Raw genomic sequence first — 230,686 nt, 5'->3', positions numbered from 1 at the left:
GTGCACTGTTTTACCTTAGCCAGTTCGTTTTCGCCAGTTCGATCACTTCATCGCCGCGGCCGCTAATAATGGCGCGCAGCATGTACAGGCTAAAGCCTTTCGCTTGTTCCAGTTTGATCTGCGGCGGGATCGCCAGCTCTTCTTTTGCCACGACCACGTCAACCAGTACCGGGCCGTCAATGGAAAACGCGCGCTGTAGCGCTCCGTCCACGTCTGCGGCTTTTTCCACGCGAATACCGGTAATGCCGCAGGCTTCGGCGATACGCGCGAAATTGGTGTCGTGCAGTTCGGTACCGTCGGTAAGGTAACCGCCAGCTTTCATTTCCATCGCCACAAAGCCCAGCACGCTGTTATTAAAGACGACGATTTTTATCGGCAGCTTCATCTGTACCACCGAGAGAAAATCGCCCATCAGCATACTGAAGCCGCCATCACCGCACATCGCGATAACCTGACGACCCGGCGCGGTGGCCTGAGCGCCGAGCGCCTGCGGCATGGCGTTGGCCATTGACCCGTGGTTAAACGAGCCCAGCAGGCGGCGCTTGCCGTTCATTTTTAGATAGCGGGCCGCCCAGACGGTCGGCGTGCCGACATCGCAGGTAAAAATAGCGTCGTCAGCGGCGAAATGGCTAATTTGTTGCGCCAGATATTGTGGATGGATGGCTTTATCGCTGAGTTTGGCTAAGTCATCAAGTCCCTTACGGGCGTCCCGATAGTGCTCCAGAGCTTTATCGAGGAATTTACGATTGCTTTTTTCTTCCACCAGCGGCAGCAGGGCGCGAAGCGTGGCTTTAATATCGCCCACCAGCGCCATGTCGACTTTGCTGTGCGCGCCAATACTGCCCGGGTTGATGTCAATCTGAATGATTTTGGCATCGCTTGGATAAAAGGCGCGGTAGGGGAACTGGGTGCCGAGCAGGATCAGCGTATCGGCGTTCATCATGGTGTGGAAGCCAGAAGAGAAGCCAATCAGGCCGGTCATTCCCACATCATAAGGGTTATCGTACTCAACGTGCTCTTTGCCGCGCAGGGCATGAACGATTGGCGCTTTTAGTTTTGCCGCCAACGCGACCAACTCCTCATGCGCGCCCGCGCAGCCGCTGCCGCACATCAATGCGATATTGCTGGAGTAGCGCAGCAGTTGCGCCAGTTTTTTCAGCTCTTCCTCTGCCGGCGTGACGACGGGGTGCGGGGCATGGTACCAATGGGTGACGGCGTTTTCAGGCGCGGGTTTCAGCGCCACGTCACCCGGCAGTACGACCACGGAGACGCCGCGATTTAACACCGCTTTGCGCATAGCGATGGCGAGTACCTGCGGGATCTGCTCCGGGCTGGAAACCAACTCGCAATAGTGGCTGCATTCACGGAACAACTCCTGCGGGTGGGTCTCCTGGAAATAACCGCTGCCGATTTCACTGGACGGAATATGGGCGGCGATCGCCAGAACAGGGACGTGGTTACGGTGGCAATCAAACAGGCCATTGATCAGGTGCAGGTTGCCCGGTCCGCATGAACCGGCGCACACTGCCAGCTCGCCGGTAAGCTGCGCTTGTGCGCCGGCGGCGAAAGCGGCGACCTCTTCGTGGCGGGTTGGCATCCATTCAATGGTTCCCATACGATTAAGACTATCGCTCAGGCCGTTCAGGGAATCGCCAGTGACGCCCCAGATTTGTTTTATGCCAGCCTGTTCCAGCGTTTTGGCGATAAAAGCAGCAACGGTTTGTTTCATGGTTCTCCATCTCCTTAAATGTGATAACGGTTACAAGTTTAGTTGAAGATGACGATGACGTTTTTCTTTGGCGAAGAGAGGGGCGAAAGGATGAAGCGAGCGGCAAATCGCCCGGTAGCGCTGACGCTTACCGGGCCTATGATGGAACGTTTACTGATTATGCGAGAACAAGATCGCCCTGCGGATGGCAGGAGCAGGCCAGTACGTAACCTTCGGCAATCTCCGCCTCGCTCAGCGTCATGGTGCTACTCACCGTATAGTCGCCGGAAACGACTTTGGTTTTACAGCAGCCGCAAACACCTGCCCGACAGGCAGCGGCAACCGGTACTTTATTACTCTCCAGCGCCTCCAGCAGCGTCGTACCGATCGGAGCATAGAATTCCTGCGCTGGCTGTAGTTTGGTGAATTTCAGGCCGCTGGTTGCCGTTTCCGCCACCGGCGTGAAGAACTTCTCTTTAAAGAAGCGCGTTACGCCAAGCGCTTTCACGCCCTGTTCGACGAAATCCATATAGGGCGCCGGGCCGCAGGTCATGATGGTGCGCGATGCCAAATCCGGTACGCGCTGTAACAATTCCGTGGTCAGACGGCCCGCGACAAAACCTTCCGTGGCATGATTTTCCGCCACTAGCGTGACCGGATACTGTCGCCACTCGTCGGCAAAAATCACATCATCCGGCGAACGGACGTTAAAGATGACCTGCACATCGGCCTGCGGGCGGTATTTCGCCAGCCAGCGACGCATCGACATGATTGGCGTTACGCCACAACCGGCGGCGAGCAGCAGAAACTTATCTTCTGTTTTATCGTCACAGGTAAAATCGCCCATTGCATCAGACAGCCAGATGTAATCGCCGCGCTTGATGTCATGGGTCAACCACTGTGAACCCGTGCCATCTTCAATCCGACGAACGGTCAGCGTGATATATTCACTGACGCCCGGCGTAGACGAAAGGGTGTAGGCGCGCAGCGTTTCCGCTGAATTACGCACGCTCACCAGCGCATACTGCCCGGCGCGGTAAGGGTAGTAATCATGGCATAATAGCGCAATTGTCCATACATCCGGCGTCTCCTGACGGATGTGATGCACCTGCATTCGCCAGGGACATTGTGAGGTTGGCATCGTCATCATTGACCTCCTTACGCGCTCAGCAATTGCTTCATGTCTTCTTCAACGGTGGTCACGGAACGCAGACCGAACTTCTCGTTGAGGATAGCCAGCAGATCCGGCGTGAAGAAGCCCGGCGCGGTCGGCCCGGTGACAATATTTTTCACGCCTAATGACAGCAGCGTCAGCAGAATCACGATCGCTTTCTGCTCAAACCAGGAGAGCACCAGCGACAGCGGCAGATCGTTGACGCCGCAGCCCAGTTTTTCCGCCAGCGTCACCGCCAGGATAATCGCGGAGTAAGCATCATTACACTGACCGGCATCGACCAGACGCGGCAGCCCTTCGATGTCGCCGAACTCCAGTTTGTTGAAACGATATTTACCGCACGCCAGGGTCAGGATCAGGCAGTCATCCGGTACGCTGGTGGCGAAATCGGTAAAGTAGTTACGCTCGCCGCGCGCGCCGTCACAGCCGCCGACCAGGAAGATGTGGCGTAGTTTTTCACGGCTGACCAGATCGATGAGCGTATCGGCAGCGCCGAGCAGGGTCTGACGGCCAAAACCGACGGTGATGAGATGCGGAATTTCGCTATACGGGAAGCCCGCCATTTGCTGCGCCTGGGCAATGACCGGCCCGAAGTCATCGCCTTCAAGATGGCTAACGCCCGGCCAGCCGACGATGCTACGGGTCCAGATACGGTCGTCATAGCTGCCCACGGTCGGGTCGATAATGCAGTTAGAAGTCATCACGATTGGGCCAGGGAAGCGGGCGAACTCGACCTGCTGATTCTGCCAGCCGCTGCCGTAGTTACCGACCAGATGCTTGAATTTACGCAGTTCCGGATAGCCATGTGCGGGCAGCATTTCACCGTGAGTGTAGACGTTAACGCCGGTGCCTTCGGTCTGCTCCAGCAGGTTGTAGAGATCTTTCAGATCGTGACCGGAGATCAGAATGCACTTGCCTTCAGTCGCTTTGACGTTGACCTGAGTCGGCGTTGGGTGACCGTATTTGGTGGTTTCACCGGCATCCAGAATGCTCATCACTTTGAAGTTCATCTGGCCGATTTCCATTGCGCACTCCAGCAGCGCGTTCATGTCAGCAGGCCAGGTGCCCAGCCAGGCCATGATTTTGTGGTACTGCGCGTAAATGTCGTTGTCGTATTGACCGAGAACGTGCGCGTGCTCCATATACGCCGCCGCGCCTTTCAGACCGTACAGGCACAGCAGACGCAGGCCGAGGATGTTCTCGCCAATGGCGGCTTTGTCTTTATTCGGGGTAAATTCCGCCGCCTGACGTTGCAGTTCGCCCAGATCGTCGCTGACCAGTTGCAGATCGGCCATCGGATTGTCGCAATGCGCATTAGCATCCACGCTCAGGCACTGCGCTTTCAACGCTTCACGCAAGGCAATCGCTTCACGGGCGTAGCCGACGATACGCGGAGAGTCGAAGTTAACGTTGGTCAGCGTGGAGAAAAACGCGCGCGGCGCAAAGTTATCAACGTCGTGATTAATGATGCCATATTCACGGGCCTTCACCGCCCAGGCAGACAAACCTTGCAAAGCCGCAATCAGCAGATCCTGCAGATCGGACGTTTCAGCTGTTTTACCGCACATTCCCTGCGCGTAGGAGCAGCCGTTTCCGGCTGGTGTACGGATGGTTTGTTCACATTGCACACAAAACATGGTCACACCTTTTAAAGTTATATTTAATATACATGTTTAAGGTTATGCCTGTGAACAAAGGGATAAAAGGGATTTCTGCCATAATGTGCAAGGAGATTGATTTAGCGCAATTTTGGCGGCAGATGCCTACCGCCAAAGAGGTATCAGGCCGAGAAGAACGCCATTAAGAGGGGGACCAGCAGGCTGAGGATAAAGCCATGTACGATAGCCGCCGGAACAATCTCTACGCCGCCGGAGCGCTGTAATACCGGCAACGTAAAGTCCATTGAGGTCGCTCCGCACAGGCCCAACGCCGTTGAACGGCTGCGGCGAACCAGACCGGGAATAAGCATAATGGCTAAGAGCTCGCGGGCCAGATCGTTAAAGAATGCCGCGCTGCCGATAACCGGTCCAAACGACTCCGTCAGCAAAATACCGGAAAGAGAGTACCAGCCGAAACCTGACGCCATCGCCAGGGCGGTTTTTAGCGGTAAGTCCAGGATAAACGCATTAATCACGCCGCCCAGTAATGAGCTTGCCACGACAACGACCGCGACCATCATTCCCCGACGGTTAAGCACAATTTGCTTTAAGGTCATGCCGCTATTTCGTAGCTGAATCCCTACCAGGAACAATAAAAAGATCAGCGTATATTCACTGGCTTCGGTGGCGTGCTGTAAAACAGAGAGTCCGCTCAGGCCGATAACAAACCCCAATACCACTACGCCGCACAGTTGTAGCGACTCCAGCGCCATGGCAATACGCGAAGGCAGTTTTTCCTGCTGATGATGGTGACGCCACGGGAGGATACGTTCCAGCCACAATAAGGCGGCGATATTACACAATAAAATAATCGTAATACTGACGGCGGAATAATGAAAAATCGCCACCAGATTACTGGCGAGGTTATCCAAAAACGCCAGGCTTATTCCCATAAAAAAGAGAATAAGATACACGATCCAGCTCAGTAGCCGGTTAATGAGTTGTAATGCGGCTTTATGTCGCAGTGGAATGAGATAGCCCACAATCAGTGGAACCAGAATGATTAAAAGTCCTGAAAACATGAACAGCCGGGCCCTTTTTTATTGTTTGAATAGCGTACATGACACTACCGAATTCCAGACTATCAGTAAAGCGACACCGTCAGCCGTACATTTATCAGACATTTGCCCCAGGCAAAGGGGGGGAATATCACGCCAGGCGGACGCATTTGCCGTTATACTGCGGTGAATTTTATGGAGTGATGACGTTTTTCTGGAGGAAGCATGATTCTCGAACGCGTTGAAATAGTAGGATTTCGCGGTATCAACCGACTGTCGTTGATGCTGGAGCAAAACAACGTGCTGATTGGGGAAAACGCCTGGGGAAAATCCAGCCTGCTGGATGCGCTGACTCTGTTATTGTCGCCGGAACTCGATCTCTACCATTTTGTCCGTGAGGATTTCTGGTTTCCGCCTGGCGACATAAAAGGACGCGAGCATCACCTGCATATTATTCTGACTTTTCGCGAAACGCAGCCAGGGCGGCATCGGGTACGTCGTTATCGAGCGCTGGAAGCATGCTGGTCGCCTTGCGAGGATGATTTTCACCGTATTTTTTATCGGCTAGAGGGCGAATGCGGCGCCGATGGCAGCGTGATGACGCTGCGCAGTTTTCTCAATAGCGATGGGCAGCCATTGCCGGTGGAAAATATTAACGATCAGGTGCGCCACCTGGTTCGTCTGATGCCAGTGCTACGTTTGCGCGATGCGCGCTTTATGCGACGTATTCGCAACGGTACGGTGCCCAATGTGCCGGATGTTGAAGTCACGGCCCGACAGCTGGATTTTCTGGCGCGTGAGCTGGCGACCCGGCCGCAAAATTTAACCGACGGGCAGATTCGTCAGGGACTGTCCGCGATGGTGCAACTGCTTGAACACTATTTCTCAGAGCAGGGCGCAGGACAGGCGCGTCACCGACTCATGCGCCGGCGTTCGCAAAATGAGCAGCGTAGCTGGCGCTATCTGGATATTATTAATCGGATGATCGACAAACCGGGCAGCCGGTCGCATCGGGTGATCCTGCTGGGGCTTTTCTCCACGCTGTTACAGGCGAAAGGGACGCTGCGGTTACATAAAGACGCACGACCATTACTGCTGGTGGAAGATCCGGAAACCCGTTTACATCCCATTATGCTTTCAGTCGCCTGGCAATTGCTCAATCTGTTACCGCTACAGCGGATAGCGACAACCAACTCAGGCGAATTGCTCTCGCTAACGCCGGTGGAGCATGTCGTACGGCTGGTGCGCGAATCTTCCCGCGTCGCCGCCTGGCGTCTGGGCCCGGGCGGGTTAAGCGCGGAAGATGGACGGCGCATCGCCTTTCATATCCGCTTTAATCGCGCGTCGTCGCTGTTTGCGCGTTGCTGGCTACTGGTGGAAGGCGAGACGGAAACCTGGGTTATTAATGAGCTGGCGCGTCAGTGTGGACATCATTTTGATGCAGAGGGCATTAAAGTCATTGAGTTTGCTCAGTCTGGCCTGAAACCGCTGGTGAAGTTCGCCCGCCGTATGGGAATCGAGTGGCATGTCCTGGTGGATGGCGACGAAGCGGGGAAAAAATATGCCGCGACGGTCCGCAGTCTGCTTAATAACGATCGGGAAGAAGAACGCGAACATCTCACGGCGCTGCCTGCGCTGGATATGGAACATTTTATGTATCGTCAGGGTTTTGCCGATGTTTTTCACCGGGTTGCGCAGCTTCCGCCTAATGTGCCGATGAATACCCGGAAAATTATTACTAAAGCTATCCACCGCTCGTCAAAGCCGGATTTGGCGATTGAAGTCGCGATGGAAGCCGGGCGGCGGGGAATTGACGCCGTGCCGCCGCTGTTCAGAAAGATGTTCTCGCGCGTGGTTTGGCTGGCGCGGGGCCGGGCGGATTAACGTTTGAATGTGGCCGGAACCTGTTCGACGACGCTATCGAGTAACGCATAGCGGCGGCGATACTCGGCCCGTTTCTTACTGGCGATCTCCGATTCGCTTTTTCGGGCGAACGCCAGCGGTAGCGCATAGTAATTTCCTTTAATTCTTTCACCGCCTAACGATTCCCAAAACGCGTCATAGTCGGCATGCATTTGCGTCTTTTTATCCATGTATCGCCAGCTACGGTAAACGTGCGCATCGTTACTCACAGCTATAATCTTTTCTGCCTGAAAGACTTGCGCAAACTGACAGAGAGCCTCCATCACGATGCGTTTGGGAAAAAGACCATGGCAGGCTTTGGTCGCCTGCTGGATAATTTCGTGAGGGACGTCGTTTGCCGCGCCCTGTAATCCGCCGATAAATAGTGTGCGTTGTTGGTTAAAGCGACACAGGGTAAATGTGATCTCTGCCAGAATACGTAACTGTGCGTCGCGAACAACAATAGTGCTTTCACCTTCTTTATCCAGTGAGACCAGACTGACTAAATCAAGTTGAAACAACTCGCCGGTTTTAGTTTCAAATTTAGCAAGATTCAGGCCATACTGACTTAAATAGCTAACTTGTTGTTCCCGCGATAAAAGTTGGCGCATCTGTTGATAATGAAAACACAGCGCATCTAAGGCGAAATCGCGTTTAATATTTACAGCCATATAAGGACGATGTAGCCGAATAGGCAAACGCGGCTGACGAGCAAGTAACGTATTTAACTCCGGCCATTGGGTGAGATTAGTCAGTAATTGGCTGGTCGCACGCGGCATGACTAATGAGCGGATTAAAAACTTGCGACGAAAGCTGGCTTTACGCCAGAATTTTCCTGGCTGTAATTGCCCGCGCGTCAGACGAATAAATAATTGTAAAGGAGAGATGTAATCTGAAGTGTACCAGGTATTATCTGTAAGCTGTGTCATGATCGTAATCCGCGACATAAGATTGTCGAGATTGAACCACAGGAAACATTAACCAATCGTCAATACAGCCGACGCTATCTTTATTGTGTCAGGTTTGTTTAGATACGGTTTACTTTCTGGTTGAAATTTTGCCGTCAGGGTTTCTATGCGTGCTAAGGGAAAGAAATTTAAAAAGCGTTATCTGGTCATTATTTTAATTCTTTTAGTGGGGGGGATGGCTGGCTGGCGAATGCTAAATGCGCCGCTGCCAACTTATCAGACATTAATCGTGCGGCCAGGCGATCTTGAACAGAGTGTACTGGCGACTGGAAAACTGGACGCGTTGCGTAAAGTGGATGTCGGCGCGCAGGTGAGCGGCCAGTTGAAAACGCTGCTGGTCTCCATTGGCGATAACGTTAAAAAAGATCAGCTACTCGGCGTGATTGACCCAGATCAGGCGGAGAACCAGATAAAAGAGGTCGAGGCCACCCTGATGGAGCTGAACGCGGAGCGTCAGCAGGCAGCCGCTGAGTTAAAGCTGGCGCGGGTTACGCTGGCGCGCCAGCAGCAGTTAGCTAAGACTCAGGCGGTATCGCAACAGGATCTGGATACCGCGGCGACGGAGATGGCGGTTAAACAGGCGCGTATTGGCACCATAGATGCCCAGATCAAACGTAATCGGGCCTCGTTGGACACCGCGAAAACCAACTTGGAATATACCCGTATTGTCGCCCCCATGGCGGGGGAAGTGACGCAAATCACTACCCTGCAAGGACAAACGGTGATTGCAGCTCAGCAGGCGCCCAATATTCTGACGCTGGCGGATATGAGCACCATGCTGGTAAAAGCGCAGGTCTCGGAAGCGGACGTGATCCATCTTCGGGCGGGGCAGAAAGCATGGTTCACCATTGCAGGCGATCCGCAAACGCGCTATGAAGGCGTTTTAAAAGATATTCTGCCGACGCCGGAAAAAATCAACGACGCTATTTTTTATTACGCCCGGTTTGAAGTGCCGAATCCCAAAAGAATCTTGCGTCTTGATATGACCGCACAGGTTTATATTCAACTCATGGATGTCAAAAATGTGCTGATTATTCCTCTCGCCGCGCTTGGCGAACCGGTGGGCGGCAATCGTTATAAAGTGGCGCTGTTGCGTAACGGCGAAAAACGTGAGCGCGAAGTGATCATTGGCGAGCGTAACGATACAGACGTGGAAGTGGTTAAAGGTCTGGAAGCGGGCGATGAGGTGATCATCGGTGAGAGCAGGCCAGGAGCGACGCCATGACGGCATTGCTTGAACTGCGCAATGTGAGTCGCAGCTACCCCTCCGGAGAAGAGCAGGTGGCGGTGTTGAAAGATATCTCCCTGCAAATCCACGCCGGGGAGATGGTGGCGATCGTCGGCGTTTCCGGTTCTGGAAAATCAACGCTGATGAATATCCTCGGGTGCCTGGATAAACCGACCAGCGGCACTTATCGGGTGGCGGGGCGGGACGTCTCGACGCTGGACCCGGACGCGCTGGCGCAGCTGCGGCGTGAGCATTTTGGCTTTATCTTTCAGCGCTACCATCTGTTGTCGCATTTAACGGCAGCGCAAAATGTTGAAATCCCCGCCGTCTACGCCGGCATTGAACGCAAAAAACGCCAGGCGCGCGCCAGAGAGTTGCTTTTGCGGCTGGGATTAAGCGATCGCGTCGATTACCCACCTTCACAGCTTTCTGGCGGACAGCAGCAGCGTGTCAGTATTGCCCGCGCGCTGATGAACGGCGGACAGGTGATTCTGGCGGATGAGCCGACCGGCGCGCTGGATAGTCATTCCGGCGAAGAGGTGATGGCGATTTTGCGCCAACTGCGCGATCGCGGACATACGGTGATCATTGTGACGCACGATCCGCTGATTGCCGCCCAGGCGGAGCGGATTATTGAAATTCACGATGGCAAGATTGTCCATAATCCGCCCGCGCAGGAAAAGAAACGCGAACAGGGCGTTGACGCTGCCGTAGTTAATACGGCTCCCGGCTGGCGGCAATTTGCCAGCAGCTTTCGCGAAGCGCTGTCAATGGCGTGGTTAGCGATGGCCGCTAACAAAATGCGTACTTTACTGACCATGCTGGGAATTATTATCGGTATTGCGTCGGTGGTGTCGATTGTGGTGGTCGGCGACGCCGCAAAACAGATGGTACTGGCGGATATCCGCGCGATGGGCACTAACACGATTGATATTCATCCAGGCAAAGATTTTGGCGACGACAACCCGCAGTATCGACAGGCGCTGAAATATGACGATCTGGTGGCTATTCAGAAACAGCCGTGGGTTAACTCTGCGACGCCCAGCGTTTCAAAGAGCCTACGTCTTCGCTATGGCAATATTGATATTGCCGTAAATGCTAATGGCGTCAGTGGCGATTATTTTAACGTTTACGGCATGTCCTTTAGGGAGGGGAACACCTTCAATGCTGTACAACAACAGGATCGCGCGCAGGTGGTGGTGCTGGATGCCAACACGCGACGCCAGCTATTTCCAAATAAAGCGAATGTCGTAGGGGAAGTGGTGCTGGTGGGTAATATGCCGGTTATTGTTATTGGCGTGGCGGAAGAGAAACCGTCCATGTACGGCAATAGCAATCTGTTGCAAGTTTGGTTGCCCTATAGCACGATGTCAGATCGCATAATGGGTCAGTCATGGCTTAACTCGATCACCGTTCGTGTGAAAGATGGCGTTGATAGCGATCAGGCTGAACAGCAGCTTACCCGCCTGCTCACCTTACGCCACGGTAAAAAAGACTTCTTCACCTGGAATATGGACAGCGTCCTGAAAACGGCTGAAAAAACCACCTATACTCTTCAGTTATTTCTGACGCTGGTGGCCGTCATTTCGCTGGTTGTCGGCGGCATCGGCGTTATGAATATTATGCTGGTTTCCGTCACCGAGCGAACGCGTGAAATCGGCATCCGTATGGCGGTAGGCGCGCGCGCCAGCGATGTGCTACAGCAGTTTCTTATTGAAGCGGTGCTGGTTTGCCTGGTTGGTGGAGCGCTGGGGATTAGCTTGTCGATGTTCATCGCATTTATGCTACAGCTTTTCCTGCCCGGCTGGGAGATCGGTTTTTCACTGACTGCGCTGGCGAGCGCGTTTTTATGTTCGACGTTTACCGGGATACTGTTTGGCTGGCTACCGGCGAGAAACGCGGCGCGACTGGACCCGGTGGAGGCGCTGGCAAGGGAGTAATCTTGCTGACGTCATTTGTCGGCCTGATAAGATGCAACGGTGTTGCTATCAGGAACTGGCGTTAAATAAAAATGCCAGCCGATCGGGCTGGCATTTTGCCTCCTGGATGTACACAATGAGACAGAGGAGCTATGCAACGGCCTCTGCTTCGATGGGCACGATGACGCTGGCGTGATTGCCTTTTGGCCCCTGGTGTACATCAAACCGGACAGACTGTCCGGCTTTAAGCGTTCTGTAACCATCCATTTGAATGGTGGAATAATGGGCGAAAATATCCTCGCCGCCGCCTTCAGGGCAGATGAAACCAAACCCTTTGGCATTGTTGAACCACTTTACAGTACCCGTTTCCATGCTTCGACATCCTTCGTAAATCTTATATAAGTAAGATGGAATGAACCGGTGACGGAGTGGGGGCTGTTCAAAACCTCACCAACTCTCGACATTACAATTTAGAGAAATCAGGCGAGGCGTCAAGCATCAGGCTGGGGGGATCGGGTAAAAATGAATCAAAAATTTGAAGCAGTTAACGCTATTGCCGGGAATGTGACAGATGTCGCGGATGGTACTGATAGATGTTAGTTATCTATCAATTGAGGTAGATTGATTGTGTGCATAGACTCTGGTCAGCGGCAGATTTTTCTGCCGACAACCGTAACCGATAATGACGACTGACAATGGGTAAGACGAACGATTGGCTGGATTTTGATCAGTTGGTGGAAGATAGCGTGCGCGACGCGCTAAAACCGCCATCTATGTATAAAGTGATATTAGTCAATGATGACTACACTCCGATGGAGTTTGTTATTGACGTGTTACAAAAATTCTTTTCTTATGATGTAGAACGTGCAACGCAATTGATGCTTGCAGTTCACTATCAAGGCAAAGCCATCTGCGGCGTGTTCACCGCCGAGGTGGCGGAAACCAAAGTGGCGATGGTGAACAAGTATGCAAGGGAGAACGAGCATCCGTTGCTGTGTACGCTGGAAAAAGCCTGAATGCAGGTATAAAAATTGGGGGAGGTGCCTATGCTCAATCAAGAACTGGAACTCAGTTTAAACATGGCTTTCGCCAGAGCGCGCGAGCACCGTCATGAGTTTATGACCGTCGAGCATCTGTTGCTGGCGCTGCTCAGCAACCCATCGGCTCGCGAAGCGCTGGAAGCATGCTCCGTGGATCTGGTGGCGCTCCGTCAGGAACTCGAAGCCTTCATTGAACAAACCACACCCGTACTGCCTGCCAGTGAAGAAGAGCGTGATACGCAGCCGACGTTAAGTTTCCAGCGTGTCCTGCAGCGTGCCGTCTTCCATGTTCAGTCTTCCGGGCGTAGTGAAGTGACTGGCGCGAATGTGCTGGTGGCTATCTTTAGCGAACAGGAATCACAGGCGGCTTATCTGCTGCGCAAGCATGAAGTGAGCCGTCTGGATATCGTGAACTTTATTTCTCACGGGACGCGAAAAGACGAACCGAGCCAATCTTCCGATCTCGGCAATCAGCCAACTGGCGACGAACAAGCTGGCGGGGAGGAACGTATGGAAAACTTCACGACGAATCTTAACCAACTTGCTCGCGTGGGCGGCATCGATCCGCTGATTGGTCGTGAAAAAGAACTTGAACGCGCGATCCAGGTCTTGTGTCGTCGCCGTAAAAATAACCCGTTGCTGGTAGGGGAATCCGGCGTCGGCAAAACGGCGATTGCCGAAGGGCTGGCCTGGCGTATCGTGCAGGGCGATGTGCCGGAAGTGATGGCCGATTGCACCATTTACTCTCTGGATATCGGTTCGCTGCTGGCGGGCACCAAATACCGCGGCGATTTTGAAAAACGGTTTAAGGCGTTGCTGAAACAGCTTGAGCAGGATACCAACAGCATCCTGTTTATCGATGAAATCCATACCATTATCGGCGCTGGCGCGGCGTCGGGCGGACAGGTGGATGCGGCAAATCTGATTAAACCGCTGCTTTCCAGCGGCAAGATCCGGGTGATCGGCTCAACGACCTATCAGGAATTCAGCAATATTTTTGAGAAAGACCGTGCATTAGCGCGCCGTTTCCAGAAAATTGATATTACCGAGCCTTCGGTGGAAGAGACGGTGCAAATTATCAACGGCTTGAAACCTAAGTACGAAGCGCACCACGACGTGCGTTATACCGCGAAAGCGGTGCGTGCGGCGGTCGAGTTGGCGGTAAAATATATCAATGACCGCCATCTGCCGGATAAAGCCATTGACGTGATTGACGAAGCGGGCGCTCGGGCGCGTCTGATGCCGGTGAGCAAACGTAAGAAAACGGTCAACGTGGCGGATATTGAGTCCGTAGTGGCGCGAATTGCGCGAATTCCTGAAAAGAGCGTCTCGCAGAGCGATCGCGATACGCTGAAGAACCTGGGCGATCGTCTGAAAATGCTGGTCTTCGGCCAGGATAACGCGATTGAGGCGCTGACCGAAGCTATTAAGATGAGTCGTGCCGGTCTGGGCCATGAGCATAAACCTGTCGGCTCATTCTTGTTCGCCGGGCCAACTGGCGTAGGGAAAACTGAAGTTACGGTACAGCTTTCAAAAGCGCTGGGTATTGAGCTGTTGCGCTTCGATATGTCCGAATATATGGAGCGTCATACGGTGAGCCGTTTGATCGGCGCGCCTCCGGGATACGTCGGTTTCGACCAGGGCGGGCTGCTGACGGATGCGGTGATTAAGCATCCTCATGCGGTGCTGTTGCTGGATGAGATCGAAAAAGCGCACCCGGATGTCTTTAACCTGCTGCTGCAGGTGATGGATAACGGTACGCTGACCGATAACAATGGCCGTAAGGCGGATTTCCGCAACGTGGTGCTGGTGATGACCACCAACGCCGGCGTGCGAGAAACCGAACGTAAATCTATTGGTCTTATTCATCAGGACAACAGTACCGATGCGATGGGCGAGATCAAGAAAGTGTTTACGCCGGAGTTCCGTAACCGTCTCGACAACATTATTTGGTTCGATCATCTGTCTGGCGAGGTGATTCATCAGGTTGTCGATAAGTTTATCGTCGAGTTGCAGGCTCAGTTGGATCAGAAAGGCGTCTCTCTGGAAGTCAGTCAGGAAGCGCGCGACTGGCTGGCGGAAAAGGGCTATGACCGGGCGATGGGCGCACGACCGATGGCGCGTGTGATTCAGGATAACCTGAAAAAACCGCTGGCCAATGAGTTGCTGTTTGGATCGCTGGTTGATGGCGGACAGGTCACCGTCGCGCTGGATAAAGAGAAAAATGCGTTGACGTATGGCTTCCAGAGTGCGCAAAAGCACAAGCCGGAAGCCGCGCATTAATCTTCGTTTCACTGCCGTACAAACCGGGCCTTAGCGCCCGGTTTTTTTACGCCGGCTAATAGTTAGCCTGATGGCGTTGTGCTCGCGGTAGGCGGACAAGGCGCTTGTAAATTGCGTCATCATCCGGTAATCGACGGGGGGTAATGCGAAAAAAAAGCCCGCCGACAGAAGACGTTCCACGAATGTGCGGAAGCCGTGCTGGAAATTTTAGGCCCATTGAGTATGCCGCTTGTCTCATGGATGCTCTTGTTCTGCCGGGTAAGCGGTCTGCTACAGCTATACCTTCCACAGGATAATACTGTACCAGAACCTGACGTTCCCGCTCATGCTGTAAGTATCCCGCATAATCGTGCCATTCACATTTAGAGATCCTCCGGCATAATCAATCTGCCAACAAAGGAGATCGCTATGCGTAAAGCCCGTTTTACTGAGCATCAGATCATTGCCGTAATTAAATCGGTTGAAGCCGGACGAACCGTTAAAGATGTCTGCCGGGAGGCCGGTATATCTGAAGCCACCTGGTACAACTGGAAGTCCAGATACGGCGGCATGGAGGCTTCTGATATTAAAAAGATCAAGGATCTTGAGGACGAGAATCGGCGTCTCAAACAGATGTTTGCCGACCTGAGCCTTGAGAACCGGGCCCTGAAAGACGTTATCGAAAAAAGCTTTAAAACCAGCCTTTAAGCGTGAGCTGGTCACTCATCTGATAACGACATTTGGACTCAGTATCCGTCAGGACTGCCGGAGTCTGAACCTGAGCTACCGTCCGGATACCACGCGTGACGAACCCGTTATTGTCGCGTTGCAGGCAGTGGCAGAGCGATACCCACGGTACGGTTTTCCAAAACTTTTCCAGGTTCTGCGGCGGCAGGGATACCCGTGGAATCACAAAAGGATCCATCGTATTTATTGTCTGCTGAAGCTGAATGTTCGCCGTAAAGGCAAACAACGGTTGCCGGTGCGTAATTCCTCGCCACTGGCCACACCGGAAGCGCTGAACCAGAGCTGGTCTGTCGATTTTATGCATGATGCTCTGGTCTGTGGCCGTCGTTTTCGCACGTTCAATGTCGTTGATGACTTTAACCGTGAGGCATTGTCGATTGAAATCGATCTGAATCTGCCAGCTTTGCGCGTGGTCCGTGTACTCGACAGGATCGCGGCAAATCGCGGCTATCCGGTCATGCTACGCATGGATAATGGTCCGGAATTTATCTCACTTGCACTGGCTGAATGAGCAGAGCAACATGCAGTAAAACTGGAATTTATTCAGCCGGGTAAGCCGACGCAGAACGCTTTTATTGAGCGCTTTAACCGAACATACCGTACAGAAATACTCGATTTTTATCTGTTCAGAACGCTGAATGAAGTGCGGGAAATCACGGAAAGATGGGTGTCAGAATATAACTGTGAACGCCCTCATGAATCACTGAACAATATGACGCCGGAGGAATATCGGCAACACAATCATTTGGTCGGGATCTCAAAAAATGCCTGGAACTAAAACGGGTCTATTTACACTATTGTTGGCGGCATGCTTTTAACTGCTAATGTAACTATTACTATTTGGTTCCTGGTATTTGCTGTTCCAGGGGTTATTGCTGCATTATCGATGGTGCTGACAAATTTTCATAAAAGTCTTGTTGATAAAAGATCTAGTAGTGTTAGCGAAAATTGTTTTTAATTGTAATCATTAGCTTTCAACTTAGGCATATAAATAAAAAAGACTGCGGAAAGGCAGTCTTTTTTATTTATATCGTGGGGGGATAGGGTTTTACTGATTGGCTCAACTAAGTGGTTCGAGATTCAATACTGATTTATGTAGAATCTGACGTAGCCATTGAATACCAAGATCACCGTCATGATGCCGATGCCACTGCAACTTCATATCGAAAGGCTCTGAAATAATAGGACATGGGAAGATCTCTACCGGAAGGTATTTAGAGTAATAGCGAGCAAAACGTTCATGAACAGTGGCAATTAAATTTGTACCGATCAGTTGCGTCATCAGCATACTGAAAGAGGGAACAATAATATCTATTCTACGTTGATATCCTGACTGGCTGATAAAAACCTCATCAAGAGCCCACCCGATCATTTTACTAAATCTTGCAACAATATGACCACTGGACAGATAATTATCCAAATTTATGCCTGATTGGCATAGCGGATTACCAGACCAGACTACGCAAACATATTGGTCGTCAAAAAGGTATTCGGCAGGATGTTGAGACGATACTAAGTTAGTTGGAGTTACAATTAGGTCAATAACGCCTATATTTAAATATTCACTGATCGGTCCATCAATAATAGAAGATATATCCAACCGAACATGCGGAGCTTGCTTTTGAATAAGAGTTATTGCATTATTCATAACTACAGTGGCGGATGCATCTGAAATATTAAGCCGAAAAGTTCTCGTTGATGTTTCAGGATCAAATTTTTGATTTTTATCGACAATTGCTTCACATTTACTGATAATATCATGGACCTCCTCTACAAGCATTTCAGCAAAAGGAGTTAGCTCCATACGCTGTCCAACCTGGACAAGTAGTTGATCATCAAAGAATTCTCTTAGCCTTGATAAGGCACCTGATGTTGCTGACTGGCTCAAATGAACACGTTCACCAGTACGTGTGACATTACGTTCAGCTAAAAGCACATCAAGGATAATCAAAAGATTGAGATCTAAACCGCGAAGATGCATAACTTCAGGCCACATAGTAATTTTTAGTTAAAAATAGCATTTTGTAGTCGTCTAGTCGAGGTTCTTTGTGTTTTTCTACTTCAAAATGTGAGGTTACCATCTATTGTAGTTAGAACCTTCAGACGAATAAGATTTCTTATGGTTGTTGCGTAAGTGACTTTATAGCCATAAAATCCAGACCATGTGGTATTAGATTTATAGGTATGAGGGCGTTATAGTGGAAAATAATTCTATCAAAAAACGAAAAAGTGTTTCCTTAGTTCGAGAGTTATTACTCAATGAAGGCCCACACTCTCAGGCTTCTATATCGCGTAAAACTGGTTTGTCGCCAGCTATGGTTAACTATGTTGTAAAAAAACTTCGCGAACTCGGCAATGTCGATATTCATTGGGTTAATGGTCGTGAAGGTATTGTTTCACTAATATCTAAGACAGGACGGTATATTTCTATATTAGTAGCGGTTGATAAAATTAGCTGCTCATTGTTTTTATTCGAATCAGAACAGCGATTTGATTATGAGTGCTTTGTGGACCAAAATTCACCTGAAGAAAATAATCCTCATGCTGTAGTTCAAATCATAAATGATCTTTTAAAAAATCATGAGCTAAGTATTGGTGATATTTCCGGGGTCGCGATTAGTATCGTTGCACCATTGGATATCAACGGTGAAACTATTATTTCATGGTCTGCAGGCCGGTTACCTGGATGGTGCGATATTAAGATAAAATCTTTTTTTGAGCGTGAATTGCAATTACCCATTATCATTGGCAATGATGCTAATCATTCAGCATTAGCAGAATGGTCATGGGGGAGTGGAAAGGGCGTTGAAAACTTTATCTATATATCCTGCTCCCGCCAGATAGGTGGAGGTATCATTATAAATAATCATATTTACAAAGGGGGGAATGGAATGGCCGCTGAGTTCGGTCATCTGATTATCGATAATTCTGGAGCGGTTTGTTTTTGCGGATGTCGAGGATGCCTCACTACTTTCATTTCAGAACGCGCTATTATAATGACTCTCTCAAAATCAGAGATCTATAAGAACTCTCTGACCGAAATAATTCTTGCTGCTGCGGAAGGTGATGTAGCATGTCAACGAGTGTTATTTGATGCTGGCAGGCATCTCGGCAAGGCTTTGGCAAATATTGTTAAAATATTGGCACCAGATGTGATTTCCATTGGTGGTGATTTATCCAAGGCGGGAGCTATTTTCTTTGACAGTGTTATCTCGACGATAGAAGAGCATAACCTCGGAACAACTTCACCCACAGTGGACTTAAAATCAGCTCACTTTGCTGATTTGCCAGAAATTCTAGGTGGGATTGCTGCTCTACTGGCCCAAAAAAATCAGGGGATAAACAATCTTCCTGATTGGATGAAATCGTAAGATGCATTACCAACTCTATTTAGTTCGAAATATAGTTCCAAATCCAGGAGAGAGGCATTGCCCATAGCAGTGCTGGAAGCATGTTTGCTACAGGGAACATTTTAATACCACATATCCTTAGACCAGTGGCCATCATCACCATTCCGCCAACGGCATAAAAATCAGCTCGCATGGACGTTGTCGTTAACGGAAGAAGTAATACGGCACTATAGGCAAGAATTAGTTGAATAACTAACTGAGGTATAAAAAGGATTATAATAGAAAAGCCAAGCCGTGTAGCAAAAAGAATGGCGCAAAAAAAATCCATGAACGCTTTGGTAATAAGCACGGAACTATTTCCATTCATTCCTTCGTTCATTGCGCCAACAATACCAGTACCACTGGCTCCGAATAAGATAATTAAGGCTACAAAGATGTTTAAAAATTCCTCATTAGTAATGTCGCCACGTGGTTTTGGTAAGATGGACTCTATACAGTTTTTTGCCTTTGTTGCAATATTGTTTATCTTTTTTTCAAGTGATACTAATTCACCAGTAAGGGCTCCAAGGATACCGGCTAGAACAATTACAGGCATATTAATAGTATCCATTATTAATATTACTGACATTGCCATTGAGCAAATGCCAAACATTAGTGGCATACCTTCGTGAAGGCGTCGGGGGATCCAGGGCGATAATAGGCTTCCGCCTATTGCGCCAACGATAATTGCTATGCTATTTATATATGGACCTATAATCATAATCTTTATCTCCGGCCCCCCAGTATTTACAGGGTTAGTTAAGTGAATATCCTAGCAATTGTCGCATGTGAGCTCCTGCACCTAATAATCCAGGTTGAGGATGTGTTATTAAAAAAACAGGAATGTCTTTAAGATAATTATTGAATCGTCCTTTATCTTCGAAGGCACTTCTGAATCCGGATGAACGGAAAAAATCAAGGAAACGCGGGACGATTCCCCCAGCAATATAAACTCCACCAAATGTTCCCATTGTCAGTGCAAGGTTCCCGCCAAAGCGACCTAATAATATACAGAATAGCGATAGTGCACGACGACAGTCGGTACATTCATTGTTTAATGCTCGATCCGTTATATCTTTTGGCTTTAGTTTTTCCGGAATTCTTCCATCTACTTTGACAATGCCTCTATACAGATTAACAAGGCCAGGTCCGGATAGAACTCTCTCATAAGAAATACGGCCATGTTCTGATCTTAGGGCTGAAAGGATAAGGTCTTCTTCTGCGCTGTTGGGTGCAAAATCTACATGACCACCTTCGCCGGGCAGACTGATAACCTGCTGTGTAGTTTGTATTAGATGGCAAACTCCTAACCCTGTGCCAGCCCCATATACAACAATAGGCTTATCTTTTTCAACGTGTCCCCCACCGAATTTCAATAGGTCTGTGTCGTGCAACATAGGAATCGACATCGAAACGGCTTTGAAATCATTTATGACTTCAAGATTATTCAAACCAAGATTAAGTTTCATTGAATTGATTGAAAATGCCCAGCTATGATTGGTCATATCGACCCAGTCATTGGTTATAGGACATGCGATAGCAATACAAGCTTCATGTACTGTAACCCGCTGACCTTCTAGATAATGTGTTATGACATCTTCAAGAGTGGCGTAATCATTTGCGGAATAGGTATGGATATGTGAGATAGCTCCATCAGCCATATCGCACAGGGCAAGTCTAGCGTTTGTACCGCCGACGTCACCAACAAGGATAAATTTCGACATCAGATACACCTTTATAAAAGAAAATAGAACTGATTTTGCTAGTTTAATGCTGATTCATTGCAATCAATAACATGCAGCACTTGAACTTGTACGTTTAGAGTTGCCCTTGCATATATTGGTTTGCAGCGTAATGGCAGGCGCGAGCGGTAATCGCCATCATGGTTAATGTTGGACCAACAGTGCCGCTAGTAACAAAGCATGCTCCGTCAGTTACGAAGACATTACTTGCATCCCAACACTGATTGTAATTATTCAGAACTGAGTTATTCGGGGTTTCTCCCATTCTTGCTCCACCACTTTCATGGATTGCAGCTCCAAGGCCAACACTTTTCTTAAAAGAAAGTCGGAAGATCATTTTCATTAAAAATGATTCATCAGGCATTACGTTGCGGGCATCTTCAAGTCCAAGAGCAGTACCTGCGAAATCAATTTTGTAATTACATGCTGAGACCATTTCTTTAATTGTATTGAGTTGTTCTTTCATTACAATAAGATCATTATTTCCGAATGAACAATCAATTCGTGGAGCAGGGATACCCCATGCATCTTTTTTACGAGCATCCAAGGTTATCCGATTTTCTGCTCGAGGTAGCATTTCGCCAAAGCCCATAAGCCCAAATTGTGCGGGACTATCAGGTGGCACATAACCACGGCCGATAACACCTTGGTACGCAAAACCCCGAAGATAGTTCTTACCTGTTTGGACACCAACGTTCTGAAAGCGCGGAATAACAATGCCGCCTGCGGGTCTACAGAATGGGTCTTGTGGAAGTGATGAGTCATATTCCCAACCCATACTGTCAGGTACTGAACCAGCTATAAGACTCGGTGCTTGTTCTAAAAAATAACGACCTAATAATCCCGTTGAATTACCAATACCTTCAGGGTGACGTGTAGAACGTGAATTGAGTAATAAGCGAACAGATTCAATTGCAGAAGCACATAGCATAACCATGCCGCCACGGACGCTATGCTCCTGCTTTGTCAATCTGTCAATAAAAGTTACACCAACTGCTTTACCGCTGACAGGGTCTACATCAATTTGTTTTGCTACAGCATCAGTTCGCAACTCAAGACGACCCGTATCTATCGCAGCCTGTACACCGACAGGAATTCGCTTAAGATTTGGGGCAGAGAAACGCCAACTGATGACTTTGCGCTCAGGCCATAGAGATTCAATCTTATTTTTAAAGGTCTTTTCTGGTTTTGTCAAAATTGGAGCTTGAATGAACTTACCATCAGGAAGATTCGGTATATTTTCTCTTGTGCCATATACACCAAGGAATTCTTCTATGTGATCGTACCATGGTGCCAGTTCCTCATAACTAATCGGCCAATCTTGCCCATAGCCGTCATAACTGGCTGCTTTGAAGTCATAATTAGACATCCGTTGCAATACACGGCCATACGTATGGAGTCTTCCACCGAGTTGGCGCCCGCGTATCCATAAGAAGTATTGGCCCTTTGGTGTTGTATACGGATTTTTCCAATCATTTACAAACAGGTGGCGGTACTCATTGCTCATGTAGGTTGCTCGAGCCTGTAGTGGTTGACCGGTCAATGCAATTTTAAAGCGGGCAAGTGCATCTATTTTTTTTATCTTCTCGTTATTGCCCGGGGTGATGGGAAAATCTTTTTCACCCAAAAATGGTCCTGCTTCAAGCAAAACTACATTCATTCCCTTTTCTGTTAATTCTTTTGCCGCGATACTGCCCGCTACTCCTGAGCCGATAACAATCGCATCATAAAAAATTTTTTTCATCTTTGCCTCAGCCTAAAATTACCGGGTAACGTTTATTTCTTCTATCAAATAGGGAAGGGAGGTAGAGAGCCTACCTCCGATTCTGGTGTCAGAATATTCCTAAGATCTTTCTTATTTCAGATATATTGCTTTCAGTTTCTGCAAAATCATCAAAGGATCGGTTAGATACACTGATAATATGATCTTCAATAAAACGGCTACCCTCACGAGCACCATCTTCACTATTTTTTAGACAACATTCCCATTCAAGTACAGCCCATCCACGGAAGTCATATTGGGTGAGTTTGCTAAAGATTGATTTGAAATCAATCTGACCATCACCAGGTGAACGGAAACGTCCGGCCCGCTGTATCCAAGGTTGATAACCGCCGTATACACCACTGCGACCATTTATATTAAATTCAGCATCCTTAACGTGAAATGCTTTGATCCGCTCGTGATAAATATCTATATAAGCAAGATAATCTATCTGTTGCAGATGCAGATGACTCGGGTCGAAAAGGATGTTGCAACGCGGATGGTAATTGACTTCATCAAGGAAACGTTCAAATGTTGCACCATCGTGTAGATCTTCACTTGGATGAATCTCATAGCAAACATCAACACCATATTCATCGAATGTATTTAGTATTGGTAGCCAACGTTTCGCCAGTTCTTTAAAGCTTTCATCAAAAAGCTCGGAATTATGAGGTGGCCAAGGATATAAGTATGGCCATGCTAGAGAGCCAGAAAAGGTAGCATGTGCATCAAGTCCAAGACGTGCTGATGCTTGTGCTGCTTTTTTCAAAATGCCAATAGCCCATTCCTTCCTGGCTATTGGATCGTTCGCAACACTTTGAGGCGCAAAACCACTAAAAGGATGATTGTAAGCTGGATGAACCGCCACCAACTGTCCTTCCAGATGCGTCGATAACTCACTGATCTGTAGATTGTGTTCAGCAAGCATGCCTTTGACATCATCGCAATATTGCTGGCTTCCAGCTGCCTGCTCAATATCGAAGATGTGCTTATGATTACAAGGTATTTGTAATGCTTTAAAACCCAGGCTGGATGCCCAAGTTGCCAGTCCTTCAAGAGTGTTGAATGGGGCTGTATTATCTATAAATTGCGAAAGAAAAATACCGGGACCTTTGAGAGTATTCATATGACCTCCTCATTAACCGGACGGCAATATTTTTATGGCTGATTGTGGAAACGAAGTGGCACCGAATTATAGGAGCCACTTATATAAAATGTCGCTATTACAGTTGTATTGTTTGTCCGGTTTCAGCCGATTTGTAGATGGCTTCAAGGACCTGAGTAACGATGAAGGCTTGCTGGGCAGTAACCACTGGTTCTTTATCATTTTCAATTGCATCGATCCAAGCTGCCAATTCAGCATCGGCCACGCGGAAAGGATCATGTCCGAGATCAGCAGGGCCAGGACCGCCAAGAACAAACGGCTCGATATCTACTAGCTCTCCGAAGCGGGCGGTGTTGAATGCGACACTACCAGTACCATTTACTGCAGATGTTGGCGCTGCAGCCCCATCACCAACCAGTTCAGCACCAGACTTAGTACCACATAATGTCACTTGACCTTCACGTGGTTTCAAAATATTCAGTGCCCAAGATGCTTCAAGGAAAATAGTGGCTCCATTTTCCATCTTAATGAAACCGAATGCAGAGTCTTCTACATCAATTGTTTCAGTGTTCCATGGTCCAAATAGGTTGCCTTCATAGTTGTCTTTCATTTTATGAAAGACTGACCCAGATACCTGTTTTGGTTTGTAGTTATCCATTGTCCAAAGTGCGATATCCAGAGCATGTGTCCCAATATCGATCAGTGGGCCACCGCCTTGTTTTTCTTTATCCAAGAAAACACCCCAAGTTGGAACGCCTTTACGGCGCACCGCGTGTGCTTTGGCAAAATAAACTTCACCTAATTCACCTTCGTCACTAGCGTGTTTCAGGATTTGAACGTCTTTACGGAAACGGTTTTGGTATCCAATTGTGAGTTTTTTACCCGTGCGTTTTGCCGCATCCAGCATTTTCTGCGCATCTGCTGTAGTTGCCGCCATTGGTTTTTCGCAGAGGACATGCTTACCTGCCTCAAGAGCATCTACTGTCAGAGGGCTATGGGAATTGTTAGGAGTAAGAATGTAGACAACATCAATTGATTTGTCCTTCAACAGGTCACGGTAGTCTTTATATGTTTCAGCACCGGGAACGCCATACTTCTCAGCAGCTTCGATCGCCCGTTCAATCTCTATGTCGCAAAAAGCAACTAAGTCAACACGATCCTTTGCTTTGGCGAAGGCAGGAAAATGTTTAACAACAGCAATGCGTCCGCAACCAATAATCCCAATTCGTAGTTTTTTTACCATTTCATATATCTCCGGATTGAATTCTAATAAATCTGATATTTACGTAAAATGAAATTATTGATAATCATTTTAATAAAATACGTCCATACCAAAAACTATTACTGTTATGCCGGAAAAAGAAAAAAATAGGAAATGGCTTTTGCGGATATAGGGTATCGGCGTGATGGATACCTAGGGCGAGTTTAATCGTAGTTAATAATATAGAGATCTTGATCACATTTTTCTAAGTGAGTTTTATCGGGATGCATAATTTTTAAAGTAACCACATGATTTACAATAATTAATTTCTAGACTGCGATTATGGGTCATCTTTTATACGTAAGTTTAAAAAACGAACAATGATTCAATTATTCACAATAAGGTGTTAATGAATGAATGGTGGTTTTCATTTAACAGCATGATAAATATAGATAATATTTGTTTTAAGACTTTTGGGAGTGAAATGTGGGGAATTATTATTATTCAAAAAATGAAGCATAGATCACAAAAGGAAAAGTTCTTCATTGTGATATTTTGCTATTTAGAATTTATTAAGCACCAATAACCTCGTTCAGTACCAGCCCCTACGAAAGGCGGAGTTAAACATGCCCAGTTACTTAGGTGAAGATAATTTGAAGGTAGAGAGTGCATCGGATAACAATCAAATAATGTCTGATGGGAAATTTAGTTCAAGCTCTACCTTTATGTTTGCCAGACTTAGTGTTCTGATGTTGTTGCAATTTATTGTTTTTGGATCCTGGTTTGCAACATTAGGATTGGTTTTATTTACTTATAAACTAGGAAGTATAATTGGCCTTGCATACACTTTATGTGCAGTAGCCGCAATAATTTCACCTTTGGTCTTTGGCGCTGTAAGTGATCGTTTTATTTCATCTGAGAAAATTCTTGGATTCTTACATGTTATTGGTGGTGCAATACAATTTATGTTGCCGGGGCTAGTAGCTTCTGGAAATGGTAGTATAGCACTTATTGTTATTTTCCTTTACATGGTATTCTTTCAGCCAACTCAAGGTTTAGTTAATTCACTATCTTTTCAACATCTAGGAAATCGGGGTAACTTATATCCTTATCTACGCTTATTTGCAACTGGTGGTTGGGCAATCGGCGGTTTCATCGTAGGAATACTTGGGTATTCGTCTACAATTGGGATTTTCTATGTGGCAGGTATTTCTGGTATATTACTGGGCGGGTATTCATTCACTCTTCCCAAGACTAATCCAAAAGTAAAAAACATTAAATTTAACTTATTAGACGCTTTAGGATTTAGGTCATTAGTGTTGTTCAAGCATAAAAATTTTGCAATTCTGATGATTTGCGCTCTATTAACCTCTATATCGCTAGGTGTTTACAATACGTATGCTTCTCCTTTTTTAGGCTCCCTTGGTATCAATGGTGTTGCATCAGTAATGGCCCTAGGACAATTGTCTGAAGTTGCATTCATTGTTTTTGTACCATTTGTCATCAAAAAAGTTGGAATGAAATGGGCGCTTCTAATTGGTATGGCAATGTGGGGTATTCGCTTTATTCTTTTTATTTTAGCCGCCAAAGGGCATCATTGGATGGCATTTGTTGGTATAGGTTTACATGGAATTTGTAATGATTTTTTCTTAATTGTGAGTGCAATGTATATAGACCGTTTAGCACCTCATGAAATGAAAGTACAGGCACAGAGTTGGTTAATAATTGCAATCTCAGGATTTGGCGCTGCATTTGGCTCTCTTATCTCAGGATATGTTTACTCTATTACTATAAATGCGGCCATTGTTCAGTCTTGGATTATATTATGGTCAATTCCAATATCTATTGCCGTTGTAACAAGTATTGTCTGGTTTATTGGTTTTGAAGAAAATAAATAACGTGGAATTGTGATTTATTAGTTAATAAAGCTTATTAAATAGTTGGAGGTTTTATGTTTGATAATTATCTTATTCGTCCAGGTAGCCTGAGAAATGAAAAGGTGAATGGTGAGGTGGTAGGGTTTACTTTAGCGGTGAGACATGCCAATTACAGAGGGTGTTTTGTTTCTTTACATAATGGCTATTATCTCTCTATAGATGGGGTTGAATATCCTAATTCAGTGCAGTCATTCGAGATCAATGGAAAAGCACCTCGCAGCTATGAAGAATTATCACATGCTGTTTATGAACACTGGGATTATGGCGATGATGGTATTTTACATGTGTCACATCCCGGAGGGTTAAAACCAGGAAAACATACAATTTTATTCCAACAATCTGTCCTTGCTGCTTATGGATATTTGCCTACAGATGAAGAGTGGGTTAAGAATCCACCAGTTCCAGGCAATGGTGCAGGATCGGATAAAACACCGCACATTGTAAAATTTGAAATGATTGTTGAATAAGGTGAATAAAATGAAACGTGGTGTATCGCTCTATAGCTATCAGCAGTCTCAGTTCTTCAAAGAATCTACTCTGGAGTCGCAACTTAATGAAGTTGCCAATAATTTGTATGGCGCTGATGGTATTGAACTAATCGATGAGATGTCAATTAAGTATCCTGTTCCAGACAAAGCATTCATGCAGCGCTGGTATAGGCTTATTGATATTCATGGCCTTAATCCTGTTGCTATGGATGTTAGTATGGATGTACTACAGTTCCGATCTCATGTCATGAGCCATGAAGAATGTGCTGAACGTTTGAGAAGTGATATCAAGCTGGCGAAGACATTGGGATTTAGCATAGTTCGAGTACTATCTATTGTTCCTCTGGATGTTATGGTCAAAGCCCTGCCATTGGCTGAAGCTCTTGATATTCGCATCGGTAAAGAGATTCACCAGCCGATGTCTTTAGAAGGACAGCAGGTTAGTGAGATAATCGAGTTCAATGAGAAAAATAATACTCGGCATTTAGGTATTGTTCCTGACTTTGGCATTTTTGGTACGCGCCCCTCTGAAGCTCAGTTAGGATGGTTTGAAAGACGAGGTGCTAATCCCGAGGCTTCTAAAGCAGCGGTTAAACTAGCTGCAATGGTTAAAGCAGATCCTAAAACATTCAATGTAGCGAACCAAACAGCTGGAAATGTTCGAGCAGCATTCGGACAGTTCATTACTACTGGTGAATGTAATGATGAATTAAAAATATGTTTCAATGCGGTGAAAGCATTGGCTGAGGGATTTATCAAACAACCAAAACCTCTAGACTATACGGTAGTTGCTGAAGGGCTGACATTGTCTAATACTTCAGCTGAGACACTCCGCGAAATCTGCCCTCATATCACTCATATTCATGCGAAGTTTAACAACATGTCAGAAATACCCGACAAACCAGGACAATATCAGGATATTGCGATTGACTATGTGTCTGCAATCGATGCACTACGCCGGGGGGGGTTCGAAGGATATCTCAATTCGGAATATGAAGGACAACGCTACTTCCAGGATCGTGGACGTGAGTACATGATGAATGAATTTGAGCAAGTTCGCCGTCATCAGGAAATGTTGCGTCGTTTGATTACAGCTTGATTTTACAATCCACCTTCATTCTGGGGCTGATCATAACTGGCCTCAAAAGGGTTTATTATGGGTTATGCGCAGAAGCCATTCATTGCAAATGTGATATTACTAATGTGCTGTATGGCCGGAGGGCAGTCTGCGCTAACCCTGGCTGCAGAATCTAGTACGCAACAGGTTGATATGAAGATGAATACTATGCCAGAGACAATTAATGCCAATAAGATGCCACGTACTCTTTTTGTGGGAACGTATGGTGATGAACATCAACCCGGAGGGATCTATTCTCTACGTCTTAGCTCTGATGGAAAAAAAATTGAGCAGTTGAATCATTTGGCAAATCCAAAACTTGCTGGATACCTAATGTACGATCCTAAGACTACAATTTTATATTCGGTAGACGAGCGTAAAAATGATGGGCGTGGACCCGTGGAACCCGCTGCAAGTGTTATGGCGTTTTCTGTAAACTTAGAAAGTGGTCATTTAAGTCTTTTAAATGAGCAAATTGCTCCAGGCCCACGTCCAACTTTTTTGAGTCTTGATAGTCATAATGGTCGATTATTTAGTGCAAACCATGGTGATTTCGAGCATGTAGAAAAAGTAGTTTTTAAAGATGGAAAGTGGGGATCAGAGTATGTTTATGATGATTCCACTGTGATTATGTATGGGCTAAACAAAGATGGGTCTATATCTGGAATCAATGATTTAGTGATTCTTCAGGGGCAGGGTAAAGACCCTAATCATTCGAAACAAGCTGGAGGCCATGCTCAGGCTAGCCCCCATGCTCATAGCGCAGTTATTTCACCTAACGGCAAATATCTCCTTGTTTGTGATAAAGGCACGGATACGGTCTTAGTTTATTCTGTTACCGAAAAACTTAATCTGGTTAATAGTTATAAATTTCCAGATGAATCGGCACCTCGACATTTGGTTTTTGCTGATAATAAGCATTTATATCTAAATCTTGAAATATCATCTGAATTAGCGTCAATGGAATTTGATACTAAAACTGGGGGGTTGACATTATTGGATAAAATTTCAACCTTAGACAATAGCTATCGTGGTCATAATGAGCCTGCTGAAATCAGGCTTCATCCAAATGGTCGTTTTATATATGTAAATAATCGTGGCGAAGATACTATTGCGTGGTATAGCATTGATGAAAAAGCAAAACTAACCCGTATTGGGGCAGTCAAATTGGCTAAGTCAATCCATCCAGGATTGGCATCCCGTAGTTTTGCTTTTGATTCTACAGGGCAGTATTTAGTTTCTGCAGATCGCCCAGATAATAAAGTTAAAGTTTATAATGTTAATGCTGATACTGGTGTTTTAGATTTTGTCTCTGATTTCACGTTGCCACAACCTGCATTCATAGTATTTGCCGAAAACTAATGCTAATTAAGCTAATGGGGAATAATTAACCATTAGCTTTTTATATAATAATATAGACCTGTATTTGTATTTGTATTTGTATTTGTATTTGTATTTGTATTTGTATTTTATTGGGTTTGTCTGGTTATTCACTTTATGGGCATACTTATATTTAGGTGAATGTATTTCAGCTTTGTTGCTATTTTATTGAAATTCTTCTTAAATAATGAGAGTAATAAAAATGACTGTTACCTATAAACGGAAATATAGTTTGGCTATGTTATCGCCTTTACTTCTGGCCTTTGGATTTAATGCTGCAGCGGATAAAGCAGCATGGAGTCCGATTGTATTAGGATATGAACCTCCAAGTCCCGGATTATTTGGTGATTGGGGCGGTATGAGAACGACCCTCGCAAATAGCGGATTCAATTACGCACTTATTTATCAAACCGAAAGTGCCTATAATGTGAGCGGAGGTTATGATCAAAACGGACATTATGCCTTTGTTGATCAGACTGCTTTAATATTCAATCAAGATCTTGAGCAGTTTACAGGGATGAGCGATGCAAAAATTGAGGGACTAATTACTAACCGAAATCATGATGATAATCTCACTACAGAGAGACTTCAGGACCAAAGGGTCCATTTTAACGACTTAGCCCAAGAGGGATGGGGGACTGGATCCATAACTCGCCTTGGTTATTTGACATTTAGTCGAACTTTTATGGATAAGAAATTGACTTGGCGCGCAGGCTTAATGAATTATCAACAAACCTTCGACCAGATTACTCCTTGTGATTTCCAGTTATTGACACTGTGCGGAGGCAAGTCATCTAACTCCTTGACCTGGAATACATGGAATATTCATACTTGGGGAACGACCTTTGCATATGCAATAACACCAGAGCTTACTCTTAAAACTGGTGTTATTGAACAAAACCCTCGGGCAGCAGATACGTCCCGAGCATGGTCATTTACTACTCATGGCAGCAAAGGTGTTCTGTTACCTTTTGAAGCTGAATTGAAAACATATATCAATGATTTGCCAGGCGCTTATAACTTTGGAGTTCTCTTTACAAACGCAAAACAGTATTCTCTTTACACTCCAGTAGGTAAAGATACTGAATCATATAATCGTACATGGTTTGCTTGGGGGGGATTTAATCAGCAAATAACCAGCCATGATGAAGATAAGACCAGAGGAATGAGTGTTTTTGGAAATATGAGTATTGCTGATCAACGGTCAGATGTAAACCATATTGTCGCTTCACTTGGCATTCGCTATCGTGGAATATTTGATGCCCTGCCTAATGACTATATTGGATTTGGCGGGAGTTGGATTGATATGAGCAATCGCCTTGCAAAAACTGAACGCCAGATTAATCAGATTAATGGTATTCACGATTATGATAATCCGCTATATCAGCCAGTTCAGGGACATTCTGTAAATTTTGACTTATACTATAGATTTAGACCAGTTTCTTGGCTTGATATTCAACCAGACATTCAATACTGGATAAATCCAGGTGCGGTAAATGAAACAAAAGATGCTGTTGTTATCGGTATTAAAACTGCAGTGAGATTTTAATTGACAATTTACTCTTCAATAAAATTTCATTGATTTAGACATGACTGGCACATCCCTTCTAAATGATTACCTTTAGGAGGGATGTGCGAGTATTAATTATTAACAAGTGGCTTATGTATTGATGTTAGAGGACTATATTACGATTTATATATTTTATAAATATATGCGGAAATATAGTTATAAGTGATTTTTGTCGTGTTCTAGTTTGTTCCTCTTTCCATAAATTGCCATTCTAATATGACCGCCTGACTTGGTTTTTCTGGAAAGTTAATTTTATCATCTAAGATTTTTAAAGCGATCTCACCTATTTTTTCTGCAGGTTGATGTATGGTGCTAAGTTGGGGCGACAACATTTTTGCAATTGGTATATTATCAAATCCGATAATTGAAAGTTCCTCAGGTATATTAATGCCCATTTTTTTTGCCTGATGCATAGCACCAATCGCTAAGATATCTGATGCTGCAATAATAGCGTCGGGCATACTGGGTTTCGAACAAATTTCAGCTAGAGCCTCTGCACTATCATGAAATGAATGTGCTTTAACGTATACAATATTATTGGAATTTATATTGTCTTCACTTAATGCGCGCTCGAATCCTAGTTGGCGTTTTTTTGCATAACTAAGTTTCGTGTCATGATTTATTAATGCTATTTTTTTCCCGTTTCGATTAGTTTTTTTACGATAAAATAAGTAGCTTTTTCATCATCAATGCATACACTTGAAAAGTGCTCGTGTTCACTTTTTTCACCACATAAAATCCAAGGAATACTATTGCTCAAGATGTCGAGATTAGGGGTTAGTGATATTTCATCAATAGATATGATTCCCTCAATCAATTTTCCTGAAATCATGTTTATTAAAATGGAGGTTAATGATCTTATGGTCAGTTGTTACGCCAGACAGCGTTAGATTATTTAGCGTTGGCGCACCTCTGCGCCAAATAATCTCCAACTATTTACAGCCGTAATGCAAGGTTCTGTACAGCGTTACGTTAAAAATATGGTTGACGATAGTTTAAATTACTCTTGTGTTTATAGGCAAATGTCAATTTTGGGGTGTTAAAAATGTGACAGGCCACGCATTATCGTGATATAAAAAGTAAGCTGAGTACAGTAAAAATCCCACTGTTCATTCTATTTATCGGAGCGATACGTAGTATCCGTAAAATCGATTTCACATCACTCCATTATTTAAAATACTATTTGATGGCAGCTGAGAACATATTAAAAAAATCATGCTCCAGCGAGTTATTAATGTTGAAAATGACCAAGAATATTTTCTTTCGCGTAATGGGAATTATCATTACTGTAGTTTATTTGAATTATTTTTGAATTGATAGGAGTGTTTGTTAAGTATTGAGAAATATTATAATCACTCAAAATTACTGTACTCATAATAATCTCCATACCTAGGGATGGATAAAAATAACTCTTACAAAGAGTAAGGTGTTAATATCTTACCACGAGGCATCATATGAATAATGATATTGTTAAGTTTATAGATTCAAGAAAATTCAGTAGATTTGATACGAACCTGGTTATTTTGGGCGTGTTTCTAATAACTTTTACTGGATATGCTGCACCTGCATATGGTTCAATAATTCCTATGCTTTTTAAAGAATGGGCTGATTTAAACTGGGATCAACTTGGATATGTAGGCAGCTTGTCAGAATTTGGTTCGTTGTTTGGTGCTCTAGTTTGTAGTGTCATTTCAAGAAGGTTTGGCATTAAACGTGTATTGATTACAACAGTTATGATTTTCTGTATCGGCACATTTAGTCAGGCTTTTGCTCCAACGATAAATATATTTGCCATATTAAGATTTATTGCAGGATTTGGATTCGGAGGTGTGATCCCATTAGTACTTTCTCTGTTATCTGAATATTCACCAAAAACAAGTAAAAGCAAATCAGTTGCTACAGCACTATGTGGCAATCAATTTGGTGCGATTATTGCTTCTTTTGTTGCTATATATGTTACAACTCAATTTGGGCAGTGGAGACCAGTATTTTGGTTAGGGTTTATACCCGTTTTATTATTGCCATATATAATAAAAACCATGCCTGAAAGTGCTCTTTTTATGTTAAAAAATAAAGATGTAGAAGGCTTAAAGAGAGTGTTGTCTAGAATAGACGCAAACTACGCTTCCAGCATAAATATTGAAGAATCTGTTAATGACTTTACTGTGAAGAAAGAATCAAATAAAGTCTACTACAAAGATCTATTTAGTAAAAAATATGCACTTGTTTCAATATTAGCATGTGTTATTGCTATCATGGGGTTGCTGTTTATTAATGGTGTAATTGTATGGCTGCCAGGTGTAATGACAAATGCAGGGTATGCTATTGGTTCTAGCATCGCTTTTACCATATTTTTATGTACAGGAACAGTTGTTGGCGCTATTTTTTGGGGCTCCGTAGCAGATAAAAAGGGATTTATTGTTTTAATGCCGAGCATTTATTTTATTGGCTCTAGTTGTCTGATACTGATGGGTGTTAAATCTACCATTGTAGTACTGTATATATTGATTACTCTTGTCGGTTTTTTCTTGTTTGCTGCTCATTCACTCGTTAATGCATTTATTGCTCAACATTATCCCCATGATTTAAGAACGGTTGCAATCGGTTTGCCAAATTCACTAGGACGAATTGGTGGTTTACTTGGCCCAGCTTTAGGCGGACTCTTAATGGCAAATCAATTTTCCGTAATGGGATGGTTCATGGTTTTTGCCGGTACTGGCTTGATTGCAGCAGTTTCGTTTGTGTTAATTAATCTACAAACTCGTAAATTAATGAACCAACTAACTGACTACGCATGAAAAAATAAAAAGGGGGTGGATATCGCTCCCTTTTTACTACATCTGTTTTTCACATTGGTTCTCATTCGAGCTAACCGCATATGATTCTGGGAAGTTCAATTTCTCCATCGTTGCGTAGCGGTTAGTTGGGGAAGGGGGAATACGTCCCCCTTACTCAATAGCCTATTTGCTTCTTAATTTGTAGTCGTACAGGGCATAAATTAATTCATCCCCCTTCTTCTGCACGTCACGTTGTGAAAGATGATATCAAGAGATATCCGTGATGTTTTTGTAATTCAATAACAATGCGATTTCAGTGATAGTATTACTTGTGCGAGTTTGTGTTATTGATTTTACCCTCAATCCAGGCATCAACCTTTCTTTCAATAAAAGATACGGCACGTTGCCCGTTTTTATAGGGCGAGGGAATTCTCCTTGCGCAATCAGATGGTAAATCCAGGCACGGCAGAATCCTGTTCGACGTTCAACTTCAGCAAAGCGGATAAATTTGTCTGACATAAAAGAGGCCTCCATTACAGTTACTCATTGATGTTGAATGATGGCGGTATAGTAAGAAACGGGAAAATCATTATCCTCAGATGAAAAAAACGGGCGGTAAGTACATGGAACGTGCAAGAAGGGAAAGAATATGAAAAAGGTAAATCAGTCTTGTACAGCGAAAAAGGTACATTGCTCCCAGATAATCATGGAGCAGGGTACGTGAAGATATGGAACGATGACACAGATGACACACTTTTTTGGTGCTGGTCCAGATCATGTCTGAACGGCGAAACTGCCTTCTGGTGATTTTAAAAAGTTAAGCCGAGAAAAACACCGAAAAATCGCGGAATTTAGATGCAAAAAAAGCCGTTTACACGAGCTTCTTTATGCAGCATTTTATGCAGGAAAAAACCAATTTTACGTTGTAAGGGATTGATTTTGTATCAAATATGGCGGTAAGGGGGGATTGACTCGCTGCGCTCGCCCCTTCGGGGCAGCCCGTTCGCTGCGCGCCCGGTCTGTCCAACTGGCTGCGCCGCTACTCAGCCCATCCCTGGGCCTCGCCCCTTCGGGGCCAGAGCAAGCTCTGTTCAAAAACGCTCCCGGCGTTTTTGTGTCGAACCCCGGTCGGGTGTTCTCATCCCCCCTTAGTTTGGGGGATACATATAAGCAAAAAGCCCGTACTTCTGTACAGGCTCTCAGCTTAAATATGGCGGTGAGGGGGGGATTCGAACCCCCGATACGTTGCCGTATACACACTTTCCAGGCGTGCTCCTTCAGCCACTCGGACACCTCACCATATTGTATTGCTGCCTGACCGCTTGGGGGGCAACGGGGCGCTACTATAGGGAGTTGCGCTAAAACGGTCAAGCAGAATTTACATATTCACTGTCGTTTGCTCATGCAATAGACACAATCCCCGCCCAAACTGGCGCGGGGAGGCAAATTAGCGCTGTGAATCCAACATTTCGTTGTTTTTCACCACATCCTGCGCTTTGCTGTAGCTTTCGATCAGCAGTTGATAGGCCGGGAATACCTGAGTATAAACGTCGGCCCACGCGGCGGCGTCTTCACGGTTCCAGGTGCCTTGCAGCTCAGAGGCGACTGCGGCAGTATCCATCGGTACGACGCCAGCCTGTACGATACGCGCCAGGGTGATCTCCTGCGCCATCTTACTGTAGGTACCGGATGCGTCGATCACGGCAAATACCTTATAACCTTCCGCTACCGCGCTAATGGCCGGGAATGCCATGCACACGCTGGTAATCGTCCCGGCAATGATCAGCGTCTTACGACCCGTCGCTTTTACCGCCTTAACGAAATCTTCGTTATCCCAGGCGTTAATTTCACCTTTGCGCGCAATGTACTGCGCATGTGGCGCATTAGCGTGGATCTCCGGGATCAGCGGGCCGTTCGGACCTTGCGGTACGGAAGCCGTGGTAATGACCGGCATTTTCGCTAACGTCGCCATCTTCGCCAACGCCGCGGCGCGAGCGCGTAATTCCGGCATTGGCATATCGCCTACGGTCTGGAAAAGACCGCTTTGATGATCGATTAAAAGCATCACGGAATCGTTAACATCAATTACCGGGCGCAAACCATTAAAATTAGCAGGACTTGACATCGTGTTCTCCTTCATGTTTTCAGATTTGGCCAAAACGGCCGGAGTTGAAATCGCGGACTGCTTCTGCGATCTCTTGTTTCGTGTTCATAACAAATGGGCCGTAACCCACAATCGGTTCATTCAGCGGCTCGCCTGATAACAGCAATACGCTGGCGTCGCTGCTGGCCTCAAGGTGCAGCGTTTTCCCTTGCTGGCTCAACACCACCAGTTGCGCTTCGTTGACCGGCGTCGTGCCGTTCACCGTGATATTGCCTTTCAGTACCACCAGCGCGGTGCTCCATCCTTCCGGCTGTGCCAATGTAAGCTGGCGATTGCGTTGCAGGCGCATATCCCAGACATTGAGCGGCGAGAAAGTGTGCGCCGGGCCTTTTGTCTCTTCATAACGCCCTGCGATGACCCGCACGACTCCGGCGTTATCCGGCAACGTAACGGTCGGGATAACATCGTGGGTAATGCTTTGATAACCCGGGGTGGTCATTTTGTCCTTCATTGGAAGGTTAACCCACAACTGCACCATTTCCAGTTCGCCGCCCCGACGGGTAAACGCGTCGGAATGGAACTCTTCATGCAAAATGCCTGCGCCTGCGGTCATCCACTGAACGTCGCCCGGGCCGATAACGCCGCCGCGACCGGTAGAGTCCCGATGCTCGACTTCGCCACTATAAACAATCGTCACGGTCTCGAAACCGCGGTGTGGATGCTCCCCAACGCCGCGTTTTTCATTACCCGGCGTAAAGGTGTGCGGCCCGGCATAATCCAGCAGCAGGAAGGGACTCAACTGCTGCGCATGTGACTGATAAGAAAAGAGTGACCGAACCGGAAATCCATCGCCAACCCAGTGCGGGCGAGGTGCGGTATAGACGCCTGTAATCTGTTTCATGGTGTTCTCCTCAGTGGCGTTGTCTTGATGTGAATAAGCTTATATTCATGACAAAAGGTTCGGTAGTGGCTAAAATGGCTCATACCGTTCCATTAATAGGACAATGTAATGATAAAAACGGATCTCAATGATTTTGCGTGGTTTGTGCATGTGGTCGAAGAGGGTGGGTTTGCCGCGGCGGGGCGTGCGCTTGATGAACCAAAATCAAAACTGAGCCGGCGTATTGCGCAACTGGAGGAACGGCTGGGCGTGCGATTGATTCAGCGAACCACCCGGCAGTTTAACGTTACCGAAGTGGGGCAAACATTCTATGAGCACTGTAAAGCGATGCTGGTGGAAGCTCAGGCGGCGCAGGATGCCATTGCCGCATTGCAGGTAGAGCCTCGCGGTATCGTGAAGCTGACCTGCCCGGTGACGCTGCTGCATGTACACATCGGCCCAATGCTGGCGAAATTTATGGCGCGTTATCCTGATGTTTCGCTACAGCTTGAAGCAACCAATCGTCGGGTGGACGTCGTAGGGGAGGGGGTGGATGTGGCGATTCGCGTCAGGCCGCGCCCGTTTGAAGATAGCGACCTGGTGATGCGCGTCCTGGCTGACAGAGGGCATCGCCTGTTTGCCAGCCCGGATCTTATCGCACGGATGGGAATCCCTTCCGCGCCGGCGGAGTTGAGCCATTGGCCAGGGCTAAGTCTTGCATCCGGCAAGCATATCCACCTCTGGGAACTTTACGGCCCGCAGGGCGCGCGTGCGGAAGTCCATTTTACCCCGCGTATGATTACCACCGACATGTTGGCGCTACGCGAGGCGGCGATGGCGGGCGTGGGGCTTGTGCAGTTACCTGTCTTAATGGTGAAAGAACAACTGGCCGCCGGTGAACTGGTCGCGGTGCTGGAAGAGTGGGAGCCCCGGCGGGAGGTTATTCATGCTGTGTTCCCATCCCGGCGAGGATTATTACCTTCCGTACGCGCGTTGGTCGATTTTTTGACGGAAGAGTATGCGCGGATGGTGGAAGAGTAACCTGCTCGTCATTCATCGACTTAATGGACGCAAAAAAGGCCGGTTAAACCGACCTTTTATCCAGCCGCCCTTCAGGGCGTGAGGAGACAATTAGCGACTACGGAAGACAATGCGGCCTTTGCTCAGGTCGTACGGGGTCAGCTCAACGGTCACTTTGTCGCCCGTCAGGATGCGGATGTAGTTCTTACGCATTTTACCGGAGATGTGTGCAGTAACCACGTGACCGTTTTCTAACTCTACGCGGAACATGGTATTAGGTAACGTTTCGAGAACGGTACCTTGCATTTCAATATTGTCTTCTTTGGCCATCTAATCCTCTGGGGTATCACTACCATAATTTGAACCGGCAAGATAATGCCGAACTTCTTTTGATAAGTAAAGATTTGTGCGTTTAAAACACAGCAAACCAGATTTAGCACATGATTCCGCGACACACGACAACGCCGCGTTATACACCTTTTCCCTGATACTACCGCCTGATGTATCGACATAAGCGCAACATATAAGGGAACGGTGAAATAAACGATGGGCGTTACCTGACAACGGGCTGCGGGATAATGAGCTAAACCAATTCTGCGGCAGCAATTATAACACCCCAATAAAAAATGTGCCGAAAACATTCACTTCCGGGGCAAAAATAATGTCCGCGGCACCCAAAAACGGGAGGCCAGCGGCTGTTGGCGTAAGGCCGCGAGGTGATCGAGGTAGTCACGACGTGGAATTTCAATGGCGCCGAGCGAGGCGGTATGACTATTAAGTACCTGACAATCAATAAGTTTACCGCCGTGACGGATAAATTCAGCGCAAAAAACCAGCAGTGCGGTTTTAGAGGCATTCTCCTGGCGGCTAAACATCGATTCGCCGCAAAATAGCGCCCCCTGCGAGACGCCATACATCCCGCCGACCAGTTCCTGATCGCGCCACACTTCAATGGAGTGCGCGTGGCCCAATTCATGTAATCGGCGATAGGCTTCCTCAATACCACGCGTTATCCAGGTGCCTTCGTCACGGTGATTGGCGCATCCATCAATGACCCGATCGAAAGCGTAATTGAGCGTCACGCGGTAAGGGGATGCGTTGTGAAAGCGCTTCATGCTGCGACTGAGGTGAAACTTTTCAGGCCACAGCACGGCGCGCGGATCGGGCGACCACCACAGAATCGGGTCGCCCGGCGAAAACCACGGGAAAATCCCGTGCTGGTAGGCCATTAACAACCGGGCAGGGCTGAGATCGCCGCCCAGTGCCAGTAAACCGTTAGGCTCGCGTAAAGCGCCTTCCGGCGAAGGGAAGGCGATAGAATGTCGGGAAAGCTGAACCAGACGCATGACGGCGAAACTCCAGTACGCAAGTCGGATCGTTCAATAATAGCTTACAGACGTTGTTTAAACTGATAATAGCGCCCTTGTCCGGCTAACAATTCTGCATGAGTGCCTCGCTCAATGATGCGCCCGTCGTCCATTACGATGATTTGATCAAAACGGGCCAGACCGCGCAAACGGTGAGTCACCATCAGGACGGTTTTTTCGCGCATCACATCGGCAAGTAATTCCAGCATTTCGCTCTCGGTGGTCGCATCCAGCCCCTCAGTGGGCTCATCCAACAGCATTAACGGAGCATCATGCAACAGCGCGCGGGCGATGGCCAGACGACGAAGTTCGCCGCCGGATAGCAGGCGACCGCCTTCGCCGAGCCAGCTATTAAGCCCACTATCTTCGAGCAGATTTTCGAGGCCGACGCGACGCAGCATGTCGGAAAGGGCTTCGTCGCTGGCATTGGGCGCCGCCAGTAATAAATTATCACGCAGCGTGGCGCTGAACAGGTGGACACGCTGCGGCACCACGCTGATAGTCCGGCGTAAGGCGGATTCGCTCAGCGAGGATAGCGGAAGATCGTTGAGCAGAATTTCGCCTTGTTGCGGGTCCCAGGCGCGGGTGAGTAGCTGCAACAGCGTTGATTTTCCGCAGCCGGTACGCCCCAGAATAGCGACATGCTCGCCAGGATTAGCCTGTAATGAGAGGGCATTGAGCGCATTAATCGGCTGGTCGGGATAACGAAACGAAACGTCCCGCAGGGTGAGTGTGACCTTTTCCGGCGCGGGAGTTTCTGCCTGCGGAAAGGTCACCTCCGGTTTTTGCTCCGTTAATTCAGTGATACGAAGCGCAGAGGCGATAACCTGCCCCAGATGCTGGAATGCGCCGGTAACGGGCGCAAGCGCCTCGAAAGCCGCCAGCGCGCAGAAGACAAACAGCGCGATGAGCGCGCCGGGCTGCGTATTGCCGCCAACGCCGCCGGAGGCCATCCACAACATTAACATCACCGCCAGCGCGCCAATCAGCAGCATTAACGCCTGCGATAAGGCGGTCAGTTCAGACTGTCGGCGTTGGGCCTCATGCCATTGTAATTCGGTGGCTTCCATTTGCGCCCGATAGCGTTTGCTGGCGCCAAAAATGGTGAGTTCCGCCTGGCCCTGTAACCATGACGTGAGCTGTTGGCGATACTGACCTCGTAGATGCGTCAGATTTTGGCCGGTATTTTTGCCGGCGCGATAAAACACCGGCGGCATAATAAACAGCGTCAACAGCATAATGCCGCCCAGCGTGATCGCCAGCGTCACGTCGAGAACGCTAAGCCCCAGGGTGACAATCATAATCACTACAAAAGCGCCGACCAGCGGGGAGATGACGCGCAAATAGAGATGATCCAGCGTGTCAACGTCGGCAACGATGCGGTTCAGCAGTTCACCTTGCTGATAACGCGCCAGACCCGCGGGGGAGAGCGGTAAAAGTTTGCTGAAGGTATAAATACGCAGATGTTGCAGCACGCGGAACGTGGCGTCATGACTTACCAGACGTTCAAAATAACGACCAGCGGTACGGGTAATGGCCGCGCCGCGCACGCCGGCTGCCGGGAGCATATAGTTAAAACTGTAAATTCCCGCGAAGCCTGCGATAGCGGACGCGGACAGGAACCAGCCGGAAAGCGTCAGCAGCCCGATACTGGCAAGCAGGGTCAGGATTGCCAGCGCAATTCCCAGCGTTAGCATCCATTTATGGCGTTTATAAAGCGTCAGATAAGGGAGTAGCGCGCGCATTTAAATATCCTCCTGACGGTGAGCCAATAACGTCGCAAAAGCGCCGTTGGCGGCGCTGAGTTCGGCATAACTGCCTTGTTCGACAATCGCGCCATCTTGCATAACCCAGATAGCGTCCCAGTCGGCGAGATCTTCCAACTGATGCGTCACCATTAATGTGGTCTGGCGTTTTGACGCCGCTTTTAACGCCTGCATGACGCGTTGCTCGCTGTGAGCGTCCAGGCTTGCCGCCGGTTCATCCAGCAGTAGCAGTTGACAGGGATTAAGTAGCGCACGGGCGACCGCTACACGCTGTGCCTGGCCGACGGAAAGTCTGCTGGCATGATTGCCGAGCGGGGTGTCTACTCCCTGCGGCAGCAGCGGTAAAAACTCGCTTACCCATGCGGCGTCAAGCGCGGCATAAAGTTCCTGCTCGCTGGCGTCCGGGCGCGCCAGTAATACATTTTCGCGTAGCGTCGCCGCAGGTAATTGCGGGTTTTGTCCAACCCAGGAGAGATGCTGGCGCCAGGATTCCGGCGAGAGATCGCGAAGCTCGACACCGTTAATACGCAAAGAGCCCTGATAGGAGAGAAAACCGGATAATACATTCAACAGAGAGCTTTTACCGGAACCGCTGCGTCCTACCAGGACGGCGCGTTCTCCTGCCGCTAATGAGAAATTCAGCGGCCCGGCAAGCGTTTTGCCTTCTGGCGAGGTGATAATAAGATTGACTGCGTCAATGGTTACAGGTTCGTTTTCCGCCAGCTCAACTTCGCCGCGCGCCGGGTGGGCGAGGGGTGTTTCCAGAAACGTCTTCAGACTATCCGCCGCGCCAACCGCCTGCGCCTTAGCATGGTAAAACGTGCCGAGGTCGCGTAACGGCTGGAAAAACTCCGGCGCGAGGATCAAGGCGAGGAACCCGGCGGCGAGCGTCACGCCGGTACCGTAATGACCAAAGTTCAGCTCGCCCAGGTAAGAGAAGCCAAAATAAACGGCGACCAGCGCAATAGAAAGCGAGGTGAAAAATTCCAGCACGCCGGAAGATAAAAAGGCGAGGCGCAGAACTTCCATCGTGCGCTGACGAAAATCCTGCGATGCTGCGCGAATGCTCTCGGTTTCCGCTTCTCCACGACCGAAAATTCGCAGCGTTTCCATCCCGCGCAGACGGTCAAGAAAATGGCCGCTTAGCCGGGCAAGCGCCAGGAAATTGCGGCGGTTGGCGTCAGCCGCGCCCATTCCTACCATCGCCATAAATAGGGGAATGAGCGGGGCGGTGCCCAGCAGAATCAGCGCCGCCGCCCAGTTTGACGGGAAAATCGCCGCCACGATTAAGAGCGGTACGCAAACGGCAAGCGCCATTTGCGGCAGATAGCGCGCATAATAGTCATGCATATCGTCAATCTGCTCCAACACCAGCGTCGCCCAGCTACCGGCGGGCTTGCCCTGAATCCAGGCTGGGCCGGCTTGCTGCAGACGATCCAACACCTGACGGCGGATCTCAAAGCGAATATGCTGTCCGGCATGAAAACCGACGCGCTCGCGCAACCACACCACCCAGGCGCGGAGGACAAAGACCAGTATCAGCAGGATAAAAGGGAGCAACAGCGCTTCCCGTGGAATGTTCTCCATGATCATATGTTGCAGGATACGCGCCATGATCCAGGCCTGAGCGACAATTAATACGCCACTCATGAACCCCAACAGGCGGGAAATATTCAACCACCGTTGGGAGATTACGCTTTGCTGTTTTAACCAGCGGGTCAGCTCTTTTTGACGGGTTTTATTCATTGCACGCTTAGCAGGTGAGTTATTGGAATTTCAGGCAGGGCAATGTTACAACGACGCAAAAATAAAGGCGACTTATAGTCGCCTTTTTTACTTTTGTTACTGATTTGTAAAAACTATTTGCTCGCGTCGGCCAGACCATCGAGATAGCGTTCAGCATCCAGCGCCGCCATACAGCCCGTACCTGCAGAGGTGATCGCCTGACGGTAAATATGATCCATGACGTCACCCGCCGCGAATACGCCAGGGATGCTGGTTTGTGTGGCGTTGCCATGGGTGCCGGACTGAACTTTGATATAACCATTTTCCAGCTCAAGCTGGCCTTCGAAGAGCGCCGTGTTTGGGCTATGACCGATGGCTACGAAAAGTCCGGCGATGTCCAGCGTCTCAATATTATCGCTTTGCTGCGTGTCGCGAAGACGCAGACCAGTAACGCCCATCTGATCGCCGGTCACTTCTTCCAGCGTCCGGTTGGTGTGCAGAATGATATTGCCATTTTCGACTTTATCCATCAGGCGCTTAATGAGGATTTTTTCAGCGCGGAAACCGTCACGGCGATGGATAAGGTGCACTTCCGAAGCGATGTTGGACAGATAAAGCGCTTCTTCAACCGCGGTGTTGCCGCCGCCGATCACCGCCACTTTCTGATTGCGGTAGAAGAAACCGTCGCAGGTTGCGCAGGCGGAAACGCCGCGCCCTTTAAAGGCTTCTTCCGATGGCAGCCCCAGATAGCGCGCGGAAGCGCCGGTCGCAATGATCAACGCATCACAAGTGTACTCTGCGCTGTCACCTGTCAGACGGAACGGACGATTTTGCAGATCCACTTTGTTGATGTGATCAAAGATTATCTCGGTTTCAAATTTTGCCGCATGTTCATGCATGCGTTCCATTAGCAGCGGGCCGGTCAAATCGTTTGGATCGCCGGGCCAGTTTTCCACTTCCGTCGTGGTAGTCAGTTGACCGCCTTTTTCCATACCGGTAATAAGTACCGGCTGTAAATTTGCGCGTGCGGCATACACCGCCGCGGTATATCCCGCCGGTCCTGAGCCCAGAATAAGCAGCTTACTGTGTTTGGTCGTGCCCATGAGATCCCCATAGTTGTTGGCAGACAATGAGCAGAATTGTAGGGAATTTACAGACGTAAAAAAAGAGCATAACGATTTTGTTAACAATATGTGTAATAGCATGAACCGATGAACGACCGCGACAGCGACGTTATCATCACAAACTTTAATTAAAATCGGTAACTTATAAGGTGACGAAATGACAGTTTACCGCCCTCTCTAATGAATAACTGGCATGTTGTACTAAAAATCGATGTTTTGCTTTGACAATCACCTGCTGTTTTGCGAAAACATTCGAGGAAGAAAAAAACTGTGTTATGTATGTGCTGCATAATCATGCATGTAAATACCATGTTTACCGGGCTAGTGAAATCTACGCATGGCGTGGACAGACGCCATTCGTGATGTCGATAGCTGCCGTGAGGCAACGGTCTTCTCACCATAGACCAGGCATTGCGCGCCGTTAATCCCTCTGGGTTTCGGTCTATTGTGATGGGCAGCGACTCTGAACAGTGATGTGAGTAGAGTCAGGCAGGAGTAGGGAAGGAATACAGAGAGACAATAATAATGGTAGATAGCAAGAAGCGCCCTGGCAAAGATCTCGACCGTATCGATCGTAACATTCTTAATGAACTGCAAAAGGATGGGCGTATTTCCAACGTCGAGCTTTCTAAACGAGTAGGACTTTCGCCGACACCTTGCCTTGAGCGTGTGCGTCGGCTGGAGCGACAGGGGTTTATCCAGGGCTATACGGCGCTGTTGAACCCGCATTATCTGGATGCGTCACTTCTGGTATTCGTTGAGATTACCTTAAATCGCGGCGCGCCGGATGTGTTTGAACAGTTTAATGCCGCCGTGCAAAAGCTTGAAGAGATTCAGGAGTGTCATTTGGTTTCCGGCGATTTCGACTACCTGTTGAAAACCCGTGTACCGGATATGTCAGCGTATCGAAAACTATTGGGAGAGACGTTGCTGCGCTTGCCAGGTGTGAACGACACCCGAACTTACGTAGTGATGGAAGAGGTAAAACAGAGTAATCGTCTGGTTATTAAGACACGCTAACACGGAACAGGTGCAAAATCGCCGTAGTTTGATTACACTCCTGTTAATCCATACAGCAACAGTGCCGGGGCAACCCGGTGCTGTTGTCCGTTTTAGCATCGGGCGGGAAAAGCCTGGAACCTGGAGAGCCTTTTTTGAGCCAGGAATATACTGAAGACAAAGACGTCACATTGACGAAGTTAAGCAGCGGGCGCCGACTTCTGGAAGCGTTGTTGATACTTATTGCCCTTTTTGCCGTCTGGTTGATGGCGGCCTTGTTGAGCTTTAACCCTTCGGACCCCAGTTGGTCGCAAACCGCCTGGCATGAGCCCATCCATAATTTAGGCGGCGCGCCGGGCGCGTGGCTGGCCGATACACTGTTCTTTATTTTTGGCGTAATGGCCTACACTATCCCTGTCATTATTGTCGGCGGGTGTTGGTTTGCGTGGCGTCATCAGTCTACGGATGATTACATCGACTATTTTGCTGTGTCGCTACGCCTTATCGGCGTGCTGGCGCTGATTCTCACTTCCTGCGGTCTGGCGGCCATTAATGCCGACGATATCTGGTATTTCGCCTCCGGCGGCGTAATTGGCAGCCTGTTAAGCACCACGCTGCAGCCGTTGTTGCATAGTAGCGGCGGAACGATAATGCTTCTCTGTATTTGGGCTGCCGGGCTGACGCTCTTTACCGGCTGGTCCTGGGTCAGTATCGCCGAAAAATTAGGCGGCTGGCTGCTTAATATACTGACCTTCGCCAGCAACCGTACCCGGCGTGATGATACGTGGGTTGACGACGAAGAGTATGATGACGAATACGATGAAGAAACCGACGGCGTGCAGCGTGAATCTCGCCGGGCGCGTATTTTGCGCGGCGCGTTGGCGCGTCGTAAGCGACTGGCTGAAAAATTCAGCAATCCACGGGGCCGTCAGACCGATGCCGCGCTCTTTTCCGGCAAACGGATGGATGATGACGAGGACATTCAGTATAGCGCGCGCGGCGTCGCTGCCGATCCCGACGACGTTCTGTTTTCGGGCAACCGTGCGACGCAGCCGGAATATGATGAATATGATCCGCTGTTAAACGGCCATTCTGTCACTGAACCGGTCGCCGCCGCTGCGGCCGCAACTGCCGTCACCCAGACGTGGGCAGCGTCCGCCGATCCCATAATGCAAACGCCGCCCATGCCGGGGGCTGAGCCGGTTGTCGCGCAACCGACCGTGGAGTGGCAGCCCGTACCGGGGCCGCAAACCGGCGAACCGGTTATCGCGCCTGCGCCGGAGGGGTATCAGCCGCATCCGCAATATGCTCAACCGCAGGAGGCGCAAAGTGCGCCGTGGCAGCAACCTGTGCCTGTCGCTTCCGCGCCGCAATACGCCGCGACGCCAGCGACCGCAGCAGAATATGACTCTCTTGCGCCGCAGGAAACACAGCCGCAATGGCAGGCGCCGGATGCCGAACAACACTGGCAGCCGGAGCCGACCCATCAGCCGGAGCCGATAGCGGCTGAACCTTCTCACATGCCGCCGCCGGTTATCGAACAGCCGGTTGCCACCGAGCCTGAACCTGACACAGAAGAGACCAGACCTGCCCGTCCTCCGCTTTACTATTTTGAAGAGGTGGAAGAGAAACGCGCCCGTGAGCGCGAACAACTGGCGGCATGGTATCAACCGATTCCGGAGCCGGTAAAAGAGAACGTGCCGGTCAAACCTACGGTATCTGTCGCGCCGTCCATACCGCCAGTGGAAGCGGTAGCCGCCGCCGCGTCGCTTGACGCAGGTATTAAGAGTGGCGCCCTGGCAGCAGGCGCCGCGGCCGCTGCGCCTGCATTTAGTCTGGCTACCGGCGGCGCGCCGCGTCCGCAGGTGAAAGAGGGGATTGGTCCGCAACTGCCGCGTCCGAACCGTGTTCGCGTGCCGACCCGACGGGAACTGGCATCGTACGGTATTAAGCTGCCGTCACAGAGGATTGCAGAAGAAAAAGCCCGCGAGGCGGAGCGCAATCAGTACGAGACGGGCGCGCAGCTAATAGATGAAGAAATAGATGCAATGCATCAGGACGAGTTAGCTCGTCAGTTTGCGCAGTCGCAGCAGCATCGTTATGGTGAGACGTATCAGCATGATACTCAACAGGCAGAAGATGACGATACCGCTGCGGAAGCTGAATTAGCCCGCCAGTTTGCCGCTTCGCAACAGCAGCGCTATTCCGGCGAGCAACCCGCTGGCGCGCAGCCGTTCTCACTGGACGATCTGGATTTCTCGCCAATGAAAGTATTGGTTGATGAAGGTCCGCACGAACCGCTGTTCACGCCGGGTGTCATGCCCGAGTCAACGCCTGTTCAGCAACCGGTAGCGCCGCAGCCTCAGCCACAGTACCAGCAGCCGCAACAGCCGGTAGCGCCGCAGCCGCAGTATCAGCAGCCGCAACAGCCGGTAGCGCCGCAACCGCAGTATCAGCAGCCGCAGCAGCCGGTAGCACCGCAGCCGCAGTATCAGCAGCCGCAACAGCCGGTAGCGCCTCAGCCGCAGTATCAGCAGCCGCAACAGCCGGTAGCGCCTCAGCCGCAGTATCAGCAGCCGCAACAGCCGGTAGCGCCGCAACCGCAGTATCAGCAGCCGCAGCAGCCGGTAGCGCCGCAACCGCAGTATCAGCAGCCGCAACAGCCGACAGCGCCGCAAGACAGCCTGATCCACCCGCTGTTGATGCGTAACGGCGACAGTCGTCCATTACAGCGTCCGACGACGCCGCTGCCTTCGTTAGATCTTCTAACGCCGCCGCCGAGCGAAGTTGAACCGGTAGATACCTTTGCGCTGGAACAAATGGCGCGTCTGGTTGAAGCGCGCCTGGCGGATTTTCGCATTAAAGCTGATGTGGTGAACTATTCGCCAGGCCCGGTCATTACTCGTTTTGAACTGAATCTGGCCCCGGGCGTTAAAGCAGCGCGTATCTCCAACCTTTCCCGGGATCTGGCGCGCTCATTGTCAACGGTAGCCGTACGCGTTGTGGAAGTCATTCCAGGCAAACCTTACGTAGGGTTGGAATTGCCGAACAAGAAACGGCAAACCGTTTATCTGCGCGAAGTGTTGGATAACGCCAAATTCCGCGAGAATCCGTCGCCGCTTACCGTGGTGTTAGGTAAGGATATCGCGGGCGATCCGGTAGTGGCGGATCTGGCGAAAATGCCTCACCTGCTGGTGGCCGGTACGACCGGTTCCGGTAAGTCGGTCGGGGTTAACGCCATGATCCTCAGTATGCTGTATAAAGCGCAGCCGGAAGACGTTCGCTTTATCATGATCGACCCGAAAATGTTAGAACTCTCGGTCTATGAAGGTATACCGCATCTGCTGACGGAAGTTGTTACCGACATGAAAGACGCGGCTAACGCGTTACGCTGGAGCGTCAATGAGATGGAGCGTCGCTATAAGCTGATGTCCGCGCTCGGCGTGCGTAATCTGGCTGGTTATAACGAGAAAATCGCCGAAGCGGCCCGCATGGGACGTCCGATTCCGGACCCGTACTGGAAGCCGGGCGACAGTATGGATGTTCAGCATCCGGTTCTGGAAAAACTCCCGTATATCGTGGTACTGGTTGATGAATTTGCCGACCTGATGATGACCGTCGGTAAAAAAGTTGAAGAGCTGATCGCGCGTCTGGCGCAGAAAGCGCGCGCCGCGGGGATTCACCTGGTACTGGCGACGCAGCGTCCGTCGGTCGATGTGATTACTGGTTTAATTAAAGCCAACATTCCAACCCGTATCGCTTTTACCGTATCCAGCAAGATCGACTCCCGCACCATTCTTGATCAGGGTGGCGCTGAGTCGTTATTGGGAATGGGGGACATGCTCTATTCCGGACCAAACTCCACCATGCCGGTACGTGTCCATGGGGCGTTTGTGCGTGACCAGGAAGTCCATGCGGTGGTGCAGGACTGGAAAGCGCGCGGTCGTCCGCAATATGTGGATGGCATTACCTCCGACAGCGAAAGCGAAGGTGGCGGTGGCGGTTTTGACGGCGGTGAAGAATTAGATGCGCTATTCGATCAGGCCGTTAATTTCGTCACCCAGAAGCGTAAAGCGTCCATTTCCGGCGTTCAGCGTCAGTTCCGCATCGGCTATAACCGTGCGGCGCGTATTATCGAACAGATGGAAGCGCAGGGTATTGTCAGCGCTCAGGGGCATAACGGTAATCGTGAAGTGCTGGCTCCGCCGCCTTTTGAGTAAACCTGTAAGCCGGAGGGCGCTGTGCAGGCTGCCATCCGGCAACAAAATTCAGTATTTTCTTCTTTCCTCATGCTGATTTTTGGCCTGGAATAGAAAGCAAAAGGAGCTCCTGGTCGGGAGTGTCGAAACCTGAGGAATAATGATGAAAAAAATGGCAATCGCCTGTGCATTACTTTCAAGCGTTGTAGCCAGCAGCGTATGGGCTGACGCCGCCAGCTCTCTGAAAAGCCGTCTGGATAAAGTGAGCAGCTTTCATGCCACCTTTACTCAAAAAGTCACCGATGGCAGCGGTGCCGCGGTGCAGGAGGGACAGGGTGATTTATGGGTTAAGCGGCCAAATCTATTCAACTGGCATATGACGCAACCTGACGAGAGTATTCTGGTTTCTGACGGCAAAACGTTATGGTTCTATAACCCGTTTGTAGAACAGGCTACCGCCACGTGGTTGAAAGATGCCACCGGAAATACACCGTTTATGCTGATTGCCCGCAACCAGGCCAGCGACTGGCAGCAGTATAATATTAAGCAGGATGGCGATAATTTTGTGCTGACGCCGAAAGCCAGCAACGGCAATCTGAAACAGTTCACCATCAATGTGGGACGCGACGGGACTATCCACCAGTTTAGCGCTGTAGAACAAGACGATCAGCGTAGCGCCTATCAGCTAAAATCCCAGCAAAACGGCGCTGTTGATCCGTCAAAATTTACGTTTACTCCGCCGCAAGGGGTAACGATAGACGACCAACGTAAGTAGAGGCGATGAGTGAGCAATCTGTCGCTCGATTTTTCTGATAATACGTTTCAACCGCTGGCCGCTCGAATGCGGCCGGAAAATTTAGCGCAGTATATCGGCCAGCAGCATTTGCTGGCCGCAGGTAAGCCGTTGCCTCGCGCTATTGAGGCCGGGCATCTGCACTCCATGATTTTATGGGGGCCGCCAGGGACGGGGAAAACCACGCTCGCTGAAGTGATCGCCCGCTACGCCAGCGCCGATGTCGAGCGTATTTCCGCCGTCACTTCTGGGGTAAAAGAGATTCGCGAAGCTATCGAGCGCGCCCGCCAGAATCGTAATGCCGGTCGCCGTACCATCCTGTTTGTCGATGAAGTGCATCGCTTTAACAAAAGCCAGCAGGACGCCTTTTTACCGCATATCGAAGATGGCACTATCACCTTTATCGGCGCGACCACGGAAAATCCCTCTTTTGAGCTGAACTCGGCGCTATTGTCGCGAGCGCGGGTCTATCTGCTGAAATCGTTGACCACTGACGATATTGAGCAAGTACTGGACCAGGCGATGCAGGACAAAACGCGTGGTTACGGCGATCAGGATATCGTGTTACCGGATGAGACACGGCGAGCGATTGCTGAGCTGGTCAATGGCGACGCGCGGCGCGCCTTAAATACGCTGGAAATGATGGCTGATATGGCGGAGGCGGATGACAGCGGCAAACGCGTTTTATTGCCCGCCTTGTTGACCGAGATTGCCGGCGAGCGCAGCGCGCGTTTTGATAACAAAGGCGATCGCTTCTACGATCTTATTTCCGCCTTACATAAATCAGTGCGCGGCAGCGCGCCGGATGCCGCCCTCTATTGGTATGCCCGTATCATTACCGCGGGAGGCGATCCGCTGTACGTGGCGCGTCGCTGCCTGGCGATTGCCTCGGAAGATGTGGGTAATGCCGATCCGCGCGCGATGCAGGTCGCCATTGCCGCATGGGATTGTTTCACCCGCGTCGGCCCGGCTGAAGGCGAAAGGGCGATCGCGCAGGCTATCGTTTATCTCGCCTGCGCGCCGAAGAGCAACGCCGTCTATACCGCCTTTAAGGCTGCGCTGGCCGACGCGCGCGAACGTCCTGATTATGATGTTCCTGTCCATCTGCGTAATGCGCCAACCAAACTGATGAAAGAGATGGGCTATGGCCAGGAATACCGCTATGCCCACGATGAGCCCAATGCCTATGCTGCGGGTGAAGTGTACTTCCCGCCGGAAATCGCGCAAACGCGCTATTATCATCCGACAAATCGTGGTCTGGAAGGCAAGATTGGCGAAAAGCTCGCCTGGCTGGCTGAACAGGATCAAAATAGCCCCACAAAACGCTACCGCTAGTGTAAACGTTGCGGTAAGGTTATCTCTAAATATGATGCTCCAGGTATCATGGCGTTGATGATGAATCTCGTTATGCCTGATAGCACGTTGCTTATGAGGTCCGCGGGTATAGCGCAATGGATGCGTTGTTGCTGTCGTCGGTCAGGTAAGGCGAAAACGTCGCTATTACGTAAACGCGGTTTACGTTCATCAATACAATCAGAGGCGATCATCAATTGATCGCGTTTCCTTTTATTATTCGATAAGCACAGGATAAGCATGCTCGATCCCAATCTGCTGCGTAATGAGCCAGACGCAGTCGCTGAAAAACTGGCACGCCGGGGCTTTAAGCTGGATGTAGATAAGCTGCGCGCTCTTGAAGAGCGTCGTAAAGTTTTGCAGGTCAACACGGAAAACCTGCAGGCGGAGCGTAATTCTCGATCGAAATCCATCGGCCAGGCGAAAGCGCGCGGGGAAGATATTGAGCCTTTACGCCTGGAAGTGAATAAACTGGGCGAAGAGCTGGATGCGGCGAAAGCCGAGCTGGATACCTTGCTGGCGGAGATCCGCGATATCGCGCTGACCATCCCAAACCTGCCTGCGGATGAAGTGCCGGTAGGTAAAGATGAAAACGACAACGTTGAAGTCAGCCGCTGGGGTACCCCGCGTGAGTTTGATTTTGAAATCCGCGATCACGTCACCTTAGGGGAAATGCACTCCGGCCTCGACTTTGCCGCCGCGGTTAAGCTGACCGGCTCCCGTTTTGTGGTGATGAAAGGACAGATTGCGCGTATGCATCGCGCATTGTCGCAGTTCATGTTGGATCTGCATACGGAACAGCACGGCTATAGCGAAAACTACGTGCCGTATCTGGTTAACCACGACACGCTGTATGGCACCGGTCAACTGCCGAAATTCGCAGGCGACTTGTTCCATACCCGTCCGCTGGAAGAAGAAGCAGACAGCAGCAACTATGCTTTGATCCCGACGGCGGAGGTTCCGCTGACCAATCTGGTACGCGATGAAATCATCGACGAAGATCAGCTGCCGATTAAAATGACGGCGCATACGCCTTGTTTCCGTTCTGAAGCAGGTTCTTATGGTCGTGATACCCGTGGCCTGATTCGTATGCATCAGTTTGACAAAGTTGAGATGGTGCAGATCGTTCGCCCGGAAGATTCTATGGCTGCGTTGGAAGAGATGACCGGCCACGCGGAAAAAGTGCTCCAGCTACTGGGACTGCCGTACCGTAAAATCATTCTGTGCACTGGCGATATGGGCTTCGGCGCCTGCAAAACCTATGACCTCGAAGTCTGGGTTCCGGCGCAGAATACCTACCGCGAGATCTCTTCCTGCTCTAACGTCTGGGACTTCCAGGCGCGTCGTATGCAGGCACGCTGCCGCAGCAAGTCCGACAAAAAGACCCGTCTGGTCCATACCCTGAATGGTTCTGGTCTGGCGGTAGGTCGTACCCTGGTGGCCGTGATGGAAAACTATCAGCAGGCTGATGGCCGCATTGAAGTGCCGGAAGTATTACGTCCGTACATGAACGGACTGGAATATATCGGCTAATCCTCGCTTTCTCCTCTTCTAAAAAGCGCCTTCGGGCGCTTTTTTTATGCCAGTTTGATACCGGACAATAATCCCTACCCTATTAGGGGTAATACTGATTTCGAATGAAGGTCAGTTTTTAACACTATTTTTCTACTTTTTCGATATATATCAGACTTTATAGCGACGTTATCGCTATATAAAATTCTATACATCGTTTTATTGCTTTTTTATTGTGAGCAGCAGAGTGAGCCCTTATGAAAACTAAGATCCCTGATGCCGTGCTGGCAGCCGAGGTGAGCCGTCGTGGTTTAGTCAAAACCACCGCGATAGGCGGCCTGGCGATGGCCAGTAGCGCATTTACCCTGCCATTTACCCGCATCGCTAACGCCGCAGAGGCGATAAGCCCGGCGAAAACCGGCGAGAAAGTCGTCTGGAGCGCCTGTACGGTAAACTGTGGCAGCCGTTGTCCGCTACGTATGCATGTTGTGGATGGCGAAATCAAATATGTAGAAACGGATAATACCGGAAACGATGATTACGATGGCTTGCATCAGGTTCGCGCCTGCCTGCGCGGTCGTTCTATGCGTCGTCGCGTCTATAACCCGGATCGGCTCAAGTATCCGATGAAGCGCGTCGGCGCGCGCGGCGAAGGTAAATTTGAGCGTATTAGCTGGGACGAAGCCTACGATATCATTGCCACCAATATGCAGCGTCTTATCAAAGAGTACGGCAACGAGTCCATTTATCTGAACTATGGCACGGGTACGCTGGGCGGCACTTTGACACGTTCATGGCCGCCAGGAAAAACGCTGGTCGCTCGTCTGATGAACTGCTGTGGCGGTTATCTGAACCACTACGGTGATTACTCTTCCGCGCAAATCGCAGCGGGTCTGAACTACACCTATGGCGGCTGGGCGGATGGCAATAGTCCATCCGACATTGAAAACAGTAAGCTGGTGGTATTGTTTGGTAATAACCCTGGCGAAACCCGCATGAGCGGGGGCGGTGTAACCTATTACCTTGAACAGGCGCGGCAGAAATCAAACGCGCGGATGATCATTATCGATCCTCGTTACACCGACACCGGCGCCGGTCGCGAAGATGAGTGGATTCCGATTCGTCCAGGTACCGATGCGGCGCTGGTCAATGGTCTGGCATATGTCTTAATCACCGAGAACATGGTCGATCAGCCGTTCCTGGATAAATATTGCGTCGGTTATGACGAAAAAACCTTGCCTGCCAGCGCGCCGAAAAACGGTCACTACAAAGCCTATATTCTGGGCCAGGGTAAAGACGGTATTGCGAAGACGCCGGAGTGGGCGGCGCAAATTACCGGTATCCCGGCGGATCGCATTATTAAGCTGGCGCGAGAAATCGGCAGCGCTAAACCCGCCTATATTTGCCAGGGGTGGGGACCACAACGTCATGCTAATGGAGAAATCGCCACGCGCGCCATCTCAATGCTGGCGATCCTGACGGGTAATGTTGGGATTAACGGCGGTAACAGTGGCGCGCGCGAAGGGTCTTATGCCCTGCCATTTGAACGTATGCCCACGTTGGAAAATCCGGTTGAAACCAGCATCTCCATGTTTATGTGGACCGATGCCATTGAACGCGGCCCGGAAATGACGGCGTTGCGTGATGGCGTGCGGGGGAAAGATAAGCTGGACGTGCCGATCAAAATGATCTGGAACTATGCTGGCAACTGTTTGATTAACCAGCACTCTGAGATTAACCGCACCCACGAAATCCTGCAGGATGACAAGAAATGCGAAATGATCGTCGTTATCGACTGTCATATGACCTCGTCGGCAAAATACGCCGATATTCTGTTGCCTGATTGCACTGCTTCTGAGCAGATGGACTTTGCGCTGGATGCCTCCTGCGGGAACATGTCTTACGTTATCTTCACTGACCAGGCGATTAAACCGCGCTTCGAGTGTAAGACGATTTATGAGATGACCAGCGAACTGGCGAAACGTCTTGGCGTGGAACAACAGTTTACCGAAGGACGGACGCAAGAAGAGTGGATGCGTCATCTGTACGAACAGTCGCGTAAATCCATTCCGAATCTGCCCACCTTTGAGGAGTTCCGTAAGCAAGGCATCTTCAAACAGCGTGACCCCGAAGGCCACCATGTCGCCTATAAAGACTTCCGCGAAGATCCGCAAGCGAATCCACTTACAACGCCATCGGGCAAGATTGAAATCTATTCACAGGCGTTGGCGGATATCGCCGCCACCTGGGAGCTGCCGGAAGGCGACGTGATCGATCCATTACCGATCTACACGCCAGGTTTTGAAAACTATAACGATCCGCTAACGGATAAATTCCCGCTGCAGTTGACGGGTTTCCACTATAAAGCGCGTGTGCATTCCACTTATGGCAACGTAGACGTACTGAAAGCCGCCTGTCGCCAGGAAATGTGGATTAACCCAATGGATGCGCAGAAACGCGGTATCAACAATGGCGATAAAGTCCGCATCTTCAACGATCGCGGCGAAGTACATATCGAGGCTAAAGTGACGCCGCGCATGATGCCGGGTGTGGTCGCCCTGGGAGAAGGCGCATGGTATGACCCGGATGCAAAACGCGTGGATCAGGGCGGATGTATTAACGTACTGACGACCCAACGTCCTTCTCCGCTGGCGAAGGGGAACCCGTCACATACGAACCTCGTTCAGGTTGAAAAGGCGTAAGGAGTAACCGATGACAACCCAGTATGGATTTTTTATTGATTCCAGCCGTTGCACCGGTTGCAAAACCTGCGAACTGGCCTGCAAGGACTACAAAGATTTGACCCCGGATGTCAGCTTCCGCCGCATTTATGAGTATGCGGGCGGTGACTGGCAGGAAGATAACGGCGTCTGGCACCAGAACGTCTTTGCCTACTATCTCTCCATCTCCTGTAACCACTGCGAAGACCCGGCCTGTACCAAAGTCTGTCCGAGCGGCGCGATGCACAAGCGCGATGACGGTTTTGTGGTGGTGAACGAAGAGGTCTGTATCGGCTGCCGCTACTGCCACATGGCCTGCCCGTACGGCGCGCCGCAGTACAACGCGGCCAAAGGTCATATGACCAAGTGCGACGGCTGTTATGACCGGGTGGCGGAAGGCAAGAAACCGATTTGCGTGGAATCCTGCCCGCTGCGGGCGCTGGATTTTGGCCCGATAGACGAACTGCGTAAAAAACACGGTGAGCTGGCTGCCGTCGCGCCGTTGCCGCGCGCGCATTTCACGAAGCCGAATATTGTGATTAAACCCAACGCCAACAGCCGCCCGACCGGGGACACTACCGGTTATCTGGCCAATCCGAAGGAGGTATAAGATGGGAAGTGGATGGCATGAATGGCCGTTGATGATCTTCACGGTCTTTGGTCAGTGCGTGGCCGGTGGTTTTATTGTTCTGGCTCTGGCGCTGATGAAGGGCGACCTGCGCGCGGAAACGCAGCAGCGGGTGATCGCCTGTATGTTTGGTCTGTGGGTGCTGATGGGGATTGGCTTTATCGCCTCGATGCTGCATCTGGGCTCGCCGATGCGCGCGTTTAACTCGCTTAACCGCGTGGGTGCTTCCGCACTGAGCAATGAAATTGCCAGCGGCTCGGTGTTTTTTGCGGTCGGCGGGATTGGCTGGCTGCTGGCGGTACTGAAAAAGCTGCCGCCGGCACTGCGCACACTCTGGCTGATTATCACGATGGTACTGGGCGTCGTCTTCGTCTGGATGATGGTACGCGTCTATAACAGCATCGATACAGTACCGACCTGGTATAGCGTCTGGACGCCGCTGGGCTTCTTCCTGACGCTCTTTATGGGTGGCCCGCTACTGGGTTATCTGCTGCTGCGCATCGCAGGCGTGAACGGTTGGGCGATGCGTTTGTTGCCTGCGGTGTCGGTGCTGGCACTGGTGGTTATTGCCATTATGGTGGCCATGCAGGGCGCGGAACTGGCGACGATTCACAGTTCCATTCAGCAGGCGTCTGCTCTGGTGCCGGATTATGGCTCGCTGATGGCCTGGCGTATGGTGCTGCTTGCGGCGGCGTTGTGCTGCTGGATTGTGCCACAGTTAAAAGGGTATCAACCTGCGATACCGTTGCTCTCTGTCGCCTTCATTCTGATGCTGGCGGGGGAATTGATTGGCCGCGGCGTATTCTATGGGCTGCATATGACCGTGGGCATGGCGGTAGCCAGCTAACGCGTTGACGCGCATTCGGCCTGCAGAACGTGCAGGCCGAATGCGCCTTTAGCCACCATCAATCTAAGGAATATAACCGGGGTGGAGAAGGCGCATATAAATCCATAGAGAAGAAAACGAAGCTAAAGGAACCATGAAATTTTTCGACTGAACAAAACGCCGATTTTGCGGGTTAGATCAATAAAAACAAGGGGATGAATTTTTAGCCTTTCAATATATTCACGCGAAGAATAAGTAAATCAAATCAATAGTCTCAAAACTTGCGGATCGCCCATGCGGAGCCGATTGACAATGTTTTTGGCGATGGCATGATGCGCATGAAATTTGAACTTCCTCACGGTTTTTATTCATGTCCACCTATACCCGTCCCGTCATGCTTTTGCTGTGCGGGCTACTTTTGTTGACCCTGGCCATTGCGGTACTGAATACGCTTGTGCCGCTGTGGCTTGCTCAGGCAAACCTTCCTACCTGGCAGGTGGGGATGGTCAGCTCGTCTTATTTTACCGGCAATCTGGTCGGGACGTTATTTACCGGGTATTTAATTAAACGCATTGGGTTTAACCGTAGCTATTATCTTGCCTCGCTGATCTTCGCCGCGGGTTGTGTCGGATTGGGGGTGATGGTGGGGTTCTGGAGCTGGATGAGCTGGCGTTTTATTGCCGGTATCGGCTGCGCTATGATTTGGGTGGTTGTCGAAAGCGCGTTGATGTGCAGCGGAACCTCGCATAATCGCGGGCGCCTGCTTGCTGCCTATATGATGGTCTATTACATGGGGACCTTCCTTGGACAATTATTGGTCAGTAAAGTATCTGGTGAATTGCTGCACGTCCTTCCCTGGGTGACCGGAATGATTCTGGCGGGAATTCTGCCGCTACTCTTTACCCGAATTGTAAATCAGCAAACGCAGGCACGTCATTCCTCTTCTATTAGCGCCATGCTGAAGCTACGCCAGGCGCGTCTTGGCGTGAATGGTTGTATTATTTCCGGCATTGTTCTTGGTTCATTATATGGTCTGATGCCGTTATATCTGAAGCATCAGGGGATGGCTAACGCCAGCATCGGTTTCTGGATGGCGGTGCTGGTGAGCGCCGGTATTTTGGGGCAATGGCCAATGGGACGTCTGGCGGACAAATTTGGTCGCTTGCTGGTGTTACGCGTACAGGTATTCGTTGTCATACTCGGTAGTATTGCCATGTTAACCCAGGCGGCGATGGCGCCAGCTCTGTTTATTCTGGGGGCGGCGGGTTTTACGCTTTATCCCGTTGCAATGGCCTGGGCCTGTGAAAAAGTCGAACACCACCAGCTTGTGGCAATGAACCAGGCGCTGTTGTTAAGTTATACGGTAGGGAGCCTGTTGGGGCCGTCTTTTGCTGCGATGTTAATGCAGAATTATTCAGATAATCTGCTGTTTATTATGATCGCCAGCGTATCGTTTATTTATCTGCTGATGCTGTTACGTAACGCCGGCCAGACGCCCAATCCTGTCGCCCACATCTGACTGTTCTCTGAATCGTATGCAGGACGTGAGTCTTGCATACTCTTTGTTTATGTTTTACGTAAAATAATTGACCTGCATAATTTTCTTGCTTTGCTGAAAGATAAAATGTGCCGAAGGTTATAATTTTGCGCTCCTCTATTTTCTCTCTTCGTCTTTACCGCGCATAATTCCCCGCTTCATTTATAGTAATAGCATTGTGTTCACGAAGGATCGCGTTATGCCGAATGTGCAGGAAAAACAGTTGCGATGGTACAACATCGCCCTGATGTCGTTTATTACCGTTTGGGGATTCGGCAATGTTGTCAATAACTATGCTAACCAGGGGTTAGTGGTTGTCTTCTCCTGGGTGTTTATTTTTGCGCTCTATTTTATTCCTTATGCCTTAATCGTGGGGCAACTGGGCTCAACCTTCAAAGAGGGAAAAGGGGGCGTCAGTACCTGGATTAAGCATACGATGGGGCCGGGGTTGGCTTACCTTGCGGCATGGACCTATTGGGTCGTGCATATTCCCTACCTGGCGCAAAAGCCGCAGGCGATACTCATTGCATTGGGATGGGCTTTAAAAGGCGACGGCTCGTTGATAAAAGAATATACCGTCGTTGCCTTGCAGGGGCTGACGCTGGCATTGTTTGTTTTCTTTATGTGGGTTGCTTCCCGGGGGATGAAATCGCTAAAGGTTGTTGGATCTGTGGCCGGGATTGCCATGTTTATCATGTCAATTTTATATGTTGTGATGGCAGTGACCGCGCCAGCAATTACAAACGTTGAAATTGCGACCACTAACATCACCTGGCAGTCATTTATTCCTCATATCGATTTTACCTATATCACCACCATCTCTATGTTGGTCTTTGCGGTTGGTGGGGCAGAGAAGATCTCGCCTTACGTTAACCAGACGCGGAATCCAGGAAAAGAATTTCCGAAGGGGATGCTCTTTTTAGCCGTCATGGTTGCGGTCTGCGCTATCCTCGGTTCGTTGGCGATGGGAATGATGTTTGATTCCCGGCATATACCTGACGATTTAATGACCAATGGGCAATATTATGCATTCCAGAAATTGGGTGAGTATTACCATATGGGTAATTCATTAATGGTGATTTATGCCATTGCCAATACTCTGGGGCAAATCGCCGCGCTGGTGTTTTCTATTGATGCGCCACTGAAAGTCTTACTGGGTGATGCAGACAGTAAATATATCCCGCAGCGCTTATGTCGTACTAACGCTTCAGGTACGCCAGTTAACGGTTATTTGCTGACATTAGTGTTGGTCGCTATCTTGATTATGTTGCCAACGCTTGGCATCGGCGATATGAACAACCTGTACAAATGGCTGCTTAATCTCAACTCAGTTGTTATGCCGCTGCGCTATCTGTGGGTATTTGTCGCCTTTATTGCCGTCATTCGACTGGCGCAAAAGTACAAACCCGAATATGTGTTTATTCGCAACCGGGCGTTGGCGTTAACTGTGGGGATATGGTGTTTTGCCTTCACCGCGTTTGCCTGCCTTACCGGTATTTTCCCCAAAATGGAGGCGTTCACGCCGGAGTGGACATTCCAGCTGACGTTGAACATCGTGACGCCTTTTGTCCTGGTCGGGTTGGGATTAATTTTCCCACTGCTGGCGCGTAGAAACACATAACGACGCTCTTTTCCACGGCGCTCCTGTCAGGCGAGCGCCTTTTAAGGTTACAGGTGCCTGGGTTCCAGGCGGAGACCACGGTGTTAACAGGCGCCGGGGGCAGCAATAGTTGTCAGACCTTCAACCCAGCAGCAGATAAGCGACTCTGTATTTAATACCTGGTAAGCGCAATATTGTTAACCAGGCCTGTCTGATGGCGGGGTCGGGTATTTTAGCGGTAAGAGCGTTATCCAGACAGCAAAACGGCTACCGTCATGGGTAGCCGTTTAAAAGCGGGTAAGATAGCAGGCGATTAATACATTACTTTATGACCATACTGCTCAAGAATACCCTTTACACGCTCCATGGTCTCTTTTTTAGGCGGCTTCACGCCATCCAGTTTATATTCTTCGCCCATTGCCACCCATTTATGTTTGCCCAGCTCATGATAGGGCAGCAGTTCGATTTTTTCGACATTACCCATATCGCGGGTAAACTCACCCAGGCGATGCGCGGAATCATCGTCGTCAGACCAGCCGGGAACGACAACGTAACGGATCCAGACCTTCACATTTTTCTTTGATAAATACTGAGCGAATTCCAGCGTTCGGTGATTAGAGACACCGACCAGATTCTGGTGGATCTCATCATTCATCTGCTTGAGATCGAGCATCACCAGATCGGTAACGTCCAGCAGTTCATCAATCACCGGGTCATAACGGCGCACAAAGCCGTTGGTGTCGAGACAGGTGTGGATACCTTCTTTTTTACAGGCGCGAAACCAGTTGCGTACAAATTCTGCCTGCAAAATGGCCTCGCCGCCGGATGCCGTCACGCCGCCGCCAGAAGCATTCATAAAATGCCGATAGGTCACCACCTCTTTCATTAAGTCTTCAACGGTGATTTCTTTACCGCCATGCGTATCCCATGTGTCGCGGTTATGGCAATACAGGCAGCGCATCAGGCAGCCCTGGAAAAAGGTAATAAAGCGGATGCCTGGGCCATCAACGGTGCCACAGGATTCAAAGGAGTGAATGCGACCAATAACCGGCTTTTTATCAGCAGTTACTGCAACACTTTCATTTGTAATACAATCGGTTAAGTTACTCATATCGCTTCGGCTAGCTCTAAATAACATGGGGTTTATGGACACATTCCGGGCATGTTGGGCACCCTGGTAAGGGGGTTGCATCCTGTAAAAAAGCGGTACTGCGAGCGTAAATTTTGGACTACAGAATGTGTGGCTGTTCCAGAATGTGCTGCAATGGAGCTATTTTACCTCTATTCAGTATAAAATATACGGCAAATCTATGCTGCATAACTCGCACCGCCAGAAATTCTGGCTCATTCATCAGCCCGGTACCTCTGTTTAACGCCTCAACCGCAATACATACTGTAAGTGTATCATCCATAGCATCCTGGTTTTGCTGTTTATGATCCGCCTCTTTTTTCAAATGGTTGGCGCCGTTTTTTTGTAGTCAGAACGAAAATAATTCTCAACATAATTCAGATGTGTCCAAAGAACGTTATGCCTGTCCAGCGCTTGGCGTCGCATTCAACGTGCAATCAGGTGTAAATCTGATGTTATTTCTAAACCCGGACTGATTCAATCTCTTAAATAGAGTGTGGTTTTAATCAAAAAATGAGAGCAACGGATTAAATTTTGCTTTCGCGGTAAATAATCAAGGGAGTTATTATGCCAGTTACGTTAAGTTTTGGTAATCGTCATAACTATGAAGTTAATGCTTCACGGCTAGCCCGTTTGATGAGTCCTGATAAAGAAGAAGCGCTATACATGGGGTTATGGGATAGATTTAAGGACTACTTCAGAACACACAAAAAAAGAGAGGTGCTGGAGGTATTATACACACTCATCCATGGATGTGAACGTGAAAATCAAGCTGAACTTAATGTTGATACAATCGGCATGGAGAAGATATATGCCTTTGCACAATTAAAACAATATGCTAATCCATCTCAACAAGACCGCTTTGTTATGCGTTTTGATGTGAGTCAGACACAAGTTTTATTTGAGATTGATGACAGGGTTATTGATAAATGTAATTTGCATCGTATCCTCAACGTTTCAGAAAACTGTATTTTTAAAGTGATGGAAGAAGATGAGGAAGAGTTGTTTTTTAAAGCATGTATTAAGTATGGAGAAAAAATTGCTTGCTATCCAGAATTATTAGAAAACTTTGCTTTTGACCTTAGGCAGAAAGTTAATGAGGATGATGAAATTAGGGATGAAGTTTATAAGCTTATGCGATCTGGAGAAAATCGAAAAATGGCATGTGTTGAATGGAATGGTACGCTTACTGAGGATGAGAAGAATAAACTACGTTGTCTTCAAATGGGGTCTTTTGAGATTTCTACCCAATTTTGTAAAATAGGTTACCGGGAATTAGAGGGAGAAGTCCTGTTTGATATGGTTCATCCAACACTTATCTATCTGCTACATGGATATATACCGTCATTGTCATGTGATTTTACAGAAGCTAACACCATGCTGTTTTCTGATGCATTAAATAAGGATTATGAGGAGTATCAAAATAATAAAAGAGAAATTGATGCTATTCTGAGAAGAATATATAGATCACATAATAACACTTTATTTATAAGTAAAAATTCTGGTTGTCGAAATATGCTTTTATAAAAATTAAAAAGGCCCCACTGATATGGAGCCTTTTTTGTACGCTTTTTATGGCGTAATTTCAGTCAAACCCATTACATGGTCTGCGTGAAGGTACGAGTAATAACGTCCTGCTGCTGTTCTTTCGTCAGGGAGTTAAAACGTACTGCGTAACCAGATACACGGATGGTCAGCTGCGGATATTTTTCCGGATGTTCCATCGCGTCCAGCAGCATTTCACGGTTCATGACGTTGACGTTCAGGTGCTGACCGCCTTCGATGGACGCTTCGTGGTGGAAGTAACCATCCATCAGACCTGCCAGGTTAGTCTTACGAACTTCGTCGTCTTTACCCAGTGCGTTCGGAACGATAGAGAAGGTATAAGAAATACCATCTTTCGCGTAAGCAAACGGCAGTTTAGCAACGGAGGTCAGAGAAGCGACAGCGCCTTTCTGGTCACGACCGTGCATCGGGTTAGCACCTGGTCCGAACGGCGCGCCAGCGCGACGACCATCCGGGGTGTTACCGGTTTTCTTACCATACACAACGTTAGAAGTGATGGTCAGAACAGACTGCGTCGGGATAGCGCCACGGTAGGTGGTCAGTTTCTGAATTTTCTTCATGAAACGTTCTACCAGGTCAACCGCCATGTCATCTACACGAGCGTCGTTGTTACCAAACTGCGGGTATTCGCCTTCAATTTCGAAGTCGATAGCCAGACCATCTTCGTCACGAATAGGTTTAACTTTCGCATATTTGATGGCAGACAGGGAGTCAGCCGCAACGGACAGACCAGCGATACCACACGCCATGGTGCGGATAACGTCACGGTCGTGCAGCGCCATCAGAGAGGCTTCGTAGCTGTACTTGTCGTGCATGTAGTGGATAACGTTCAGCGCGGTGACATACTGTTTAGCCAGCCAGTCCATGAAGTGATCCATACGATCCATCACTTCGTCGAAGTTCAGAACATCGCCTTTGATCGGTTCGGATTTCGGACCAACCTGCATTTTCAGTTTTTCATCAACGCCGCCGTTGATTGCGTACAGCATGGTTTTCGCCAGGTTTGCACGCGCACCGAAGAACTGCATTTGTTTACCAACGATCATCGGGCTTACGCAGCATGCGATAGCGTAGTCATCGTTGTTGAAGTCCGGACGCATCAGGTCATCGTTCTCGTACTGCAGAGAAGAGGTGTCGATGGAGACTTTAGCGGCGAATTTCTTGAAGTTCAGCGGCAGTTTTTCAGACCACAGAACGGTGATGTTCGGCTCCGGAGACGGCCCCATGGTGTACAGGGTGTTCAGGAAGCGGAAGCTGTTTTTGGTGACCAAAGTACGGCCATCAACGCCCATACCACCGATAGATTCGGTTGCCCAAATCGGGTCGCCGGAGAACAGTTCATCATATTCCGGAGTACGCAGGAAGCGAACCATACGCAGTTTCATGACCAGGTGGTCAATCATTTCCTGTGCGTCTTGCTCGGTGATTTTGCCTGCTTTCAGGTCACGTTCGATGTACGCATCCAGGAAGGTGGATACACGACCGAAGGACATTGCTGCGCCGTTCTGAGATTTAACCGCAGCCAGGTAACCGAAGTAAGTCCACTGGATTGCTTCCTGAGCGTTAGTCGCCGGGCCAGAGATATCGCAGCCGTATTTAGCTGCCATTTCTTTGATCTGACCCAGAGCGCGGTGCTGTTCAGCGATTTCTTCACGCAGACGGATAGTCGCTTCCAGATTTACGCCGTTTTCCAGATCGGATTGCAGAGACGTAAACTGCGCGAATTTGTCTTTCATCAGGTAGTCGATACCGTACAGCGCTACGCGACGGTAGTCACCGATGATACGACCACGGCCATACGCATCCGGCAGACCGGTCAGAACGCCGGATTTACGGCAACGCAGGATGTCCGGAGTATAAACGTCGAATACGCCCTGGTTGTGGGTCTTACGGTATTCGGTGAAGATTTTTTTGATCATTGGGTCCAGCTCGCGATTGTACGCTTTGCAGGAACCTTCAACCATTTTGATACCGCCGAACGGGATAATCGCACGCTTCAGCGGAGCTTCAGTCTGCAGACCAACAATTTTCTCAAGCGCTTTGTTGATGTAGCCAGCGTCGTGAGAAGTGATGGTGGAAGCAACGGAGGTGTCAAAGTCAACAGGCGCGTGAGTGCGGTTTTCCTGTTTAACGCCTTCCATTACGCTGTCCCACAGCTTGGTGGTCGCGTCAGTAGCGCCAGCCAGGAAGGACTCGTCACCCTCATACGGAGTGTAGTTTTTCTGAATGAAGTCACGGACGTTTACTTCATTCTGCCAGTCACCTTTGGTAAAACCTTCCCAGGCTGTGGCTAACTTTTCATTAAGCTCGGACATGTAACACCTACCTTCTTAAGTGGATTTTTTATTTACTGCGTGTAATGGGCATCAACAGATTAATGATGCTCGTTACCACGCAGGTAAATGACCCAGTATGTCAACCCGACCAACAAACCGCCGCCGATAATATTACCGATCGTGACCGGAATCAGGTTATCAGTGATGAAGCTCATCACGGTCAGGTGAGAAAAACTTTCCGGAGACGAACCAACCGCGGTCCAAAACTCCGGTGTAGCGAAATCGCGTATTACAATACCCATAGGAATCATAAACATGTTTGCGATACTGTGCTCAAAACCGCTGGCGACAAACATGGCGACGGGCAGTACCATGATGAACGCTTTGTCCATCAGGCTACGACCTGAGTAGCTCATCCACACGGCCAGACAAACCATCAGGTTCGCCAGAATACCGAGGCAGACAGCTTCAATAAAAGTGTGGTGCATTTTGTGGTCGGCGGTTTGCAGGACGTTAAGTCCCCATTGACCGTTGGCAGTCATATACTCGCCGGAAAGCCACATCAGTAACACGAAAAGCAGAGCGCCAATCAGGTTACCAAAATAGACGTTTAACCAGTTTTTAGCCAGTTGCCCCCAGGTGATGCGACCGCTAGCTTTAGCTACAACGATCAGAACAGTAGAGGTGAAAAGATCAGCGCCGCAAATAACACAGAGAATCAGTCCCAAAGAGAAACAGATACCCCCGATAAGTTTCGCCATGCCATAAGGCATCGCGCCAGTACCGGTTGTCGCAGTAATATAAAAAACAAAGGCAATTGAAATGAATACGCCGGCGGTAATCGCCAGATAGAAAGTCTTAAGCGGATGTTTCGTTGCTTTATAGACGCCTGCTTCTTCAGCCACTTTGGCCATTGCTGCAGGGAGTAAAAGGTCAAAAGGGTTGTCAGCTTTCACACTAACTCTCTCTTTATTAAGTCGGCGACGAGATACTAACAAAGCATTATAGATGAGAATTTGATATAGATCATATCTCGCCTGGCTTATAGGCCCGTAAGTCGCATGGCTTTTATGCAATTACGGTGTAACTTTTTGATTATCCTAATAAAAATAAATTTTAAAAATTATAAATAGAGTTGAATTTTTTCCTGGCTCCTCCTGCTGCACGGTTAATTAATATGGAGTAATCAACAAATAAAGTAACATCACTATGTCAATTAATTTAATGTCAACAACCAATATTTAACCTTGTTATTACATTTTTCGCCGTTTAGTGAAAATAAATAAAACGGGGCCGCAAAGGCGCCCCGTAATATAACGCAGCCGAGAGGGTAAACCTACCCTAAGTCACTCATATGGCCTTATTTTGACCAGTATGCCGCTTTCGCGCGCTGTAATTTATCATACGCTTTTAACAAGGACTGATGCGCCGGGAACGCTTGTAGATCGTGGTCGACAGCCGGTAGTCCATAAAAAGCCGCTTCACCGCTAAGCGCAGCGCTGGCGGCTTCTACAGCCTCCGCGCCATACATTTTTATAAAAGCATTGAGATATTGCAGCGGCTGACGCGCATCTTCTTGCGACAGGAGCAGCAGCGTTTGCAGGCAACGGTAATAGTTTGCGCGTGCCGGACTAAAGACCGACGAATTGAACTCCATCGTCCATTCTGTCCAGATTAGCGCCTGCTCCAAATCGCCGCCCGCTAACGCTAACATTGCTTTTAATTCGCCGACGCGCAGTGTATACCAACCATTGTCCGCTCCGGTCGCCAGACCCAGCAGCTCACGCACGCGGGTGAAATCGTCAAAACCTTCTTCATCCAATTGTTCAATCAGATTGAGATAGTCTTCTTTATTCCAGGCGCTACCGGGCAGCGAAAGCAGAGTCTCACGAAGATGGCTACCCATATTGTTGTTGGCCAGCCACAGATCTTCGGCAGGATAAATATCAGACATTCCCGGTACGATAATACGACAGGCGTATACGCCGAGATGCTCGTAATCGGCAATGTAAACTTCTTTATCTTCAGCAGCAAAGATGGCCATCAGCGTGGCGAATTCTTCTTCGGTAGTGCCGGAAAAACTCCAGTCCGTGAACGGATAATCGGCGTCCTGTTTGAACAGATCCCAGGAAATCAGGCCGCTGGAGTCGATGAAGTGGGTCTCCAGATTAGTGTGCTCCGCGACTTCTTCATCATCGAACGTTGGCGGGGTGAAGACATCAAGATCTTTCAGACCGCGTCCCTGGAGTAGCTCGGTCACTGTACGCTCCAGCGCAACGCCAAAGTCAGGATGGGCGCCAAAAGAAGCAAAGCAGGTACCGTTAGCCGGGTTGAACAGCACGACGCAGATAACCGGATACTTACCGCCCAGCGAGCCGTCATAGGCGAAAATCGGGAAACCCTCGGCTTCCAGCGTGGCGATTGACTCCATTACCGCCGGATAACGCGCCATCACCTCTGCGGGAATCTCAGGCAGACTGATACTTTCCGCAATGATGCGATTTTTCACATAACGCTCGAAGACTTCCGACAGTCCCTGAACGCGGGCTTCATTACGCGTATTGCCGGCGGACATTCCGTTAGAGACGTACAGGTTGCCGATGATATTCATCGGAATATACACGGTCTGGTTATCGGACTGACGGGTAAATGGCAGGCCGCAGACGCCGCGTGCTTCATTGCCGGACTGAAGATCAATTAACTGGCTTCCGGTGAGTTCATTTTCCGGATCGTAAAACGCGCGCAGACGGGCATCAAGCAAGCCTTCCGGTACGTCGTCATTTTCAGTCAGCGGGAACCACTTTTCGTTCGGATAATGCACGAATGGCCCGTTGGCGATCGTTTCGCCAAGCCAGAAATCAGCAAAAAAGTAGTTGGTTGACAGACGCTCGAAGTATTCGCCCAGCGCCGAGGCCAGCGCCGCTTTTTTGGTCGCGCCTTTTCCGTTGGTAAAGCATAACGCGCACTCTTTATCGCGAATATGCACTGACCAGACGTTTGGCACCGGGTTCAGCCAGGAGGCCTCTTCGATGTGAAAGCCGAGGTCGAGTAACTTTTGCTGGAAGCGGGCGATGGAGTCTTCCAGCGCGGCGTCTTTGCCGGGAATAAATGTTTGCGTCATGAAAATCACTTTTGTCGTACGGAAAGCGCGCAATGATACGGGTTTTATGTGACGGGCGCTATCTCGCCGGGACATCGGCGGAAATAAAAGTATTGGCTATGCTTTTACACTGGAATTCACAGGAAGAGCATAAAAAATGAAAGCATTTGATTTGCAACGAATGGCGCTGGATAACGTGCCGGTAGCGTTTTTGGGGGAAGTGGCGCTGCGTAGCTTTTACACCTTTGTTCTGGTGTTTCTTTTCTTAAAGGTGACAGGACGACGCGGCGTACGGCAAATGTCGCTTTTTGAAGTGCTGATCATTTTGACATTGGGATCGGCGGCAGGCGACGTCGCGTTTTATGATGACGTTCCGATGCTCCCTGTTCTGGTGGTATTCATCACCCTGGCGCTGCTCTATCGCCTGGTCATGTGGCTGATGGCGCATAGTGAAAAGTTGGAAGATCTGCTGGAAGGCAAGTCGGTGGTCATTGTTGAAGACGGCGAACTGGCGTGGGAAAAACTGCAGCGCTCGAACATGACGGAGTTTGAATTTTTTATGGAGCTTCGCTTGAATGGCGTTGAGCAACTGGGGCAGGTCAGACTGGCCATCCTGGAGACAAACGGACAAATCAGCGTCTATTTCTTTGAAAATAAAGACGTTAAGCCGGGGTTAAGCATTCTTCCTGAGCACTGTACGCCACGCTTTATCGTGGCGCCGGAGGCTGGCGACTATGCCTGCGTACGTTGCAGTGAAGTGATACGCATGAATGTCGGGGAAAAGCAATTATGTCCGCGCTGCGCAAATCCAGAATGGACGAAGGCAAGCCGGGCTAAACGCGTTGTTTAACAGCGAAAATATCGGATTTATACGGTTAATCCGGAAGATTGTGTTGTGTGACGCATGCCGCATTTTCTCCTCGCATTGTTTTACCCATTGCGGCGCGAGTCACTGAATGATAAAACCGATATTCACATGAATAACGTTTGCCTGATGTCTGTCAGGCAGGGAACAATGCAGCGTGGTGAGGGGAAATGGCTCAGGTCTTTAATTTTAGTTCAGGTCCGGCGATGCTACCGGCGGAAGTACTTAAACTGGCGCAACAGGAACTGCGTGACTGGCACGGTCTTGGTACGTCGGTAATGGAAATTAGCCATCGAGGCAAAGAGTTTATCCAGGTCGCTGAAGAGGCGGAGCAGGATTTTCGCGATCTCCTTAATATCCCCTCCAACTATAAAGTTTTATTTTGTCACGGCGGCGGTCGCGGGCAGTTTGCTGGCGTGCCGCTCAATCTGCTGGGCGATAAAACCACGGCGGATTATGTCGATGCCGGTTACTGGGCGGCGAGCGCCATCAAAGAAGCCAAAAAATACTGTGCGCCGCAGATTATCGACGCCAAAATCACCGTTGACGGCAAACGTGCCGTAAAACCGATGCGCGAGTGGCAGCTTTCCGATAACGCCGCTTATTTACACTATTGCCCGAATGAGACCATTGACGGCATCGCCATCGATGAAACGCCGGATTTTGGCCCGGAAGTGGTCGTCACGGCGGATTTTTCTTCTACCATCCTGTCTGCGCCGCTGGACGTCTCTCGCTATGGCGTAATTTATGCTGGCGCGCAGAAGAATATCGGTCCGGCAGGACTGACGCTGGTTATCGTCCGGGAGGATCTGTTAGGCAAGGCGCATGAGAGCTGCCCGTCCATCCTCGACTACACCGTCCTGAATGATAACGACTCGATGTTTAATACGCCGCCGACTTTCGCCTGGTATCTTTCCGGTCTGGTGTTCAAATGGTTGAAAGCGCAGGGCGGCGTGGCGGCGATGCACAAAATCAATCAGCAAAAAGCGGAGTTGCTGTACGGTGTGATTGATAACAGCGATTTCTACCGTAACGATGTCGCACAGGCCAACCGTTCGCGGATGAACGTTCCGTTCCAGTTAGCGGACAATGCGCTGGACAAGGTCTTTCTGGAAGAGTCTTTCGCCGCCGGTCTGCACGCCTTAAAAGGGCACCGTGTTGTTGGCGGGATGCGCGCCTCTATCTATAACGCCATGCCGATTGAAGGGGTAAAAGCGCTAACCGATTTCATGATCGATTTTGAGCGTCGCCACGGCTAATACGTTTCTTTTTTCATCCCCACGGCCAGTCTGTGGGGTTTTTATTTCTGTTTTTTGAGAGTTGAGTTTCATGGAATCCCTGACGTTACAACCCATCGCGCGGGTCGATGGCGCCATTAATTTACCTGGCTCCAAAAGTGTTTCAAACCGTGCTTTGCTCCTGGCGGCTTTAGCTTGTGGTAAAACCGTTCTGACGAATCTGCTGGATAGCGATGACGTCCGCCATATGCTCAATGCCCTGAGCGCGTTGGGGATCAATTACACCCTTTCTGCCGATCGCACCCGCTGTGATATCACGGGTAATGGCGGCCCATTACGCGCGTCAGGCGCTCTGGAACTGTTTCTCGGTAATGCCGGAACCGCGATGCGTCCGTTAGCGGCAGCGCTATGTCTGGGGCAAAATGAGATAGTGTTAACCGGCGAACCGCGTATGAAAGAGCGTCCGATAGGCCATCTGGTCGATTCGCTGCGTCAGGGCGGGGCGAATATTGATTACCTGGAGCAGGAAAACTATCCGCCCCTGCGTCTGCGCGGCGGTTTTATCGGCGGCGACATTGAGGTTGATGGTAGCGTTTCCAGCCAGTTCCTGACCGCTCTGCTGATGACGGCGCCGCTGGCGCCTGAAGACACAATTATTCGCGTTAAAGGCGAACTGGTATCAAAACCTTACATCGATATCACGCTAAATTTAATGAAAACCTTTGGCGTGGAGATAACGAACCATCACTACCAACAATTTGTCGTGAAGGGCGGTCAACAGTATCACTCTCCGGGTCGCTATCTGGTCGAGGGCGATGCCTCGTCAGCGTCCTATTTTCTCGCCGCCGGGGCGATAAAAGGCGGCACGGTAAAAGTGACCGGAATTGGCCGCAAAAGTATGCAGGGCGATATTCGTTTTGCCGATGTGCTGGAGAAAATGGGCGCGACCATTACCTGGGGCGATGATTTTATTGCCTGCACGCGCGGCGAATTGCACGCCATAGATATGGATATGAACCATATTCCGGATGCGGCGATGACGATTGCCACTACGGCGCTGTTTGCGAAAGGAACCACGACGTTGCGCAATATTTATAACTGGCGAGTGAAAGAAACCGATCGCCTGTTCGCGATGGCGACCGAGCTACGTAAAGTGGGCGCTGAAGTCGAAGAAGGGCACGACTATATTCGTATCACGCCGCCGGCGAAGCTCCAACACGCGGATATTGGCACGTACAACGACCACCGTATGGCGATGTGTTTCTCACTGGTCGCACTGTCCGATACGCCAGTCACGATCCTGGACCCTAAATGTACCGCAAAAACGTTCCCTGATTATTTCGAACAACTGGCGCGAATGAGTACGCCTGCCTAAGTCTTCTGTTGCGCCAGTCGACGGGCTGGCGCGCCGAGTCCGTATTCGCACTATTTTTATAATTATGACTAATGCTAATTTGTTGATGATTTAACACATTGATTTATGTGTTTTTTATAATAGTTATCAACGGAAGATTAGTATGAAAAATAAATCATTATTACTGGCGGTGGCGATTTCCGCTACGCTACTGGCAGGATGTAAAAATGGCGTGAATGGCAATTTAATCGCCAGTTCCGGCATGTCAGCCTACAAAGCCGCCACACTGTCCGATGCGGATGTTAAAGCATTATCTAATAATGCCTGTAAACAAATGGACAGCGAGAATCAACTGGCAGGTTCGAAAAGCAAATACACCAAACGTCTGAGCAAAATCGCCAAAGCGCTGGGTAACAACATTGACGGTACGCCGGTTAGCTATAAAGTCTATATGACCAGCGATATCAACGCATGGGCGATGGCGAACGGTTGCGTTCGCGTATACTCCGGCCTGATGGATCTGATGACCGATAATGAAATTGAAGGCGTACTGGGCCATGAACTGGGCCATGTCTCTTTAGGGCACTCCCGCAAGGCAATGCAGACCGCCTATGCCACACTGGCGGCTCGCGATGCGATTTCCGCCACCAGCGGCGTCGCAGCGCAGCTTTCCCAGTCTCAATTGGGCGATCTGGCGGAAGGCGTCATCAATTCGGCGTTTTCTCGCAGTCAGGAGTCGGATGCGGATGACTTCTCTTACGATCTGCTGAAAAAACGCGGGATTAACACCCAGGGCTTAGTCACGGCATTCGATAAATTCGCCACAATGGACGCAGGTCATGCAAAATCATTGATGGACTCCCACCCGGCCTCAGCCGATCGCGCGCAGCATATGCGCGACAGAATTGCCGAAGATAAAAAGTAAATCATTGTCATCTTCCGGGCTGGTTTCTCGCCGGCCCGCTATAATTGCGCAATTATTCCGCATCTGATTACAGACAAAACTGGTTTTTGCACGCAACGTTAACGGTCGCGAGCGTTGGCGCGTATAATGCGCGGCGTTTACGTTAACGGTACGCCTGTTTAAGGAGATAAAGATGACGGCAATTGCCCCGGTAATAACCATTGATGGCCCAAGCGGTGCAGGTAAAGGCACCTTGTGCAAAGCAATGGCGGAAGCATTGCAATGGCATCTGCTGGATTCCGGCGCGATATACCGCGTACTGGCGCTGGCGGCATTGCACCACCATGTCGATCTTGCCTCTGAAGATGCGCTGGTGCCGCTGGCGTCCCATCTGGACGTGCGTTTCGTCTCAACGGACGGCAACCTGGAAGTTATCCTGGAAGGCGAGGACGTTAGCGGCGAAATTCGTACGCAGGAAGTCGCGAACGCGGCATCCCAGGTGGCGGCATTCCCACGCGTGCGTGAAGCGCTTCTTCGCCGCCAACGCGCATTCCGCGAAGCGCCTGGTTTAATCGCCGATGGACGCGATATGGGGACCGTGGTCTTCCCGGATGCGCCGGTAAAAATTTTCCTTGACGCCTCCTCGGAGGAACGTGCGCATCGACGTATGCTACAGTTGCAGGAGAATGGCTTTAGTGTTAACTTTGAACGCCTTTTGGCCGAGATCAAGGAACGCGACGATCGCGATCGTAATCGCGCTGTAGCGCCGTTAGTTCCTGCTGCTGATGCATTAGTTTTGGATTCTACCCGATTAAGCATTGAGCAAGTGATTGAAAAAGCGTTACAATATGCGCGCCAAAAATTGGCTCTCGCTTAAATGCGACCGAATTTGTAGTACCCCCGTTGCAAAGGATTGACAGCGGGTATGTTAAACAACCCCATCCGGCACGGAGCCAGGTGGACGTTAAATATGAAACCTGAAGATTAAACATGACTGAATCTTTTGCTCAACTCTTTGAAGAATCCTTAAAAGAAATCGAAACCCGCCCGGGTTCCATCGTTCGTGGTGTTGTTGTTGCTATCGACAAAGACGTAGTACTGGTTGACGCCGGTCTGAAATCTGAGTCTGCCATTCCGGCTGAGCAGTTCAAAAACGCCCAGGGCGAACTGGAAATCCAGGTTGGTGACGAAGTTGACGTTGCTCTGGATGCAGTAGAAGACGGCTTCGGTGAAACTCTGCTCTCTCGTGAGAAAGCTAAACGTCACGAAGCATGGATCACGCTGGAAAAAGCTTACGAAGATGCTGAAACTGTTACCGGTGTTATCAACGGCAAAGTTAAGGGTGGCTTCACTGTTGAGCTGAACGGTATTCGCGCGTTCCTGCCAGGTTCTCTGGTAGACGTTCGTCCGGTGCGTGACACTCTGCACCTGGAAGGCAAAGAGCTTGAATTCAAAGTAATCAAGCTGGACCAGAAACGTAACAACGTTGTGGTTTCTCGTCGTGCCGTTATCGAATCCGAAAACAGCGCAGAACGCGATCAGCTGCTGGAAAACCTGCAGGAAGGCATGGAAGTTAAAGGTATCGTTAAGAACCTCACTGACTACGGTGCATTCGTTGATCTGGGCGGCGTTGACGGCCTGCTGCACATCACTGATATGGCCTGGAAACGCGTTAAGCATCCGAGCGAAATCGTGAACGTTGGCGACGAAATCAACGTGAAAGTGCTGAAATTCGACCGCGAGCGTACCCGTGTATCCCTGGGCCTGAAACAGCTGGGCGAAGATCCGTGGGTTGCTATCGCTAAACGTTATCCGGAAGGTACCAAACTGACCGGTCGCGTGACCAACCTGACCGACTACGGCTGCTTCGTTGAAATCGAAGAAGGCGTTGAAGGCCTGGTTCACGTTTCCGAAATGGACTGGACCAACAAAAACATCCACCCGTCCAAAGTGGTTAACGTTGGCGACGTAGTGGAAGTGATGGTTCTGGATATCGACGAAGAACGTCGTCGTATCTCCTTAGGGTTGAAGCAGTGCAAATCTAACCCGTGGCAGCAGTTCGCAGAAACCCACAACAAGGGCGACCGCGTTGAAGGTAAAATCAAGTCTATCACTGACTTCGGTATCTTCATCGGCCTGGACGGCGGCATCGACGGCCTGGTTCACCTGTCTGACATCTCCTGGAACGTTGCAGGCGAAGAAGCAGTTCGTGAATACAAAAAAGGCGACGAAATCGCTGCAGTTGTTCTGCAGGTTGACGCAGAACGTGAACGTATCTCCCTGGGCGTTAAACAGCTCGCAGAAGATCCGTTCAACAACTGGGTTGCTCTGAACAAGAAAGGCGCTATCGTAACCGGTAAAGTCACTGCAGTTGACGCGAAAGGCGCAACCGTAGAACTGGCTGACGGCGTTGAAGGTTACCTGCGTGCTTCTGAAGCATCCCGTGACCGCGTTGAAGATGCGACTCTGGTTCTGAGCGTTGGCGACGACGTTGAAGCTAAATTCACCGGCGTTGATCGTAAAAACCGCGCAATCAGCCTGTCTGTTCGTGCGAAAGACGAAGCTGATGAGAAAGATGCCATCGCAACTGTTAACAAACAGGAAGATGCAAACTTCTCTAACAACGCAATGGCTGAAGCATTCAAAGCAGCTAAAGGCGAGTAATCCTCTGAAACTTCGGGCCTTTTAGTCCGAAGTATAACGAGATTACTTGACAGATTGCAGGTTTCGGCCTGTAATCAAGCACTAAGGGCGGCTACGGCCGCCCTTAATCAATCTCACGGCTGCAGCCAATTTGCCTTTAAGGAACCGGAGGAATCATGACCAAGTCAGAATTGATTGAAAGACTTGCAACCCAGCAATCTCACATTCCCGCTAAGGCGGTTGAAGACGCGGTAAAAGAGATGCTGGAGCATATGGCCTCGACTCTTGCGCAGGGCGAGCGTATTGAAATCCGCGGTTTCGGCAGTTTTTCTTTGCATTACCGCGCGCCTCGTACCGGACGTAACCCCAAGACCGGCGATAAAGTGGAACTGGAAGGAAAATACGTTCCTCACTTTAAACCGGGTAAAGAACTGCGCGATCGCGCCAATATTTACGGTTAAGTTTTAACGCAAAACTTGAACCCGAAAAAAGCACCGTCAGGGTGCTTTTTTCATTTATACGCCGTCAGGCGCAAACGCTATTCGACCGAAAACTGGAAAACGTTTCGCATTTTTTGCTGCGTCTTACATTTATCAGGTAAAAAACCTGGAATCCGCGCCGTATAGCACAAAATCCCCTCCAGACAATGGCGTCCTGAACCTGCACACTTTCCCGCACAGGGAGGTGTCTATGAAGATAACGACGGTCAGCGTATGCGTAGTATGCGGAATACTTCCGCTCATGATATTGCCAGTATTACCTGACACGTGGATTCTCGCGGTGCTGTTTTGTCTGGCATGTTTGCTTTGCCTCATACCCCATCACTATGCGCGCTACGCGGCATTAACTTTGCTCTTTTTCATGTGGGGGATATTTGCCGCCAGGCAGGCCATCTGGGCGGGAAACGTCCTGCCCGCCGCGACGCAGGAGGCGACAGTCGTCATTACTGCCACCGATCATATGACCACTCATTATGGGCGAATCACCCATTTGCGTGGAAAGCCGCTCTTTCCTGCTGTAGGGATTGTCCTGCATGGCCAGTACTTACCCACGGAAGTGTGTGCCGGGCAACAGTGGGTGATGACGCTGAAGGTCAGAGCGGTACACGGACAGCTTAACGAAGGCGGTTTTGATAGCCAACGTTACGCGCTGGCGCAGCACCAACCGTTGACCGGGCGTTTTCTACAGGCTAAAGCGATTAACCCTGAGTGTAGCTTGCGTGGGCGCTATCTTGCTTCGCTTCGCGCTACGCTTGCGCCTTATCCGTGGCAGCAGGTTATTCTGGCGTTGGGAATGGGGGAGCGGGGAGCGGTGTCGCAGGAGGTGAAGGCCGTTATGCGCGATACGGGGACTGCCCATTTGATGGCGATTTCCGGCCTGCATATCGCTTTTGCCGCGTTATTGGCTGCCGGATTAATCCGTGGCGGACAATTCTTTTTGCCGGTCAGATGGATTCGTTGGCAGACGCCATTGCTGGGCGGCATTCTTTGCGCGATATGTTATGCCTGGCTTACCGGCTTACAACCGCCTGCGCTGCGCACGGTGGCGGCACTGAGCGTCTGGGGAGGATTAAAACTAAGCGGACGACAGTGGAGCGGCTGGCAAGTCTGGTGCTGCTGTCTGGCCGCGATTATTTTCGCCGATCCTGTGGCGGTTATATCACAAAGTCTTTGGCTGTCAGCATTTGCGGTTGCCGGCCTGTTATTCTGGTATCAGTGGTTTCCTGCGCCAAACGGAAATTTTCCACGGGGCTTACGCTGGTTGCTTAACCTGCTTCACCTACAGGCAGGCATTACACTTCTGCTTTTGCCTCTCCAGGTGGCGCTTTTTCATGGCATAAGCGTTACCGCAATGCTGGCGAATCTTTTTGCCGTACCCTGGGTCACATTTGTGACGGTTCCACTCATCCTGGCGGGAATGATTCTGCATTTAACCGGGCCGTTTTTTCTTGAAGAGTGGGTATGGTACCTGACCGATCGCGCGTTAGCCGCGCTATTTTACCTGTTGAATGCTTTACCGCAGGGCTGGGTGAATATTGATAACCGTTGGCAGTGGCTGACGTTTTTGCCCTGGCTAATGCTTATCGCGTGGCGATTAAACGTCTGGCGTACCTGGCCGGCGGTCTGTTTATGCGGGTTATTGTTGATGGGCTGGCCACTCTGGCGGCCGATAAACGCCAGCGGATGGCAGGTGCATATGCTGGATGTCGGTCAGGGGCTGGCGATAGCGATCGTCAGGGGCGATAAAGTAATACTCTACGATACCGGTCGGGCATGGCCGGAGGGCGACAGCGGGCAACAGGTTATTATTCCCTGGTTGCGCTGGCATAATCTGACGCCGGAGGGCGTTATTTTGAGTCATGAGCATCTGGATCATCGGGGCGGGCTGCGTTCGCTACAGCAGGTCTGGCCGTCAATGTGGATTCGCAGCCCGTTAGGCTGGCAGGGACATTTGCCCTGTTTTCGCGGCGAGCAGTGGCAATGGCAGGGGCTAACGTTTCAGGCGCACTGGCCGTTACGCGAAAGTGCCGATCGAGGAAATAACCGCTCCTGTGTGGTCAAAGTAGATGATGGCGTACATAGCATCCTGCTCACGGGCGATATCGAAGCGGGCGCTGAACAAAAAATGCTAAGTCGTTACTGGCGACATCTTACGGCGACGTTTATCCAGGTGCCGCATCATGGTAGTAATACGTCGTCGTCGTTACCATTTATTCAGCGCGTACATGGTGAAGCGGCGCTGGCGTCCGCATCGCGCTATAACGCATGGCGGCTGCCGTCCCGCAAGGTAAAACAGCGCTACCGACAGCAGGCGTATCAGTGGTTTGATACACCCCACCAGGGGCAAATTTCGCTGCTGTTTTCTCCGCAGGGCTGGCGCATACAAGGCTTACGGGATCAAATTTTACCTCGCTGGTATCATCAGTGGTTTGGCGTGTCCGAGGATAACGGGTAGAATATGCGGCTATTTCAACAAATGCTGGTTTTTTGAATGCATAACGATAAAGATCTCTCTACGTGGCAGACCTTCCGCCGACTGTGGCCAACCATAGCGCCTTTTAAAGCAGGTCTGATCGTGGCGGGCATAGCGTTAATTCTCAACGCAGCCAGCGATACCTTCATGCTATCGCTCCTCAAGCCATTACTGGATGATGGTTTCGGTAAAACGGATCGCTCAGTGTTGCTGTGGATGCCGCTGGTGGTTATTGGGCTGATGATATTACGAGGCATCACTAGCTATATCTCCAGCTACTGTATTTCATGGGTGTCAGGCAAGGTGGTAATGACCATGCGCCGTCGCCTGTTTGGCCATATGATGGGAATGCCCGTCGCCTTCTTTGATAAACAGTCTACCGGTACGCTGCTGTCGCGTATTACTTACGATTCAGAACAGGTTGCCTCTTCTTCATCTGGCGCGCTGATTACCGTGGTGCGTGAAGGGGCATCGATCATCGGATTGTTTATCATGATGTTCTATTACAGCTGGCAGCTGTCGATCATCCTGGTTGTTTTAGCGCCGATTGTGTCGATTGCGATTCGCGTTGTCTCAAAGCGGTTCCGCAGCATCAGTAAAAATATGCAGAACACGATGGGACAAGTGACTACCAGCGCTGAACAAATGCTGAAAGGACACAAAGAGGTACTGATTTTTGGCGGTCAGGAAGTCGAAACTAAACGCTTTGATAAAGTCAGCAATAAGATGCGACTGCAAGGCATGAAAATGGTCTCTGCCTCGTCAATTTCCGATCCTATCATTCAGCTCATTGCCTCGTTGGCGCTGGCGTTTGTCCTCTATGCTGCGAGCTTCCCAAGCGTAATGGATAGCCTGACGGCTGGGACCATCACCGTGGTGTTCTCCTCTATGATCGCGCTGATGCGTCCATTAAAATCGCTGACAAACGTTAACGCGCAGTTCCAGCGTGGGATGGCGGCTTGTCAGACGTTGTTTGCGATTCTGGATAGCGAACAGGAGAAAGATGAAGGTAAACGTGTCATTGACCGCGCGACCGGCGATCTCGAATTCCGCAATGTGACGTTTACTTACCCGGGCCGTGAAGTGCCGGCATTGCGTAACATCAATTTGAAAATTCCTGCCGGGAAAACCGTGGCGCTGGTGGGGCGTTCCGGATCGGGTAAATCAACTATCGCCAGTCTGATCACCCGTTTCTACGATATTGATGAAGGACACATCCTGATGGATGGTCACGATCTACGCGAATACACTCTGGCCTCTCTACGTAATCAGGTGGCGCTGGTTTCGCAAAACGTGCATCTGTTTAACGACACGGTCGCCAATAACATTGCTTATGCCAGGACGGAAGAATACAGCCGCGAGCAGATTGAAGAGGCGGCGCGCATGGCCTATGCCATGGACTTTATCAACAAGATGGATAATGGCCTGGATACCATCATCGGCGAAAACGGCGTACTGCTTTCCGGCGGTCAGCGCCAGCGTATCGCGATTGCCCGCGCCTTACTGCGCGACAGCCCGATTCTGATCCTTGATGAAGCTACGTCCGCGCTGGATACCGAATCTGAACGTGCGATTCAGGCAGCGTTGGATGAGCTGCAGAAAAACCGTACCTCTCTGGTGATTGCACACCGTCTCTCCACCATCGAACAGGCGGATGAGATCGTTGTAGTCGAAGATGGTATTATCGTTGAGCGCGGCACTCATAGCGAGTTGCTGGCGCAACACGGCGTTTACGCCCAGCTACATAAGATGCAATTTGGCCAATGATTGCGCGTATCTGGTCGGGTGAATCCTCGCTATGGCGGTTACTGCTGCCGCTCTCCTGGCTGTATGGCCTGGTGAGCGGGGCGATTCGTCTGAGCTATAAGCTTGGTTTGAAACGCGCCTGGCGAGCGCCAGTACCGGTGGTTGTGGTAGGGAATCTTACGGCTGGCGGTAACGGTAAAACCCCCGTAGTCATTTGGCTGGTGGAAAAGCTGCAACAGCGTGGCGTGCGCGTGGGGGTCGTTTCCCGCGGCTACGGCGGGAAAGCCGCCGCTTATCCGATGCTCCTGACGCCGGAGACGACAACCGCAGAAGCGGGAGATGAACCGGTATTGATTTATCAACGGACCGGCGCGCCTGTCGCGGTGGCGCCTGAACGCGCCGCGGCGGTGAAAGCGATTCTGGCGGCGCATAATGTGCAGATTATTATCACTGACGATGGGTTGCAGCATTACCGACTCGCGCGAGATATTGAAATTGTGGTGATTGACGGGGTGCGCCGTTTTGGCAACGGCTGGTGGCTTCCTGCCGGTCCTATGCGCGAACGCGCCAGTCGCCTGAAAACCGTAGACGCCGCTATCGTGAATGGCGGCGTCGCCCGGGCGGGCGAAATCCCCATGCAGCTAGCGCCTGGACTGGCGGTGAACTTACGTACGGGAGCGCGTTGCGATGTGGCGCAACTGAGCAATATTGTGGCGATGGCGGGCATCGGTCATCCGCCGCGCTTTTTCGCCACGCTGGAAGCCTGTGGCGCGCATCCGCAAAAGTGCGTTCCGCTGGCCGATCATCAAACGCTCGCCCCTGCTGACGTTCAGGCGTTGGTCGGTGAAGGGCAGACCCTGGTAATGACGGAAAAAGACGCGGTGAAATGCAGTGCTTTTGCCGAAGATAACTGGTGGTTCTTACCGGTTGATGCGCGTTTGTCCGGTGAGCAGCCTGATAAGTTGCTTGAACATATCACCTCGCTGGTTCGCTAGCGTACCCCAATGCAGCGGCAGTGATGAATTTATGGAGTCATGAATGTCATTGCCGTACCTTTCTCTTTCCCAGGCCCGTTGTCTTCACCTTGCTGCGCAGGGGCTATTGAAAAAGCCGCGCCGTAACGCGCTGCCTGGCGATGTTCTTGCCGCCATCTCACGCATGGCGTTGCTGCAAATTGATACCATCAATGTTGTCGCACGTAGCCCCTATCTGGTGCTGTTTAGCCGTCTCGGTTCGTACCCGCAGGCCTGGCTGGATGAGGCGCTGCGACGCGGCGAGTTAATGGAATACTGGGCGCATGAGGCCTGTTTCTTACCACGCCGCGACTTTAAACTTATCCGCCATCGTATGCTGTCGCCGGAAAAGATGGGCTGGAAATATCGCGCGGCATGGATGCATGAGCACGCGGAAGAAATAGAACAGCTAGTGCGGCATATTCAGGAGCACGGTCCGGTGCGTTCTGCCGATTTTGAACATGCGCAGAAAGGCGTCAGCGGCTGGTGGGAATGGAAACCACATAAACGCCACCTTGAGGGTTTATTTACCGCCGGAAAAGTCATGGTTGTTGAGCGGCGTAATTTTCAACGTGTATATGATTTAACGCCCCGTGTGATGCCGCACTGGGATGATGAACGCGATGGACTGTCACAGTCGCAGGCGGAAAACCTGATGCTGGATAATAGCGCGCGCAGTCTGGGGATTTTCCGTGAACAGTGGCTGGCGGATTACTACCGCCTGAAACGTCCTGACCTGAAGGGATGGCGGGAGAGCCGGGCGGAACAGCAGCAGATTATTCCGGTCGAGGTGGAAACGTTGGGGCGGATGTGGCTTCATGCCGATCTTCTTTCGCAGCTGGAACCGGCGCTGAATAACGCCTTAAAGGCGACCCATAGCGCAGTACTGTCGCCTTTCGATCCTGTGGTATGGGATCGCAAGCGGGCAGCGCAGCTCTTCGGATTTAGCTATCGGCTGGAATGTTATACGCCCGCGGCGAAGCGCCAGTACGGTTATTTTGTGCTGCCGCTATTATACCAGGGCCGTTTAGTCGGGCGAATGGATGCCAAAATGCATCGTAAAACGGGGGTGCTTGAGGTTATCTCGCTGTATCTGGAGGACGATATTCGCCCTGGCGTTAGTCTGCAAAAAGGAATCTGGCAGGCGATTAGCGCGTTTGCTGCCTGGCAACGGGCATCGCGCGTGACGCTGGGACAATGTCCGCCAGGCCTGTTTAGCGCCATGCGTCATGGCTGGGAAATAGACCCTGCACCATAACTGATTATGTTAATATTGAAGGATTCACAATCCGGTCCATCTGGAGGAACTATGGATCATCGTCTGCTTGAAATCATCGCCTGCCCGGTATGTAACGGCAAACTCTGGTATAACCAGGAACAGCAAGAATTAATTTGCAAACTGGATAATCTCGCTTTCCCGTTACGCGACGGCATTCCTGTATTGCTGGAAAATGAAGCTCGCGCCCTGACATCTGATGAGAGTAAATCATGAGTTTCGTCGTCATCATTCCGGCCCGTTTTTCATCTACCCGACTGCCAGGCAAACCATTAGTGGATATTAATGGTAAGCCCATGATTGTTCATGTCCTGGAGCGGGCGCGCGAATCTGGCGCGGAACGCATTATTGTCGCGACCGATCATGAAGACGTGGCTCGTGCGGTAGAAGCGGCTGGCGGCGAAGTGTGCATGACGCGCGCCGATCACCAGTCCGGCACCGAACGGTTGGCGGAAGTGGTAGAGAAGTGCGGATTCAGCGACGATACCGTTATTGTGAACGTTCAGGGCGATGAGCCGATGATCCCGGCGGTTATTATTCGCCAGGTCGCGGAAAATCTGGCGCAGCGCCAGGTTGGCATGGCGACGCTGGCGGTGCCGATTCACAGCGCCGAAGAAGCGTTTAACCCGAATGCGGTAAAAGTCGTGCTGGATGCTGAAGGCTATGCGCTTTACTTTTCCCGGGCGACGATTCCCTGGGATCGCGATCGCTTTGCAAAAAGTCTGGAAACGGTAGGGGATACTTGCCTTCGTCACCTGGGCATTTATGGCTATCGCGCGGGATTTATCCGCCGTTACGTGAGCTGGCAACCCAGCCCGCTGGAACATATTGAAATGCTGGAGCAACTCCGTGTGCTGTGGTACGGCGAAAAAATTCATGTCGCTGTCGCCAAAGCGGTGCCCGGCACGGGCGTAGACACCGCCGACGACCTGGAGCGCGTGCGCGCTGAAATGCGTTAACATGATCCTGTTCATGATCGTCTTAGACGGTCATGAACAGCGCGGTATGATAGCGCAAAGATGAATACTCACGTCTGCTCATCAGTGACGGCTTTCTCGTACCGTTACGATTTTCCTCATTTTTCTTTTCTTCCCTTGATCTGATACGGGTGACATCTGTCCATACGACGCTCATTATTAAAGCAGTAGCACTAATGGGGGTAATCTGGAATGGAACAGTTGCGGGCCGAACTCAGTCATTTGTTGGGTGAAAAACTTAGCCGTATAGAGTGCGTGAATGAGAAAGCGGATTCCGCATTATGGTCATTATATGACAGCCAGGGAAATCCGATGCCGCTGATGGCGCGAAGCTTTACCACTCCCGGCGTTGCGCAGCAACTGGCATGGAAAACCTCAATGCTGGCGCGTAGCGGTACGGTGAGGATGCCGGTAATCTATGGCGTATTGACGCATGAAGAGCATCCTGGTCCGGATGTGCTGCTACTGGAACGACTGCGCGGCGTGCCGGTCGAGGCGCCGGCGCGCACTCCGGAACGCTGGGAACAGCTAAAAGATCAGATTGTCGAAGGATTGTTAGCCTGGCATCGGCAGGATAGCCGCGGTTGCGTTGGCGCCGTAGACCATACTCAGGAGAATATCTGGCCTTCCTGGTATCGTCAGCGGGTGGAGGTGCTGTGGACGACGCTGAATCAGTTCAGCAATACTGGTCTGACGATGCAGGACAGACGCATTCTGTTTCGTACCAGAGAATGTCTTCCTTCGTTATTTGAAGGGTTTAACGACAACTGCGTACTGGTGCATGGCAACTTCTGCCTGCGCAGTATGCTTAAAGACGCCCGTAGCGATCAGCTTCTGGCGATGGTCGGCCCCGGGCTGATGCTGTGGGCGCCGAGAGAGTTCGAACTGTTTCGCCTGATGGATAATCCATTGGCGGAGGGATTGCTTTGGCATTATCTGCAACGCGCGCCAGTGGCGGAGTCCTTCATCTGGCGGCGTTGGCTCTATGTGCTGTGGGACGAGGTTGCGCAATTGGTCAATACCGGACGTTTTAACCGTACCAATTTTGATCTGGCGGCGAAATCATTACTCCCCTGGCTTGCCTGATATGCCTTTCAGCCATTGCCAAAGTCGCCCTAATGTTTCATACCCAGCGCGATCGCTGTGCATCAGCCAGACCGGGGACGGAATTGCCCGCTCCCAGGGATTGAGCGGCGAATCGATCGCTAACTGATTCGCCGGCGCGGGAAGCGGATTCAGCCCGGCATGCTGAAAGAAAATCATCGCACGCGGCAAATGCGAGGCGGAGGTTACCAACAGGAAAGGGGCGTCGCCGATGGCCTGCTTAACGGCGGCGGCTTCTTCTTCCGTATCTTTTGGCTTATCCAGCGTAATAATATCGCTACGCGGTACGCCCAGCGACTGCGCCACCCGCGCACCGACTTCCGCCGTGCTTACCGTATTGGTTTTTGCTACGCCGCCGGTAAAAATCAGCCTGGCTCCCGGATTCGCGCGCCACAGCCGAATGCCTTCCGCCAGCCGCGGTAAGCTGTTGTTAATTAAATTAGAGCTCGGCGCCCACTGCGGGTTCCAGGTATAGCCGCCGCCGAGAACCACAATATATTCCACCTTTTGCGGACCCTGCCAGGTAGGGTAGCGGTTTTCTATCGGACGCAGTAAATGGTCGGAAACGGGTTGCAGGCTTAATAGCAATAGCGCCAGCCAACCTACGCTGATAAATACTTTTCCGGTCTTCTGAAAGCGGCTAAACCAGAGCAGCGCCAGGCCGACGCCAATGATCAGCAACATCAGCGGAAGCGGCAATAACATACCGCCAATCACTTTCTTTAGCGTAAAAAGCATCCTTTTTGGTTCCTTTTTTAACCATATAGCGGAGGATTAACGGTGATATTACACCAGACAGGTTCATTCTCGCCGCGGCTGTGACAAAATAGCGGTTTTATCAGATAACGCCTGAGCCAGCCTGTGGAGAGTCCGATGCAGGATCGCAATTTTGATGACATTGCTGAAAAGTTTTCCCGTAACATTTACGGCACGACCAAAGGACAACTGCGGCAAGCCATTCTGTGGCAAGACCTGGATCGCGTGCTGGAGGAGATTGGCGGGCGAAAACTGCGGGTACTGGATGCCGGCGGCGGCGAAGGGCAAACGGCGATTAAGATGGCGGAACGCGGCCATCAGGTGACGTTATGCGATCTGTCTGGCGAAATGATCGCCCGCGCGCGGCAGGCGGCCGAGGCAAAAGGTGTGAGCAAAGACATGCATTTTATACAATGCCCGGCTCAGGACGTCGCTTCGCATTTGGAAAGCCCGGTTGATCTGATATTGTTTCATGCTGTGCTGGAGTGGGTAGCCGATCCTGTCGGCGTATTAGAAACGCTCTGGTCAGTATTGCGCCCTGGCGGCGCGCTGTCGTTGATGTTCTATAACGCTAACGGTTTGCTGATGCACAATATGGTGGCGGGTAATTTTGACTACGTGCAGGCGGGGATGCCTAAACGCAAGAAGCGCACGCTGTCGCCTGACTACCCGCGCGACCCCGCGCAGGTGTACCAGTGGCTGGAGGCGATTGGCTGGCAGATTACCGGTAAAACCGGCGTGCGTGTGTTTCATGATTATCTGCGTGAAAAACACCAGCAGCGTGACTGTTATGAGACCCTGGTCGAACTGGAAACGCGTTATTGCCGCCAGGAGCCGTATATTAGCCTTGGGCGCTACATTCATGTCACCGCGATTAAAAGCCCGGCGCTAGCCGCAGATGCAAGGATAACCTATGAGTGAATTTTCCCAGACAGTCCCCGAACTGGTTGCCTGGGCCAGAAAAAACGACTTTTCCATCTCGCTGCCGGTAGACAGACTTTCCTTTCTGCTGGCGGTCGCCACGTTGAACGGCGAACGCCTTGACGGCGAGATGAGTGAAGGCGAGCTGGTGGATGCATTCCGCCATGTGAGTGATGCGTTTGAGCAAACCAGCGAAACCATCGGCGTGCGCGCTAATAACGCGATTAACGATATGGTGCGTCAACGTCTGCTGAACCGCTTTACCAGCGAGCAGGCTGAAGGCAATGCGATTTACCGATTAACCCCGCTCGGGATTGGCATCACCGATTACTACATTCGTCAACGCGAATTCTCTACGCTGCGTCTTTCTATGCAGTTGTCGATTGTGGCCGGCGAATTGAAGCGCGCGGCGGATGCGGCAGCGGAGGGTGGCGATGAGTTCCACTGGCATCGCAACGTTTACGCGCCATTGAAATATTCGGTGGCGGAGATTTTCGACAGTATCGATCTCACCCAGCGCATCATGGATGAACAGCAGCAGCAGGTGAAAGATGATATCGCACAACTGCTGAATAAAGACTGGCGGGCGGCGATTTCCAGCTGTGAGCTGCTGCTTTCCGAAACGTCCGGTACGCTGCGCGAGTTGCAGGATACGCTGGAGGCGGCGGGCGATAAGCTGCAGGCTAACCTGCTGCGCATTCAGGATGCCACGATGACGCACGACGATCTGCATTTTGTCGACAGGCTGGTGTTTGACTTACAAAGTAAACTCGACCGCATTATCAGTTGGGGTCAGCAGTCTATTGATTTATGGATCGGCTACGATCGTCACGTGCATAAATTTATCCGTACCGCGATCGATATGGATAAAAACCGTGTCTTCGCCCAGCGGTTGCGCCAGTCCGTACAGACTTATTTTGACGATCCGTGGGCGCTAACCTACGCGAATGCCGATCGTCTGCTGGATATGCGCGATGAAGAGATGGCGTTGCGTGACGATGAAGTCACCGGGGAGTTGCCGCCGGATCTGGAATATGAAGAGTTTAACGAGATCCGCGAGCAGTTAGCGGCCATCATTGAAGAACAGCTGGCTATCTACAAAACCAGACAAACGCCACTGGATCTTGGGCTGGTGGTGCGCGAGTATCTGGCGCAATACCCGCGCGCGCGTCATTTCGACGTGGCGCGTATTGTTATCGATCAAGCGGTACGTCTTGGCGTAGCGCAAGCAGATTTCACCGGACTGCCAGCCAAATGGCAGCCGATTAATGATTACGGAGCCAAGGTACAGGCGCATGTCATTGACAAATATTGAACAAGTGATGCCGGTTAAGCTGGCGCAGGCGCTGGCGAATCCGTTATTTCCGGCGCTGGATAGCGCATTACGTTCGGGCCGCCACATTGGGCTGGACGAACTGGATAATCATGCCTTTCTGATGGATTTTCAGGAATACCTGGAAGAGTTTTACGCGCGTTATAACGTGGAGCTGATTCGCGCGCCGGAGGGGTTCTTCTACCTGCGTCCGCGTTCTACTACGCTTATCCCGCGCTCGGTGTTATCCGAACTGGATATGATGGTCGGTAAAATTCTCTGCTACCTCTATCTTAGCCCGGAGCGTCTGGCCAACGAAGGGATCTTTACTCAGCAGGAGTTGTACGACGAGCTGCTTACCCTTGCGGACGAAGCCAAACTGCTAAAGCTGGTGAATAACCGCTCGACGGGATCTGACGTTGATCGTCAGAAACTGCAGGAAAAGGTGCGTTCTTCTTTAAACCGCCTGCGTCGTTTGGGCATGGTATGGTTTATGGGCCACGACAGCAGCAAATTCCGCATTACCGAATCGGTCTTCCGCTTTGGCGCGGATGTCCGCGCCGGCGACGATCCTCGCGAGGCGCAGCGTCGTCTCATCCGCGACGGGGAAGCGATGCCCATTGAAAACCATCTGCAACTTAATGATGAGACCGAAGAGAGTCAGCCGGACAGTGGAGAGGAAGAATAATGATTGAACGCGGTAAATTTCGCTCGCTAACGCTGATTAACTGGAACGGTTTTTTTGCCCGCACTTTTGACCTGGATGAACTGGTCACGACGTTATCCGGGGGCAACGGCGCCGGGAAGTCCACGACGATGGCGGCGTTCGTCACGGCGCTGATCCCGGATCTTACATTACTGCACTTTCGTAACACCACGGAAGCCGGCGCCACCAGCGGTTCGCGCGATAAAGGTCTGCACGGTAAGCTGAAGGCGGGCGTCTGTTACTCCATGCTCGACACCATTAATTCCCGCCATCAGCGGGTGGTGGTCGGCGTGCGTCTGCAGCAGGTCGCTGGGCGCGATCGCAAAGTGGACATCAAACCGTTCGCTATCCAGGGGCTGCCGATGTCGGTACAGCCGACACAACTGGTGACGGAGACATTAAACGAACGTCAGGCGCGCGTACTGTCGCTTGCTGAGCTGAAAGACAAGCTTGACGAGATGGAAGGCGTGCAGTTTAAGCAGTTTAACTCCATCACCGATTATCATTCGCTGATGTTTGACTTAGGGATTATCGCCCGTCGTCTGCGCTCCGCTTCCGATCGTAGTAAATTCTATCGTTTGATAGAGGCCTCGCTGTACGGCGGGATCTCCAGCGCCATTACCCGGTCGCTACGCGATTATTTATTGCCGGAAAACAGCGGCGTGCGCAAGGCGTTCCAGGATATGGAGGCGGCGCTGCGCGAGAACCGACTCACGCTGGAAGCGATTCGTGTTACCCAATCCGATCGCGATCTGTTTAAGCATTTGATCAGCGAAGCCACCGATTATGTGGCGGCGGATTATATGCGCCACGCCAATGAGCGTCGGGTTCACCTTGATCAGGCGTTGGCGTTTCGACGCGAACTGTACACATCGCGCAAACAACTGGCGGCGGAGCAGTACAAGCACGTCGATATGGCCCGTGAGTTGGGCGAACATAACGGCGCCGAAGGTTCTCTTGAAGCGGATTACCAGGCGGCGAGCGATCACCTGAATCTGGTACAAACCGCGCTGCGCCAGCAGGAAAAAATTGAACGCTACGAAGCGGATCTTGAAGAGCTGCAGATTCGACTCGAAGAGCAAAACGAAGTGGTGGCGGAAGCCGCCGAAATGCAGGACGAAAATGAAGCGCGTGCCGAAGCCGCCGAGCTGGAAGTCGATGAACTCAAAAGCCAGCTTGCGGATTACCAGCAGGCGCTGGATGTACAGCAAACGCGCGCGATTCAGTATAACCAGGCGATATCAGCGCTTGCCCGCGCTAAAGAACTTTGTCATCTGCCGGATCTAACGCCGGAAAGCGCCGCCGAATGGCTGGATACTTTCCAGGCAAAAGAACAGGAAGCTACGGAAAAACTGCTGTCGTTGGAACAAAAAATGAGCGTGGCGCAAACCGCGCACAGTCAGTTTGAGCAGGCTTATCAGCTGGTAGCGGCGATCAACGGCCCGCTGGCGCGTAGCGAAGCCTGGGACGTGGCGCGCGAGCTGTTACGGGACGGCGTGAACCAGCGTCATCTGGCGGAACAGGTACAGCCGCTGCGGATGCGTCTGAGCGAACTGGAACAGCGACTGCGCGAGCAGCAAGAGGCGGAACGTCTGCTGGCGGAGTTCTGTAAGCGACAGGGCAAAAATTTTGATATTGACGAACTGGAAGCGCTGCATCAGGAGCTGGAAGCCCGCATCGCGTCCTTGTCTGAGAGCGTGTCGTCAGCCAGCGAACAGCGTATGGCCTTGCGTCAGGAGCAGGAGCAGCTTCAGTCGCGTATTCAACATCTGATGCGGCGTGCGCCCGTCTGGCTGGCGGCGCAAAACAGTCTGAACCAGCTTAGCGAACAGTGCGGCGAGGAGTTTACGTCCAGCCAGGAAGTGACCGAATACCTGCAACAGCTACTGGAGCGTGAGCGCGAAGCCATTGTCGAACGCGACGAAGTGGGCGCGCGTAAAAATGCGGTTGATGAAGAGATCGAACGTTTAAGCCAGCCGGGCGGCGCGGAAGACCAGCGTTTGAATGCGCTGGCGGAGCGTTTTGGCGGGGTACTGCTGTCGGAAATCTACGATGATGTCAGCCTTGAAGATGCGCCGTACTTTTCCGCACTGTATGGCCCGTCGCGCCATGCGATCGTCGTACCGGATTTATCGCAAATAGCCGAACAGCTTGAAGGTCTGACCGACTGCCCGGAAGATCTGTACCTGATCGAAGGCGATCCGCAGTCTTTTGATGACAGCGTATTCAGCGTTGACGAGCTGGAAAAGGCGGTGGTCGTGAAAATTGCCGACCGTCAGTGGCGTTATTCGCGTTTCCCGTCACTGCCTATTTTTGGCCGTGCGGCGCGCGAGAACCGTATTGAAAGTCTCCATGCGGAACGGGAAGTGCTTTCCGAGCGCTTTGCCACGCTCTCGTTTGACGTGCAGAAAACCCAGCGTTTGCACCAGGCGTTCAGCCGTTTTATCGGCAGCCACCTTTCCGTCGCTTTTGAGGACGATCCGGAAGCGGAAATTCGCCGACTGAACGGGCGTCGCGTCGAGCTGGAGCGCGCGCTGGCGACGCATGAAAGCGACAACCAGCAGCAGCGAATTCAGTTTGAGCAGGCGAAAGAGGGCGTTTCCGCGCTTAACCGTTTGCTGCCGCGGCTGAATTTATTGGCCGATGAAACGCTGGCTGATCGGGTCGATGAAATTCAGGAACGGTTGGATGAGGCTCAAGAAGCGGCGCGATTTGTGCAGCAATATGGCAACCAGTTAGCCAAACTGGAGCCGGTGGTTTCCGTTCTGCAAAGCGATCCGGAACAGTTTGAGCAGTTAAAAGAAGACTATGCATGGTCGCAGCAAATGCAGCGCGACGCGCGCCAGCAGGCTTTTGCGCTGGCTGAAGTCGTCGAACGTCGGGCGCATTTCAGCTATTCCGACTCGGCGGAAATGCTGAGCGGCAACAGCGATCTCAACGAAAAGCTGCGCCAGCGGCTGGAGCAGGCGGAAGCCGAGCGTACCCGCGCCCGCGAAGCGCTGCGCAGCCATGCCGCGCAGTTAAGTCAGTACAGCCAGGTCCTGGCCTCGCTAAAAAGCTCTTACGACACGAAAAAAGAGCTGCTTAACGATTTGCAGCGTGAATTACAGGATATTGGCGTTCGCGCCGACAGCGGGGCGGAAGAACGCGCCCGCCAGCGTCGCGATGAACTGCACGCCCAGTTGAGCAATAACCGTTCGCGTCGCAATCAGCTTGAGAAAGCGCTCACCTTCTGCGAAGCGGAGATGGAGAACCTGACCCGTAAGCTGCGCAAGCTGGAGCGTGATTATCATGAAATGCGCGAGCAGGTCGTGACCGCGAAAGCCGGCTGGTGCGCGGTCATGCGGATGGTGAAAGACAATGGCGTGGAACGCCGTCTGCACCGTCGTGAGCTGGCTTATCTGTCGGCGGATGAACTGCGCTCCATGTCGGATAAGGCGTTGGGCGCGCTGCGCCTGGCCGTCGCGGATAACGAACATCTGCGCGACGTATTGCGCCTGTCGGAAGATCCGAAACGCCCGGAACGTAAAATCCAGTTCTTTGTGGCCGTTTACCAGCATCTGCGCGAACGTATTCGTCAGGATATTATTCGTACCGACGATCCGGTTGAAGCCATTGAACAAATGGAGATTGAACTGAGCCGTCTGACGGAAGAGCTGACATCGCGTGAGCAAAAGCTGGCGATCAGTTCCCGCAGCGTGGCAAACATTATCCGCAAGACTATCCAGCGTGAGCAGAACCGTATCCGTATGCTGAACCAGGGGTTGCAAAGCGTCTCGTTTGGCCAGGTGAATAGCGTGCGGTTAAACGTCAACGTGCGTGAAACGCATGCCACCTTGCTGGATGTGCTTTCAGAACAGCAGGAGCAGCACCAGGATCTGTTTAACAGCAATCGTCTGACCTTCTCCGAAGCGCTGGCGAAACTGTACCAGCGTCTGAATCCGCAGATCGATATGGGGCAACGCACGCCGCAGACCATCGGCGAGGAGCTGCTGGACTACCGTAACTATCTGGAAATGGAAGTTGAAGTTAACCGTGGGTCCGACGGCTGGCTGCGTGCGGAATCCGGCGCGCTATCAACGGGGGAAGCTATCGGGACCGGGATGTCAATTCTGGTGATGGTGGTGCAAAGCTGGGAAGACGAAGCGCGCAGACTGCGCGGGAAAGATATTTCGCCATGTCGCCTGCTGTTCCTCGATGAAGCGGCGCGTCTGGATGCGCGCTCTATCGCCACGCTGTTTGAACTATGTGAACGTTTGCAGATGCAGCTCATCATCGCTGCGCCGGAAAACATCAGTCCGGAGAAGGGCACGACGTATAAACTGGTGCGTAAAGTGTTTCAGAATACTGAGCATGTTCATGTTGTCGGGCTGCGTGGCTTTGCGCCACAGCTTCCGGAAACGCTTCCCGGTACGCAGACGGAAGATACGCCTTCAGAAGCGAGTTAAACACGGCAGAAACGATGAAGTGCCCGATGGCGCCTCGCTTATCAGGCAAGGCCGGATAAGTCGGTTACGCCGCCATCCGGCACAACAAGTTCTGTTTTATCATTAGCCTGGGGCGGCGAAAGCCGCCTTTTTCTTTATCTGAAAAATCTCTCCGGGTAGTGCATTTTCTTTAAACTTCTTTACATTAGGTTAGGCAAAAACGTAACGAACTTTATATACTGGAGTTAAGCCTGACGAGTGAGCAGGCTGACTCGTCATACTAAACAAAAGCATTGGTTGCGGTTGACCCGCGCTGCGGGCAGCGCAGTCATGCGGAGTATGATAACGAAAACAGGGGGCAAGGGATGTTGCTTAATAAGATGTGTGGTCGTTGTCTGTCGGCAATCAGTTTATGCCTGGCCGTAACATTCGCTCCACTGTTCAATGCGCAGGCCGATGAGCCTGAAATGATACCTGGCGATAGCGCCGTTGCCGCGACGGATCAGGCTGGGCCGCAGAAGCAATCCGCCGCGACGGCGATTATGGCCGGGATTCAGCCGCTGCCGGAGGGCGTTTCAGCCGAGAAAGTCCGGGCTGATTTACAGTCGCAGCTTCCTTCCGGCTATACGCCGGTCTATATGAGCCAGCTGACATTGCTGTATGCCGCGCGCGACATGAAGCCCATGTGGGATAATCGCGATGCGGTGAAAGCCTTCCAGCAACAGTTGGCGGAGGTGGCGATTGCCGGATTCCAGCCGCAGTTTACCGCCTGGGTGGCATTGTTGACCGATCCCGCCGTAAACGGTATGGCGCGCGATGTTGTGTTGTCAGACGCCATGATGGGCTATCTCCATTTCATTGCGAATATCCCCGTCAAAGGCCAGCGCTGGTTATATAGCAACAAACCTTACGCATTGGCGACGCCGCCAGTCTCGGTGATTAACCAGTGGCAAATCGCGCTGGAAGAGGGCCAGTTGCCGATGTTTGTCGCCAGCCTGGCGCCGCAGCATCCACAGTATGCGCCCATGCATGACGCGTTGCTGAAGCTGGTGGCGGACTCTCGCCCGTGGCCGCAGTTGGCCAATACCGCGACGCTGCGCCCGGGGCAATGGAGTAACGATGTGCCTGCGCTGCGCGAAATATTACAGCGTACGGGGATGCTGGATGGCGGTCCAAAGATAGCCTTACCCGGCGATAACACTGCTGATAGCGCCGTCGTCAGCCCCTCCGCCGCGGTAGTCGAAACATCGGTGGCGCAGCCGGTCGACGAACAAACGGCCCGCCGTAGTAAGTCGGTTCCGGCGGCACGCGCCTACGATCGTGAACTGGTCGAGGCGGTAAAGCGTTTTCAGGCATGGCAAGGGCTGGGGGCGGATGGCGTTATTGGCCCGGCGACGCGTAACTGGCTTAATATGACCCCCGCGCAACGCGCAGGCGTACTGGCACTGAATATCCAGCGTTTACGCCTGCTGCCGGCGGAACTCTCTACCGGTATTATGGTAAACATTCCCGCTTATTCGCTGGTCTACTATCAGAATGGCAACCAGGTGCTGGCTTCAAGGGTGATCGTCGGGCGTCCCGATCGTAAAACGCCGATGATGAGCAGCGCGCTGAATAATGTGGTGGTGAACCCGCCGTGGAACGTTCCGCCCACGCTTGCGCGTAAAGACATTTTACCGAAGGTGTGGAATGACCCAGGCTATCTGGAGCGCCATGGCTACACCGTGATGCGCGGCTGGAACAGCAAAGAAGCGATCGATCCGTGGCAGGTTGACTGGGCCACCATTACGCCATCGAATCTTCCGTTCCGTTTCCAGCAGGCGCCAGGCGCGCACAATTCGCTGGGGCGTTATAAATTTAATATGCCGAGCTCAGATGCAATCTATCTGCACGATACGCCTAACCATACTCTCTTTCAGCGTGACGCCAGGGCGTTAAGTTCCGGCTGCGTGCGGGTCAATAAGGCCTCTGAACTGGCGAATATGCTCTTGCAGGATGCTGGCTGGAACGATGCGCGGATCTCAGGCGCCCTGAAGCAAGGCGACACGCGGTATGTCAATATCCGGCAGAACATTCCAGTAAATCTTTACTATCTGACCGCGTTTGTCGGCGCAGATGGACGTATGCAATATCGTACAGATATTTACAATTACGATCTCACAGCGCGATCCAGCGCACAAATTGTGCCAAAGGTTGAACAATTAATCAGGTAAATGAAGAAGTTCTGGTAAATATGTTGTCCTAATGTTTGGCTTCAACGGGGCGTTTCGCTGTAGACCCCCGTTGTGGCTGGGGGAGGGCCATCTTGACGCGGGCTTTATCGGCAGTTAAGGTGCCTTTCGTGCGCCAGAAGTGCATATACAACAACCTTTAAGTCGACCGGGCCGTTCAGAAGTCTGTGCCAGCCGGTATCATGTCTGCTTAAAGGTAGAAGTGTATTAACGATAACATTGACCTGTAGACCTGATTATCATGGACAAATTTGACGCTAATCGCCGCAAGCTGCTGGCGCTTGGTGGTGTCGCTCTCGGCGCCGCCATCCTGCCCGCGCCAGCGTTTGCCACACTCTCGACCCCACGCCCGCGCATTTTGACGTTAAACAATCTCCATACCGGAGAGTCAATCAAGGCGGAGTTTTTCGATGGAAGAGCCTACATTCAGGATGAATTAGCAAAGTTAAACCATTTTTTCCGTGACTATCGCGCGAATAAAGTCCGATCAATCGATCCCCGCCTGTTTGACCAACTTTACCGACTTCAGGGGCTGTTAGGGACGCGTAAACCTGTGCAGCTCATCTCAGGCTACCGTTCTCTTGATACCAATAATGAATTACGCGCCCGTAGCAGCGGCGTAGCGAAAAAAAGCTACCATACAAAAGGGCAGGCGATGGATTTTCATATTGAGGGCGTGGCGCTGAGCAATATTCGCAAAGCGGCGTTATCTATGCGCGCAGGTGGTGTAGGATATTACCCACGTAGTAACTTTGTGCATATTGATACCGGGCCGGCGCGGCACTGGTAATCAGCGAGGCTTAATCAAAGGAGCAGTATGAACTATCGTATTATTCCGGTCACCGCGTTCTCCCAGAACTGTTCATTAATCTGGTGCGAACAAACCCGGCTGGCGGCGCTGGTCGATCCGGGCGGCGACGCGGAAAAAATTAAACAGGAAGTGGACGCCAGCGGCGTGACGTTGATGCAAATTTTACTCACGCATGGGCATCTCGATCATGTCGGCGCGGCGAGTGAACTGGCGCAGCATTACGACGTTCCTGTTATCGGTCCGGAAAAAGAAGATGAGTTCTGGCTGCAAGGACTGCCGGCGCAAAGCCGCATGTTTGGTCTGGATGAGTGTCAGCCGCTGACGCCTGATCGCTGGCTGAACGACGGCGATCGCGTCAGCGTGGGGAATGTGACGTTACAGGTGTTACATTGTCCGGGACACACGCCGGGACACGTGGTTTTCTTTGATGAACAGTCGCAACTGCTGATCTCCGGCGATGTGATTTTCAAAGGTGGCGTCGGGCGCAGCGATTTTCCTCGCGGCGATCACACCCAGTTGATTGACGCCATTAAGCGTAAATTATTGCCGCTTGGCGATGATGTGACCTTTATTCCTGGCCACGGCCCGCTCTCTACGCTCGGGTACGAGCGTCTGCATAATCCCTTCCTGCAAGATGAGATGCCGGTCTGGTAAGCGGAATGAAAAAGCCTGCACATTGCAGGCTTTTTTATCGGTCACGCCAGTCGACAGTTTTTTATAGTACCGCGACAATGGCTTCGCACAGCGGCGCCATATTATCCGGGGTCATGCCCGCCACGTTCACGCGACCAGAAGCCACGGCATAAACGCCAAACTCTTCACGCAGACGCAGCACCTGATCTTTGGTCAGACCGCTGAATGAGAACATCCCGTTCTGCTTGATAATAAAGCTGAAGTCACGGTTCGCGCCTTTTTCCTGCAAGGTATTCACGAACAGTTGACGCATACGCTGAATACGCTGGCGCATGTCCGTCAGTTCCTGTTCCCAGATAGCGCGCAGGGCGTCATTACTCAGGATAGTCGCGACGATGGACGCGCCGTGCGCTGGTGGGTTGGAGTAGTTAGCGCGAATGGCGGATTTCATCTGGCTAAAAGCGCGATCCACGGTTTCCGCATCGGCGGCAACGAGGGTGCAGGCGCCGACGCGCTCATTATATAAGCCGAAGTTTTTGGAGTAGGAGCTGGCGACAATGAGCTCTTTATGCAGCGCGGCAAAGGCGCGCAGACCTTCCGCATCTTCTTCCAGGCCGCGGGCAAAGCCCTGGTAGGCGAAATCGAATAGCGGCAGCCACCCTTTTTCAACGGAAAGCTCAGCCAGAACCTGCCACTGTTCCAGAGTAGGGTCAATGCCGGTTGGGTTATGACAGCAACCGTGGAACAGAACCACATCGCCGGCCTGTGCTTCGCTCAGGCTGGCTTGTAGCGCTTCAAAATCCAGCGTGTGATTTTCCGCATCGTAGTAAGCGTACTCCCGAACTTCCAGGCCGGCAGCGTTAAACACGCTTTTGTGGTTCGGCCAGCTGGGGTTGCTCACCCACACCCGTTTTACCGGAGTATTTTTTGCTAAAAAGTCGGCGGCAATGCGTAACGCGCCGGTACCGCCCGGCGTTTGCGCCGTGCGTGCGCGCTTATCGTTAATCAGCGCGCTGCCTTTGCCGAACAGCAGTTCCTGAGTGCAGCGAGCAAATTCTGGAATCCCGTCAATGCCGAGATAGTTTTTCGTCGTTTCATTTTCCAGTAAATACTGCTCGGCTTTTTTAACGCTGGTGAGCACCGGTGTTTTGCCGGTTTCATCTTTATATACGCCAATGCCAAGGTTAATTTTCCCTGGACGGTCATCGGCGCGAAACAGATCGGTCAGGCCCAAAATCGGGTCGGCAGGAGCGGCGGTTATGTTCTCAAACATGACGAGGTTCCATTATAGTTACAGAAGGGAAATCCGCTATCAGGTTAACGGCAGATTTACAAAATGCCAACCGTTAGCGCTAAAAAGCCCGCCTGTTTTTGAAAGACGCACATTTTCTCTAAGAGAGATAAAAAAACAGGACCGAAGTCCTGTTTTTGAGGCATAAAACAAAGGGGTCTGCTGATCAGAACTGGTAAGTAATACCGACAGCCGCCTGATCGTCGGTGCCAACGTAGCTGGAGCTGTAGTCGTTTTCGTCCAGCAGGTTGAAACGGTAGTCAACCCATACGTTCATGTTTTTGTTGAAGTAGTAAGTCGCGCCTGCCTGAATATATTTCGCCAGATCGGCCGAGCCGTCGGCGCCGTTCAACTGCTTACCTTTACTCTGCACATACGAGATTGCCGGACGCAGGCCGAAGTCAAACTGGTACTGAGCGACCACTTCCAGGTTCTGCGTTTTGTTTGCCATTTCCACGGTATCGGTAACCGTATTTTCAACAATGCTCATATTGCGGGTTTCAGCATATACGGCAGCCAGGTAGACGTTGTTTGCATCATATTTCGCGCCAACGGCCCATGACTCTGCGCGATCGCCATTACCATCGCGATCCTGCTGATCGTTAGTACGCTTGCTGTTGCTGTACGCTGCGGTGACGCCAAAGCCGTCGAACTCATATGCCATGGTGTAACCTACGCCATCGCCATTCTGAGAGTTAATGCTGTGGTTGTCCTGATTTTTACCCTGATACTGGATACCGAAAGAGAGACCGTCCACCAGACCAAAGAAGTCAGAGTTACGGTAGGTCAACAAACCGCCAGCACGGCTGGTCATGTAGTTATCAGTATAGGCGCCGCCCCAGGTTTCGCCGGAGAAGTAGGGGGCCATATCGGTATAGGATTCAACATCGTAAACGATACCGTAGTTACGACCATAATCGATTGAACCCACTTCCGCGTATTTCAAACCCGCGAAAGCCAGACGGACCAGATTCGAGTTCTGCTGTTCGCCTTCAGCGCGGTCTGCTTTAGTACGGTATTCCCACTGACCGAAACCGGTCAGATCGGTGTTAATCTGCGTTTCCCCTTTAAAACCAATCTGGGCATAAGTCTGGTCGGCATTTTTGCTATCGCCGGTCGTTGTCCATACGTGACGACCCACGGCTTTACCGTACAGATCCAGCTTATTACCATCTTTATTATAAATTTCTGCTGCGTTTGCGGTTGCAGCAGCCAGCAGGGCAGGGATCACCGCTGCCAGGATTTTGCGCTTCATCATTATTTATTACCCTCATTGGTTTTTTTATATGACACCTGCCACTGCCGTCAATAAATTCCGTCAATAAAACTTTACAGAAATATTGATGAGAGTTTGGTGTCTTTATGTGTCTGACAGGCATCTTTCCATTCAAACTAACGTTTCGCTACCGTGAAAGTGCTACAAATATAAAGATTTAGTTTCAAAAGGAAAGAGTATGTAAACAAATGTTATTTTCGCGGAACTTTGTGAACAACGTCAAACTTCCCCTGAGTACTCGCTTTGATTTGATCGTTTTTCTTTTATCGCTATGATTTTATTGTAATTATTCGTTTGCAGAACCGTTGTGCCTGAAAAAGCAGCAGACGAGCTATTTCATAAAATAGCCATTTAGAAGTCTTGATGTCCGAAATTGTGGTGAAAAATTGTGCTATTAGAGCAGAAAAATCTAATCCGCAATAAAATTAAGGATTAATTTTTATGTGTAAATATTTTCGTGAAATATACAGTAACAAGATGTGGTAATTCAGAGGGTTGTAATTAAATTTATTTACTTATTGATAATAAAACTGACATTCAGGCGAAAAAAAAGGCCAGCATAGCTGGCCTTGAGTGTGACGTAAAAATCAGAAGCTGGCGTTGCGTGGGGTCCGTGGGAACGGAATAACATCGCGCACGTTTTGCACACCCGTGACGTAAGCGATAAGGCGTTCAAAGCCCAGGCCAAAGCCGGAATGCGGTACAGTACCGTAGCGACGCAAGTCGCGATACCACCAGTAATCCTCTTTATTCAGCCCCATTTCGGCCATACGGGCATCCAGCACATCCAGACGCTCTTCACGCTGGGAACCACCGATGATTTCGCCGATTCCCGGCGCCAGCACATCCATGGCCGCCACGGTTTTGCCATCTTCGTTAAGGCGCATGTAAAACGCTTTAATTTCTTTCGGATAGTTTTTCACCACTACCGGCGCTTTGAAATGCTCTTCCGCCAGATAACGTTCGTGTTCGGAAGAGAGGTCGACGCCCCAGAACACCGGGTTTTCAAATGTCTTACCACAGCGTTCCAGAATGGCGACCGCATCGGTGTAATCCACCTGAGCGAAGTCGGTGGAGACAAAACGCTCCAGACGAGCGATAGCGTCTTTATCCACGCGTTCGGCAAAGAACTTCATATCATCCGCACGCTCTTCCAGAACCGCCTTGAAGACATATTTCAGCATGGCTTCCGCCAGACGGGCGTTGTCTTCCAGATCGGCGAATGCCACTTCCGGCTCCAGCATCCAGAACTCCGCCAGGTGGCGGCTGGTGTTGGAATTTTCCGCGCGGAAGGTCGGCCCAAAAGTATAGATTTTGGACAGCGCACAGGCATACGTTTCACCGTTGAGCTGGCCGGAGACGGTCAGGAATGATTCTTTGCCAAAAAAGTCTTTGTCAAAATCTACTCTGCCCTGGTCATTACGCGGCAGGTTTTCCAGATCCAACGTTGAGACGCGGAACATTTCGCCAGCGCCTTCGGTATCGGAAGCGGTAATCAGCGGGGTAGAGACCCAAAAGAAACCCTGCTCATCGAAGAAGCGATGCAGCGCCTGCGCCAGCGTATGGCGGACACGCGCTACCGCGCCAATCAGGTTGGTGCGCGGGCGCAGATGCGCGACCTCACGCAGATACTCAATGCTATGGCGTTTTGCCGCCATCGGGTAGGTATCCGGATCTTCCACCCAGCCTGCGACCTCTACTTTCGTGGCCTGGATTTCGAAACTTTGCCCCTGTCCCGGCGACGCGACAACCTTACCTGTTACTACTACGGAGCAGCCTGTCGTCAGGTGTAATACTTCTTCATTATAATTGGGCAGAGAATTATTAATGACAGCCTGTACAGGATCAAAGCAGGAGCCGTCATAAACGGCGAGGAAGGAGATGCCAGCTTTTGAATCTCGGCGGGTACGCACCCATCCGCGCACGGTGACTTCTTGGTCAACGGCTACGCGGCCCTGGAGTACGTCGGCTACAGGCACAACGCTCATAATATTCTCTCTAGTTAATAGTCGGAAAAAATAAACACTTGTCCACCCGAAATGGGGGTATTCCTATGTTACCTGGCATCTGCAATCAGACAAGCAGAAATCGCATCTGGAAGCAGGTTTTCAGAAAGAAACCTGTAAAAAGTTCGCACCTGCTCGCGAACCATTGAGAATTTAGGCTGGTTTTGCAAGCTTTGCGCACGTTACTCGATCAGGACGCGCATCTCTTGCTTGGCGTTTTGCATCACGACAATCGTTTTAAAAGACTTAATATTGCCTGAGGAAAAGAAAAGCTCACGGGTAAGCGCTTCATATTCCGCCATGTCACGAACATTGAGCACCAGTAAAAAGTCGAAATCGCCCGTTACGTAGTAGACCTGCTGCACCTGCGGGCAACTGACAAACCGTTGACGAGCCTCTTCCAGTAAATTGAATCGCTCGTTTTCGATCACCACCTGCACCACAATCGTGACCGGGCGTCCCACTTTGCCAGCATCAATAAGGCTGACATTGCCTTTAATTATGCCCGCCTCCTCCAGTGCCGCGATACGACGATTCACTGCCGAAGGGGAAAGATTGACCTGTTCGGCGATTTCCCGCTGAGAAAGACGATTATCGCGCTGCAATAATGTCAGAATGTTTTTATCCCAGGCGTCAAGCTTCATATCGCAAATAACCTCTTTAATGTGATGACTATCACTGTGCGCAATTTTGCCGCGTCAAGGCCGTTAAAAAAAGGTGAAAATTGCACGACGATGGGCATTTTCGCGCCATTTAACAGCAATAAGCATAGTACTATCATAATCAGCGGAATAAAGAAAAGGACGTAATAGATATTGTGCGACTCTTTTATCAGTACGGTTTATTAAAGTGAGGATAACCACTACTACAGCCACAAAACGCGAGTTCTTTACTTGTTTCTACTCAATAATTGCCAAAAACATATTATTTCAATAAATAAACTTTAACAAAAGGTATCATTATGCATGAGCTTATTAAATACCAGTTTAATACACGTCGGAAAAAATATGGTACAGGAGCGGCCTTAAGTTTGCTTAACGGAAATGTTGGGCGTGAGGTGTTAGCATTTCATAAAAAATTACCCAATTATGCCGTTACGCCGTTACATAATCTGGCGCATCTAAGCCGGCGGCTTGGACTAGGGTCCATCCATATTAAAGATGAGTCCTGGCGTTTTGGCCTGAATGCTTTTAAAGGTCTGGGCGGCTCTTATGCTGTAGGAAAATATCTCGCTGATAAATTGCAATGTGATATTAACTCGTTAAGTTTTGCTGCCCTTAACACTCCTGAGATTAAAGAAAAAATTAAAGATTGTGTTTTTGTTACCGCGACGGATGGCAATCATGGCCGTGGTGTGGCGTGGGCAGCGGAGCAATTAGGTCTAAAAGCCGTCGTTTATATGCCTAAAGGATCATCGTTAATCCGGGCAGAGAATATTCGCCATCATGGAGCTGAATGCACCATCACCGATCTGAACTACGATGATGCAGTGCGACTGGCCCATAGAATGGCGCAAACAAAAGGCTGGGTGCTTTTGCAGGATACAGCCTGGACAGGGTATGAAGAGATCCCAACGTGGATTATGCAAGGCTATATGACACTAGCGGTTGAAGCTTATGAGCAGCTCGCAGAAACAAACAGTCCGTTGCCAACCCATCTTATTTTGCAAGCGGGGGTGGGATCGTTTGCTGGCAGTGTTATGGGTTATTTTGTTGAAAAAATGCAGGAAAATATCCCTAATATTATTGTGGTTGAGCCGCATCAGGCCAACTGTCTTTATCAATCCGCAGTTATGGATGATGGTCAACCTCACTGCGTCACTGGCGATATGGCGACGATAATGGCCGGGCTTGCGTGTGGGGAGCCGAATATTATCAGTTGGCCTATTATTCGGGACAACACCAGTTGTTTTATTTCCGCTGATGACTGTCTGGCGGCTAAGGGTATGCGTATTTCTGCCGCGCCGCGTCCAGGTACGGATACGCCTTTTATTTCCGGCGAGTCCGGAGCTATTGGCGTAGGGTTACTTTATGAGTTAATGAACAATATGCATTATCAGGATCTTGCTAATCGCTTACAGCTTGATGCCAGTGCTCATGTTCTGCTTATTAGCACCGAAGGCGATACGTCCCCAGATATTTATGAAGATATAGTCTGGAACGGACGCAGTGCTTAAACATTACGACTAAAAAATTAGATAATAAAGGCAGCATGTAAAAATCGCGTTTTTTATACGCATAATAAACCTAATGCAGGAAGCAAAACTTCATAACAATATACCATTAAAACGGCATTTAGTGAGTAAGGGATGCTCCTACCCGCTGACTTTCCAGTTTAGTGTTGTTGGCAAAATTCAGGATTACGCTGAACTGGAAAGATTATTTCTGAGACTGAACGAATTAATTTAAATCCGAGGTCATTATGTTAGAGCAACTTTCACAACTCTTTGAATTTCTATGGGGTGGCCCATTATTTTTGTGTGTCATCGGCATTGGCTTTTATTTTACAGTACGCCTCAAATTTTTCCAGATTATCAATTTAAAAGAAATTTACCGTAATACAATTGGTACACTTGCCGGAAAAAATAAACAAAACACTACTGGCGAGGTAGCGTCTAAAAAATCCTTAAAATCAATAGAGGTGGCTGCCACTGTGCTATCCGGCTCATTAGGCGCGGGAACGATCGCAGGTGTTGCTGCGGCTATTGCGGTTGGCGGACCTGGGGCAATTTTCTGGATGTGGATCATTGCGGTCGTGGGTATGATGACCAAAATGGTTGAAGTGACGCTGGCGGTGAAATACCGAAGTAAAGGTGAGAATGGCGAATATTATGGCGGCCCAATGCATTATATTAAGAAAGGGCTCAATAAAAAATGGCATCCCCTGGCAGGATTATATGCGTTTGCATTAATGATTCTGGTTATTACGGATGCCTGTTTTGTGCAAACTAATACGATGGCGGCGGTCATTCACTATACGTTTGACATCCCAACAAGCGTCATTGGGGGATTTATTGTCATCGTAGGCGCGTTGGTTATTTTAAAAGGACTCTCCAGTCTTGGTAAATTCTGTACGATTGCACTTCCACCGATCACCATTGCCTATTTCATTGGTGCCGCTGGTGTAGTGGTATTGAATATCGAGGCTATCCCACAGGTTATAAAAAGTATTTTCTATTATGCCTTTGCCCCTGCGCCAGCAGCCGGTGGCTTTGTCGGGTCAACCATCATGATGGCCATCAGTAAAGGAGCCAGTCGCGGAATATTCACTAACGAAGCCGGCATGGGTACCTCGGCCACAGTACATGCTACTGCCAACGTGGATTACGCTTTCCGTCAGGGAATGTGGGGGGCAGTGGAAGTATTTTTTGTCTCAATGATTACCTGTAACTTTACCGCATTTGCTGTACTTGCTTCTGGTATGTGGACAGACGCCAGTTATCAAGGTATTCAGATTATCTTTGCCGCCTTAAAAGAAACATGGCATCCGATTATTGTTCAGTTTCTCTGTCTCGGTGTGGCGTTGATTCTGTTTACTTCTTATCTTGGTTCATATATTAAATTTCGCACTTCGATAAACTATATTTTTGGCGACAAGCTAGAACGCATTATTAAATGGCTATATTTTTTGCCGCCACTGATTGCCGTTAATATGGAAATCCCGGTAATCTGGTTAATGGCTGATATTGCTGTCGGTTTTCTGGTTATCCCCAACGTAATTGCTCTGTTCTTGCTGCGTAAAGAATTTATTAGCGAATTCAATATATTCAGAACGCGTACACAGCGGGACACTAATTCTGAAAAAACAACGCAAATTACGCACGTAAATATGTCGAAGAGTGAAGGGGAAGAATAGTCACCATCGCGGGCAGAACAGGTAAAATGGTCAGAAGAGTAACAAAGCGCCCACTTTCCGGGCGCTTCGCACAGGCATGGTTAACTTGCTTTACGCACCTGCGGGAGATCGAACGCTTTACGCAGCGCGCGCACAAACGCTTTATCATGACAGATCGTTTTACCGGGGCTGTCGGAAAGTTTAGCCACCGGCTTTCCGTTACATTCCACGAGTTTAATCACGATATTGAGCGGTTTTACCTGAGGGATATCGCAGGTCAGGCGGGTACCGATGCCGAAGCTTAACTGCACGCGAGAGGCGAAATGGCGATAGAGCTCGACCGCCTTTGGCAGATCAAGGTTATCTGAAAAGACCAGCGTTTTTGTCAGCGGATCAATCCCCAGCTTTTCATAATGGGCAATCGCCTTTTCGCCCCATGCGACAGGGTCTCCTGAGTCGTGGCGTAACCCCTGATAACGGCTGGCGAATTCAATGCCGAAATCGCGTAAAAACGCATCCATTGTAATGCAATCTGTCAATGCGATACCAAGCTGGTCCGGATATTCGTTAAGCCAGGCGGCCAACGCGGCACGCTGACTGGTCGCCAGGTCCGGACTGATTTGTTGATGCGCCTGGAACCATTCGTGCGCCTGAGTGCCCATCGGCGTCAGCGCCAGGCGACGCGCGAGATCATAGTTGCTGGTGCCGACGAACCATGACTCCTGCTGGAGACGTTTAACTATCGCCTGCTGCACTTCACGAGAGAAACGGCGGCGGGTGCCGAAGTCCATCAGGTGGAAGCGGGACATATCGAGATTGGCGGTTAACGCAGTGAAATCAACCAGCTTACTTTCCAGCGCGTCGAGCGCCTGATCAACGCCCGCGTTTGGCGAGCGGTAGTGATGAACCAGCTCACTGATCACGGCCAGCAGCGGCACTTCCCACATAATGACTTCACGCCACGGGCCGGTTAAGCGAATATGCAGCTTGCCGTTATCGTTGGTGACACAGACTTGAGCTGGGTTATAGCGAAACTCGCGTAACCAGTTCAGATAATCCGGTTTAAAAAAGGGCAGGCCGGAGAGCCACTGGAACTCGTCCTCCTGGAGGCGCAGGTGCTGCATCGCGTCCACCTGCTCGCGAATAGCATCGGCATAAATACCCAGCAGGTCGTCGCCACGGCAACGAAACTCAGCCGCTACCTGCACATCATAGTAGTGGTGAAAAACGGCTTGCTGCATATGCAACTTATAAGCATCTGTATCCAGCAACGAGTGCAGAACAGGAGAAGCGAATTGTGTCATAGGTGCGCTGTTGCGTCCTCTCACGGGAGCGTTTAGTACAATAAACAACTAAGAAAACCGCTGGAGTATACCTTGTTTAGCGATTTATTGAACCCCGATCACACCATAAGCTGCCTTTAGGGTCGAGCGCATTTCGTGCCCCATGTTATAAAAATGTAGCAAATAGGCCGTTTGTGCCTGAAAAGATGAACATTCTGCGTAGCGCGATTTGCGCAACAGGAATAGACTGGAGTCGACACTCTACACAAAGATGCGAAAGGTTTTTTATGACACAACAGCCACAAGCCAAATACCGCCATGACTATCGCGCGCCGGATTACCAGATTACTGATATTGACTTGACCTTTGACCTCGATGCCGAAAAAACCGTGGTCACCGCAATAAGCCAGGCTGTTCGTCATGGCGCGCCTGATGCGCCTCTTCGCCTTGATGGGGAAGATTTAACGCTGGTATCTATCCACGTCAACGATGCGCCGTGGACAGCATATAAGGAAGAAGAGGGCGCGCTTATCATCAGCGACCTGCCAGAGCGTTTTACGTTACGCATTGTCAACGAGATAAGTCCGGCGGCGAATACGGCGCTGGAAGGATTGTACCAGTCCGGCGATGCGCTCTGTACCCAGTGTGAAGCGGAGGGCTTCCGCCATATTACCTGGTATCTTGACCGCCCGGACGTACTGGCGCGATTTACCACCAAAATTATTGCCGATAAAAGCAAATATCCGTTCCTGCTTTCCAATGGCAACCGTGTTGCGCAGGGTGAACTGGAGAATGGCCGTCACTGGGTTCAGTGGCAAGATCCGTTCCCGAAACCGTGTTATCTGTTTGCGCTGGTGGCCGGTGATTTTGACGTGCTGCGCGATACCTTTACCACCCGCTCCGGGCGTGAAGTCGCATTAGAACTGTACGTTGACCGTGGCAATCTGGATCGTGCGCCGTGGGCAATGACCTCGCTGAAAAATTCCATGAAATGGGATGAAACGCGTTTTGGGCTCGAATATGACCTCGACATCTATATGATTGTCGCGGTGGATTTCTTTAATATGGGCGCGATGGAGAATAAAGGTCTCAATATCTTTAACTCCAAATACGTGCTGGCGCGAACCGATACCGCGACGGATAAAGATTATCTCGATATTGAGCGCGTGATAGGTCATGAGTATTTCCACAACTGGACCGGCAACCGCGTCACCTGCCGCGACTGGTTCCAGTTGAGCCTGAAAGAGGGGCTAACCGTGTTCCGCGATCAGGAGTTTAGCTCTGATTTGGGGTCACGCGCGGTGAACCGCATCAGTAACGTGCGTACCATGCGCGGTTTACAATTCGCGGAAGACGCCAGCCCGATGGCGCATCCTATCCGCCCGGATAAAGTAATCGAAATGAATAACTTCTACACCCTCACCGTTTATGAAAAGGGTGCGGAAGTCATTCGCATGATCCACACGTTGCTGGGTGAGGAAAATTTCCAGAAGGGGATGCAGCTTTATTTTGAGCGCCATGACGGCAGCGCCGCGACGTGTGATGACTTCGTACAGGCGATGGAAGATGCTTCTAATGTCGATTTGTCCCATTTCCGCCGCTGGTACAGTCAGTCCGGCACGCCGATTGTAACGGTAAAAGATGATTATAATCCGGAAACCGAGCAGTACACGTTGACCATCAGCCAGCGCACTCCGGCGACGGCGGATCAGGCGGAGAAGCAGCCGCTGCATATTCCATTCGCCATCGAACTGTACGATAACGAAGGCAACGTCATTCCGTTGCAAAAAGGCGGTCACCCGGTCAACGCCGTGCTGAACGTCACGCAGGCGGAGCAGACATTTACCTTCGATAATGTTTACTTCCAGCCTGTTCCGGCCTTGCTGTGCGAGTTTTCAGCGCCGGTGAAACTGGAATATAAATGGAGCGATCAGCAGTTGACGTTCCTGATGCGCCATGCGCGCAATGATTTCTCCCGTTGGGATGCGGCGCAAAGTCTGCTGGCCACATACATTAAACTGAATGTGGCGCGTCATCAGCAGGGGCAACCGCTATCGCTTCCGGTGCATGTCGCTGATGCGTTCCGCGCAGTACTGTTGGATGAGAAAATCGATCCGGCGTTGGCCGCAGAAATTTTAACGCTGCCTTCGGCCAATGAAATTGCGGAGCTGTTTGAGGTCATTGACCCGATCGCCATTGCGCAAGTTCGTGAAGCGCTAACGCGTACGCTGGCGGCAGAACTGGCGGATGAGTTCCTGGCTATCTATAACGCCAATCATCTGGATGAGTATCGTGTTGATCACGGCGATATCGGTAAGCGCACGCTGCGCAATGCTTGCCTGCGCTTCCTGGCGTTTGGCGAGACGGAGCTGGCTAATACGCTGGTCAGCAAACAGTATCGCGACGCCAATAATATGACCGATGCGCTGGCGGCCCTGTCTGCTGCGGTGGCGGCGCAGTTGCCGTGCCGCGATACGCTGATGCAAGAGTATGACGATAAGTGGCATCAGGACGGCCTGGTGATGGATAAATGGTTTATCCTGCAATCCACAAGCCCGGCGGAAAATGTACTGGAAACCGTACGCAGCCTGCTCAAACACCGTTCTTTCAGTATGAGCAACCCGAACCGCATCCGTTCATTAATTGGCGCGTTTGCTGGCAGCAACCCGGCGGCGTTCCATGCGCAAGACGGTAGCGGATACCAGTTCCTGGTCGAAATGCTGACCGATCTGAATAGCCGTAACCCGCAGGTAGCATCTCGCCTCATTGAACCGCTGATTCGTCTGAAACGTTATGATGATAAGCGTCAGGAGAAAATGCGCGCGGCGTTGGAGCAGTTAAAAGGACTGGAGAATCTTTCCGGCGATCTGTACGAGAAGATAACTAAAGCGTTAGCCTGACAGTATCCGCTATAAAGAGGTAAGACATGCCCGGTAAGCGTTAGCGCTGCCGGGCATTTTTTTGCCGGACGATGACGCTCGCTGGCGAAACGTGAAGTGAGAATGAAGGAAAACGATTGCTATTTATTGCCGTAGGTCAATTCCCTTTTGCCTTGTTATCGCCCATAATACGCCCCCGGTTTGCACACCGGGAATCCAGGAGAGTTCATGTACTATCCCTTCGTTCGTAAAGCCCTTTTCCAGCTCGATCCAGAGCGCGCTCATGAATTTACATTTCAACAATTACGCCGCATTACAGGTACGCCGCTGGAAGCGCTGGTGCGCCAGAAAGTACCGACAAAGCCGGTTACCTGCATGGGACTTACCTTTAAAAATCCACTGGGGTTGGCTGCCGGTCTGGATAAAGACGGGGAGTGCATCGACGCGTTAGGCGCGATGGGGTTTGGCTCCCTGGAAATCGGCACCGTGACGCCGCGCCCACAGCCGGGTAACGATAAGCCGCGTCTTTTTCGTCTGGTGGATGCTGAAGGTCTCATCAATCGGATGGGCTTTAATAATCTGGGCGTCGATAACCTGGTCGAGAATGTTAAAAAAGCCCATTTTGATGGTATTCTGGGAATTAACATCGGTAAAAATAAAGATACACCTGTCGAAAATGGCAAAGATGACTACCTGATTTGTATGGAAAAAGTCTATGCTTATGCGGGTTATATCGCCATTAATATTTCTTCGCCGAATACGCCAGGGCTACGTACGCTCCAGTATGGCGATGCGCTGGACGATCTGTTAACTGCCATTAAAAATAAGCAAAACGATCTTCAGGCGATCCACCATCAATATGTGCCGGTGGCAGTAAAGATCGCGCCGGATCTTTGTGAAGAAGAATTGATCCAGGTTGCCGATAGCCTGCTTCGTCATAATATTGATGGGGTGATTGCGACAAATACCACCCTCGATCGTTCTCTGGTACAAGGAATGAAAAATTGCCAGCAAACGGGGGGATTAAGTGGCCGGCCATTACAATTAAAAAGCACAGAAATTATTCGCCGTTTATCCCAGGAGTTAAAGGGACAATTGCCTATTATCGGCGTCGGCGGCATTGACTCAGTTATCGCCGCGCGCGAGAAGATAGCGGCAGGAGCTACGCTGGTACAAATTTATTCCGGCTTTATTTTTAAAGGCCCGCCATTGATTAAAGAAATCGTAACGCACATCTAAACTTTAGCCTTTATCAGACAACCAGGGCTTTATTTCCGGCGCTGGTTGTTTTATATTTCTCCACTGTTGCTTATTTAGACATTTTAGGCTTTTATTATTGGGGTAATAAACGAAGCGGCAAAAGGACAATGCTGTTACGAGTTGCTTAAAAGCGGGAGAGAGGTAATGCGAATTAAACCTGACGATAACTGGCGCTGGTATTATGATGAAGAGCACGATCGTATGATGCTCGATCTCGCCAATGGTATGCTTTTTCGCTCGCGCTTCTCTCGTAAAATGCTTACGCCGGACGCGTTTTGCCCGACCGGTTTTTGTGTGGATGATGCCGCGCTCTATTTTTCCTTTGAAGAAAAATGCCGGGATTTCGAATTAACCAAAGAGCAACGCGCGGAGTTGGTGTTGAATGCGCTGGTGGCGATTCGCTATCTCAAACCGCAGATGCCAAAAAGCTGGCATTTTGTAGCGCATGGCGAAATGTGGACCCCGGGAACGGGCGATGCCGCAAGCGTCTGGTTAAGCGATACGGCGGAACAGGTTAATTTGCTGGTCGTTGAGCCGGGAGAAAATGCCGCGTTGTGTCTGCTGGCCCAGCCGGGTGTGGTGATAGCAGGCCGAACCATGCAGCTTGGCGATGCGATTAAAATTATGAACGACAGGCTGAAACCGCAGGTTCACTGTCACAGTTTCAGCCTTGAACAAGCGGTTTAATTTTCCAGTCGTAACGCGGTCTTAGGCACGCAGCTACAGCTCAGAATCGTACCATCGTCACCTATAGCCGATTTTTTCAGCGGACTTACTTCGCCTTCCAGCAAACGTATCCGGCAGCAACCACAGATACCAGCCCGGCAAGAATACGGAATACGAATCCCCTGATTCTCCAACTGTTCCAGTAGTACCTGTTGATTATTCCCGCAGAAGGTTTGCCCCTGCCAGTCGATGGTTACACTCGCGTCCGGGTGTTTATCTGGCGTAACGCTGTCGTCGACCGTTGTGGCGCCATAAGCTTTTGCCGGAGCTGTCGCCAGAATCTCCACTTCATCGCCGACGCGAACGACGCCGCTATTGCGGGCAATCAGATTCTGACCGAAATCCACATCGCCATTGTCCTGGGCGGTACGAAAAGCTTGCAGTGTCGCCAGCGGTTCTCCGGAAGGATGTTTTTGCCCCTTTTCAGGGCTGACGGTCGTAAAAATACAGCGGCTACAGGGCTTCACGACGTCAAAAATCACATCGCCAATGCGAAGCACTTTCCAGCTATCTTCCTCCCAGGCCGCTACGCCGGAAACCACTAAGTTTGGGCGAAATTGTTCCATTTGTACGCCTGCCGGACAACGCTGTTGCAGATCGCGCAGCGAGGCTTCGTTGGTCAATAAATACGGGTAGCCATCGGCAAATCCCAGCGGCACCGCGTTATGTCGTTTAACCCGGCGCGTCAACTGCGGCCCAACCCAGCGCAACTGGACATCGCGGGAGAAAAAGCCGCTCAACCATTGATTAATCGCCGTCGGGGCGACGCGAGCGGTAAAATGGTTTCCCCAGACCTCGGTCGGCGCATCCTGCGGGGTGAAATCCGTAAAGCGAACCAGCGCGCTACTGCCGTCTGGCGCGGTCAAATGGAGGCCGTCGTGTAAGGGAGAGGGGGTAAAACGTACCATTTGTGGAAACTGGCGGGCGGTAATAAATGTGCCGTCAGGCTCGGTCACCATGAAGATGCGATCAAAAGCCAGGCCGCTGATATCTGCCAGCGCATGAGTCAGGCCAATGCCGCGCATGGATTTGACCGGATGAATAAAGAGCCGTGATAACGTCGCCACCGTACAGTCCCTCAAATGAAAATAAGCCTTCAACTTTATGACATGGGCGTGAGATTAGCTATAATGCGCAACAATTTTCTTAGCGTAAAAGTGACAATATGAATTCTCTGTTTGCCAGTACGGCCCGCGGGCTGGAAGAGCTGTTAAAAACTGAACTGGAAAAACTGGGCGCCGTAGGGTGTCAGGTTGTTCAGGGTGGGGTCCATTTTCAGGGCGACACGCGGCTTATTTACCAGAGCCTGATGTGGAGCCGCCTGGCCTCGCGTATTATCCTGCCGATGGGGGAGTGCAAGGTCTACAGCGATCTCGATCTTTACCTCGGCGTTCAGGCGATAAACTGGACAGAGATTTTTAATCCTGGCGCGACGTTTGCGGTGTATTTCAGCGGCCTGAACGACACCATCCGTAATAGTCAGTATGGCGCGATGAAAGTTAAAGACGCGATTGTCGATGCGTTTACGCGGAAAAATCTTCCGCGTCCAAATGTGGACCGCGAATCGCCGGACCTCCGTATTAACGTCTGGCTGAATAAAGAAACTGCCAGCATTGCGCTGGATCTCAGTGGTGATGGCCTGCACCTGCGCGGTTATCGCGATCGCACCGGGCTGGCGCCAATTAAAGAGACGCTGGCGGCAGCGATTGTTATGCGTTCCGGCTGGCAACCAGGTACGCCGCTGCTCGACCCTATGTGTGGTTCGGGGACACTGTTGATTGAGGCCGCGATGTGGGCGACCGATCGCGCGCCGGGCCTGCACCGTGGTCACTGGGGATTTAGCGGCTGGGCACAGCATGACGAAACTATCTGGCAGGAAGTGAAAGCCGAAGCGCAGACCCGGGCGCGTAAGGGGCTGGCGGAGTATTCCTCTCATTTCTACGGTTCCGACAGCGATGCGCGCGTCATTGAGCGGGCGCGCAGCAACGCCCGTCGCGCCGGTATCGGCGAGCTTATCACCTTTGAAGTGAAAGATGTGGCGCAACTGAGTAATCCATTGCCGAAAGGCCCGTATGGTACGGTGATCAGTAACCCGCCTTACGGCGAACGTCTGGACAGCGAACCGGCGCTGATTGCGTTGCACAGCCTGCTGGGCCGTACCATGAAAAATCAGTTTGGCGGCTGGAACCTGTCGCTGTTCAGCGCTTCGCCCGATCTGCTGGGCAGCCTGCAATTGCGTGCCGACAAACAGTTTAAAGCCAAGAATGGCCCGCTGGACTGTGTGCAGAAAAACTATCATATTGCGGAAACCACGGCGGACAGTAAGCCGGCGACGGTGGCGGAAGATTACGCTAATCGCCTGCGTAAAAATCTTAAAAAGCTGGAGAAATGGGCGCGCCAGGAAGGGATTGAATGCTATCGCTTGTATGATGCCGACCTGCCGGAATATAACGTGGCGGTAGACCGTTACGGCGACTGGGCGGTGATTCAGGAATATGCGCCGCCGAAAACGGTGGATGCGCAAAAAGCGCGGCAACGTCTGTTCGATATTATTGCGGCAACCTTGTCAGTGCTCGGTATTCCGCCGAATAAACTGGTGTTAAAAACCCGTGAACGGCAAAAAGGAAAAAACCAGTATCAGAAAATGAGCGAGAAGGGCGAGTTCCTTGAGGTCAGCGAATATAATGCGCGCTTATGGGTAAATCTGACGGATTATCTCGACACCGGTCTGTTCCTCGATCACCGTATTGCCCGCAGAATGCTGGGAGAAATGAGCAAAGGCAAAGATTTCCTGAATCTCTTTTCTTATACCGGCAGCGCCAGCGTACATGCGGGTCTGGGCGGCGCGCGCAGCACCACAACGGTGGATATGTCCCGTACCTATCTGGAGTGGGCCGAACGTAATTTGCGTCTGAACGGACTGAGCGGCCGCGCGCATCGCCTGATTCAGGCCGACTGCCTGGGCTGGCTGCGCGAGGCGAATGAACAGTTCGATTTGATCTTTATCGATCCGCCGACGTTCTCTAACTCAAAACGTATGGAAGAGTCGTTTGATGTTCAGCGAGATCATGTCGCGTTAATGAAAGATTTAAAACGCCTGCTGCGTAAAGGCGGCACCATCATGTTCTCAAATAATAAGCGCGGATTCCGTATGGATCTGGAAGGGCTGGCTGAGCTGGGGCTTACCGCACAAGAAATTACGCAAAAAACGCTTTCCCCGGATTTTGCCCGTAACCGTCAGATTCATAACTGCTGGCTGATCCGCGCCGCCTGAAAGGAAAAGTAAATGTCATTAATCAGTATGCATGGCGCATGGCTGTCGTTCAGCGACGCGCCGCTTCTCGATAACGCAGAGTTGCATATCGAAGATAACGAACGCGTCTGTCTGGTGGGGCGTAACGGCGCCGGGAAATCCACCTTGATGAAGATCCTCAACCGCGAACAGGGTCTGGACGATGGGCGTATTATTTATGAGCAGGATCTGATCGTCGCGCGTCTGCAACAGGACCCGCCCCGTAATATTGCGGGCAGCGTCTATGACTTTGTCGCCGAAGGTATCGAAGAACAAGCGGAATACCTCAAGCGCTATCATGAGATTTCCCGTCTGGTGATGACCGATCCCAGCGAGAAAAACCTCAATGAAATGGCGCGCGTACAGGAACAGCTCGATCATCATAATCTGTGGCAGCTGGAAAACCGTATTAATGAAGTGCTGGAGCAGCTTGGACTCGATCCTAATGCCGCGCTGTCGTCGCTCTCCGGCGGCTGGCTGCGTAAAGCCGCGCTGGGTCGGGCGCTGGTCAGCAATCCGCGCGTATTGTTACTGGATGAACCGACTAACCATCTGGATATCGAAACTATCGACTGGCTGGAAGGGTTTCTGAAAACCTTTAACGGAACGATTATTTTTATCTCTCACGATCGTTCGTTTATTCGCAATATGGCAACCCGCATTGTCGATCTCGATCGTGGCAAACTGGTCACCTATCCGGGAAATTACGATCAATACCTGCTGGAGAAAGAAGAAGCGCTGCGCGTAGAAGAATTACAAAACGCGGAATTTGATCGCAAACTGGCGCAGGAAGAAGTCTGGATTCGCCAGGGTATCAAGGCGCGCCGCACCCGTAATGAAGGGCGCGTGCGGGCGTTAAAAGCGATGCGTCGTGAACGCAGCGAGCGCCGGGAAGTGATGGGCACGGCGAAGATGCAGGTCGAAGAGGCGACGCGCTCCGGTAAAATCGTTTTTGAGATGGAAAACGTCGATTACCAGGTAGAAGGAAAACAACTGGTAAAAGATTTCTCCGCTCAGGTACAGCGCGGCGACAAGATTGCGTTAATTGGCCCGAACGGCTGCGGTAAAACCACGCTACTGAAACTGATGCTGGGACAGCTTCAGGCTGACAGCGGGCGCATCCACGTAGGAACGAAGCTGGAAGTCGCCTACTTCGATCAGCATCGCGCCGAACTGGATCCGGAAAAAACCGTGATGGATAACCTTGCGGAAGGCAAGCAAGAGGTGATGGTAAACGGTAAGCCGCGCCATGTACTGGGCTATTTGCAGGACTTCCTGTTTCACCCCAAACGGGCGATGACACCCGTCCGCGCGCTTTCCGGCGGCGAACGTAACCGTCTGCTGCTGGCACGACTGTTCCTCAAGCCGAGCAATCTTTTAATTCTCGATGAACCAACGAACGATCTTGACGTCGAAACGCTGGAACTATTAGAAGAATTAATTGATGGCTATCAGGGCACGGTACTACTGGTCAGCCACGATCGGCAATTTGTCGATAATACCGTGACGGAATGCTGGATTTTCGAGGGCGGCGGCAAAATCGGACGTTATATCGGCGGCTACCATGATGCGCGCGCGCAGCAAGAGCAGCATCTGGCGACGAAACAGCCGATGGCGAAAAAAAATGAGGAAGTTATTGCCCCTAAAGCAGAAATTGTAAAACGTGGCAGTAGCAAACTAAGCTATAAACTGCAGCGCGAGCTGGAGCAGTTACCCGGTCAGCTTGAAGACCTGGAAGCGAAGCTGGAAGCGCTACAGGCGCAGGTTGCGGATGCGGCCTTTTTTAGCCAACCCCATGAGCAAACGCAAAAAGTTCTGGCCGATTTAAGTCAGGCGGAGCAAGAACTTGAGCAAGCCTTCGAACGTTGGGAGTATCTTGAAGGCCTGAAAAACGGGGCATAACGAAAGGAGCGCCTATGTGTGAACATCACCATGCTGCGAAGCACATATTGTGCCCGCAATGCGACATGCTGGTGGCTTTACCCCGCCTCTCGCATGGGCAAAAAGCAGCATGTCCACGATGCGGCGCAACGTTAACGACCGAGTGGGACGCGCCCCGGCAGCGTCCTACCGCCTATGCGTTAGCGGCACTATTTATGTTGCTGCTTTCTAACCTTTTTCCCTTCGTGAATATGAATGTCGCGGGCGTCACCAGCGAAGTCACGCTTCTGGAAATCCCCGGCGTCATGTTTTCTGAAGATTACGCCAGCCTCGGCACGTTCTTTTTATTATTTGTCCAACTGGTGCCGGCATTTTGCCTGGTGACCATTCTATTACTTGTCAACCGCGCCAGTCTGCCGTTGTCGGTAAAAAAAACGCTGGCAAGGATCTTTTTCCTCCTCAAATCGTGGGGAATGGCGGAAATATTTCTCGCCGGGGTGTTGGTCAGTTTTGTTAAGCTGATGGCCTACGGCGATATCGGCATCGGCAGCAGTTTTATTCCCTGGTGCTTATTTTGTCTCGTTCAACTGCGGGCGTTCCAGTGTGTCGATCGCCGCTGGTTGTGGGATGATATCGCCCCGCAGCCTGCACTGGCGCAGCCGTTAACGCCGGGGATTACCGGTATCCGGCAGTCTTTGCGTTCTTGCGCCTGCTGTACGGCGATCCTGCCTGCGGAGAGTCTCGTCTGTCCGCGTTGCCATACGAAAGGCTATGTCCGGCGTAAAAACAGTTTGCAGTGGACGCTGGCGTTATTATTTACCTCGATCATGCTTTATCTGCCCGCCAATATTTTGCCGATTATGATTACTGACTTACTGGGCTCGAAAATGCCGTCGACCATTCTGGCTGGCGTGATTTTGCTGTGGAGCGAGGGGTCTTATCCGGTGGCGGCGGTTATCTTTCTCGCCAGTATTATGGTGCCGACGCTAAAAATGATCGCCATTGCCTGGCTTTGTTGGGATGCGAAAGGCCACGGTAAGCGCGACAGTGAACGGATGCATTTTATTTATGAAGTAGTGGAGTTTGTGGGGCGCTGGTCAATGATTGATGTCTTTGTCATTGCCGTACTCTCTGCGCTGGTGCGTATGGGAGGGTTAATGAATATTTATCCTGCGATGGGTGCGTTGATGTTTGCTTTAGTCGTCATAATGACAATGTTTTCTGCGATGACCTTTGATCCGCGTCTGTCGTGGGATCGTGAATACGAACCAGGCCATGAGGAGTCCTGATAGCATGGAACCTAAAAAAGGGGAAGCCAAAGTACAAAAGGTGAAAAATTGGTCGCCTGTCTGGATATTCCCGATTGTTACTGCGCTTATCGGAGCCTGGATTCTGTTTTATCACTACAGCCACCAGGGACCGGAAGTTACCTTAATTACCACCAATGCGGAAGGCATTGAAGGCGGAAAAACGACGATCAAAAGTCGCAGCGTGGATGTCGGCGTGGTTGAAAGCGCGACGCTGACTGACGATCTGACCCATGTACAAATCAAAGCGCGGCTTCATTCCGGTATGGAAAAGTTGCTGCATAAAGACTCGGTATTTTGGGTCGTAAAACCGCAGGTGGGGCGTGAAGGCATCAGCGGGCTTGGGACGCTGCTATCAGGCGCGTATATTGAACTACAACCAGGAAGTAAGGGCAGTCAGCCGGAAAGCTATCAGCTTCTTGACTCACCGCCGTTGGCGCCGCCCGATGCCAAAGGTATTCGTGTGATTCTGGACAGCAAAAAGGCCGGTCAGCTCAGTCCTGGCGATCCCGTTCTGTTCCGGGGTTATCGGGTAGGATCCGTTGAAACCAGCTCTTTCGATCCGCAAAAACGGACAATGAGTTATCAGTTGTTCATTAAGGCGCCAAACGATCGATTGGTCACCAGTAATGTCCGATTCTGGAAAGATAGCGGTATCGCTGTGGATCTGACATCGGCGGGAATGCGCGTGGAAATGGGATCGTTGACGACGTTGTTTGGCGGCGGCGTGAGTTTTGATGTGCCGGAAGGACTTGAGCAGGGGCAACCCGTCGCCGAAAAAACGGCGTTTAATCTCTACGACGATCAAAAAAGTATTCAGGATTCGCTGTACACCGATCATATCGATTACCTGATGTTCTTTAAAGATTCGGTGCGCGGATTACAACCCGGCGCGCCGCTGGAGTTCCGCGGTATTCGTCTGGGGACGGTAAGCAAAGTGCCTTTCTTTGCGTCTAATATGCGTCAGGTGTTTAACGACGATTACCGTATTCCTGTGCTGGTGCGCATTGAACCGGAGCGTCTGAAAGCGCAATTGGGAGAAAATGCGGATGTTGGCGCGCATTTGACGGAACTGCTTAAGCGCGGTTTACGCGCTTCGCTTAAAACCGGTAACCTGGTGACCGGGGCGTTGTATGTCGATCTGGACTTTTATCCCAAGGAGCCGCCGATTATCGGGCTACGCGAATTTGATGGTTATGAAATTATTCCCACCGTCAGCAGCGGCCTGGCGCAAATTCAACAGCGACTGGTGGAAACGTTGGATAAGATCAACAACCTGCCGCTGAATCCGATGATTGAACAAGCGACCAATACGCTGTCTGAAAGCCAGCGTACTATGCGTCGGCTGCAAACCACGCTGGATAATATGAACAAGATTACCTCCAGTCAGTCGATGCAGCAGCTTCCGGCGGATATGCAAACGACGTTACGCGAACTTAACCGCAGTATGCAAGGCTTCCAGCCTGGATCGGCGGCGTATAACAAAATGGTGGCGGATATGCAGCGTCTCGATCAGGTGCTTCGTGAGTTACAACCGGTGTTGAAAACTCTGAACGAGAAGAGCAACGCGCTGGTATTTGAAGCGAAGGATAAAAAAGATCCTGAGCCTAAGAGGGCGAAACAATGAAAAAATGGCTAGTCGTGATAATGGCGTTCTGGCTGGCGTCATGTAGCTCCGGCGGAGAGAATAAAAGCTATTATCAGCTCCCGATAGCGCAAAGCGGTGTGCAAAGCACCACAAGCCAGGGCAACCGTCTCTTATGGGTAGAGCAGGTTTCCGTACCTGACTATCTGGCAGGTAACGGCGTGGTGTATCAAACCAGTGATGTCCAGTATGTGATTGCCAATAACAATCTGTGGGCCAGCCCGCTGGATCAGCAATTGCGTAACACGCTGGTGGCGAATCTTAGCGCCCGGCTTCCTGGCTGGGTCGTCGCTTCCCAGCCGTTGGGAACCACCCAGGATACGTTGAACGTTACCGTAACCGGATTCCATGGACGTTACGATGGTAAGGTTATCGTCAGCGGGGAGTGGTTATTAAACCACAACGGACAACTGATTAAGCGGCCTTTCCATATCGAAGCCAGCCAGCAGAAAGATGGCTATGATGAGATGGTCAAAGTACTGGCAAGCGCATGGAGTCAGGAAGCAGCCGCTATCGCAGATGAGATAAAGCGCCTTCCCTGAGATAAAAGTAATGTAAATTTAACCGCTTCAGGTCGTGCGCCTGAGGCGGTTTTTTTATTTTTGACGCCGGAAAAATAGTTGTTATGGCTCACATTTTTTGTACAAATGATTTACCGTATAGCTCACAAATATGACATTGGTGTGAATTTTGCGCATTGACGGGCGATCCATTTAGAGGTATTCGTGTAGTGTGATTGCACATTTTGTAATCACTGTTTTCTTTTCCACCAGATACAAATATGAGGGAAACGAGGCATGAAGAGACAAAAACGAGATCGCCTGGAACGGGCACATCAACGTGGATATCAGGCCGGCATCGCCGGACGATCAAAAGAAATGTGTCCCTATCAGACGCTGAATCAACGGTCATACTGGTTGGGAGGTTGGCGACAAGCCATGGAGGACAGGGCGGTAATGGCCTGATTCTGTCTCTTTAGAAAAAGAAACCTCCGCAGTGCGGAGGTTTCGCCTTTATTGGCTTTGCAAGCATGATACCGATAGCGCGGAATATCAATTCAACACTTAGAACGCGGAAGTATCCTGGAACAAACCGACTTTCAAATCGTGTGCGGTATAGATCAGACGACCATCCACCAGAACCTCACCGTCCGCCAGACCCATGATCAGGCGACGGTTTACGATACGTTTGAAATGAATGCGATAGGTGACTTTCCTGGCTGTCGGCAGAACCTGGCCGGTAAATTTCACTTCGCCCACGCCCAGAGCGCGGCCTTTGCCTTCGCCGCCCAACCAGCCCAGGTAGAATCCCACCAATTGCCACATAGCATCCAGACCCAGACAACCGGGCATCACCGGATCGCCGATAAAGTGGCATCCGAAGAACCATAGATCCGGATTGATATCCAGCTCGGCTTCGACATAGCCTTTGTCGAAATTGCCGCCCGTTTCGGTCATCTTAACGACGCGGTCCATCATCAGCATGTTCGGCGCAGGGAGTTGCGGCCCTTTAGCGCCAAACAGTTCACCACGACCAGAGGCAAGAAGGTCTTCTTTTGTATAGGATTCGCGTTTATCTACCATGTTTTATGTAAACCTTATTTTATTGAAGCACGCAGGATAGCTAACACGTGTACGCTGAACAAGTCCGATCAGTTCGGAATAAAAGCGTTCAGCCAACGTAATGGCCACGGGAAACGATGACGGCCTTCCTGTTGCGTCGCCTGCGCGATACGCTCCTGGATAGTCTGCATCAACGTCGTTTGACCTTCGCCATCCCACACCAGATTTAACAGTAACGGTAAGGCGTCGGTCACGTCGTCTACCGCCCAGATAGTGAACTTCTCTTCTTTAACCGCTTGCAGCAGTTCAGATTTAAGACTGAGATGGCGGACGTTGGCGGCAGGGATAATTACGCCCTGTTTACCGTTTAATTCCCGCTGCTCGCAGATGGCGAAGAAACCTTCAATTTTTTCGTTTAGCCCGCCCACCGGTTGCGCGCGACCAAACTGATCGACCGAGCCGGTAATCGCAATGTTTTGATTCACCGGCACATTGGCCAGCGCGCTGATGAGCGCACATAATTCCGCCATTGAGGCGCTATCGCCATCCACTTCGCTGTAGGACTGCTCAAAGGTTAACGAGGCAGAGAAGGGAATTTGTTGCTCCAGCTGCAACTCCGACATCAGGAAGGCCTGCATAATCATCATTCCCTTAGCGTGGATATTCCCGCCAAGTTCGGCCTTGCGCTCAATATCGTTAAATTCGCCATCGCCGATATGCACAACACAGCTAATTCGCGACGGTTCGCCAAAGGCGCGCGGATGCCCGGGAAATTCAATGACGGAAAGCGCATTGATTTGTCCAACGCGTTCGCCTTCGGTTTCAATCAGGATCTGCTCTTGCAGAATCTCATCCTGCATCCGTTCCGCCAGAAAGCCTTCTCGCCATTCGCGTCGGGCAAGCATCAGGCTGAGCGCTTCTGCGCCGCAGGTATCGCCTTCGCATAAAGGCGACGCCTCCTTAAACTGGCGGGCTATCCACAGTGGGCAAAGAGGCAGCGTATCCTGTTCGCCGGTATAGCGCACAGCCTCGCGTATCAGAACGGGCCAGGCGTCCGGTGCCGGAGGGGGCAAATTATCGCGTAAAGCGATACGCGTCACCCATTGACACCACAGGGTCATAGCTTCTGCGTCCGCTATCTGTAAATTGTCTTCAAATTCACTGTAGATAGCCTGTTCCGCGAGCTCCGGTTCCATCTCCTGAAAATCAGCCAGTGATTCACGTTCGCCAACCAGAATCACCTTCAGTTTGAGCGGCATTGATGGCACGGAGACCGGTAATGGACGCGACTCGTCAAAGGCCACCCAGTCAAAACGCTCGCGGCTAACGATGGCTTTCAGACGCATCCACAGTAACGGCTGCGCCAGAAGGGTTCGTAAGGAAATAATCAGCACGCCGCCGTTCGCCTGATGAACCAGTCCCGGCTGCAGGATAATGTCGCCGTTATACTGCCGCAGGCAACCAAAGAGCTGTTCGGCTTCGACCCAGTCCGCGCTGACGACTTGTGTGACGGTGGCAAAGTTGTCTTGCGCATTCTGCGCGGCGCGGTAATGAACAGTATGCCCGGAAACGTCATAATGTCCGCCGGTTAATTGTCCGGCATCGGTTTGCAGAGCGCGGACGGCATCTGAAAGTAAAGTGAGATACTCTTGCTCTTCAGGCGCTTTAGTCAGCATAAAAGAGGATGATGCCCACGGCTGTATAAGTTGCTCAAGCGCAAATTGCAGTCGTGGCTGAGTATCACTGAGTAAGGTGTCGTTTTCGTCAGTCGCGTGTGGCTGTGCAAATATCTCCTGATAGCTTTCGCTATCCGGAACCAGATCACGCCATGCAAGTTTCGTAATGGTCAAAGTTGAGGTTTTTTAGTCTGTTGTAAAAGGGGGGATTATAGCCTAACCCGTCACGCTGCACACGCGGAAAGCGAATGCAAAGTAATATGAAGACGTGTAACCATTCACAGGTTCGAGATTCTTTTCTTCAGATGGCTAAAAAACTGATATTCTGATAACAGTTACACGGTAACGTTGGGATCGCAATGAAATATCAACAACTTGAAAATCTTGAAAGCGGTTGGAAATGGAAATATCTGGTGAAAAAGCATCGCGAAGGGGAGTTGATCACCCGCTACGTGGAAGCCAGTGCTGCCCAGGAAGCCGTCAATTTGTTGTTGGCCCTCGAAAATGAACCGGTGCGGGTAAACGTCTGGATAGACAGGCATATGAATCCTGCCTTGCTTAATCGGATGAAACAAACCATTCGGGCAAGACGCAAACGACACTTCAATGCGGAACATCAGCATACGCGCAAAAAATCTATCGATTTAGAGTTTATGGTCTGGCAGCGTCTGGCGGGCCTTGCGCAGCGACGCGGTAAAACATTATCCGAAACGATAGTGCAACTGATAGAAGACGCGGAGCATAAAGAGAAATATGCCACGCAAATGACCACGTTAAAGCAGGATTTACAGGCGTTATTAGGCAAGAAGTAACGCTGAAAGGCGTTGTCACCCAGACCAGAGCAAAAAACCCCGCGACGCGGGGTTTTTTATCAGACGGAAACTTAAGCCTGCGGCTGAGTTACCACGTCTTTAACGCCTTTAACTTCGATCTCTACGCGACGATCCGGAGCCAGGCAATCGATCAGGGCAGCGCGAGGTTTCACGTTGTCACAGGTGTTGCCGGTAACCGGGTTAGATTCGCCCATACCACGTGCGGAGATTTTGTCAGACGGAATACCTTTGGAGATCAGGTAATCAACAACAGACTGAGCACGTTTCTCGGACAGACCCTGGTTGTAAGCGTCAGAACCGATACGGTCAGTGAAGCCCAGAACGACAACGGAACCGTCTTTCGGATCCAGGTTGCTCAGCTGGCTGTACAGCTGATCCAGAGCCTGCTGGCCTTCCGGCTTCAGGGTAGATTTGTTGAAGTTGAACAGTACGTCAGACTTCAGAGTGAAGTGCTTGGTCTGTACTTCCGGAGCCGGTGCCGGTGCCGGAGCTACTACCGGAGCAGCTTCTTGCTGGCCGAAACGGTAGGAAACACCTACGCTCAGCAGGCCGTTGTCCGGACGGGTGCCGATGGTGTTGGCATCACCGATGTTGTTAGTCCACTGGTATTCCAGACGGGTTGCGATTTCAGGGGTGATAGCATACTCGATACCGCCCGCGAATACCGGGGAAACGCCGGTGTCGTGGTCTTTAGTAGACGGGCCGCCAGGGACGTTAGACTTGGTGTCTGCACGCCATACCATACCACCCAGACGGGTATAAACGTCCAGATCGTCAGTGATTGGATAACCCAGTTTAGCGGTCAACTGAACGCCCTGAGCTTTATAAGCGCCATTGATGTTGTCGCCTTTGTACGGCATACGGCCTAACCAGTCGTAGCCCATTTCAAAGCCAACGTACGGGTTAACCTGGTAACCACCAAAAGCACCTGCGCCCAGTTGGTTTTCATGAGTCGGGCCATCATTGTTAATGAAGCCGGTGTCATGGTACTGAGACCAGCCCAGTTTAGCACCAGCGTACCAGGTGTTATCTTTCGGAGCGGCCTGCGCTACGGTAGCGAAACCAGCCAGTGCCACTGCAATCGCGATAGCTGTCTTTTTCATTTTTTGCGCCTCGTTATCATCCAAAATACGCCATGAATATCTCCAACGAGATAACACGGTTAAATCCTTCACCGGGGGATCTGCTCAATAGTTACTCTACCGATATCTACGGCTTATGCTGAGCACCCCTGGCGATGTAAAGTCTACAACGTAGTTGGAAACTTACAAGTGTGAACTCCGTCAGACATGTGAAAAAAACATGACGGATATACACATCATTTAACAGTTTCAGATGATAAATCGTACAGCAAAAATTGCGGAAACCGCTTCTGACAAGCGTTCTCGCAAAAAAAACGTTAGCACTCAAAGGAGATACGTTCGCGTAAAAAAAAGTCCAGGATAAATCCTAATTTTACTTAATGATACAAATTAGAGTGAATTTTTAGCCCGGAATGCTGTCTCCTGGGTAAAGCGTGTGCACGTACAGGGCGCATGATAAACCCTACCGCATTACCTACCTTCGCTGCTTCAACCAGGCTGGCATGTTCTTCTTCTGTCAGTTCTTCAGTCATCCAACCAATTACCACGCTGTAATTTCCTGTACGCAAAGCGCGGATCATCGACTCCAGCGTATGACGAGGCGCAAGCTGGCTAATTTGCATCACTTTCGTTAATGGCAAACCTGAAGACTGTACCCATTCACGGCTGAGCTTTTGCTGCGGCGTGAGCCAGAGCTGCCAGCGTGATTGTTGGCCTAACTGACGGAGTAAAGGCAAAAGCAGGAGTTGCGCCATCATGGGCTGGTCTTCGTGGTAGACAACTTCACTGACCAGTCCTGCCGCGGCATTTTCCGTAGCGGTGCGCGCAGCGTTGTGGGTAGTGGTAGGAAATGACGAAGAACGATTTGCATAACCTGAAGTGTACATAATCAATCCAGCCCTGTGAGTTACTGTATATTCATACAGTACCCCTGTGGCGATGAAAGATCAACTCTATTTTCGGAAACTGTCTCGCAATTTTTATTCTTAGTGGCGTCAAAAATAAAAATCATCTTGCTCGCGGAGTATAAGTTGCCTATTTTCGTCATTAACGGATCCGTTACTGCAAATCATTCTTTTACTTTATGATTTAAAAGGAATTTTATGAGAGCACTCTCTTATGACAGGATCTATAAATCGCAAGAATATTTGGCCTCTTTGGGGACGATCCAGTATCGATCTTTATTCGGTAGCTATAGTCTGACCGTGGAGGATACCGTCTTTGCGATGGTGGCTAATGGCGAGCTTTATCTCCGCGCCTGTGAAGAAAGCGTCCCCTACTGTGTGAAGCATCCTCCCGCCTGGCTCATGTTTATGAAATGTGGACGTCCCGTTATGCTCAACTATTACCGGGTGGATGAAAGCCTGTGGCGCGATCAGCAGCAGCTGGTGCGTTTATCGAAGTATTCTCTTGACGCGGCAATGAAGGAAAAACACAGCCGTATTTTACAGCACAGACTCAAAGATCTCCCCAATATGACCTTCCATCTGGAAACATTGCTCAATGAGTCAGGGATAAAGGACGAAAATATGTTACGCATACTGGGCGCGAAAATGTGCTGGCTAAGGTTGCGACAAAGCAATCCCTTGCTGACGGTGAAAGTTTTGTATGCCCTGGAAGGCGCAATTGTCGGCGTACATGAAGCGGCGCTCCCGGCGAGTCGTCGCCAGGAGCTTGCCGACTGGGCTCACTCGCTTACGGCTGGGTAATTAATGTAGAAGTCGGCGGTGAAATTTGCCGTTGCAAGCGTCCAATCTCGGGCAGTAAGGCAATGAGCAAACCAATTTGTTGAACAACCAGAGGTTCTTTGCTGTCCGGACGTGTTTCCAGTGACTGAACTCGCTGCTTTAAACCCTCCAGCGCCTGGTGTACGCGCTGTTCGTCTTCAGGTTGATGATGAAGCGCATCATCAACGTAGCAGACCGCGTCATCCAGAAGCCCCAACACGTCCGGATTACTGAGCTTTTCGCGGTGCGCGCCGAGGGCGGAGATATAGCTGGTAAAAGTGTGATTGAGGCAAAGCAGCCTGAACGCCGCCTCCCGGGTTTCAGCCGTGACGTCGGGTTCGCTCGACATATTAGAAACCACGGATGCCAGTTCTGCATCGCGGTTGTGCGCGTCGCGTCTGGCAATGCGATAGGCCAGGCGGTTATCCCGTCCCTGGTGATATTGCTCAAGGATCGCATCAAGGTAGCGGCAATTAGCATCGGTGGCGCGCTGGAGTACCCGGGGAAGGTTGCGAAAGCGCCAGTCCGGCCAAATAAAGCTGACCGCAGCCCAGGCGATAGCGCAGCCAATTAACGTGTCGACGACGCGCGGTAACGCTACCTCAAAGCCTTCGCCCAGGAGGTTAAAGCAGAGTAATACCAGCAGGGTGATGAACATCGTCGCATGGGCATACTGCACATTACGGAATGCGAAGAAAAGCACGCCGGTAATCACCAGCAGAACTAACTGTCCTTCAAGCGAAGGGACAAACCATAAAATCGGCAGGCCGATCGCAACGCCTACCAACGTACCGATAATCCTGAGCGCAAGGCGATGGCGGGTCGCGTTATAGTTAGGCTGGCAAACGAACAGGCTGGTGAGCAATATCCAGTACCCGTGGCGCATCCCGGTAATTTGGATGAGAGCATAACCGATGCACAATACCAGTGACATGCGTACTGCATGGCGAAAGAGAGCGGACTCCGGGGTAAAATTACGGCTCAGACGCAGCCAGATGTCGCTAAACCCGTGCAGGCTATCATCAGCCAACTGGTTTTCTGACTCATTGCGCGGCATTGCCTGGGCCTGCTCCGACTCGATCGTCGCCAGTTGTGCATCAATAGCGCGTAGGTTGGTTAATAAGAACCCAAGCGTATTTAACAGCTCTAAAGAAGCGCCGCTGGCGCGCATACGTTCAAGCGCGGCGTCAATGTGGGTAAAGACGCGTTCAAAACGCGGATCATGCTGGTACGGCGTACGCAGTAAGATACAGCGCGCCAGCTGCGTACAGGCCTGCGCCTGCATCGACATCAGACGCTGAAAGCGGAACATGACGTCGCTATGGCGAAAATAATCGCGCAGCGTCTGGTATTGAATATGCGAAGAACTGGCGCGTTCATGAATATCCTGCGCCACAAAATAGTAATGGAGGGTGCGGCGCGTACCGCGTTGACCGCGATCGCCGCGCAGGCGACTCAATAACGACACTTTCGTTTGGTTCAGCGTCGCCATTAACTGCCCGTTCGCTAACGCTAAATCATAGAGCGGCGCCTGGCTTTCATCTTCAATATCAGGATCAAACAGACGTGATTTCAGTTCCAGATAGTGCGCTAACTGTTCGTAACTGCGTGCCAGATTATCCTGCAACGGACGGATCGGAAATAGCAGATGCCCGGTTAGCGTCAGTAGGTTATACCATACTGCGCCTGCCAGCAGGAGCAGTGGTTGCTGATACCAGTGATCGTATAAAGAGGTACCCAGCATCGTATAGATGGCAATGAGTAACGCGCCGAACGCGATGGTGGCATAGCGTTGCCCCAGTCCTCCCAACAGAATAAACCCGCTGGTGGATAACGTTAAGCCCAACGCAAATAGCCACGGCCAGGGAAAGAGCAGCTCCACAGAAGCCGACGCGATAAAAAAGCAAATTAAGGTAATGATTAAATTACGCAAGCGTCCGGCAAGGCGATCGTCGAGATCGGTTAGCGCCGCGGCAACCATACCGAGCGTGAGCGGGATGGTCAGTTTGACGTCGCCCAGCCACCAGGGCAGGGCGGTGGTGCCGCACAGAGCGATAAAAATGCGGATGTAATACAGCCAGGTACTGTTCCAGGTATAACGACGAATCAACGAACTTAACATAAAGGCTATTTGTCCCGATCATTCAAAACGGCGGCGCGCGTTAGCTTCTCGCGCGGCGCGAGCGGTTTCTACAGAGACGACGCGGCGACCGACAGGCCAAAGCGCAATCGCGGCAATTTTAAAGTTCGCAATACCGACAGGTATCCCGATGATAGTGACACACTGAGCGATACCGGAGGCAATGTGCATCAGGCATAGCCACCAGCCGAAAAAAAGTAACCAGAAAATATTCAGCAAGGTACCGCCAGTATTCATTAATACGCTTTTCGCCGCCGGATTAAGTTCGTCAACGTGAATGGCTTCATTACCGTAAGGGAACAGGGACAGTTTGGTTATCTCCCAGCAGGAGCGGGTCAACGGCAGGGTAAAAATAAGCACAATACTGACAAGCGTCGCCAGCAGCCAGGCCAGCGTAGTGGCAAAGCCGCCCAGTACAAAGTTTAAAATATTCAGAACGGTACGCATAAACCCTCAGTTCATTCCGGTTTTCTATCACTGCGGGCAATTGTAACGTTTTTTTAGACTGGAGCACGTTTTCTCTGGCGGTTACACTGATAAGCACATCTTTACGTCTGGATTCGCTGAGTCATGGAACTGAAAGCAACTTCTCTTGGAAAACGTCTGGCGCAACACCCGTATGATCGTGCCGAGATCCTCAACGCTGGGGTGAAAGTGTCTGGCGACAGGCATGAATATCTTATTCCATTCAATCAGTTATTGGCGATTCACTGTAAGCGTGGGCTGGTATGGGGCGAGCTGGAGTTTGTCCTGCCGGAGGATAAAGTCGTGCGTTTGCACGGTACCGAGTGGTCGGAAACCCAGCAATTCCATCGCTATCTGGACGCGCACTGGCGTCGCTGGAGCCAGGAGATGAGTGATGTCGCCGCGCAGGCATTACAAGAGCAATGGGCGCGTATTAGTGAGCGAACGGGCGAAAACCAATGGCTTACCCGTGAACGCGTTCGGGGGCTGGAACACGAAATTCGCCAGACGTTTGCCGCCTTGCCGCTGCCGGTCTCACGTCTGGAGGAGTTTGCTCACTGTCGCGAGATATGGCGTAAGTGTCTGGCCTGGTTACAGGATAGCGAGGGAAGTCGGCAGCAGCATAATCAGGCGTATGCTGATGCCATGCTGGAAGCGCATGCCGACTTTTTTACGCAGATAGAATCTTCTCCGCTTAATCCTTCCCAGGCCAGGGCGGTGGTTAACGGCGAATCATCGTTACTGGTACTGGCGGGCGCGGGAAGCGGTAAGACCTCGGTGCTGGTGGCGCGCGCGGGTTGGCTGTTGGCGCGCGGACAAGCAGATGCGGGGCAAATTCTTTTACTGGCGTTTGGTCGCAAGGCGGCAGAGGAGATGGATGAGCGTATCCGCGAGCGCTTACATACGGAAGAGATTACTGCTCGTACGTTCCATTCGCTGGCGCTGTATATTATTCAGCAAGGCAGTAAAAAAGCGCCGGTTGTCAGTAAGCTGGAAAGTGACGCCACCGCGCGGCATCAGCTATTTCTGCACACCTGGCGTCAGCAGTGTAGCGAGAAAAAAGCGCAGGCCAAAGGCTGGCGTCAGTGGCTGGAAGAGGAGATGCAGTGGGCGGTGCCGGAAGGTAATTTCTGGGACGATGAGACATTGCAGCGGCGTCTGGCCCCTCGCCTGGATCGTTGGGTCAGTTTGATGCGTATGCACGGCGGCGCGCAGGCAGAAATGATCGCTGGCGCGCCAGAGGAGTGCCGCGAGCTGTTTGGCAAACGCATTAAGCTGATGGCGCCGCTGCTAAAGGCCTGGAAAAGCGCGTTGAAAGCGGAAAATGCCGTTGATTTCTCCGGGCTGATCCATCAGGCAATAGTGATCCTCGAAAAAGGGCGTTTTATCAGCCCGTGGAAGCATATTCTGGTCGATGAATTTCAGGATATTTCCCCGCAACGGGCGGCGCTGTTAGAGGCGCTACGCAAGCAGAATAGCCAGACTACGCTGTTTGCCGTGGGCGATGACTGGCAGGCGATTTACCGTTTTAGCGGGGCGCAGCTCTCCTTAACGACGGCGTTTCATCAGACGTTCGGCGAGGGCGAGCATTGCCACCTGGACACCACGTACCGTTTTAACAGTCGGATTGGCGATATTGCCAATCGCTTTGTACAGCAGAATCCGCACCAGCTTAAAAAACCGTTAAATAGTCTGACCCCAGGCGATAAAAAAGCGGTGACGTTATTGGATGAAAGCCAGTTGGACGCGTTACTGGATAAATTATCCGGCTATGCGAAGGAAGATGAACGTATCCTGGTGCTGGCGCGCTATCATCATCTGAAACCCGCGAGTCTACAAAAAGCGGCGACTCGCTGGCCGAAGTTACAGATAGACTTCATGACTATCCATGCCAGCAAAGGCCAACAGGCCGATTACGTGATTCTTGTTGGATTGCAGGAGGGTAACGACGGTTTCCCCGCCCCGACGCGAGAATCCATTATGGAAAGTGCGCTTCTTCCTCAGGTTGAGGATTTTCCGGACGCTGAAGAGCGGCGTTTGTTATATGTGGCGTTGACGCGCGCGCGTGCGCGGGTCTGGCTGCTTTTTAATAAAGATAATCCCTCGCGCTTTGTGGAGGCGCTTAAACAGCTGGATGTGCCGGTGGCGAGGAAGCCCTAAAGCGCGGGCGGTACAGCATCCCGCCCGCGTAGCGGTTATTTCAGGCGCTCGGCCAGATAACGCGCATAATCCGGAATAAGAATATCTACAGCGTCATTAAAATGCGGGGACTGGATGATAAAGTCCGCCGTTGAGACGTTAGTGGCGACAGGGATATTCCATACGGTGGCCAGACGCAGTAGCGCTTTGACATCGGGGTCGTGCGGTACCGCGTTAAGCGGGTCCCAGAAGAAAATCAACACGTCGATTTTCCCTTCTGAAATGAGCGCGCCAACCTGCTGGTCGCCGCCCATCGGGCCGCTCAGCATCGCATTAACGTCCATACCGGTTGCGCGCTGGATCAGATTCCCCGTGGTGCCGGTTGCATAAAGAACGTGTTTTTCCAGCAACGGCTGATGGCGTTCCACCCAGTTCATTAACATCTGTTTGCAGTGGTCGTGAGCAACCAACGCGATATGTTTGCGCGTCGGCAAGGTGCGAGTCGTCAGTTCCATAATTCGATTCCGTAGTTAACCTGTCTACAGATTACTGGAAGCGCTTGATGCTGCAAGAGAAAGACAAAAAAATTGCGCGCTGGGACAACTCATATTAAGAGGGCGGCTGTTTTTCCGCCCATTGCAGAAAATGATTGCGTGTCTGCGGGTCGGCCAGTCGGAACCAATATTTCAGCCGCTGTTCTGTCAGAGTTTGTGATTGCGGCGGTACGGTATCAAGCTCTGAGACGTCGGAAAGTAATGTGCTGTCGTCTGCCATCATCGTGGCGAACTGAGGAAGCGAGGCGCGTTTCGCCGATTTATTATAACGCTCGGTCTCTATTTCATAATCGACCACTTTAGCCGTAGAAGTAATGGCCAGAATATCGAGTTTTACCGGAATGGGCATGGCGTCGCCGTCCAAAAGCGCCAGACGCGGCGCCGCGTTAAAATGCGAGGCTTCGCGCTCGTTTTCCAGCCGCGGGAGCTGGAAATTGACCTGACTTATCAGTTGGGTATCGAAACTTATCACCAGCGGCGGAGAAATATAAAGCCGCTCTTCATTACCGGGCAGGCGGATGGTTTTTTCCACCCGGAAAACAAGCTGATGCGGCCCGTTTTCCAGTTCAATGCTCTCTGCACCGCGTAATAAAGAGCTGGATACCTTTTTGCCGTCCAGCACCAGCAGATCAACCTCATTAGACAAACGGAGCGTTGTGGCAAAAACAGTCACCGGCAAACAGAGAGCAAGGAAGGTGGTTAGCGCGCCGGTTTTCATAAGGTTCTCCTGTCCAAAGGCCGTCTGGCTAATAATGTATCGAAATTTTTCTTAGATCATGTTTACTAACATATAGACATATTTTGGCGTTTTGCTCTCATACATCGGTATGGGATGAATGGTTGCTATGTCAGGTTTGTCGTACACTTTGCAAAACAGCCAGGAGAAAGATGATGAAAGAGACCGATATTGCTGATGTTTTGACGTCCACTCGCACTATCGCGTTGGTAGGTGCGAGCGATAAACCCGATCGTCCAAGCTATCGGGTAATGAAATACCTGCTTGAACAGGGCTACCATGTGATTCCGGTTGCGCCAAAAGTCGCGGGTAAGACATTGCTGGGGCAACAGGGGTATGCCACGCTGGCGGACATTCCCGAAAAAGTCGATATGGTGGATGTTTTTCGCAACTCTGAAGCTGCATGGGGCGTCGCGCAGGAAGCTATCGCCATCGGCGCAAAAACGCTGTGGCTACAGCTTGGCGTGATCAACGAACAGGCGGCGGTACTGGCGCGGGATGCAGGCATGACCGTGGTGATGGATCGCTGCCCGGCGATTGAGATCCCTCGCCTGGGGCTGGCGAAATAAAAGTTTAAATGGCCGGATATCGCTCTCCGGCCTTTTAAATACAATCAGTTACGTAGTCGCGGCGCCTGAAGCTGCTTGCGAATGGTACGCGCCAGTTCATCCATCGATGGCTGTTCTGGATGCTCGTCCCGCATTTCGCTTCGCAACTGGGCCTCGGCCAGATAAGTATGCACTGGCTGACCATCATCATCTTCCATTACCACGTGGTACCACGGAGCGGCGCGAAGTTCGTCGTTAACCGCCAGTTCATCAGGCGACGGCTCATCAAGCGAATATTCCGGGTCGATATCGACGACCACTCCGAGGTAACCTAACAGGGAATGGCGGACCTGTTGGCCGATACCGAATTTGCTGGCTATCATAGTCACCTCCCGGGAAATAGATACCCTTTATATGAGGATACTATTCCACTTTTCAAGTTACATGACGCGACAGGCAAACCCTTTCAGATACAGCCCTTCCGGGTAGGTGGCGATCACCGGGTGATCGGCGGCCTGACGGAACTGCTCTATAAATTGTACATCACGACCGGCATCTATTGCGGCATCGGCAATGATTTTCTGAAATAAATCGCTGGTCATCAGTCCGGAGCAAGAGAATGTCAGCAGTATGCCGCCCGGATTGAGCAGTTGAATCGCTAACATGTTAATGTCTTTATAGCCCCGGCAGGCCCCCATTAACTGGCTTTTATTTTCGACGAATTTGGGCGGGTCCATGATGATGACGTCGAATTTTTCGCCGTGTTCACGGTAAGCGCGCAGCAACTTAAACACGTCATCGCGCACGAATTCGGCTTTGCTCAAGTCCAGTTGGTTCAGTTCAACGTTTTGCCTGGCGATATCCAGCGCATCCTGTGAGGTATCCACGCTGACAACCTGGCGACAACCGCCCATTAACGCCGACACGGCAAAACCGCCGGTATAAGAGAAGCAGTTCAGTACCCGCTGATTTTCCACGTAGCGGCGCGTCGCCAGACGACTGTCGCGCTGATCAAGATAATAACCGGTTTTGTGGCCGCCCTGGATATCGACCAGTAATTTCATACCGTGTTCTTCAATTGGCAGAAGCGCAGGCGGCAGTTCGCCAGTGACCGGACCTTGCGTCAGCGCCATCCCTTCTTTTTTCCGCACGGCGACGTCGCTGCGATCGTAAATAGCGCAATCCGGATAGCATGTTTGCAGAGCGCTAATTAATGCGGCGCGTTGATATTCAGCCCCGGCGCTGAGCAGTTGCAGCACCAAAAAATGACCAAAACGATCGATAGTGACGCCAGGCAGGCCATCGGACTCACCGGCGATCAGACGATAGCTATCCAGGCCGTCTTTTTTCGCCAGCCAGTCGCGCCACTGCTGCGCCTGGCGCAGGCGGCGGGTGAAAAACGCAATATCAATGGATTCTGCTTTATCAAATGTCCAGACGCGCGCGCGGATCTGAGATGCTGGCGACCAGGCGCCGCGTGCTAACCACTTTCCCTGATGGTCGACGATATCGATAGTTTCACCGAGGTTGGCTTTGCCTTCCAGGCGGGAGACGGCGCCGGAAAAGACCCATGGGTGGCGGCGGAGTAAAGATTTTTCTCGCCCTTTGCTGAGGACTAAACGGGGATATTGCGGAAATGTAGATTCAGTCATGCGGAGTAACCTCTCACAAACAGTGACGCGAGCCGGATAATAGCTCCAGCCAGGGACCGTGAAAACGAAATGGCGCGTAGGGTAGCACAGATGAGAGAGGCAATCACCAGCGTATGGCGGTGAGCGTTTCTGCACAAAATAGAATCGTAAAGGCACAGTTTCTTCAGCGGACGCTTTTTATAGTGTTATTTCTTTATATGAAGAAGGAAATACAATGAAAACAGTCTTCTCTTTGACCGCAGCCGCAATGATGGCATTGAGTGGCGGCGTATCTGCCGCGTCGGCGTTTAGCCTCAGTAGCGCGGATATTCCGGCGGATTTTCGTTTAACGCAACAGCATGTCTTTAAAGGATTTGGTTGTAGCGGAGAAAATATTTCGCCGCAGCTGAGCTGGCGCAATCCGCCTGCCGGAACCAAAAGCTACGCTATTACCGTCTTCGATCCTGATGCGCCCACCGGAAGCGGCTGGTGGCACTGGACGATGGTGAATATTCCTGCGCAGATTCACGACCTGCCGACGGGGGCTGATAAAAAAACGTTACCCGCTGGAGTGGTGCAGGGACGGAATGATTTCGGTTATGCTGGCTTTGGCGGCGCCTGTCCGCCGCCGGGCGATAAGCCTCATCGCTATCAGTTTACTGTGTGGGCGCTGAATACGGCAACACTGCCGCTCGACAGTGAGTCGAGTGGCGCGTTGGTAGGGTTTATGCTTAACGCGCATGTGATTGCGAAAGCACAATTCACGGCTACATACGGAAGATAAAATAGAGGACGGCACGGTGCAGGAGATGCATATTCGACATCAGGATCTTACGACGGCAGAGGTGCGTTCCAGTCATCTGCACCGTTTGCATCGTGTTACGCTTTTTTCCGCCGCTATCTGCCATATTACGCAGGGCAGTAAAGTCATCATTCAGGATGATAGCCGCCTTGTCGCCGGGCCGGGCGAGTTGATTATTATTCCGGCGAACACGCCGCTGGAGATTATTAATCAGCCTGCGCAGAACGGTTTTCGCTCCGACCTGTTGTTACTTTCACCGGAGATTATTGCTCGCTTTAAAACGATGTACGTTCAGGATTATCCACCGGCAAACCTGACATCGCTGTGTACCCCGATGAGCCGTAGCCTGACATTTATGTGGGAGAACGTGTTGGATGCTGTGCGCCAGGGTTTACCCGTTGGGCTACAGGAACATCAGGCGATGGGGTTACTGTTAGCGCTTTTGCATGATGGCGCGGCAGGACCGCTGCTTATTGAACGGCGTTACACCCTCACGGAGCAGGTGCGGCAACTGATTATGCTCTCGCCTGCTAAGCTATGGACAGCCCAGGAGATAGCCCGCCGTCTTGCTATGGGAACATCGACGCTGCGTCGGCGTTTGCAGCGCGAATCGCAGAGTTATCGACAAATTGTTGAAGAGGTGCGCATGTCCTGCGCGCTTTCTCAACTGCAATCGACGACGCTGCCGATCGGCGAAATAGCGCTACGGTGCGGTTACCTGTCGGGGTCGAGATTTACGGCCAGATTCCGCCAACATTATGGGTGTCTGCCCAGTCAGGTACGTTAAGTATGTCCTGTATGAGCCTCCACCACTGATTATGAAAGGAGAACCATCATGTCGAACGTCTGCATTATCGCCTGGGTTTATGGTCGAGTTCAGGGAGTCGGGTTTCGCTATACCACGCAGCATGAGGCGCAGCGGCTGGGGTTAACCGGCTATGCGAAGAATATGGATGACGGAAGCGTAGAAGTAGTGGCCTGTGGCGACGCGGCGCAGGTGGAAAAACTCATCAAGTGGCTGAAAGAGGGCGGGCCGCGCTCTGCTCGTGTGGACAAAATCCTCACTGAACCGCACAGCCCTCGCGAGACGCTAACAGGCTTCAGTATTCGGTATTAAATACACTTTACCGGTTTGGGCAGACCGGCGATTTTGGTCGCTTGCTTTGCCGGGCCTTTCGGGAACAGACGATACAGATAGCGGCTGTTGCCTTTTTCTTCGCCGAACTTATTCGCCATCGCTTTTACCAGCATTCGGATGGCGGGAGAGGTATTAAACTCCAGGTAAAATTCGCGCACGAAGCGCACGACTTCCCAGTGTTCCGCAGAGAGCTCAATGCCTTCATTGGCGGCGATAGCGACTGCCAGCGCTTCACTCCACTGCGTCGTCTCTTTCAGATAGCCTTCGCTATCAGTACTGATTTCTTTACCTTCAAAGATCAACATAACGTTTCACTGCGTAATCAACACGGACGGCAGTGTAGCAAAAAATAAAGCCCTGCATAAGCAGGGCTGGAAGAGGGGAATGTCGATTAGTCGCGGCTGGCGAAGCCCAGAATGCTGAGCAGGCTGACAAAGATGTTGTACAGCGAAACGTACAGACTGACGGTCGCACGAATATAGTTGGTTTCACCGCCGTGAATGATGTTACTGGTTTCATACAGGATAGCGCCCGAGGAAATCAGGATAAACACCGCGCTAATCGCCAGGTGCAATGCAGGCAGTTGCAGGAAAATATTCGCCACCATACCAATCAGCACGACGACGATCCCGGCCATTAACATACCGCCCAGGAAAGACATATCCTTACGGGTGGTCAGAACGTAAGCGGAGCAGCAGAAAAATACTAACGCGGTCCCACCCAGCGCCAGGCCAATGACATCGCCCATGCCTGCTGACAGATAGGCGTTAAGAATCGGGCCCAGGATATAGCCGAGGAAGCCGGTAAACGCAAAAGCAGACAGGATACCGACCGGCTTATTGGCGGTTTTATAGGTCAGGAACATCAGCCCATACATACCGACCAGCGTCAGAATCAGGCCGGGGGAGGGCAGCATCAGTACCGTACTGGCTGTCGCAGTAATTGCGGAGAAAGCCAGCGTCAGGCTCAACAGAAAATAGGTGTTGCGCAGTACTTTGTGCGTACTCAGTAGCGAGCTATGATCACGCGATGATGTAATGATACGATCCATTAGTCACTCTCTTATGACAGATGTAATTAATAAAGGAGAATAATAAAAACAGTCACTGTCACCCAGTGGTTTTACCCATCTTTACGCATTCGTTTACGTTTAGTTTCCTTAAGAGATTTCAGGTGATTACCGTCGTTAAAACGGTCTTTTCATGCCTGGCGCTACGCCATAAAACAGGCGGCAGCGCCAACCACGCGTTACCGATAAAAAATTGATAATCACAGCGGTAAAACAGTGGGGACGATCAACACGTATTAAGCCCGTTTTTGTGTTGAAGAAATGGTCAATGTGCCGCTATTTCAGGCAATTAACGAAAATTTGCCTGTTTTTCACGCAAACGAACACATTCGGTCTTTACATGACGCACCGGGATGTTTATAGTGCGCCTCATTCCGGAAGTGTGGCCGAGCGGTTGAAGGCACCGGTCTTGAAAACCGGCGACCCGAAAGGGTTCCAGAGTTCGAATCTCTGCGCTTCCGCCAGATTAAACAAGGGGTTACCAAAAGGTAACCCCTTTGTTTTTTGGCGCTTAGAATATAGTTAGAAAATACTGCCAGAACATTTCCCGAAAAAACGGACTACGCGGGTTTTTAGTTTCTTTTCGTTTCCCGATGTGTCTATTTATTGAAGATGTAGGCCATTCTGGGAGGTGAAGGATGCCCCATCTCTTTCAGAATAATGTTGGTATATTCGACAACAGGGCCTCTTGGATGATTTTCTTCTTTATCCTGAAGATGGGTCAGTGCATGTACAACTTCATGAATAAATGAACGTTTTGTGTCAAAAAGTTGTCTTCCTTCGTTACTTTCATAATGTTCGGTATATGAATCATCAGAATCGTCCAGATTGAGACAAATAACTTTCCTGCCTTCTGAAAGTTTGAAGTGTTCCTGAGCCACGGTAGTTTCAAAGGCTTCGCCTGCCCCCAGTAGCCAGCGCTGCTCCACATCATGTAGTTCTTTTTCATATGCGTAATTCATCAGTCTGCGGAATGTTTCGCTTTGGGTATACGCATTTTGAAGTACGGAGGATAGTTCATCGTAGCATTCGTCATAAGTGTCGTCATCAATTTCTGTATCAGGGTCTATTCCACCCGCGCCTGAGATAAGGTACTCCACCACACACTCTGGCTCCAGACGGAATTCACTGTTTATGGCAAGGCTGTCATGAGCAAGGCGTAGCCGTGAGGGGTTTGGTGCATGTTCGGGAATATCGGGGAAAACAGGTGTATCTGCGGTATTTAATCCATATGTGGATACTCCGCTTTGAGGTATTAATCTGTAGGTGACCGGAAGCATAACTTCTTATTTCCTGACTACAATTATGAATTATTTAAATTAAACAATAATAGTGTTTTTAGTTAATGTGCCACATACAGATAACGCTATGATTCAGACAAAGCCAACAAGTAATACGCTGAAAATGTTATTTATAATGAAACTTAGGGGCGGGGTTTATTTAATAAAACAAGGGGGCCTCTGTTTGAATACTTCTTGTTTATAAAATCCCTTTATCTCGACTAAAATATCGGATGGGGGAAAAGAGTTCTATCATTGTAATCCGGGAGTGGAGTAGGGGTATGTTGACTACCTGTCAGATCGGCTCCTGTTAATGCTTTCGCTAAAGTTAGAGCTATCTTATCTAATTTTGCACCATTTAGTTTGGTGTCAGTTAAGTCTGAGCCGAATAGAATTGCAGCGGTTAAGTTTACACCGGACATGTTAGCGCAAGTCAGGTCTGCGTGAGTCAGGTTTGCTTTAGTCATGTTTGAACCCATTAGATTCACAGCGTGTAGATTTGCACAACACAAATTTGCACCAACTAAATTTACATTAGAAAGATTTGTTTCACGGAAATCTGCATCAGAAGCATCTATTTCTGACAAATCTTCCCCCTGGAAATCTTTATAAGCCAGGTTTACTCCGCGCAGGTTCAGAAAACCATCCTCGGTTATAAGTGAATCAGGCTGTTGTATATTATGTTTACTCATCAGCTTTAACATTCGACATACATTCCAAAATCTCTCGCTATCAACTTTATCCATTACAGTTTTTCCATTTTTTTTCACTTCAATAATGACCATGGGATCCGTATTTTCGGATGCTGCTCCACATGACAGACATATAGTACACCCGTTGACATCCTCCAGAAATATTTTATTACCATCGAAGAAAGCATCTTTATTTACATATAATAATGATGTGGTCAGTTTTCCAATTACCTCCCGAAAGCATCTTTCATTGCTTCTTCTTACTCCACCACAGGTAAAAAAATTGACAAGCCATTCAAGTACACCGCGTGGTGAAGTTGCACTTTTCATCGCTTCTTTCGTACCGGTACCGGCCGCATGCAAATATCTTAATATATTTTCTGGGGACGCGTTAGTTATTGGCATTTTGATTCCTTCTTATGGAAGTGAGTCGATTCCTTATAGGTGTGAGTCAAGTCACATTTATACAAGGAATAATAAAAAAAGATATAAGGTGATTTTTGTATTTAGAGCTTTGGTTGAGTATGAGTAGGTGTCTGGCATCTGACAAGAGGCGATGATATCTGCCATAACGGTGAAGCAGAAGTACTGTCGGGGTCGTTACAATCACCAGCTTAGGTATAGAACGCGCTGGCTGCGCCTGTGAGCCAGTCATATGATGTTGTAAAAAATCAGGCTGACGTTAATAAAACACGCCAGCCTGAAGTCATATTCAGTTCACCAGGAACTGATGAAACATACACGACCAGATATACCCTCAGTTCTGATATGGTTGTTATAGTTTTCTGTAAAAAATTAACAACCACATACATCACACCAAAAATCTGGTATCTCTATATCTTGTGGCCAGTTATCACACCAGGGTGGGTGAACCCATGATGCGGGGCCTGACGGCCAGCCACCGGAGGCGTGTTTTGTATTATCTGGTGGTGGGGGGGAATCACTGGCAGCCATCGCCGATGCCGAAAAGGCTGTAGCCGATAACACCAGAAGCAATGGTAAAAATATACGATGTCTCATAATATCACCCGTGAATAATCAGATTATCCTTGCTATTGGCTTCCTTCATTTCCAGCATAACTCACGCTTCATCATCATTGAATAAACAATTAAGTTTGTTGAGCGAAAATTTACTTAAAGAAAAAATAATAAGCACTAATATTTTTTTGCAGTATTTCAACTTATAGCAGAATAAATGCGCGTAGATGGCGTAAAAACCTGATGATCAGGAATACTTACACACTAAAAATGCTCCCGCAAACAGAGCGAAATGAGAGAGAGGAACGTTTGCCCCTTACATTTCCACCAAAGATTCTGGTCTTGTCTCTTGTAAAGGGCATACGTATCGCGCTTTATCTCATTAAGAAAGCATGTTGATGTATTAAATTATGCATAACGCTCTTTCAATTGCTTCACGTTAGAAATGAATAATTCAAAACCAGTGAGCGCCTCTTCTTCGGTACTGGTTTGCGGCAAGCGATAAAGCGCCACTAAAGCAGTATTGTCTGCGTCAGCGCCGATAGTGACGGCGCTGGCGTAGTTAAGACGTAAAAAATGCTGCAAAGTCAGAGTGTCGTCAGGCAATGGCATAAAGGGACAGCACATTTCCAGTGTATGATCGGATTCATTAAAATAAACCTGTATCCCATCATCAATGATGAGCAGTGGCTCATCTTCTGGCGCATCCAGGCCTAACGCGGCATATAAACGATTTAATAGACTTTCCATATAGTTACCTCAAGACTCAAGATGTGATTAATGAAGAAATGCCTTTTACTGACTGCCAAATATTTTCATCCCCAATTCGTTTTTGATAGGAAAGATTGAGCACCTCTGGCGATAAATTTTTCAGTACTTTGTTTCCCGCCCCGCCCGTATTTTGTTTCTGAATCTCCAGGTTGCCACTATTCAGTAATACTTTTTGGAAAATTTTCTGTCCACCGCTATCCGGAAGGCTGCCAGGCGCATTTAACATATGGGTCTGATGGAAAGAAATGATCTCTCGCTTGATTTCTGAATCCATCATCCCTGTACGATCTTTGCCGCTTTTACAATTCCAGGCGGGCACCGCGTCAATTTCATGGGCTAACATGGCAAGGCGTTGTGCGAGTTTATAGGGTTCGCCGCCATCTTTATGATGTTGGTTATTTTTCCAGATATCCTTAATCTGGCGTGCTAATGTATTGACGACCTCATAATTATCCGGGTATTGCGCCAGCCATTCGCCAACCCAGCCACCTGGTCTGGCTTCAGGGCGTAAATCATTGCCTAATAACTGATGTAGCGCTTCGGCATTATATCTATCAGATGCCTTAAGGCCAAAGCCGAGCTTGAGCGTCAGCTCATTAACACCCATATTAAATGCGGCGACGTCCGGTTTTATTTTTACCGTCTGTAGATCGCCATCTTTATTGCGGATTTTTAAATGAATCATTTTTCCCGGCTGGGTCAACGATTGCCATGCGCGCATTTGATCCTCGACCATCGTTCCCTCTTTGCCGAAAATATTCGACGCGGTGAGTAACCCGACGGATACCAGTTTCAGGCTTACCGCTTCGCCCGCTAAGGCTCTGTTAAGCAACTCAGGTTTACTAAAAAGTGCCGCAGTTAATACTTCTTTGGCTTTGTTTTCAGCGCCGACCTGACGCAGAAGCGGATCTTTTTCATGATAGGGGGAAAGCACGCCATGACGTATCCCGCAAAAAAGCGTTTTATCTTTACCGTCCTCATGCACACTCACCGTGGACATCCACAAATTATTGGCGTGATGAATATTCCTGGTATCCCAACTGCATACGCCCTTTCCCTGATAAGCACTGGGAAAGATATCTTTTGCGCCGATTTTCATCTCTGCGGCAGGGAGCTGCGTGTTGGTATAGTGATGCCCGTTATGCGTGAGTGTATTTTTTATGGTTTGCCAGGGCTGGTTATTAAGCTGCTTGACCTGAGCGTCTCTAAACGCTACTGCCGCAAAGCGATGAGCTTCTTTTGCAGGTAGGCCATTTTGCTGCTGAGTGCGTGCTGCAATAAGTTCGATAAGATTTTTCTTCAATGCTTTTGCCGCAGCTTCTTCTTGTTTTGTTGCTGGCCGGTCCGCTTTAACTTTGGCTAACTCCATTTGGTTTGCCATTGACGTTAGAACCGGGTCTTGTTTACCCAGAACGGTTGCCGCGACGGTAAGAAGATCGCGCTGTAAGTTATAGAGGTCATGCAGAGAGTGGTTAGACGTCTTCTGATGCTGTAGATAATTCCCCCATGTCGCGCCAGGTTCTCGCAGGACAATAATTTCCGGGCGAGCGTCGGATGCTTTAGCCGGCGCTTTGCCCTGGCCTGAGAGAATCTGCATTCCATTGTATAAGGTTTTTTGTAGGCTTTTAAAAGCCTCCTGGGTTTTTAGTGAAGCTGAGTGATAGAAGCTCTGTATTTGCATAGCGTTTTTAATATTCCTGAATAGGGGAGTGGGAACATTCAACAGGGTTAACAACCCTTTAAAAGGATGTGACTTTTATGCACCAGGAACTTTAAAAAAATGTCCTTTTTAAGGAGGAAACGCTTCTGATCAGGCGGGGAGGCATCCTGACGTCCATACGTAGTGGCGATCATGGGGGGAGATCGGTACATCAAATGTTCATAAAATCTACAAACTTCACAATTTAGGGCACAACTTTTATTGAAAACCCACCTTCTTGACTCAGATCAAATTCACCGATTTACTCCTGCGTAAAGTAACGGCGTTACATCAAATGTTATACAGGTGTGTGTATGCCAGCAAAGCCCCGGACAAGTAAGACCGTGACGAAGAATATTCGTTTTTCCTATTCCATGCTTGAACAGATAGAATTCGCGTTGAAATCTGAAAAGACGCGGAATTTTTCAGCATGGGTAAAAGAGGCCTGTCGGGAAAAGTTATGTAACACGGGACATAAGTTGTAGTTATCGTTTTATGCGAGAGGAGGCGGCCATTTTGAAAAGAACAACGTGCTTATATACCTCCTGGGTTTTTGCCGCTTTTGTCTCTCTGCTGATATTTGCCTGGAGTGTCATAAACTATCCTCTCTATGAATCCATAATAATTATTGTCTTTTATATCTGGCTAATTCTGGTGCCGCTTTATCTTATTGTGTATGAGTGGCTAATAGATTGTCATTGAATTTATGGTTGCGTACTTGAAAATTGATATTTCATATCTGTGCGGTAAGTCATTGTCGTAATAATATTATTGGTCAGGCGATGGGCGAGCGTTTGCGCATTTTGCATCGTTTTATCTTCAAAATTTTGCAGTAAGCGTTGCGCTTCTTTCGGATGCGACGCATATAATCTCAGATAGCTCTGCTCCATCTTATACTGCTGCTTAGCTGTTTGCTGTTCAAATGTTTTCCAGGCGTGTTGCACATCTGGCGCAAACGCATTGTAGTCCTGCATAACCAGCGTTTGCAGCGTGCGGAATGTCCAGTAGGTAGAGTCGTTGCTCGCCCGATCGGTTCCTTTATCATCTCCGGGTTGATAATGACGCATCCCCTGATAATAGGGGAGATAGACGCTAAGAGATGGCATTCCATAGGCGATGTATTCTACGTTGCCGATAGCCTGCGGTAATTTCGGTCTGACCTGTAAAATATGCGACTCCTGGGTACGAAAAACGGATATAGGTCGCCATGGTTCTTGTGGATTATGACTGGCATAAGGGTCGTGCGACGTTCCCTGATAGTGATTGCGTAACGCGTTTTTTACTGCCGCCACGCTGATCTTCGTTATTGGCGTTAAAAAAACAGGAAATGTTTTCCCTTCGCTAACGACCGTATCCAGATGCGGATTAAACTGATGTTGTAGCGTCCAGACGCGCGGATAATTATAGGTGATATCGTTTTTGTTATCCTGCGAATAGGCTTGATGGAAGTCGAATTCGCCGCGGGCCGGATCATATAATCCCTGCTTTTTCGCAAAGCTTACTAACGTTGGTGACGCCATATAATTCGCGTTATCATTCGGATCGTAATGGCGTAAACGTCCCTGATTGGCGGAAACGAAATAGCTATCTGCCGGAAGTCGTACTGCCAGCCATTGATGACCGCTTCCCGTCTCCAGATACCATATCTCTTTGCTATCAATAAACGCGACGCCGAAACCTTCGCCCGCGCCTTTTTGTTCAATAATGTCGCCCAGTAATTTGGCGCCCTGACGCGCCGATTGCGCCACTGGCAGGATCACGGACTCAATGGCGTCTTCCGTGATTCCCGTTTTTGTCACGTAAGGATCGGCAGCCAGCGCCGCTCTGCCGTTGTAAATGGTTTCCGTTGCGCTCATTCCGACGCCCGCCGAATTGAAACCGGCTTCACCCATGGCGTTATCGTTAGTATCAAAGTCATGAATTGCCGTATAGCGCATCGCTGTCTCCGGAAGCGGCCAGCTAAAATTGTTCCGATGTGCTTTATACTCGCCTTGTTGATGAAACGCGACGGGATGAATAACCTTATGCTTGGCGTTATTTGCCGAGCCATCCTCGTTGCGCGCGATAATGAAGGAGCCGTCAGCCGAAGCCTGATTGCCTACCAAAAGGGTAGTACAGGCGATGACTTTACCCATACCCAGCAGCGTAACGGCGAATGCAAGATACTTTTTCATAAAGGTTCCCACTGAATAACGCGTTATGGGATGAATTGACCCTGGATTGGAAACCGAGAAAGTGATCGAGCCAGCAATATTCTTTGCCGGCATCCTTTATTTTCTCTTTATTGAGGTTGTATTGATAACCACAGCCCTGTGGCAGGGAAGGGGAACAGAACCTGTACTGACCTTAGCTATCAGCGCTATCAGGCAGACGAACCGAAAAGATATTATGTTCATCGGCATAGCGGTAAGATGCCGAACCACCGTGTAATAGAGCAATCGCGTTAACTAACGATAACCCCAGGCCGAAACCGGCAGTATGGCGGGCATTATCTCCTCGCCAAAAACGCCGGAAAAGCTTATCCGCATCGGCGGGGTGGCTGCCCGGATTAGCGACCCGAATTTCTGCAACGTTATCATCATAAGCGCTTTCAATACGTATCACGGCGTTTTCATCAGAATAACGGATGGCATTCGTCAGCAGGTTTGAGAGCACTCTTTGTAATAATATTTCGTCAGCCCATACCGTTCCCTGACATTGATTTATAAAACAGATGCGCTTCTCCTCGGCAAGGGGGCTAAGATAATCCAGCATATTTTCAATCAACGCATTGAGCGAAACAGGCTGTTTTTTTACCGCTATATTCTGGTGCTCCGCGCGTGCCAGAAAGAGAATATTTTCTGTCAGTCGCGACAGTCCCTCCAGCTCTTCAATATTATCGACAAGGGCTTGTTGATACTCTTCGGCGCTGCGTTCCTGACTCAGCATCACCTGATTCTTCCCCAGTAAAATATTAACCGGCGTGCGCAGCTCATGCGCCAGATCGTCGGCAAATTGGTTCAGGCGTTCAAAATCGTCGGAAAGCTTCTGGCGCATAGTATTTAGCGCTTGTCCAAGCGGCCTGAGCTCGACGGGTAACGCCTGTTCCGCCAACGGCTGGCGAAGTGTGCCGCTATCTGTCGCCGCGGTGAGTCGGCTGAGCGACGTAATGGCCCGCAGCCCGTTTCTGATGACTAATGGACTGAGCGCCGAACAGACGAGGATCGCGATAAGGCTAATCAGCAAACTGTTGCGGCGATATTGCGCCAGCATTTGCCGCCTTTCCGTCGCCAGCCTGGCAATAGTAAGGGTCAGCGGGTCATCGCCGCTTCTGGCGTTTACTCGTACCGCGGTCAGCTCCGTGCCTTGTACCGCCTGGCGAAATAAGGTTTCGCGGGTGATGTTTTTAGCCAGCGGAATCTCGTTAAAGCGTTGGTCGGGGATGCCGCTATGATTAATCGCAACATTGTGGCCTGTTGCTGAATGAATCAATAAGATATCCTGCTTCGTATCCACCATCCGATTGAAATAGAGCGGCAGATTTTCCGGCCTGGCGCCATCCAGTAACAGTTGCTGCATTTGCGCCGCCCGATTTATTAGCGTCATATCATCCCGATACGTTAATTCTTTGCTCAGCGCGTTATAGAGCGTCCAGCTAATGCCGGTACAGGCGAGGATAAGTATGGCGATAAAAGAAATTGTCAGGCGCAGCGTCATTGATAACTTAACCATTCTGCGACGTTTCCGCCTGTAATCGATAACCCATCCCCCGGACGGTCATAATGAGCTTCTTTTCAAATGGATCGTCTACTTTGGCGCGCAGCCGACGAATCGCGACATCAACGGTGTTGGTTTCACTATCAAAGTTAATTCCCCAAACTTCGCTGGCGATCGCGGTTCGGGGCACGATTTCTCCTGCCCGGGACGCCAGTAACCAGAGGAGCAGGAATTCTTTGCGGGTCAGGGAAATCGGTTTGCCATTTCGTGACACCGATTGCTTTGTGGCATCCATGTCCAGACCATTGATCGTCAGTCGGGTAAAGACCGGGACGTGCTGTCTGAGTTGAGCTCTCACCCGGGCCAGCAGTTCGGCGAAGGAAAAAGGCTTAACAAGGTAATCATTAGCGCCCGCCTCAAGACCTTTGACGCGATCCTCAACCGAGTCGCGCGCCGTCAGGCAAATGACAGGGGATTGATGCGCAGTGCGTAACGCGCGTAAAACCTGCCATCCATCAAGCCCCGGCAGCATAATATCAAGAATAATCAATGAATAATGTTCCTGAAGGGCCAGGTGTAATCCGTCTCGTCCATCACAGGCATAATCAACCACATAGCCTGCCTCCGTGAGTCCCTGACGTACCCACTCAATGGTTTTCTGGTTATCTTCAATCAATAAAATCTTCATCGACGCAGTATGCCATAGGCTTGTTAGCGAATCCGTAAATATCCAACAAGATGACATAATTGTCATGTCCGTGTAAGGTTAATCCTGGACGCGCCAGATATATTTTCCTGCATCAATACCGTAAAGGAGTGAAGCATGAAACGATATATACTGGCTACCGTGATAGCATCTCTTGTTGCAGCCCCGGCAATGGCGCTGGCCGCTGGCAACAATATTCTCAGCGTACATATTCTCGATCAGCAAACAGGCAAACCGGCGCCCGGCGTGGAGGTGGTACTGGAGCAGAAAAAGGATAACGGATGGACGCAATTAAACACCGGGCATACCGACCAGGATGGACGTATTAAAGCACTGTGGCCCGAAAAAGCTGCCGCGCCGGGGGATTATCGCGTTATTTTTAAAACCGGCCAGTATTTTGAAAGTAAAAAACTGGATACGTTTTTCCCGGAGATTCCCGTCGAGTTTCATATCAGCAAAACGAATGAGCACTATCATGTGCCGCTGTTATTAAGTCAGTATGGTTATTCAACCTATCGCGGGAGCTAATTTAGAGCCTATCCCATTAGGGCTATTTTACTTGCCATTTTGGACCAGGGCAGTGCTCGCCAAAACGCGTTAGCGTTTTGAACGCCGCTTGCGGCGGCCCGAATGGCGAGCGTAGCGAGTCAAACCTCACGTACTACGTGTACGCTCCGGTTTTTGCGCGCTGTCCGTGTCCAAACTGGCTGCGCCAATAACGCCTGGTGGGATAGGTTCTTAGATTGTATTAATCGCCGCGATTTATGGCGAGCAAACATCGCGGCGGGAATAAAAATCTTCAGCGTATCGACTCTTCTCCCACAAGCGGTGGTTATCCCGCTTGTGGGCATGAGTGACGGTTAAACAGGCGCTTCCATCTCAAGTCTGACCGGATGAAAACGGCGTTTGAAATAAATCAGGCCATGCCCATCCTGGCTAAGAATAATATTTTTGATCGCCACCAGATACACCAGATGCGTGCCAATGGTTTGTACCTCGCTGATCTCGCCTTCGAGACCGGCCAGCGCGCCGTTAAGTACCGGCTGGCCCAGCGGCCCGTTTTGCCAACATGGCTGGTGAAACCGCTCCTCCATCGCCATCCCCGTCATACCGGCAAAATGGCGCGCCATCAGCTCCTGCTCATGGTTAAGTACATTAATGCACAGCCTGCCGTTGCCCTGAAAAACGGGGTTCATGGCGCTATTGGCATTAATACATACCATTACGGAGGGCGGCGTATCGGTGACGGAGCAGACCGCTGTTGCGGTGATACCGCAGCGTCCGGCGTGACCCGCCGTGGTTACGATGTTGACCGCTGCCGCCAGACTTGCCATCGCATCGCGAAAACGCAGACGTTGTTCATCTACTTGCATGAGAACCTCCTGCCGCGTTATTTCAGCAGCTTATCCAGTTGATTGATGTCGTCGTTATTGTGCAAATGCGAAACCGTCCAGCCATTCTGATCGTATTCGGAGAGGCAGCGATCGACCATTGCCATCATCTTATCCATATTGCCGGAGCTCTGGGCCTGACGCAGGCACTGCAGACGAATTTCATCCTGGCTGCCCGAGTAGTTAATCTCGTACAGCTCATGGCGACCGCCGAACTCGCTGCCGATGGCATCCCACATCAATTTAAGAATTTTGATACGTTCAACATGGTCCATTCCGTTAGAGCCGCGTACGTATTTCGCCAGGTACTGGTCGATTTGCGGATTATTCAAATCGCGGGCGCTGGAAGGCAGGTAAATCAGGCCGCTGGTAACGTTACGTTCAATAATATTTTTAATTTTCGCGTAGGCCATTGGGGCCATCACACGATAGGTTTGCAGCGCGGCGTGGTCCGGTAGCCAGGCGCCGTTTACCCACGGGGTTGCTTCAGAACACATAGAATCGCTCAATGCCCAGAACATATTGCGCCAGGCCACGACTTCGCCGAGATCGGCCTGCACGCCCCGGAACTCTACGGTACCCGTACATTCGAGCGATTTTTTCAGCAGCGCGGTAATGAAATCAAGTTTAACCGCCAGACGAACACAGGCTTGCAGTGGATACATACGGGCAAAGCCGCCTTCCATCGTCCAGCGACGGCAACGATCGAAATCACGGTAAATCAACACGTTTTCCCACGGGATCAACACCTTGTCCATCACCAGAATGGCATCGTTTTCATCAAAGCGGCTGGAGAGTGGATAATCAAACGGCGAGCCCGTCGCGCCCGCGACCATTTCATACGAGGCGCGTGAAATAAGTTTTACGCCTTCGGCATCCATTGGCGCGACAAACATCAGAGCAAAATCCGGGTTTTCGCCCATCACCTGGGCTGAGCCGAAACCAATCATGTTGTAGTGAGTCAGGGCGGAGTTAGTGGCGACAACTTTCGCCCCGCTGACAATAATCCCGGCGTCCGTCTCTTTCTCCAGCTTGATATAGACGTCTTTCACTTCGTCGGCAGGTTTGTGGCGGTCAATGGGCGGGTTGACGATTGCATGGTTAAAGTACAGGCCGGTCTCCTGAATACGGGTGTACCAGTTGCGGGCGTTCTGCTCAAACTGGCCGTAGAAGGCTGGGTTAGCGCCCAGAGCGCAACCAAAGGCGGCTTTGTAATCCGGTGTGCGTCCCATCCAGCCGTAACTCAGGCGTGACCACTCGGCGATAGCATCACGCTGTTGGCGCAGATCGTCTGCGCTTTTCGCCACGCGGAAAAATTTATGCGTATAACCGCCGCTGCCGGTATCAGTATTCCAGCACAGGGTATCTTGCATCGACGGTTTATGTAATGCGTCATACAGTTGTGCGACAGAGGCTGCGGCATTGCGGAATGCCGGATGTGTCGTAACATCTTTAACGCGTTCGCCGTAAATATAAATTTCCCGCCCGTCCTGCAGGCTTTTTAAATACTCTTCGCCCGTTAACGGACGCTTGTTATCAGTACGAAAATCTTCAGGTTTCATTGCGGCCTCTTCCTCGTTAATCGGAATGTTTTGTTAATAATATGTTTCTTATTTGTTGTTTAATTGAATAGGCAGAAGCGTAAACTGTGAAGAGACTTTCAGGACAACGGCGGGTACTTTTCAGATGAACGTCGAAGAAGAAGAGTAAAATGCGATCGCCGTCAACGTTGTAAGCGGGAGGGGATTCCCGCGTCGGCGGCGTGGGAAGGTAAGAATACTATGCTTCCGCTTCGCTATCAGGATGCTGGCGTCCCAGAGCAATAAGATCGTCCAGCAGCAGCATCAATTGCTGTGTTTTTTCGGGCGTGAAATCGGCCTCAATTTTTCGATAAGCCTCTTCAACCTGGCTCCGGGCACGGGCGTACAGCGTTTGTCCCTGCTCCGTCAACATGACATATAACTTACGCTGATCGTTAACCGGCTTGAGTCGCAACACCAGTCCGTCTCGCTCCATGCGCGTCAATATTCCGGTCAGACTTGGACGCAAAATGCAGGTACGAAAGGCCAGCTCATGAAAATCCATAGAGGGGCTATCGGCCAGGATTCGCACAATGCGCCATTGCTGGTCGGTCAGATTGTGGCTTTTAACGATGGGGCGGAAATAGGTCATTGCCGCTTCGCGCGCCTGAAGCAATGCGATGGTTAATGAATCATGCATAAGCGTTTCTCTTTTGCAGAATTATTAATACCTGAATAATCGTGTTTACCGATGTGAGCTATGACATCTGTTTTATGTCCAAAGTTTAACAGAAACAAGGGGTTTTATTTAACTCTTTGATATGTATGCATTTAATAATAAATTTGTGAAAATATTGTTAATCACATCACAAATACTTTACTTCAGCTTGCTAAATGTACAGCGAAAGCATAAATCTAATCATTAATATATTAATGAAATCACAGCCCGTTAAATCGGCCTGAGGAGTTTATGTATGAAGGGTACTGTTTTCGCCGTTGCGTTAAACCATCGCAGTCAGCTTGATGCCTGGCAAGAGGCTTTCTCTCAGCCTCCCTATAATGCGCCGCCTAAAACCGCAGTGTGGTTCATCAAGCCGCGTAATACGGTGATTCGTCACGGCGAACCCATTCCTTATCCGCAGGGAGAAAAGGTACTGAGCGGCGCGACAGTGGCGCTCATTGTGGGGAAAACCGCCAGCCGGATACGCCCTGAAGCGGCGGCGGACTATATCGCCGGGTATGCGCTGGCTAACGAGGTCAGCCTGCCGGAAGAGAGCTTTTATCGCCCGGCGATTAAAGCGAAATGTCGCGATGGCTTTTGCCCGTTGGGTGAAATGGCGCCGCTGAGTGATGTGGATAACCTCACCATTATCACTGAAATCAACGGACGAGAAGCGGACCACTGGAATACTGCCGATTTACAGCGTAGCGCCGCACAACTGCTTAGCGCGTTAAGTGAGTTCGCTACGCTTAACCCTGGCGATGCGATCTTACTCGGTACGCCGCAGAATCGCGTTGCGCTGCGTCCCGGCGATCGGGTGCGTATTCTGGCGAAAGGTTTACCCGCTCTGGAAAATCCGGTTGTCGCAGAAGATGAATTCGCCCGCCACCAGACGTTTACGTGGCCGCTGTCAGCGACGGGAACGTTATTTGCGCTGGGGTTGAACTACGCCGATCACGCCAGCGAGCTGGCATTTACGCCGCCGAAAGAGCCGCTGGTATTTATCAAAGCGCCAAACACCTTTACCGAACATCACCAAACGTCGGTACGCCCGAACAACGTCGAATATATGCACTACGAAGCCGAGCTGGTCGTGGTGATTGGCAAAACGGCGCGTAAGGTGAGCGAAGCCGAAGCTATGGAGTATGTGGCCGGTTACACCGTCTGCAACGACTACGCGATCCGCGACTATCTGGAAAACTACTACCGTCCGAATCTGCGGGTAAAAAGCCGCGACGGCCTGACGCCGATAGGCCCGTGGATTGTGGATAAAGAGGCGGTTTCTGATCCGCATAACCTGACGTTACGCACCTTTGTTAACGGTGAGCTGCGGCAGGAAGGGACGACCGCCGATCTGATCTTCAGCATCCCGTTCCTGATTTCTTATCTGAGCGAATTTATGACGTTGCAACCGGGCGACATGATTGCCACCGGTACGCCGAAAGGGTTGTCCGATGTGGTGCCGGGGGATGAAGTTGTCGTGGAAGTAGAAGGCGTGGGTCGCTTGGTTAACCGAATCGTCAGTGAGGAGAGCGCAAAATGAAGAAGATAAATCATTGGATTAACGGCAAAAACGTTGCAGGTAACGACTACTTCCAGACCACTAACCCGGCGACCGGTGACGTGCTGGCGGAAGTAGCCTCCGGCGGTGAAGCAGAAGTGAACCAGGCTGTCGCGGCGGCCAAAGAGGCGTTCCCGAAATGGGCCAATCTGCCGATGAAAGAGCGCGCGCGCCTGATGCGTCGTCTGGGTGACCTGATTGACCAGAACGTACCGGAAATCGCGGCGATGGAAACCGCCGACACCGGCCTGCCTATTCACCAGACTAAAAACGTGCTGATCCCGCGCGCCTCGCATAACTTCGAATTCTTCGCCGAAGTGTGCCAGCAGATGAACGGCAAGACCTATCCGGTTGACGATAAAATGCTCAATTATACGCTGGTGCAGCCCGTCGGCGTCTGCGCGCTGGTGTCGCCGTGGAACGTGCCGTTTATGACCGCGACCTGGAAAGTCGCGCCGTGCCTGGCGCTGGGCAACACCGCGGTGCTCAAAATGTCCGAGCTGTCGCCGTTGACTGCCGACAGGTTGGGCGAGTTGGCGCTGGAGGCAGGAATTCCGGCAGGCGTGCTGAACGTGGTGCAGGGCTACGGCGCGACGGCGGGCGATGCGCTGGTACGCCACCATGACGTGCGTGCGGTGTCGTTTACCGGCGGTACCGCCACCGGTCGCAATATCATGAAAAATGCCGGCCTGAAAAAATACTCGATGGAGCTGGGCGGTAAATCGCCGGTGCTGATTTTTGAAGATGCCGACATTGAGCGCGCGCTGGACGCCGCGCTGTTCACCATCTTCTCGATCAACGGCGAACGCTGCACCGCCGGGTCGCGCATCTTTATCCAGCAGAGCATTTACCCTGAGTTCGTGAAGCGCTTTGCCGAACGCGCGAATCGCCTGCGTGTCGGCGATCCGACCGACCCGAACACCCAGGTCGGCGCGCTGATTAGCCAACAGCACTGGGAAAAAGTCTCCGGTTATATCCGCCTCGGCATTGAAGAGGGCGCAACGCTGCTGGCGGGCGGTGCGGAAAAACCCACTGACCTGCCTGCGCATCTGAAAGGCGGTAACTTCCTGCGCCCAACCGTGCTGGCCGATGTCGACAACCGTATGCGCGTTGCGCAGGAAGAGATCTTTGGGCCAGTCGCCTGTCTGCTGCCATTCAAAGACGAAGCGGAAGGGTTACGCCTGGCGAACGACGTGGAATACGGTCTGGCCTCTTATATCTGGACCCAGGACGTGAGCAAAGTGTTGCGCCTGGCGCGTGGGATTGAAGCCGGCATGGTCTTCGTCAACACCCAGAACGTCCGCGACCTGCGCCAGCCGTTCGGCGGCGTGAAAGCCTCCGGTACCGGGCGCGAAGGCGGCGAATATAGCTTCGAAGTGTTTGCGGAAATGAAAAACGTCTGCATCTCAATGGGCGACCATCCTATCCCAAAATGGGGAGTTTGATATGGGCAAGTTAGCGTTAGCAGCAAAAATTACCCACGTGCCGTCGATGTATCTTTCTGAACTGCCGGGAAAAAATCACGGTTGTCGTCAGGCAGCCATTGATGGGCATATTGAAATAGGCAAGCGTTGCCGCGAAATGGGCGTTGACACCATTATCGTATTCGACACCCACTGGCTGGTGAATAGCGCTTACCACATTAATTGTGCCGACCATTTCCAGGGCGTCTATACCAGCAACGAATTGCCGCACTTTATTCGCGACATGACCTATGACTATGACGGTAATCCGGAGCTCGGCCACCTGATCGCCGACGAGGCAGTCAAACTGGGCGTGCGCGCTAAAGCGCATAACATCCCGAGCCTGAAGCTGGAGTATGGCACGCTGGTACCGATGCGCTACATGAACAGCGACAAGCACTTCAAAGTGGTCTCCATCTCGGCGTTCTGCACTGTGCATGATTTTGCCGACAGCCGCAGACTGGGCGAAGCCATTCTCAAGGCGATTGAGAAATATGACGGTACCGTAGCGGTATTCGCCAGTGGTTCTCTGTCGCACCGTTTTATTGACGACCAACGGGCGGAAGAGGGGATGAACAGCTACACCCGCGAGTTCGATCATCAAATGGACGAGCGCGTGGTCAAGCTGTGGCGCGAAGGCAAATTCAAGGAGTTTTGCACCATGTTGCCGGAGTACGCCGACTACTGCTACGGCGAAGGCAACATGCACGACACGGTCATGCTGCTGGGAATGCTGGGTTGGGACAAATACGACGGCAAGGTGGAGTTCATCACCGACCTGTTCGCCAGCTCCGGTACCGGCCAGGTAAACGCTGTTTTCCCGCTGCCTGCGTAAGGGGTGTTTATGCCGCACTTTATTGCTGAATGTACTGAAAATATTCGCGAGCAGGCTGATTTACCAAGCCTGTTCAGCAAAGTAAACGAGGCGCTGGCCGCCAGCGGGATTTTCCCCATCGGCGGTATCCGCAGTCGCGCCCACTGGCTGGATACCTGGCAGATGGCTGACGGTAAGCATGATTACGCGTTTGTGCATATGACGCTGAAAATCGGCGCCGGGCGCAGCCTGGAGAGCCGTCAGGAAGTTGGCGAAATGCTGTTTGGGCTGATTAAAGCCCACTTCGCCGACCTGATGGAGAACCGCTATCTGGCGCTGTCGTTTGAGATTGCCGAGTTACATCCAACGCTCAATTACAAACAAAACAACGTACACGCGTTATTTAAATAGCACACTCTTTCGCCCGGTGGCGCTGCGCTGACCGGGCCTACAAAAAAACGATGCACGAAGCAATACCGAACCGTAGGCCGGGTAAGACGCACCCGCGTCGCCACCCGGCGCAGCAGCACCGAATGAGGTAACAGGAAGCAACTATGCTCGATAAACAGACCCATACCCTGATAGCCCAGCGACTTAATCAGGCTGAAAAACAGCGTGAACAGATTCGCGCAGTGTCGCTGGATTATCCCAACATCACTATTGAAGATGCCTATGCCGTACAGCGTGAATGGGTCAATATCAAGATCGCCGAAGGGCGCACGCTCAAAGGCCACAAAATCGGCCTGACCTCAAAAGCGATGCAGGCCAGCTCGCAAATCAGCGAACCGGATTACGGCGCGCTGCTTGACGATATGTTCTTCCATGACGGCGGCGATATCCCCACCGACCGTTTTATCGTCCCGCGTATTGAAGTGGAGCTGGCGTTCGTGCTGGCGAAACCGCTGCGCGGCCCTCACTGCACGCTGTTCGACGTCTACAACGCCACGGATTATGTGATTCCGGCGCTGGAACTGATTGACGCCCGCAGCCACAACATCGACCCGGAAACCCAGCGCCCGCGCAAAGTGTTCGACACCATTTCCGACAACGCCGCCAACGCCGGGGTGATCCTCGGTGGTCGTCCCATCAAACCAGACGAGCTGGATCTGCGCTGGATCTCCGCGCTGCTCTATCGCAACGGCGTGATCGAAGAAACCGGCGTCGCCGCAGGCGTGCTGAATCATCCGGCCAACGGCGTGGCGTGGCTGGCGAACAAGCTTGCCCCCTACGATGTCCAGCTTGAAGCCGGGCAGATCATCCTCGGCGGCTCGTTCACCCGCCCGGTGCCGGCGCGCAAGGGCGACACCTTCCATGTCGATTACGGCAACATGGGCGCGATCAGTTGCCGGTTTGTGTAAGGAAAAAACGATGAAAAATGCTTTCAAAGACGCGTTAAAAGCGGGGCGTCCGCAAATCGGTTTGTGGCTGGGGCTTGCCAACAGTTACAGCGCTGAACTGTTAGCGGGTGCCGGCTTCGACTGGCTACTGATTGACGGTGAACACGCGCCAAACAACGTGCAGACGGTGTTGACCCAGTTGCAGGCGATTGCGCCTTATCCCAGCCAGCCGGTGGTGCGTCCGTCATGGAACGATCCGGTACAGATTAAGCAACTGCTCGACGTCGGCGCGCAAACGCTGCTGATACCGATGGTGCAGAATGCCGATGAAGCGCGAAACGCCGTGGCGGCTACGCGTTATCCGCCTGCTGGTATTCGCGGCGTGGGCAGCGCGTTGGCGCGGGCATCGCGCTGGAACCGCATTCCGGACTATCTCCACCAGGCCAACGACGCCATGTGCGTACTGGTGCAGATTGAAACGCGTGAGGCGATGAGCAATCTGGCGTCAATTCTCGACGTGGATGGCATTGACGGCGTGTTTATCGGCCCGGCGGACCTCAGCGCCGATATGGGCTTTGCCGGCAATCCGCAGCACCCGGAAGTGCAGGCGGCGATTGAGAACGCCATCGTGCAGATACGCGCGGCGGGGAAAGCGCCGGGGATTCTGATGGCCAATGAAGCACTGGCGAAACGTTATCTGGAACTGGGAGCGCTATTTGTCGCCGTCGGCGTTGACACCACGCTGTTGGCGCGCGGAGCGGAGGCGCTGGCGGCGCGCTTTGGCGCAGAAAAAAACCTGTCCGGTGCGTCCGGCGTCTATTAAGCCTGGCCCGGTAAGCGCAGCGCTACCGGGCAACCGTAGTACCCTACAAAATTCCCATCAGAGGAAAAAAAATGAGCGACACATCATCTGCACTTCCGGAAAGCCCCGAGTCTGTCAGTTCGCGCAACGCGCTCAGCACGGGTCAACAAACCGTTATAAATAAACTGTTCCGCCGACTGATCGTATTTTTATTCGTGTTGTTTATCTTCTCGTTTTTAGACCGTATCAACATCGGTTTTGCCGGGTTGACGATGGGGCAGGATCTGGGGTTAAGCGCCACCATGTTTGGCCTTGCCACGACGCTGTTTTACGCCACCTACGTCATTTTCGGCATTCCCAGCAACGTGATGTTGAGCATCGTCGGCGCCCGCCGCTGGATTGCGACCATTATGGTGCTATGGGGCATTGCATCTACCGCTACGATGTTCGCGGTGGGACCGAAAAGCCTGTATGTGCTGCGAATGCTGGTGGGCATTACCGAAGCGGGCTTTTTGCCAGGAATATTGCTCTATTTAACCTACTGGTTCCCGGCATTTTTCCGCGCCCGCGCCAATGCATTATTTATGATTGCCATGCCAGCCACTACCGCGTTGGGGTCGATTGTCTCCGGCTATATTTTATCGCTGGACGGCATATTCAATCTGCATGGATGGCAGTGGTTATTCCTGCTGGAGGGATTTCCGTCAGTTTTGTTAGGCATTATGGTCTGGTTTTACCTGGATGATACCCCGGCAAAAGCCAAATGGCTGACGGCAGAGGATAAAAAATGTTTGCAGGAGATGATGGATAATGACCGCCTGACGCTGGTTCAGCCGGAGGGGGCCATCAGCCATAACGCCATGCAGCAGCGTAGTCTGTGGCGCGAAGTATTCACGCCAATTGTACTGATGTATACGCTGGCCTATTTTTGCCTTACCAATACGCTTAGCGCCATTAGTATCTGGACGCCGCAAATCCTGAAAAGTTTTAATGAAGGCAGCAGCAATATCACCATCGGCCTGCTGGCGGCGATCCCGCAGATTTGTACTATTCTGGGCATGATTTACTGGAGCCGCCATTCGGACAAACATCAGGAGCGTAAACATCACACGGCGTTGCCGTTCCTGTTTGCCGCCGCGGGCTGGCTGCTGGCGTCGGCGACCGACCATAACCTGATCCAGCTCCTGGGGATCGTGATGGCATCCACGGGTTCTTTTAGCGCGATGGCGATCTTCTGGACCACGCCGGATCAGTCGATCAGTTTACGCGCCAGGGCGATAGGCATTGCGGTCATCAATGCCACCGGCAATATTGGCTCCGCGCTTAGCCCGTTTATGATTGGCTGGCTAAAAGATATCACCGGTAGCTTCAATAGCGGACTCTGGTTTGTCGCTTCTCTGTTAGTCGTCGGCGCCGCCATTATCTGGCTCATTCCCATGAAAGCATCGCGTCCGCGCGCCACCCCTTGAGGAGAAACTATGTGCCAACGTGCGATCGCCAATATTGATATCAGCAAAGAGTATGACGAAAGCATGGGCAGTAACGATGTGCATTATCAGTCGTTTGCTCGTATGGCGGATTTCTTTGGTCGTGATATGCAGGCGCATCGCCACGACCAGTTTTTTCAAATGCACTTTCTTGATACCGGGCAGATTGAGCTACAGCTCGACGATCATCGCTATTCGGTGCAGGCGCCGCTATTTGTGCTTACGCCGCCCTCGGTGCCGCATGCTTTTATTACCGAATCGGATAGCGATGGCCATGTTCTGACGGTACGCGAAGAGCTGGTTTGGCCGCTGCTGGAAGTGCTTTATCCCGGCACCAGAGAGGCCTTTGGCCTGCCGGGAATCTGCCTGTCGCTGGCGGATAAACCCAACGAGCTGGCGGCGCTCAAACATTACTGGCAGCTAATTGAGCGGGAGTCCACGGAACAACTGGCTGGCTGCGAACATACCCTGGTGCTACTGGCGCAGGCGGTATTTACCTTGCTGTTGCGTAATGCGAAGCTGGACGATCACGCCGCAACCGGGATGCGCGGTGAACTGAAACTTTTTCAGCGCTTTACCCTGTTAATTGACAACCACTTCCATCAGCACTGGACGGTGCCCGATTATGCCTGCGAGTTGCATATTACCGAATCTCGTTTGACCGATATTTGCCGACGTTTTGCTAATCGCCCGCCTAAACGCCTGATTTTTGATCGGCAATTACGCGAGGCGAAACGACTGCTGCTTTTTTCCGACAATGCTGTCAACGAGATCGCCTGGCAATTAGGTTTTAAAGATCCGGCTTATTTCGCCCGTTTCTTTAATCGCCTTGCTGGCTGTTCTCCTTCGCAGTTTCGCCAACGTGAAGTTCCCTCTTTTCTCAACTAAGAAGAGTAAAAACATGATGAAAAAAAGCGTCGCTATGCTGGCGGTTTGTATGCTGGCGCAAAGCCACCTTGCCATTGCTGCCGGTACTCCTGCGCCTCAAGAGATCAACATTGTTTTACTGGGCACCAAAGGCGGGCCTTCTTTGCTCAATACAGCCAGACTACCGCAAGCGACGGCGCTCACTATCGGCGATAAAATATGGCTGATAGATGCCGGCTACGGTGCCAGTCTGCAACTGGTGAAAAACGGCATTCCACTGCGCAACATCAATACTATTTTGCTCACCCATCTGCACAGCGACCACATACTGGATTATCCTTCCTTGCTGATGAATGCCTGGGCAAGTGGTCTGAAAGACCATACCATACAGGTGTATGGCCCGCCGGGAACCCAGGCGATGACGAAGGCTAGCTGGAAGGTCTTTGACAGGGATATCACGCTACGCATGGAGGAAGAGGGGAAACCCGATCCGCGCAACCTGGTTAAGGCGACCGATATTGGCCAGGGCGTCATCTATAAAGATGAACTGGTCACAATAAGCGCGCTAAAAGTGCCTCATTCCCCTTTCCCGGACGGTGAAGCGTTTGCTTACCGTTTTGATACCCAGGGTAAGCGAATCGTCTTCTCTGGCGATACGTCCTGGTTTCCGCCGCTTGCAACGTTTGCTCAAGGGGCGGATATCCTGGTACATGAGGCGGTACATGTCCCTTCGGTAGCAAAACTGGCTAATAGTATTGGCAACGGAAAAACGCTGGCTGAAGCGATTGCGTCGCATCACACCACGATTGAAGATGTCGGTAAGATTGCTCGCGAGGCCCACGTGAAAAAACTGGTGTTAAGTCATCTGGTGCCTGCGACGGTTGCGGATGACGTCTGGCAACAGGAAGCCATGAAAAATTACCCGGGCCCTGTCATTGTCGGTCATGACAATATGACGATAAGCGTACCGTAAGTATCAGGGCAGGGGTAAACCCACGGGCTGACATGATGTCAGCCCGTTATGCTTTTGGCGATCAGCATGACGCGCAGAGCTTTTGTCTAAAACATTATTTTTTCTAAACACTACTTGCTGATTTTTATGCACAATAAAGGTAAGATGATTGCTCTGGTGAAATATCACGAAATAAGAATGTCACGGATGGAATTTATACAGTGTTAAAAGCAATGCGTTTCTTTGTCTGCCGGCCATCAGTAATATCCTCTGTACCGGCTCCTCATTGCCAAAGTGAAGGTTAGATTAAACGAATCAAAAAATATCCGAACTGTACAATTTTTATATCAAACATATTTAACTGCAAAATACTGCAAACGTGCGCGAATACACTTAATCAGTAGTATGGCTAATGCATACTTTATTTCCTAAACTTTCTTATTATCTATTTGAATATTTCTGGTTAAACCAAATGGACAAACGGATACCAGACACTCGAAAGGATAACTGCAGGCTTCTGGTTTAGGATTGCAGTTACCAGGACAGTGGCTATTTTCTTTAAGCGATTTCCATAGAACAGGATTAAACCTGGTAACGTTGTAAACAGTAACGGGATAAAGTTTATCGTTTATTAAGACCCCCTTATTAAAGGGGATGATAATGCTACCTGGAGGCATGTAAACATCTGCCTGATACCATAAGGTCAATCTAAGATTTTTTAGGCTATGTATGCATGAGAACGACACTCCGGTAGAGGGACTTATAACTGTATCAACGACCTTCCATTCCATTACAGAAACCTTTTAAGTGAAATAGTCAATGGTGTAAATTACATTTTCCGCAAGCCTATTCAGGATAGATGAAAATCTGAGAAACATAACTCGTTGAAAACGATCGTTTTTTATTGACCACTCTATTTATATTGATTTTTTAATAAGTTATTTATTTTATGCTCTTATTTTGTTTACATTCTATTACATTTTTGTATTTTATACGTGGTGTAAATATTGGGCGGTAGTGGATGTTATAACGCTCAATTATTAAACTGTAAGTGACTGTTGTATTTCTTATTTATAAATACCGTAACCTGTAAGCGTAGCGGTACATTTTACCCGGCATTGACAGGGAGAAGGTACGTATCAACCAGAGAGTACAAAACAGTGAAAGAATATATTCTTCAGGCAATAAATGATCGCTAACGTGTAAAAATAACCGACGTATCTAAAAAATGTGAACGTGTGGCTGGTCTTTATTTAAACGATGATCTTCGCAATGGCGCATTAATGGCTGACATTGGCGGTTCGTTGATCGGGTTGTGCGCGGTGAAAGGCTATATTTCTTCCGTTGGGGGAAGTATGTCAGAGGCATTCTGGTATTATACCGGGTGCATGTAAATCCGGGGTGGGCAGAAAGCCCACCCTCGGTTTATTGCCTTTATCGTGGATTAGGGATGCGAGATAAAGCGAGAAAGGCGTTGCAGCAGTAACCGGTTTTCTTCGCGCAGCCGTGAATTCTCTTCCAGCAGCGTTAACGCGACCGCGATCCCAGGCCAGTCGAGCGCCAGCTCCTCGCGTAAGCGTAGCGCGCGTTGTACCACGCTCGCTGCGCGATCGTCGAATTGCCAGTCGGCGTTATCGTCTTCGTAAGGCTCAATTACGCCAAGTCCGACGATTTCGTTTAGCTCCTCTTCCGTCACGCCGGTGTGCAAACAAAATTCGGTGATGGTAAAGGTGACAGTGATGTTAGCCATTATGCTTTCCCCCATTGCTGGCGTGGGTCAAAGGACGACTGCGCGTCCGCCAGTTGTTGCCACAGGGCAGCTGTTTTCTCGTCAGGTTTCGGCGGCATAACGATTTTGATGATGGCATAGAGATCGCCAGTGTGCTTTTTACTGGCTAATCCTTTTCCTTTGATACGCAGCCGCTGACCAGCCTGACTGCCGGGGGGAATGGTCAGCAAAATACGCTCTTTAAGCGTTGGCACAGACACCTTAGCGCCGAGCGCCGCCTCCCATGGGGCAAGCGGAAGGACGACTTCCAGATCCTGATTGACAATATCAAAGAGCGGATGCGGGGCAATATGGATAACGAGCCATAAATCGCCATTAGGTCCGCCGTTTTCCCCCGGCGTGCCCTGGCCTTTCAGTCTGATTCGTTGCCCGTTGCTGACGCCAGCCGGGATTTTCACATTCAATGTTTTGGGAATTTCCCGCTCCACCAGGCCGAACGCGTTATAAACGGGGACGGAATAGCTAATCGTACGCTGGTGCTCTTCCAGCGTTTCTTCCAGGAATACCGCCACTTCAATTTCGATATCATGACCGCGTGCGGCGTGGCGGTGGTGCGAATGGCGACCGTGCTGACCAAAAATAGACGAGAAAATATCATCAAAATCTTCAGCGTTATACGGCTGGCCTTCGTGTTGCTGGAACTGGCGATTAAATTGTGGATCGTTACGGTGTTGCCATAACTGGTCATACTCGGCGCGCCGTTGCTCATCACTCAGCACTTCCCATGCTTCAGCAACCTCTTTGAAACGGGCTTCGGCATCGGGTTCTTTGCTGACATCTGGATGGTACTTGCGGGCCAGTCGGCGATAGGCGGTCTTAATCGTCTTGAGATCGTCCGTCGGTTTCACGCCCATAATGGCGTAATAATCCTTAAGTTCCATAGCATCATCTCGCTAAATCAATACATACAGAAGGGACCCCAAAAAGGTTTCTCCACTAAGTGTAGGGTAAACCTGAAAAGTGCGTATGAAAACACCAGTTATATCATTAGTAAGAATAAATTACGTTGTTCGACTATCAGAAGGTTGCGCAGCGCGCCGACATAACTTTACAGGGGAAAGGTTGCCAAAACCGCGCCAGTGGCTAAGATAACTCGCGTTAAACAGTGAGGGCGCAATGGCGAAACAACAACGGATGGGCTGGTGGTTTCTTTGCCTTGCATGTGTCGTGGTAATGGTTTGTACCGCGCAACGCATGGCGGGCCTGCACGCCTTGCAGATGCAGGCGACGGCCTCTGCTGCGGTGGTCAGCGCTCCCTCCTCGACAGATGACGGCTCGCCGGTCACCCCCTGCGAATTAAGCGCCAAGTCGCTGCTGGCGGCGCCTCCGGTACTCTTTGAAGGCGCTATCCTTGCGCTTTGTCTACTGCTTTCCTTACTGGCGCCTGTCCGGGTCATGCGCCTGCCGTTTTCGCCTCCACGGGCTATTTCGCCGCCCACATTACGGGTACATCTACGATTTTGTGTCTTCCGTGAATGACAGACCGGTTATTGCTAACGGTTAATTACTCATTCACGGAGAAAAAATATGATGATTTTATTCAGGCGGATACTGTTCTGCCTGTTATGGCTTTGGCTGCCCGTCTCCTGGGCGGCGGAAAGCGGCTGGCTGCGTTCGCCCGATAACGACCATGCCAGCATACGGCTACGTGCCGATACGTCCGCTAACGGTGAGACCCGGCTGTTGCTGGACGTCAAACTGGAAAACGGCTGGAAAACCTACTGGCGCGCGCCGGGGGAAGGGGGCGTGGCGCCCTCTATCGCCTGGAAAGGCGACATGCCTGAGGTAAGCTGGTTCTGGCCAACCCCCTCGCGCTTTGATGTGGCGAATATCACCACCCAGGGATATCACGACGAGGTGACCTTTCCGATGATCGTGCGCGGTACGCCGCCGGCAACCTTGCGCGGCGTGTTGACGTTATCAACCTGCAGCAATGTTTGTCTGTTGACCGATTACCCCTTTTCCGTGACGCCCACTGTGCAGAATGCCGATTTTGCCCATGACTATGCGCGGGCGATGGGTAAAGTTCCGCTCCGCAGTGGACTAACGGACTCGCTTGACGTCGGCTATCGCCCGGGAGAACTGGTGGTCACTGCTACGCGAGCGGCGGGCTGGTCATCGCCCGGGCTCTATCTTGACACCGTAGATGACGTCGATTTTGCGAAGCCTCGCCTGCGCGTAGAGGGCGACAGGTTACAGGTGACGGTGCCGGTGACGGACAGTTGGGGCGAAAAGGCGCCCGATTTGCGCAACAAATCGCTGACCCTCGTGTTAGCCGATGGCGCTATCGCCCAGGAGAGTACGCAAACCATTGGCGCTGCGCCAGCGCAAACGCCGGACAATGCGGCGCTACCTTTCTGGCAAGTTGTAATGATGGCGCTGATCGGCGGACTGATTCTTAATTTAATGCCCTGCGTACTGCCGGTTCTGGGCATGAAACTTGGCTCTATTTTATTGGTAGAGGAAAAAAGCCGCTCTCACATCAGGCGACAATTTTTGGCTTCGGTCGCCGGTATCATTGCGTCATTTATGGCGCTGGCGGCGTTTATGACCCTCCTTCGCCTGTCAAACCATGCGCTGGCCTGGGGAGTCCAGTTCCAGAATGCATGGTTTATTGGTTTTATGGCGTTGGTGATGTTGTTGTTTAGCGCCAGCCTGTTCGGGCTTTTTGAGTTCAGGCTTCCCTCATCTATGACCACGAAACTGGCCACTTACGGCGGTAACGGTATGTCGGGACATTTCTGGCAGGGGGCATTCGCCACGCTGCTGGCGACGCCTTGTAGCGCGCCGTTTCTGGGCACGGCGGTCGCCGTGGCGCTCACGGCGTCGTTGCCGACGCTGTGGGGGCTGTTCCTTGCGCTAGGCCTGGGGATGAGCGCGCCGTGGCTACTGGTCGCGATACGACCAGGGCTTGCGCTACGTTTACCGCGCCCCGGGCGCTGGATGAATGTCCTGCGCAGGATCCTCGGTCTGATGATGCTGGGGTCGGCTATCTGGCTGGCGACGTTACTCCTGCCGCATTTCGGCTTCACTGCGTCAAAGAGCGCGCAAGACACGGTTCAGTGGCAACCGTTGAGTGAACAGGCAATCCAGTCGGCGCTGGCGCAGCATAAGCGGGTATTTGTCGATGTCACTGCGGACTGGTGTATTACCTGTAAAGTGAATAAATACAACGTCCTGCAAAAAGAGGATGTACAGGCTGCCTTGCAACAGCCGGATGTTGTGGCGCTGCGGGGAGACTGGACGCTGCCGTCCGATGCCATTACAGATTTTCTGAAAACGCGTGGTCAGGTCGCCGTGCCGTTTAATCAGGTATATGGCCCCGGCTTGCCGGAAGGGGAGGCATTGCCCACTTTGCTGACCCGCGATGCGGTATTACAAATGTTGAAAAAAGCGAAAGGAATAACCCAATGAAATACATGATTGTTTTGCTGCTGGCGCTGTTTTCGACGCTGAGCATCGCGCAAGAAACCGCTCCTTTTACGCCGGATCAGGAAAAGCAGATTGAAAATCTGATCCATGCGGCGTTGTTTAACGATCCTGCCAGCCCGCGGATAGGCGCTAAACACCCTAAGCTGACGCTGGTGAACTTTACGGATTACAACTGCCCGTACTGCAAACAGCTCGATCCGATGCTGGAAAAGATTGTGCAGAAATATCCTGACGTTGCGGTCATTATTAAACCGCTGCCATTTAAAGGAGAGAGTTCCATACTGGCGGCGCGTATTGCGCTGACCACCTGGCGCGAGCATCCGCAACAGTTCCTCGCGCTACATGAAAAACTCATGCAAAAGCGCGGTTACCATACGGATGACAGTATTAAACAGGCCCAGCAGAAAGCAGGGGCTACGCCAGTGACTCTGGATGAAAAAAGCATGGAAACGATACGCACTAATTTGCAGTTGGCAAGGCTGGTCGGCGTGCAAGGAACGCCAGCGACGATCATTGGCGACGAGCTGATTCCGGGCGCGGTGCCCTGGGATACGCTGGAAGCGGTGGTGAAAGAAAAACTGGCGGCTGCCAATGGCGGGTAAACTGCGGCGTTGGCTGCGTGAAGCCGCGGTTTTTCTGGCGCTCCTCATCGCGATAATGGTGGTCATGGACGTCTGGCGCGCGCCGCAGGCGCCTCCGGCGTTTGCCGCGACACCGTTACATACGCTGACGGGAGAGTCGACAACTCTGGCGACCTTGAGCGAGGAACGCCCCGTACTGCTCTATTTTTGGGCCAGCTGGTGCGGGGTATGCCGCTTTACTACGCCTGCGGTCGCTCGCCTGGCGGTGGAAGGGGAAAACGTCATGACCGTTGCGCTCCGCTCCGGCGATGACGCTGAGGTTGCCCGCTGGCTGGCGCGCAAGGGCGTTGACTTCCCGGTCGTCAATGATGCTAACGGCGCCTTATCCGCTGGCTGGGAAATCAGCGTGACGCCAACGCTGGTGGTGGTTTCACAAGGTCGGGTTGTGTTCACCACCAGCGGCTGGACCAGCTATTGGGGCATGAAGCTTCGGCTGTGGTGGGCAAAAACGTTCTGAATATGCGCCGGGGTTTCCCGGCGCTAACGCGTTTACTGTAAGAAAAACCCCCGTTTTGCGAAATCGTTCCCGGAAAAATGATCCATTTCTGTCACACTCAGAACGATTTGATAACAACAAGAGGTCATAGGGATGAAAAAATCATTACTCGCTGTTGCTGTGGCAGGGGCTGTTTTGTTGTCATCCGCCGTACAGGCGCAGACAACGCCGGAGGGTTATCAATTACAACAGGTGCTGATGATGAGCCGCCATAATCTGCGGGCGCCGCTGGCGAATAATGGCAGCGTACTGGCGCAGTCGACGCCGAACGCCTGGCCGGCGTGGGACGTTCCCGGCGGGGAACTGACGACGAAAGGCGGCGTGCTGGAAGTCTATATGGGACACTACACACGTGAATGGCTGGTCGCGCAGGGGCTGATACCGTCGGGAGAATGTCCGGCGCCCGACACGGTATATGCCTATGCGAATAGTTTGCAGCGCACCGTCGCCACCGCGCAATTTTTCATTACCGGCGCTTTCCCCGGCTGTGATATTCCTGTTCATCATCAGGAAAAAATGGGCACTATGGACCCTACCTTCAATCCGGTAATTACCGATGATTCCGCCGCGTTCCGGCAACAGGCCGTACAGGCGATGGAAAAGGCGCGTAGTCAGCTACATCTTGATGAGAGTTATAAACTGCTTGAGCAGATAACGCATTATCAGGACTCGCCGTCCTGCAAAGAGAAGCATCAGTGTTCGCTAATCGACGCGAAAGATACCTTCAGCGCGAACTATCAGCAAGAGCCTGGCGTGCAGGGGCCGCTTAAAGTAGGGAACTCGCTGGTGGATGCGTTTACCCTGCAATATTACGAAGGGTTTCCGATGGATCAGGTCGCCTGGGGCAAGATTAACACCGATCGGCAGTGGAAGGTGCTGTCAAAACTGAAAAACGGCTACCAGGACAGCCTGTTTACCTCACCTACGGTGGCGCGCAATGTCGCTGCGCCGCTGGTGAAATATATCGATAAGGTGCTGGTTGCCGATCGCGTTAGCGCGCCGAAGGTTACCGTGCTGGTGGGGCATGATTCCAATATCGCGTCGCTGCTGACGGCGTTGGATTTTAAACCCTATCAGCTCCATGACCAGTATGAGAGAACGCCGATTGGCGGTCAGCTTGTCTTCCAACGCTGGCATGACGGCAACGCTAACCGGGATTTGATGAAAATTGAGTATGTCTACCAGAGCGCCCGGCAGTTACGTAACGCGGAAGCATTAACGCTTAAATCGCCCGCGCAAAGGGTAACCCTGGAACTGAAAGGATGTCCGGTGGATGCGAACGGCTTCTGTCCGCTGGATAAGTTTGATAACGTAATGAACACTGCCGCAAAATAGCCGTATGCCCCCGCGCAGGCGGGGGCGTTTGTGTTATACGTTTTTACGTTCGATGATTTGTTCGCCCCAGAAGAGCGAGTCTTTGTCCGTTTTCTCAAAGGCTTTGATCAGCACCTCATCGCTACCTTCTTCCCATATTTTTTCTGCCAGTTTCTCGTCATAGTGAGCGACTTCAAAAATGGCTTCGGCAATTTCCGGCGACGTATTACGCAGGCTTGCCCATTCGCCGACGCGGTGCGCTTTTGCTTCTTGAGTTGGCATTCGAATCCTCCTGTTGAAGATTAGCCGTTGAGTTTGACTGCCAGACCGGCGACGTATTCCCCCTGATAGCGAGCGATAGAGAGTTCCTCCTGGCTTGGTTGACGTGAACCGTCGCCTCCGGCGATAGTCGTTGCGCCGTAAGGCGTGCCGCCGCGAACCTGGGAGACGTCAAAGAGTTCCTGTGCGGCATAGCCTATCGGGACAATCACCATCCCATGATGGGCAAGCGTAGTCCAGGTCGAGGTGATGGTCTGCTCCTGGCCGCCGCCCGTTCCGGTAGAACTGAACACGCTGCCGAGCTTGCCGTATAGCGCGCCGGATGCCCACAGTCCGCCGGTTTGGTCCAGGAAGGTACGCATCTGGCCTGACATATTGCCAAACCGGGTTGGCGTACCAAAAATAATGGCATCGTAATCCGCCAGCTCCTGTGGGGTGGCAACCGGTGCGTTTTGTGTTTTACCGCCAGCTTTTGCGAAGATTTCAGGCGGCATTGTTTCTGGCACACGCTTTATAATGACCTCTGCGCCGTCGACTTTCTTTGCCCCTTCCGCCACCGCATGCGCCATGGTTTCAATGTGTCCGTACATGGAATAATAGAGCACCAGAATCTTTGCCATTTGTACTACTCCTCAGATTAATCAGGTGTGTAGCGATTCGCTACGTCTATTTAAAGATATGCCCTCCTGTGAAGAGTGCAAATTTCAGCGCCATTTCTTTGATTTATAACAATAATTAATTTGGCGACCTTTGTTGCAAAATGATACATTTTTAAGCGCTTTGATTTTTCTAAATATAAGAATAACTTATTTATTTCTTATGGTTATTATTCTGCGTATTCGGCTTCCGATGTTGCAGAATATTTCGGTAAGCGGCCTACCACGGCGTTTTTCACTATGCTTAATGTTACGCGGCGTTACTGATGATATCGTTCATACGCTGCGCGAGGAGATACTCCTCATTACCTATGCAATATGATGTCTAATCTATGACGGAGGTCAGTAATGGCAAACCATCGTGGCGGTTCCGGTAATTTTGCGGAAGACCGCGAAAGAGCATCAGAAGCAGGTCGTAAAGGTGGCCAGCACAGCGGGGGCAATTTTAAGAATGACCCGCAGCGCGCATCCGAAGCAGGCAAAAAAGGGGGCAAAAGCAGTAACCGTAATAGCTAGCCTGCGTCACAACAGCAAGACGCTGAGCATTTTGCGCTAAAAAGCGTCATGCGCCACCGCCGCCGGATTTCCGGCGGTTTTTTTGTTTATAAGCCGGATTTGGTATGCTTGCGTCCTGACAAAAAGGAGAGGGCGCATGTCGCAACGCACAGAGAAAAAAATCGGGAAACGCTCGCAGGCCACCGGTGCAAAACGGCAGCTTATCTTAACCGCCGCGCTTGCTGTTTTTTCCCAGTATGGCATTCATGGCGCGCGTCTTGAGCAGGTCGCCGAGCGGGCAGGCGTCTCCAAAACCAATCTGCTTTATTATTATCCCTCGAAAGAGGCGCTGTATGTCGCGGTAATGCGACAGATCCTGGATGTCTGGCTGGCGCCGCTCAAGGCGTTTCGCGCAGAATTTTCCCCTCTGGAGGCCATCAAAGAGTATATCCGTCTCAAGCTGGAGGTTTCGCGTGATTATCCGCAGGCGTCGCGGCTCTTCTGCATGGAGATGCTGGCGGGCGCGCCGCTCTTAATGGAGGAACTGACCGGCGATCTAAAAGCGTTGATAGATGAAAAATCCGCGCTGATTGCCGGATGGGTGCACAGCGGGAAACTGGCGCCCGTCTCCCCGCACCATTTGATCTTCATGATTTGGGCCGCCACGCAACATTACGCCGATTTTGCCCCTCAGGTTGAGGCGGTAACCGGCGCGACGCTTCGCGATGAAGCCTTTTTTAACCAAACGGTCGAAAGCGTTCAGCGCATTATTATTGAAGGGATTCGCGTGCGTTAACCGGCTGGCGGCAGTGGGCAGCTCAAATCACCCTCTTCACATTGCAGCAGCGAGGCTAAAAACGCTTCGCGTTCGTTCGTTTTATCGGTCAGGCACTGGCTGGCGATCATGGGTTGCACGCTGCCGCCCTCCGTACCTGAGCGAATCAGAGCGCAATCGGCGTCCCGCAGTGCAATCCATGCCACCTGCGCTTTTTGCAACAGCTCGCGCTGCGGCGGTTGCGCACGCTTAATCGCGCTTTGATAGGTTTCGTTCAGCTTTTTATCTGCCGCCTGGTATTGCGCGGCGGCGCAGCGATTCATTTCCAGCTGCGTACTGGCGCTGGCACACTCATCGGCCAACGCCTGACTGCTGAACAACAACGCCGCGCAGGTAAGGAAAATTCGTTTCATACGCTCCTCTGACGCGAGTAAAAAGGCTCCATTGACGGAGCCTTAATTAACCACAGTATTAGCCAATTGTCATCAGGCTGGCATTACCGCCAGCGGCGGCAGTGTTTACGCTCAGCGAACGTTCAATATAGAGCCGTTCCAGCAGTATATTGCTTTCGCCGCGGGCGAACCCCTGTACCGACACTATCGCGCCTTCGCGGGCGGCGACGGCTTCGCACACGGTTCGCAGCTTGTCGGAGTCGCCGTGGAAAATCACCGCGTCAAACGGCTGCGCCATCAGCGTTTCCGCTTTCGCAAACTGGACACGCGCCGCAACGGCGGCGGGGAGACGCTTCGCCAGATCGCGGTGGAAGGCGTCGTCTGACCATAGCGCCTGACTGCCGACGGCGAGAACGGCGGCAAGCTGCGTCAACGCGTCATGTTCGTCATCAGCCAGGCATAATACCCGTTCACGCGGCAACAGCGTCCAGGTATTGCGCTCGCCGGTCGGCCCCGGTAGCAGGCGCTGCGTGCCGGCCTGCGCCAGATCGGCGAATTGTCGGCAGAGCGTCTGTAGCGCCGGGCGATCCGCCGCCCATTGCGTCAGGGCGGTCAACGGCGCGAGTAGCGTGGTTTTAAGCTGCGCATCTACCGGGTAACGCGCATCCTGACGAGTCAGCGTCGTATTGAGCGCATTGGGCGGGCGGTGTGCCAGCAGGCGGTAGAGATAGAGCGGCCCTCCCGCTTTTGGCCCGGTGCCGGACAGGCCTTCGCCGCCAAACGGCTGGACGCCGACGACCGCGCCCACCATATTACGGTTAACGTACAGGTTGCCGACATGGGCGGAACCGGTGACTTGCGCAATGGTTTCATCAATACGGGTATGTACGCCCAGCGTTAGCCCGTAGCCGGAAGCGTTAATCTGTTCGATAAGCTCCGCCAGTTGGTTACGGTTATAACGCACGACGTGCAGCACGGGCCCGAAGACCTCTTTTTCCAGTTCTGCGAAGTTTTCCAGCTCAATAAGCGTGGGCATAACAAACGTACCGGTCTGCCATTCCTGCGCGTCATCGCTGTTTTCACGCGCGGCCTGGAAAACCGGGCGGCCTTTGGCGCGCATCGTCTGGATATGACGCTCAATGTTGGCTTTGGCCTCGCTATCGATCACCGGCCCGATATCGGTCGTCAGACGGCCTGGATTCCCCATCCGACACTCCGCCATCGCGCCGCGTAACATTTTCAGCGTATGTTCGGCGATATCGTCCTGCAAACACAGCACGCGGAGCGCGGAACAGCGTTGTCCGGCGCTGTCGAAAGCGGAAGCCAGCACATCCACGACCACCTGCTCGGTGAGCGCGGAAGAGTCGACAATCATAGCGTTCATACCGCCGGTTTCCGCAATCAACGGAATAGGGCGGCCCTGGGCGTCAAGACGTGTGGCAATGTTGCGCTGCAACAACGTCGCGACCTCCGTGGAACCGGTAAACATCACGCCGCGTACACGCGCATCGGCGGTAAGCTGGGCGCCGACGGTTTCTCCCCGTCCCGGCAACAGTTGCACGACGCCCGGCGGTACGCCCGCTTCCAGCAAAATGGCAATGCCCTGGGCGGCAATCAGCGATGTCTGCTCGGCCGGTTTCGCCAGAACGCTGTTGCCTGCCGCCAGCGCGGCGGCGATTTGGCCGGTGAAAATGGCCAGCGGGAAGTTCCACGGACTGATACAGACCACCGGCCCTAACGGGCGATGCGTTTCGTTATCGAAATCGTCACGCACTTGACCGGCATAATAATGGAGGAAGTCTACCGCTTCGCGCACTTCGGCAATGGCGTTGCTGAACGTTTTCCCCGCTTCACGCACCAACAGGCCAATCAACTGCTGCATTTGGTCTTCCATCAATACCGCCGCCCGCTGCAAAATGGCGGCGCGTTCTTGCGGCGGCGTCGCAAACCAAACCGGCGCCTGATTGACCGCGTTTTGCAATGCCTGTTCAACCTCGCTTTCTGTCGCTTCGCGTCCCCAGCCGACAATATCTTTCGGTTCCGCCGGGTTGATAATCGGCGTCATCTCACCGTCGGCCACCGGTTGTTCCAGCACAGGTTTGGCCTGCCATTTCTGCATGGCGTTGCTTAACAGGGCAGAAGAAAGCGAGGCGAGGCGATGTTCATTCGCTAAATCAAGTCCGGCGGAGTTTATCCGACCTTCGCCGTACAGATCGCGCGGCAGCGGAATTTTCGGATGCGGTATGCCAGCCTGACCTTCCTGCTGCGCCAGTTTTTCCACGGCCTCGACCGGGTCGGCCACCAGTTCATCGAGCGGTAGGGTGGCATCGGCGATGCGGTTGACAAAAGAGGTGTTGGCGCCGTTTTCCAGCAGGCGTCGTACCAGATAGGCCAGCAGGGTTTCGTGTGTTCCCACCGGCGCGTAAATACGGCAGGGACGGTTAAGTTTTCCGTCCGCTACTTTACCGGTGACCTGTTCATACAGCGGTTCGCCCATGCCGTGCAGGCACTGGAATTCGTACTGACCCGGATAGTAATTTTGCCCGGCCAGATGATAAATCGCTGCCAGTGTGTGTGCGTTATGGGTCGCGAACTGCGGGTAGATCAGATTAGGAACGGCGAGCAGTTTTTTCGCGCAGGCCAGATAAGAGACATCGGTATACACTTTGCGGGTATAAACCGGATAGCCTTCCAGCCCTTCCATTTGCGCGCGTTTGATCTCGCTATCCCAGTAGGCGCCTTTCACCAGACGAATCATCAGCCGACGGCGGCTACGGGAGGCCAGATCGACTAAATAATCAATGACCAGCGGGCAGCGTTTTTGGTAAGCCTGGATCACAAAGCCAATGCCGTTCCAGCCTGCGAGTTCGGGTTCGAAGCAGAGTTTTTCCAGCAGATCGAGCGAGATCTCCAGACGATCCGCCTCTTCGGCGTCGATATTGAGACCGATATCATACTGGCGCGCCAGCAGCGTCAGGGATTTCAGGCGCGGATAAAGCTCCTCCATTACCCGATCGTATTGCGCGCGACTATAGCGTGGATGCAGGGCGGACAGCTTAATCGAGATGCCTGGCCCTTCGTAAATACCGCGACCGTTAGACGCTTTGCCGATGGCATGAATCGCTTGCTGGTAAGAAACCATATAGGCCTGCGCATCGGCGGCGGTTAACGCGGCTTCGCCCAGCATATCGTAAGAATAGCGGAACCCTTTCTCTTCCAGTTTTCGGGCATTCGCCAGCGCCTGAGCAATGGTTTCGCCAGTCACGAACTGCTCGCCCATTAAACGCATCGCCATGTCGACGCCTTTGCGGATTAACGGCTCGCCGCTCTTGCCGATAATGCGGTTCAGCGAGCGCGAAAGATTGGCTTCGTTATGCGTTGAGACCAGTCGGCCGGTAAAGAGCAGCCCCCAGGTGGCGGCGTTTACAAACAGCGACGGGCTACGGCCAATATGCGACTGCCAGTTGCCATTACTGATTTTGTCGCGAATTAACGCATCGCGCGTAGCTTTGTCGGGAATACGCAGCAGCGCTTCCGCCAGACACATCAGCGCAACGCCTTCTTGCGAAGAGAGGGAAAACTCCTGCAACAGGCCTTGTACCATACCCGCGCGACCGCTGGCGGATTTTTGATTGCGCAATTTCTCCGCCAGTTGATACGCCAGTTTATGCGCCTGCTCAGCGACAGGCGGCGACAGGCGCGCCTGTTCCATTAGCATTGACACCGCATCGGTTTCCGGGCGGCGCCAGGCGGCGGTGATGGCGGCGCGAGAGACGGATTGGGGAAGAATCTGTTCGGCAAACTCCAGAAAGGGCTGATGCGGCTCATCCTGCGGCGCGACCGGCTCCTCGCTTTCATTTGCCGCGCCGGCAAACAGCGCAGGTAGCTCCGGTAGCGTATCGCTATTTTCCAGCTTGTCCAGATAGCTAAAGATTGCCTGTTTTATTAACCAGTGCGGCGTGCGATCGATACGCGACGCGGCCATTTTGATCCGTTCGCGCGTGGCGTCGTCCAGCTTAACCCCCATCGTGGTGGTTCCCATACCCTCTACTCCTGTTATTCGCTCTATCTGCTAACCAATAGTTAGCGGAAAATATCCACTATGTTGCAACTTTGTGCAACCGCGTTAAATGTGACCTGCGTTGCAAGCTTAAAAATGAATAAATTGTTAAAAAAAGAAAGAGGGAGTCTGACGGGGAAAACCATCTGGATTTATTTTCTCTGCGGTAGTTAACACTTTTAAAAGGTGCAACCGCAAAAAATGTGAGAGAGTGCAACCTGGAGAAAAATAGTATCCCTCTGCAATCAAATTTGATGTAAATGGTGTGTTAAATCGATTGTGAATAACCACCGCTTCCGGCAGGATACGGTCGCCCTGGTAAACATAACACCCTTGCCACGTTCCGGCAGGGTACAAAACGGCACGCTACGGTAGTGCCAATAAATAAATTTGGAGAACCTTGATGGCTATTAGCACACCGATGTTGGTGACATTCTGTGTCTATATTTTTGGCATGATATTGATTGGGTTTATCGCCTGGCGCTCAACCAAAAACTTTGATGACTATATTCTTGGCGGTCGCAGCCTGGGGCCGTTTGTTACGGCTTTATCAGCCGGCGCGTCGGATATGAGCGGCTGGCTGTTAATGGGGCTGCCTGGCGCTATCTTTCTGTCGGGGATCTCTGAAAGCTGGATCGCCATTGGCCTGACGTTAGGCGCATGGATTAACTGGAAGCTGGTGGCCGGGCGCCTGCGCGTGCATACCGAATTTAACAATAACGCGCTCACGCTGCCGGACTATTTTACCGGTCGGTTTGAGGATAAGAGCCGAGTCCTGCGTATTATTTCCGCGCTGGTCATTCTGCTGTTTTTCACTATCTATTGCGCATCAGGTATTGTCGCTGGGGCACGACTGTTCGAAAGCACCTTCGGTATGAGCTATGAAACCGCACTGTGGGCGGGGGCCGCGGCAACCATTATTTATACCTTTATCGGCGGGTTTCTTGCCGTTAGCTGGACGGATACCGTTCAGGCCAGCCTGATGATTTTTGCGTTAATCCTGACGCCGGTGATGGTTATTGTCGGCGTAGGCGGTTTTAGCGAGTCGCTGGAAGTGATCAAGCAAAAGAGCATCGAGAATGTCGACATGCTCAAGGGGCTGAATTTTGTCGCTATTATTTCTCTGATGGGCTGGGGACTGGGTTACTTCGGTCAGCCGCATATCCTGGCGCGCTTTATGGCGGCGGATTCCCATCACAGTATTGTTCATGCGCGTCGTATCAGTATGACCTGGATGATTCTGTGTCTGGCGGGCGCGGTGGCGGTGGGCTTCTTTGGCATTGCGTACTTTAACAATAACCCCGCGCTGGCCGGGGCGGTGAACCAAAACTCAGAACGCGTATTTATTGAACTGGCGCAGATCCTGTTTAACCCGTGGATTGCCGGTGTTCTGCTGTCTGCTATCCTGGCGGCGGTGATGTCGACGTTGAGCTGTCAGTTGCTGGTATGCTCCAGCGCGATTACAGAAGATTTATATAAGGCTTTTCTGCGTAAAAGCGCCAGCCAGCAAGAGCTGGTATGGGTAGGGCGAGTGATGGTGCTGGTGGTAGCGCTGATCGCCATTGCGCTGGCGGCGAATCCTGATAACCGTGTGCTGGGGCTGGTGAGCTACGCCTGGGCTGGATTCGGCGCGGCATTTGGACCTGTTGTCCTGTTTTCTGTGATGTGGTCGCGTATGACACGTAACGGCGCGCTGGCGGGAATGATTATTGGCGCGGTGACGGTTATCGTCTGGAAACAATATGGCTGGCTGGATCTGTATGAGATTATCCCTGGCTTCATTTTCGGCAGCCTGGGGATCGTAATCTTTAGCCTGCTTGGCAAAGCGCCGACAGCAGCGATGCAGGAACGCTTTGCAAAAGCGGACGCGCATTATCATTCCGCGCCGCCGTCGAAGCTACAGGCGGAATAACCGACATGTCCGATAGCATTATTGCCATCGGACATATTTTACCAGGCGGCGTTATACGCCTGCCTGGTCCTCTGATAAGTCCCGGACCGATTGACTGAAGATGTTCAGGTAAATGAGGACGCTCTCTCAAACTATTTTTAGCCCTTGAGCGCCGTTAACGCCGGCGTAATACGTCTCGAGTAATCACTAACTGGCCATATGAAATCGCCTGTTAATGGTACCAACAGCCTTGACGCAATAGAGTAATGACAAAAATTAAAACGAGTCAGCGTTACTGGCGTAAGTATGCCGCACAAAATTTTGCATAAATAATGCCGTTTTAGCGATGGGAGAGAGGACACGTTAATTACTCCATTTTAACTTTTTATATTTTTAATATTCAATGGGTTATGGGTAGTTTCACCATTAATACCCGCAGTAGCTAATGATTATCTTTTTTAGTCTCCTGCCGATGAAATAATCGTGTAATCTTTCTGTAAGAGACTGACAATGACGCAATAATGTTTGGTTAATGCTTGGTGAATATATTGTTGCATTATTGATGTTTTGTGTTGTACTTAGTAGTAATAGCGGTAGTTCCCCGGCAGTGATGGTCACTCACTATGGAGATCGCGAATGGTAATGTCCGCACCAGGACACATTGTTTACAGTAGTTACAACACCCTGTACGGACATTCTCTCTCCGGTGGTGGTCTTGTCACCTTAAAAGCTCTCATCATTTCTCTTACTGTCCATACCCATGACGTCATATGTGGTGCGCGTAGCCGTGTGTGGCGTCGTTTCAAAAAGCAAGCTAAGGCTTACAAGGAAGCCAACCCTCAGATGTGTGTGCGCATAATCGCGTTCAAGAGAACGCGGGTGATGTATACCTACAACTCAAGGTGCTATCCATGGGAAGACAAAAAGCAGTGATCAAAGCTCGTCGTGAAGCAAAGCGTGTGTTGAGACGAGATTCGCGTAGTCATAAGCAACGTGAAGAAGAATCGGTCACGTCACTGGTACAGATGGGCGGAGTAGAAGCCATTGGCATGGCGCGCGATAGTCGCGATACCTCTCCTGTTAAGGCGCGAAATGAAGCACAGGCGCATTATCTGAACGCTATTGACAGTAAACAGCTTATTTTTGCGACCGGCGAAGCCGGCTGCGGAAAAACATGGATCAGTGCGGCAAAGGCGGCAGAAGCATTGATTCATAAGGACGTCGAGAGGATCATTGTGACGCGTCCGGTATTGCAAGCTGATGAAGATCTTGGTTTTTTGCCCGGTGATATCGCTGAAAAATTCGCGCCTTATTTTCGTCCCGTCTACGATGTCCTGCTTAAACGGTTGGGCGCGTCCTTTATGCAATATTGTTTGCGCCCGGAAATCGGTAAGGTAGAAATTGCCCCGTTCGCCTATATGCGTGGGCGTACTTTTGAAAATGCGGTCGTGATCCTCGACGAGGCGCAAAATGTGACTGCGGCGCAAATGAAAATGTTTTTGACGCGACTAGGCGAAAATGTCACGGTCATTGTCAATGGCGATATTACGCAATGCGACCTGCCGCGCGGCGTGCGTTCCGGGTTGAGCGATGCGTTGGAACGCTTTGAAGAAGATGAAATGGTAGGGATTGTGCATTTCAACAAAGACGACTGCGTGCGCTCGGCGCTTTGTCAGCGAACGCTTCACGCATACAGCTAATATGGCATTGACTTTCAGAGCCCGGGAGACCGGGCTTTGTTGTCTATCCCCGGTCAGGTGACTTAATACGAAAAAAAGCCCGTACTTTCGTACGAGCTCCTTCTTGAAGATGGCGGTGAGAGGGCTGCCATATTTACGTTCATTATCATTCGCATTAATCATAATTATTTCTTTATATACAATGCGTTGCCATTATTCTTTGTTCGCTGGCGTATTGCTATCTTTTCGTAAAATCGTCATTTTATGCAGTACAGGATGCATGGCAGAATAGTGGGGATTATGCCAAAGAAAGCCAGAGAACTGTCCGCCTTAGCCGTTTCCAGGCTTAAAGCGGAAGGTCGCTATGCTGTAAGTGGTGTTGACGGATTGTATCTGCGGATCGCCAGACGCTCACGCGCATGGGTCGTTATTTATATGCTCATAGACTACATCAAGTTCTGTAAAGGGGGATTTTGCTTCTGAAATGGTCTTATAGCAACCAGTAGCATAGAGATTATTAGTTCCTGCGATTAGCTCAGGTTTAATACTGCCCGGTTTTACATCTGATGGGAGTAATATCTTGTAATATAATTTTGTTACTTCTGAGGATGTATAACGGCATCGCTAAAAATGTTCTTTCTGGTATTCAAAATTACATGTCACTGCCCACAGGAAGGATGGTTTATTATTGCTTTCTTTCATTATAATAAATTTCTCTGGATTATCTACATTTTATTTTTTAACATAAAATACATCACAACTAGAAAACTTAAATATTTTATATTAAAAGTTTTTCTAATATTCGAATATTATAAATTTAATGGCCATGTAGAAATAAAATATAGTAATAAAAATCTTTAAAGAGAAACTTATCGTATGTTTATGTTTCATAAATGAGAGTATTGGCTGCTTATTAATGTTTTTATTATTGTATTTAATGTGGAAGTGGTGTATTCCCTCAATCCCAATGTCTACTAATGAAAATGCACTATAATAAAAGAATATATATCCTGATAGTGCTACAAGAAATTTAATAAATATAATGCTATGTATATTATTTATATTCCTGATCAATAAAAAACAAATTAGCGATGACATTACGATGCCAAAAAAAAATCTAAAAAAATTATTATGATACACCTTGATAATCTTGCCTGACAGTTTCATAAGATACCATTATCCACCAATGTTAACATTTGCTTTCCCGGTCAATATAGCCCCCGATGTTGAACCTGCCAACTCTGGTAGTACTGGCCAGGGGGTTTCAACAAAGGGGCTTGGTTATATATATCCCTCCAGGTCAATTCCAATACCCGGTGCTTTATTTCACCACACCCGCGATATTTTACTCATTGTTTAATGTCATTCTCATTACCTAAACGCCACAGTATCTATATTTGATTTATTTCACTGCAGGAAAAACTGAGCGCGTACCATTTACCTGATCATCCATATCGATATCTGACTCCATTTTATGCGTTTTCTTGTTTACGAATACGCTAAATATTCTGGGCGCAGTTTGAGGATCGCCCGAACAACTTCCACCATGTTTCTCCACAATATCAACAACATCTATACTGGGCTCACTATCCGGAATGTATACATAATCAACACATTGTGGTTCACGAACAAGTTTTTGTTTCTCAACTATATTTTTTACCTGCTGAGCAACAGGGGATAATTTTTCTGAATGCACATTGCTGGTTACAAGTATACACATCAGAGCAAAACCATAAATTATTTTTTTATTATGCCGCATACTAATTATTTGTCGACCTCACTGATTAAATAACTACGCAGAATAGTAGATCACTTTGAGGGAATTCAGCCCGGATTGTGCGATCTGATCAATCGCCAAAACAACCAAAATCACCAACCAGACGGCTTTGTTGAATAAATAAGATTTGAGATAAGCATCCTCGTAGTCGGTTGCTGCTGTCAGGCTATACGCATGCTTTCTGATATGCCGGCATTCCCTATAATATCAATTCTCTATCTTAACTTAGATAAATTTAATATTATAAGAAATGATTCGTTTTAAAGAAATATTATATGTTAATTCCTAAATTTTTTCGATGAAAAACATCAGGGGAAATAAACTTAATAAGATTGATATTTTCACTTGAATCCATGAAAATCACGATAACTAAAAAATCATGAAAAAACGTTAAAACTCTTCTTTCTGGCAACCCGTTTTGATTATCTTTTAACTCTCTTCCCAGCTTTTCTCTTAAGAATTGTAGATGGTCATTGAAATTTAATTTATATGGTAAGTCATCCTTGTTTTTTTGATAGACCACAAGTTCAGAAAAAACAAACTTCCCATCAGACTTGATGGGAAGCAAACTCTCAGACTCATAAGTGGATCTGATTCTAAAACCAAGAGAAACACTACCATCTGGAATATCAAAATATTCTATTCCACCTTTATCTTGAGGGCGATTTCTTATTCCATTAGTTATCAAATATAAATCAAATTGTGGATGAATAGTTGTAAATCTTAGAAAGCTAATGCATTCAGTAATATTCATATTATTTCCTTAAATATTTTATGATATGCTTATTTTGGTTAAGTTGCTCATTAATATATTTATACCAATCAACCTTAGATAATTACGCTACGGATTTTTTATACGTCTCACTACATTCTAGGCCAGTTTACCAGCCCCGGCAGCATCTCCAGCTATTGGTATTGCAGCAAAAAGAGAAAAACCAGCCTCAACATAACTCCCTCGGCACAAGCTTATTCCTGCATTCAGCAGGTCAGGAAAAATGCCAGGCCCTGGAACAAGGCCAGCCACATCAAGTTCCGTCTGTAATCCATCTAACCAGCCATCACCTTCATTTTTTTCTGCCGGTGTTTCCTGTTTTACTGGTGGAGTTGCTTCTTCTGCGCTTTTTCCGATGCAGGGAACTATATCCAACAAATCTAAAAGATTCTCAAGAAAATAGTTGGGTTATTTATCATGTATTATATCATTCCTGTCTAAGTCTGTTATCTTTACATAGCCAGCCTCAGGTCAATATTCATCTATTTCAAGCCATTTCCAGAATTGATAAATCCCTCCTTTAGAAGCCTATAATATTAGGGGAAGATAACTCTCTCAGAATCATCAAATGTATTTGACAGTCCACTTTACTCAAATTTTCAATTTTTATTTCTCCGCCAAAAATGTATGCAGGTTCCAAACTAAACATTTCATTATCAGCTAATACGCCTAGTTGTTTAACTGCCCGGTCAAAAATGTAATTATCATTACAATCAAATAAATCAAACTCTTCAACACTTGAAAATGCAAGAAAAGATTCAATTTCACTATTTAATTCATCTGTTGTTTTTACCATAAAACCATTTTCGAAAAAAATTATTTGATTAAATAAAGGCTGAATCGTAATATTTCTTCCGGTAGACTCACCAAAAACATATAATTCGCCAAAGGCACTCCTGGCTATGACATGGTATGCGTCCATTTCTTTAAATGGAGTATCTTCTAGCCATATATCCAGTACATCTTCATACTCATCAGGATTGACAAGACTAAACAATCCATTTTTATACGTTCCCCATCCCTCTGTTTTCCAGTAAGAAAGAAGTTTATCCGGAAGAATTCCTTTCCATTTTGTCATACTTTTCTCTGGAACAGCGCTATAAGATGTAGCTTCTCCAAATTTCTCAATGAAGTAACTAAAGTCTTGATCTCGCATAATATTTCCCCCTGGATTCTAAGCCCTTTGCCCCGGCATAATACCAGTTTAACATTCATCTTTTCTCAAACATGGCCTGATTTAATGCTATCATTAGGTGCTTCATCTGGTGTTTTTAGTCTTTCATTCTGATTCCAGCTTGCACCTGTTGAACTGTTGATACCACCAGAGGGGGAAGTCGACGACAGCGGTTGCCGTCGGCGTTAATCCGTCCACATCCAGCGTAAAACGCAGGCCATTTTGTGACATAACCTTATCCTGGATTCATTGGCGAAAAAGGAACCACGGCCCGTTCGTGGCAGTGGGGAGGACAGGCGTTTCAGACACACTACCGCCGAAGTTTCCGGCATCCGCCATCTCCCATATATGAAACGTAACAGACGTAACTCATTGCTGGCACGGGTTTTTTGTCTCCGTTTCCGGACAAAAACAGCATCCTGCCATTAAGGCGGAATGCTGTGGATTTAACGGATTGGAGGTGATTTACACACGCTTACCGAATACGTAGTCAATAACGCTCAAGCTTGGGTCTTCCCGGATATAGCCTTTGAGACGGATGTAGAAAGCCATACCGCTATGACGCTATGGAGGCTGGTGTCGACGCTGGACACTGCCATTCTCAGTCTTATTGGTGAAAACAATATTTCCGAAGACCAGGAACGCTACATTTCGCGGGATGGAAGCGGCTGATACTAAAAAACCACAGGCCTGGAAGACGAGAACCGACGACTCAAACAGATTTTGCTGACTTCAATCTGGAATGTTGGGCGCTAAAAAATGTAACTCATAGATACCCATAGATGTTGAATGATGGTAGTACCTGAAGAAACGGGAAAATCATTATCAGCGGATGGTAATAAAAGACGGTGAGTACATGGAATGAGTGAGAAGGAGAGCTAAAATCAGTCGTGTCCAGCGAAAAAGGGGCATTGCTTCCGAGGTGATCATGGGCAGGGTAGGGTATGTGAAAGCAGGTTATCGATGGCTCAGATGGCACATTTTTTTGGTGCCGATCCAGACCATGCCAGAACCTATTTGTGCTGAACGGCGAAATTGCCTGCTGGAGATTTTAAAAAGTTAAGTCGAGAAAAATACCGAAAAAGCGTGGCATTCAGATGCAAAAAAAGTCCGTTTATACGAGCTTCTTTATGCAGCATTTTATGCAGGACAAAACTAATATTACATTGTAAGTGATTGATTTTGTATCGAATATGGCGGTGAGGGGGGATTGACTCGCTGCGCTCGCCCTTCGGGCAGTCTCCTCGCAAGCTCGTCGTCTGTCCAACTGGCTGCGCCGCTACTCAGCCCATCCCTGGGCCTCGCCCCTTCGGGGCCAGAGCAAGCTCTGTTCAAAAACGCTCCCGGCGTTTTTGTGTCGAACCCCGGTCGGGGGGGCTCATCCCCCCTTGGTTTGGGGGATACATATAAGCAAAAAGCCCGTACTTCTGTACAGGCTCTCAACTTAAATATGGCGGTGAGGGGGGGATTGACTCGCTGCGCTCGCCCTTCGGGCAGTCTCCTCGCAGGCTCGTCGTCTGTCCAACTGGCTGCGCCAGTTGTCGAACCCCGGTCGGTGGTTCTCATCCCCCCTTGGTTTGGGGGATACATATAAGCAAAAAGCCCGTACTTCTGTACAGGCTCTCAACTTAAATATGGCGGTGAGGGGGGGATTCGAACCCCCGATACGTTGCCGTATACACACTTTCCAGGCGTGCTCCTTCAGCCACTCGGACACCTCACCAAATTGTCGCTCCAGCATTACTGGAACGGGCGCTAATGTAGGGAAATATCTTTTCTACGTCAATCAACTTTTTTAAAAAAAAGCGCGTTTATACAAACTTCCACCAATCTGTGGCTTTAATAAGCGAAAACTGCTTTTTTTGCCCGCGCCGGGAAATTTGCTATGCTGCACATCCCGTTGAAAACGCTGATAACAGGCGCAATCACATTCCGCACAATACTGCTCAGGAGATAACATGGAGATAATTTTTTATCACCCGACATTTAACGCCGCCTGGTGGGTAAATGCGCTGGAGAAGGCTCTCCCACATGCGCGCGTTCGTGAATGGAAGGTCGGTGATAACACCCCCGCAGACTATGCGCTTGTATGGCAGCCCCCGGTTGAAATGCTGGCCGGAAGACGCTTAAAAGCCGTCTTTGCGCTGGGCGCGGGGGTGGATGCAATTCTGAGTAAATTAAATGCGCATCCGGAAATGCTGGACGCCTCCATTCCTCTATTCCGTCTGGAAGATACCGGAATGGGCCTGCAAATGCAGGAGTATGCCGTCAGCCAGGTATTACACTGGTTCCGTCGTTTCGATGATTATCAGGCGCTGAAAAATCAGGCGCTATGGAAACCGTTGCCGGAATATACCCGCGAAGAATTTAGCGTCGGTATCATGGGCGCAGGGGTGCTGGGCGCAAAAGTGGCAGAAAGTCTACAGGCATGGGGGTTCCCGTTACGTTGCTGGAGTCGTAGCCGCAAATCCTGGCCTGGCGTGGAAAGTTATGTTGGGCATGAAGAGCTGCGCGCTTTCCTGAACCAGACGCGGGTGCTGATTAATCTGCTGCCGAATACGGCCCAAACGGTAGGAATTATTAATAGCGAATTGTTGGATCAATTGCCGGATGGCGCTTACGTGCTGAATCTCGCGCGCGGCGTTCATGTTCAGGAGGCGGATCTGCTGGTTGCGCTTGATAGTGGTAAGCTAAAAGGCGCGATGTTGGATGTCTTTAGCCAGGAACCGTTACCGCAGGAAAGTCCATTATGGCGCCATCCGCGAGTCGCCATGACGCCGCACATTGCGGCAGTCACCCGTCCGGCGGAAGCCATCGATTATATTAGCCGCACCATTACCCAGTTGGAGAAGGGAGAGCCGGTGACGGGGCAGGTGGATCGGGCGAGAGGATATTGATATCAACCCGGCGCGGGCCGGGTTTCGCTAAAAAACGCTGGCGATACCTGCTATCCTTGTCGGAAATGACTACAGGAGAGAGCAATGTATCCCGTTGACCTGCATATGCATACCGTCGCCAGCACTCATGCCTACAGTACTCTGAGCGATTATATCGCGGAAGCCAAACGCAAAGGCATTAAACTTTTTGCGATTACCGATCATGGTCCGGACATGGAAGATGCGCCGCATCACTGGCATTTTATTAACATGCGCATCTGGCCGCGTCTGGTTGACGGCGTGGGGATACTGCGTGGCATTGAGGCGAATATCAAGAACATTAATGGTGAAATTGATTGTTCCGGAAAGATGTTCGACTCGCTGGATCTGATTATCGCAGGCTTTCATGAGCCCGTTTTTGCGCCGCATGATAAAGAAACCAATACCCTGGCGATGATCGCGACCATCGCCAGCGGCAAGGTGCATATAATTAGTCACCCCGGAAATCCAAAGTATCCAGTGGAGGTTAACGCCATCGCGCAGGCGGCGGCGAAACACCATGTAGCGCTGGAAATCAACAACTCTTCTTTTCTGCATTCGCGTAAAGGAAGCGAAGATAATTGCCGCGCGGTCGCTGCCGCCGTACGCGATGCGGGAGGCTGGGTAGCGTTAGGATCTGATTCCCATACGGCCTTTACGCTTGGCGATTTCACCGAATGCCGGAAAATTCTGGATGCGGTGAATTTTCCGGAAGATCGAATCCTGAACGTCTCGCCGCAGCGCTTACTGGCCTTTCTCGAATCACGCGGTATGGCGCCTGTACCGGAATTTGCCGAACTTTAATCGTTATTTATGGGAAGATATCAATGAATGAGTTTTCAATCCTGTGCCGTGTGCTGGGATCGTTGTTTTACCGCCAACCGCAAGATCCTTTACTGGTTCCGCTGTTTACGTTAATCCGTGAAGGTAAACTGGCGGCAAACTGGCCGCTGGAGCAGGATGACATGCTGGCGCGTTTACAGAAAAGCTGCGATATCACGCAGATTTCCACTGATTACAATGCGTTATTTGTTGGGGAAGAGTGCGCGGTAGCGCCATACCGCAGTGCGTGGGTCGAAGGCGCGGAAGAGTCTGAGGTGCGCGCTTTTTTAACGTCGCGAGGGATGCCGCTGGCCGATACGCCTGCCGATCACATTGGCACTTTATTGCTCGCGGCCTCCTGGCTGGAAGATCAGTCTGCCGAAGATGAAAGTGAAGCGCTGGAAACCTTATTTGCCGATTATCTGCTTCCCTGGTGCAATACCTTCCTCGGTAAAGTTGAAGCCCATGCCGTTACGCCATTCTGGCGCACTCTGGCGCCGCTAACGCGTGATGCGATAGGGGCCATGTGGGATGAACTTCAGGAAGAAGATGAAGAATAATGTGATGTAAATCACCTTTAACTGCAACGGGTTTTACATCATTGCATAAAATGTGTGCGTGATCTCATTAATGTGCCGCTTTTCTGTTATGATGCGCGCCATGAACATACTTCTTTCTATTGCTATCACGACGGGCATCCTTTCTGGAATATGGGGATGGGTGGCCGTCTCCCTTGGGTTACTAAGCTGGGCCGGTTTTTTAGGCTGTACGGCTTATTTCGCCTGTCCGCAGGGCGGCTTTAAGGGATTGTTGATTTCCGCTTGTACGCTGTTAAGCGGTATGGTGTGGGCGCTGGTCATTATTCACGGTAGCGCGCTGGCGCCGCATCTGGAAATTGTCAGTTACGTGTTGACGGGGATCGTGGCATTCCTGATGTGTATCCAGGCAAAGCAGCTATTGCTTTCTTTTGTTCCGGGAACATTTATCGGCGCCTGCGCGACATTTGCAGGGCAGGGTGACTGGCGGTTGGTATTACCGTCGCTGGCGCTGGGGCTAATCTTTGGCTATGCCATGAAAAATAGTGGGCTATGGCTGGCATCACGCCGCGAGCAACATTCAGCGAATACGGCGGTCACAAAATAAAAAAAGCGTGGGGTCTTCCCCACGCTTTGTCGTATTCATCAGGATTCTGGCGGTACTGACAGCTCACGGTATTTCACCAGAATATCATTTTGCCTGTCCGCTTTATTCTGCAAATCCCACAGTCCACGATCGATACCATCATTAATGAGGAAGATAACGCCGGTTTCAATGGCTGACATCAGACACAGCATCACCGGTTCGTTCGAGGTATAGCCGATTTCGCCTTCCAGTAAGCGCTGGTAATCAATAAAACGGAACACGCCTGCCTGTACTTCATAGGAAAGGATCGTTTTACTGGTGTTCACCGAAGAAAGGATCTCGCCCGTACTGACGTTAACCACGCGCAGGTTGACAGCAATCTGATCCAGCTGATACTGCGTATCGGCGCCAATACCGAAATATCTTGCGCCGACCCCGCCGGATTTGACGTTACTTTCATAACCAATAATAGAACCTTCCACCATAATATTTGCCGCCGTCAGCGACTGAAGCGGGATACGGTTATTCATCGCCACGGTGCCGTTTTCCTGGGCTGCGCGAATAATTTTCCGTTCATTCAAAAGATTCTGTAAGCCTTGTCGTTCCAGCGGGATAAACCAGCGCGAATCTTTCAGCGCAGTGACCAACATAGCGGTGGCGCTCTGCGGCACAGCCGTAGAAAAGTTACTTGCCGGGTAAGGTTTAAATTGGCCCGTTTCATCCTGAATGTTATATACCGAAACAAAGATCTTACCGGTGGGAGCAGGTAAGTGCGTCAAATCTTTGTAACTTTGTGCGCGGGGCATTAATGTCGGTTTCGCAGCTTGTTTCGGCGGGGCAGTTAAGCATCCGCTCAACAATAAAACGGCAACCAAAATAAGTAAGCGCGGCATGATTTATATCCTTTAGTGACTGTAGCTTAAAAATCGGTTGACTGAGTTTGTAAACCTGACACTTCGATGGTCGAGGTTCTTCCCGTTTTTCTGTCCGTGACGTTGAGCTGGAGCTGTCCGTCGCGATTAGCGATATCGATAATAAAATCGTTGGTCACCATACGTCCTGGTTTCCCGGTATTAATATTGGTCAACAAGCCGCCCAGAATTTGCGATTGAATAGCCTGTGTAAAGTTATCCAACGCTGAGGGGGTTTCGATACCAAAATCGTTATCATAAGCGGGGTCTTTATATGAATTTTGCGCCTGGGCGCTATTCAATAAAAAGGAACCGTTATTGGGGTTTCCACCAAAGTTAGGATTACGGAACTGGAACGTCATATTTCCAGCCCAGGTTAATGGCGAAAAAAGCATGAGCAGCACTACTGCATGTTTAACACGCATGACAGCCTCCGGATAAAAATCATGTTTTAGAATTCATCACGCGCTAAATCACTCGTACTTAATAGCGTTTGATCTATTTGTCGGCGATTTAATGCTTCCTCTGTTTGCGCTAATGCGAAGACGACGGTTTTCTCGAAGTCTCTTTTCATTGGAAATAAAAAAGTCTGGAAAATAACGTCCTGATTTACCGTTATGGTGATCCAGCTTCCCCAACGCGCACTGGGTCTTTCATTAATGGTCAGATTGCCGGTGTAGTCGCTTTCCCATTTGTCGCTGAATGCACGATAGAATTCATGTCCTATCGAAGAGACGGTATGGTCGGTTAACAATCCGGGAACCTCGACTTCAACTTCATTGGCATGCAGGTTTCCGGTAGCGAACAGTAACTCTGCTGCTACAATCCAGGTCAGATAGCGTTTCATGGCCTTACCGCCTGAGATTATCGTTTGCCCATGAAACTGCCTGGGTGCGATTTTTGACAGCTATCTTTTTGAAAAGATTATAAAGATGTGTCTTAACCGTATTCTCGCTGATAAATAGCGACCTGGCGATTTCATTATTAGAGGCACCAATACGTAACTTATTGAGGATCTCTTTTTCGCGATGAGTGAGTAATGCGGACTCGGTGCTGTTGTAGCGGTAATTTCCTGAGTGTGTAATCAGGTAACTGGCTAATTTTTGTGAAAAATAGCATTCGCCCCGCAGAATACCCTGTAATCCGCTGACCACGTGTTCCTGGTCTTCAGTGGCGTAAAACACGCCGTTAATATGAGGCCAGTTTTCAATTTCACGGTAGGGATAATCGTCAGGGGTATTTAACAATAATGTTTTTATATTATTGTTTTTGCGGCTTAAATTATCCTGCCAATAGTGGATAAGCTTCTTATCCGCTTCCATCATATCCATTAAAACAATGCAACCGGCTGAGATATCTTCCAGAGAGCGTTGAATATTATGCAGTTTTCCGGTTATGGCCAGCGATTGCTTTAAATGTTGCAATAATGCCGTAGCTTGCAGAGATGGCTTTGTGATCAACAATAGTGTGTGACCATGACTACTATGGACTTCATTAAACATGATGAAACTCCACTTTTTTTAATCGCACATCTGACAGCTGCCCCCATAAAATAAAGGCACCAGAAGTACTGACAGATGTTGCACTGCTGTGGGTTGAAATAGCCCATTATCCAGAAAGAGAAAAATATTTACGAAAATACTTTTAACTGTTTTCAATCTAGCCATTACAAACCTTAAAGCAAGTGTTAAACTTGTAACAATATGTAAAAATATATATTAAAATGTTGTTTTTGGGTTTTTTTGAAGTTTAGATTTGATAGTAAAGTTGTACATTTCGCTGTTATTGCATAGATTTAAAAAATCATACAAATTATAATAATTCATTGATTTTTAATCATTTTAATTATTATATGTTATGTTTTGATTTTATTTTTTCTTAAAATTTGAGACGTGGCATTAACCTGGACAGCACAAAGACAAAAAAAACGAAGTGTGTCACGTCTTGTGCGTATTGCCCCCCATAGGAAGCATAAGAACATCCCCATGGCGGCATAACACACACCAACACTTCATTTTTTGGGTTCGCGATACACTATCTTCTATGGCCAAAAATCAATTATAAAAAATCACATGGCTATCGTTTTATTAGCACTTTGGTATGAGCTTAAATAACAAAATACCACGCGTGGGTGAGTTATTAAAAATGTTTCCACGGACATACTCTTCATCGTAACGACGCGTTAACAAAAAACGCATGTCGCTAACAAGGTAATAGATAATTTTCGCTATGTACGACCAGGTCCAGGGTGACAGCATGAAAAACAAATTGTTATTTATGATGTTGACAATACTGGGTGCGCCTGGGATTGCAACCGCGACAAATTATGATCTGGCTCGTTCAGAGTATAATTTTGCGGTAAATGAATTAAGCAAGTCTTCATTTAATCAGGCGGCCATTATTGGTCAAGTCGGCACGGATAATAGTGCCAGAGTACGCCAGGAAGGATCAAAACTATTGTCCGTTATTTCACAAGAAGGAGGAAATAATCGGGCGAAAGTCGACCAGGCAGGGAATTATAACTTTGCGTATATTGAGCAAACGGGCAATGCCAACGATGCCAGTATATCGCAAAGCGCTTACGGTAATAGTGCGGCTATTATCCAGAAAGGTTCTGGAAATAAGGCCAATATTACCCAGCACGGTACGCAGAAAACAGCAGTTGTAGTGCAGAAACAGTCGCATATGGCTATTCGCGTCACCCAACGCTAATACCGTTACGACTTTTAAATCAATCCGATGGGGGTTTTACCATGAAACTTTTAAAAGTGGCAGCATTCGCAGCAATCGTAGTTTCTGGCAGTGCTCTGGCTGGCGTCGTTCCACAATGGGGCGGCGGCGGTAATCATAACGGCGGCGGCAATAGTTCCGGCCCGGATTCCACGTTGAGCATTTATCAGTACGGTTCCGCTAACGCTGCGCTTGCTCTGCAAAGCGATGCCCGTAAATCTGAAACGACTATTACCCAGAGCGGTTATGGTAACGGCGCCGATGTAGGCCAGGGTGCGGATAACAGTACTATTGAACTGACTCAGAATGGTTTCAGAAATAATGCCACCATCGACCAGTGGAACGCTAAAAACTCCGATATTACTGTCGGCCAATACGGCGGTAATAACGCCGCGCTGGTTAATCAGACCGCATCTGATTCCAGCGTAATGGTGCGTCAGGTTGGTTTTGGCAACAACGCCACGGCTAACCAGTATTAATTTAGCGTCTGCGCTAATAAAAAAACAGGGCATAAGCCCTGTTTTTTTTCGGGAGGAAATTATGCATACTTTATTGCTCCTTGCCGCACTTTCAAATCAGATTACGTTTACCACGACTCAGCAAGGCGATATTTACACGGTGATCCCTCAGGTCACATTAAACGAACCCTGCGTCTGTCAGGTGCAAATTCTCTCTGTGCGCGACGGCGTCGGGGGACAAAGCCATACACAGCAAAAACAAACGCTATCTTTACCTGCTAATCAACCGATTGAGTTGTCTCGTCTTAGTGTAAATATATCTTCAGAGGACTCGGTTAAAATTATTGTTACTGTTTCGGACGGACAATCACTGCATTTATCACAACAATGGCCGCCTTCTGCACAGTAGTTTTTGATGGTGGCGGAAATGGATTGGCTGACCTGGGTATTAAAGAGGCGATAAAAGCGTCTCATCGTCTCGGCATGTCGCTAAAAGGTAACGCCGAACCCTCGAGGATGACTAATCATTGAGGAGTTAACATGTCCGTAATCAAGAAAAATATCCCTGCCATAGGCCTGTGTATCTGCGCTTTTTTTATCCATTCTGCGGTAGGGCAACAAACGGTACAGGGCGGCGTTATCCATTTTCGCGGCGCGATTGTTGAGCCACTGTGCGATATTTCTACTCACGCCGAAAATATTGATTTAACCTGCCTACGCGAAGGTAAAAAGCAAATGCACCGGATTGACCTTCGGCAGGCATCTGGATTACCGCAGGATATTCAGTCCATTGCGACGGTACGGCTGCATTATCTCGATGCGCAAAAAAGCCTGGCGGTGATGAATATTGAGTACCGTTAACGGCGGTGTCATAGATATAAAAAGAGCGACTCTGTTGAAAGCCCTGCTGTACACTTTGCAGATAAGGTGAGACAAAGGGGGGGGTTATGACATCACGTCTTCAGGTCATACAGGGTGATATCACTCAACTTAGCGTCGATGCGATTGTGAATGCCGCTAACGCATCATTAATGGGCGGCGGTGGCGTAGACGGCGCGATTCATCGCGCGGCGGGGCCGGCATTGCTGGACGCCTGTAAACTCATCCGCCAGCAACAGGGCGAATGTCAGACGGGACATGCGGTTATCACGCCTGCCGGCAAGCTTTCGGCAAAGGCGGTTATTCACACAGTGGGGCCCGTCTGGCGAGGCGGCGAACACCAGGAAGCTGAGCTACTCGAAGAGGCATACCGAAATTGTTTGCTGCTTGCCGAGGCGAATCACTTTCGTTCCATCGCTTTTCCGGCAATCAGTACCGGCGTTTATGGCTATCCACGCGCCCAGGCCGCTGAGATCGCCGTCAGGACGGTTTCAGATTTTATTACCCGTTACGCTCTGCCTGAACAGGTATACTTTGTCTGTTATGATGAAGAAACTGCCCGGCTTTACGCAAGATTACTTACTCAGCAAGGCGACGACCCTGCCTGATAAAACACGCCTGGAGCGTGCCGTTGAACCGCTATGCGCGCGCCATCCCGGAGAGTGCGGCATTCTCGCGCTGGATAACAGTCTGGACGCTTTTGCCGCCCGCTACCGCCTGACCGAAATGGCGGCGCGGACGCTGGATGTGCAGTATTATATTTGGGAAGACGATATGTCCGGGCGGCTGCTCTTTTCGGTTCTGCTGTCGGCGGCGAAGCGCGGCGTTCATGTTCGTCTGCTGCTGGATGATAACAATACGCCTGGTCTGGATGATACGTTGCGCTTGCTGGATAGCCATCCTAATATCGAAGTTCGTCTGTTTAATCCTTTCTCTTTTCGTACGCTACGCGCGCTGGGATATTTGACGGATTTTGCGCGGCTGAATCGGCGGATGCACAATAAAAGTTACACTGCCGACGGCGTAGTGACGCTGGTCGGTGGGCGCAACATCGGCGATGCCTATTTCGGCGCTGGTGAGGAGCCGCTATTTTCCGATCTGGACGTGATGGCCATTGGTCCGGTGGTCAATGATGTCGCCAATGATTTTGAACGTTACTGGCGCTGTAGTTCAGTGTCGACATTGCAGCAAGTATTATCCCTTTCTGAGCAGGAACTGACGCAGCGTATCGAACTTCCCGAATCCTGGTATAACGATGAGATCACCCGCCGTTATCTGCATAAGCTGGAAACCAGCCAGTTTATGGCGGATCTCGATCGCGGAACGTTGCCGCTGATTTGGGCAAAAACACGCTTGCTTAGCGATGACCCTTCTAAAGGCGAGGGGAAGGCGCAGCGCCATTCGCTTCTTCCGCAGCGATTATTTGACGTGATGGGGTCGCCGACGGAGCGTATCGACATTATTTCCGCTTACTTTGTCCCTACGCGCGCAGGCGTGGCGCAGTTGCTTAATCTGGTCAGGAAAGGCGTGAAGATCGCCATCTTAACTAACTCTCTGGCGGCCAACGATGTGGCGGTCGTTCACGCAGGGTACGCGCGCTGGCGCAAGAAATTACTGCGCTATGGCGTGGAGCTCTACGAACTGAAACCGACCCGCGAACATGAAACCGCCGTACATGATCGCGGACTCACCGGGAACTCAGGTTCCAGCTTACATGCTAAAACGTTCAGTATTGATGGTAGTAAGGTGTTTATCGGGTCGCTTAATTTTGATCCCCGTTCAACGCTTTTAAATACCGAAATGGGCTTTGTCATTGAAAGTGAAACGCTGGCGACGCTTATTCATAAGCGTTTTACGCAGAGCCAACGCGATGCGGCCTGGCAACTGCGGCTGGATCGCTGGGGACGAATTAACTGGATCGATCGTCAGCAAGAAGAGGAAAAGGTGTTAAAGAAAGAACCCGCTACGCGTTTCTGGCAGCGAGTTCTGGTACGGTTGGCGGCAATTTTACCTGTGGAATGGTTGCTGTGAACCCGCGCGCGGAAAACTACCCGATCGCGGCGCGGCTTTCTTGTTTTACCGGCGGTTTACCTGAAAAGAGAAATTTCAGGAGCGGGATGCGTAAATGAATTTCATACAGAATTAACGCAATACCCATAACAAATATCAGCCCGCACAAGAACCCGATCAGGTTGGAGGAGATATGCGGCGTAATATACGCGCCAAAGAAAAGCGTTAAGGGATGATGCACCAGATAGATAAACAGCGAAGCATTTACGAAATAGGTGACACGCGCGGACTGGAAGTTTAACAAGCGATGCCCCAGTGAGAATACCACGTTCACCATCCACAGCCCCATTACCATCGTAATCACGGATTCGGTTTCGTACATCCAGGCGTCGCCGCTCCCATAACGTTGATTCAGCAGATACGCGATAAAAGCAACGGCAGCGCCTAAAGTGCATCCGCGTGAGGGCGTGGTGAAGCGCGCTTTCAGATCGGGGTGAATGAAGGCCAACGCGCCGAGAATAAAAAATGGCACATAAAATAGCGTTTGCATCACAATAAAATTGAACATGCCGTCACTGAGGATTGCCGGATATACGATGAAAATAATGCGCCTGATAGCGGCGTAAGCCATCCCCAGCAGGAAAAAAATAAGCGAAAGCCTGGCCAGTGAAATAGCGGCGGGACGAGGCTTACTTGTTTCCTGCCTTTTTTGGAACCAGGTAAAAATCCCGATGCTGACGGTGGTTAATATCACCAGCACCAGTAAAAACCACAGATGTGAAATGAGTTCCCACGCTAACGTATTATATTTTTCATAGGCAGAGAGTGTAGGCCAGTTCTCTGTTTTCTCTTTGACATATTGCAACAGGATAAATTGCGGCAAGGTAAGCAAAGGGATTGCGGTAAGCATGGGAATACCCACACGTTCTACCCGTACTTTCCACCAGCGTTTTAACGGATAACGCAAAAACAACATGTACGAAAAATAACCAGAAATAACAAAAAACACCTGCATACGAAAAGCGTGGATAAAATCGTTAAACAGGGTTAGCCACCACGATGGCGTGGCGCTATTGACATGCCAACTGTGAGTGGAATAGATCAACGAGATATGAAAGGGAATCCCTAACAACATCAGCCATGCGCGGATAGAGTCAAGAAAATATTCGCGCGGCGCGGGTACAGAGCTCATATAAGGTCACGTATTCTCAGATTTTTCACCTTATCCATAAGGCGAATTATAGTTACATTCGGTAGCAACCCTACACCAACTCCGACAACCTGTCTCCAGGATAAGCACGCAAAGTGAAAACAGGCGCGGGAGGTGCTTAATCCATGAGCCAGCGCGCTGAACAAAGCCTGGATTCAGTTGTCGTAATGCCTGATTATCCATTAAAATGGATCGGATCGATATAAGCACACAAAGGGGGAAGTGCTTACTTATTATGAAACATAAACGACAAATGATGAAAATGCGTTGGTTGGGCGCAGCTATTATGTTAACGCTCTACGCATCATCGAGCTGGGCGTTCAGTATTGATGACGTGGCAAAACAAGCTCAATCTTTAGCCGGGAAAGGCTATGAGGCGCCTAAAAGCAACTTGCCCTCCGTTTTCCGCGACATGAAATATGCGGATTATCAGCAGATCCAGTTTAACAGCGATAAAGCCTACTGGAACAACTTAAAGACCCCTTTTAAGCTCGAATTTTACCATCAGGGGATGTACTTCGATACGCCGGTCAAGATTAACGAAGTGACGGCGACGACGGTCAAAAGAATCAAATACAGCCCGGATTACTTCAATTTTGGCAATGTTCAGCACGATAAAGACACGGTAAAAGATTTAGGCTTCGCCGGGTTCAAAGTACTGTACCCCATCAACAGTAAAGATAAGAACGACGAAATCGTCAGTATGCTTGGCGCCAGCTATTTCCGCGTTATCGGCGCAGGCCAGGTATATGGCTTATCTGCGCGCGGCCTGGCGATTGATACCGCCTTACCATCTGGTGAAGAGTTTCCCCGCTTTCGCGAGTTCTGGATTGAGCGTCCAAAACCCACCGATAAGCGTTTGACCGTCTATGCATTACTCGATTCTCCGCGCGCGACCGGCGCTTACCGTTTTGTGATCATTCCTGGCCGCGATACCGTGGTGGACGTGCAGTCAAAAGTCTATCTGCGCGATAAAGTGGGCAAGCTGGGCGTTGCGCCATTAACCAGTATGTTCCTGTTTGGGCCAAACCAGCCGTCGCCGACGACCAACTATCGTCCGGAATTGCATGACTCGAACGGCTTATCCATTCATGCAGGTAATGGCGAGTGGATTTGGCGTCCGCTGAACAATCCAAAACACCTCGCTGTGAGCAGTTATGCGATGGAAAACCCTCAGGGATTCGGCCTGTTGCAGCGTGGTCGCGAGTTCTCGCGCTTTGAAGATTTAGACGATCGCTACGACCTGCGTCCAAGCGCCTGGATTACCCCGAAAGGCGACTGGGGCAAAGGTAAGGTTGAACTGGTTGAAATTCCGACCAATGATGAAACCAACGATAACATCGTCGCTTACTGGACTCCGGATCAACTGCCGGAACCGGGTAAAGAGATGAACTTCAAGTACACTCTGACCTTCAGCCGCGATGAAGATAAACTTCATGCGCCGGATAATGCCTGGGTGCTGCAAACACGCCGCTCAACGGGCGACGTTAAACAGTCGAATCTGATTCGCCAGCCCGACGGCACTATTGCCTTTGTGGTGGATTTCGTTGGCGCCGACATGAAAAAACTGCCGCCGGATACGCCCGTCGCTGCGCAAACCAGCATTGGCGATAACGGTGAAATCGTTGACAGTAATGTACGCTATAACCCAGTCACTAAAGGCTGGCGTTTAATGCTGCGCGTGAAAGTCAAAGACGCGAAGAAAACCACGGAAATGCGTGCCGCATTGGTGAATGCCGATCAGACGCTAAGTGAAACCTGGAGCTACCAGTTACCTGCCAATGAATAAAACAACTGAGTATATTGACGCACTGCTGCTTTCTGAACGTGAGAAAGCGGCATTGCCGAAAACTGACATCCGCGCCGTGCATCAGGCGCTGGATGCCGAGCATCGGACTTACTCGCGAGAAGACGATTCACCGCAGGGTTCCGTAAAAGCCCGCCTTGAACACGCCTGGCCGGATTCATTGGCGAAGGGGCAGTTAATTAAAGATGATGAAGGGCGCGATCAGTTGCAGGCTATGCCAAAAGCGACGCGCTCTTCGATGTTTCCTGATCCCTGGCGAACCAACCCGGTTGGCCGTTTTTGGGATCGCCTGCGTGGGCGGGATGTAACGCCGCGCTATGTTTCTCGTCTGACAAAAGAAGAGCAGGCGAGCGAGCAAAAATGGCGTACCGTCGGCACTATACGCCGCTATATTTTGTTAATTTTGACTCTGGCGCAAACCGTCGTCGCGACCTGGTATATGAAGACCATTCTGCCTTATCAGGGATGGGCGCTCATCAATCCTATGGATATGGTGGGGCAGGATATTTGGGTCTCTTTTATGCAGCTCCTGCCCTACATGCTGCAAACCGGTATCCTGATTCTGTTTGCCGTGCTGTTCTGCTGGGTGTCAGCCGGATTCTGGACGGCGCTGATGGGCTTCCTGCAACTGCTTATCGGGCGCGATAAGTACAGCATCTCCGCGTCTACGGTTGGCGATGAGCCCCTCAATCCGGAACACCGGACGGCGCTGATCATGCCTATCTGTAATGAAGACGTTAGCCGCGTTTTCGCCGGTCTGCGCGCGACCTGGGAGTCCGTTAAAGCCACAGGCAACGCCGCGCATTTCGACGTCTATATCCTTAGCGACAGTTATAACCCGGATATCTGCGTGGCGGAGCAAAAGGCGTGGATGGAGCTTATTGCGGAAGTGCAGGGCGAAGGCCAAATTTTTTACCGTCGCCGCCGCCGCCGTATGAAACGCAAAAGCGGCAATATTGACGATTTTTGCCGCCGCTGGGGCAATCAGTACAGCTATATGGTGGTGCTGGACGCGGACTCAGTGATGAGCGGCGAGTGTCTGAGCGGGCTGGTGCGTCTGATGGAAGCGAATCCAAACGCTGGGATTATCCAGTCTTCGCCGAAAGCGTCGGGAATGGATACTCTGTATGCCCGCTGCCAACAGTTCGCGACCCGTGTTTATGGACCGCTGTTTACCGCCGGGCTGCACTTCTGGCAGTTGGGGGAGTCGCACTACTGGGGGCACAATGCCATTATCCGCGTGAAGCCGTTTATCGAGCACTGCGCTCTGGCGCCGCTGCCGGGAGAAGGTTCGTTCGCCGGATCGATTCTTTCCCACGACTTTGTGGAGGCGGCGCTAATGCGTCGGGCAGGGTGGGGCGTCTGGATTGCCTACGATCTCCCCGGTTCCTATGAAGAGCTGCCGCCAAATCTGCTGGATGAGCTTAAACGCGACCGCCGCTGGTGTCACGGCAACCTGATGAACTTTCGTCTGTTCCTGGTGAAAGGAATGCACCCGGTGCATCGCGCCGTGTTCCTGACGGGGGTAATGTCATATCTGTCCGCGCCGTTATGGTTTATGTTCCTCGCGCTTTCTACCGCGCTGCAGGTCGTTCATGCGTTAACAGAGCCGCAATATTTCCTTCAGCCGCGCCAGCTTTTTCCGGTCTGGCCGCAGTGGCGTCCGGAACTGGCAATCGCGCTGTTTGCGTCAACGATGGTGCTGCTGTTCCTGCCGAAGCTGCTCAGTATTATGCTGATCTGGTGTAAAGGCACCAAAGAGTATGGCGGTTTCTGGCGCGTTACGCTGTCGCTGTTGCTGGAAGTGCTGTTCTCCGTGTTGCTGGCGCCGGTGCGTATGCTGTTTCATACCGTGTTTGTGGTCAGCGCGTTCCTCGGCTGGGAAGTGGTCTGGAACTCACCGCAACGCGACGATGATTCTACGCCGTGGGGAGAAGCCTTTATGCGTCACGGTTCTCAACTGCTGCTGGGGCTGGTCTGGGCGGTGGGTATGGCGTGGCTGGATTTACGCTTTCTGTTCTGGCTGGCGCCGATTGTCTTTTCGCTGATTCTGTCGCCATTTGTTTCGGTGATCTCCAGTCGTTCAACGGTAGGATTACGCACCAAACGCTGGAAGCTGTTCCTGATCCCGGAAGAGTATTCGCCGCCTCAGGTGTTGGTCGATACCGATAAATATCTGGAGATGAATCGCCGCCGTATTCTGGACGATGGCTTTATGCATGCGGTATTTAACCCGTCGCTTAATGCGCTGGCGACCGCGATGGCCACCGCGCGTCACCGCGCCAGTAAGGTGCTGGAAATAGCCCGCGATCGTCATGTGGAGCAGGCGCTAAACGAAACGCCGGAGAAACTGAACCGCGATCGGCGTCTGGTTTTGCTCAGCGATCCGGTGACGATGGCGCGTTTACACTATCGGGTCTGGAATGCGCCAGAGAGATACTCTTCCTGGGTAAACCATTATCAGTCTCTCGTCCTGAATCCGCAGGCGTTGCAGGGACGAGCATCGTCAGCGGGATAAGGTCTTCAGGTCTGGAGTGAGGTGAAAAATACCGGCGTGATGCCGGTATTTTTATAGTGAAATGAGGTATCAGGTGCGTATATTCGCGGTGAGCATAATGGTGATTACCCTGAGCGGCTGCGGCAGTATTATCAGCAGAACGATCCCCGGACAAGGACACGGCAACCAGTATTACCCTGGCGTGCAGTGGGATATGCGTGATTCCGCATGGCGCTATATCACTATCCTCGATCTGCCCTTCTCACTGATCTTCGATACACTGCTACTGCCGCTCGATATTCACCACGGGCCTTATGAGTAATTAACGCTCATCCCATTCGTCTGCCGCAGTACGGCCTTCCTCGGTATCAAGCGGGGGTTCAAGCTGGAATTCCCCTTCATCCCATTCATGCAAAGTATTCTCTTCCTGCCATTCCTGGCGGATCTCTATCTCATCATAATCGCCGTCAAACACGCTCTGCGCGGCTTCACCACTCAGCATCGGCAGACATTCGCCATCTTCACCTTCATCGGCGAAAAATTCGACCTGCCACATGATGTCCCCATCCTGCAGTACATATTTCTGAACGTTGAACTGCTGCACATTCGCTTCATCTTGTTCGAGGCCTGGATGGTCAGCCAGAAATTCTTCCCGGGCTGCATCGATAGCTTCTTCCAGCGTGGCATACATGGTCATCAGTGTCTCCCTTTGATTTGACGAGGTATTTAGGGAAAGAATAGCTGATTCTGTGATATTGCAAGTATGAAAGCGCAAAAATCATTCTATTGCCAGTCTGCGCCGTCGTAAGCTGTTCCATGAATAGATAGCATTGAACAACACCACGCCTGCCGTGACGCAGAATACGGCGCGGAAGCCATAGCTCGCGGAAATTGCGGCGCCCATGAGAGGGCCGGTGACGTTGCCGATATCGCGGAAAGATTGGTTGTAGCTGAATATGCGCCCGGCTATCTGGTTGGTAGAGTTGTAAACCAGCAGAGTTTGAACGGCTGGCAGCAGCGCGCCATCCGCCGCGCCAAGCAGAAACCGCAATAGCGCGAGCTGCCACGGCGTTTGCACAAAAGACATTGGAATCAGCAGCAGTACGGAAATAATCAGCGCGACGATAAGAATCTTTTCCGGGCCAATTCTGTCGCCGAGCTTGCCGAGCCGGGGGGCGCTAAGTAATGCCGCCACGCCGGGAACGGACGCTATCATCCCGCTAATGAACGCAATATTACTGACATTTCCCGCGAGTTCGCGCACATAGAGCGTCAGGATGGGCGCAATAGACCCCGTCGCCACCTGAATAATCAGCGTGGTGACAAACAGGCTTAACACCAGGCGGGGATTTTTTAACGAGGCGACCACTTCCCGAACGTGAAGCATCTCTTTTTTGCTCACCGGCAGGAAATTCTCGCGAATAAAAAAGAAGGTGAGCAGAAAACAGATAAACAACACGCTGGCGGTAATAAAAAAGACCGGGCGAAGGCCGTAATGGTCGGCGAGCAGACCGCCCGCAAGTGGGCCAAGCAGAGCGCCGCTGACGCCGCCAGTAGAGAGCGTCCCTAACGCCCAGCCGCTTTTGTGGCGCGGCACCTGAGTGGCGATGAGCGCATTGGCGTTGGGAATAAATCCGCCCAGCAGGCCTAATAACGCGCGGAGGATCAGAAATTGCCAGATATTTTGCGCCATGCCCATTAACAGCATCACAATGGCCATGCCGAGAGCGGAACGCAACAGCATGATCTTACGCCCTTTACGATCCGCCAGGCCGCCCCAAAAAGGGGAAGCGATAGCTGAAAAGAGGAACGTAATACTAAAGACCAGCCCGGACCACATGTTGAGCGCGCTATGGCCTGTTACGCCGAGTTGCTCAACGTAGAGAGGGAGAAAAGGCATGACCAGGCTGAATGCCGCGCCGGTTAAAAAACAGCCCAGCCAGGTAACGGTTAGATTGCGTTTCCAGTTTATGGGGACATCAGAGGGTGACATAGCGTTCCACAGTATGATGCGCGGTTTGCGCTATCATCAATTTAATTATGAGCGTACTAATTATAATTATGCGCCGACCTTACCAGCCTCGCAATGTGGGGAGCTTTTAAAGCTAAAAGAGGGGAAAATTGCAGCCTGACGGCTGCAATCCTGTCAATAGCGCGACGGTACGCCTTCAGGGCGAGTTTTAAAGCGGCGATGCAACCACATATATTGATCTGGCGCCATCATAATGCACTGCTCAACAATCTTATTCATCCACGCGGCAGTCGCTTCTGCGCTCTCCAGCGGAGGCGAATATTCCGCAGGAAGAATGATCAGTTCGTAGCCTTTCCCATCGGGTTTACGGCGAGGCACGAAGGGGATAATACAGGCTTTAGACATGCGCGCGAGCATCCAGGTACCGGAGGTCGTGGCAGCCTGGTCGACAGCGAATAATGGTACAAAAACGCTGGCGCGCGGGCCGTAATCGTGATCCGGCGCATACCAGATCAATTCGCCGCTTTTCAATGCCTTAACCATGCCTTTCAGATCTTTGCGATCCAACATTGATTTATTGGAGCGTAAGCGTCCCCAGGTCTGTAACCAGTCGAGCAACGGATTATCATTCGGGCGATAAACTCCGATCCCCGGGTTATGCATACCAAACATGCGGGCGCCAAACTCAAGGGTAAGAAAATGTATTCCTACCAGAATGAACCCCAGCCCCTGCGCCTTAACTTCACGGATATGCTCCAGACCGCTCGCTTCCATCCAGCGGTTCACTCGCCGATCGGGCCAGAACCAGGCCATGCCGGTTTCCATCACGCCCATACCGACGGATTCAAAGTTTTTGACCACCATGGTGTGGCGTTCCTGCGCGGTCATTTCCGGAAAGCATAATTCAAGGTTGCGATAGGCGATTTTCGCGCGGCGTTTCATTACGCGTCGCGCCAGGTGGCCCAATGCGCAACCCAATTTATAGATGACCGGGTAGGGGAGTTGCACGACCAACCAAAGCGCGCCTATACCCAACCAGGTTAACCAATAGCGCGGGTGCAGTAAGGCCACGGAGAACTTAGGCAACTTCGTCATTTCTATCCTGTCTTTCAACGAACAATTCCCCGTATTCTCGCATCTTTTTGCGTTGAGCAAAAATATGTAGCAGGAGAGTGGCGATTAAATCGACAATTGTTGTTAATTATTTAGTGTAAAGCAGGAAATGTAGCGCGAAATGTGTGGATGTAAATTGGCGAGACTTGCCTTATCATGCCTGCCCACTTTATTTTTTGCTGATTGCAGGATACGTACACCATGCCAGTGTTACACAACCGCATCTCTAATGACGAGCTGAAAGCCAAAATGCTGGCGGAAAGCGAGCCGCGTACGACAATTTCTTTTTATAAATATTTCACTATCGCCTCGCCGCAACAGACGCGGGACACGTTGTATCAGGTGTTTACGGCGTTGGACGTTTTTGGTCGCGTTTACCTGGCGCATGAAGGCATCAATGCGCAAATCAGCGTGCCGCAAAGCAAGCTCGAGACGTTTCGTCAACAGCTTTATACGTTCGACCCCGCGCTGGACGGGCTGCGTTTAAATATTGCGCTGGAGGATGACGGAAAGTCATTTTGGGTGCTGCGTATGAAAGTTCGCGACCGTATCGTTGCTGACGGTATTGATGATCCGAGTTTTGATGCCAGTAATGTCGGCGATTATCTGAAGGCGGCAGATGTGAATGTGATGCTGGACGATCCTGACGCGGTCTTTATTGATATGCGCAACCATTATGAGTATGAAGTTGGCCATTTCGAAAATGCTCTGGAAATCCCGGCGGATACGTTTCGTGAACAGTTGCCAAAAGCGGTTGAAATGCTGCGGGAACATGCAGATAAAAAGATAGTGATGTACTGTACCGGCGGTATTCGTTGTGAGAAAGCCAGCGCCTGGATGAAACACAACGGTTTCAATAAAGTCTGGCATATTGAGGGTGGCATCATTGAATACGCCCGTCGCGCGCGCGAGCAGGGGCTTCCCGTTCGCTTTATCGGCAAAAACTTTGTATTTGATGAACGAATGGGCGAACGAATCTCGGATGAGGTTATCGCGCATTGCCATCAGTGCGGCGCGCCCTGCGATAGCCATACCAACTGCAAAAACGACGGTTGCCATCTGCTGTTTATCCAGTGTCCGCAGTGCGCCAGTAAATTTAACGGCTGCTGTAGTGAACAATGCTGTGAAGAGTTGGCCTTGCCGGAGGAAGAACAGCGCCGACGTCGTGCGGGTCGCGAGAACGGCAACAAAATTTTTAATAAATCGCGTGGTCGGCTTAATAGCAAACTGAGCATTCCCGATCCGGCTGAGTAATATCTTGCCGGATAGCAGCGTAAAGGCCGCTATCCGGCATTTCGCCAGGCGTTACTTCTGCTGAACGCCTTCTACTGAGATGATAAGCTCAACCTCTTGTGAGGCCGGGCCGAGATCGGTAGTTATATTGAAATCCTTCAGCTTAATTTTTCCTTCGGCCTCAAAGCCCGCGCGCTTACCGCCCCACGGATCGTCGCCCTGGCCCATCAGCTTCGCTTCCAGCGTCACCGGTTTAGTCACGCCATTGAGCGTCAGATTGCCGGTAATATCCAGTTCATCGCCCTCTTTTTTCACGCTGGTAGAGGTGAAGGTTGCCTGCGGGAATTTCGCAACATTAAGAAATTCCGCGCTACGCAGGTGTTTGTCACGTTCGGCATGGTTAGTGTCGACGCTATTGGTGTTAATGGTCACGTTCACTTTGTCGGCCGACGGATTTTTTTCGTCAAAAGTGAACGTGCCGTCGAAATCTTTAAAGGTGCCGTATAGCCAGCTGTAGCCCAGATGCTGGATGCGGAAATTGACGAACGCATGTTGGCCTTCTTTATCAATTTTATACTCCGCCGCCACGGCGGAACCGGTCGTGAATAACAAGGATGCGAGGGTGAATCCCAGCAGGTTTTTTTTCATTTTTGAGCTCCATAGTCAGATGACGACATTCCTGTCATACGTTTCAGTGTGTCGTCTTTATCGATGAAATGGTGTTTTAGCGCCATAACCCCATGCGAGAGCGAGATAATGACCAGCGACCAGGCAAACCACAGATGCAGCGTTCCGGCGATGTCAGCCTGCGCGCCCGCGTCCGTAAGCGTGGCCGGAATCTCAAACCAGCCAAAGACGCTAATCGGTTTACCGTCGGCGGTGGAAATCAGGTAGCCGCTAATGATTATCGCAAAGAGCAGGAGATACAGGAGGAGATGACCCGCGGCGGCGCCAGCGCGCGTTAAACGGGAATAGCTGGTCAACGCAACGGGCGGCGGAGAATAATGCCGCCAGATAATACGCACGATCAGCGCCATCATCAGTAATATGCCAATACTTTTATGTATTTCCGGTGCCTGGTGATACCAGCCGTCGTAATAACTGAGCGTGACCATCCATAAGCCCAACGCAAACATGCCATAGACCACCAGGGCGGTCAGCCAGTGGAGCGCGGCGGAAACCACGCCATAACGCTGTGGAGTATTTTTAAATTGCATAAACACACCAATGAATATTTCACGAGAGAATGAAAATGGCGTGGAAAAGCGCCGAATGCAACTTATAAATAAGAATTTGAATGATATTTATTTTTATTTCAATAATTTTGATGTTGTTTGCGGTTCAGCTTCAGAAGTTTCGAGATATTTCACTCCTGTAACCGCGCAACGGCAGGAACTGGCATTATTGTCGTGCTTCAACGTTATGAAATAAAAAGTGAGGAATTTTCAGGAAGTGTCAGTTAACGTCAATGAAAAGCAATCAGAAGAAAAGGAGATAAACAATATCCATCACCGCCAGCAGTGACCAAAGAATAACGTAAAGCATGAAATGTTCGCGAATATTATTCATCAGAAAATGAAAGAGACGGCGCATAGGTTACCTTAATAAACAGCCCCTTTACGGGGCCGACAAATTATTGGCTAAAACGGGAAAGCCGGAACGGCGTCAGATCAAAGGAGGATGTTTTTCCCAACGCAAAATCCGCAGCGATTTCTCCTAACACCGGGGCGAATTTAAAACCATGTCCGCTGAGTCCAGTGATGACAAGCGTGTTCTCATGGCCAGGCAGCGTATCGATAATAAAATCCTCGTCCGGCGAATTATCATAGGTACATGCCGCCCCATGTAAACAACCGCCGATACCCGGCAGTACGTTACGCAGGAAAGGAAATGCTTCCGCGCCATCGCTGGCAACGGCGGCAAAGGGCTTGCGCTCTTCCGGAGCTTGTATTAGCTGTCCGCCATTGTGTTTGCCGATTTTTAACTCGTCGTTCTCCGCCGGGAAGCCGTAATATTGATCGCCGTTGGGCATTTCGCCGGTAAAGGCCGGAAAGCGGTTTTTAGTGCTGTAACGCCCATCCGCCTTAAACCAGGCAAAAACTTTACGTACGGGCTGAACGGGCAGCTCCGGTACCAGCGCTTTGACCCAGGTGCCCGCGCTAATCAGCGCCTTGCTGGCGTGGTAGCAGCCTTCACTCGTCTCTATCGTCACACCGTTATCATCATGGTGAATATGGCTTACCGGGCTGTTAAATAGCTGTGCGCAGCCTGCCTCTCGGGCCAGACGAAGCCATGTGGTAATGGCTAATTCGCTGCGCAGGAAACCGGAGTCAGCTTCAAACAGCCCGATATAATTATCGGGCACGCGAATTTCCGGCCAGCGCGTCATGAGGGCCGTCGCGTCCAGGCGCTCGACGTTCAATTGCCACTGTTGTGCGCTTCGTGCGACGTTGGCTAAGAAAGCGGAATCGGCCGGGCCGAGGTTGACGACGCCGGAGCGGACAAAAATAGGCTCTTCATTGTGTGTGGAGAGTTCATCCCAAAGCGCCTGGGCGCGAAGCACCAGCGGGACATATTTTTCGCCTTCACCATAAGCGTGGCGGATAAGTCGGGTATCGCCGTGATGGCTGCCCTGTTGATGAGGCGGCATATGCGCATCGGTCATCAGGACCTTTAGCCCGGCGCGGGTGGCGTAATAACCAGCGGCGGCGCCAACCGAACCGCTGCCGATAATAATAAGGTCGTATTTCATCAGCTTCTCTCTGCTATCGCGATGATTTCAGGGTAAATAACTGCGCTGAGATATACAAGCCAGAAATAAGTGAGGCACCTTACGGTGCCTGAGAGAGGGGGAGCGCGTCACGCTAATGGCGACGATACTCGTTTTCCTGGTAATCACCTGATTCTATTTTGGCGATGCCGGCTTCTAATATTGAAATAAATTGCCTGGCTACATCTGTCGTTAACCAGAGCGTTTGACCAACTTCAGTCCCTTCCGGTTCCGGACGATTTGGGGTCTGGTAGTGTAAACGCAGCATCAGCGCATCATAGCTATCGACGGTGCTGATGTCCCATCCTACAAGCGGATGGGTCTGAATGACTTCATTATTCTTTTCCATCATGCCCCCCTGGTACGTGTTATAAGACAACGGTTCTCGAGGTTCAATGCGTGTTTTTCTTCTGAAGCAACTTCAGTATACCAATTAATAAGGCTATTCACTGCGTTTTTAAAGAGACCGGAGGATAAATTTCTCTTTTTAAGAATTATATGAACAATAAAGCGGCAGTTCATTCATATTTTTTTAGGATGTTGTGCAATTATTTTGACGGTCAGGCGAAATATTCATCAGTTGCGCAAATAAAAAAGCCGGGGCGACCCGGCAAACATACATCACTGCATATCATTTTTTATTCATTGATGAACCAGTCATCAGCGCTCTCCCAGGTCTCCTGGAGAATCTCGCTAATGCGTTCTTTGTCCTCTTTTGATGCGCCAATGACGGACAAGTTGTTGGCGGTAGCGTAACGTACGGTGACGTTACCCAAGTTCTCAGGAAAATGATGGCTAATACGACGGGAGAGTTCGCCCGCCAGCGCATCAATCGCACCGGCAGGCAGAGGTGACGTTTTGGCTATAGTGACTTCAATACGCATAATGACCCCCTGCTGAATATACTGGATATATATACAGTTAAATCCAATATATAGCAACAGGTAAGCGCATTTTTTATTTTTTTACTGACCAGCGTACTGTTTCACCCGCTAAAAAAGGCACCAGCGAATCATCAGCCAGCGCGATATTTTCCGGTACCTGTTGTTCATCGCGAACCAGTTCCACCCACCCCGTATTCACCGGCAGGCCATAGAATTGCGGGCCATTCAGTGAACAGAACGCTTCAAAGTGCGCCAGCGCGTTCATTTCCTCAAACACGGCGGCATAACTGCCAAGGGCGGAGGGTGCGTTGAAACAACCGGCGCAGCCGCAACTGGTCTCTTTACGATGACGTGAATGCGGCGCTGAATCCGTCCCCAGGAAGGCGCGCGTAAAACCACTGGCGACCAGGTCGCGTAACGCCTGCTGGTGAATATTGCGTTTCAGAATCGGCAGACAGTACAGGTGAGGACGAATGCCGCCGACCAGCATATCATTACGGTTAAACATTAAATGTTGAGGCGTAATGGTAGCCGCCAGGTAGTCGTTGCCGTCACGGACATACTGCGCGGCATCTTTGGTCGTGATGTGTTCAAAGACCACTTTAAGCGTGGTCAGACGCTGGCGTAGCGGTTCCATTACGGTGTCGATAAAACGCGCTTCGCGATCGAAGATATCAACCTCCGCATGGGTCACCTCACCGTGGACCAGCAATGGCATTCCGAGTTTTTCCATCCGCTCCAGTACCGGCATGATAGCGTCGACTGACGTTACGCCATGACTGGAGTTAGTGGTGGCATTGGCCGGGTAAAGCTTAGCCGCAGTAAATACGCCTTCATGGAAACCACGCTCCAGTTCATCGGCATCGAGCGAATCCGTTAAATAGCAGGTCATTAACGGCGTGAAATCATGCCCGGCGGGCACCGCATCGAGAATACGCTGGCGGTAGGCGATCGCTGCATCAACGGTCGTGATGGGGGACGCCAGGTTCGGCATCACGATAGCGCGACCATAAATTTCGCTGGTATAGGGTACGACCGTTTTTAACATGTCGCCATCGCGAAGGTGAACGTGCCAGTCGTCCGGGCGGCGGATCTTTAAAACCTGGGATGGTGCAGTCATTAATAAGCTCCGGCTGAGGAATAGTCTTTTTGCCGGAAACAAAGGATAAGCGGAAACGTTTTCGTTTGCACGTAAAAAAAGGGCGCGAGCGCGCCCTCCGAAATCAATTGGTGAAAGGAATAACGATTTCACCAGGTTTAACTTCAATGCCTTTCGCGAGTTTCTTCGCTAACGCTTCGCCTTTACTACTGTCCTCACGCAACACGTAAGCTGGCCGCTGGTTAAAGTAGCTACGTAAAGACTGATTTAAATAGGGCAGGAGCGTTTGTAGCACCGATTGCATTTTCTCCGGCGTCACGGTGGCGTCTACTACTTCCATCTCCTGAAGATAGATGGCGCCTTTTTCTTTATCAAAGACCGGCAGGGCTTTTAGCTTGAGTTTCATCGTCGCTTTTTGACTGCCAAACAGGGAATTCATATCCAGCCTGGCATCGCCAGTAAGGGTGACTTTATTAGGCTCTTCCCGACCAATCTGGCTGGCAAGGTTAGTCAATACGATATGCGCGTCGGCAATGCCGGGCAGACCAATATCTTTTGAGAAATTATTCCGTTTTTCAAGCGCTTGATTGATTTCTTGTTCGCTAATGGTGTATTGCGTAAGTTGATTACAACCCACTAACAGGCCGCTAACTACCAGCGCAGCGGCAAAAAAAAACTTTTTCATGGCGTTCCTTAGCATGTTGCCTGTGCCCTAATCTTGACACAAAGCAGCATGTCGCGCCAGCGGACATGGCGCCACTAGAAAAAGCTGAAAAAGGCGGCAAGAAAGGGTTGCCGCCTGGCGGGCGTTAGATAGCCATTGAGGAGAGTAAATTAATTTGCGTCTGCTTTGCCATATTATCGCGATAGTCCGCGACTTTTGTCGGCCAGTGAATACCGGCGACCAGCGTCAGATTACGCAGAAGCGGAAACAGATGAATATCATCTTCCGATAATTCGCCGTTAACGGCGTTAGGCTGTACGATGAGTTTATCCAGCAAACGTAAATCATCGCCGATCTTTTTAATCAGTCCGGCAGAGTGCGCAAGATGGTTGTCAAAACTGCCAGATGAGGCTTCTTTTTTGCGGATAAAATACTGGCGCGCCGCAGGGGTAGAAAATTCATCGAAAGCGGATTTTGCAAATCGCGGCAGCAGTAGCTGATTAACGTAACCGTTAACTTTGCGCAACCACTCTTCAATGGCTGGATTGCGTTTCCCGGTTAACAGCGGTTTGCCGTCGAGGTTGTCGACATAATGTACAATATCCATACTTTCAGGAAGGTAGCGACTATCATCTTTTTGCAGGATGGGCACCATCTTTTGACCAATCATCCGGGTGGGCGTCGCCTCGTCGTCATTTTGTAACACGTTAAGTTCAACGGGGATGTTCTTCAGGCCGAAAATCATGCGGGCTTTAACGCAGAAAGGGCAATGATCGTAAATATAAAGCTTCACGTTTCTCCTCCATTTGACTGTCGGTATCTGACCAGTATGGAGGAGATAGCGACAGGTATCAAATCAGGCGCCGGGTTCCAGCATCCGGCGCGGCGTGCGTTTATGACTAAATTGCCAGCCTAAAGCCAAAAAGGTGATGAAACCGATAATACCGAGCATCATCCACGGTAGTTCAGGCTGCGCAAACGCTTTACCCATATCAAACAACCAGCCGCCGCCGATATAACCAATCGCGCCGCCAATGGCTAATCCCAGACGGCTAAAGCCCATATAGCTTCCCCGCGCCCTCGCGTCCGCGAGCGACGCGCTGAGCGTTTCGCGCGCCGGTTCGGCGATAACCGAGCCGATGTAGAAAGCGCAAATAAGCGTAAAAAGCTGCTGTAAATTGCCCACCATCCCGATGGGGAGCATGCTCAGCGACATGACGAGCAAACCGGCCATCAGCCGATGCTCCAGCCGAAAACGCTTTTCGCTCCAGCGGGCAATCGGGTAGAGCAACGTCAGCGAGAGACACGCCTCAATAGCGTACATCCATTTCACGGCAGCAGGCGAACCGGCGATATCGTTTACCATAATCGGCAGCATTAACATGACCTGTACCGCCAGCATATAGTAGCCCGCCAGCGTCAGCACGTAGGTGACAAACCTTTTATCGCTCATGACGCGGCGCATTCCTTCACGCACCGGCGTTCTGACCGTTGATAGCTTCCAGGCCGGAAGCAGCCATGCGTTGAAAAGGGCGCATAATATGAACAAAATAGCGCCTGTCGCGCAGACCAGGCGAAAATCGTATTGTAGCAACCAGCTTCCCAGCAGCGCGCCAATCACCGCGCCCGCGCTGTCCTGCATCATCAACAGAGAGAAGAAGCGGCCCCGTTGCTCCGGACGAATTAATTTGACCACCAGCGCTGAACGCGGCGGGTCAAAAAGCGTACCGCCGAGACCGGAAAGAAAGCAGGAAAACCACAAGAGCCAGGGCTCATGCGCGATACCCATGGTGGCAAAGCCTGCGGCGCGCATCAGCATACCGGTGACAATCATCGGTTTCGCGCCAAAGCGATCGGCGATGGCGCCGCCAAAAATGCCCAGACCTTGTTGAATAAACTGGCGCAGGCCGAGCGCGATCCCTACCATTACGGCAGCCCACCCCATTTGATCGACAAAGCGAATAGAGATGAGCGGGAAGACGACGAAAAAACCCAGCACCACTAACATGTTATCGATGAGAAGAAAATATTTACCCAGGTTCCTCGCCTGCGAGACGCGCGACATTTCCCCTCCCGGGAAATAAAAGATGAGCGTCTTCTATTCTGCGGCGGCGTTTCGTTTTTTCCTACCGTTAGCGGGACAATATTTTTTTATCAAAAATCCTTTTTAATCGAGAGTTTTCATCAAAATGTGGCAGCAATTCAAAAAATGACGATTTGCGCTTTTCACAGAGCCTGGTTGCGCAGGTATAGTAATGTTACTGGCGTGCTGAAGACGTTACAGGAAGGAGTAGGTATAGAATGTTTGGCTATCGTAGTAACGTGCCAAAAGTGCGCTTAACCACCGATCGTCTGGTGGTACGTTTAGTGCATGAGCGTGATGCCTGGCGTCTGGCCGATTATTACGCGGAAAATCGTCATTTTTTAAAACCCTGGGAACCGGTCCGTGATGAAAGTCATTGTTATCCTTCAGGATGGCAGGCGCGTCTGGGAATGATCGGTGAATTTCACAAACAGGGCTCCGCCTTCTATTTCGCGCTACTTGATCCGGAAGAAAAAGAAATTATCGGCGTGGCGAATTTTTCTAATGTGGTGCGCGGTTCTTTTCATGCCTGTTATCTGGGCTATTCCATTGCGCAGAAGTGGCAGGGGCAAGGGCTGATGTTTGAAGCCTTAACCGCTGCGATTCGCTATATGCAGCGCACTCAGCATATCCACCGTATCATGGCGAACTATATGCCGCACAACAAACGTAGCGGCGCGTTGCTGGCGCGGCTTGGCTTTGAAAAAGAAGGCTATGCGAAAGATTACCTGTTGATTGATGGACAATGGCGCGACCATGTCCTGACGGCGTTAACCACGCCGTTATGGACGCCGGGGCGTTGAGCGGCTTACGGAATGAGAGGCAAAGGGAGAAAACGATGAAATATGAATTAACTGCCACTGAAGCGCGAGTGATTGGCTGTCTGCTGGAAAAGCAGGTGACAACGCCGGAACAGTATCCGCTTTCCGTCAACGGGGTGGTGACAGCCTGTAATCAGAAAACCAACCGTGAACCGGTGATGAACCTGACGGAACAAGAGGTACAAGAACAGCTCGATAACCTGGTGAAACGCCACTTTTTGCGTACGGTCAGCGGGTTTGGCAATCGCGTCACCAAATATGAACAGCGTTTCTGTAATTCCGAATTTGGCGATCTGAAACTTAGCGCGGCGGAAGTGGCGCTCGTCACTACGCTGCTGCTGCGCGGCGCGCAAACGCCCGGCGAGTTGCGTAGTCGGGCGTCGCGGATGCATGAATTCAGCGATATGGCGGAAGTTGAATCCACGCTGGAACGGCTTGCCAGCCGTGAGGACGGCCCGTATGTCGTCCGTCTGGCGCGTGAACCGGGTAAGCGCGAAAGCCGTTATATGCACCTTTTTTGCGGCGACGTCGATGAACTGTCTCTCCAGACGTCTGCGCCGGAAAGTGCGTCGGGCGATCTTCAGTCGCGCGTCGAAGCGCTGGAAAGCGAAGTGGCGGAGTTAAAGCAGCGGCTGGATTCTTTGTTAGCTCACCTGGGAGAGTAATGTGAGAACATTACGGATTGGCATTGTCGGGTTAGGGGGTATTGCGCAGAAGGCCTGGCTGCCGGTATTAACCAACACCGCCGAATGGACGTTACAGGGCGCCTGGTCTCCTTCGCGGGATAAAGCCTTACGTATCTGCGAAAGCTGGTGCATACCGTATGTGGATTCGCTAGCGAATTTAGCGTCCGGCTGCGATGCGGTCTTCGTCCACTCCAGTACCGCAAGCCATTATGCCGTGGTCAGCGAACTTCTCAATGCCGGCGTCCATGTCTGCGTAGATAAACCGCTGGCGGAAAATCTACGTGATGCCGAACGGCTGGTGGCGCTGGCGGCGCAAAAAAAATTGACGCTGATGGTTGGCTTTAATCGCCGTTTCGCGCCGCTGTACCGCGAACTGAAGACGCGCCTCGGCACTGCGGCGTCACTGCGTATGGATAAACATCGTACCGATAGCGTCGGGCCGCACGACTTACGTTTTACTTTGCTCGATGACTATCTGCATGTCGTGGATACCGCTCTGTGGCTGGCGGGCGGCGAGGCGCGCCTTGCCAGCGGCACGTTGCTCACCAGCGAGTCCGGCGAAATGTGCTATGCGGAACATCATTTTTCCGCCGACAAACTACAAATTACCACCAGTATGCACCGGCGCGCCGGAAGCCAGCGTGAATCGGTCCAGGCCGTCACCGACGGCGGGCTGTATGACGTGACGGATATGCGTGAATGGCGCGAAGAGCGCGGGCAGGGTATTCTCATCAAACCCATTCCGGGTTGGCAAACGACGCTTGAACAGCGTGGTTTTGTCGGATGCGCGCGGCATTTCATTGACTGCGTACAAAATCAGACGGTTCCGGAAACGGCGGGGGAACAGGCGATTTTGGCCCAGCGCGTCGTGGAGGCGCTGTGGCGGGACGCCATCAGCGAATAACCCTCTGTAACATCTGGCGGTAGTAATTCATCGTAATCCAGGTACTATACCCTCAATAATTCGAGTTGCAGAAAAGCTAACGCACATGCAGCTCGAAGTATGGCGGGTATATATGCCCACTCTACATAATACCTCTTTTCACAGTGAATAATGGCAAACCGTGGGGAGTCTGTAAGGCCTGATAAGACGTTTTAACGTCGCCGTCAGGCGCGGTGATACAGCCGGATACGGCAGAAGTTGCGTTATCCGGTCGATGGATCAGCCATGCAGGAGTTTTACGCCAGGGTCTGGAATACAAAAGAAATGAATTTATTGAAATCGCTGGCTGCCGTCAGCTCGATGACTATGTTTTCACGCGTGTTGGGCTTTGCCCGTGATGCGATTGTCGCCAGAATTTTTGGCGCAGGGATGGCGACCGACGCCTTTTTTGTGGCGTTTAAACTCCCCAATCTACTACGCCGGATCTTTGCCGAAGGCGCTTTTTCTCAGGCCTTTGTGCCTATCCTGGCGGAATATAAGAGCAAGCAGGGTGAAGAAGCGACGCGGATCTTTGTCGCTTACGTTTCCGGCCTGTTGACGCTGGCATTGGCCGTCGTGACGGTGGCCGGTATGCTGGCCGCCCCGTGGGTGATTATGGTAACCGCGCCGGGTTTTGCCGATACTGCGGATAAGTTCGCGCTGACGACGCAACTGCTGCGGATTACGTTTCCCTATATTCTGCTGATCTCGCTGGCTTCACTGGTTGGCGCCATTCTCAACACCTGGAATCGCTTCTCTATTCCCGCTTTTGCGCCGACATTTCTTAATATCAGCATGATCGGTTTTGCATTATTCGCCGCGCCATACTTTAATCCGCCGGTGCTGGCGTTAGCCTGGGCAGTCACCGTCGGCGGCGTGCTGCAACTGGTGTATCAACTTCCGTATTTGAAAAAGATCGGTATGCTGGTGCTGCCGCGCATTAACTTTCGCGACACCGGGGCGATGCGGGTAGTCAAACAGATGGGGCCGGCGATTTTGGGCGTTTCCGTCAGTCAGATCTCCCTTATCATCAATACCATTTTCGCCTCGTTTCTGGCCTCCGGCTCGGTCTCATGGATGTACTATGCCGATCGGTTGATGGAGTTCCCGTCCGGCGTGCTGGGCGTGGCGTTGGGGACCATCCTGTTGCCGTCATTGTCGAAAAGCTTTGCCAGCGGCAATCATGATGAGTACTGCCGCCTGATGGACTGGGGGCTGCGTTTGTGCTTTTTACTGGCGTTGCCGAGCGCGGTAGCGTTAGGCATTCTGGCGAAGCCGCTGACGGTCTCGCTGTTTCAGTACGGTAAATTCACCGCCTTTGATGCGGCGATGACGCAGCGGGCGTTAATCGCCTATTCGGTGGGGCTGATTGGCTTGATCGTCGTAAAAGTGCTGGCCCCGGGCTTCTATTCTCGCCAGGATATTAAAACGCCGGTGAAAATCGCCATCGTGACGTTAATCATGACGCAGTTAATGAACCTGGCGTTTATTGGACCGCTGAAACACGCCGGGCTGTCGCTCTCTATTGGTTTGGCGGCATGTCTCAATGCGTCGCTGCTGTACTGGCAACTGCGCAAACAGAATATCTTTACGCCACAACCGGGTTGGATGTGGTTCCTGATGCGTCTGATCATTTCCGTACTGGTGATGGCCGCCGTATTGTTCGGCGTGTTGCATATTATGCCGGAGTGGTCGCAAGGGTCGATGTTATGGCGTTTGCTGCGTTTGATGGCGGTAGTGATCGCGGGTATCGCGGCCTATTTCGCCGCGCTTGCCGTGCTGGGCTTTAAAATGAAAGAGTTTGTTCGCCGGACGGCGTAAATTCAGTGCCTGATAGCGCTGTGCTATCAGGCCTACAAGGCATTCAGGCCGGAAAGGCGCAACGTCGCCATCCGGCAATGATTAGATAGAAATTTTTTTACCGCCGCGGTGAGAGACGGAAGTCTGACCGTCAGCCCCGTACAAGGTCGGCTCCTGGTGAGGTTTCAGCACCTCCAGCGCCTGTTGATTACGCTCGATTTGCCCTTCCAGCAGCCAGCCGTTGTGCTGGTTGAGGTCGCGAAGATGCTGCGTTTTTTCGGTAATCGCCTGCCAGCGCTCTGCAATGTCATCGTTTGCGCTACGCTGCGCATTCTGCTCCAGACGGCGCTGTTGTTCCAGATAATCCAGCGTCGCCAGCAACGAGCTTTTTTCTTCTGTAATACGCTGTAGCTGGCTGCCGTTAATCTGGCCTACGGAAAGCTGTTGTTGCTCGGCGTCCATCACCGTCTTCAGGTCATTCAGGACGGTGGTCATCTGGTCAAGTATTTCTGACAAACGAGTCATACGCTTATTTACTCTGTAAGTAGCTCTGCGCCTCGCGAATGAGCGAGTCTGCTATTTTTCCCGTATCCATTTTTAACTCACCGTTACGGATAGCCGTTTTTAATGCTTCGACGCGTTCCATATTAATGTCGCTGACGCCTGGCTGCATGAGCTTCGCTTGCGCGTCGCTTAACGTTACGCTGGCGCTCGTCGCGGCGGACGTTTTTTCCTGACGCGTTTTTTGTACCGGCGTGTCGCTGGTTTCGCGCGTCTGGACAGTGCTAACGGGTTTCAAAGGTGAGGTACGGTCAATGCTCATTTATTTATCCTCATCGAGGGTTACGTTGTAGCGGCCAGCTACCATCATGGTTGAATATCTCATCGGCAGCCGCGACAAAATCTTTACACAATTATAGGTTAATAAGAATATTCCCATCAGAATCGACGGTTCCACTCACGATTTGACCCGATGTCATGCGTACGCGCGCATTTTGCGCGACGGCGGCATTATTCATCGCCTGACCTTCCGCATTGACGCTAAACCCCTCGCCATTGGCGATGACCTGTACTCGTTGACCCGCTTTGACGCGCCAGGCCTGACGTATCATCGTAAGCTGTACCGGCTGCCCGGGAGCGAGATCGCGCAAACTGACGGCATCCTGAATCTGACGGATATCCAGTACCGTCCGCGGCGGTAACTGATCCAGCCTGCCACGTTTTAGCGTGACGTTGGCCGACGTCAATTTTCCGCCGCGCGCGACGGGCGCGGCAACGGCGACATAATTGCCGGTCGCTTGCACATTCACCTGCAAATAACGTTTTTCATTGGCGCAGCGCGCCACCACATTGACGTTGCCCCACAGCTTCGCGCTGCCCGTCATGCTGAAGGCTGGTTGCTCGCAGCTCGGCAGCAGATTGGGCGGTGAACGGAGCGTGACAACCACCTCGTCGCTGAAGCCAGCCAGACGCTGGGAAAACCAAGTAGTCAATTGGGCGTTGATGTCCTGCGCCATTGTCAGGGGGCTGAACAGCAAAGCCGCCATGGCGAATCCTCGTTTTAACGTTTGCATGGTACTTCCCCCTGGTTGATGTCATGACAGGATTCTACCCGTGTGAAGCAAGCATCAACGCAATAAATAGCGACGCATTTTGCGTTTATTCCGGCGATAACGCGCGCGTGAAGGCATTTAAGCTGTCGGCTGAATTTTGCCATTTGCGGAGGAGATATGCTCGACAGGCTCGATGCCGCCTTACGATTTCAGCAGGAAGCGCTAAATCTGCGCGCGCAACGTCAGGAAATATTAGCGGCGAATATCGCCAATGCCGATACGCCGGGGTATCAGGCGCGCGATATTGATTTTGCCAGTGAGTTAAAAAAGGTGATGGTGCGTGGACGGGAAGAAACCGGCGGCGTCGCGTTAACGTTGACTTCCTCTCACCATATTCCCGCCCAGGCGGTCTCTTCTCCCGCAGTGGATCTGCTTTACCGCGTACCCGATCAGCCTTCTTTGGATGGTAACACCGTAGATATGGACAGGGAACGTACGCAGTTTGCGGATAACAGTCTCAAATATCAGATGGGGCTTACCGTTCTGGGTAGCCAACTCAAAGGCATGATGAATGTGCTACAGGGAGGAAACTAATTCGTGGCGCTGTTAAACATTTTTGATATTGCCGGATCGGCGCTTGCCGCGCAGTCCAAGCGGCTGAACGTTGCGGCCAGTAACCTGGCGAATGCGGATAGCGTCACCGGCCCGGACGGACAGCCTTATCGCGCCAAACAGGTGGTTTTTCAGGTGGATGCCGCGCCGGGTCAAGCCACTGGCGGGGTAAAGGTCGCCAGCGTGATTGAAAGTCAGGCACCGGAAAAGCTGGTTTATGAGCCAGGCAACCCGCTGGCGGACGCTAATGGTTACGTCAAAATGCCCAACGTCGATGTGGTCGGCGAAATGGTCAACACGATGTCAGCCTCGCGCAGCTATCAGGCAAATATCGAAGTCCTGAATACCGTAAAAAGCATGATGCTTAAAACGCTGACATTAGGCCAGTAAAGGAGGCGCGTATGTCTATTGCCGTAAATATGAATGACCCGACCAACACGGGCGTCAAAACGACGACCGGCAGCGGGTCGATGACCGGAAGCAACGCTGCCGATCTGCAAAGCAGTTTCCTGACCTTACTGGTCGCGCAATTGAAGAACCAGGACCCGACTAACCCATTACAAAATAATGAGTTAACGACGCAGTTGGCGCAAATCAGTACCGTGAGCGGCATTGAAAAACTGAATACGACGCTGGGGGCTATTTCCGGGCAAATCGATAATAGTCAGTCCCTACAGGCGACCACGCTGATTGGACATGGCGTTATGGTGCCTGGCACCACAATTCTGGCGGGTAAAGGCGCGGAAGAAGGGGCCGTGACGTCCACGACGCCGTTTGGCGTGGAATTGCAACAGCCTGCGGACAAAGTGACGGCAACCATTACCGATAAAGATGGCCGGGTGGTACGGACGCTGGAGATCGGTGAGTTGCGAGCCGGGGTACACACCTTTACCTGGGATGGTAAGCAAACGGACGGAACAACGGTACCGAATGGTTCTTACAACATTGCGATTACCGCCAGCAATGGCGGAACGCAACTGGTGGCGCAGCCGCTGCAATTCGCTCTGGTACAGGGCGTGACGAAGGGCAGTAACGGCAACCTGTTGGATCTGGGTACCTACGGCACCACCACACTCGACGAAGTTCGGCAAATAATCTAAGCCCTTACACTTATCAGGAGTCAGTCATGTCTTTTTCTCAAGCGGTTAGCGGCCTGAACGCTGCGGCCACCAACCTTGATGTTATCGGTAATAACATCGCCAACTCCGCCACCTATGGCTTTAAGTCCGGTACGGCATCATTTGCCGATATGTTCGCCGGTTCCAAAGTGGGGCTGGGCGTAAAAGTGGCGGGGATTACCCAGGATTTTACCGACGGTACGACAACGAACACCGGGCGCGGGCTGGATGTCGCGATTAGCCAGAACGGTTTTTTCCGCCTGGTAGACAGCAACGGTTCCGTGTTCTATAGCCGCAACGGCCAGTTCAAACTGGACGAGAACCGTAACCTGGTCAATATGCAGGGGATGCAGTTGACCGGCTATCCGGCCACCGGTACGCCGCCGACCATTCAGCAGGGGGCGAATCCTGCGCCGATCACCATTCCGAACACGCTGATGGCGGCGAAATCGACCACCACCGCGTCAATGCAGGTGAATCTGAACTCAACGGACCCTGCGCCGTCTAAAACGCCCTTTAGCGTGAGTGATGCGGACTCGTATAACAAAAAAGGCACCGTCACCGTTTATGACAGCCAGGGTAATGCCCATGATATGAACGTCTATTTCGTTAAAAGCTCTACCAAAGATAATGAATGGGCCGTGTACACCCATGACAGCAGCGATCCTGCAGCCACTGCGCCAACGACGCCATCTACAACGCTGGAGTTCGATAAAAGCGGAATACTGCAATCTGGTGGTACGGTTAGGATCACCACCGGTGAGATTAATGGCGCCACGCCTGCGAACTTCTCCCTCAGCTTCCTTAACTCCATGCAGCAGAACACCGGGGCTAATAACATCGTCGCCACCAATCAAAACGGCTATAAGCCTGGCGACCTGGTGAGCTACCAGATTAACAACGACGGCACCGTAGTTGGCAACTACTCCAACGAGCAGGAGCAGGTGCTGGGGCAGATTGTGCTGGCTAACTTCGCCAATAACGAAGGTCTGGCATCCCAGGGCGATAACGTCTGGGCGGCGACGCAGGCTTCCGGGGTAGCGCTGCTGGGGACTGCCGGTTCCGGCAACTTCGGTAAGCTGACGAACGGCGCGCTGGAAGCCTCTAACGTGGATTTGAGTAAAGAGCTGGTGAATATGATCGTCGCGCAGCGTAACTACCAGTCGAATGCGCAGACCATCAAAACCCAGGACCAGATCCTCAATACGCTGGTTAACCTGCGCTAAGCGCCTGACGGGATAGCTTAATGGATCACGCAATTTATACCGCCATGGGGGCGGCCAGCCAGACGCTTAACCAGCAGGCGGTAACGGCCAGCAACCTGGCTAATGCCTCGACGCCGGGCTTTCGCGCGCAGCTTAACGCGTTACGCGCGGTGCCTGTTGATGGCCTCTCTTTAGCAACGCGCACGCTGGTTACGGCGTCGACGCCCGGGGCGGATATGACCCCGGGTCAGTTGGACTACACCTCCCGTCCGCTGGATGTCGCGTTACAGCAGGACGGCTGGCTGGTGGTGCAAGCGGCGGATGGCGCTGAAGGATATACCCGTAACGGGAATATCCAGGTGGGCCCGACCGGGCAGTTAACCATTCAGGGACATCCGGTTATCGGCGAAGGCGGACCGATTACCGTTCCTGAAGGGTCGGAAATCACCATTGCGGCAGACGGCACGATCTCCGCGCTCAATCCCGGCGACCCGCCAAACACGGTGGCGCCCGTTGGGCGACTGAAGCTGGTCAAAGCGGAAGGCAATGAGGTGCAGCGGAGCGATGACGGTTTATTCCGCCTTACCGCCGAGGCACAGGCTGAACGCGGGGCGGTACTGGCCGCCGACCCGTCAATTCGCATTATGTCGGGCGTGCTGGAGGGCAGTAACGTCAAGCCGGTTGAAGCCATGACCGACATGATCGCCAACGCACGTCGTTTTGAAATGCAGATGAAGGTTATCACCAGCGTAGATGAGAACGAAGGGCGAGCTAACCAACTGCTGTCGATGAGTTAATACAGGACATTTTATGATCAGTTCATTATGGATCGCCAAAACCGGTCTGGACGCGCAGCAAACCAATATGGATGTGATTGCCAATAACCTGGCAAACGTCAGCACCAATGGTTTTAAGCGTCAGCGCGCGGTATTTGAAGATCTGTTGTATCAGACCATCCGCCAGCCGGGCGCGCAGTCGTCCGAGCAGACGACGCTGCCTTCCGGGCTGCAAATCGGTACCGGCGTGCGTCCGGTCGCCACGGAGCGCCTGCACAGTCAGGGGAACCTGTCGCAGACCAACAACAGTAAAGATGTGGCGATTAAAGGGCAGGGCTTTTTCCAGGTCATGCTGCCGGATGGTACGTCTGCCTATACCCGCGACGGCTCTTTCCAGGTGGATCAGAATGGTCAACTGGTGACGGCGGGCGGTTTTCAGGTGCAGCCGGCAATCACCATTCCGGCCAACGCGTTAAGCATCACGATTGGCCGCGACGGCGTGGTCAGCGTTACCCAGCAGGGGCAGGCCGCGCCGGTTCAGGTCGGGCAGCTTAACCTGACCACCTTTATGAACGACACCGGTCTGGAAAGCATCGGCGAGAACCTCTATATCGAAACGCAATCGTCCGGCGCGCCGAACGAAAGCACGCCGGGGCTCAACGGCGCGGGGTTGTTGTATCAAGGGTATGTCGAAACGTCGAACGTTAACGTGGCGGAAGAGCTGGTGAACATGATTCAGGTTCAACGCGCCTATGAAATTAACAGTAAAGCAGTATCGACGACCGATCAGATGCTGCAGAAACTGACGCAACTCTAAGGGGCCGCCGGTGGGGGATACGCCACCGGCTCCCTGATTTTGAAGATGAAGGTAATGCAAAAATACGCGCTTCACGCTTACCCAGTTATGGCCCTGATGGTCGCGACGCTGACAGGATGCGCCTGGATACCCGCTAAACCGCTCGTGCAGGGGGCGACCACGGCGCAGCCGATACCTGGCCCGGTACCGGTGGCGAATGGCTCCATATTTCAGTCTGCGCAGCCGATTAATTATGGCTATCAGCCGCTTTTTGAAGATCGTCGACCGCGTAATATCGGCGATACGCTCACGATTGTGTTACAGGAAAACGTCAGCGCCAGTAAAAGCTCGTCGGCAAATGCCAGCCGCGACGGCAAAACCAGCTTTGGTTTTGATACGGTACCGCGTTATCTGCAGGGATTATTCGGTAATTCCCGCGCGGATATGGAGGCCTCCGGCGGCAACTCTTTTAATGGTAAAGGCGGCGCGAATGCCAGCAATACCTTTAGCGGCACGCTGACCGTGACCGTCGATCAGGTTCTGGCCAATGGCAATTTACACGTCGTGGGGGAAAAACAGATCGCGATTAATCAGGGAACGGAATTCATCCGCTTCTCCGGCGTGGTAAATCCACGCACCATCAGCGGCAGCAACTCCGTTCCCTCGACACAGGTGGCGGATGCGCGGATTGAATATGTCGGGAACGGCTATATTAACGAAGCGCAAAATATGGGCTGGCTGCAACGTTTCTTCCTTAATTTGTCGCCGATGTAAGCGAGGTGTATGTGTTTAAAGCTCTTGCAGGAATCGTTCTGGCACTGGTTGCCACTCTGGCGCATGCCGAGCGTATCCGGGATCTGACCAGTGTCCAGGGAGTACGGGAAAACTCGCTGATCGGCTACGGGCTGGTGGTCGGGCTGGACGGTACGGGCGACCAGACGACCCAGACGCCATTTACCACCCAGACGCTGAATAACATGCTGTCACAACTGGGGATTACGGTCCCCACCGGCACCAACATGCAGTTGAAAAACGTGGCGGCGGTGATGGTGACGGCGTCGTATCCGCCTTTTGCGCGACAGGGACAAACGATCGATGTCGTCGTTTCCTCAATGGGGAACGCTAAAAGTCTGCGTGGCGGGACGTTATTAATGACGCCGTTAAAAGGGGTGGACAGCCAGGTGTATGCTTTGGCGCAGGGCAATATTCTGGTCGGTGGCGCGGGCGCTTCCGCAGGCGGCAGTAGCGTGCAGGTTAACCAGCTTAATGGCGGACGCATCACTAACGGCGCGATTATCGAACGCGAGTTGCCGACTCAGTTCGGCGCTGGCAACACCATTAATCTGCAATTGAACGACGAAGATTTTACGATGGCGCAGCAAATTACCGACGCCATTAACCGCGCCCGCGGTTACGGCAGCGCCACTGCGCTTGATGCGCGAACGGTACAGGTGCGCGTGCCCAGCGGCAACAGCTCGCAGGTGCGTTTTCTGGCGGACATTCAAAATATGGAAGTCAACGTGACGCCGCAGGATGCAAAAGTCGTGATCAACTCGCGTACCGGTTCGGTGGTCATGAATCGGGAAGTCACGCTGGATAGCTGCGCTGTGGCGCAGGGCAATTTGTCAGTGACAGTCAATCGTCAGCTCAACGTCAACCAGCCGAATACGCCATTTGGCGGCGGGCAGACCGTGGTGACGCCACAGACTCAGATAGATTTGCGTCAGAGCGGCGGATCGCTACAGAGCGTGCGTTCCAGCGCCAATCTGAACAGCGTAGTGCGTGCGCTGAATGCGCTTGGCGCGACGCCGATGGACCTGATGTCGATTTTGCAGTCCATGCAGAGCGCGGGCTGTCTACGCGCCAAACTGGAAATCATCTGATGATCGGAGACGGTAAATTGCTGGCCAGCGCGGCCTGGGATGCGCAATCTCTGAACGAACTGAAAGCGAAAGCGGGCCAGGACCCGGCGGCGAATATCCGTCCTGTGGCCCGTCAGGTGGAAGGGATGTTTGTGCAGATGATGCTGAAAAGTATGCGCGAGGCTTTACCCAAAGATGGTTTATTCAGCAGCGATCAGACGCGTCTGTATACCAGCATGTATGACCAACAGATCGCCCAGCAGATGACCGCCGGTAAGGGATTGGGGCTGGCGGATATGATGGTTAAACAGATGACGGGCGGGCAGACGATGCCTGCAGATGATGCGCCGCAAGTACCGCTTAAATTCTCCCTGGAGACGGTAAACAGCTATCAAAATCAGGCGCTGACCCAACTGGTGCGCAAAGCCATACCGAAAACGCCGGACAGCAGCGATGCGCCGCTCTCCGGCGACAGTAAAGACTTTCTGGCCCGGCTTTCGCTCCCGGCGAGACTGGCCAGCGAACAAAGCGGGGTGCCGCATCATCTGATTCTGGCGCAGGCGGCGCTGGAGTCCGGCTGGGGGCAGCGGCAAATCCTGCGGGAGAATGGCGAACCCAGCTATAACGTATTTGGCGTGAAAGCGACCGCCAGTTGGAAAGGGCCGGTGACGGAAATCACCACCACTGAATACGAAAATGGCGAAGCGAAAAAAGTGAAAGCGAAATTCCGCGTCTATAACTCGTATCTGGAGGCGTTATCGGATTATGTCGCGCTGTTAACGCGTAACCCACGCTACGCTGCCGTGACCACTGCCGCCACGGCAGAGCAAGGCGCAGTGGCCCTGCAAAACGCCGGATACGCCACTGACCCGAATTACGCGCGTAAATTGACCAGCATGATTCAGCAGTTGAAAGCGATGAGTGAAAAGGTCAGCAAAACCTACAGCGCGAATCTCGACAATCTCTTTTAAATTGCTCAAGTCCACGTAGTCGCTGCCGATAACAACGAGTATTGAAGGATTAAAAGGAACCATCATGTCCAGCTTGATTAATCACGCCATGAGCGGACTTAACGCCGCGCAGGCCGCGTTAAATACGGTCAGTAATAACATCAACAATTATAACGTTGCGGGTTATACCCGGCAGACAACTATTCTGGCGCAGGCAAACAGTACGTTAGGGGCTGGCGGCTGGATAGGTAATGGCGTTTACGTTTCAGGCGTACAGCGCGAATATGATGCGTTTATCACTAATCAGCTACGCGGCGCGCAAAACCAGAGCAGCGGCTTGACCACGCGCTATGAACAGATGTCGAAAATCGACAACCTGCTGGCCGATAAATCCAGCTCACTGTCTGGTTCGTTGCAGAGTTTTTTTACCAGCCTGCAAACGTTAGTCAGTAATGCGGAAGATCCTGCGGCGCGTCAGGCGCTGATTGGTAAAGCGGAAGGGCTGGTAAACCAGTTCAAAACCACCGATCAGTATCTGCGCGATCAGGATAAACAGGTCAATATCGCGATTGGCTCCAGCGTGGCGCAAATCAACAATTACGCGAAGCAGATAGCTAACCTGAACGATCAAATCTCCCGTATGACGGGCGTAGGCGCGGGCGCATCGCCGAACGACCTGCTCGATCAGCGTGATCAGTTGGTCAGCGAGCTTAACAAGATCGTTGGCGTCGAGGTGAGTGTACAGGACGGCGGCACCTATAACCTGACGATGGCCAATGGCTATACGCTGGTGCAGGGGTCGACGGCGCGTCAGTTGGCGGCGGTTCCCTCCAGCGCCGACCCGACGCGAACGACTGTCGCTTATGTCGATGAGGCCGCCGGTAACATCGAAATTCCGGAAAAGTTGCTGAACACCGGTTCGCTCGGCGGGCTACTGACGTTCCGTTCTCAGGATCTGGATCAGACTCGTAATACGCTGGGCCAGTTGGCGTTGGCGTTTGCCGATGCGTTTAACGCGCAGCATACCAAAGGTTATGACGCCGACGGCAATAAAGGGAAAGACTTCTTTAGCATTGGCTCGCCGGTGGTATATAGCAACAGTAATAATGCCGATAAAACGGTATCGCTAACCGCTAAGGTGGTCGACAGCACGAAGGTTCAGGCGACGGATTATAAGATTGTTTTTGACGGTACAGACTGGCAGGTTACTCGCACTGCGGATAACACCACCTTCACGGCGACAAAAGATGCTGACGGAAAACTGGAGATTGACGGTCTGAAAGTGACGGTAGGGACCGGCGCACAGAAAAACGACAGTTTTCTTCTCAAGCCGGTCAGCAATGCTATCGTCGACATGAACGTTAAAGTGACGAATGAAGCCGAGATTGCGATGGCGTCTGAGTCAAAACTCGATCCTGACGTGGATACCGGCGACAGCGATAACCGCAATGGTCAGGCATTGCTGGACTTACAAAACAGCAATGTAGTGGGCGGCAACAAAACTTTTAACGATGCTTACGCCACGTTGGTCAGCGATGTGGGTAACAAAACGTCAACGCTGAAAACCAGCAGCACCACGCAGGCGAATGTGGTTAAACAGCTTTATAAACAGCAACAGTCGGTTTCCGGCGTTAACCTCGACGAAGAGTACGGCAATTTGCAGCGTTATCAGCAGTATTATCTGGCGAATGCGCAAGTATTGCAGACCGCGAATGCGCTGTTTGATGCGTTATTGAATATTCGCTAAAGGAGAAGGATGACATGCGTATCAGTACCCAGATGATGTACGAACAAAATATGAGCGGCATCACTAATTCTCAGGCCGAATGGATGAAGCTGGGCGAGCAGATGTCTACCGGTAAGCGCGTTACCAACCCATCTGACGATCCGATCGCCGCGTCGCAGGCGGTAGTACTCTCTCAGGCGCAGGCGCAGAATAGCCAGTACGCCCTGGCGCGTACGTTTGCCACCCAAAAAGTGTCGCTGGAAGAAAGCGTACTCAGTCAGGTGACGACGGCGATTCAAACCGTGCAGGAAAAAATCGTCTATGCCGGAAACGGCACGTTAAGCGACGATGACCGCGCGTCGCTGGCGACGGATTTACAGGGGATCCGCGATCAGCTGATGAACCTGGCAAACAGCACTGACGGCAATGGTCGCTATATCTTTGCCGGGTATAAAACGGAAGCGGCGCCATTCGACCAGGCGACAGGTGGTTATCATGGCGGCGAGAAAAGTGTTACCCAGCAGGTGGATTCCGCACGCACGATGGTAATTGGCCATACGGGAGCGCAAATTTTTAATAGCATCACCAGCAATGCGGTGCCGGAACCGGATGGCTCGGACTCCGAAAAGAATCTGTTTGTCATGCTCGATACGGCAATTGCCGCGCTCAAGACCCCGGTGGAAGGCAATGACGTGGAAAAAGAAAAGGCCGCTGCCGCCATTGATAAAACTAATCGCGGCTTAAAAAATTCGCTTAATAACGTCCTGACCGTTCGTGCGGAACTGGGAACGCAACTGAGTGAACTCAGTACGCTGGATTCACTGGGAAGCGACCGTGCGCTGGGACAGAAGTTGCAGATGAGCAACCTGGTAGATGTGGACTGGAACTCGGTCATTTCCTCCTACGTCATGCAACAGGCGGCATTACAGGCGTCCTATAAAACGTTTACCGACATGCAGGGAATGTCGCTTTTCCAGTTGAACCGGTAACGCCTCTTTTTGAAACATATCACGAAACTGGATATGTTTTGTCTGCCCGCGCCATCCACCCCGGCGCGGGCATTTTTTAGTCGTCATTGAGTTAGTGGTCATATTGTCGCGCCCGTAGCGACGCCATCCGTACGTATTATCCCGCCCAATCTCATAAACGCCTGGAGTGACTAAAAGACGCCATGGGGTGAGGCATCGCCCTGTAAGAGGCATAAAAAAAAGCCGACCTGGCGGTCGGCTTTGTATCAGCATTTACATCATTCTACCGGCTGTGGTCGTGTTGCCGGGGCGCTGGCGTGACGTGTGGCGCTGTGTCCGCCTGCTGCGCCTTTACCTTCAAAGTGGAAGGAAGGGCGCTGCCAGTCGCTATGGTGCGGGGTTTCCGGCACATATTCCGGCGCTGGCGCACGCGTCATCGGCGCGCTGGCGTGATTATGATCGTCGTCAACGCAGACAACGTCCTGCGGCTTTTCCACCACCTGGGCCGGTGCGATAACGGTTTCTTCTGCCGTGTGCTCCACAACAGCCGCTTCCGCTTTTGTCTCTTCTTCTGGCTCGACAACGACAACATCAGCTACGTCTTCAGCCACTGTAATGGACGCGTCGGCGGTTTCTGCTACCGGTTCGGCGTCAGCAATAACCTCTTGCGCCACCGGCGTATCGCTTTCGGCAATCAGTTGCGGCTGTTCATCAACCGGCGCGGCAATCACTTCCGGATGCGTTGTCTCGACCTCGACGACTTCCGGCGCCTGTGGTTCGGCGACAGTCTGCGGCTCAACGGCAACGTTTTCTACCGCCTGTACCGACGCTTGTGGTTCGAGCGCTACGGTCGCAGCGATAACCTGCTGTTCAGCGACAACCGGTTGTGGCAGCGCCAGATCTGCTTCACGCTGCTCGTCAACAACCTGCGTTTCCTGAGGACGGACAATCGGGTAGCGGATCCAGACTTTACCGGACGCCATTTCCGGCGACGCGCAGGCGACGGTTAGCGGCATCGGCGATTGTGTCGGGTAGCGCTCGTCACGATAGCGACGGCGACGCTGACCGCTTACGCGCAGGTGGCGCGGAGAACGGCGGGAGCGACGCGGCATACCGGTATTATCGCGAGGTTCTACGCTATCATCCTGCTCCGGCGCGATATCGGCGACGACAGGTAAATCAACTTTCGCCAACTCGGTACGCGGCGCTGGAACGGGCTGTTCAACGTTTTCAACCGGGCGTGGTTCGTCGACGACGACCGGCGTGTCAACCGTTTCAACCACTGCGCTGTTGGTAAAGCGGACTTTCTGATTAAGCTGGCGCTGCTTGCGGCGCGGCTGAACCTGCTGAACGCGTTCTTCCTGCTCGGTCTCCTGGACAGGTTGTTCTTCGCGGTTAAGCGCTTTTACTTCCTGCTGCGCCTGGCGCTTGTCATCATTGCGGCGGCGGCTGCGTTCGCGACGCGGCGTCTGTTGCTGCTCATCGCCAGTTTTCACTTTTTCCGCCGTTTCCTGCTGGCGGGTATCGCGCGTTTCCGCATTTTGCTGCTGCGCCTGGCGACGGTTACGACGATTATCGTCGCGGCTCTCGCCGCCGTCACGTCCGGCACGGTTATCACGGGTGTCGCGGCGTTCGTTACGATCGCGACGGTTGTTCTGCCGTGGCTTGCGACGATCCTGCTGACGCTCCGCTTTTTCTTCCGCTTTCGGCGCGGCTGTTTCGACGGCTTTCGTTTCTTCACCGCTGAACAGTTGTTTCAGCGCGTTAAGGAAGCGGCTAAACAGACCCGGCTGGGCAGGCTGCGCGGCGGCAACATTATCCTTTTTCGCCGTGGCGACGCTAACCGCCGGTTCTACAGGCGTCGGCGCCGGAGGCACATCTGGCATAGCGAATGTCGCCAGCGCAGGCTGTTCCGGGCGTTTACGCTCGGCGTACTCTTCTTCAGAAGGCAGCGCCATCGCTTCTTCGTGCAGCTTCGGCAGCATGTAGCTCAGGGTCGGCGTTTCTTCCCCTTTGCGTACGCGCAGCACGGAATAGTGCGGCGTTTCCATCTGATCGTTCGGGACGATGACACAGCGGACGCCATCCTGACGCGTCTCAATAGCGTTAACTGCCGTCCGTTTTTCGTTAAGCAGATAAGAGGCGATCGGCACCGGAACAATGGCATGGACTTCCTGCGTATTCTCTTTCAGCGCTTCTTCTTCAATCAGGCGCAGAATGGACAGCGACAGAGATTCGTTATCGCGCACGGTGCCGGTACCGCTACAGCGCGGACACACGTGATGGCTGGATTCGCCCAGCGACGGGCTCAGGCGCTGACGCGACATTTCGAGCAGGCCGAAGCGGGAAATATGGCTAATCTGAATACGCGCCCGGTCCTGACGCACCGCTTCACGCAGACGGTTTTCTACCGCGCGCTGGTGACGTACCGGCGTCATATCGATAAAGTCGATAACGATCAGGCCGCCCAGGTCGCGCAGACGCAACTGGCGGGCAATCTCATCGGCCGCTTCCAGGTTGGTATTAAACGCGGTTTCTTCGATATCGCCGCCGCGAGTCGCGCGGGCGGAGTTGATATCGATGGCGGTTAACGCTTCGGTACTGTCAATGACGATAGAGCCGCCGGAGGGCAGGCGCACTTCACGCTGGAACGCTGACTCGATCTGCGATTCGATCTGGTAATGGCTGAACAACGGGATTTCACCGGTGTACAGCTTAATTTTGCTGCTAAAATCCGGGCGGCCCAACGCGGCGATATGCTGACGCGCCATTTCCATCACTTTTGGATTGTCGATCAGGATTTCACCGATATCCTGACGCAGATAGTCGCGAAACGCGCGTACGATGACGTTGCTTTCCTGATGGATCAGGAACGGCGCGGGACGGCTTTCAGCGGCTTTCTGAATGGCTTCCCAGTGTTTCAGGCGGAAGCTTAAATCCCACTGCAACGCTTCGGCGGATTTACCCACGCCCGCGGTACGTACGATAAGCCCCATCCCTTCAGGAAGTTCCAGGCTGGCCAACGCTTCTTTTAACTCGGTACGATCGTCGCCTTCAATGCGACGGGAAATACCACCCGCGCGCGGGTTATTCGGCATCAGCACCAGGTAGCTGCCCGCCAGACTGATAAAGGTGGTTAACGCCGCGCCTTTGTTGCCGCGCTCTTCTTTATCGATTTGAACAATGACTTCCTGGCCTTCGCGTAACACGTCTTTAATGTTCGGGCGACCATGAGCGCTGTAGTTAGCGGGGAAATATTCGCGGGCAATTTCTTTTAACGGGAGGAAACCGTGGCGTTCTGCACCGTAATCAACAAAAGCCGCTTCCAGGCTCGGTTCAATACGGGTAATTTTGCCTTTATAGATGTTCGCTTTTTTCTGCTCGTGTCCGGGGCTTTCTATATCCAGATCGTACAGACGCTGCCCATCTACAAGGGCGACGCGCAACTCTTCCTGCTGAGTCGCGTTGATTAACATTCTTTTCATCGTAACTTACTCATTATTCTTACGTTGACGACTAAGCTGCGGGCATGGTGACGCCTTACCGGGCATGAACCGATGGCCTCGTGACTATTTCGCGTCGCCAACCTCACGGTTATCGTCAGCTCAAAGAGGCGCAGAGTGTCGGTTGCCTGTATTTCATACGGAAACACAGCGCAATTATCAGGGAAGCAGCCTGGGCATTACTCTCCAGAGAAGATCCTATCTACCGGTAAGGACTGCAACCCGCAGCCCGCTAACTGTCTGAAAAATCAATACGTCTTACGCCATTGCTGCGTTGATGATCGGTCAGACAAAATGGGTTATTCCGCTAAACTTTTTGTTTTAACAAGTTTCGGTGCGGAAACCGCATCATTATTCCACTGCTAACCTTGTTATAGCAAGATGACTTTTACCATTTATCACCCGCTTACTCACAGTTTTTTCACCAGCGCGAGCCAATCGCTTTAATAACCAGCAAAACCGCAGTGAAAAATGTTCAACCACTGGCGTAGACGTCTCTATAAGCATAGAAAAATGTGTGGCGCGAATCTCACAGGCTATTTAGAATCGCCCCCCATGAAAACAGAAACGCCATCCGTAAAAATTGTTGCTATCGCCGCTGACGAAGCGGGGCAACGCATTGATAACTTTTTGCGCACCCAACTGAAAGGGGTACCAAAAAGTATGATTTATCGCATCTTGCGTAAAGGCGAGGTGCGGGTGAACAAAAAACGCATTAAACCGGAATACAAACTGGAAGCGGGCGATGAAGTCCGCATTCCGCCGGTTCGCGTTGCTGAACGCGAAGAAGAGGCCGTGTCGCCGCATTTGCAAAAAGTGGCGGCGTTGGCGGACGTCATTTTGTATGAAGACGACCATATTCTGGTGCTGAATAAGCCTTCC

204 protein-coding genes, 3 tRNA genes, 1 other RNA gene and 4 pseudogenes (1 of these 212 running past the window's edge) are annotated in these 230,686 nt (G+C 51.0%); 118 read left to right on the top strand and 94 right to left on the bottom strand.

The window, feature by feature from the left end:
* Window positions 1–10: 10 nt before the first annotated feature.
* The 4 genes from poxB to ABVN36_RS10360 form a co-directional block, all read right to left on the bottom strand.
* A complete protein-coding gene (poxB, locus tag ABVN36_RS10375; protein WP_023138436.1) occupies window positions 11–1,729 on the bottom strand; it encodes a ubiquinone-dependent pyruvate dehydrogenase in 1,719 nt (572 codons plus the stop codon).
* Window positions 1,730–1,886: 157 nt separating this feature from the next.
* The gene (gene hcr, locus ABVN36_RS10370; RefSeq protein WP_000178698.1) at window positions 1,887–2,855 is read right to left on the bottom strand and encodes an NADH oxidoreductase; all 969 of its coding nucleotides are present in this window, start codon (window positions 2,853–2,855) and stop codon (window positions 1,887–1,889) included.
* An 11-nt stretch (window positions 2,856–2,866) separates the two neighbouring features.
* On the bottom strand, window positions 2,867–4,519 hold the full coding sequence (gene hcp / locus ABVN36_RS10365) for a hydroxylamine reductase (RefSeq protein WP_000458785.1): 1,653 nt from the start codon (window positions 4,517–4,519) through the stop codon (window positions 2,867–2,869).
* Between the two features lie 143 nt (window positions 4,520–4,662).
* Entirely contained in the window at window positions 4,663–5,562 is a 900-nt protein-coding gene (locus ABVN36_RS10360; RefSeq protein WP_000491118.1) for a lysine exporter LysO family protein, read from the bottom strand.
* Between the two features lie 201 nt (window positions 5,563–5,763).
* Between ABVN36_RS10360 and ABVN36_RS10355 the strand changes: the two genes are divergently transcribed.
* Complete coding sequence (locus ABVN36_RS10355) at window positions 5,764–7,422, top strand: ATP-dependent endonuclease (RefSeq protein ID WP_000599770.1); 1,659 nt, start codon at window positions 5,764–5,766, stop codon at window positions 7,420–7,422.
* Here ABVN36_RS10355 and ABVN36_RS10350 read toward each other — a convergent pair.
* Window positions 7,419–8,369, bottom strand: coding sequence for a VirK/YbjX family protein (locus ABVN36_RS10350; protein ID WP_023138435.1), 951 nt, complete (start codon window positions 8,367–8,369; stop codon window positions 7,419–7,421). The genes ABVN36_RS10355 and ABVN36_RS10350 overlap by 4 nt on opposite strands.
* 145 nt (window positions 8,370–8,514) lie before the next feature.
* Between ABVN36_RS10350 and macA the strand changes: the two genes are divergently transcribed.
* Together macA and macB are read left to right on the top strand one after the other, a co-directional pair.
* The gene (gene macA, locus ABVN36_RS10345) at window positions 8,515–9,633 is read left to right on the top strand and encodes a macrolide transporter subunit MacA (protein WP_001201754.1); all 1,119 of its coding nucleotides are present in this window, start codon (window positions 8,515–8,517) and stop codon (window positions 9,631–9,633) included.
* Window positions 9,630–11,576: a macrolide ABC transporter ATP-binding protein/permease MacB gene (gene macB, locus ABVN36_RS10340; protein WP_000125895.1), complete on the top strand. Its 1,947-nt coding sequence runs from the start codon at window positions 9,630–9,632 to the stop codon at window positions 11,574–11,576. Before macA ends, macB begins: the two co-directional genes overlap by 4 nt.
* Window positions 11,577–11,705: 129 nt before the next feature.
* Here the strand turns inward: macB and cspD are convergent, their stop codons facing one another.
* Window positions 11,706–11,927, bottom strand: coding sequence for a cold shock-like protein CspD (gene cspD / locus ABVN36_RS10335; protein ID WP_000447499.1), 222 nt, complete (start codon window positions 11,925–11,927; stop codon window positions 11,706–11,708).
* A 150-nt stretch (window positions 11,928–12,077) separates the two neighbouring features.
* On the opposite strand from cspD, the gene ABVN36_RS10330 reads away from it, so the two are divergent.
* The 4 genes and pseudogenes from ABVN36_RS10330 to ABVN36_RS10315 all read left to right on the top strand — a co-directional run bounded on the left by ABVN36_RS10330 (window position 12,078) and on the right by ABVN36_RS10315 (window position 16,382).
* Window positions 12,078–12,155 (top strand): hypothetical protein, encoded by a 78-nt coding sequence (locus tag ABVN36_RS10330; RefSeq protein WP_212742690.1) that lies wholly within the window; start codon window positions 12,078–12,080, stop codon window positions 12,153–12,155.
* A 95-nt stretch (window positions 12,156–12,250) separates the two neighbouring features.
* The gene (clpS, locus tag ABVN36_RS10325) at window positions 12,251–12,571 is read left to right on the top strand and encodes an ATP-dependent Clp protease adapter ClpS (RefSeq protein ID WP_000520789.1); all 321 of its coding nucleotides are present in this window, start codon (window positions 12,251–12,253) and stop codon (window positions 12,569–12,571) included.
* Between the two features lie 30 nt (window positions 12,572–12,601).
* The gene (gene clpA, locus ABVN36_RS10320) at window positions 12,602–14,878 is read left to right on the top strand and encodes an ATP-dependent Clp protease ATP-binding subunit ClpA (RefSeq protein ID WP_000934064.1); all 2,277 of its coding nucleotides are present in this window, start codon (window positions 12,602–12,604) and stop codon (window positions 14,876–14,878) included.
* A 408-nt stretch (window positions 14,879–15,286) separates the two neighbouring features.
* Window positions 15,287–16,382, top strand: a pseudogene (locus ABVN36_RS10315) (IS3 family transposase).
* Window positions 16,383–16,664: 282 nt separating this feature from the next.
* On the opposite strand, the gene ABVN36_RS10310 reads toward ABVN36_RS10315, so the two are convergent.
* Window positions 16,665–17,600, bottom strand: a complete 936-nt coding sequence (locus ABVN36_RS10310) for a LysR family transcriptional regulator (protein ID WP_023139549.1) — start codon at window positions 17,598–17,600, stop codon at window positions 16,665–16,667.
* Between the two features lie 202 nt (window positions 17,601–17,802).
* Between ABVN36_RS10310 and ABVN36_RS10305 the strand changes: the two genes are divergently transcribed.
* Entirely contained in the window at window positions 17,803–18,975 is a 1,173-nt protein-coding gene (locus ABVN36_RS10305) for an ROK family transcriptional regulator (RefSeq protein WP_033903594.1), read from the top strand.
* A 19-nt stretch (window positions 18,976–18,994) separates the two neighbouring features.
* Here ABVN36_RS10305 and ABVN36_RS10300 read toward each other — a convergent pair whose 3' ends face one another.
* The 5 genes from ABVN36_RS10300 to ABVN36_RS10280 form a co-directional block, all read right to left on the bottom strand.
* Window positions 18,995–19,714: a DUF554 domain-containing protein gene (locus ABVN36_RS10300; RefSeq protein ID WP_023138322.1), complete on the bottom strand. Its 720-nt coding sequence runs from the start codon at window positions 19,712–19,714 to the stop codon at window positions 18,995–18,997.
* 34 nt (window positions 19,715–19,748) lie between these two features.
* Entirely contained in the window at window positions 19,749–20,717 is a 969-nt protein-coding gene (gene glk / locus ABVN36_RS10295) for a glucokinase (protein WP_000032766.1), read from the bottom strand.
* A 94-nt stretch (window positions 20,718–20,811) separates the two neighbouring features.
* Window positions 20,812–22,479 carry a GMC oxidoreductase gene (locus tag ABVN36_RS10290; protein WP_023181898.1) on the bottom strand — a complete coding sequence of 556 codons (1,668 nt, stop codon included), beginning with the start codon at window positions 22,477–22,479 and terminating at the stop codon, window positions 20,812–20,814.
* Between the two features lie 88 nt (window positions 22,480–22,567).
* The gene (locus ABVN36_RS10285; protein ID WP_001094122.1) at window positions 22,568–23,623 is read right to left on the bottom strand and encodes a sugar phosphate isomerase/epimerase; all 1,056 of its coding nucleotides are present in this window, start codon (window positions 23,621–23,623) and stop codon (window positions 22,568–22,570) included.
* Between the two features lie 97 nt (window positions 23,624–23,720).
* Complete coding sequence (locus tag ABVN36_RS10280) at window positions 23,721–24,845, bottom strand: Gfo/Idh/MocA family protein (protein ID WP_000239439.1); 1,125 nt, start codon at window positions 24,843–24,845, stop codon at window positions 23,721–23,723.
* A gap of 584 nt (window positions 24,846–25,429) precedes the next feature.
* On the opposite strand from ABVN36_RS10280, the gene ABVN36_RS10275 reads away from it, so the two are divergent.
* The 5 genes from ABVN36_RS10275 to ABVN36_RS10255 all read left to right on the top strand — a co-directional run bounded on the left by ABVN36_RS10275 (window position 25,430) and on the right by ABVN36_RS10255 (window position 31,274).
* Entirely contained in the window at window positions 25,430–26,701 is a 1,272-nt protein-coding gene (locus ABVN36_RS10275; RefSeq protein ID WP_001141582.1) for an MFS transporter, read from the top strand.
* A 53-nt stretch (window positions 26,702–26,754) separates the two neighbouring features.
* Window positions 26,755–27,207 carry a DUF6379 domain-containing protein gene (locus tag ABVN36_RS10270; protein ID WP_001519496.1) on the top strand — a complete coding sequence of 151 codons (453 nt, stop codon included), beginning with the start codon at window positions 26,755–26,757 and terminating at the stop codon, window positions 27,205–27,207.
* A gap of 10 nt (window positions 27,208–27,217) precedes the next feature.
* Entirely contained in the window at window positions 27,218–28,327 is a 1,110-nt protein-coding gene (locus ABVN36_RS10265) for a xylose isomerase (protein ID WP_023138320.1), read from the top strand.
* Window positions 28,328–28,384: 57 nt separating this feature from the next.
* Window positions 28,385–29,707, top strand: coding sequence for a lactonase family protein (locus tag ABVN36_RS10260; RefSeq protein ID WP_001529447.1), 1,323 nt, complete (start codon window positions 28,385–28,387; stop codon window positions 29,705–29,707).
* Window positions 29,708–29,927: 220 nt separating this feature from the next.
* On the top strand, window positions 29,928–31,274 hold the full coding sequence (locus ABVN36_RS10255) for a carbohydrate porin (RefSeq protein ID WP_001518403.1): 1,347 nt from the start codon (window positions 29,928–29,930) through the stop codon (window positions 31,272–31,274).
* Window positions 31,275–31,474: 200 nt separating this feature from the next.
* On the opposite strand, the gene ABVN36_RS10250 is transcribed toward ABVN36_RS10255, so the two are convergent.
* Window positions 31,475–31,927 carry a substrate-binding domain-containing protein gene (locus ABVN36_RS10250; RefSeq protein ID WP_077908609.1) on the bottom strand — a complete coding sequence of 151 codons (453 nt, stop codon included), beginning with the start codon at window positions 31,925–31,927 and terminating at the stop codon, window positions 31,475–31,477.
* 822 nt (window positions 31,928–32,749) lie between these two features.
* Here ABVN36_RS10250 and ABVN36_RS10245 point away from each other — a divergent pair.
* Entirely contained in the window at window positions 32,750–34,093 is a 1,344-nt protein-coding gene (locus ABVN36_RS10245; RefSeq protein WP_023138319.1) for an MFS transporter, read from the top strand.
* Window positions 34,094–34,339: 246 nt separating this feature from the next.
* Here the strand turns inward: ABVN36_RS10245 and ABVN36_RS10240 are convergent, their stop codons facing one another.
* From ABVN36_RS10240 to ABVN36_RS10225, 4 genes are all read right to left on the bottom strand, one after another.
* Window positions 34,340–34,591 carry an AlpA family transcriptional regulator gene (locus ABVN36_RS10240; RefSeq protein WP_023211245.1) on the bottom strand — a complete coding sequence of 84 codons (252 nt, stop codon included), beginning with the start codon at window positions 34,589–34,591 and terminating at the stop codon, window positions 34,340–34,342.
* A gap of 692 nt (window positions 34,592–35,283) precedes the next feature.
* A tRNA-Ser gene (locus tag ABVN36_RS10235) sits at window positions 35,284–35,371 on the bottom strand.
* 148 nt (window positions 35,372–35,519) lie between these two features.
* The gene (locus tag ABVN36_RS10230; protein WP_000097893.1) at window positions 35,520–36,197 is read right to left on the bottom strand and encodes a hydrolase; all 678 of its coding nucleotides are present in this window, start codon (window positions 36,195–36,197) and stop codon (window positions 35,520–35,522) included.
* A 19-nt stretch (window positions 36,198–36,216) separates the two neighbouring features.
* Window positions 36,217–37,077, bottom strand: coding sequence for a pirin family protein (locus ABVN36_RS10225; RefSeq protein ID WP_000809973.1), 861 nt, complete (start codon window positions 37,075–37,077; stop codon window positions 36,217–36,219).
* Window positions 37,078–37,185: 108 nt separating this feature from the next.
* Here ABVN36_RS10225 and ABVN36_RS10220 point away from each other — a divergent pair, with 108 nt between their 5' ends.
* Window positions 37,186–38,097, top strand: coding sequence for a LysR family transcriptional regulator (locus ABVN36_RS10220; RefSeq protein ID WP_020898592.1), 912 nt, complete (start codon window positions 37,186–37,188; stop codon window positions 38,095–38,097).
* Between the two features lie 90 nt (window positions 38,098–38,187).
* Here ABVN36_RS10220 and infA read toward each other — a convergent pair whose 3' ends face one another.
* The 6 genes from infA to trxB form a co-directional block, all read right to left on the bottom strand.
* The gene (gene infA / locus ABVN36_RS10215; protein WP_001040187.1) at window positions 38,188–38,406 is read right to left on the bottom strand and encodes a translation initiation factor IF-1; all 219 of its coding nucleotides are present in this window, start codon (window positions 38,404–38,406) and stop codon (window positions 38,188–38,190) included.
* Entirely contained in the window at window positions 38,334–38,717 is a 384-nt protein-coding gene (locus ABVN36_RS10210; RefSeq protein ID WP_001539595.1) for a membrane protein, read from the bottom strand. The genes infA and ABVN36_RS10210 overlap by 73 nt, the downstream gene beginning before the upstream one ends.
* Window positions 38,718–39,422, bottom strand: a complete 705-nt coding sequence (gene aat / locus ABVN36_RS10205; protein ID WP_001241640.1) for a leucyl/phenylalanyl-tRNA--protein transferase — start codon at window positions 39,420–39,422, stop codon at window positions 38,718–38,720.
* Window positions 39,423–39,466: 44 nt separating this feature from the next.
* Window positions 39,467–41,188 (bottom strand): cysteine/glutathione ABC transporter ATP-binding protein/permease CydC, encoded by a 1,722-nt coding sequence (cydC, locus tag ABVN36_RS10200; protein WP_001202257.1) that lies wholly within the window; start codon window positions 41,186–41,188, stop codon window positions 39,467–39,469.
* The gene (cydD, locus tag ABVN36_RS10195) at window positions 41,189–42,955 is read right to left on the bottom strand and encodes a cysteine/glutathione ABC transporter permease/ATP-binding protein CydD (RefSeq protein ID WP_001044541.1); all 1,767 of its coding nucleotides are present in this window, start codon (window positions 42,953–42,955) and stop codon (window positions 41,189–41,191) included. It abuts the gene before it with no gap.
* 113 nt (window positions 42,956–43,068) lie between these two features.
* Window positions 43,069–44,037 (bottom strand): thioredoxin-disulfide reductase, encoded by a 969-nt coding sequence (gene trxB / locus ABVN36_RS10190; RefSeq protein WP_000537406.1) that lies wholly within the window; start codon window positions 44,035–44,037, stop codon window positions 43,069–43,071.
* A 546-nt stretch (window positions 44,038–44,583) separates the two neighbouring features.
* Here trxB and lrp point away from each other — a divergent pair.
* The 10 genes from lrp (at window position 44,584) to ABVN36_RS10140 (ending at window position 60,246) form a co-directional block, all read left to right on the top strand.
* The gene (lrp, locus tag ABVN36_RS10185) at window positions 44,584–45,078 is read left to right on the top strand and encodes a leucine-responsive transcriptional regulator Lrp (RefSeq protein ID WP_000228469.1); all 495 of its coding nucleotides are present in this window, start codon (window positions 44,584–44,586) and stop codon (window positions 45,076–45,078) included.
* Between the two features lie 134 nt (window positions 45,079–45,212).
* Window positions 45,213–49,277: a DNA translocase FtsK gene (ftsK, locus tag ABVN36_RS10180; RefSeq protein ID WP_112324633.1), complete on the top strand. Its 4,065-nt coding sequence runs from the start codon at window positions 45,213–45,215 to the stop codon at window positions 49,275–49,277.
* 142 nt (window positions 49,278–49,419) lie between these two features.
* A complete protein-coding gene (gene lolA / locus ABVN36_RS10175; RefSeq protein WP_001519746.1) occupies window positions 49,420–50,031 on the top strand; it encodes an outer membrane lipoprotein chaperone LolA in 612 nt (203 codons plus the stop codon).
* A gap of 9 nt (window positions 50,032–50,040) precedes the next feature.
* On the top strand, window positions 50,041–51,384 hold the full coding sequence (gene rarA / locus ABVN36_RS10170; RefSeq protein ID WP_000067785.1) for a replication-associated recombination protein RarA: 1,344 nt from the start codon (window positions 50,041–50,043) through the stop codon (window positions 51,382–51,384).
* Between the two features lie 258 nt (window positions 51,385–51,642).
* Window positions 51,643–52,935: a serine--tRNA ligase gene (serS, locus tag ABVN36_RS10165; protein ID WP_000886697.1), complete on the top strand. Its 1,293-nt coding sequence runs from the start codon at window positions 51,643–51,645 to the stop codon at window positions 52,933–52,935.
* 236 nt (window positions 52,936–53,171) lie between these two features.
* Window positions 53,172–55,616 carry a dimethylsulfoxide reductase subunit A gene (dmsA, locus tag ABVN36_RS10160; protein ID WP_000850250.1) on the top strand — a complete coding sequence of 815 codons (2,445 nt, stop codon included), beginning with the start codon at window positions 53,172–53,174 and terminating at the stop codon, window positions 55,614–55,616.
* 10 nt (window positions 55,617–55,626) lie between these two features.
* Window positions 55,627–56,244 carry a dimethylsulfoxide reductase iron-sulfur subunit DmsB gene (dmsB, locus tag ABVN36_RS10155; RefSeq protein ID WP_000213069.1) on the top strand — a complete coding sequence of 206 codons (618 nt, stop codon included), beginning with the start codon at window positions 55,627–55,629 and terminating at the stop codon, window positions 56,242–56,244.
* Window position 56,245: 1 nt separating this feature from the next.
* Window positions 56,246–57,109: a dimethyl sulfoxide reductase anchor subunit family protein gene (locus ABVN36_RS10150; protein ID WP_020898597.1), complete on the top strand. Its 864-nt coding sequence runs from the start codon at window positions 56,246–56,248 to the stop codon at window positions 57,107–57,109.
* Between the two features lie 349 nt (window positions 57,110–57,458).
* Window positions 57,459–58,607 carry an MFS transporter gene (locus ABVN36_RS10145; RefSeq protein ID WP_000109271.1) on the top strand — a complete coding sequence of 383 codons (1,149 nt, stop codon included), beginning with the start codon at window positions 57,459–57,461 and terminating at the stop codon, window positions 58,605–58,607.
* Window positions 58,608–58,824: 217 nt separating this feature from the next.
* Complete coding sequence (locus ABVN36_RS10140; protein WP_001134264.1) at window positions 58,825–60,246, top strand: APC family permease; 1,422 nt, start codon at window positions 58,825–58,827, stop codon at window positions 60,244–60,246.
* Window positions 60,247–60,538: 292 nt separating this feature from the next.
* Here the strand turns inward: ABVN36_RS10140 and pflA are convergent, their stop codons facing one another.
* Both pflA and ABVN36_RS10130 read right to left on the bottom strand, forming a co-directional pair.
* Window positions 60,539–61,336 (bottom strand): pyruvate formate lyase 1-activating protein, encoded by a 798-nt coding sequence (pflA, locus tag ABVN36_RS10135; RefSeq protein ID WP_023138542.1) that lies wholly within the window; start codon window positions 61,334–61,336, stop codon window positions 60,539–60,541.
* Window positions 61,337–61,454: 118 nt separating this feature from the next.
* Window positions 61,455–61,791 (bottom strand): annotated as a pseudogene (locus ABVN36_RS10130) (cytoplasmic protein).
* A gap of 130 nt (window positions 61,792–61,921) precedes the next feature.
* On the opposite strand from ABVN36_RS10130, the gene sopD2 reads away from it, so the two are divergent.
* Window positions 61,922–62,881, top strand: a complete 960-nt coding sequence (sopD2, locus tag ABVN36_RS10125) for a type III secretion system effector SopD2 (protein WP_023138541.1) — start codon at window positions 61,922–61,924, stop codon at window positions 62,879–62,881.
* Between the two features lie 71 nt (window positions 62,882–62,952).
* Here the strand turns inward: sopD2 and pflB are convergent, their stop codons facing one another.
* From pflB to ycaO, 3 genes are all read right to left on the bottom strand, one after another.
* Window positions 62,953–65,235 carry a formate C-acetyltransferase gene (gene pflB, locus ABVN36_RS10120; protein WP_001292799.1) on the bottom strand — a complete coding sequence of 761 codons (2,283 nt, stop codon included), beginning with the start codon at window positions 65,233–65,235 and terminating at the stop codon, window positions 62,953–62,955.
* A 59-nt stretch (window positions 65,236–65,294) separates the two neighbouring features.
* Complete coding sequence (gene focA, locus ABVN36_RS10115) at window positions 65,295–66,152, bottom strand: formate transporter FocA (protein WP_000642539.1); 858 nt, start codon at window positions 66,150–66,152, stop codon at window positions 65,295–65,297.
* A gap of 404 nt (window positions 66,153–66,556) precedes the next feature.
* On the bottom strand, window positions 66,557–68,317 hold the full coding sequence (gene ycaO / locus ABVN36_RS10110) for a 30S ribosomal protein S12 methylthiotransferase accessory factor YcaO (RefSeq protein WP_001747674.1): 1,761 nt from the start codon (window positions 68,315–68,317) through the stop codon (window positions 66,557–66,559).
* A gap of 136 nt (window positions 68,318–68,453) precedes the next feature.
* On the opposite strand from ycaO, the gene ABVN36_RS10105 reads away from it, so the two are divergent.
* The 14 genes from ABVN36_RS10105 (at window position 68,454) to ABVN36_RS10040 (ending at window position 84,371) form a co-directional block, all read left to right on the top strand.
* The gene (locus ABVN36_RS10105; protein ID WP_000642868.1) at window positions 68,454–69,146 is read left to right on the top strand and encodes a DUF421 domain-containing protein; all 693 of its coding nucleotides are present in this window, start codon (window positions 68,454–68,456) and stop codon (window positions 69,144–69,146) included.
* A gap of 185 nt (window positions 69,147–69,331) precedes the next feature.
* The gene (gene serC / locus ABVN36_RS10100; protein WP_000079590.1) at window positions 69,332–70,420 is read left to right on the top strand and encodes a 3-phosphoserine/phosphohydroxythreonine transaminase; all 1,089 of its coding nucleotides are present in this window, start codon (window positions 69,332–69,334) and stop codon (window positions 70,418–70,420) included.
* A 70-nt stretch (window positions 70,421–70,490) separates the two neighbouring features.
* Window positions 70,491–71,774: a 3-phosphoshikimate 1-carboxyvinyltransferase gene (aroA, locus tag ABVN36_RS10095; protein WP_023138540.1), complete on the top strand. Its 1,284-nt coding sequence runs from the start codon at window positions 70,491–70,493 to the stop codon at window positions 71,772–71,774.
* Window positions 71,775–71,916: 142 nt separating this feature from the next.
* Window positions 71,917–72,678: a M48 family metallopeptidase gene (locus tag ABVN36_RS10090; RefSeq protein ID WP_000792301.1), complete on the top strand. Its 762-nt coding sequence runs from the start codon at window positions 71,917–71,919 to the stop codon at window positions 72,676–72,678.
* Between the two features lie 172 nt (window positions 72,679–72,850).
* Entirely contained in the window at window positions 72,851–73,534 is a 684-nt protein-coding gene (gene cmk / locus ABVN36_RS10085; protein WP_000125007.1) for a (d)CMP kinase, read from the top strand.
* Between the two features lie 113 nt (window positions 73,535–73,647).
* Complete coding sequence (gene rpsA, locus ABVN36_RS10080; protein ID WP_000140324.1) at window positions 73,648–75,321, top strand: 30S ribosomal protein S1; 1,674 nt, start codon at window positions 73,648–73,650, stop codon at window positions 75,319–75,321.
* Window positions 75,322–75,476: 155 nt separating this feature from the next.
* Window positions 75,477–75,761, top strand: a complete 285-nt coding sequence (ihfB, locus tag ABVN36_RS10075; RefSeq protein WP_000167332.1) for an integration host factor subunit beta — start codon at window positions 75,477–75,479, stop codon at window positions 75,759–75,761.
* A 229-nt stretch (window positions 75,762–75,990) separates the two neighbouring features.
* Entirely contained in the window at window positions 75,991–78,255 is a 2,265-nt protein-coding gene (locus tag ABVN36_RS10070; RefSeq protein ID WP_023138539.1) for a ComEC family protein, read from the top strand.
* 36 nt (window positions 78,256–78,291) lie between these two features.
* A complete protein-coding gene (msbA, locus tag ABVN36_RS10065) occupies window positions 78,292–80,040 on the top strand; it encodes a lipid A ABC transporter ATP-binding protein/permease MsbA (protein WP_000551246.1) in 1,749 nt (582 codons plus the stop codon).
* Entirely contained in the window at window positions 80,037–81,014 is a 978-nt protein-coding gene (gene lpxK, locus ABVN36_RS10060) for a tetraacyldisaccharide 4'-kinase (protein ID WP_023138538.1), read from the top strand. Before msbA ends, lpxK begins: the two co-directional genes overlap by 4 nt.
* A gap of 43 nt (window positions 81,015–81,057) precedes the next feature.
* Complete coding sequence (locus ABVN36_RS10055) at window positions 81,058–82,290, top strand: winged helix-turn-helix domain-containing protein (RefSeq protein WP_023138537.1); 1,233 nt, start codon at window positions 81,058–81,060, stop codon at window positions 82,288–82,290.
* A 51-nt stretch (window positions 82,291–82,341) separates the two neighbouring features.
* Window positions 82,342–82,524 carry a protein YcaR gene (gene ycaR / locus ABVN36_RS10050; protein WP_000350061.1) on the top strand — a complete coding sequence of 61 codons (183 nt, stop codon included), beginning with the start codon at window positions 82,342–82,344 and terminating at the stop codon, window positions 82,522–82,524.
* A complete protein-coding gene (gene kdsB / locus ABVN36_RS10045) occupies window positions 82,521–83,267 on the top strand; it encodes a 3-deoxy-manno-octulosonate cytidylyltransferase (protein WP_000011576.1) in 747 nt (248 codons plus the stop codon). The genes ycaR and kdsB overlap by 4 nt, the downstream gene beginning before the upstream one ends.
* A 210-nt stretch (window positions 83,268–83,477) precedes the next feature.
* Window positions 83,478–84,371 carry a YcbJ family phosphotransferase gene (locus tag ABVN36_RS10040; RefSeq protein WP_000436894.1) on the top strand — a complete coding sequence of 298 codons (894 nt, stop codon included), beginning with the start codon at window positions 83,478–83,480 and terminating at the stop codon, window positions 84,369–84,371.
* On the opposite strand, the gene elyC is transcribed toward ABVN36_RS10040, so the two are convergent.
* Window positions 84,351–85,127 (bottom strand): envelope biogenesis factor ElyC, encoded by a 777-nt coding sequence (gene elyC, locus ABVN36_RS10035; RefSeq protein WP_000899554.1) that lies wholly within the window; start codon window positions 85,125–85,127, stop codon window positions 84,351–84,353. The two genes, ABVN36_RS10040 and elyC, sit on opposite strands and share 21 nt — an antisense overlap.
* A gap of 135 nt (window positions 85,128–85,262) precedes the next feature.
* Between elyC and cmoM the strand changes: the two genes are divergently transcribed.
* From cmoM to ABVN36_RS10000, 7 genes are all read left to right on the top strand, one after another.
* Window positions 85,263–86,066, top strand: a complete 804-nt coding sequence (gene cmoM, locus ABVN36_RS10030; protein WP_001154025.1) for a tRNA uridine 5-oxyacetic acid(34) methyltransferase CmoM — start codon at window positions 85,263–85,265, stop codon at window positions 86,064–86,066.
* Window positions 86,059–87,381: a chromosome partition protein MukF gene (gene mukF, locus ABVN36_RS10025; RefSeq protein WP_001288828.1), complete on the top strand. Its 1,323-nt coding sequence runs from the start codon at window positions 86,059–86,061 to the stop codon at window positions 87,379–87,381. Before cmoM ends, mukF begins: the two co-directional genes overlap by 8 nt.
* On the top strand, window positions 87,362–88,066 hold the full coding sequence (gene mukE / locus ABVN36_RS10020; protein WP_000060025.1) for a chromosome partition protein MukE: 705 nt from the start codon (window positions 87,362–87,364) through the stop codon (window positions 88,064–88,066). The genes mukF and mukE overlap by 20 nt, the downstream gene beginning before the upstream one ends.
* Window positions 88,066–92,532, top strand: a complete 4,467-nt coding sequence (gene mukB / locus ABVN36_RS10015) for a chromosome partition protein MukB (RefSeq protein ID WP_023138536.1) — start codon at window positions 88,066–88,068, stop codon at window positions 92,530–92,532. Before mukE ends, mukB begins: the two co-directional genes overlap by 1 nt.
* Before the next feature lie 344 nt (window positions 92,533–92,876).
* On the top strand, window positions 92,877–94,724 hold the full coding sequence (gene ldtD, locus ABVN36_RS10010; protein ID WP_000925876.1) for a L,D-transpeptidase: 1,848 nt from the start codon (window positions 92,877–92,879) through the stop codon (window positions 94,722–94,724).
* 259 nt (window positions 94,725–94,983) lie between these two features.
* On the top strand, window positions 94,984–95,532 hold the full coding sequence (locus ABVN36_RS10005) for a YcbK family protein (protein WP_000357052.1): 549 nt from the start codon (window positions 94,984–94,986) through the stop codon (window positions 95,530–95,532).
* A 27-nt stretch (window positions 95,533–95,559) separates the two neighbouring features.
* Complete coding sequence (locus ABVN36_RS10000) at window positions 95,560–96,207, top strand: MBL fold metallo-hydrolase (protein WP_023138535.1); 648 nt, start codon at window positions 95,560–95,562, stop codon at window positions 96,205–96,207.
* A 61-nt stretch (window positions 96,208–96,268) separates the two neighbouring features.
* On the opposite strand, the gene aspC is transcribed toward ABVN36_RS10000, so the two are convergent.
* From aspC to ABVN36_RS09980, 4 genes are all read right to left on the bottom strand, one after another.
* Window positions 96,269–97,459, bottom strand: a complete 1,191-nt coding sequence (gene aspC / locus ABVN36_RS09995) for an aspartate transaminase (RefSeq protein WP_000462706.1) — start codon at window positions 97,457–97,459, stop codon at window positions 96,269–96,271.
* Window positions 97,460–97,643: 184 nt separating this feature from the next.
* A complete protein-coding gene (gene ompF, locus ABVN36_RS09990; protein WP_000977709.1) occupies window positions 97,644–98,735 on the bottom strand; it encodes a porin OmpF in 1,092 nt (363 codons plus the stop codon).
* Window positions 98,736–99,340: 605 nt separating this feature from the next.
* The gene (gene asnS / locus ABVN36_RS09985; RefSeq protein ID WP_000117867.1) at window positions 99,341–100,741 is read right to left on the bottom strand and encodes an asparagine--tRNA ligase; all 1,401 of its coding nucleotides are present in this window, start codon (window positions 100,739–100,741) and stop codon (window positions 99,341–99,343) included.
* A 200-nt stretch (window positions 100,742–100,941) separates the two neighbouring features.
* On the bottom strand, window positions 100,942–101,403 hold the full coding sequence (locus ABVN36_RS09980) for an Lrp/AsnC family transcriptional regulator (protein WP_000762342.1): 462 nt from the start codon (window positions 101,401–101,403) through the stop codon (window positions 100,942–100,944).
* 317 nt (window positions 101,404–101,720) lie between these two features.
* Here ABVN36_RS09980 and dpaL point away from each other — a divergent pair, with 317 nt between their 5' ends.
* Both dpaL and ABVN36_RS09970 read left to right on the top strand, forming a co-directional pair.
* Window positions 101,721–102,935, top strand: a complete 1,215-nt coding sequence (gene dpaL, locus ABVN36_RS09975) for a diaminopropionate ammonia-lyase (RefSeq protein ID WP_000544857.1) — start codon at window positions 101,721–101,723, stop codon at window positions 102,933–102,935.
* A gap of 245 nt (window positions 102,936–103,180) precedes the next feature.
* Entirely contained in the window at window positions 103,181–104,614 is a 1,434-nt protein-coding gene (locus ABVN36_RS09970; protein ID WP_023138534.1) for a sodium:alanine symporter family protein, read from the top strand.
* 80 nt (window positions 104,615–104,694) lie between these two features.
* On the opposite strand, the gene pncB is transcribed toward ABVN36_RS09970, so the two are convergent.
* Window positions 104,695–105,897, bottom strand: a complete 1,203-nt coding sequence (pncB, locus tag ABVN36_RS09965) for a nicotinate phosphoribosyltransferase (protein ID WP_021294195.1) — start codon at window positions 105,895–105,897, stop codon at window positions 104,695–104,697.
* 266 nt (window positions 105,898–106,163) lie between these two features.
* Between pncB and pepN the strand changes: the two genes are divergently transcribed.
* The 3 genes from pepN to zapC all read left to right on the top strand — a co-directional run bounded on the left by pepN (window position 106,164) and on the right by zapC (window position 110,702).
* Window positions 106,164–108,776 (top strand): aminopeptidase N, encoded by a 2,613-nt coding sequence (gene pepN / locus ABVN36_RS09960; RefSeq protein WP_000193776.1) that lies wholly within the window; start codon window positions 106,164–106,166, stop codon window positions 108,774–108,776.
* Between the two features lie 207 nt (window positions 108,777–108,983).
* Window positions 108,984–109,994 (top strand): quinone-dependent dihydroorotate dehydrogenase, encoded by a 1,011-nt coding sequence (gene pyrD / locus ABVN36_RS09955; protein WP_023138533.1) that lies wholly within the window; start codon window positions 108,984–108,986, stop codon window positions 109,992–109,994.
* Window positions 109,995–110,159: 165 nt separating this feature from the next.
* Window positions 110,160–110,702, top strand: coding sequence for a cell division protein ZapC (gene zapC, locus ABVN36_RS09950; protein ID WP_001220671.1), 543 nt, complete (start codon window positions 110,160–110,162; stop codon window positions 110,700–110,702).
* Here zapC and ABVN36_RS09945 read toward each other — a convergent pair.
* Window positions 110,699–111,808, bottom strand: a complete 1,110-nt coding sequence (locus tag ABVN36_RS09945) for a YcbX family protein (RefSeq protein WP_000224078.1) — start codon at window positions 111,806–111,808, stop codon at window positions 110,699–110,701. The genes zapC and ABVN36_RS09945 overlap by 4 nt on opposite strands.
* Before the next feature lie 98 nt (window positions 111,809–111,906).
* Between ABVN36_RS09945 and rlmKL the strand changes: the two genes are divergently transcribed.
* The 6 genes from rlmKL to rmf all read left to right on the top strand — a co-directional run bounded on the left by rlmKL (window position 111,907) and on the right by rmf (window position 119,831).
* On the top strand, window positions 111,907–114,015 hold the full coding sequence (gene rlmKL / locus ABVN36_RS09940; protein ID WP_241371395.1) for a bifunctional 23S rRNA (guanine(2069)-N(7))-methyltransferase RlmK/23S rRNA (guanine(2445)-N(2))-methyltransferase RlmL: 2,109 nt from the start codon (window positions 111,907–111,909) through the stop codon (window positions 114,013–114,015).
* 12 nt (window positions 114,016–114,027) lie between these two features.
* Window positions 114,028–115,935: an ABC transporter ATP-binding protein gene (locus ABVN36_RS09935; RefSeq protein WP_000053051.1), complete on the top strand. Its 1,908-nt coding sequence runs from the start codon at window positions 114,028–114,030 to the stop codon at window positions 115,933–115,935.
* Window positions 115,936–115,949: 14 nt separating this feature from the next.
* A complete protein-coding gene (pqiA, locus tag ABVN36_RS09930; protein WP_000333152.1) occupies window positions 115,950–117,203 on the top strand; it encodes a membrane integrity-associated transporter subunit PqiA in 1,254 nt (417 codons plus the stop codon).
* A gap of 4 nt (window positions 117,204–117,207) precedes the next feature.
* On the top strand, window positions 117,208–118,848 hold the full coding sequence (gene pqiB, locus ABVN36_RS09925; RefSeq protein WP_023138532.1) for an intermembrane transport protein PqiB: 1,641 nt from the start codon (window positions 117,208–117,210) through the stop codon (window positions 118,846–118,848).
* Window positions 118,845–119,408 (top strand): membrane integrity-associated transporter subunit PqiC, encoded by a 564-nt coding sequence (gene pqiC, locus ABVN36_RS09920; protein WP_000759138.1) that lies wholly within the window; start codon window positions 118,845–118,847, stop codon window positions 119,406–119,408. The genes pqiB and pqiC overlap by 4 nt, the downstream gene beginning before the upstream one ends.
* 255 nt (window positions 119,409–119,663) lie before the next feature.
* Complete coding sequence (gene rmf / locus ABVN36_RS09915) at window positions 119,664–119,831, top strand: ribosome modulation factor (protein ID WP_001537784.1); 168 nt, start codon at window positions 119,664–119,666, stop codon at window positions 119,829–119,831.
* Between the two features lie 99 nt (window positions 119,832–119,930).
* On the opposite strand, the gene fabA is transcribed toward rmf, so the two are convergent.
* Together fabA and ABVN36_RS09905 are read right to left on the bottom strand one after the other, a co-directional pair.
* Window positions 119,931–120,449, bottom strand: a complete 519-nt coding sequence (fabA, locus tag ABVN36_RS09910) for a bifunctional 3-hydroxydecanoyl-ACP dehydratase/trans-2-decenoyl-ACP isomerase (RefSeq protein WP_000227928.1) — start codon at window positions 120,447–120,449, stop codon at window positions 119,931–119,933.
* 68 nt (window positions 120,450–120,517) lie between these two features.
* Window positions 120,518–122,278 carry a Lon protease family protein gene (locus ABVN36_RS09905; RefSeq protein ID WP_000156448.1) on the bottom strand — a complete coding sequence of 587 codons (1,761 nt, stop codon included), beginning with the start codon at window positions 122,276–122,278 and terminating at the stop codon, window positions 120,518–120,520.
* 185 nt (window positions 122,279–122,463) lie between these two features.
* On the opposite strand from ABVN36_RS09905, the gene matP reads away from it, so the two are divergent.
* Window positions 122,464–122,916 (top strand): macrodomain Ter protein MatP, encoded by a 453-nt coding sequence (gene matP / locus ABVN36_RS09900; protein WP_000877172.1) that lies wholly within the window; start codon window positions 122,464–122,466, stop codon window positions 122,914–122,916.
* A 71-nt stretch (window positions 122,917–122,987) separates the two neighbouring features.
* On the opposite strand, the gene ompA is transcribed toward matP, so the two are convergent.
* Both ompA and sulA read right to left on the bottom strand, forming a co-directional pair.
* Window positions 122,988–124,040, bottom strand: a complete 1,053-nt coding sequence (ompA, locus tag ABVN36_RS09895) for a porin OmpA (protein ID WP_001670727.1) — start codon at window positions 124,038–124,040, stop codon at window positions 122,988–122,990.
* 356 nt (window positions 124,041–124,396) lie between these two features.
* Window positions 124,397–124,906 carry an SOS-induced cell division inhibitor SulA gene (gene sulA, locus ABVN36_RS09890; RefSeq protein ID WP_000288732.1) on the bottom strand — a complete coding sequence of 170 codons (510 nt, stop codon included), beginning with the start codon at window positions 124,904–124,906 and terminating at the stop codon, window positions 124,397–124,399.
* Between the two features lie 216 nt (window positions 124,907–125,122).
* Here sulA and ABVN36_RS09885 point away from each other — a divergent pair, with 216 nt between their 5' ends.
* The gene (locus tag ABVN36_RS09885; protein ID WP_001202375.1) at window positions 125,123–125,728 is read left to right on the top strand and encodes a TfoX/Sxy family DNA transformation protein; all 606 of its coding nucleotides are present in this window, start codon (window positions 125,123–125,125) and stop codon (window positions 125,726–125,728) included.
* Here ABVN36_RS09885 and yccS read toward each other — a convergent pair.
* Window positions 125,715–127,868, bottom strand: coding sequence for a YccS family putative transporter (yccS, locus tag ABVN36_RS09880; protein ID WP_023138531.1), 2,154 nt, complete (start codon window positions 127,866–127,868; stop codon window positions 125,715–125,717). The two genes, ABVN36_RS09885 and yccS, sit on opposite strands and share 14 nt — an antisense overlap.
* Window positions 127,869–127,886: 18 nt before the next feature.
* Window positions 127,887–128,333 (bottom strand): YccF domain-containing protein, encoded by a 447-nt coding sequence (locus tag ABVN36_RS09875; RefSeq protein ID WP_001261222.1) that lies wholly within the window; start codon window positions 128,331–128,333, stop codon window positions 127,887–127,889.
* Between the two features lie 123 nt (window positions 128,334–128,456).
* Here ABVN36_RS09875 and helD point away from each other — a divergent pair, with 123 nt between their 5' ends.
* A complete protein-coding gene (helD, locus tag ABVN36_RS09870) occupies window positions 128,457–130,511 on the top strand; it encodes a DNA helicase IV (RefSeq protein WP_023138530.1) in 2,055 nt (684 codons plus the stop codon).
* 35 nt (window positions 130,512–130,546) lie between these two features.
* Here the strand turns inward: helD and mgsA are convergent, their stop codons facing one another.
* Both mgsA and ABVN36_RS09860 read right to left on the bottom strand, forming a co-directional pair.
* The gene (gene mgsA / locus ABVN36_RS09865) at window positions 130,547–131,005 is read right to left on the bottom strand and encodes a methylglyoxal synthase (RefSeq protein WP_000424187.1); all 459 of its coding nucleotides are present in this window, start codon (window positions 131,003–131,005) and stop codon (window positions 130,547–130,549) included.
* A 94-nt stretch (window positions 131,006–131,099) separates the two neighbouring features.
* Window positions 131,100–131,762, bottom strand: coding sequence for a DUF2057 family protein (locus ABVN36_RS09860; RefSeq protein WP_000847733.1), 663 nt, complete (start codon window positions 131,760–131,762; stop codon window positions 131,100–131,102).
* A 173-nt stretch (window positions 131,763–131,935) separates the two neighbouring features.
* Between ABVN36_RS09860 and ABVN36_RS09855 the strand changes: the two genes are divergently transcribed.
* Complete coding sequence (locus tag ABVN36_RS09855; RefSeq protein ID WP_001537782.1) at window positions 131,936–132,349, top strand: CoA-binding protein; 414 nt, start codon at window positions 131,936–131,938, stop codon at window positions 132,347–132,349.
* A 44-nt stretch (window positions 132,350–132,393) separates the two neighbouring features.
* Here the strand turns inward: ABVN36_RS09855 and hspQ are convergent, their stop codons facing one another.
* On the bottom strand, window positions 132,394–132,711 hold the full coding sequence (gene hspQ / locus ABVN36_RS09850; RefSeq protein WP_000561983.1) for a heat shock protein HspQ: 318 nt from the start codon (window positions 132,709–132,711) through the stop codon (window positions 132,394–132,396).
* 57 nt (window positions 132,712–132,768) lie between these two features.
* On the bottom strand, window positions 132,769–133,980 hold the full coding sequence (gene rlmI, locus ABVN36_RS09845) for a 23S rRNA (cytosine(1962)-C(5))-methyltransferase RlmI (RefSeq protein WP_000140480.1): 1,212 nt from the start codon (window positions 133,978–133,980) through the stop codon (window positions 132,769–132,771).
* 214 nt (window positions 133,981–134,194) lie between these two features.
* Here rlmI and ABVN36_RS09840 point away from each other — a divergent pair, with 214 nt between their 5' ends.
* The 3 genes from ABVN36_RS09840 to yccX are packed head-to-tail and all read left to right on the top strand — an operon-like array spanning window position 134,195 to window position 135,878.
* Entirely contained in the window at window positions 134,195–134,743 is a 549-nt protein-coding gene (locus ABVN36_RS09840; RefSeq protein ID WP_000859417.1) for a YbhB/YbcL family Raf kinase inhibitor-like protein, read from the top strand.
* A gap of 25 nt (window positions 134,744–134,768) precedes the next feature.
* On the top strand, window positions 134,769–135,548 hold the full coding sequence (locus tag ABVN36_RS09835; protein WP_000548082.1) for a helix-turn-helix transcriptional regulator: 780 nt from the start codon (window positions 134,769–134,771) through the stop codon (window positions 135,546–135,548).
* A 48-nt stretch (window positions 135,549–135,596) separates the two neighbouring features.
* Window positions 135,597–135,878, top strand: coding sequence for an acylphosphatase (gene yccX, locus ABVN36_RS09830; protein ID WP_000072884.1), 282 nt, complete (start codon window positions 135,597–135,599; stop codon window positions 135,876–135,878).
* Here yccX and tusE read toward each other — a convergent pair.
* A complete protein-coding gene (gene tusE / locus ABVN36_RS09825) occupies window positions 135,875–136,204 on the bottom strand; it encodes a sulfurtransferase TusE (protein ID WP_000904446.1) in 330 nt (109 codons plus the stop codon). The genes yccX and tusE overlap by 4 nt on opposite strands.
* 86 nt (window positions 136,205–136,290) lie before the next feature.
* Window positions 136,291–136,950 carry an FtsH protease modulator YccA gene (gene yccA, locus ABVN36_RS09820; RefSeq protein WP_023138529.1) on the bottom strand — a complete coding sequence of 220 codons (660 nt, stop codon included), beginning with the start codon at window positions 136,948–136,950 and terminating at the stop codon, window positions 136,291–136,293.
* A gap of 394 nt (window positions 136,951–137,344) precedes the next feature.
* Here yccA and ABVN36_RS09815 point away from each other — a divergent pair.
* Window positions 137,345–137,432 (top strand) — tRNA-Ser (locus ABVN36_RS09815).
* 135 nt (window positions 137,433–137,567) lie between these two features.
* On the opposite strand, the gene pipA is transcribed toward ABVN36_RS09815, so the two are convergent.
* Complete coding sequence (gene pipA / locus ABVN36_RS09810) at window positions 137,568–138,248, bottom strand: type III secretion system effector protease PipA (protein ID WP_001727541.1); 681 nt, start codon at window positions 138,246–138,248, stop codon at window positions 137,568–137,570.
* A 221-nt stretch (window positions 138,249–138,469) separates the two neighbouring features.
* A complete protein-coding gene (gene pipB / locus ABVN36_RS09805; RefSeq protein ID WP_023138527.1) occupies window positions 138,470–139,345 on the bottom strand; it encodes an SPI-2 type III secretion system effector PipB in 876 nt (291 codons plus the stop codon).
* Window positions 139,346–139,995: 650 nt separating this feature from the next.
* Between pipB and ABVN36_RS09800 the strand changes: the two are divergent.
* Window positions 139,996–140,317, top strand: a pseudogene (locus ABVN36_RS09800) (hypothetical protein).
* 9 nt (window positions 140,318–140,326) lie between these two features.
* Here the strand turns inward: ABVN36_RS09800 and sigE are convergent.
* Together sigE and sopB are read right to left on the bottom strand one after the other, a co-directional pair.
* Complete coding sequence (sigE, locus tag ABVN36_RS09795; protein ID WP_000444723.1) at window positions 140,327–140,668, bottom strand: type III secretion system chaperone SigE; 342 nt, start codon at window positions 140,666–140,668, stop codon at window positions 140,327–140,329.
* A 16-nt stretch (window positions 140,669–140,684) separates the two neighbouring features.
* The gene (gene sopB / locus ABVN36_RS09790; RefSeq protein WP_023138526.1) at window positions 140,685–142,370 is read right to left on the bottom strand and encodes an SPI-1 type III secretion system effector inositol phosphate phosphatase SopB; all 1,686 of its coding nucleotides are present in this window, start codon (window positions 142,368–142,370) and stop codon (window positions 140,685–140,687) included.
* Between the two features lie 332 nt (window positions 142,371–142,702).
* On the opposite strand from sopB, the gene ABVN36_RS09785 reads away from it, so the two are divergent.
* The gene (locus tag ABVN36_RS09785) at window positions 142,703–142,873 is read left to right on the top strand and encodes a YlcI/YnfO family protein (RefSeq protein WP_001111006.1); all 171 of its coding nucleotides are present in this window, start codon (window positions 142,703–142,705) and stop codon (window positions 142,871–142,873) included.
* Here ABVN36_RS09785 and ABVN36_RS09780 read toward each other — a convergent pair whose 3' ends face one another.
* The 4 genes from ABVN36_RS09780 to hprR form a co-directional block, all read right to left on the bottom strand.
* Window positions 142,874–142,984, bottom strand: coding sequence for a hypothetical protein (locus ABVN36_RS09780; protein WP_000174815.1), 111 nt, complete (start codon window positions 142,982–142,984; stop codon window positions 142,874–142,876).
* A 108-nt stretch (window positions 142,985–143,092) separates the two neighbouring features.
* Window positions 143,093–144,562: a C69 family dipeptidase gene (locus ABVN36_RS09775; RefSeq protein ID WP_023138525.1), complete on the bottom strand. Its 1,470-nt coding sequence runs from the start codon at window positions 144,560–144,562 to the stop codon at window positions 143,093–143,095.
* 172 nt (window positions 144,563–144,734) lie between these two features.
* Window positions 144,735–146,099, bottom strand: a complete 1,365-nt coding sequence (locus tag ABVN36_RS09770) for a heavy metal sensor histidine kinase (RefSeq protein ID WP_023138524.1) — start codon at window positions 146,097–146,099, stop codon at window positions 144,735–144,737.
* Window positions 146,092–146,772: a response regulator transcription factor HprR gene (hprR, locus tag ABVN36_RS09765; RefSeq protein ID WP_000698207.1), complete on the bottom strand. Its 681-nt coding sequence runs from the start codon at window positions 146,770–146,772 to the stop codon at window positions 146,092–146,094. The genes ABVN36_RS09770 and hprR overlap by 8 nt, the downstream gene beginning before the upstream one ends.
* Window positions 146,773–146,907: 135 nt before the next feature.
* Here hprR and hiuH point away from each other — a divergent pair, with 135 nt between their 5' ends.
* Window positions 146,908–147,318, top strand: a complete 411-nt coding sequence (gene hiuH, locus ABVN36_RS09760) for a hydroxyisourate hydrolase (RefSeq protein ID WP_000833188.1) — start codon at window positions 146,908–146,910, stop codon at window positions 147,316–147,318.
* Between the two features lie 332 nt (window positions 147,319–147,650).
* On the opposite strand, the gene ABVN36_RS09755 is transcribed toward hiuH, so the two are convergent.
* The 3 genes from ABVN36_RS09755 to hpaR form a co-directional block, all read right to left on the bottom strand.
* A complete protein-coding gene (locus ABVN36_RS09755; RefSeq protein ID WP_001195556.1) occupies window positions 147,651–148,163 on the bottom strand; it encodes a 4-hydroxyphenylacetate 3-monooxygenase reductase subunit in 513 nt (170 codons plus the stop codon).
* Between the two features lie 17 nt (window positions 148,164–148,180).
* Window positions 148,181–149,743, bottom strand: coding sequence for a 4-hydroxyphenylacetate 3-monooxygenase, oxygenase component (gene hpaB, locus ABVN36_RS09750; RefSeq protein ID WP_000801496.1), 1,563 nt, complete (start codon window positions 149,741–149,743; stop codon window positions 148,181–148,183).
* Between the two features lie 217 nt (window positions 149,744–149,960).
* A complete protein-coding gene (gene hpaR / locus ABVN36_RS09745; protein ID WP_000543922.1) occupies window positions 149,961–150,401 on the bottom strand; it encodes a homoprotocatechuate degradation operon regulator HpaR in 441 nt (146 codons plus the stop codon).
* Between the two features lie 274 nt (window positions 150,402–150,675).
* On the opposite strand from hpaR, the gene hpaG reads away from it, so the two are divergent.
* From hpaG to ABVN36_RS09700, 9 genes are all read left to right on the top strand, one after another.
* Complete coding sequence (gene hpaG / locus ABVN36_RS09740) at window positions 150,676–151,965, top strand: 4-hydroxyphenylacetate degradation bifunctional isomerase/decarboxylase (RefSeq protein ID WP_000679210.1); 1,290 nt, start codon at window positions 150,676–150,678, stop codon at window positions 151,963–151,965.
* Window positions 151,962–153,428, top strand: coding sequence for a 5-carboxymethyl-2-hydroxymuconate semialdehyde dehydrogenase (gene hpaE / locus ABVN36_RS09735; protein WP_000723529.1), 1,467 nt, complete (start codon window positions 151,962–151,964; stop codon window positions 153,426–153,428). Before hpaG ends, hpaE begins: the two co-directional genes overlap by 4 nt.
* A 1-nt stretch (window position 153,429) precedes the next feature.
* Entirely contained in the window at window positions 153,430–154,281 is an 852-nt protein-coding gene (gene hpaD / locus ABVN36_RS09730) for a 3,4-dihydroxyphenylacetate 2,3-dioxygenase (protein ID WP_000516978.1), read from the top strand.
* Window positions 154,282–154,290: 9 nt separating this feature from the next.
* Window positions 154,291–154,671, top strand: a complete 381-nt coding sequence (locus ABVN36_RS09725; protein ID WP_001119857.1) for a 5-carboxymethyl-2-hydroxymuconate Delta-isomerase — start codon at window positions 154,291–154,293, stop codon at window positions 154,669–154,671.
* 143 nt (window positions 154,672–154,814) lie between these two features.
* Entirely contained in the window at window positions 154,815–155,618 is an 804-nt protein-coding gene (gene hpaH, locus ABVN36_RS09720; protein WP_000884795.1) for a 2-oxo-hept-4-ene-1,7-dioate hydratase, read from the top strand.
* Between the two features lie 10 nt (window positions 155,619–155,628).
* On the top strand, window positions 155,629–156,420 hold the full coding sequence (hpaI, locus tag ABVN36_RS09715) for a 4-hydroxy-2-oxoheptanedioate aldolase (protein ID WP_000785062.1): 792 nt from the start codon (window positions 155,629–155,631) through the stop codon (window positions 156,418–156,420).
* A 71-nt stretch (window positions 156,421–156,491) separates the two neighbouring features.
* Window positions 156,492–157,868: a 4-hydroxyphenylacetate permease gene (gene hpaX, locus ABVN36_RS09710; RefSeq protein ID WP_001285806.1), complete on the top strand. Its 1,377-nt coding sequence runs from the start codon at window positions 156,492–156,494 to the stop codon at window positions 157,866–157,868.
* Between the two features lie 9 nt (window positions 157,869–157,877).
* On the top strand, window positions 157,878–158,774 hold the full coding sequence (hpaA, locus tag ABVN36_RS09705) for a 4-hydroxyphenylacetate catabolism regulatory protein HpaA (RefSeq protein WP_000336602.1): 897 nt from the start codon (window positions 157,878–157,880) through the stop codon (window positions 158,772–158,774).
* A gap of 13 nt (window positions 158,775–158,787) precedes the next feature.
* Window positions 158,788–159,726 carry an MBL fold metallo-hydrolase gene (locus ABVN36_RS09700; RefSeq protein WP_000976561.1) on the top strand — a complete coding sequence of 313 codons (939 nt, stop codon included), beginning with the start codon at window positions 158,788–158,790 and terminating at the stop codon, window positions 159,724–159,726.
* Window positions 159,727–160,133: 407 nt separating this feature from the next.
* On the opposite strand, the gene ABVN36_RS09695 is transcribed toward ABVN36_RS09700, so the two are convergent.
* The 3 genes from ABVN36_RS09695 to cbpA all read right to left on the bottom strand — a co-directional run bounded on the left by ABVN36_RS09695 (window position 160,134) and on the right by cbpA (window position 162,375).
* The gene (locus tag ABVN36_RS09695) at window positions 160,134–160,496 is read right to left on the bottom strand and encodes an anti-adapter protein IraM (RefSeq protein ID WP_001537781.1); all 363 of its coding nucleotides are present in this window, start codon (window positions 160,494–160,496) and stop codon (window positions 160,134–160,136) included.
* Window positions 160,497–161,149: 653 nt separating this feature from the next.
* Window positions 161,150–161,455, bottom strand: a complete 306-nt coding sequence (cbpM, locus tag ABVN36_RS09690) for a chaperone modulator CbpM (RefSeq protein WP_001284251.1) — start codon at window positions 161,453–161,455, stop codon at window positions 161,150–161,152.
* Window positions 161,455–162,375 carry a curved DNA-binding protein gene (gene cbpA, locus ABVN36_RS09685; RefSeq protein ID WP_000420603.1) on the bottom strand — a complete coding sequence of 307 codons (921 nt, stop codon included), beginning with the start codon at window positions 162,373–162,375 and terminating at the stop codon, window positions 161,455–161,457. The genes cbpM and cbpA overlap by 1 nt, the downstream gene beginning before the upstream one ends.
* Window positions 162,376–162,610: 235 nt before the next feature.
* On the opposite strand from cbpA, the gene ABVN36_RS09680 reads away from it, so the two are divergent.
* The 5 genes from ABVN36_RS09680 (at window position 162,611) to agp (ending at window position 167,398) form a co-directional block, all read left to right on the top strand.
* Window positions 162,611–162,973, top strand: a complete 363-nt coding sequence (locus tag ABVN36_RS09680; protein WP_001118902.1) for a copper resistance protein — start codon at window positions 162,611–162,613, stop codon at window positions 162,971–162,973.
* Between the two features lie 48 nt (window positions 162,974–163,021).
* Complete coding sequence (locus tag ABVN36_RS09675; protein ID WP_023138523.1) at window positions 163,022–164,908, top strand: protein-disulfide reductase DsbD; 1,887 nt, start codon at window positions 163,022–163,024, stop codon at window positions 164,906–164,908.
* Entirely contained in the window at window positions 164,905–165,528 is a 624-nt protein-coding gene (locus tag ABVN36_RS09670; RefSeq protein ID WP_000876685.1) for a DsbA family protein, read from the top strand. The genes ABVN36_RS09675 and ABVN36_RS09670 overlap by 4 nt, the downstream gene beginning before the upstream one ends.
* The gene (locus ABVN36_RS09665) at window positions 165,518–166,024 is read left to right on the top strand and encodes a protein disulfide oxidoreductase (RefSeq protein WP_023138522.1); all 507 of its coding nucleotides are present in this window, start codon (window positions 165,518–165,520) and stop codon (window positions 166,022–166,024) included. Before ABVN36_RS09670 ends, ABVN36_RS09665 begins: the two co-directional genes overlap by 11 nt.
* A gap of 132 nt (window positions 166,025–166,156) precedes the next feature.
* Window positions 166,157–167,398: a bifunctional glucose-1-phosphatase/inositol phosphatase gene (agp, locus tag ABVN36_RS09660; RefSeq protein WP_000749194.1), complete on the top strand. Its 1,242-nt coding sequence runs from the start codon at window positions 166,157–166,159 to the stop codon at window positions 167,396–167,398.
* A gap of 33 nt (window positions 167,399–167,431) precedes the next feature.
* Here agp and ABVN36_RS09655 read toward each other — a convergent pair whose 3' ends face one another.
* On the bottom strand, window positions 167,432–167,659 hold the full coding sequence (locus tag ABVN36_RS09655) for a YccJ family protein (protein ID WP_001143125.1): 228 nt from the start codon (window positions 167,657–167,659) through the stop codon (window positions 167,432–167,434).
* A gap of 20 nt (window positions 167,660–167,679) precedes the next feature.
* Window positions 167,680–168,276, bottom strand: coding sequence for an NAD(P)H:quinone oxidoreductase (gene wrbA, locus ABVN36_RS09650; protein WP_001062898.1), 597 nt, complete (start codon window positions 168,274–168,276; stop codon window positions 167,680–167,682).
* A gap of 384 nt (window positions 168,277–168,660) precedes the next feature.
* On the opposite strand from wrbA, the gene ABVN36_RS09645 reads away from it, so the two are divergent.
* Window positions 168,661–168,828 (top strand): general stress protein, encoded by a 168-nt coding sequence (locus ABVN36_RS09645; protein WP_001273663.1) that lies wholly within the window; start codon window positions 168,661–168,663, stop codon window positions 168,826–168,828.
* Window positions 168,829–168,964: 136 nt separating this feature from the next.
* Window positions 168,965–169,603, top strand: a complete 639-nt coding sequence (gene rutR / locus ABVN36_RS09640; protein WP_000083128.1) for an HTH-type transcriptional regulator RutR — start codon at window positions 168,965–168,967, stop codon at window positions 169,601–169,603.
* Here the strand turns inward: rutR and ABVN36_RS09635 are convergent.
* Complete coding sequence (locus tag ABVN36_RS09635) at window positions 169,600–169,995, bottom strand: lysozyme inhibitor LprI family protein (RefSeq protein WP_000821059.1); 396 nt, start codon at window positions 169,993–169,995, stop codon at window positions 169,600–169,602. The genes rutR and ABVN36_RS09635 overlap by 4 nt on opposite strands.
* Window positions 169,996–170,053: 58 nt before the next feature.
* Complete coding sequence (gene putA, locus ABVN36_RS09630) at window positions 170,054–174,016, bottom strand: trifunctional transcriptional regulator/proline dehydrogenase/L-glutamate gamma-semialdehyde dehydrogenase (protein WP_023138521.1); 3,963 nt, start codon at window positions 174,014–174,016, stop codon at window positions 170,054–170,056.
* 421 nt (window positions 174,017–174,437) lie between these two features.
* Here putA and putP point away from each other — a divergent pair, with 421 nt between their 5' ends.
* From putP to ABVN36_RS09615, 3 genes and pseudogenes are all read left to right on the top strand, one after another.
* On the top strand, window positions 174,438–175,946 hold the full coding sequence (gene putP / locus ABVN36_RS09625) for a sodium/proline symporter PutP (RefSeq protein ID WP_001018467.1): 1,509 nt from the start codon (window positions 174,438–174,440) through the stop codon (window positions 175,944–175,946).
* Window positions 175,947–176,836: 890 nt separating this feature from the next.
* Complete coding sequence (gene phoH / locus ABVN36_RS09620; protein ID WP_000533527.1) at window positions 176,837–177,625, top strand: phosphate starvation-inducible protein PhoH; 789 nt, start codon at window positions 176,837–176,839, stop codon at window positions 177,623–177,625.
* Window positions 177,626–177,904: 279 nt separating this feature from the next.
* A pseudogene (locus ABVN36_RS09615) lies at window positions 177,905–178,033 on the top strand (integrase); the annotation flags it as partial.
* Between the two features lie 973 nt (window positions 178,034–179,006).
* Here the strand turns inward: ABVN36_RS09615 and ABVN36_RS09610 are convergent.
* The 7 genes from ABVN36_RS09610 to ABVN36_RS09580 all read right to left on the bottom strand — a co-directional run bounded on the left by ABVN36_RS09610 (window position 179,007) and on the right by ABVN36_RS09580 (window position 183,050).
* Window positions 179,007–179,363, bottom strand: a complete 357-nt coding sequence (locus ABVN36_RS09610; RefSeq protein ID WP_001805614.1) for a hypothetical protein — start codon at window positions 179,361–179,363, stop codon at window positions 179,007–179,009.
* A 289-nt stretch (window positions 179,364–179,652) separates the two neighbouring features.
* Window positions 179,653–180,135 (bottom strand): hypothetical protein, encoded by a 483-nt coding sequence (locus tag ABVN36_RS09605; RefSeq protein ID WP_001027753.1) that lies wholly within the window; start codon window positions 180,133–180,135, stop codon window positions 179,653–179,655.
* Window positions 180,136–180,252: 117 nt separating this feature from the next.
* Window positions 180,253–180,531 (bottom strand): hypothetical protein, encoded by a 279-nt coding sequence (locus ABVN36_RS09600; protein ID WP_125011029.1) that lies wholly within the window; start codon window positions 180,529–180,531, stop codon window positions 180,253–180,255.
* Between the two features lie 142 nt (window positions 180,532–180,673).
* Window positions 180,674–181,309: a GAD-like domain-containing protein gene (locus ABVN36_RS09595; protein ID WP_001205572.1), complete on the bottom strand. Its 636-nt coding sequence runs from the start codon at window positions 181,307–181,309 to the stop codon at window positions 180,674–180,676.
* Window positions 181,310–181,432: 123 nt separating this feature from the next.
* Entirely contained in the window at window positions 181,433–181,558 is a 126-nt protein-coding gene (locus ABVN36_RS09590; protein WP_023138519.1) for a hypothetical protein, read from the bottom strand.
* 1,220 nt (window positions 181,559–182,778) lie between these two features.
* Window positions 182,779–182,914, bottom strand: a non-coding RNA gene (locus ABVN36_RS09585) — RtT sRNA.
* 48 nt (window positions 182,915–182,962) lie between these two features.
* A tRNA-Ser gene (locus ABVN36_RS09580) sits at window positions 182,963–183,050 on the bottom strand.
* A gap of 235 nt (window positions 183,051–183,285) precedes the next feature.
* Here ABVN36_RS09580 and ghrA point away from each other — a divergent pair.
* The 4 genes from ghrA to ABVN36_RS09560 all read left to right on the top strand — a co-directional run bounded on the left by ghrA (window position 183,286) and on the right by ABVN36_RS09560 (window position 186,207).
* Window positions 183,286–184,224, top strand: a complete 939-nt coding sequence (gene ghrA, locus ABVN36_RS09575) for a glyoxylate/hydroxypyruvate reductase GhrA (RefSeq protein WP_023138611.1) — start codon at window positions 183,286–183,288, stop codon at window positions 184,222–184,224.
* Between the two features lie 84 nt (window positions 184,225–184,308).
* Complete coding sequence (locus tag ABVN36_RS09570) at window positions 184,309–185,046, top strand: phosphatase (RefSeq protein WP_023138612.1); 738 nt, start codon at window positions 184,309–184,311, stop codon at window positions 185,044–185,046.
* A gap of 23 nt (window positions 185,047–185,069) precedes the next feature.
* Entirely contained in the window at window positions 185,070–185,624 is a 555-nt protein-coding gene (locus tag ABVN36_RS09565) for a molecular chaperone (RefSeq protein ID WP_001001883.1), read from the top strand.
* 100 nt (window positions 185,625–185,724) lie between these two features.
* Window positions 185,725–186,207 (top strand): DUF1097 domain-containing protein, encoded by a 483-nt coding sequence (locus ABVN36_RS09560; RefSeq protein WP_001546652.1) that lies wholly within the window; start codon window positions 185,725–185,727, stop codon window positions 186,205–186,207.
* Between the two features lie 38 nt (window positions 186,208–186,245).
* Here ABVN36_RS09560 and csgG read toward each other — a convergent pair whose 3' ends face one another.
* Genes csgG through csgD form a run of 4 tightly spaced genes read right to left on the bottom strand, consistent with a single transcriptional unit; the run spans window position 186,246 to window position 188,599 of the window.
* Complete coding sequence (gene csgG / locus ABVN36_RS09555; RefSeq protein WP_001137620.1) at window positions 186,246–187,079, bottom strand: curli production assembly/transport protein CsgG; 834 nt, start codon at window positions 187,077–187,079, stop codon at window positions 186,246–186,248.
* A 26-nt stretch (window positions 187,080–187,105) separates the two neighbouring features.
* A complete protein-coding gene (csgF, locus tag ABVN36_RS09550) occupies window positions 187,106–187,522 on the bottom strand; it encodes a curli production assembly/transport protein CsgF (RefSeq protein WP_001264073.1) in 417 nt (138 codons plus the stop codon).
* Window positions 187,523–187,548: 26 nt separating this feature from the next.
* On the bottom strand, window positions 187,549–187,944 hold the full coding sequence (gene csgE, locus ABVN36_RS09545; protein WP_000833305.1) for a curli production assembly/transport protein CsgE: 396 nt from the start codon (window positions 187,942–187,944) through the stop codon (window positions 187,549–187,551).
* A gap of 4 nt (window positions 187,945–187,948) precedes the next feature.
* Window positions 187,949–188,599, bottom strand: a complete 651-nt coding sequence (gene csgD, locus ABVN36_RS09540; protein WP_000481517.1) for a biofilm master transcriptional regulator CsgD — start codon at window positions 188,597–188,599, stop codon at window positions 187,949–187,951.
* A 754-nt stretch (window positions 188,600–189,353) separates the two neighbouring features.
* Between csgD and csgB the strand changes: the two genes are divergently transcribed.
* The 6 genes from csgB (at window position 189,354) to ABVN36_RS09510 (ending at window position 193,195) form a co-directional block, all read left to right on the top strand.
* Window positions 189,354–189,809, top strand: a complete 456-nt coding sequence (gene csgB / locus ABVN36_RS09535) for a curli minor subunit CsgB (protein WP_002950577.1) — start codon at window positions 189,354–189,356, stop codon at window positions 189,807–189,809.
* Between the two features lie 41 nt (window positions 189,810–189,850).
* Window positions 189,851–190,306 carry a curli major subunit CsgA gene (gene csgA, locus ABVN36_RS09530; RefSeq protein ID WP_000771416.1) on the top strand — a complete coding sequence of 152 codons (456 nt, stop codon included), beginning with the start codon at window positions 189,851–189,853 and terminating at the stop codon, window positions 190,304–190,306.
* Between the two features lie 61 nt (window positions 190,307–190,367).
* Entirely contained in the window at window positions 190,368–190,694 is a 327-nt protein-coding gene (gene csgC, locus ABVN36_RS09525; RefSeq protein WP_000557256.1) for a curli assembly chaperone CsgC, read from the top strand.
* A 131-nt stretch (window positions 190,695–190,825) separates the two neighbouring features.
* Entirely contained in the window at window positions 190,826–191,146 is a 321-nt protein-coding gene (locus tag ABVN36_RS09520) for a type 1 fimbrial protein (protein WP_000111254.1), read from the top strand.
* 86 nt (window positions 191,147–191,232) lie between these two features.
* A complete protein-coding gene (gene ymdB / locus ABVN36_RS09515; protein WP_000203941.1) occupies window positions 191,233–191,772 on the top strand; it encodes an O-acetyl-ADP-ribose deacetylase in 540 nt (179 codons plus the stop codon).
* The gene (locus tag ABVN36_RS09510) at window positions 191,708–193,195 is read left to right on the top strand and encodes a phospholipase D family protein (protein WP_000976323.1); all 1,488 of its coding nucleotides are present in this window, start codon (window positions 191,708–191,710) and stop codon (window positions 193,193–193,195) included. The genes ymdB and ABVN36_RS09510 overlap by 65 nt, the downstream gene beginning before the upstream one ends.
* Before the next feature lie 16 nt (window positions 193,196–193,211).
* Here the strand turns inward: ABVN36_RS09510 and mdoC are convergent, their stop codons facing one another.
* Window positions 193,212–194,366 (bottom strand): glucans biosynthesis protein MdoC, encoded by a 1,155-nt coding sequence (gene mdoC, locus ABVN36_RS09505; protein ID WP_000100069.1) that lies wholly within the window; start codon window positions 194,364–194,366, stop codon window positions 193,212–193,214.
* A gap of 271 nt (window positions 194,367–194,637) precedes the next feature.
* On the opposite strand from mdoC, the gene mdoG reads away from it, so the two are divergent.
* The 3 genes from mdoG (at window position 194,638) to ABVN36_RS09490 (ending at window position 199,010) form a co-directional block, all read left to right on the top strand.
* Window positions 194,638–196,173, top strand: a complete 1,536-nt coding sequence (gene mdoG, locus ABVN36_RS09500) for a glucans biosynthesis protein MdoG (RefSeq protein ID WP_001562609.1) — start codon at window positions 194,638–194,640, stop codon at window positions 196,171–196,173.
* A complete protein-coding gene (mdoH, locus tag ABVN36_RS09495) occupies window positions 196,166–198,709 on the top strand; it encodes a glucans biosynthesis glucosyltransferase MdoH (RefSeq protein WP_001044607.1) in 2,544 nt (847 codons plus the stop codon). Before mdoG ends, mdoH begins: the two co-directional genes overlap by 8 nt.
* Window positions 198,710–198,782: 73 nt before the next feature.
* Window positions 198,783–199,010: a YceK/YidQ family lipoprotein gene (locus ABVN36_RS09490; protein ID WP_001217832.1), complete on the top strand. Its 228-nt coding sequence runs from the start codon at window positions 198,783–198,785 to the stop codon at window positions 199,008–199,010.
* Here ABVN36_RS09490 and ABVN36_RS09485 read toward each other — a convergent pair whose 3' ends face one another.
* The 3 genes from ABVN36_RS09485 to ABVN36_RS09475 form a co-directional block, all read right to left on the bottom strand.
* Window positions 199,011–199,385, bottom strand: a complete 375-nt coding sequence (locus ABVN36_RS09485) for a MysB family protein (protein WP_000180050.1) — start codon at window positions 199,383–199,385, stop codon at window positions 199,011–199,013.
* An 81-nt stretch (window positions 199,386–199,466) separates the two neighbouring features.
* Window positions 199,467–200,681 (bottom strand): multidrug efflux MFS transporter MdtG, encoded by a 1,215-nt coding sequence (gene mdtG, locus ABVN36_RS09480; RefSeq protein WP_000075053.1) that lies wholly within the window; start codon window positions 200,679–200,681, stop codon window positions 199,467–199,469.
* Window positions 200,682–200,834: 153 nt separating this feature from the next.
* Complete coding sequence (locus ABVN36_RS09475; RefSeq protein ID WP_023138614.1) at window positions 200,835–201,755, bottom strand: Kdo(2)-lipid IV(A) acyltransferase; 921 nt, start codon at window positions 201,753–201,755, stop codon at window positions 200,835–200,837.
* A 219-nt stretch (window positions 201,756–201,974) separates the two neighbouring features.
* On the opposite strand from ABVN36_RS09475, the gene ABVN36_RS09470 reads away from it, so the two are divergent.
* Window positions 201,975–203,027, top strand: coding sequence for a rhodanese-related sulfurtransferase (locus tag ABVN36_RS09470; RefSeq protein ID WP_001144647.1), 1,053 nt, complete (start codon window positions 201,975–201,977; stop codon window positions 203,025–203,027).
* 51 nt (window positions 203,028–203,078) lie between these two features.
* On the opposite strand, the gene ABVN36_RS09465 is transcribed toward ABVN36_RS09470, so the two are convergent.
* The 10 genes from ABVN36_RS09465 to mdtH form a co-directional block, all read right to left on the bottom strand.
* Complete coding sequence (locus tag ABVN36_RS09465; RefSeq protein WP_000739886.1) at window positions 203,079–203,654, bottom strand: YceI family protein; 576 nt, start codon at window positions 203,652–203,654, stop codon at window positions 203,079–203,081.
* On the bottom strand, window positions 203,651–204,223 hold the full coding sequence (locus ABVN36_RS09460) for a cytochrome b (RefSeq protein ID WP_001159780.1): 573 nt from the start codon (window positions 204,221–204,223) through the stop codon (window positions 203,651–203,653). Before ABVN36_RS09460 ends, ABVN36_RS09465 begins: the two co-directional genes overlap by 4 nt.
* Window positions 204,224–204,485: 262 nt before the next feature.
* On the bottom strand, window positions 204,486–204,599 hold the full coding sequence (locus tag ABVN36_RS09455) for a YceO family protein (protein WP_001253282.1): 114 nt from the start codon (window positions 204,597–204,599) through the stop codon (window positions 204,486–204,488).
* 40 nt (window positions 204,600–204,639) lie between these two features.
* A complete protein-coding gene (gene solA, locus ABVN36_RS09450; protein WP_023138615.1) occupies window positions 204,640–205,758 on the bottom strand; it encodes an N-methyl-L-tryptophan oxidase in 1,119 nt (372 codons plus the stop codon).
* Between the two features lie 112 nt (window positions 205,759–205,870).
* Entirely contained in the window at window positions 205,871–206,125 is a 255-nt protein-coding gene (gene bssS / locus ABVN36_RS09445; RefSeq protein WP_000414441.1) for a biofilm formation regulator BssS, read from the bottom strand.
* Window positions 206,126–206,414: 289 nt separating this feature from the next.
* Entirely contained in the window at window positions 206,415–206,660 is a 246-nt protein-coding gene (gene dinI, locus ABVN36_RS09440) for a DNA damage-inducible protein I (RefSeq protein ID WP_001217763.1), read from the bottom strand.
* A 73-nt stretch (window positions 206,661–206,733) separates the two neighbouring features.
* Entirely contained in the window at window positions 206,734–207,780 is a 1,047-nt protein-coding gene (pyrC, locus tag ABVN36_RS09435) for a dihydroorotase (RefSeq protein ID WP_000126607.1), read from the bottom strand.
* 103 nt (window positions 207,781–207,883) lie between these two features.
* The gene (locus tag ABVN36_RS09430; protein WP_000713054.1) at window positions 207,884–208,444 is read right to left on the bottom strand and encodes a lipoprotein; all 561 of its coding nucleotides are present in this window, start codon (window positions 208,442–208,444) and stop codon (window positions 207,884–207,886) included.
* A 124-nt stretch (window positions 208,445–208,568) separates the two neighbouring features.
* Window positions 208,569–209,216, bottom strand: coding sequence for a glutaredoxin 2 (gene grxB / locus ABVN36_RS09425; RefSeq protein WP_000780893.1), 648 nt, complete (start codon window positions 209,214–209,216; stop codon window positions 208,569–208,571).
* A 63-nt stretch (window positions 209,217–209,279) separates the two neighbouring features.
* Window positions 209,280–210,488: a multidrug efflux MFS transporter MdtH gene (gene mdtH / locus ABVN36_RS09420; RefSeq protein WP_000092177.1), complete on the bottom strand. Its 1,209-nt coding sequence runs from the start codon at window positions 210,486–210,488 to the stop codon at window positions 209,280–209,282.
* A 236-nt stretch (window positions 210,489–210,724) separates the two neighbouring features.
* Here mdtH and rimJ point away from each other — a divergent pair, with 236 nt between their 5' ends.
* The 4 genes from rimJ to murJ all read left to right on the top strand — a co-directional run bounded on the left by rimJ (window position 210,725) and on the right by murJ (window position 214,756).
* Window positions 210,725–211,309, top strand: a complete 585-nt coding sequence (rimJ, locus tag ABVN36_RS09415) for a ribosomal protein S5-alanine N-acetyltransferase (RefSeq protein ID WP_000468204.1) — start codon at window positions 210,725–210,727, stop codon at window positions 211,307–211,309.
* A gap of 35 nt (window positions 211,310–211,344) precedes the next feature.
* A complete protein-coding gene (locus ABVN36_RS09410) occupies window positions 211,345–211,992 on the top strand; it encodes a YceH family protein (protein ID WP_000873047.1) in 648 nt (215 codons plus the stop codon).
* 1 nt (window position 211,993) lies between these two features.
* Entirely contained in the window at window positions 211,994–212,917 is a 924-nt protein-coding gene (locus ABVN36_RS09405) for a Gfo/Idh/MocA family protein (RefSeq protein WP_023138616.1), read from the top strand.
* Window positions 212,918–213,220: 303 nt separating this feature from the next.
* The gene (gene murJ, locus ABVN36_RS09400) at window positions 213,221–214,756 is read left to right on the top strand and encodes a murein biosynthesis integral membrane protein MurJ (protein WP_033903634.1); all 1,536 of its coding nucleotides are present in this window, start codon (window positions 213,221–213,223) and stop codon (window positions 214,754–214,756) included.
* Between the two features lie 81 nt (window positions 214,757–214,837).
* On the opposite strand, the gene flgN is transcribed toward murJ, so the two are convergent.
* The 3 genes from flgN to flgA all read right to left on the bottom strand — a co-directional run bounded on the left by flgN (window position 214,838) and on the right by flgA (window position 216,309).
* Window positions 214,838–215,260, bottom strand: coding sequence for a flagella biosynthesis chaperone FlgN (gene flgN, locus ABVN36_RS09395; RefSeq protein WP_000197547.1), 423 nt, complete (start codon window positions 215,258–215,260; stop codon window positions 214,838–214,840).
* Window positions 215,261–215,264: 4 nt separating this feature from the next.
* Window positions 215,265–215,558 carry a flagellar biosynthesis anti-sigma factor FlgM gene (gene flgM, locus ABVN36_RS09390; RefSeq protein ID WP_000020893.1) on the bottom strand — a complete coding sequence of 98 codons (294 nt, stop codon included), beginning with the start codon at window positions 215,556–215,558 and terminating at the stop codon, window positions 215,265–215,267.
* A gap of 91 nt (window positions 215,559–215,649) precedes the next feature.
* Window positions 215,650–216,309: a flagellar basal body P-ring formation chaperone FlgA gene (flgA, locus tag ABVN36_RS09385; RefSeq protein WP_023138618.1), complete on the bottom strand. Its 660-nt coding sequence runs from the start codon at window positions 216,307–216,309 to the stop codon at window positions 215,650–215,652.
* A 156-nt stretch (window positions 216,310–216,465) separates the two neighbouring features.
* Here flgA and flgB point away from each other — a divergent pair, with 156 nt between their 5' ends.
* The 11 genes from flgB (at window position 216,466) to flgL (ending at window position 226,322) form a co-directional block, all read left to right on the top strand.
* Window positions 216,466–216,882 carry a flagellar basal body rod protein FlgB gene (gene flgB / locus ABVN36_RS09380; RefSeq protein WP_000887043.1) on the top strand — a complete coding sequence of 139 codons (417 nt, stop codon included), beginning with the start codon at window positions 216,466–216,468 and terminating at the stop codon, window positions 216,880–216,882.
* A 3-nt stretch (window positions 216,883–216,885) separates the two neighbouring features.
* A complete protein-coding gene (gene flgC / locus ABVN36_RS09375; RefSeq protein WP_001196448.1) occupies window positions 216,886–217,290 on the top strand; it encodes a flagellar basal body rod protein FlgC in 405 nt (134 codons plus the stop codon).
* Window positions 217,291–217,301: 11 nt separating this feature from the next.
* Window positions 217,302–218,000, top strand: coding sequence for a flagellar hook assembly protein FlgD (gene flgD / locus ABVN36_RS09370; RefSeq protein WP_000020450.1), 699 nt, complete (start codon window positions 217,302–217,304; stop codon window positions 217,998–218,000).
* Between the two features lie 26 nt (window positions 218,001–218,026).
* Window positions 218,027–219,244 (top strand): flagellar hook protein FlgE, encoded by a 1,218-nt coding sequence (flgE, locus tag ABVN36_RS09365; protein WP_017440965.1) that lies wholly within the window; start codon window positions 218,027–218,029, stop codon window positions 219,242–219,244.
* Window positions 219,245–219,264: 20 nt separating this feature from the next.
* Entirely contained in the window at window positions 219,265–220,020 is a 756-nt protein-coding gene (locus tag ABVN36_RS09360) for a flagellar basal body rod protein FlgF (protein WP_000349278.1), read from the top strand.
* Window positions 220,021–220,033: 13 nt separating this feature from the next.
* Window positions 220,034–220,816 (top strand): flagellar basal-body rod protein FlgG, encoded by a 783-nt coding sequence (gene flgG, locus ABVN36_RS09355; RefSeq protein ID WP_000625851.1) that lies wholly within the window; start codon window positions 220,034–220,036, stop codon window positions 220,814–220,816.
* A gap of 54 nt (window positions 220,817–220,870) precedes the next feature.
* Window positions 220,871–221,569 carry a flagellar basal body L-ring protein FlgH gene (gene flgH, locus ABVN36_RS09350; protein WP_001174897.1) on the top strand — a complete coding sequence of 233 codons (699 nt, stop codon included), beginning with the start codon at window positions 220,871–220,873 and terminating at the stop codon, window positions 221,567–221,569.
* Window positions 221,570–221,580: 11 nt separating this feature from the next.
* Entirely contained in the window at window positions 221,581–222,678 is a 1,098-nt protein-coding gene (locus ABVN36_RS09345; RefSeq protein ID WP_001518955.1) for a flagellar basal body P-ring protein FlgI, read from the top strand.
* A complete protein-coding gene (gene flgJ, locus ABVN36_RS09340) occupies window positions 222,678–223,628 on the top strand; it encodes a flagellar assembly peptidoglycan hydrolase FlgJ (protein ID WP_000578680.1) in 951 nt (316 codons plus the stop codon). Before ABVN36_RS09345 ends, flgJ begins: the two co-directional genes overlap by 1 nt.
* A gap of 64 nt (window positions 223,629–223,692) precedes the next feature.
* Window positions 223,693–225,354 carry a flagellar hook-associated protein FlgK gene (gene flgK, locus ABVN36_RS09335; RefSeq protein ID WP_000096425.1) on the top strand — a complete coding sequence of 554 codons (1,662 nt, stop codon included), beginning with the start codon at window positions 223,693–223,695 and terminating at the stop codon, window positions 225,352–225,354.
* Between the two features lie 14 nt (window positions 225,355–225,368).
* Entirely contained in the window at window positions 225,369–226,322 is a 954-nt protein-coding gene (flgL, locus tag ABVN36_RS09330; protein ID WP_112324607.1) for a flagellar hook-associated protein FlgL, read from the top strand.
* Between the two features lie 257 nt (window positions 226,323–226,579).
* Here the strand turns inward: flgL and rne are convergent, their stop codons facing one another.
* Window positions 226,580–229,786 (bottom strand): ribonuclease E, encoded by a 3,207-nt coding sequence (rne, locus tag ABVN36_RS09325; RefSeq protein WP_023138619.1) that lies wholly within the window; start codon window positions 229,784–229,786, stop codon window positions 226,580–226,582.
* 573 nt (window positions 229,787–230,359) lie between these two features.
* On the opposite strand from rne, the gene rluC reads away from it, so the two are divergent.
* Window positions 230,360–230,686: the 5' end (the start) of a 23S rRNA pseudouridine(955/2504/2580) synthase RluC gene (gene rluC / locus ABVN36_RS09320; protein ID WP_023138620.1), read on the top strand. The gene runs 633 nt beyond the window's last position; only the first 327 of its 960 coding nucleotides appear in the window; its start codon is at window positions 230,360–230,362; its stop codon lies off the right edge, out of view.

Origin of the sequence: Salmonella sp. SJTUF15581 (assembly GCF_043356775.1) — a bacterium.
Lineage (GTDB): Bacteria > Pseudomonadota > Gammaproteobacteria > Enterobacterales > Enterobacteriaceae > Salmonella > Salmonella enterica.
This window is presented reverse-complemented; position numbering and strand designations above follow the sequence as displayed.

Bases quoted from the DNA above. Each gene is read 5' to 3' on its own strand.
- ABVN36_RS10225 (WP_000809973.1), bottom strand. From the start codon at position 37,077: ATGAAACAGATTACAGGCGTCTATACCGCACCTCGCCCGCACTGGGTT.
- ABVN36_RS09485 (WP_000180050.1), bottom strand. From the start codon at position 199,385: ATGACCATGTATGCCACGCTGGAAGAAGCTATCGATGCAGCCCGGGAA.
- pipB (WP_023138527.1), bottom strand. From the start codon at position 139,345: ATGCCAATAACTAACGCGTCCCCAGAAAATATATTAAGATATTTGCAT.
- sulA (WP_000288732.1), bottom strand. From the start codon at position 124,906: ATGTACACTTCAGGTTATGCAAATCGTTCTTCGTCATTTCCTACCACT.
- ABVN36_RS09635 (WP_000821059.1), bottom strand. From the start codon at position 169,995: ATGAAACGAATTTTCCTTACCTGCGCGGCGTTGTTGTTCAGCAGTCAG.
- ABVN36_RS10280 (WP_000239439.1), bottom strand. From the start codon at position 24,845: ATGGTAAAAAAACTACGAATTGGGATTATTGGTTGCGGACGCATTGCT.
- rpsA (WP_000140324.1), top strand. From the start codon at position 73,648: ATGACTGAATCTTTTGCTCAACTCTTTGAAGAATCCTTAAAAGAAATC.
- flgD (WP_000020450.1), top strand. From the start codon at position 217,302: ATGTCTATTGCCGTAAATATGAATGACCCGACCAACACGGGCGTCAAA.
- hpaG (WP_000679210.1), top strand. From the start codon at position 150,676: ATGAAGGGTACTGTTTTCGCCGTTGCGTTAAACCATCGCAGTCAGCTT.
- ABVN36_RS09935 (WP_000053051.1), top strand. From the start codon at position 114,028: ATGTCATTAATCAGTATGCATGGCGCATGGCTGTCGTTCAGCGACGCG.
- ABVN36_RS10260 (WP_001529447.1), top strand. From the start codon at position 28,385: ATGGGTTATGCGCAGAAGCCATTCATTGCAAATGTGATATTACTAATG.
- ABVN36_RS10150 (WP_020898597.1), top strand. From the start codon at position 56,246: ATGGGAAGTGGATGGCATGAATGGCCGTTGATGATCTTCACGGTCTTT.
- pqiC (WP_000759138.1), top strand. From the start codon at position 118,845: ATGAAAAAATGGCTAGTCGTGATAATGGCGTTCTGGCTGGCGTCATGT.
- asnS (WP_000117867.1), bottom strand. From the start codon at position 100,741: ATGAGCGTTGTGCCTGTAGCCGACGTACTCCAGGGCCGCGTAGCCGTT.
- pqiA (WP_000333152.1), top strand. From the start codon at position 115,950: ATGTGTGAACATCACCATGCTGCGAAGCACATATTGTGCCCGCAATGC.
- pyrC (WP_000126607.1), bottom strand. From the start codon at position 207,780: ATGACTGCACCATCCCAGGTTTTAAAGATCCGCCGCCCGGACGACTGG.
- ABVN36_RS09785 (WP_001111006.1), top strand. From the start codon at position 142,703: ATGCCAGCAAAGCCCCGGACAAGTAAGACCGTGACGAAGAATATTCGT.
- mdoG (WP_001562609.1), top strand. From the start codon at position 194,638: ATGATGAAAATGCGTTGGTTGGGCGCAGCTATTATGTTAACGCTCTAC.
- tusE (WP_000904446.1), bottom strand. From the start codon at position 136,204: ATGTTGATCTTTGAAGGTAAAGAAATCAGTACTGATAGCGAAGGCTAT.
- ABVN36_RS09655 (WP_001143125.1), bottom strand. From the start codon at position 167,659: ATGCCAACTCAAGAAGCAAAAGCGCACCGCGTCGGCGAATGGGCAAGC.
- dinI (WP_001217763.1), bottom strand. From the start codon at position 206,660: ATGCGTATTGAAGTCACTATAGCCAAAACGTCACCTCTGCCTGCCGGT.
- ihfB (WP_000167332.1), top strand. From the start codon at position 75,477: ATGACCAAGTCAGAATTGATTGAAAGACTTGCAACCCAGCAATCTCAC.
- pipA (WP_001727541.1), bottom strand. From the start codon at position 138,248: ATGCTTCCGGTCACCTACAGATTAATACCTCAAAGCGGAGTATCCACA.
- flgK (WP_000096425.1), top strand. From the start codon at position 223,693: ATGTCCAGCTTGATTAATCACGCCATGAGCGGACTTAACGCCGCGCAG.
- ABVN36_RS09665 (WP_023138522.1), top strand. From the start codon at position 165,518: ATGGCGGGTAAACTGCGGCGTTGGCTGCGTGAAGCCGCGGTTTTTCTG.
- ABVN36_RS10105 (WP_000642868.1), top strand. From the start codon at position 68,454: ATGAAAGCATTTGATTTGCAACGAATGGCGCTGGATAACGTGCCGGTA.
- hcp (WP_000458785.1), bottom strand. From the start codon at position 4,519: ATGTTTTGTGTGCAATGTGAACAAACCATCCGTACACCAGCCGGAAAC.
- ABVN36_RS10355 (WP_000599770.1), top strand. From the start codon at position 5,764: ATGATTCTCGAACGCGTTGAAATAGTAGGATTTCGCGGTATCAACCGA.
- pyrD (WP_023138533.1), top strand. From the start codon at position 108,984: ATGTACTATCCCTTCGTTCGTAAAGCCCTTTTCCAGCTCGATCCAGAG.
- rmf (WP_001537784.1), top strand. From the start codon at position 119,664: ATGAAGAGACAAAAACGAGATCGCCTGGAACGGGCACATCAACGTGGA.
- ABVN36_RS10265 (WP_023138320.1), top strand. From the start codon at position 27,218: ATGAAACGTGGTGTATCGCTCTATAGCTATCAGCAGTCTCAGTTCTTC.
- ABVN36_RS09460 (WP_001159780.1), bottom strand. From the start codon at position 204,223: ATGCAATTTAAAAATACTCCACAGCGTTATGGCGTGGTTTCCGCCGCG.
- helD (WP_023138530.1), top strand. From the start codon at position 128,457: ATGGAACTGAAAGCAACTTCTCTTGGAAAACGTCTGGCGCAACACCCG.
- csgF (WP_001264073.1), bottom strand. From the start codon at position 187,522: ATGCGTGTTAAACATGCAGTAGTGCTGCTCATGCTTTTTTCGCCATTA.
- bssS (WP_000414441.1), bottom strand. From the start codon at position 206,125: ATGGAAAAGAATAATGAAGTCATTCAGACCCATCCGCTTGTAGGATGG.
- rutR (WP_000083128.1), top strand. From the start codon at position 168,965: ATGTCGCAACGCACAGAGAAAAAAATCGGGAAACGCTCGCAGGCCACC.
- ABVN36_RS10285 (WP_001094122.1), bottom strand. From the start codon at position 23,623: ATGAATACTCTCAAAGGTCCCGGTATTTTTCTTTCGCAATTTATAGAT.
- ABVN36_RS09860 (WP_000847733.1), bottom strand. From the start codon at position 131,762: ATGAAAACCGGCGCGCTAACCACCTTCCTTGCTCTCTGTTTGCCGGTG.
- hpaE (WP_000723529.1), top strand. From the start codon at position 151,962: ATGAAGAAGATAAATCATTGGATTAACGGCAAAAACGTTGCAGGTAAC.
- pflB (WP_001292799.1), bottom strand. From the start codon at position 65,235: ATGTCCGAGCTTAATGAAAAGTTAGCCACAGCCTGGGAAGGTTTTACC.
- flgJ (WP_000578680.1), top strand. From the start codon at position 222,678: ATGATCGGAGACGGTAAATTGCTGGCCAGCGCGGCCTGGGATGCGCAA.
- rimJ (WP_000468204.1), top strand. From the start codon at position 210,725: ATGTTTGGCTATCGTAGTAACGTGCCAAAAGTGCGCTTAACCACCGAT.
- hprR (WP_000698207.1), bottom strand. From the start codon at position 146,772: ATGAAGATTTTATTGATTGAAGATAACCAGAAAACCATTGAGTGGGTA.
- wrbA (WP_001062898.1), bottom strand. From the start codon at position 168,276: ATGGCAAAGATTCTGGTGCTCTATTATTCCATGTACGGACACATTGAA.
- cbpM (WP_001284251.1), bottom strand. From the start codon at position 161,455: ATGGCTAACATCACTGTCACCTTTACCATCACCGAATTTTGTTTGCAC.
- hpaB (WP_000801496.1), bottom strand. From the start codon at position 149,743: ATGAAACCTGAAGATTTTCGTACTGATAACAAGCGTCCGTTAACGGGC.
- ABVN36_RS09770 (WP_023138524.1), bottom strand. From the start codon at position 146,099: ATGGTTAAGTTATCAATGACGCTGCGCCTGACAATTTCTTTTATCGCC.
- ompF (WP_000977709.1), bottom strand. From the start codon at position 98,735: ATGATGAAGCGCAAAATCCTGGCAGCGGTGATCCCTGCCCTGCTGGCT.
- ABVN36_RS10270 (WP_001519496.1), top strand. From the start codon at position 26,755: ATGTTTGATAATTATCTTATTCGTCCAGGTAGCCTGAGAAATGAAAAG.
- murJ (WP_033903634.1), top strand. From the start codon at position 213,221: ATGAATTTATTGAAATCGCTGGCTGCCGTCAGCTCGATGACTATGTTT.
- ABVN36_RS09570 (WP_023138612.1), top strand. From the start codon at position 184,309: ATGTATCCCGTTGACCTGCATATGCATACCGTCGCCAGCACTCATGCC.
- ABVN36_RS10245 (WP_023138319.1), top strand. From the start codon at position 32,750: ATGAATAATGATATTGTTAAGTTTATAGATTCAAGAAAATTCAGTAGA.
- sigE (WP_000444723.1), bottom strand. From the start codon at position 140,668: ATGGAAAGTCTATTAAATCGTTTATATGCCGCGTTAGGCCTGGATGCG.
- ABVN36_RS10055 (WP_023138537.1), top strand. From the start codon at position 81,058: ATGTCATTGCCGTACCTTTCTCTTTCCCAGGCCCGTTGTCTTCACCTT.
- lolA (WP_001519746.1), top strand. From the start codon at position 49,420: ATGAAAAAAATGGCAATCGCCTGTGCATTACTTTCAAGCGTTGTAGCC.
- ABVN36_RS09475 (WP_023138614.1), bottom strand. From the start codon at position 201,755: ATGACGAAGTTGCCTAAGTTCTCCGTGGCCTTACTGCACCCGCGCTAT.
- ABVN36_RS09510 (WP_000976323.1), top strand. From the start codon at position 191,708: ATGATGAAGAAACTGCCCGGCTTTACGCAAGATTACTTACTCAGCAAG.
- ompA (WP_001670727.1), bottom strand. From the start codon at position 124,040: ATGAAAAAGACAGCTATCGCGATTGCAGTGGCACTGGCTGGTTTCGCT.
- ABVN36_RS09455 (WP_001253282.1), bottom strand. From the start codon at position 204,599: ATGCGCCGTCTCTTTCATTTTCTGATGAATAATATTCGCGAACATTTC.
- cspD (WP_000447499.1), bottom strand. From the start codon at position 11,927: ATGGAAACGGGTACTGTAAAGTGGTTCAACAATGCCAAAGGGTTTGGT.
- hpaI (WP_000785062.1), top strand. From the start codon at position 155,629: ATGAAAAATGCTTTCAAAGACGCGTTAAAAGCGGGGCGTCCGCAAATC.
- agp (WP_000749194.1), top strand. From the start codon at position 166,157: ATGAAAAAATCATTACTCGCTGTTGCTGTGGCAGGGGCTGTTTTGTTG.
- flgN (WP_000197547.1), bottom strand. From the start codon at position 215,260: ATGACTCGTTTGTCAGAAATACTTGACCAGATGACCACCGTCCTGAAT.
- ABVN36_RS09675 (WP_023138523.1), top strand. From the start codon at position 163,022: ATGATGATTTTATTCAGGCGGATACTGTTCTGCCTGTTATGGCTTTGG.
- flgA (WP_023138618.1), bottom strand. From the start codon at position 216,309: ATGCAAACGTTAAAACGAGGATTCGCCATGGCGGCTTTGCTGTTCAGC.
- ABVN36_RS09780 (WP_000174815.1), bottom strand. From the start codon at position 142,984: ATGACACTCCAGGCAAATATCAGCAGAGAGACAAAAGCGGCAAAAACC.
- rne (WP_023138619.1), bottom strand. From the start codon at position 229,786: ATGAAAAGAATGTTAATCAACGCGACTCAGCAGGAAGAGTTGCGCGTC.
- lrp (WP_000228469.1), top strand. From the start codon at position 44,584: ATGGTAGATAGCAAGAAGCGCCCTGGCAAAGATCTCGACCGTATCGAT.
- macA (WP_001201754.1), top strand. From the start codon at position 8,515: ATGCGTGCTAAGGGAAAGAAATTTAAAAAGCGTTATCTGGTCATTATT.
- hpaX (WP_001285806.1), top strand. From the start codon at position 156,492: ATGAGCGACACATCATCTGCACTTCCGGAAAGCCCCGAGTCTGTCAGT.
- ABVN36_RS09465 (WP_000739886.1), bottom strand. From the start codon at position 203,654: ATGAAAAAAAACCTGCTGGGATTCACCCTCGCATCCTTGTTATTCACG.
- ABVN36_RS09835 (WP_000548082.1), top strand. From the start codon at position 134,769: ATGCATATTCGACATCAGGATCTTACGACGGCAGAGGTGCGTTCCAGT.
- ABVN36_RS09970 (WP_023138534.1), top strand. From the start codon at position 103,181: ATGTTAGAGCAACTTTCACAACTCTTTGAATTTCTATGGGGTGGCCCA.
- clpA (WP_000934064.1), top strand. From the start codon at position 12,602: ATGCTCAATCAAGAACTGGAACTCAGTTTAAACATGGCTTTCGCCAGA.
- ymdB (WP_000203941.1), top strand. From the start codon at position 191,233: ATGACATCACGTCTTCAGGTCATACAGGGTGATATCACTCAACTTAGC.
- cbpA (WP_000420603.1), bottom strand. From the start codon at position 162,375: ATGGAACTTAAGGATTATTACGCCATTATGGGCGTGAAACCGACGGAC.
- dmsB (WP_000213069.1), top strand. From the start codon at position 55,627: ATGACAACCCAGTATGGATTTTTTATTGATTCCAGCCGTTGCACCGGT.
- dpaL (WP_000544857.1), top strand. From the start codon at position 101,721: ATGCATGAGCTTATTAAATACCAGTTTAATACACGTCGGAAAAAATAT.
- ABVN36_RS09840 (WP_000859417.1), top strand. From the start codon at position 134,195: ATGAAAACAGTCTTCTCTTTGACCGCAGCCGCAATGATGGCATTGAGT.
- msbA (WP_000551246.1), top strand. From the start codon at position 78,292: ATGCATAACGATAAAGATCTCTCTACGTGGCAGACCTTCCGCCGACTG.
- ABVN36_RS10070 (WP_023138539.1), top strand. From the start codon at position 75,991: ATGAAGATAACGACGGTCAGCGTATGCGTAGTATGCGGAATACTTCCG.
- pepN (WP_000193776.1), top strand. From the start codon at position 106,164: ATGACACAACAGCCACAAGCCAAATACCGCCATGACTATCGCGCGCCG.
- ABVN36_RS09775 (WP_023138525.1), bottom strand. From the start codon at position 144,562: ATGAAAAAGTATCTTGCATTCGCCGTTACGCTGCTGGGTATGGGTAAA.
- ldtD (WP_000925876.1), top strand. From the start codon at position 92,877: ATGTTGCTTAATAAGATGTGTGGTCGTTGTCTGTCGGCAATCAGTTTA.
- dmsA (WP_000850250.1), top strand. From the start codon at position 53,172: ATGAAAACTAAGATCCCTGATGCCGTGCTGGCAGCCGAGGTGAGCCGT.
- hpaR (WP_000543922.1), bottom strand. From the start codon at position 150,401: ATGCATGATTCATTAACCATCGCATTGCTTCAGGCGCGCGAAGCGGCA.
- ABVN36_RS09560 (WP_001546652.1), top strand. From the start codon at position 185,725: ATGAACATACTTCTTTCTATTGCTATCACGACGGGCATCCTTTCTGGA.
- ycaR (WP_000350061.1), top strand. From the start codon at position 82,342: ATGGATCATCGTCTGCTTGAAATCATCGCCTGCCCGGTATGTAACGGC.
- yccA (WP_023138529.1), bottom strand. From the start codon at position 136,950: ATGGATCGTATCATTACATCATCGCGTGATCATAGCTCGCTACTGAGT.
- ABVN36_RS10290 (WP_023181898.1), bottom strand. From the start codon at position 22,479: ATGAAAAAAATTTTTTATGATGCGATTGTTATCGGCTCAGGAGTAGCG.
- hspQ (WP_000561983.1), bottom strand. From the start codon at position 132,711: ATGATAGCCAGCAAATTCGGTATCGGCCAACAGGTCCGCCATTCCCTG.
- lpxK (WP_023138538.1), top strand. From the start codon at position 80,037: ATGATTGCGCGTATCTGGTCGGGTGAATCCTCGCTATGGCGGTTACTG.
- aspC (WP_000462706.1), bottom strand. From the start codon at position 97,459: ATGTTTGAGAACATAACCGCCGCTCCTGCCGACCCGATTTTGGGCCTG.
- ABVN36_RS10005 (WP_000357052.1), top strand. From the start codon at position 94,984: ATGGACAAATTTGACGCTAATCGCCGCAAGCTGCTGGCGCTTGGTGGT.
- ABVN36_RS09605 (WP_001027753.1), bottom strand. From the start codon at position 180,135: ATGAATATTACTGAATGCATTAGCTTTCTAAGATTTACAACTATTCAT.
- ABVN36_RS10230 (WP_000097893.1), bottom strand. From the start codon at position 36,197: ATGTCAAGTCCTGCTAATTTTAATGGTTTGCGCCCGGTAATTGATGTT.
- macB (WP_000125895.1), top strand. From the start codon at position 9,630: ATGACGGCATTGCTTGAACTGCGCAATGTGAGTCGCAGCTACCCCTCC.
- mdoH (WP_001044607.1), top strand. From the start codon at position 196,166: ATGAATAAAACAACTGAGTATATTGACGCACTGCTGCTTTCTGAACGT.
- hpaD (WP_000516978.1), top strand. From the start codon at position 153,430: ATGGGCAAGTTAGCGTTAGCAGCAAAAATTACCCACGTGCCGTCGATG.
- mukB (WP_023138536.1), top strand. From the start codon at position 88,066: ATGATTGAACGCGGTAAATTTCGCTCGCTAACGCTGATTAACTGGAAC.
- mukF (WP_001288828.1), top strand. From the start codon at position 86,059: ATGAGTGAATTTTCCCAGACAGTCCCCGAACTGGTTGCCTGGGCCAGA.
- ABVN36_RS10300 (WP_023138322.1), bottom strand. From the start codon at position 19,714: ATGATTATAGGTCCATATATAAATAGCATAGCAATTATCGTTGGCGCA.
- aroA (WP_023138540.1), top strand. From the start codon at position 70,491: ATGGAATCCCTGACGTTACAACCCATCGCGCGGGTCGATGGCGCCATT.
- flgB (WP_000887043.1), top strand. From the start codon at position 216,466: ATGCTCGACAGGCTCGATGCCGCCTTACGATTTCAGCAGGAAGCGCTA.
- flgM (WP_000020893.1), bottom strand. From the start codon at position 215,558: ATGAGCATTGACCGTACCTCACCTTTGAAACCCGTTAGCACTGTCCAG.
- ABVN36_RS10240 (WP_023211245.1), bottom strand. From the start codon at position 34,591: ATGTCAGACAAATTTATCCGCTTTGCTGAAGTTGAACGTCGAACAGGA.
- ABVN36_RS09875 (WP_001261222.1), bottom strand. From the start codon at position 128,333: ATGCGTACCGTTCTGAATATTTTAAACTTTGTACTGGGCGGCTTTGCC.
- ABVN36_RS09565 (WP_001001883.1), top strand. From the start codon at position 185,070: ATGAATGAGTTTTCAATCCTGTGCCGTGTGCTGGGATCGTTGTTTTAC.
- csgE (WP_000833305.1), bottom strand. From the start codon at position 187,944: ATGAAACGCTATCTGACCTGGATTGTAGCAGCAGAGTTACTGTTCGCT.
- ABVN36_RS09755 (WP_001195556.1), bottom strand. From the start codon at position 148,163: ATGCAAGTAGATGAACAACGTCTGCGTTTTCGCGATGCGATGGCAAGT.
- cmk (WP_000125007.1), top strand. From the start codon at position 72,851: ATGACGGCAATTGCCCCGGTAATAACCATTGATGGCCCAAGCGGTGCA.
- zapC (WP_001220671.1), top strand. From the start codon at position 110,160: ATGCGAATTAAACCTGACGATAACTGGCGCTGGTATTATGATGAAGAG.
- ABVN36_RS09410 (WP_000873047.1), top strand. From the start codon at position 211,345: ATGAAATATGAATTAACTGCCACTGAAGCGCGAGTGATTGGCTGTCTG.
- mdoC (WP_000100069.1), bottom strand. From the start codon at position 194,366: ATGAGCTCTGTACCCGCGCCGCGCGAATATTTTCTTGACTCTATCCGC.
- ABVN36_RS09470 (WP_001144647.1), top strand. From the start codon at position 201,975: ATGCCAGTGTTACACAACCGCATCTCTAATGACGAGCTGAAAGCCAAA.
- ABVN36_RS10210 (WP_001539595.1), bottom strand. From the start codon at position 38,717: ATGTTTTCGGCACATTTTTTATTGGGGTGTTATAATTGCTGCCGCAGA.
- flgG (WP_000625851.1), top strand. From the start codon at position 220,034: ATGATCAGTTCATTATGGATCGCCAAAACCGGTCTGGACGCGCAGCAA.
- kdsB (WP_000011576.1), top strand. From the start codon at position 82,521: ATGAGTTTCGTCGTCATCATTCCGGCCCGTTTTTCATCTACCCGACTG.
- hpaA (WP_000336602.1), top strand. From the start codon at position 157,878: ATGTGCCAACGTGCGATCGCCAATATTGATATCAGCAAAGAGTATGAC.
- ABVN36_RS09430 (WP_000713054.1), bottom strand. From the start codon at position 208,444: ATGAAAAAGTTTTTTTTTGCCGCTGCGCTGGTAGTTAGCGGCCTGTTA.
- csgG (WP_001137620.1), bottom strand. From the start codon at position 187,079: ATGCCGCGCTTACTTATTTTGGTTGCCGTTTTATTGTTGAGCGGATGC.
- ABVN36_RS10000 (WP_023138535.1), top strand. From the start codon at position 95,560: ATGAACTATCGTATTATTCCGGTCACCGCGTTCTCCCAGAACTGTTCA.
- ycaO (WP_001747674.1), bottom strand. From the start codon at position 68,317: ATGACGCAAACATTTATTCCCGGCAAAGACGCCGCGCTGGAAGACTCC.
- ABVN36_RS10140 (WP_001134264.1), top strand. From the start codon at position 58,825: ATGCCGAATGTGCAGGAAAAACAGTTGCGATGGTACAACATCGCCCTG.
- clpS (WP_000520789.1), top strand. From the start codon at position 12,251: ATGGGTAAGACGAACGATTGGCTGGATTTTGATCAGTTGGTGGAAGAT.
- ABVN36_RS10310 (WP_023139549.1), bottom strand. From the start codon at position 17,600: ATGTGGCCTGAAGTTATGCATCTTCGCGGTTTAGATCTCAATCTTTTG.
- csgA (WP_000771416.1), top strand. From the start codon at position 189,851: ATGAAACTTTTAAAAGTGGCAGCATTCGCAGCAATCGTAGTTTCTGGC.
- ABVN36_RS09670 (WP_000876685.1), top strand. From the start codon at position 164,905: ATGAAATACATGATTGTTTTGCTGCTGGCGCTGTTTTCGACGCTGAGC.
- ABVN36_RS09725 (WP_001119857.1), top strand. From the start codon at position 154,291: ATGCCGCACTTTATTGCTGAATGTACTGAAAATATTCGCGAGCAGGCT.
- ABVN36_RS09680 (WP_001118902.1), top strand. From the start codon at position 162,611: ATGGCGAAACAACAACGGATGGGCTGGTGGTTTCTTTGCCTTGCATGT.
- mdtG (WP_000075053.1), bottom strand. From the start codon at position 200,681: ATGTCACCCTCTGATGTCCCCATAAACTGGAAACGCAATCTAACCGTT.
- mukE (WP_000060025.1), top strand. From the start codon at position 87,362: ATGTCATTGACAAATATTGAACAAGTGATGCCGGTTAAGCTGGCGCAG.
- flgE (WP_017440965.1), top strand. From the start codon at position 218,027: ATGTCTTTTTCTCAAGCGGTTAGCGGCCTGAACGCTGCGGCCACCAAC.
- ABVN36_RS09885 (WP_001202375.1), top strand. From the start codon at position 125,123: ATGAGAGCACTCTCTTATGACAGGATCTATAAATCGCAAGAATATTTG.
- ABVN36_RS10090 (WP_000792301.1), top strand. From the start codon at position 71,917: ATGAAAAATAAATCATTATTACTGGCGGTGGCGATTTCCGCTACGCTA.
- ABVN36_RS09610 (WP_001805614.1), bottom strand. From the start codon at position 179,363: ATGCGGCATAATAAAAAAATAATTTATGGTTTTGCTCTGATGTGTATA.
- trxB (WP_000537406.1), bottom strand. From the start codon at position 44,037: ATGGGCACGACCAAACACAGTAAGCTGCTTATTCTGGGCTCAGGACCG.
- elyC (WP_000899554.1), bottom strand. From the start codon at position 85,127: ATGCTTTTTACGCTAAAGAAAGTGATTGGCGGTATGTTATTGCCGCTT.
- sopB (WP_023138526.1), bottom strand. From the start codon at position 142,370: ATGCAAATACAGAGCTTCTATCACTCAGCTTCACTAAAAACCCAGGAG.
- ABVN36_RS09360 (WP_000349278.1), top strand. From the start codon at position 219,265: ATGGATCACGCAATTTATACCGCCATGGGGGCGGCCAGCCAGACGCTT.
- aat (WP_001241640.1), bottom strand. From the start codon at position 39,422: ATGCGTCTGGTTCAGCTTTCCCGACATTCTATCGCCTTCCCTTCGCCG.
- solA (WP_023138615.1), bottom strand. From the start codon at position 205,758: ATGAAATACGACCTTATTATTATCGGCAGCGGTTCGGTTGGCGCCGCC.
- serS (WP_000886697.1), top strand. From the start codon at position 51,643: ATGCTCGATCCCAATCTGCTGCGTAATGAGCCAGACGCAGTCGCTGAA.
- pflA (WP_023138542.1), bottom strand. From the start codon at position 61,336: ATGAGTAACTTAACCGATTGTATTACAAATGAAAGTGTTGCAGTAACT.
- cydC (WP_001202257.1), bottom strand. From the start codon at position 41,188: ATGCGCGCGCTACTCCCTTATCTGACGCTTTATAAACGCCATAAATGG.
- cydD (WP_001044541.1), bottom strand. From the start codon at position 42,955: ATGAATAAAACCCGTCAAAAAGAGCTGACCCGCTGGTTAAAACAGCAA.
- putP (WP_001018467.1), top strand. From the start codon at position 174,438: ATGGCTATTAGCACACCGATGTTGGTGACATTCTGTGTCTATATTTTT.
- ABVN36_RS09855 (WP_001537782.1), top strand. From the start codon at position 131,936: ATGAAAGAGACCGATATTGCTGATGTTTTGACGTCCACTCGCACTATC.
- pqiB (WP_023138532.1), top strand. From the start codon at position 117,208: ATGGAACCTAAAAAAGGGGAAGCCAAAGTACAAAAGGTGAAAAATTGG.
- mgsA (WP_000424187.1), bottom strand. From the start codon at position 131,005: ATGGAACTGACGACTCGCACCTTGCCGACGCGCAAACATATCGCGTTG.
- cmoM (WP_001154025.1), top strand. From the start codon at position 85,263: ATGCAGGATCGCAATTTTGATGACATTGCTGAAAAGTTTTCCCGTAAC.
- mdtH (WP_000092177.1), bottom strand. From the start codon at position 210,488: ATGTCGCGCGTCTCGCAGGCGAGGAACCTGGGTAAATATTTTCTTCTC.
- ABVN36_RS09695 (WP_001537781.1), bottom strand. From the start codon at position 160,496: ATGGAATGGAAGGTCGTTGATACAGTTATAAGTCCCTCTACCGGAGTG.
- ABVN36_RS09980 (WP_000762342.1), bottom strand. From the start codon at position 101,403: ATGAAGCTTGACGCCTGGGATAAAAACATTCTGACATTATTGCAGCGC.
- sopD2 (WP_023138541.1), top strand. From the start codon at position 61,922: ATGCCAGTTACGTTAAGTTTTGGTAATCGTCATAACTATGAAGTTAAT.
- hiuH (WP_000833188.1), top strand. From the start codon at position 146,908: ATGAAACGATATATACTGGCTACCGTGATAGCATCTCTTGTTGCAGCC.
- ABVN36_RS09590 (WP_023138519.1), bottom strand. From the start codon at position 181,558: ATGTCACAAAATGGCCTGCGTTTTACGCTGGATGTGGACGGATTAACG.
- ABVN36_RS10330 (WP_212742690.1), top strand. From the start codon at position 12,078: ATGAATCAAAAATTTGAAGCAGTTAACGCTATTGCCGGGAATGTGACA.
- ABVN36_RS10255 (WP_001518403.1), top strand. From the start codon at position 29,928: ATGACTGTTACCTATAAACGGAAATATAGTTTGGCTATGTTATCGCCT.
- ghrA (WP_023138611.1), top strand. From the start codon at position 183,286: ATGGAGATAATTTTTTATCACCCGACATTTAACGCCGCCTGGTGGGTA.
- rlmI (WP_000140480.1), bottom strand. From the start codon at position 133,980: ATGACTGAATCTACATTTCCGCAATATCCCCGTTTAGTCCTCAGCAAA.
- poxB (WP_023138436.1), bottom strand. From the start codon at position 1,729: ATGAAACAAACCGTTGCTGCTTTTATCGCCAAAACGCTGGAACAGGCT.
- hcr (WP_000178698.1), bottom strand. From the start codon at position 2,855: ATGACGATGCCAACCTCACAATGTCCCTGGCGAATGCAGGTGCATCAC.
- flgH (WP_001174897.1), top strand. From the start codon at position 220,871: ATGCAAAAATACGCGCTTCACGCTTACCCAGTTATGGCCCTGATGGTC.
- yccS (WP_023138531.1), bottom strand. From the start codon at position 127,868: ATGTTAAGTTCGTTGATTCGTCGTTATACCTGGAACAGTACCTGGCTG.
- pncB (WP_021294195.1), bottom strand. From the start codon at position 105,897: ATGACACAATTCGCTTCTCCTGTTCTGCACTCGTTGCTGGATACAGAT.
- csgD (WP_000481517.1), bottom strand. From the start codon at position 188,599: ATGTTTAATGAAGTCCATAGTAGTCATGGTCACACACTATTGTTGATC.
- hpaH (WP_000884795.1), top strand. From the start codon at position 154,815: ATGCTCGATAAACAGACCCATACCCTGATAGCCCAGCGACTTAATCAG.
- yccX (WP_000072884.1), top strand. From the start codon at position 135,597: ATGTCGAACGTCTGCATTATCGCCTGGGTTTATGGTCGAGTTCAGGGA.
- ABVN36_RS10040 (WP_000436894.1), top strand. From the start codon at position 83,478: ATGGAACAGTTGCGGGCCGAACTCAGTCATTTGTTGGGTGAAAAACTT.
- ABVN36_RS10145 (WP_000109271.1), top strand. From the start codon at position 57,459: ATGTCCACCTATACCCGTCCCGTCATGCTTTTGCTGTGCGGGCTACTT.
- ABVN36_RS10350 (WP_023138435.1), bottom strand. From the start codon at position 8,369: ATGACACAGCTTACAGATAATACCTGGTACACTTCAGATTACATCTCT.
- ABVN36_RS10360 (WP_000491118.1), bottom strand. From the start codon at position 5,562: ATGTTTTCAGGACTTTTAATCATTCTGGTTCCACTGATTGTGGGCTAT.
- ABVN36_RS10220 (WP_020898592.1), top strand. From the start codon at position 37,186: ATGATAAAAACGGATCTCAATGATTTTGCGTGGTTTGTGCATGTGGTC.
- ABVN36_RS09520 (WP_000111254.1), top strand. From the start codon at position 190,826: ATGTCCGTAATCAAGAAAAATATCCCTGCCATAGGCCTGTGTATCTGC.
- ABVN36_RS09645 (WP_001273663.1), top strand. From the start codon at position 168,661: ATGGCAAACCATCGTGGCGGTTCCGGTAATTTTGCGGAAGACCGCGAA.
- ABVN36_RS09700 (WP_000976561.1), top strand. From the start codon at position 158,788: ATGATGAAAAAAAGCGTCGCTATGCTGGCGGTTTGTATGCTGGCGCAA.
- matP (WP_000877172.1), top strand. From the start codon at position 122,464: ATGAAATATCAACAACTTGAAAATCTTGAAAGCGGTTGGAAATGGAAA.
- putA (WP_023138521.1), bottom strand. From the start codon at position 174,016: ATGGGAACCACCACGATGGGGGTTAAGCTGGACGACGCCACGCGCGAA.
- rlmKL (WP_241371395.1), top strand. From the start codon at position 111,907: ATGAATTCTCTGTTTGCCAGTACGGCCCGCGGGCTGGAAGAGCTGTTA.
- fabA (WP_000227928.1), bottom strand. From the start codon at position 120,449: ATGGTAGATAAACGCGAATCCTATACAAAAGAAGACCTTCTTGCCTCT.
- phoH (WP_000533527.1), top strand. From the start codon at position 176,837: ATGGGAAGACAAAAAGCAGTGATCAAAGCTCGTCGTGAAGCAAAGCGT.
- csgB (WP_002950577.1), top strand. From the start codon at position 189,354: ATGAAAAACAAATTGTTATTTATGATGTTGACAATACTGGGTGCGCCT.
- csgC (WP_000557256.1), top strand. From the start codon at position 190,368: ATGCATACTTTATTGCTCCTTGCCGCACTTTCAAATCAGATTACGTTT.
- flgL (WP_112324607.1), top strand. From the start codon at position 225,369: ATGCGTATCAGTACCCAGATGATGTACGAACAAAATATGAGCGGCATC.
- glk (WP_000032766.1), bottom strand. From the start codon at position 20,717: ATGTCGAAATTTATCCTTGTTGGTGACGTCGGCGGTACAAACGCTAGA.
- ABVN36_RS09595 (WP_001205572.1), bottom strand. From the start codon at position 181,309: ATGCGAGATCAAGACTTTAGTTACTTCATTGAGAAATTTGGAGAAGCT.
- infA (WP_001040187.1), bottom strand. From the start codon at position 38,406: ATGGCCAAAGAAGACAATATTGAAATGCAAGGTACCGTTCTCGAAACG.
- serC (WP_000079590.1), top strand. From the start codon at position 69,332: ATGGCTCAGGTCTTTAATTTTAGTTCAGGTCCGGCGATGCTACCGGCG.
- ABVN36_RS10275 (WP_001141582.1), top strand. From the start codon at position 25,430: ATGCCCAGTTACTTAGGTGAAGATAATTTGAAGGTAGAGAGTGCATCG.